200 protein-coding genes and 1 riboswitch (1 of these 201 running past the window's edge) are annotated in these 223,499 nt (G+C 69.3%); of the genes, 91 read left to right on the top strand and 109 right to left on the bottom strand.

Features of this window, described 5'->3' with window-relative positions; all coding sequences use genetic code 11:
• From AC07SQ_RS14730 to AC07SQ_RS14715, 4 genes are all read left to right on the top strand, one after another.
• Positions 1-937, top strand: partial view of an ABC transporter permease gene (locus AC07SQ_RS14730; protein ID WP_495273052.1) — the 3' portion only. 44 nt of this gene lie to the left of the window's left edge; 937 of the gene's 981 nt are visible here — the last part of the coding sequence; its start codon lies beyond the left edge, outside the window; its stop codon occupies positions 935-937.
• Between the two features lie 47 nt (positions 938-984).
• The gene (locus AC07SQ_RS14725; protein WP_495273051.1) at positions 985-2,130 is read left to right on the top strand and encodes an alcohol dehydrogenase catalytic domain-containing protein; all 1,146 of its coding nucleotides are present in this window, start codon (positions 985-987) and stop codon (positions 2,128-2,130) included.
• The gene (locus tag AC07SQ_RS14720; protein ID WP_495273050.1) at positions 2,127-3,653 is read left to right on the top strand and encodes an FGGY-family carbohydrate kinase; all 1,527 of its coding nucleotides are present in this window, start codon (positions 2,127-2,129) and stop codon (positions 3,651-3,653) included. The genes AC07SQ_RS14725 and AC07SQ_RS14720 overlap by 4 nt, the downstream gene beginning before the upstream one ends.
• Positions 3,654-3,949: 296 nt before the next feature.
• Positions 3,950-4,687, top strand: a complete 738-nt coding sequence (locus AC07SQ_RS14715; protein WP_495273264.1) for an SDR family oxidoreductase — start codon at positions 3,950-3,952, stop codon at positions 4,685-4,687.
• A gap of 11 nt (positions 4,688-4,698) precedes the next feature.
• On the opposite strand, the gene AC07SQ_RS14710 is transcribed toward AC07SQ_RS14715, so the two are convergent.
• The 3 genes from AC07SQ_RS14710 to AC07SQ_RS14700 are packed head-to-tail and all read right to left on the bottom strand — an operon-like array spanning position 4,699 to position 8,205.
• The gene (locus AC07SQ_RS14710) at positions 4,699-5,013 is read right to left on the bottom strand and encodes a polyhydroxyalkanoic acid system family protein (protein WP_062476134.1); all 315 of its coding nucleotides are present in this window, start codon (positions 5,011-5,013) and stop codon (positions 4,699-4,701) included.
• Positions 5,006-6,145 carry an aminopeptidase gene (locus tag AC07SQ_RS14705; RefSeq protein WP_495273263.1) on the bottom strand — a complete coding sequence of 380 codons (1,140 nt, stop codon included), beginning with the start codon at positions 6,143-6,145 and terminating at the stop codon, positions 5,006-5,008. The genes AC07SQ_RS14710 and AC07SQ_RS14705 overlap by 8 nt, the downstream gene beginning before the upstream one ends.
• Complete coding sequence (locus AC07SQ_RS14700; protein ID WP_495273262.1) at positions 6,145-8,205, bottom strand: molybdopterin-containing oxidoreductase family protein; 2,061 nt, start codon at positions 8,203-8,205, stop codon at positions 6,145-6,147. The genes AC07SQ_RS14705 and AC07SQ_RS14700 overlap by 1 nt, the downstream gene beginning before the upstream one ends.
• Before the next feature lie 58 nt (positions 8,206-8,263).
• Here AC07SQ_RS14700 and AC07SQ_RS14695 point away from each other — a divergent pair, with 58 nt between their 5' ends.
• The gene (locus AC07SQ_RS14695; RefSeq protein WP_495273268.1) at positions 8,264-9,397 is read left to right on the top strand and encodes an ABC transporter substrate-binding protein; all 1,134 of its coding nucleotides are present in this window, start codon (positions 8,264-8,266) and stop codon (positions 9,395-9,397) included.
• Between the two features lie 288 nt (positions 9,398-9,685).
• Here the strand turns inward: AC07SQ_RS14695 and AC07SQ_RS14690 are convergent, their stop codons facing one another.
• From AC07SQ_RS14690 to AC07SQ_RS14680, 3 genes are read right to left on the bottom strand one after another with little or no spacing between them, the layout of a single operon-like run.
• Positions 9,686-10,786, bottom strand: coding sequence for a M14 family metallopeptidase (locus tag AC07SQ_RS14690; RefSeq protein WP_495273261.1), 1,101 nt, complete (start codon positions 10,784-10,786; stop codon positions 9,686-9,688).
• Entirely contained in the window at positions 10,783-11,985 is a 1,203-nt protein-coding gene (locus AC07SQ_RS14685; RefSeq protein ID WP_495273260.1) for a M20 aminoacylase family protein, read from the bottom strand. Before AC07SQ_RS14685 ends, AC07SQ_RS14690 begins: the two co-directional genes overlap by 4 nt.
• 55 nt (positions 11,986-12,040) lie before the next feature.
• Entirely contained in the window at positions 12,041-13,234 is a 1,194-nt protein-coding gene (locus AC07SQ_RS14680; protein WP_159273539.1) for a glycerophosphodiester phosphodiesterase, read from the bottom strand.
• Between the two features lie 110 nt (positions 13,235-13,344).
• On the opposite strand from AC07SQ_RS14680, the gene argE reads away from it, so the two are divergent.
• The 10 genes from argE to AC07SQ_RS14630 all read left to right on the top strand — a co-directional run bounded on the left by argE (position 13,345) and on the right by AC07SQ_RS14630 (position 26,216).
• On the top strand, positions 13,345-14,511 hold the full coding sequence (gene argE, locus AC07SQ_RS14675; protein WP_095950723.1) for an acetylornithine deacetylase: 1,167 nt from the start codon (positions 13,345-13,347) through the stop codon (positions 14,509-14,511).
• A 28-nt stretch (positions 14,512-14,539) separates the two neighbouring features.
• Positions 14,540-15,763, top strand: coding sequence for a DUF445 domain-containing protein (locus AC07SQ_RS14670; RefSeq protein ID WP_495276215.1), 1,224 nt, complete (start codon positions 14,540-14,542; stop codon positions 15,761-15,763).
• A 127-nt stretch (positions 15,764-15,890) separates the two neighbouring features.
• A complete protein-coding gene (locus AC07SQ_RS14665; RefSeq protein ID WP_495273258.1) occupies positions 15,891-17,549 on the top strand; it encodes a Vgb family protein in 1,659 nt (552 codons plus the stop codon).
• A 118-nt stretch (positions 17,550-17,667) separates the two neighbouring features.
• Positions 17,668-18,444 (top strand): MHYT domain-containing protein, encoded by a 777-nt coding sequence (locus AC07SQ_RS14660; protein WP_062472795.1) that lies wholly within the window; start codon positions 17,668-17,670, stop codon positions 18,442-18,444.
• A gap of 73 nt (positions 18,445-18,517) precedes the next feature.
• Entirely contained in the window at positions 18,518-20,128 is a 1,611-nt protein-coding gene (locus AC07SQ_RS14655) for an acyl-CoA carboxylase subunit beta (RefSeq protein ID WP_495273257.1), read from the top strand.
• The gene (locus AC07SQ_RS14650) at positions 20,125-22,074 is read left to right on the top strand and encodes an acetyl/propionyl/methylcrotonyl-CoA carboxylase subunit alpha (protein ID WP_495273256.1); all 1,950 of its coding nucleotides are present in this window, start codon (positions 20,125-20,127) and stop codon (positions 22,072-22,074) included. The genes AC07SQ_RS14655 and AC07SQ_RS14650 overlap by 4 nt, the downstream gene beginning before the upstream one ends.
• A gap of 31 nt (positions 22,075-22,105) precedes the next feature.
• The gene (locus AC07SQ_RS14645) at positions 22,106-23,002 is read left to right on the top strand and encodes an SDR family NAD(P)-dependent oxidoreductase (RefSeq protein ID WP_095950727.1); all 897 of its coding nucleotides are present in this window, start codon (positions 22,106-22,108) and stop codon (positions 23,000-23,002) included.
• A gap of 24 nt (positions 23,003-23,026) precedes the next feature.
• On the top strand, positions 23,027-24,187 hold the full coding sequence (locus AC07SQ_RS14640; protein ID WP_095950728.1) for an acyl-CoA dehydrogenase family protein: 1,161 nt from the start codon (positions 23,027-23,029) through the stop codon (positions 24,185-24,187).
• Between the two features lie 5 nt (positions 24,188-24,192).
• On the top strand, positions 24,193-25,359 hold the full coding sequence (locus tag AC07SQ_RS14635; RefSeq protein WP_062472785.1) for an acyl-CoA dehydrogenase family protein: 1,167 nt from the start codon (positions 24,193-24,195) through the stop codon (positions 25,357-25,359).
• Between the two features lie 95 nt (positions 25,360-25,454).
• Positions 25,455-26,216, top strand: a complete 762-nt coding sequence (locus AC07SQ_RS14630; RefSeq protein ID WP_495273255.1) for a slipin family protein — start codon at positions 25,455-25,457, stop codon at positions 26,214-26,216.
• A gap of 77 nt (positions 26,217-26,293) precedes the next feature.
• Here AC07SQ_RS14630 and AC07SQ_RS14625 read toward each other — a convergent pair whose 3' ends face one another.
• Positions 26,294-27,571: a DEAD/DEAH box helicase gene (locus AC07SQ_RS14625; protein ID WP_495273254.1), complete on the bottom strand. Its 1,278-nt coding sequence runs from the start codon at positions 27,569-27,571 to the stop codon at positions 26,294-26,296.
• Between the two features lie 48 nt (positions 27,572-27,619).
• Between AC07SQ_RS14625 and AC07SQ_RS14620 the strand changes: the two genes are divergently transcribed.
• The 5 genes from AC07SQ_RS14620 (at position 27,620) to AC07SQ_RS14600 (ending at position 31,152) form a co-directional block, all read left to right on the top strand.
• Positions 27,620-28,000, top strand: a complete 381-nt coding sequence (locus tag AC07SQ_RS14620) for a translation initiation factor Sui1 (protein WP_062472780.1) — start codon at positions 27,620-27,622, stop codon at positions 27,998-28,000.
• Between the two features lie 8 nt (positions 28,001-28,008).
• Complete coding sequence (locus tag AC07SQ_RS14615; protein WP_056584018.1) at positions 28,009-28,245, top strand: DUF3820 family protein; 237 nt, start codon at positions 28,009-28,011, stop codon at positions 28,243-28,245.
• Between the two features lie 182 nt (positions 28,246-28,427).
• Positions 28,428-28,835, top strand: coding sequence for an RNA-binding regulator (rbp, locus tag AC07SQ_RS14610; protein ID WP_095950733.1), 408 nt, complete (start codon positions 28,428-28,430; stop codon positions 28,833-28,835).
• A gap of 303 nt (positions 28,836-29,138) precedes the next feature.
• Positions 29,139-29,627: a tripartite tricarboxylate transporter TctB family protein gene (locus tag AC07SQ_RS14605; protein ID WP_070063464.1), complete on the top strand. Its 489-nt coding sequence runs from the start codon at positions 29,139-29,141 to the stop codon at positions 29,625-29,627.
• 13 nt (positions 29,628-29,640) lie between these two features.
• Positions 29,641-31,152, top strand: coding sequence for a tripartite tricarboxylate transporter permease (locus tag AC07SQ_RS14600; protein WP_062472774.1), 1,512 nt, complete (start codon positions 29,641-29,643; stop codon positions 31,150-31,152).
• Positions 31,153-31,285: 133 nt separating this feature from the next.
• Here AC07SQ_RS14600 and AC07SQ_RS14595 read toward each other — a convergent pair whose 3' ends face one another.
• Positions 31,286-32,044 (bottom strand): sulfite exporter TauE/SafE family protein, encoded by a 759-nt coding sequence (locus AC07SQ_RS14595; RefSeq protein ID WP_495270021.1) that lies wholly within the window; start codon positions 32,042-32,044, stop codon positions 31,286-31,288.
• Between the two features lie 419 nt (positions 32,045-32,463).
• Between AC07SQ_RS14595 and AC07SQ_RS14590 the strand changes: the two genes are divergently transcribed.
• Together AC07SQ_RS14590 and AC07SQ_RS14585 are read left to right on the top strand one after the other, a co-directional pair.
• Entirely contained in the window at positions 32,464-33,702 is a 1,239-nt protein-coding gene (locus AC07SQ_RS14590; RefSeq protein WP_447740302.1) for an ammonium transporter, read from the top strand.
• 18 nt (positions 33,703-33,720) lie between these two features.
• Positions 33,721-34,023, top strand: a complete 303-nt coding sequence (locus tag AC07SQ_RS14585; RefSeq protein WP_082818034.1) for a hypothetical protein — start codon at positions 33,721-33,723, stop codon at positions 34,021-34,023.
• Between the two features lie 7 nt (positions 34,024-34,030).
• Here the strand turns inward: AC07SQ_RS14585 and AC07SQ_RS14580 are convergent, their stop codons facing one another.
• From AC07SQ_RS14580 to amaB, 4 genes are all read right to left on the bottom strand, one after another.
• On the bottom strand, positions 34,031-35,704 hold the full coding sequence (locus AC07SQ_RS14580) for a thiamine pyrophosphate-binding protein (RefSeq protein WP_495273253.1): 1,674 nt from the start codon (positions 35,702-35,704) through the stop codon (positions 34,031-34,033).
• Positions 35,705-35,733: 29 nt separating this feature from the next.
• Positions 35,734-36,951, bottom strand: coding sequence for a pyridoxal phosphate-dependent aminotransferase (locus AC07SQ_RS14575; protein ID WP_495273252.1), 1,218 nt, complete (start codon positions 36,949-36,951; stop codon positions 35,734-35,736).
• Positions 36,948-37,856, bottom strand: a complete 909-nt coding sequence (locus AC07SQ_RS14570) for an amino acid ABC transporter substrate-binding protein (RefSeq protein WP_095743237.1) — start codon at positions 37,854-37,856, stop codon at positions 36,948-36,950. The genes AC07SQ_RS14575 and AC07SQ_RS14570 overlap by 4 nt, the downstream gene beginning before the upstream one ends.
• A gap of 100 nt (positions 37,857-37,956) precedes the next feature.
• Positions 37,957-39,495 carry an L-piperidine-6-carboxylate dehydrogenase gene (gene amaB, locus AC07SQ_RS14565; RefSeq protein WP_495273251.1) on the bottom strand — a complete coding sequence of 513 codons (1,539 nt, stop codon included), beginning with the start codon at positions 39,493-39,495 and terminating at the stop codon, positions 37,957-37,959.
• Between the two features lie 181 nt (positions 39,496-39,676).
• Between amaB and AC07SQ_RS14560 the strand changes: the two genes are divergently transcribed.
• Positions 39,677-39,952 carry a GIY-YIG nuclease family protein gene (locus tag AC07SQ_RS14560; protein ID WP_070063470.1) on the top strand — a complete coding sequence of 92 codons (276 nt, stop codon included), beginning with the start codon at positions 39,677-39,679 and terminating at the stop codon, positions 39,950-39,952.
• A gap of 293 nt (positions 39,953-40,245) precedes the next feature.
• Here the strand turns inward: AC07SQ_RS14560 and AC07SQ_RS14555 are convergent, their stop codons facing one another.
• Complete coding sequence (locus tag AC07SQ_RS14555) at positions 40,246-41,880, bottom strand: GMC family oxidoreductase (RefSeq protein WP_495273250.1); 1,635 nt, start codon at positions 41,878-41,880, stop codon at positions 40,246-40,248.
• Positions 41,881-41,950: 70 nt separating this feature from the next.
• The gene (locus AC07SQ_RS14550; protein WP_495273249.1) at positions 41,951-43,468 is read right to left on the bottom strand and encodes a CoA-acylating methylmalonate-semialdehyde dehydrogenase; all 1,518 of its coding nucleotides are present in this window, start codon (positions 43,466-43,468) and stop codon (positions 41,951-41,953) included.
• Positions 43,469-43,554: 86 nt separating this feature from the next.
• On the opposite strand from AC07SQ_RS14550, the gene AC07SQ_RS14545 reads away from it, so the two are divergent.
• The 7 genes from AC07SQ_RS14545 (at position 43,555) to AC07SQ_RS14515 (ending at position 49,088) form a co-directional block, all read left to right on the top strand.
• Positions 43,555-44,463 carry a LysR family transcriptional regulator gene (locus AC07SQ_RS14545; RefSeq protein ID WP_070063473.1) on the top strand — a complete coding sequence of 303 codons (909 nt, stop codon included), beginning with the start codon at positions 43,555-43,557 and terminating at the stop codon, positions 44,461-44,463.
• Between the two features lie 133 nt (positions 44,464-44,596).
• A complete protein-coding gene (locus tag AC07SQ_RS14540) occupies positions 44,597-45,769 on the top strand; it encodes an MlaE family ABC transporter permease (protein ID WP_495273248.1) in 1,173 nt (390 codons plus the stop codon).
• Positions 45,766-46,620 carry an ABC transporter ATP-binding protein gene (locus AC07SQ_RS14535; RefSeq protein ID WP_495273247.1) on the top strand — a complete coding sequence of 285 codons (855 nt, stop codon included), beginning with the start codon at positions 45,766-45,768 and terminating at the stop codon, positions 46,618-46,620. Before AC07SQ_RS14540 ends, AC07SQ_RS14535 begins: the two co-directional genes overlap by 4 nt.
• Positions 46,621-46,628: 8 nt before the next feature.
• Positions 46,629-47,585: an MlaD family protein gene (locus AC07SQ_RS14530; protein ID WP_159278852.1), complete on the top strand. Its 957-nt coding sequence runs from the start codon at positions 46,629-46,631 to the stop codon at positions 47,583-47,585.
• Between the two features lie 23 nt (positions 47,586-47,608).
• The gene (locus tag AC07SQ_RS14525) at positions 47,609-48,298 is read left to right on the top strand and encodes an ABC-type transport auxiliary lipoprotein family protein (protein WP_495273246.1); all 690 of its coding nucleotides are present in this window, start codon (positions 47,609-47,611) and stop codon (positions 48,296-48,298) included.
• A 55-nt stretch (positions 48,299-48,353) separates the two neighbouring features.
• Complete coding sequence (locus AC07SQ_RS14520; RefSeq protein ID WP_070063477.1) at positions 48,354-48,575, top strand: hypothetical protein; 222 nt, start codon at positions 48,354-48,356, stop codon at positions 48,573-48,575.
• An 18-nt stretch (positions 48,576-48,593) separates the two neighbouring features.
• Positions 48,594-49,088 carry a GFA family protein gene (locus AC07SQ_RS14515; protein ID WP_447740273.1) on the top strand — a complete coding sequence of 165 codons (495 nt, stop codon included), beginning with the start codon at positions 48,594-48,596 and terminating at the stop codon, positions 49,086-49,088.
• A 4-nt stretch (positions 49,089-49,092) separates the two neighbouring features.
• Here AC07SQ_RS14515 and AC07SQ_RS14510 read toward each other — a convergent pair whose 3' ends face one another.
• Complete coding sequence (locus AC07SQ_RS14510; RefSeq protein WP_495276255.1) at positions 49,093-49,851, bottom strand: SIR2 family NAD-dependent protein deacylase; 759 nt, start codon at positions 49,849-49,851, stop codon at positions 49,093-49,095.
• Positions 49,852-49,868: 17 nt separating this feature from the next.
• Positions 49,869-50,732: an IclR family transcriptional regulator gene (locus tag AC07SQ_RS14505; protein WP_062472735.1), complete on the bottom strand. Its 864-nt coding sequence runs from the start codon at positions 50,730-50,732 to the stop codon at positions 49,869-49,871.
• Between the two features lie 149 nt (positions 50,733-50,881).
• On the opposite strand from AC07SQ_RS14505, the gene AC07SQ_RS14500 reads away from it, so the two are divergent.
• From AC07SQ_RS14500 to fahA, 6 genes are all read left to right on the top strand, one after another.
• Positions 50,882-51,841 (top strand): MBL fold metallo-hydrolase, encoded by a 960-nt coding sequence (locus tag AC07SQ_RS14500; RefSeq protein WP_062472733.1) that lies wholly within the window; start codon positions 50,882-50,884, stop codon positions 51,839-51,841.
• 64 nt (positions 51,842-51,905) lie between these two features.
• Entirely contained in the window at positions 51,906-53,543 is a 1,638-nt protein-coding gene (locus AC07SQ_RS14495) for an FAD-dependent oxidoreductase (protein ID WP_495273244.1), read from the top strand.
• Positions 53,544-53,548: 5 nt separating this feature from the next.
• A complete protein-coding gene (locus tag AC07SQ_RS14490) occupies positions 53,549-53,743 on the top strand; it encodes a DUF2783 domain-containing protein (RefSeq protein ID WP_062472729.1) in 195 nt (64 codons plus the stop codon).
• Between the two features lie 46 nt (positions 53,744-53,789).
• Positions 53,790-55,100 (top strand): homogentisate 1,2-dioxygenase, encoded by a 1,311-nt coding sequence (gene hmgA, locus AC07SQ_RS14485; protein ID WP_070063481.1) that lies wholly within the window; start codon positions 53,790-53,792, stop codon positions 55,098-55,100.
• A 2-nt stretch (positions 55,101-55,102) separates the two neighbouring features.
• Complete coding sequence (locus AC07SQ_RS14480) at positions 55,103-56,083, top strand: Bug family tripartite tricarboxylate transporter substrate binding protein (protein WP_495273267.1); 981 nt, start codon at positions 55,103-55,105, stop codon at positions 56,081-56,083.
• Positions 56,084-56,109: 26 nt separating this feature from the next.
• Entirely contained in the window at positions 56,110-57,375 is a 1,266-nt protein-coding gene (gene fahA / locus AC07SQ_RS14475; RefSeq protein WP_495273243.1) for a fumarylacetoacetase, read from the top strand.
• Positions 57,376-57,415: 40 nt separating this feature from the next.
• Here the strand turns inward: fahA and mrdA are convergent, their stop codons facing one another.
• The 4 genes from mrdA to AC07SQ_RS14455 all read right to left on the bottom strand — a co-directional run bounded on the left by mrdA (position 57,416) and on the right by AC07SQ_RS14455 (position 62,171).
• The gene (mrdA, locus tag AC07SQ_RS14470; protein WP_062472723.1) at positions 57,416-59,413 is read right to left on the bottom strand and encodes a penicillin-binding protein 2; all 1,998 of its coding nucleotides are present in this window, start codon (positions 59,411-59,413) and stop codon (positions 57,416-57,418) included.
• Between the two features lie 147 nt (positions 59,414-59,560).
• Complete coding sequence (mreD, locus tag AC07SQ_RS14465; RefSeq protein ID WP_062472721.1) at positions 59,561-60,082, bottom strand: rod shape-determining protein MreD; 522 nt, start codon at positions 60,080-60,082, stop codon at positions 59,561-59,563.
• Positions 60,079-61,041, bottom strand: a complete 963-nt coding sequence (gene mreC / locus AC07SQ_RS14460) for a rod shape-determining protein MreC (RefSeq protein WP_095743224.1) — start codon at positions 61,039-61,041, stop codon at positions 60,079-60,081. The genes mreD and mreC overlap by 4 nt, the downstream gene beginning before the upstream one ends.
• Positions 61,042-61,127: 86 nt before the next feature.
• On the bottom strand, positions 61,128-62,171 hold the full coding sequence (locus tag AC07SQ_RS14455) for a rod shape-determining protein (RefSeq protein ID WP_056583929.1): 1,044 nt from the start codon (positions 62,169-62,171) through the stop codon (positions 61,128-61,130).
• A 216-nt stretch (positions 62,172-62,387) separates the two neighbouring features.
• Between AC07SQ_RS14455 and gatC the strand changes: the two genes are divergently transcribed.
• The 3 genes from gatC to gatB are packed head-to-tail and all read left to right on the top strand — an operon-like array spanning position 62,388 to position 65,669.
• Entirely contained in the window at positions 62,388-62,690 is a 303-nt protein-coding gene (gene gatC / locus AC07SQ_RS14450; protein ID WP_495273242.1) for an Asp-tRNA(Asn)/Glu-tRNA(Gln) amidotransferase subunit GatC, read from the top strand.
• A complete protein-coding gene (gatA, locus tag AC07SQ_RS14445) occupies positions 62,687-64,177 on the top strand; it encodes an Asp-tRNA(Asn)/Glu-tRNA(Gln) amidotransferase subunit GatA (RefSeq protein ID WP_495273241.1) in 1,491 nt (496 codons plus the stop codon). The genes gatC and gatA overlap by 4 nt, the downstream gene beginning before the upstream one ends.
• A gap of 1 nt (position 64,178) precedes the next feature.
• Positions 64,179-65,669 (top strand): Asp-tRNA(Asn)/Glu-tRNA(Gln) amidotransferase subunit GatB, encoded by a 1,491-nt coding sequence (gene gatB / locus AC07SQ_RS14440; protein ID WP_095949786.1) that lies wholly within the window; start codon positions 64,179-64,181, stop codon positions 65,667-65,669.
• Between the two features lie 46 nt (positions 65,670-65,715).
• Here gatB and AC07SQ_RS14435 read toward each other — a convergent pair whose 3' ends face one another.
• Positions 65,716-66,408 carry a DUF4124 domain-containing protein gene (locus tag AC07SQ_RS14435; RefSeq protein WP_390347275.1) on the bottom strand — a complete coding sequence of 231 codons (693 nt, stop codon included), beginning with the start codon at positions 66,406-66,408 and terminating at the stop codon, positions 65,716-65,718.
• Between the two features lie 12 nt (positions 66,409-66,420).
• Entirely contained in the window at positions 66,421-67,101 is a 681-nt protein-coding gene (gene pyrE / locus AC07SQ_RS14430) for an orotate phosphoribosyltransferase (protein WP_056583914.1), read from the bottom strand.
• 12 nt (positions 67,102-67,113) lie between these two features.
• Between pyrE and AC07SQ_RS14425 the strand changes: the two genes are divergently transcribed.
• Genes AC07SQ_RS14425 through AC07SQ_RS14410 form a run of 4 tightly spaced genes read left to right on the top strand, consistent with a single transcriptional unit; the run spans position 67,114 to position 72,123 of the window.
• On the top strand, positions 67,114-67,917 hold the full coding sequence (locus AC07SQ_RS14425; RefSeq protein WP_062472711.1) for an exodeoxyribonuclease III: 804 nt from the start codon (positions 67,114-67,116) through the stop codon (positions 67,915-67,917).
• Positions 67,918-67,932: 15 nt separating this feature from the next.
• Entirely contained in the window at positions 67,933-69,297 is a 1,365-nt protein-coding gene (locus AC07SQ_RS14420; protein WP_495273240.1) for a hypothetical protein, read from the top strand.
• Positions 69,294-70,103, top strand: coding sequence for a DUF1266 domain-containing protein (locus AC07SQ_RS14415; protein WP_495273239.1), 810 nt, complete (start codon positions 69,294-69,296; stop codon positions 70,101-70,103). Before AC07SQ_RS14420 ends, AC07SQ_RS14415 begins: the two co-directional genes overlap by 4 nt.
• 16 nt (positions 70,104-70,119) lie before the next feature.
• A complete protein-coding gene (locus AC07SQ_RS14410) occupies positions 70,120-72,123 on the top strand; it encodes a DUF4034 domain-containing protein (protein ID WP_495273238.1) in 2,004 nt (667 codons plus the stop codon).
• A 3-nt stretch (positions 72,124-72,126) separates the two neighbouring features.
• On the opposite strand, the gene AC07SQ_RS14405 is transcribed toward AC07SQ_RS14410, so the two are convergent.
• Entirely contained in the window at positions 72,127-73,026 is a 900-nt protein-coding gene (locus AC07SQ_RS14405; RefSeq protein WP_495273237.1) for a LysR family transcriptional regulator, read from the bottom strand.
• Positions 73,027-73,098: 72 nt separating this feature from the next.
• Here AC07SQ_RS14405 and AC07SQ_RS14400 point away from each other — a divergent pair, with 72 nt between their 5' ends.
• A complete protein-coding gene (locus AC07SQ_RS14400; protein WP_495273236.1) occupies positions 73,099-74,349 on the top strand; it encodes a flavin-dependent oxidoreductase in 1,251 nt (416 codons plus the stop codon).
• 40 nt (positions 74,350-74,389) lie between these two features.
• On the top strand, positions 74,390-75,352 hold the full coding sequence (locus tag AC07SQ_RS14395; RefSeq protein WP_495273235.1) for a tripartite tricarboxylate transporter substrate binding protein: 963 nt from the start codon (positions 74,390-74,392) through the stop codon (positions 75,350-75,352).
• 24 nt (positions 75,353-75,376) lie between these two features.
• Here AC07SQ_RS14395 and AC07SQ_RS14390 read toward each other — a convergent pair whose 3' ends face one another.
• Positions 75,377-76,231: a M48 family metallopeptidase gene (locus tag AC07SQ_RS14390; RefSeq protein ID WP_369645052.1), complete on the bottom strand. Its 855-nt coding sequence runs from the start codon at positions 76,229-76,231 to the stop codon at positions 75,377-75,379.
• Positions 76,232-76,292: 61 nt separating this feature from the next.
• Here AC07SQ_RS14390 and AC07SQ_RS14385 point away from each other — a divergent pair, with 61 nt between their 5' ends.
• The 6 genes from AC07SQ_RS14385 to AC07SQ_RS14360 all read left to right on the top strand — a co-directional run bounded on the left by AC07SQ_RS14385 (position 76,293) and on the right by AC07SQ_RS14360 (position 83,297).
• Positions 76,293-77,687 carry an AmpG family muropeptide MFS transporter gene (locus AC07SQ_RS14385; RefSeq protein WP_495273234.1) on the top strand — a complete coding sequence of 465 codons (1,395 nt, stop codon included), beginning with the start codon at positions 76,293-76,295 and terminating at the stop codon, positions 77,685-77,687.
• A 155-nt stretch (positions 77,688-77,842) separates the two neighbouring features.
• Positions 77,843-79,045 (top strand): beta-ketoacyl-[acyl-carrier-protein] synthase family protein, encoded by a 1,203-nt coding sequence (locus tag AC07SQ_RS14380; protein ID WP_495273233.1) that lies wholly within the window; start codon positions 77,843-77,845, stop codon positions 79,043-79,045.
• The gene (locus tag AC07SQ_RS14375) at positions 79,042-79,857 is read left to right on the top strand and encodes a beta-ketoacyl synthase chain length factor (protein WP_495273232.1); all 816 of its coding nucleotides are present in this window, start codon (positions 79,042-79,044) and stop codon (positions 79,855-79,857) included. Before AC07SQ_RS14380 ends, AC07SQ_RS14375 begins: the two co-directional genes overlap by 4 nt.
• 193 nt (positions 79,858-80,050) lie before the next feature.
• Positions 80,051-80,773, top strand: a complete 723-nt coding sequence (locus AC07SQ_RS14370) for a response regulator (RefSeq protein ID WP_062476797.1) — start codon at positions 80,051-80,053, stop codon at positions 80,771-80,773.
• A 20-nt stretch (positions 80,774-80,793) separates the two neighbouring features.
• On the top strand, positions 80,794-82,002 hold the full coding sequence (locus AC07SQ_RS14365; protein ID WP_495273231.1) for an ATP-binding protein: 1,209 nt from the start codon (positions 80,794-80,796) through the stop codon (positions 82,000-82,002).
• Between the two features lie 65 nt (positions 82,003-82,067).
• Positions 82,068-83,297, top strand: coding sequence for an O-antigen ligase family protein (locus AC07SQ_RS14360; RefSeq protein WP_495273230.1), 1,230 nt, complete (start codon positions 82,068-82,070; stop codon positions 83,295-83,297).
• A 49-nt stretch (positions 83,298-83,346) separates the two neighbouring features.
• Here AC07SQ_RS14360 and AC07SQ_RS14355 read toward each other — a convergent pair whose 3' ends face one another.
• Complete coding sequence (locus tag AC07SQ_RS14355; protein WP_007836801.1) at positions 83,347-83,556, bottom strand: zinc-finger domain-containing protein; 210 nt, start codon at positions 83,554-83,556, stop codon at positions 83,347-83,349.
• Between the two features lie 8 nt (positions 83,557-83,564).
• Positions 83,565-84,518: a branched-chain amino acid transaminase gene (locus AC07SQ_RS14350; protein WP_095949799.1), complete on the bottom strand. Its 954-nt coding sequence runs from the start codon at positions 84,516-84,518 to the stop codon at positions 83,565-83,567.
• Positions 84,519-84,652: 134 nt separating this feature from the next.
• On the opposite strand from AC07SQ_RS14350, the gene AC07SQ_RS14345 reads away from it, so the two are divergent.
• Complete coding sequence (locus AC07SQ_RS14345; RefSeq protein ID WP_492745500.1) at positions 84,653-85,651, top strand: recombination-associated protein RdgC; 999 nt, start codon at positions 84,653-84,655, stop codon at positions 85,649-85,651.
• 33 nt (positions 85,652-85,684) lie between these two features.
• Here AC07SQ_RS14345 and AC07SQ_RS14340 read toward each other — a convergent pair whose 3' ends face one another.
• Positions 85,685-86,113: a glycerate kinase gene (locus tag AC07SQ_RS14340; RefSeq protein ID WP_495273229.1), complete on the bottom strand. Its 429-nt coding sequence runs from the start codon at positions 86,111-86,113 to the stop codon at positions 85,685-85,687.
• Complete coding sequence (locus AC07SQ_RS14335; protein WP_495273228.1) at positions 86,101-86,490, bottom strand: VOC family protein; 390 nt, start codon at positions 86,488-86,490, stop codon at positions 86,101-86,103. Before AC07SQ_RS14335 ends, AC07SQ_RS14340 begins: the two co-directional genes overlap by 13 nt.
• 172 nt (positions 86,491-86,662) lie before the next feature.
• Between AC07SQ_RS14335 and AC07SQ_RS14330 the strand changes: the two genes are divergently transcribed.
• A complete protein-coding gene (locus AC07SQ_RS14330; protein ID WP_095949802.1) occupies positions 86,663-87,118 on the top strand; it encodes a hypothetical protein in 456 nt (151 codons plus the stop codon).
• Between the two features lie 93 nt (positions 87,119-87,211).
• Here AC07SQ_RS14330 and AC07SQ_RS14325 read toward each other — a convergent pair whose 3' ends face one another.
• The 5 genes from AC07SQ_RS14325 to AC07SQ_RS14305 are packed head-to-tail and all read right to left on the bottom strand — an operon-like array spanning position 87,212 to position 91,099.
• Positions 87,212-88,729 carry a BCCT family transporter gene (locus tag AC07SQ_RS14325; RefSeq protein WP_495273227.1) on the bottom strand — a complete coding sequence of 506 codons (1,518 nt, stop codon included), beginning with the start codon at positions 88,727-88,729 and terminating at the stop codon, positions 87,212-87,214.
• 47 nt (positions 88,730-88,776) lie between these two features.
• Positions 88,777-90,168 (bottom strand): DNA repair protein RadA, encoded by a 1,392-nt coding sequence (gene radA / locus AC07SQ_RS14320; RefSeq protein WP_070063503.1) that lies wholly within the window; start codon positions 90,166-90,168, stop codon positions 88,777-88,779.
• Between the two features lie 23 nt (positions 90,169-90,191).
• On the bottom strand, positions 90,192-90,410 hold the full coding sequence (locus AC07SQ_RS14315) for a LysR substrate-binding domain-containing protein (protein WP_495273226.1): 219 nt from the start codon (positions 90,408-90,410) through the stop codon (positions 90,192-90,194).
• A gap of 9 nt (positions 90,411-90,419) precedes the next feature.
• On the bottom strand, positions 90,420-90,581 hold the full coding sequence (locus AC07SQ_RS14310) for a LysR substrate-binding domain-containing protein (RefSeq protein ID WP_495273225.1): 162 nt from the start codon (positions 90,579-90,581) through the stop codon (positions 90,420-90,422).
• Positions 90,578-91,099: a LysR family transcriptional regulator gene (locus AC07SQ_RS14305; protein WP_495273224.1), complete on the bottom strand. Its 522-nt coding sequence runs from the start codon at positions 91,097-91,099 to the stop codon at positions 90,578-90,580. The genes AC07SQ_RS14310 and AC07SQ_RS14305 overlap by 4 nt, the downstream gene beginning before the upstream one ends.
• A 74-nt stretch (positions 91,100-91,173) precedes the next feature.
• Between AC07SQ_RS14305 and AC07SQ_RS14300 the strand changes: the two genes are divergently transcribed.
• The 18 genes from AC07SQ_RS14300 (at position 91,174) to AC07SQ_RS14215 (ending at position 107,645) form a co-directional block, all read left to right on the top strand.
• Positions 91,174-92,874, top strand: coding sequence for an FAD-dependent oxidoreductase (locus AC07SQ_RS14300; protein ID WP_495273223.1), 1,701 nt, complete (start codon positions 91,174-91,176; stop codon positions 92,872-92,874).
• Positions 92,871-93,875, top strand: a complete 1,005-nt coding sequence (locus AC07SQ_RS14295) for a Bug family tripartite tricarboxylate transporter substrate binding protein (protein ID WP_495273222.1) — start codon at positions 92,871-92,873, stop codon at positions 93,873-93,875. Before AC07SQ_RS14300 ends, AC07SQ_RS14295 begins: the two co-directional genes overlap by 4 nt.
• Positions 93,876-93,962: 87 nt before the next feature.
• Positions 93,963-94,400, top strand: a complete 438-nt coding sequence (gene hpaR / locus AC07SQ_RS14290) for a homoprotocatechuate degradation operon regulator HpaR (protein WP_056583837.1) — start codon at positions 93,963-93,965, stop codon at positions 94,398-94,400.
• A complete protein-coding gene (locus AC07SQ_RS14285) occupies positions 94,397-95,029 on the top strand; it encodes a fumarylacetoacetate hydrolase family protein (protein ID WP_495273221.1) in 633 nt (210 codons plus the stop codon). Before hpaR ends, AC07SQ_RS14285 begins: the two co-directional genes overlap by 4 nt.
• Complete coding sequence (locus tag AC07SQ_RS14280; RefSeq protein WP_095949808.1) at positions 95,026-95,796, top strand: fumarylacetoacetate hydrolase family protein; 771 nt, start codon at positions 95,026-95,028, stop codon at positions 95,794-95,796. The genes AC07SQ_RS14285 and AC07SQ_RS14280 overlap by 4 nt, the downstream gene beginning before the upstream one ends.
• A 43-nt stretch (positions 95,797-95,839) precedes the next feature.
• Positions 95,840-96,841: a Bug family tripartite tricarboxylate transporter substrate binding protein gene (locus AC07SQ_RS14275; protein WP_493195533.1), complete on the top strand. Its 1,002-nt coding sequence runs from the start codon at positions 95,840-95,842 to the stop codon at positions 96,839-96,841.
• Positions 96,842-96,878: 37 nt separating this feature from the next.
• Positions 96,879-98,345, top strand: a complete 1,467-nt coding sequence (gene hpaE / locus AC07SQ_RS14270) for a 5-carboxymethyl-2-hydroxymuconate semialdehyde dehydrogenase (protein ID WP_495273220.1) — start codon at positions 96,879-96,881, stop codon at positions 98,343-98,345.
• A complete protein-coding gene (locus AC07SQ_RS14265; protein ID WP_495273219.1) occupies positions 98,342-99,319 on the top strand; it encodes a tripartite tricarboxylate transporter substrate binding protein in 978 nt (325 codons plus the stop codon). The genes hpaE and AC07SQ_RS14265 overlap by 4 nt, the downstream gene beginning before the upstream one ends.
• Before the next feature lie 3 nt (positions 99,320-99,322).
• On the top strand, positions 99,323-99,658 hold the full coding sequence (locus AC07SQ_RS14260; RefSeq protein WP_159273489.1) for an aromatic ring-opening dioxygenase subunit LigA: 336 nt from the start codon (positions 99,323-99,325) through the stop codon (positions 99,656-99,658).
• Entirely contained in the window at positions 99,655-100,482 is an 828-nt protein-coding gene (locus AC07SQ_RS14255) for a DODA-type extradiol aromatic ring-opening family dioxygenase (protein ID WP_062476853.1), read from the top strand. Before AC07SQ_RS14260 ends, AC07SQ_RS14255 begins: the two co-directional genes overlap by 4 nt.
• A 13-nt stretch (positions 100,483-100,495) precedes the next feature.
• Positions 100,496-100,903, top strand: a complete 408-nt coding sequence (locus AC07SQ_RS14250; RefSeq protein ID WP_495273218.1) for a 5-carboxymethyl-2-hydroxymuconate Delta-isomerase — start codon at positions 100,496-100,498, stop codon at positions 100,901-100,903.
• A 17-nt stretch (positions 100,904-100,920) separates the two neighbouring features.
• Entirely contained in the window at positions 100,921-101,724 is an 804-nt protein-coding gene (gene hpaH, locus AC07SQ_RS14245) for a 2-oxo-hept-4-ene-1,7-dioate hydratase (RefSeq protein WP_495273217.1), read from the top strand.
• An 11-nt stretch (positions 101,725-101,735) separates the two neighbouring features.
• Positions 101,736-102,557, top strand: coding sequence for a 4-hydroxy-2-oxoheptanedioate aldolase (hpaI, locus tag AC07SQ_RS14240; protein ID WP_495273216.1), 822 nt, complete (start codon positions 101,736-101,738; stop codon positions 102,555-102,557).
• A 21-nt stretch (positions 102,558-102,578) separates the two neighbouring features.
• Positions 102,579-103,046, top strand: a complete 468-nt coding sequence (locus AC07SQ_RS14235; protein WP_139704058.1) for a nuclear transport factor 2 family protein — start codon at positions 102,579-102,581, stop codon at positions 103,044-103,046.
• A 37-nt stretch (positions 103,047-103,083) separates the two neighbouring features.
• Positions 103,084-104,817, top strand: coding sequence for a dihydroxy-acid dehydratase (ilvD, locus tag AC07SQ_RS14230; protein ID WP_062476869.1), 1,734 nt, complete (start codon positions 103,084-103,086; stop codon positions 104,815-104,817).
• 37 nt (positions 104,818-104,854) lie between these two features.
• On the top strand, positions 104,855-105,847 hold the full coding sequence (locus tag AC07SQ_RS14225; RefSeq protein ID WP_095743196.1) for a Bug family tripartite tricarboxylate transporter substrate binding protein: 993 nt from the start codon (positions 104,855-104,857) through the stop codon (positions 105,845-105,847).
• Positions 105,848-105,865: 18 nt separating this feature from the next.
• Complete coding sequence (locus AC07SQ_RS14220; RefSeq protein ID WP_495273215.1) at positions 105,866-106,654, top strand: class II aldolase/adducin family protein; 789 nt, start codon at positions 105,866-105,868, stop codon at positions 106,652-106,654.
• Between the two features lie 13 nt (positions 106,655-106,667).
• On the top strand, positions 106,668-107,645 hold the full coding sequence (locus AC07SQ_RS14215; protein WP_495273214.1) for a 2-dehydropantoate 2-reductase: 978 nt from the start codon (positions 106,668-106,670) through the stop codon (positions 107,643-107,645).
• A 15-nt stretch (positions 107,646-107,660) separates the two neighbouring features.
• On the opposite strand, the gene AC07SQ_RS14210 is transcribed toward AC07SQ_RS14215, so the two are convergent.
• The 3 genes from AC07SQ_RS14210 to AC07SQ_RS14200 form a co-directional block, all read right to left on the bottom strand.
• Positions 107,661-108,455: a hypothetical protein gene (locus tag AC07SQ_RS14210; protein ID WP_495273213.1), complete on the bottom strand. Its 795-nt coding sequence runs from the start codon at positions 108,453-108,455 to the stop codon at positions 107,661-107,663.
• A gap of 328 nt (positions 108,456-108,783) precedes the next feature.
• Positions 108,784-109,497, bottom strand: a complete 714-nt coding sequence (locus tag AC07SQ_RS14205) for a YebC/PmpR family DNA-binding transcriptional regulator (RefSeq protein ID WP_095949820.1) — start codon at positions 109,495-109,497, stop codon at positions 108,784-108,786.
• Positions 109,498-109,593: 96 nt separating this feature from the next.
• Entirely contained in the window at positions 109,594-110,550 is a 957-nt protein-coding gene (locus tag AC07SQ_RS14200) for a DMT family transporter (protein WP_495273212.1), read from the bottom strand.
• A gap of 141 nt (positions 110,551-110,691) precedes the next feature.
• Here AC07SQ_RS14200 and AC07SQ_RS14195 point away from each other — a divergent pair, with 141 nt between their 5' ends.
• On the top strand, positions 110,692-111,573 hold the full coding sequence (locus tag AC07SQ_RS14195) for a LysR family transcriptional regulator (protein WP_495273266.1): 882 nt from the start codon (positions 110,692-110,694) through the stop codon (positions 111,571-111,573).
• On the opposite strand, the gene AC07SQ_RS14190 is transcribed toward AC07SQ_RS14195, so the two are convergent.
• Together AC07SQ_RS14190 and alr are read right to left on the bottom strand one after the other, a co-directional pair.
• On the bottom strand, positions 111,551-112,288 hold the full coding sequence (locus AC07SQ_RS14190; RefSeq protein WP_495273211.1) for a hypothetical protein: 738 nt from the start codon (positions 112,286-112,288) through the stop codon (positions 111,551-111,553). The two genes, AC07SQ_RS14195 and AC07SQ_RS14190, sit on opposite strands and share 23 nt — an antisense overlap.
• A 1-nt stretch (position 112,289) precedes the next feature.
• On the bottom strand, positions 112,290-113,387 hold the full coding sequence (gene alr, locus AC07SQ_RS14185) for an alanine racemase (protein ID WP_070063521.1): 1,098 nt from the start codon (positions 113,385-113,387) through the stop codon (positions 112,290-112,292).
• Positions 113,388-113,558: 171 nt separating this feature from the next.
• Here alr and lplT point away from each other — a divergent pair, with 171 nt between their 5' ends.
• The 3 genes from lplT to AC07SQ_RS14170 are packed head-to-tail and all read left to right on the top strand — an operon-like array spanning position 113,559 to position 116,315.
• Positions 113,559-114,863, top strand: a complete 1,305-nt coding sequence (gene lplT / locus AC07SQ_RS14180) for a lysophospholipid transporter LplT (protein WP_062476894.1) — start codon at positions 113,559-113,561, stop codon at positions 114,861-114,863.
• Positions 114,864-114,923: 60 nt separating this feature from the next.
• Entirely contained in the window at positions 114,924-115,814 is an 891-nt protein-coding gene (locus tag AC07SQ_RS14175) for a DMT family transporter (protein ID WP_495273210.1), read from the top strand.
• Positions 115,815-115,826: 12 nt separating this feature from the next.
• A complete protein-coding gene (locus AC07SQ_RS14170; protein ID WP_070063522.1) occupies positions 115,827-116,315 on the top strand; it encodes a glutathione peroxidase in 489 nt (162 codons plus the stop codon).
• A 3-nt stretch (positions 116,316-116,318) separates the two neighbouring features.
• On the opposite strand, the gene AC07SQ_RS14165 is transcribed toward AC07SQ_RS14170, so the two are convergent.
• From AC07SQ_RS14165 to AC07SQ_RS14120, 10 genes are all read right to left on the bottom strand, one after another.
• Entirely contained in the window at positions 116,319-116,753 is a 435-nt protein-coding gene (locus tag AC07SQ_RS14165) for a carboxypeptidase regulatory-like domain-containing protein (protein ID WP_495273209.1), read from the bottom strand.
• 97 nt (positions 116,754-116,850) lie between these two features.
• Positions 116,851-118,089, bottom strand: coding sequence for a glycolate oxidase subunit GlcF (glcF, locus tag AC07SQ_RS14160; RefSeq protein ID WP_495273208.1), 1,239 nt, complete (start codon positions 118,087-118,089; stop codon positions 116,851-116,853).
• A gap of 24 nt (positions 118,090-118,113) precedes the next feature.
• Positions 118,114-119,238 (bottom strand): glycolate oxidase subunit GlcE, encoded by a 1,125-nt coding sequence (gene glcE, locus AC07SQ_RS14155; protein WP_495273207.1) that lies wholly within the window; start codon positions 119,236-119,238, stop codon positions 118,114-118,116.
• Between the two features lie 7 nt (positions 119,239-119,245).
• A complete protein-coding gene (locus AC07SQ_RS14150; protein ID WP_070063526.1) occupies positions 119,246-120,748 on the bottom strand; it encodes an FAD-linked oxidase C-terminal domain-containing protein in 1,503 nt (500 codons plus the stop codon).
• 14 nt (positions 120,749-120,762) lie between these two features.
• Positions 120,763-122,424 carry an L-lactate permease gene (locus AC07SQ_RS14145; protein WP_095743184.1) on the bottom strand — a complete coding sequence of 554 codons (1,662 nt, stop codon included), beginning with the start codon at positions 122,422-122,424 and terminating at the stop codon, positions 120,763-120,765.
• 126 nt (positions 122,425-122,550) lie between these two features.
• A complete protein-coding gene (locus tag AC07SQ_RS14140; RefSeq protein ID WP_062482020.1) occupies positions 122,551-123,438 on the bottom strand; it encodes a LysR substrate-binding domain-containing protein in 888 nt (295 codons plus the stop codon).
• A 19-nt stretch (positions 123,439-123,457) separates the two neighbouring features.
• Positions 123,458-124,387: an SMP-30/gluconolactonase/LRE family protein gene (locus AC07SQ_RS14135; protein ID WP_495273206.1), complete on the bottom strand. Its 930-nt coding sequence runs from the start codon at positions 124,385-124,387 to the stop codon at positions 123,458-123,460.
• A 202-nt stretch (positions 124,388-124,589) separates the two neighbouring features.
• The gene (locus AC07SQ_RS14130; RefSeq protein ID WP_369630884.1) at positions 124,590-126,023 is read right to left on the bottom strand and encodes an ammonium transporter; all 1,434 of its coding nucleotides are present in this window, start codon (positions 126,021-126,023) and stop codon (positions 124,590-124,592) included.
• Between the two features lie 29 nt (positions 126,024-126,052).
• The gene (gene glnK / locus AC07SQ_RS14125; protein WP_056583732.1) at positions 126,053-126,391 is read right to left on the bottom strand and encodes a P-II family nitrogen regulator; all 339 of its coding nucleotides are present in this window, start codon (positions 126,389-126,391) and stop codon (positions 126,053-126,055) included.
• A gap of 70 nt (positions 126,392-126,461) precedes the next feature.
• Positions 126,462-127,328, bottom strand: coding sequence for a TorF family putative porin (locus AC07SQ_RS14120; protein WP_062482029.1), 867 nt, complete (start codon positions 127,326-127,328; stop codon positions 126,462-126,464).
• Between the two features lie 217 nt (positions 127,329-127,545).
• Here AC07SQ_RS14120 and AC07SQ_RS14115 point away from each other — a divergent pair, with 217 nt between their 5' ends.
• Entirely contained in the window at positions 127,546-129,084 is a 1,539-nt protein-coding gene (locus tag AC07SQ_RS14115) for a YifB family Mg chelatase-like AAA ATPase (protein ID WP_495273205.1), read from the top strand.
• 12 nt (positions 129,085-129,096) lie between these two features.
• Here the strand turns inward: AC07SQ_RS14115 and AC07SQ_RS14110 are convergent, their stop codons facing one another.
• From AC07SQ_RS14110 to tssJ, 6 genes are all read right to left on the bottom strand, one after another.
• Positions 129,097-131,067, bottom strand: a complete 1,971-nt coding sequence (locus tag AC07SQ_RS14110; RefSeq protein WP_495273204.1) for a serine/threonine-protein kinase — start codon at positions 131,065-131,067, stop codon at positions 129,097-129,099.
• A 36-nt stretch (positions 131,068-131,103) separates the two neighbouring features.
• On the bottom strand, positions 131,104-131,829 hold the full coding sequence (gene tagF / locus AC07SQ_RS14105) for a type VI secretion system-associated protein TagF (protein WP_062473933.1): 726 nt from the start codon (positions 131,827-131,829) through the stop codon (positions 131,104-131,106).
• A 1-nt stretch (position 131,830) separates the two neighbouring features.
• Positions 131,831-135,466 carry a type VI secretion system membrane subunit TssM gene (tssM, locus tag AC07SQ_RS14100; RefSeq protein ID WP_495273203.1) on the bottom strand — a complete coding sequence of 1,212 codons (3,636 nt, stop codon included), beginning with the start codon at positions 135,464-135,466 and terminating at the stop codon, positions 131,831-131,833.
• The gene (locus AC07SQ_RS14095) at positions 135,466-136,848 is read right to left on the bottom strand and encodes a DotU family type VI secretion system protein (RefSeq protein WP_495273202.1); all 1,383 of its coding nucleotides are present in this window, start codon (positions 136,846-136,848) and stop codon (positions 135,466-135,468) included. The genes tssM and AC07SQ_RS14095 overlap by 1 nt, the downstream gene beginning before the upstream one ends.
• Positions 136,849-136,856: 8 nt before the next feature.
• Positions 136,857-138,152, bottom strand: coding sequence for a type VI secretion system baseplate subunit TssK (gene tssK, locus AC07SQ_RS14090; RefSeq protein WP_235926916.1), 1,296 nt, complete (start codon positions 138,150-138,152; stop codon positions 136,857-136,859).
• Positions 138,153-138,395: 243 nt separating this feature from the next.
• The gene (gene tssJ, locus AC07SQ_RS14085) at positions 138,396-138,911 is read right to left on the bottom strand and encodes a type VI secretion system lipoprotein TssJ (RefSeq protein ID WP_495273201.1); all 516 of its coding nucleotides are present in this window, start codon (positions 138,909-138,911) and stop codon (positions 138,396-138,398) included.
• A gap of 171 nt (positions 138,912-139,082) precedes the next feature.
• Between tssJ and AC07SQ_RS14080 the strand changes: the two genes are divergently transcribed.
• The 3 genes from AC07SQ_RS14080 to AC07SQ_RS14070 are packed head-to-tail and all read left to right on the top strand — an operon-like array spanning position 139,083 to position 142,213.
• Entirely contained in the window at positions 139,083-139,457 is a 375-nt protein-coding gene (locus AC07SQ_RS14080) for a TssQ family T6SS-associated lipoprotein (protein ID WP_223301458.1), read from the top strand.
• Between the two features lie 55 nt (positions 139,458-139,512).
• Positions 139,513-141,423 carry a type VI secretion system-associated FHA domain protein TagH gene (tagH, locus tag AC07SQ_RS14075; RefSeq protein WP_495273200.1) on the top strand — a complete coding sequence of 637 codons (1,911 nt, stop codon included), beginning with the start codon at positions 139,513-139,515 and terminating at the stop codon, positions 141,421-141,423.
• On the top strand, positions 141,416-142,213 hold the full coding sequence (locus AC07SQ_RS14070) for a PP2C family protein-serine/threonine phosphatase (RefSeq protein WP_354345221.1): 798 nt from the start codon (positions 141,416-141,418) through the stop codon (positions 142,211-142,213). Before tagH ends, AC07SQ_RS14070 begins: the two co-directional genes overlap by 8 nt.
• Positions 142,214-142,241: 28 nt before the next feature.
• Here AC07SQ_RS14070 and AC07SQ_RS14065 read toward each other — a convergent pair whose 3' ends face one another.
• The 28 genes from AC07SQ_RS14065 to AC07SQ_RS13930 form a co-directional block, all read right to left on the bottom strand.
• Complete coding sequence (locus tag AC07SQ_RS14065; protein WP_095743173.1) at positions 142,242-142,625, bottom strand: DUF4150 domain-containing protein; 384 nt, start codon at positions 142,623-142,625, stop codon at positions 142,242-142,244.
• Between the two features lie 44 nt (positions 142,626-142,669).
• Positions 142,670-143,332, bottom strand: a complete 663-nt coding sequence (locus AC07SQ_RS14060) for a DUF3540 domain-containing protein (protein ID WP_095743172.1) — start codon at positions 143,330-143,332, stop codon at positions 142,670-142,672.
• 62 nt (positions 143,333-143,394) lie between these two features.
• Positions 143,395-144,444 carry a pentapeptide repeat-containing protein gene (locus AC07SQ_RS14055; protein WP_495273199.1) on the bottom strand — a complete coding sequence of 350 codons (1,050 nt, stop codon included), beginning with the start codon at positions 144,442-144,444 and terminating at the stop codon, positions 143,395-143,397.
• Complete coding sequence (locus tag AC07SQ_RS14050) at positions 144,441-146,978, bottom strand: DUF2169 family type VI secretion system accessory protein (protein WP_495273265.1); 2,538 nt, start codon at positions 146,976-146,978, stop codon at positions 144,441-144,443. Before AC07SQ_RS14050 ends, AC07SQ_RS14055 begins: the two co-directional genes overlap by 4 nt.
• Before the next feature lie 5 nt (positions 146,979-146,983).
• Positions 146,984-147,451 (bottom strand): hypothetical protein, encoded by a 468-nt coding sequence (locus tag AC07SQ_RS14045; protein ID WP_495273198.1) that lies wholly within the window; start codon positions 147,449-147,451, stop codon positions 146,984-146,986.
• Positions 147,451-149,844: a type VI secretion system Vgr family protein gene (locus tag AC07SQ_RS14040; protein ID WP_139703408.1), complete on the bottom strand. Its 2,394-nt coding sequence runs from the start codon at positions 149,842-149,844 to the stop codon at positions 147,451-147,453. The genes AC07SQ_RS14045 and AC07SQ_RS14040 overlap by 1 nt, the downstream gene beginning before the upstream one ends.
• A gap of 17 nt (positions 149,845-149,861) precedes the next feature.
• Complete coding sequence (gene tssH, locus AC07SQ_RS14035; protein ID WP_495273197.1) at positions 149,862-152,567, bottom strand: type VI secretion system ATPase TssH; 2,706 nt, start codon at positions 152,565-152,567, stop codon at positions 149,862-149,864.
• Positions 152,564-153,724, bottom strand: a complete 1,161-nt coding sequence (gene tssG, locus AC07SQ_RS14030) for a type VI secretion system baseplate subunit TssG (protein ID WP_495273196.1) — start codon at positions 153,722-153,724, stop codon at positions 152,564-152,566. The genes tssH and tssG overlap by 4 nt, the downstream gene beginning before the upstream one ends.
• A complete protein-coding gene (gene tssF, locus AC07SQ_RS14025; RefSeq protein ID WP_495273195.1) occupies positions 153,721-155,592 on the bottom strand; it encodes a type VI secretion system baseplate subunit TssF in 1,872 nt (623 codons plus the stop codon). The genes tssG and tssF overlap by 4 nt, the downstream gene beginning before the upstream one ends.
• Entirely contained in the window at positions 155,592-156,137 is a 546-nt protein-coding gene (gene tssE, locus AC07SQ_RS14020; RefSeq protein ID WP_062473960.1) for a type VI secretion system baseplate subunit TssE, read from the bottom strand. Before tssE ends, tssF begins: the two co-directional genes overlap by 1 nt.
• On the bottom strand, positions 156,134-157,006 hold the full coding sequence (locus tag AC07SQ_RS14015) for a type VI secretion system accessory protein TagJ (protein ID WP_495273194.1): 873 nt from the start codon (positions 157,004-157,006) through the stop codon (positions 156,134-156,136). Before AC07SQ_RS14015 ends, tssE begins: the two co-directional genes overlap by 4 nt.
• A 140-nt stretch (positions 157,007-157,146) precedes the next feature.
• Positions 157,147-157,629 carry an Hcp family type VI secretion system effector gene (locus AC07SQ_RS14010; RefSeq protein WP_062473964.1) on the bottom strand — a complete coding sequence of 161 codons (483 nt, stop codon included), beginning with the start codon at positions 157,627-157,629 and terminating at the stop codon, positions 157,147-157,149.
• Between the two features lie 51 nt (positions 157,630-157,680).
• Entirely contained in the window at positions 157,681-159,189 is a 1,509-nt protein-coding gene (gene tssC, locus AC07SQ_RS14005) for a type VI secretion system contractile sheath large subunit (RefSeq protein ID WP_056583649.1), read from the bottom strand.
• A complete protein-coding gene (gene tssB / locus AC07SQ_RS14000) occupies positions 159,186-159,755 on the bottom strand; it encodes a type VI secretion system contractile sheath small subunit (protein ID WP_062473966.1) in 570 nt (189 codons plus the stop codon). The genes tssC and tssB overlap by 4 nt, the downstream gene beginning before the upstream one ends.
• An 85-nt stretch (positions 159,756-159,840) precedes the next feature.
• Positions 159,841-160,926, bottom strand: a complete 1,086-nt coding sequence (tssA, locus tag AC07SQ_RS13995; protein ID WP_495273193.1) for a type VI secretion system protein TssA — start codon at positions 160,924-160,926, stop codon at positions 159,841-159,843.
• 140 nt (positions 160,927-161,066) lie between these two features.
• On the bottom strand, positions 161,067-162,254 hold the full coding sequence (locus AC07SQ_RS13990) for a fumarylacetoacetate hydrolase family protein (RefSeq protein ID WP_495273192.1): 1,188 nt from the start codon (positions 162,252-162,254) through the stop codon (positions 161,067-161,069).
• 71 nt (positions 162,255-162,325) lie between these two features.
• On the bottom strand, positions 162,326-166,039 hold the full coding sequence (locus AC07SQ_RS13985; RefSeq protein ID WP_495273191.1) for a molybdopterin cofactor-binding domain-containing protein: 3,714 nt from the start codon (positions 166,037-166,039) through the stop codon (positions 162,326-162,328).
• Positions 166,036-166,548 (bottom strand): (2Fe-2S)-binding protein, encoded by a 513-nt coding sequence (locus tag AC07SQ_RS13980; protein WP_495273190.1) that lies wholly within the window; start codon positions 166,546-166,548, stop codon positions 166,036-166,038. Before AC07SQ_RS13980 ends, AC07SQ_RS13985 begins: the two co-directional genes overlap by 4 nt.
• Entirely contained in the window at positions 166,526-167,686 is a 1,161-nt protein-coding gene (locus AC07SQ_RS13975) for an ABC transporter substrate-binding protein (protein WP_495273189.1), read from the bottom strand. Before AC07SQ_RS13975 ends, AC07SQ_RS13980 begins: the two co-directional genes overlap by 23 nt.
• Before the next feature lie 70 nt (positions 167,687-167,756).
• The gene (gene pncA, locus AC07SQ_RS13970; protein ID WP_495273188.1) at positions 167,757-168,482 is read right to left on the bottom strand and encodes a bifunctional nicotinamidase/pyrazinamidase; all 726 of its coding nucleotides are present in this window, start codon (positions 168,480-168,482) and stop codon (positions 167,757-167,759) included.
• A gap of 34 nt (positions 168,483-168,516) precedes the next feature.
• On the bottom strand, positions 168,517-169,251 hold the full coding sequence (locus AC07SQ_RS13965; RefSeq protein WP_139703387.1) for an ABC transporter ATP-binding protein: 735 nt from the start codon (positions 169,249-169,251) through the stop codon (positions 168,517-168,519).
• The gene (locus tag AC07SQ_RS13960; protein WP_095949850.1) at positions 169,248-170,039 is read right to left on the bottom strand and encodes an ABC transporter ATP-binding protein; all 792 of its coding nucleotides are present in this window, start codon (positions 170,037-170,039) and stop codon (positions 169,248-169,250) included. Before AC07SQ_RS13960 ends, AC07SQ_RS13965 begins: the two co-directional genes overlap by 4 nt.
• Positions 170,036-171,961 carry an ABC transporter permease gene (locus AC07SQ_RS13955; protein WP_070063549.1) on the bottom strand — a complete coding sequence of 642 codons (1,926 nt, stop codon included), beginning with the start codon at positions 171,959-171,961 and terminating at the stop codon, positions 170,036-170,038. Before AC07SQ_RS13955 ends, AC07SQ_RS13960 begins: the two co-directional genes overlap by 4 nt.
• Before the next feature lie 81 nt (positions 171,962-172,042).
• Positions 172,043-173,248: an ABC transporter substrate-binding protein gene (locus AC07SQ_RS13950; protein WP_062473975.1), complete on the bottom strand. Its 1,206-nt coding sequence runs from the start codon at positions 173,246-173,248 to the stop codon at positions 172,043-172,045.
• Positions 173,249-173,307: 59 nt separating this feature from the next.
• On the bottom strand, positions 173,308-173,892 hold the full coding sequence (locus tag AC07SQ_RS13945; RefSeq protein WP_130426486.1) for an amino acid synthesis family protein: 585 nt from the start codon (positions 173,890-173,892) through the stop codon (positions 173,308-173,310).
• A gap of 38 nt (positions 173,893-173,930) precedes the next feature.
• Complete coding sequence (locus tag AC07SQ_RS13940) at positions 173,931-174,572, bottom strand: amino acid synthesis family protein (RefSeq protein WP_095743158.1); 642 nt, start codon at positions 174,570-174,572, stop codon at positions 173,931-173,933.
• Positions 174,573-174,593: 21 nt separating this feature from the next.
• The gene (locus AC07SQ_RS13935) at positions 174,594-175,496 is read right to left on the bottom strand and encodes a UPF0280 family protein (protein WP_495273187.1); all 903 of its coding nucleotides are present in this window, start codon (positions 175,494-175,496) and stop codon (positions 174,594-174,596) included.
• Between the two features lie 4 nt (positions 175,497-175,500).
• Positions 175,501-177,120 carry a 6-hydroxynicotinate reductase gene (locus AC07SQ_RS13930; RefSeq protein ID WP_495273186.1) on the bottom strand — a complete coding sequence of 540 codons (1,620 nt, stop codon included), beginning with the start codon at positions 177,118-177,120 and terminating at the stop codon, positions 175,501-175,503.
• A 319-nt stretch (positions 177,121-177,439) separates the two neighbouring features.
• On the opposite strand from AC07SQ_RS13930, the gene AC07SQ_RS13925 reads away from it, so the two are divergent.
• From AC07SQ_RS13925 to AC07SQ_RS13915, 3 genes are read left to right on the top strand one after another with little or no spacing between them, the layout of a single operon-like run.
• The gene (locus AC07SQ_RS13925) at positions 177,440-178,213 is read left to right on the top strand and encodes a ferredoxin--NADP reductase (protein WP_062473986.1); all 774 of its coding nucleotides are present in this window, start codon (positions 177,440-177,442) and stop codon (positions 178,211-178,213) included.
• 26 nt (positions 178,214-178,239) lie between these two features.
• Entirely contained in the window at positions 178,240-179,007 is a 768-nt protein-coding gene (locus AC07SQ_RS13920; protein ID WP_495273185.1) for a TetR/AcrR family transcriptional regulator, read from the top strand.
• Positions 178,962-180,161, top strand: a complete 1,200-nt coding sequence (locus AC07SQ_RS13915) for an amidohydrolase family protein (protein WP_487848888.1) — start codon at positions 178,962-178,964, stop codon at positions 180,159-180,161. The genes AC07SQ_RS13920 and AC07SQ_RS13915 overlap by 46 nt, the downstream gene beginning before the upstream one ends.
• Before the next feature lie 28 nt (positions 180,162-180,189).
• Here AC07SQ_RS13915 and AC07SQ_RS13910 read toward each other — a convergent pair whose 3' ends face one another.
• The 4 genes from AC07SQ_RS13910 to metH form a co-directional block, all read right to left on the bottom strand.
• A complete protein-coding gene (locus tag AC07SQ_RS13910; protein WP_495273184.1) occupies positions 180,190-180,603 on the bottom strand; it encodes a GtrA family protein in 414 nt (137 codons plus the stop codon).
• Between the two features lie 10 nt (positions 180,604-180,613).
• Entirely contained in the window at positions 180,614-181,603 is a 990-nt protein-coding gene (locus tag AC07SQ_RS13905) for a glycosyltransferase family 2 protein (RefSeq protein WP_062473993.1), read from the bottom strand.
• Positions 181,600-183,357 (bottom strand): ArnT family glycosyltransferase, encoded by a 1,758-nt coding sequence (locus AC07SQ_RS13900; protein WP_495273183.1) that lies wholly within the window; start codon positions 183,355-183,357, stop codon positions 181,600-181,602. The genes AC07SQ_RS13905 and AC07SQ_RS13900 overlap by 4 nt, the downstream gene beginning before the upstream one ends.
• Before the next feature lie 100 nt (positions 183,358-183,457).
• A complete protein-coding gene (metH, locus tag AC07SQ_RS13895; protein WP_495273182.1) occupies positions 183,458-186,220 on the bottom strand; it encodes a methionine synthase in 2,763 nt (920 codons plus the stop codon).
• 22 nt (positions 186,221-186,242) lie between these two features.
• Positions 186,243-186,318: riboswitch (S-adenosyl-L-homocysteine riboswitch) on the bottom strand.
• A gap of 132 nt (positions 186,319-186,450) precedes the next feature.
• Between metH and AC07SQ_RS13890 the strand changes: the two genes are divergently transcribed.
• The gene (locus AC07SQ_RS13890; RefSeq protein WP_235926910.1) at positions 186,451-187,506 is read left to right on the top strand and encodes an esterase/lipase family protein; all 1,056 of its coding nucleotides are present in this window, start codon (positions 186,451-186,453) and stop codon (positions 187,504-187,506) included.
• An 11-nt stretch (positions 187,507-187,517) separates the two neighbouring features.
• Positions 187,518-188,429, top strand: a complete 912-nt coding sequence (locus AC07SQ_RS13885; RefSeq protein WP_495273181.1) for a lipase secretion chaperone — start codon at positions 187,518-187,520, stop codon at positions 188,427-188,429.
• 21 nt (positions 188,430-188,450) lie between these two features.
• Here the strand turns inward: AC07SQ_RS13885 and AC07SQ_RS13880 are convergent, their stop codons facing one another.
• Positions 188,451-188,888 carry a PACE efflux transporter gene (locus tag AC07SQ_RS13880; RefSeq protein ID WP_062473998.1) on the bottom strand — a complete coding sequence of 146 codons (438 nt, stop codon included), beginning with the start codon at positions 188,886-188,888 and terminating at the stop codon, positions 188,451-188,453.
• 102 nt (positions 188,889-188,990) lie between these two features.
• On the opposite strand from AC07SQ_RS13880, the gene AC07SQ_RS13875 reads away from it, so the two are divergent.
• Complete coding sequence (locus AC07SQ_RS13875; protein WP_495273180.1) at positions 188,991-189,911, top strand: LysR family transcriptional regulator; 921 nt, start codon at positions 188,991-188,993, stop codon at positions 189,909-189,911.
• A gap of 6 nt (positions 189,912-189,917) precedes the next feature.
• On the opposite strand, the gene AC07SQ_RS13870 is transcribed toward AC07SQ_RS13875, so the two are convergent.
• The 17 genes from AC07SQ_RS13870 to AC07SQ_RS13790 all read right to left on the bottom strand — a co-directional run bounded on the left by AC07SQ_RS13870 (position 189,918) and on the right by AC07SQ_RS13790 (position 207,154).
• Complete coding sequence (locus AC07SQ_RS13870) at positions 189,918-190,652, bottom strand: SH3 domain-containing protein (RefSeq protein WP_495273179.1); 735 nt, start codon at positions 190,650-190,652, stop codon at positions 189,918-189,920.
• A gap of 78 nt (positions 190,653-190,730) precedes the next feature.
• Positions 190,731-191,780 (bottom strand): homocysteine S-methyltransferase family protein, encoded by a 1,050-nt coding sequence (locus AC07SQ_RS13865; protein WP_070064057.1) that lies wholly within the window; start codon positions 191,778-191,780, stop codon positions 190,731-190,733.
• 56 nt (positions 191,781-191,836) lie between these two features.
• Positions 191,837-192,994 carry a histidinol-phosphate transaminase gene (locus tag AC07SQ_RS13860; RefSeq protein WP_495273178.1) on the bottom strand — a complete coding sequence of 386 codons (1,158 nt, stop codon included), beginning with the start codon at positions 192,992-192,994 and terminating at the stop codon, positions 191,837-191,839.
• The gene (gene hutG, locus AC07SQ_RS13855; RefSeq protein WP_307696558.1) at positions 192,991-193,812 is read right to left on the bottom strand and encodes an N-formylglutamate deformylase; all 822 of its coding nucleotides are present in this window, start codon (positions 193,810-193,812) and stop codon (positions 192,991-192,993) included. The genes AC07SQ_RS13860 and hutG overlap by 4 nt, the downstream gene beginning before the upstream one ends.
• Before the next feature lie 6 nt (positions 193,813-193,818).
• Positions 193,819-195,201, bottom strand: a complete 1,383-nt coding sequence (locus AC07SQ_RS13850) for a formimidoylglutamate deiminase (RefSeq protein ID WP_495273177.1) — start codon at positions 195,199-195,201, stop codon at positions 193,819-193,821.
• Positions 195,198-196,454 carry an imidazolonepropionase gene (hutI, locus tag AC07SQ_RS13845; RefSeq protein WP_495273176.1) on the bottom strand — a complete coding sequence of 419 codons (1,257 nt, stop codon included), beginning with the start codon at positions 196,452-196,454 and terminating at the stop codon, positions 195,198-195,200. Before hutI ends, AC07SQ_RS13850 begins: the two co-directional genes overlap by 4 nt.
• Positions 196,455-196,477: 23 nt before the next feature.
• Positions 196,478-197,050 (bottom strand): HutD/Ves family protein, encoded by a 573-nt coding sequence (locus AC07SQ_RS13840; RefSeq protein WP_495273175.1) that lies wholly within the window; start codon positions 197,048-197,050, stop codon positions 196,478-196,480.
• Positions 197,047-197,715: an amino acid ABC transporter permease gene (locus AC07SQ_RS13835; protein ID WP_062482282.1), complete on the bottom strand. Its 669-nt coding sequence runs from the start codon at positions 197,713-197,715 to the stop codon at positions 197,047-197,049. Before AC07SQ_RS13835 ends, AC07SQ_RS13840 begins: the two co-directional genes overlap by 4 nt.
• Positions 197,716-197,722: 7 nt before the next feature.
• Positions 197,723-198,475 carry a transporter substrate-binding domain-containing protein gene (locus AC07SQ_RS13830; RefSeq protein WP_062482279.1) on the bottom strand — a complete coding sequence of 251 codons (753 nt, stop codon included), beginning with the start codon at positions 198,473-198,475 and terminating at the stop codon, positions 197,723-197,725.
• A 52-nt stretch (positions 198,476-198,527) separates the two neighbouring features.
• Positions 198,528-199,262, bottom strand: a complete 735-nt coding sequence (locus AC07SQ_RS13825; RefSeq protein ID WP_495273174.1) for an IclR family transcriptional regulator — start codon at positions 199,260-199,262, stop codon at positions 198,528-198,530.
• Between the two features lie 133 nt (positions 199,263-199,395).
• A complete protein-coding gene (locus AC07SQ_RS13820; RefSeq protein ID WP_495273173.1) occupies positions 199,396-200,235 on the bottom strand; it encodes a phytanoyl-CoA dioxygenase family protein in 840 nt (279 codons plus the stop codon).
• A gap of 61 nt (positions 200,236-200,296) precedes the next feature.
• Positions 200,297-202,027: a urocanate hydratase gene (hutU, locus tag AC07SQ_RS13815; protein WP_495273172.1), complete on the bottom strand. Its 1,731-nt coding sequence runs from the start codon at positions 202,025-202,027 to the stop codon at positions 200,297-200,299.
• Positions 202,028-202,064: 37 nt separating this feature from the next.
• Complete coding sequence (gene hutH, locus AC07SQ_RS13810) at positions 202,065-203,627, bottom strand: histidine ammonia-lyase (RefSeq protein WP_495273171.1); 1,563 nt, start codon at positions 203,625-203,627, stop codon at positions 202,065-202,067.
• Between the two features lie 179 nt (positions 203,628-203,806).
• Positions 203,807-204,544 carry a histidine utilization transcriptional repressor HutC gene (hutC, locus tag AC07SQ_RS13805; protein ID WP_062481289.1) on the bottom strand — a complete coding sequence of 246 codons (738 nt, stop codon included), beginning with the start codon at positions 204,542-204,544 and terminating at the stop codon, positions 203,807-203,809.
• A gap of 6 nt (positions 204,545-204,550) precedes the next feature.
• The gene (locus AC07SQ_RS13800) at positions 204,551-205,345 is read right to left on the bottom strand and encodes an ABC transporter ATP-binding protein (protein WP_062481286.1); all 795 of its coding nucleotides are present in this window, start codon (positions 205,343-205,345) and stop codon (positions 204,551-204,553) included.
• Entirely contained in the window at positions 205,330-206,175 is an 846-nt protein-coding gene (locus tag AC07SQ_RS13795; protein WP_370681937.1) for an ABC transporter permease, read from the bottom strand. The genes AC07SQ_RS13800 and AC07SQ_RS13795 overlap by 16 nt, the downstream gene beginning before the upstream one ends.
• A gap of 13 nt (positions 206,176-206,188) precedes the next feature.
• Complete coding sequence (locus tag AC07SQ_RS13790) at positions 206,189-207,154, bottom strand: ABC transporter substrate-binding protein (RefSeq protein ID WP_307638576.1); 966 nt, start codon at positions 207,152-207,154, stop codon at positions 206,189-206,191.
• A gap of 306 nt (positions 207,155-207,460) precedes the next feature.
• Here AC07SQ_RS13790 and recQ point away from each other — a divergent pair, with 306 nt between their 5' ends.
• Positions 207,461-209,371, top strand: coding sequence for a DNA helicase RecQ (gene recQ, locus AC07SQ_RS13785; RefSeq protein WP_495273170.1), 1,911 nt, complete (start codon positions 207,461-207,463; stop codon positions 209,369-209,371).
• A gap of 10 nt (positions 209,372-209,381) precedes the next feature.
• Here the strand turns inward: recQ and AC07SQ_RS13780 are convergent, their stop codons facing one another.
• Positions 209,382-210,284: a LysR family transcriptional regulator gene (locus tag AC07SQ_RS13780; protein WP_495273169.1), complete on the bottom strand. Its 903-nt coding sequence runs from the start codon at positions 210,282-210,284 to the stop codon at positions 209,382-209,384.
• A gap of 121 nt (positions 210,285-210,405) precedes the next feature.
• Between AC07SQ_RS13780 and AC07SQ_RS13775 the strand changes: the two genes are divergently transcribed.
• Together AC07SQ_RS13775 and AC07SQ_RS13770 are read left to right on the top strand one after the other, a co-directional pair.
• On the top strand, positions 210,406-211,638 hold the full coding sequence (locus AC07SQ_RS13775) for an alpha-hydroxy acid oxidase (RefSeq protein WP_495273168.1): 1,233 nt from the start codon (positions 210,406-210,408) through the stop codon (positions 211,636-211,638).
• Positions 211,639-211,690: 52 nt separating this feature from the next.
• The gene (locus AC07SQ_RS13770) at positions 211,691-212,659 is read left to right on the top strand and encodes a tripartite tricarboxylate transporter substrate binding protein BugE (RefSeq protein ID WP_495273167.1); all 969 of its coding nucleotides are present in this window, start codon (positions 211,691-211,693) and stop codon (positions 212,657-212,659) included.
• Between the two features lie 16 nt (positions 212,660-212,675).
• On the opposite strand, the gene xylB is transcribed toward AC07SQ_RS13770, so the two are convergent.
• The 4 genes from xylB to AC07SQ_RS13750 form a co-directional block, all read right to left on the bottom strand.
• A complete protein-coding gene (gene xylB, locus AC07SQ_RS13765; protein ID WP_495273166.1) occupies positions 212,676-214,145 on the bottom strand; it encodes a xylulokinase in 1,470 nt (489 codons plus the stop codon).
• Positions 214,146-214,215: 70 nt separating this feature from the next.
• Positions 214,216-215,397: a nucleoside hydrolase gene (locus AC07SQ_RS13760; protein WP_495273165.1), complete on the bottom strand. Its 1,182-nt coding sequence runs from the start codon at positions 215,395-215,397 to the stop codon at positions 214,216-214,218.
• Between the two features lie 189 nt (positions 215,398-215,586).
• The gene (locus AC07SQ_RS13755; RefSeq protein ID WP_495273164.1) at positions 215,587-217,212 is read right to left on the bottom strand and encodes a S41 family peptidase; all 1,626 of its coding nucleotides are present in this window, start codon (positions 217,210-217,212) and stop codon (positions 215,587-215,589) included.
• Positions 217,213-217,291: 79 nt separating this feature from the next.
• The gene (locus tag AC07SQ_RS13750) at positions 217,292-219,616 is read right to left on the bottom strand and encodes an ATP-binding protein (protein WP_062482108.1); all 2,325 of its coding nucleotides are present in this window, start codon (positions 219,614-219,616) and stop codon (positions 217,292-217,294) included.
• A gap of 116 nt (positions 219,617-219,732) precedes the next feature.
• On the opposite strand from AC07SQ_RS13750, the gene AC07SQ_RS13745 reads away from it, so the two are divergent.
• The 3 genes from AC07SQ_RS13745 (at position 219,733) to AC07SQ_RS13735 (ending at position 223,211) form a co-directional block, all read left to right on the top strand.
• Positions 219,733-220,932, top strand: a complete 1,200-nt coding sequence (locus AC07SQ_RS13745; protein ID WP_495273163.1) for a threonine ammonia-lyase — start codon at positions 219,733-219,735, stop codon at positions 220,930-220,932.
• Positions 220,933-221,053: 121 nt separating this feature from the next.
• Positions 221,054-221,206, top strand: coding sequence for a hypothetical protein (locus AC07SQ_RS13740; protein WP_169805104.1), 153 nt, complete (start codon positions 221,054-221,056; stop codon positions 221,204-221,206).
• 151 nt (positions 221,207-221,357) lie between these two features.
• Positions 221,358-223,211, top strand: a complete 1,854-nt coding sequence (locus tag AC07SQ_RS13735) for a phosphoenolpyruvate carboxykinase (GTP) (protein WP_159273427.1) — start codon at positions 221,358-221,360, stop codon at positions 223,209-223,211.
• Positions 223,212-223,499: the final 288 nt, after the last annotated feature.

Genomic DNA, 223,499 nt, shown 5'->3' with positions numbered 1-223,499 from the left:
CGGGTTCTTCACGCAGCTGCGCCGCTCCACGGCCTTCCTGCCGCTGGTCGGGCTCATCGCCATCTCGGTCTTCATGATCGTGGCGACCGACAACTTCCTTTCGGTGAGCAACCTGCAGAACATCGCGCTGCAGTCGTCCATCAACGCGATCATCGCGGTGGGCATGACGGCCGCGATCCTCACGGGCGGCATCGACCTCTCGGTGGGCGCGGTGGTGGCGCTGTCGGGCACGCTGGCCTCGGGGCTGATGGTGCACTTCGGCCTGCCGCCCGTGCTCGCCGTGCCGCTCGGTCTCGGCGTGGGCGCGGTGATCGGCCTGTTCAACGGCTACTGCGTGGCCTACCTGCGCATGCCGCCGATCATCGTGACGCTGGCCACCATGGGCATCGCGCGCGGCATCGCCCTGATCTACACCGGCGGCTACCCGATCGACGGGCTGCCCGAGTCGTTCGCCTTCCTGGGCAGCGGCACGCTCGCGGGCCTGAAGGTGCCGATCCTCATCATGCTGGCCACCTACCTCGTGGCCTACGTGCTGCTCAACATGGCGCCCTTCGGCCGCTACGTGTACGCCATCGGCGGCAACGAGGAAGCCACGCGGCTGTCGGGCGTGCGCGTGTCGCGCTACAAGCTGCTGGTGTATGTGCTCAGCGGCCTCACGGCCGCTGTCGCAGGCATCGTGCAGGCCGCGCGCGTCACCAGCGGCCAGCCCGGCGTGGGCGTGGGCTTCGAGCTCGACGCCATCGCGGCGGTGGTGATGGGCGGCACGTCCATCGCGGGCGGCCGCGGCGCCATCGTGGGCACGCTGGTCGGCGCGCTGCTGCTGGCGGTGCTGAACAACGGTCTCAACATGATCGGCGTGTCGCCGTACCTGCAACTGATCATCAAGGGCGGCATCGTGCTGCTCGCCATCTTCATCAGCCGTGAAGCCCGCCGCTGACCTCTTCTCCTCCGCTTCTTCGCACCCCTCCTGATCTCAAGGAATCCATGTCGTATCAAAAGCTCCAACCCGGCGCCACGGGCGCCATCGGCGAACTCGCCGCCATGCAGGCCGTCGTGTGCCACGGCCCGAAGGACTACCGGCTCGAGACCGTCGCGATGCCCGTCATCGGCCCGAACGAACTGCTCATTTCCATCGCGGCCTGCGGCATCTGCGCTTCCGACTGCAAGTGCCACTCGGGCGCGAAGATGTTCTGGGGCGGCGACGGCCAGCCCTCGTGGGTCAAGGCGCCGGTCATTCCCGGCCATGAGTTCTTCGGCTACGTCGAGGCGCTGGGCGAAGGCGCGGCGGAGCACTTCGGCGTGGAGAAAGGCGACCGCGTGATCGCCGAGCAGATCGTGCCCTGCGGCAAGTGCCGCTTCTGCACCAGCGGCAAATACTGGATGTGCGAGGTGCACCACATCTTCGGCTTCCAGCGCGTCGTGGCCGATGGCGGCATGGCCGACTACATGCGCCTGCCGCCGACCTCGCGCGTGCACAAGATCCCCGACGGCATCTCACTGGAAGACGCGGCCATCATCGAGCCGCTGGCCTGTGCGATCCACACCGTGAACCGCGGCGAGCTCCAGCTCGACGACGTGGTGGTGATCGCCGGCGCCGGCCCGCTGGGACTGATGATGACGCAGGTGGCAGCACTCAAGACGCCCAAGAAGCTGATCGTGATCGACCTCGTGCCCGAGCGCCTGGCACTCGCGAAGCAGTACGGCGCCGACGTCGTCATCAACCCGAAGACCGAAAACGCCGATGCCATCGTCAAGGGCCTCACCGAAGGCTACGGCTGCGACGTGTACATCGAGACCACCGGCGCGCCCATCGGCGTGACGCAGGGCCTGGACATGATCCGCAAGCTCGGCCGCTTCGTCGAGTTCAGCGTGTTCGGTTCGGAGACGAGCGCCGACTGGTCGATCATCGGCGACCGCAAGGAACTCGACGTGCGCGGCGCGCACCTGGGCCCGTACTGCTACCCGGTCGCCATCGACCTGCTGGCGCGCGGGCTTGTCACCTCGAAGGGCATCGTGACGCACGACTTCCCGCTGACCGAATGGGAGCACGCCTTCGCGCTGGCCAACTCGCTCGACTCGATCAAGGTGCTGCTCAAGCCTGCACCGCAGGCGTCGGGCAGCGCGGCATGACGTACGTGATCGGCGTCGACATCGGCACGCAGAGCACCAAGTGCCTGCTGGTCGGCATCGACGGCAAGGTCCATGCGCAAGCGAGCGTGGCCTACCAGCCCGAGACGCCGAAACCGCTGTGGGCGCAGCAGGACTGCGAGGTCTGGTTCGACGCCGTGTGCGAGAGCGTGCGCGCCTGCGTGGCGCAAAGCGGCGTCGCTGCCGCCGACATCGCCGCGCTGTGCGTGAGCAGCCTCTACGGCGGCGCGGGCATCCCGGTCGACGAGGCCATGCGTCCGCTGCACCCTTGCCTCATCTGGATGGACCGCCGCGCCACCGCCGAGGTCGACGCGGTGAACGCGACGGTCGACGTGGCGCGGCTGCAGGCCATCACCGGTAACGGCGTCGACAGCTACTACGGCTTCACCAAGATGCTGTGGCTGCGCGAGCACCGTCCCGAGGTGTGGGCGAAGACGCACCACTTCCTGCCGCCCAACAGCTACATCAACTGGCGGCTGACGGGCCAACTCGCGGTCGATCACAGCTCGGCCGGCAACATCGGCGGCGTGTACGACGCGGCGCGGCGGCGCTGGTCGGCGCAGGCGCTCGACATGCTCGGCATTCCGGCGCGCATGATGCCGCCGCGGCTCGTCGAATCGAGCGAGGTGGTGGGCCACCTGAGCGCCGAGTGGGCCACGCAGCTGGGCCTGCGCGAAGGCATGCCGCTGATGGCCGGCGGCGTCGATGCGGCGGTGGCCACCTTCTGTGCGGGCGTCACCGGCAGCGGCGACCATGTCGCGATGATCGGCACCAGCATGTGCTGGGGCTTCGTGAGCCCGACGGTGGACGCGCGCCACCAGCTCATCACCATGCCGCACGTGTACCGCGGCGCGGACCGCAGCTACGTGTTCGGCGGCGCGATCACGGCCGGCGCGGCCGTCACCTGGTTCCGCGAAGCCTTCTGCCAGGCCGAAGTGGCCGAGGCCGCGCGCACCGGCGAAGACGCACACGCCCTCATCGAACGCCGTGCGGTCGACGTGCCGCCCGGCGCCGACGGCCTGGTCTTCCTGCCCTACCTGATGGGCGAGCGCAGCCCGATCTGGGACGCGCAGGCCAAGGGCGCCTTCCTCGGCCTCTCGCTCGCGCACAGCCGCGCCCACCTGTACCGCGCCGTGCTCGAAGGCGTGAGCTTCGCGCTGCAGCACAACATCGAGGCCGGCCGGCGCAGCGGCCAGCCGCTGGACGACCGCCTGATCGTGGTCGGCGGCGCCGCGCATTCCGACCTGTGGATGCAGATCGTCGCGGACGTCACGGGCTACCGCGTGTTCACGATCGAGGAAGAGGTCGAGGCCGCCCTCGGCGCGGCGATGCTCGCAGCGCTCGGTGCCGGGCTGGTCGATGCAGCCACCGCCGAGCGTGGCTGGGTCACGCTGGTAGAGCGCGCGCGGCCCGAGCCTGCGGCGCAGGCGGTCTACCGGGAGCGCTTCGAGATCTACACGTCGCTGTACCCGGCGTTGCGTGATGCGATGCATCGGTTGGGATGACGCACGCACTGTCCAGGGCGACGCTCCCGCCGACGCGGTACCTTGCTCCGCGAATGTCCCCCGGGGCTTCGCCCCTCCTCCTTGATTTCGCTGCGCAAGGCACCGCATCGACGTGAGCGTGGGCAGTGCGGTCGTTGATCGGCTGCACACCAGCGCTGCGTCCCGTGCGCAGGACACTGGGTGCTTCCCGCAGCGAAATCAAGGAGGAGGCCGCAGGCCGGGGGACATTCGCGGAGGGAAGTACCCGGTGGCCTGTGCACTCGCCCTGAACCACCACCTTTGATGAGCAGAACACCATGACACCCACCTTCGACTTCTCAGGCAAGCGCGCCCTCGTGACCGGCGCCAGCAGCGGCATCGGCCGCGCAGTGGCCGCACAGCTCGCCCAATCAGGCGCACAGGTCACCGCCGTGGGCCGCAACGCCGACGCGCTGGAAGCATTGCAAGCCGAGTCCGGCTGCCTGCCCTTGGCCCTGGACGTGGCCGACGTCACCGCATTGGAAGAGGCGCTCGCCCCGCTGCCCGCGTTCGACCTCGTAGTGAACTGCGCTGGCACCACACGCATCGAGCGCGCCATCGACCTGCAGGCCGGGAGCTTCGACGCCGTGATGGCCGTCAATGCACGCGCCGCCGCGCTCGTGGCCGCGCGCTGCGGCCGGGCCATGATCACGGCCGGCATGCGCGGCAGCATCGTCAACGTGTCGAGCCAGGCTTCGCTGGTCGCGCTCGATGCGCACCTTTGCTACAGCGCCGCGAAGGCGGCGATGGACGCCGTCACGCGCGCGCTGTGCCTCGAGTTCGGGCCGCACGGCATCCGCGTGAACAGCGTGAACCCGACCGTCACGCTCACGCCCATGGCCGAGCAGGCGTGGTCCGATCCGGCCAAGAGCGCGGCGGCGCTCAAGAACATTCCGCTGGGGCGTTTCGCGCAGGTCGACGAAGTGGTCGCGCCAATCTTGTTCCTGCTGTCCGCCGGCGCGGCGATGGTCAGCGGCGTGGCGCTGCCCATCGACGGTGGCTACACGATCGTCTAGACCGTCGCCCGTCAGGCGAAGCGGGTGCCGCCCTGCGGCGCGTCGAGCAGCGCATCGAGGTTGCGCGAGATCTTCTGCTCGATCTGGTCGCTGAAGCTGCTGAACAGGAAACCCAGCGTCGCCTCGAGCCGGAAGGTGTCGGCCGTGACCTCCACCGTGCCGTCGATGCCCGCGCGGCTGAACTGGGCCCGGTCGCAGTCGGTGCCCTCGGTGTAGGTGCATTCCAGACCGTAGTCCTGCTCGACCTGATGCACCCATTGGCGCGCGACTTCGCGGGCGCCGGCAATGCCCAGCGTGTGGTTGCGTTCGATTTGGATGTCAGGCACCGTGGTCTCCGTTGTCGTCGTGTGTGCGGCCTTGGCGCGCGTGGGTGTGCAGGATACCCGTGGCGGCCTGCAACGCATTGCGGCGCTCTTCCGTCGTGGGCAGCGCGGCAATGCGCCGCACCGCAGTGTAAAAGCGCGGCCAGTCGCGGCCCTCGCGCTCGAACAGCGCTTCGAAGCCCGGCACCAGGTCGTCGTAGGCGCCCTGCGCACCGAAGGCCGCGTTGTTGGCGCGCGCCACCCAGCCGTCATACGCGTTCTGGCGCGGACCGGTCCATGCCGCCTTCAGCGCGGTGTAGCGCTCGCGGAAGTCGGCCATGGCGGCCTGCTTCTGCGCCTCGACCTTCGCCCAGTCCTTCGCCTTGGCTTCGGGCGACTCGTACACCTGCGTGAGCGTGCGGCGCGTGTTGAGCGCCAGCGCACGGAAGTCCTGCCGCTGTGCATTGAACTGCGCGTACTCGGCGCGCGCCGCCTCACCGGCCTCGCGCTGCAGCCACATCGCGCCGCCGATGCGCTCGACGGCCGTGGCGTACGACTCGTTGAACACCGTGTCGCCCGGCACATAGAGCACCTGGTGCGCCAGCTCGTGGAACACGAGGCGCGCCAGCTCGCCCTCGGGGTAGCCGATGAAGGTGGACAGCAGCGGATCGCCGCCGGCCCAGTTCATCCAGCCCAGTGTGGAGTAGGCCGGCACGGGGTACACGGCCACTTCGAGGCCATTCGTCTTCTGCGCCTCGGCCTCGGTTTTCGCGGCGGCTTCGTCGTAGTAGCCGCGGTAGCCCACGCAGCCCGCGACCGGGAAGCACCAGCTCTTGAGCGTGAGCGAGTACGGCGGCGCGGCCACCACGTTCCACACGGCCGCGGGGCGATGCAGGTCGGCATACGAGGTGTAGCTCGCGTTGTCGGGCAGGCCGAGTTCGCTCGATGCGAAACGGCGGATGCGCTGCGCGAGTTCGAGCTTGGCCTTGAGCGGCGCCCCCACGGCCGGATCGGCCAGCCATTCGGGCACGGGCTTGGCCGCGCGCAGGATGTCGAGGTGGCCGTTGGCCGATTGCCAGTAGTAGCCGAGGTCGGCGCAGCCACTCAAGAAAAGCGCGCCGGCCAATGCCAGCGCGGGCGCGCGCAGCCGTCGCATCACGCCTTTTCGACCTGCACCAGGCAGTCGTAGAAGGTCGGGCCCCGGCCGATGTCGGTCAGGCGCTGGCTGGTCAGCTCGTTGACGTTGGTGCCGTCCATGCCGAGCTTGCGCCACCAGATGCCCATGCCGTGCACCACGCCCTGGCGCGCGCGGCGCGACACCTCGGCGCGGCAGCGGTGCTCGCCGCGCTGGTTGAACACGCGCACCGTGGCGCCGTCCTCGATGCCGCGCGCGGCGGCATCGTCGGCGTGGATCTCGAGCAGCGGCTCGACCTCGATCGCGCGCAGGCTGGTCACGTTGACGAAGGTCGAATTGAGGAAGTTGCGCGCCGGCGGCGAGATCATCGCCAGCGGGAACTCGGTCGAGCTGCCGGCCGGCTCCCAGTTGGGCACGTGGTCGGGCAGGCCGTCCATGCCCATGGCCTGCAGGCGCTCGCTGAAGAATTCGCAGCGGCCCGAAGGCGTGGGGAACGTGCCTTCGGCGAACGGCGCCTCGGCCAGCTTCAGGCTGGTGAAGCCTTGCGCGCGCAGCTGCTCGAAGTCGATCGTTTTCTCGGCGAAGGCGGTGCGGCACAGCGACTCGTCGCTCTCCGAAAAGCAGGGCTCGTCGAAGCCCAGGCGGCGCGCCAGTTCGCGGAACACCCAGGCGTTGCTGCGGGCCTCGCCGCGCGGCGCGACGGCCGGGCGGTTCAGCAGCACGTCGGTGTGGCCGTAGCTGCAGTGGATGTCCCAGTGTTCGAGCTGCGTGGTGGCGGGCAGCAGGTAGTCGGCGTAGTCGGCGGTGTCGGTGCGGAACTGCTCGAGCACCACGGTGAAGAGGTCTTCGCGCGCGAAGCCCGCCACCACCTTGGCCGACTCGGGCGCGACCGCGACCGGGTTGCTGTTGTAGACCACGAGGGCCTTCACGGGCTTCGCAGTGTCGAGCAATGCGTCGCCGATGGTGCTCATGTTGATGGTGCGCGGCTTGCGCCCGGCCAGCAGGTCGGGGCGCTGCAGCGCGGCGCGGTCGACCGGGTAGTGGCCCGAGCTGCTGAGCAGCAGGCCGCCCGCGCGGTCGCGCCAGGCGCCGACCAGCGACGGCAGGCAGGCGATGGCGCGCGCCGCGTTGCCGCCGCCGCGCACACGCTGCATGCCGTAGTTCAGGCGGATCGCGGCCGGCTTCGTGGTGCCGTAGGCCTGGGCCAGCGCCACGATCTGTGCTTCGGGAATGCCGCAGACCTCGGCCGCGCGCGACGGCGGCCACTGCAGCGCGCGCTCGCGCAGCTGCTCCCAGCCCAGCGTGTGGTTGGCGATGTAGTCGTGGTCGAGCCAGTCGTGCACGATGAGTTCGTGCATGAGCGCCAAGGCCAGCGCGGCGTCGGTGCCGGGCAGCAGCGCGATGTGCTCGTCGCACTTGTCGGCGGTTTCGGTCTTGCGCGGGTCGATGCACACCAACCGTGCGCCGGCGCGCTTGGCGGCCTGGGCGTGGCGCCAGAAGTGCAGGTTGCTGGCGATGGAGTTGCTGCCCCAGATGAGGATGAGCTTGGCCTCGGCGAAGAACTCGATGCGCATGCCGACCTTGGCGCCCAGCGTGTAGACCATGGCCTCGCCGCCCGCCATCGAGCAGATGGTGCGGTCCAGCAGCGAGGCGCCCAGCTTGTGGAAGAAGCGCCGGTCCATCGATTCGCCCTGCACCAGGCCCATGGTGCCCGCATAGCTGTAGGGGAGAATTGCTTCCGGTTCCGACTGCAATCCCCGAAGATGCGCGGCGATATCGTCCAATGCAGCCTCCCACGAGACGGGCTCGAAGCGGCCGCTGCCCTTGGGACCGACGCGTTTCAGGGGCTGCACGAGCCGCTCGGCATGGTCATTGCGTTCGATGTACCGGGACACCTTGGTGCACAGCACGCCGCCGGTGTGCGAGTGGGCGGGGTTGCCTTGCAGCTTCACCGCCACGCCGTCCTTGACGGTGGTGACGAGCGCACAGGTGTCGGGGCAATCGTGCGGGCAGGCGCCCAGCACCGTGGAAGGTGCGGAGGCGTCGGGCGTGTCGAGGAGGGAATCCGTTGCGTGGGCCATCGGACAAGTCTAATTTGAGTATCAACACACAGGGCAGAGGGAGGATTTCACCATGACGATGCAATTGAATCGCAGGCATTTTTCGATCGCCACGGCGGCCGCCGCCACGCTGGGCGGCTTCGGCATCGCCCGGGCGCAGGGCGACACGCCGCTGGTGCTGGGCCAGTCGGCGCCGTTCACCGGGCCGGCCGCGCAGCTGGGCATCCAGTTCCACCAGGGCGCCAAGCTGTTCCTGGACCAGTACAACGCCCAGCCGGGCCAGCGCGACGTGGTCATCAAGAACCTGGACGACGGCTACGAGCCCGACCGCTGCGCGGCCAACACGCAGAAGCTGATCGGCGAGGACGTGTTCGCGCTGTTCGGCTACATCGGCACGCCGACCAGCCTGGCCGCGCTGCCGCTGGCGGTGAAGGACAGGGTGCCGTTCATCGCGCCATTCACGGGCGCGATGTCGCTGCGCGAGCCTTTTCACCGCAACGTGTTCCATCTGCGCGCTTCGTACAACGACGAGACGGCATTGATGGTGAAACAGCTCACCCACCTGGGCATGAAGAAGATCGCGGTCTTCTATCAGAACGACGCCTACGGCAAGGCCGGGCTCGACGGCGTGACGCTGGCGCTGGCCCAGCAGGAACTCAAGCCCGTGGCGCTGGCCACGGTGGAGCGCAACTCGGCCGACGTGGCCGCGGCGGTGAAGACGATCATGGCGAGCCAGCCGGCGGCGGTGGTGCAGGTGGGTGCCTACAAGGCCTGCGCGGCGTTCATCCGCGAGATGCGCAAGGCGGGCTACGGCGGTGTGTTCTTCAACCTCTCGTTCGTGGGCACGCAGGCGCTGGCGGACGAACTGGGCAAGGAGGCCGCGGGCGTGATGGTCACGCAGGTGGTGCCCTCGCCCTACAACCAGGCGAATGCGCTGGCGCGCGAGTTCACCGAAGCGGTGCGCAAGGCGGGCGGCGGCGCGAGCGCCAATTTCTCGAGCATGGAAGGCTACCTGGCCGCCAAGGTGCTGACCGAGGGCCTGCGCCGCGCACCGGGCGGCAAGGGCACGCGCGACGGGCTGATCGCGGGGCTGGAAAGCATCGAGCGGCAGCAGTTCGGCGGCTTCGAGGTGTCGTTCTCTTCGAAGAGCCATGTGGCTTCGAAGTTTGTCGAGCTGTCGATGCTGACTGCTGACGGGCGGGTGCGGACGTAGTTTTTTCGCGCTCTGGTTCGGGGCGCGTGCACAGGCCACCGGGTACTTCCCTCCGCGAATGTCCCCCGGCCTGCGGCCTCCTCCTTGATTTCGCTGCGGGAAGCACCCAGTGTCCTGCGCACGGGAAGCAGCGCTGGTGTGCGGCCGATCAACGACTGCACTGCCCAACGCTCACGCCGATGCGGTGCCTTGCGCAGCGAAATCAAGGAGGAGGCCGCAGGCCGGGGGACATTCGCGGAGCAAGGTACCGCGTCGGCGGGAGCACGCCAGAGCGCGCGCCCGGGCCGTTCAGGTTCCGCTGCTCAGCCCGTCCACCGCCTGGAACATCGCCTGCCGCGCCTGGCTCACGATCTGGCCGCGCCAGGCGTCGGAGTCCGTATAGAACGCCTCCACCATGCGCGCGCGGATGCCATCGGCCAGGTCGGCCGGTGCGTCCGGGTGTTTGTGCAGCCAGTGGTCGGCGCGCAGGGCGCCGGTCACTTCGAGCATCGGCAGCGTGCCGTATTCGAGCGCGATGCCGGTGTACTCGGCCTGCGGGCACTCTTCGTACACGGCGTCCCACATCAGGCCGCGCAGCAGCGCCGAGGTCGAGGAGCCGTCGTAGATCGAGGTGACGGGCGCCGCCGGCGTGCCCCACCACGCGTTGGCGCGGGCGTAGGCCACCTTGTCGTCGCGGCAGGCAAAGATGCGTTCGCCCAGGCCGTTGGGGCCGAGCCCCGTGTGCAGGTCGATCCAGGCCAGGCGCTTCGCGTGGCCTGCATGGCGGCGCAGCACGCTGCGGATGGTCTTGTTGCTCCAGGTCGGGGCCTTGCCGCCGAAGAACAGACCGTCGTCGAACTGGTACTGGCCGCTGGTCACCGCCGCCTGGTAGGCCGTGGCGCCGTGCTTGTCGATCCACTTCTCGATCGCGGCCTGGTTGTCTGGCGTCGGCGGCCAGGTGTCGGGCAGCAGCAGCGGGTGCAGCTTGGCGTAGGGCTCGTTCACCGGCACGGGCTTCGAGAAGTCGAGGAAGTTGCGGTTCAGGTCGACGTTCTCGTGCGTCACGCGCCGGCCGTACGAAAAGCCGTGCGGGTTCAGCGCGTGCACGTACAGCACCGCCACGCCCTGTGCCTTGGCCTTCTCGCGCCATTCGGCGTCGTGCAGCGCGAACACCTGCACGCCGCTGCCGCAGTGGCCCTCGACGCCGTGGCAGGCGCTGGTGACGACGAGCAGCCGCTCGGCGTTGGCGTCGCCGTCGAGCGCCACGTCCATCGACAGCTCTTCGCCGTCGCGGCCCTTGAGCGGGTGCGCGTGCGGCTCGACCGTGAGGCCGGCGCTGACGCAGCCCTGCAGGAACTTCTGGCGCGCCTGGGCGTAGCGCGGCGAAAAGGCTTCGCCGATGCCGATCATGCCGCTGCGCCGCCAGGCTGGAGGAACTGCTCGGCGATCTGCACCCAGCAGGTCGCGCCCAGCGGGATGAGGTCGTCGTTGAAGTCGTAGCTGGCGTTGTGCAGCGTGCACGGGCCTTCGCCGTGGTGCACGTCGCGGTGCGCGCCGTCGCCGTTGCCGATGAAGGCATAGGCACCGGGCTTGGCCTGCAGCATGAAGGCGAAGTCTTCCGAGGTCATGGCGGCCTCCTGCTTGAGCACGTTCTCGGGGCCGACGATCCCGCCCATGACGCGGCGCGCGAAGTCGGCCTCGGCCTCGGTGTTGATGGTCGGCGGGTAGTAACGCTCGAAGCGGAACTCGCAGGTGGCGTCGTGCGCAGCGCAGATGTGCTCGCTGATCTGCTTCATCTTGGCCTCGATCATGTCGAGCACCTCGAGCGAGAAGGTGCGCACGGTGCCCGACAGCTCGCAGTTGTCGGGGATCACGTTGTTGGTCTCGCCGGCGTGGATGGTGGTGACCGAGATCACCGCCGAATCGGTCGGCTTCATCTTGCGCGTGAGGATGGTCTGGAAGGCCTGCACGATCTCGCAGGCGATCGGCACCGGGTCGATGCCGGTCTGAGGCAGCGCGGCGTGGCCGCCCTTGCCGACCACGTTCACATGGAACTTGTTGCCCGAGGCCATCACCGGGCCGGGGCTCACGGCGAACTGGCCGGCCTTCATGCCGGGCCAGTTGTGCATGCCGAAGACGGCGTCCATGGGGAACTGCTCGAAGAGCCCCTCCTTGATCATCTCGCGCGCGCCGCCGCCGCCCTCTTCGGCCGGCTGGAAGATCAGGTAGACGGTGCCGTCGAAGTTGCGGTGCTTGGCCAGGTGCTGGGCCGCCGCGAGCAGCATCGCCGTGTGGCCGTCGTGGCCGCAGGCGTGCATCTTGCCGTGGTGCTGGCTGGCATGGGCGAAGGTGTTGAGCTCGGTGACGGGCAGCGCGTCCATGTCGGCGCGCAGGCCGACGGCGCGGTTGCTGGTGCCGTTCTTGACGATGCCGACCACGCCGGTGGTGCCCAGGCCGCGGTGGATGGGAATGCCCCATTCGGTGAGCTTGCCTGCCACCACGTCGGCGGTGCGGACTTCTTCGAAACAGAGTTCAGGGTGGGCATGAAGGTCACGCCGGACGGCCGCGATGCCGGCCGCCTGCGTGACGAGCGAGTCGATGAGTTTCATAAGACACAGTCTAGGCTTTGCGGAATGCGCCGCAAAGACCGTGCCGGGCAAACCCTCAGCGGCCGATGCTCTTGAGGTACTCGGCGCGCGCGGCCAACGCGGTGTCGGTGAAGTCGGTGAACACGCCATCGACGCCGAGCTTGTAATAGACCGCGTATTCGTTCTTTCCGTCCTTGTTGTAGTCGGACGCGAGCCGGCGCGACTCGTTACGGAACGTGAAGGGGTGCACGAACAGGCCCGCCTTGTGGGCGTCGGCGATCAGCGTGGTGGGGGCCGTCGAGGTGGCGTCGGCGTCGTTGATCTTGCCGTCCTTGTTGACGTCCACCACCTTGCCGTCGGCGCCCACGGTGCCCTTGACGCTCACGATGTAGCGCTTCCAGGGGCCGATGCCGTCGGCGTAGGTCTTGATCTCGGCCAGCCCGGCGGGCGTGACCATGACGTCGAAGTTGCGCTTGTCGCCGGCCTTGGTCCACTCGTAGGGGCGGTCGACCGGCACGGCGTAGGTCATGGCGCCGGTCTTCATGTCGATGCCGTCGCCGTCGATCAGCTGGATGAGCTTGGTGTTCAGGCCCTTGCTCTTCATGTACTTGAGGCTGCCGGGCTCGAACGACTGCACGTAGATGGGCGCGGTCTTGCTGTTCCAGCCGGCGGCGTTGATGGCGGCGATGACCTTGTCTTCCATGGGCATGCCCAGATCGCGGAAGTAGGTCGGGTTCTTGGTCTCGGGGTAGATCGCGATGGTGCGGCCGGTTTCCTTCGACTTGGCCTTGGCGAAATCGATGATCTCCTGGAAGGTCACGACCTTGAACTTGCCGTTGAATTCCTGCGGGCGCTCGGCGTCGGTCGAGATGCCGCCCAGGGTCTTGATCTCGGCCAGCGTGAAGTCGTTGCTGAACCAGCCGGTCTGGGTTTCGCCGTCGACCTGGATGGTCTTCTTGCGCGAGGCGAAGCGGGGGTGCTTGGCCACGTCGGTGCTGATCGCCAGGTTGGGGTCGTGGCGGGCGATGAGCACGCCGTCCTTGGTGGAAACCAGGTCCATCTCGATGACGTCGGCGCCCAGTTCGATGGCGCGCGCGTACGACTCCAGCGTCTGTTCCGGCAGGTAGCCCGAGGCGCCGCGGTGGGCGATGACCAGCGGCGGGTTGCCGTCCAGCGTGAGCAGCTTGTTCGCCGCCGGGCCGGTGGTGCCACAGGCGGCCAGGCTCAGGGCGGCCGCGGCGGTCAGGGTGATCTGCAGGGACATGCGCATGTTGTCTTCTCCATCCAAACAAAGAAAAAAGAGGAGGCAGGCTACCCGCTGCGCGTGACAACGCCGATACCCATCTGCGCGGGCGTTCAACTTCCCGGACAATCTGTTGCATGCAGCACACGCTTTCTCCCCAGAGCCTCTTGATGGCGCAAACCTTGGTTCGCATGAACACGGTGAGCGCAAACAGCAACCTCGAGCTGATCGACTTCGCCCAGGCGCACCTCGCGGCCCTCGGCGTGAAGAGCCGCATCACCTACAACGCCGAGCGCACCAAGGCGAACCTGTTCGCCACGCTGGGCGAGGGCAAGCCGGCCGGCGTGATCCTCTCGGGCCACACCGACACGGTGCCCTGGGACGGCCAGGCCTGGAGCGTCGACCCGCTGTCGGCCGTGGTGCAGAACGAGCGCCTGTACGGCCGCGGCTCGGCCGACATGAAGAGCTACATCGCGATCGCGCTGGCCAATGCCCAGCGCTTCCTCGAGGGCGACGCGCCCTTCGCCGTGCACTTCGCCTTCACGTATGAAGAAGAGATCGGCTGCTTCGGCGTGCGCGAACTCATTGCCGACATGCGCGACGCCGGCATCAAGCCGCTGGCCTGCATCGTGGGCGAGCCCACCAGCATGGTGCCGGCCATCGCCCACAAGGGCGTGTACCGCTACAAGTGCTGCGTGCGCGGCAAGGAGGCGCATTCGTCGCTCACGCCGAAGTCGGTCAACGCCATCGAGATGGCCGCGCGCGTGATCGGCAAGGTGCGCGACATGGCCGAGGATTTCGAACGCAGCGAGCCGCGCTACGACGGCTTCGACGTGCCCTTCAGCACCGCCAGCGTGGGCCAGTTCCACGGCGGCATCGCCGACAACGTGGTGCCGCGCGACGCCGAGTTCCGCTACGAATTCCGCGACCTGCCCACGGCCGATGCCAAGCGCATGCAGTCCGACGTGCTGGCGTACGCCGCGAGCATCGAGCCGGCCATGAAGAAGGTGGCGCCCGACGCCGGCTTCAAGTTCGAAACGATCTGCGAGATTCCGAGCTTCCTGGGCGCGGCCGGCGATCCGGTCACGCTGCTCGCGCAGCGCCTGGCCAGCGAAGACCGCACCACGCTGGTGGCCTTCGGCACCGAAGCGGGCCTGTTCAAGAACGCCGGCATCCCCACCGTGGTGTGCGGCCCCGGCAGCATCGAGCAGGCGCACCAGCCCGACGAGTTCGTGAGTCTTGAGCAGCTCGCGCGCTGCGAGCTGTTCATGGAGCGCCTCGCGACCTCGCACACCATTGGCTGAAGACCCCGGCAGCGGCGCACTGCAACGCATGAAACGCGTCGCGCTCGGCCTGCTGTGCGCGGCGGCGGCGCTGTATGCGCTGGCCAGCGCGCTGCACGGCCAGCACCCGGCCTGGGGCTACGTGGCGGCCTTTGCCGAGGCCGCGATGGTCGGCGCCATTGCCGACTGGTTCGCGGTGGTGGCGCTGTTTCGCCACCCGCTGGGCCTGCCGATCCCGCACACGGCGATCATCCCGAGCAACAAGGACCGCATCGGCGCCAAGCTCGCGGGCTTCATCTGCGACAACTTCCTGAGCACCGCCCAGGTGCTGGCCAAGCTGCGCCAGTTCGACGCGGCGGGGCGCATCGCCGAGTGGCTGGCCCGGCCTGCCAGCGGCGAGCGGCTCGGCGAATGGGGCGTGGCCGCCACGCGCTACGGCCTGGCCGCCTTCGACGACGAACGGGTGCGCGACTTCATGGGCCGCGCCGCCGCGGCCGGCCTGGCGAAGATCGATCTCTCGCGCCTCACCGGCCAGGCGCTCGATGCGCTCACGGCCGGCGGGCGCCACCAGGCGCTGCTCGACGACGTGCTGCAGCAGGTGGCCGAGCTGCTCGACGGCGACGAGGTGCAGGCGCACATCACCGAGGCCATCGCGCGCGAGATCAAGACGCTGCGCTACGTGGGCCTGGACCAGGTGGCGGCCAAGCTCGCCACGCGCAAGATCGTGGCCGCCATCGCGCGCACGCTGGCCGAGCTGGCGGCCGAGCCCGAGCACCCGATGCGCAAGCGCTTCGACCACTTCGTGGACGACTTCGTGGTGCGCCTGAAGCTGGACCCCGAGTTCCAGCAGCGCGGCGAGCAGATCCGCGCCGAGCTCATCGCGCACCCCGCGCTGGGCGACTACCTGCACGGCCTGTGGGGCGAGCTGCTGGGCTGGCTGCACGACGACCTGGGGCGCCCCGACTCGACCATCCGCCAGCGCATCGCCACCATGGCCGGCGCGCTGGGCCAGCGGCTGCAGAACGACGCGGCGATCCGCGCCTGGATCAACGAGCAGCTCGAAGCCGCCGCGCCGGCGGCCATCGAGCGCTACCGCGAGGACATCCGCCGCTACATCGAGGAGCGCGTGGGCGAGTGGAACGCGCACGAGATGACCGACGAACTCGAGCGCCACATCGGGCGCGACCTGCAGTTCATCCGCATCAACGGCACGTTGGTGGGCGGGCTGGTGGGGCTGCTGATCCACACGGCGACGCAGCTGCTGCGCAACTGAAGCTGCGGGTTATCCGCAGCGGACGAAAGTCCGCGTCTTGTCCCGCGAGCGACTGCGCGGCCTCCTCCGGCTCCTAGACTGCGGGCGCACTGCCGCATCCACAAAGCCAACCCCAGAGGAGATCGCCATGCCCCGTCGCTCGATCCGCGCAGCCGCGCTGACCGCCGCCCTCGCCCTGCTCGCCGCCTGCAGCTCGCTGTCGCCACCGCCCAAGCGCCCCGCCGCCTGGGCCGCGCCCGAGGTGCTCGTGGCCCCGTCGTCCTTCGCGGGCGTGCACGGCCTGGCCATCGATGCGAAGGGCCGGCTGCTCGCGGGCTCCGTGCTCGGCAACACGCTGTGGGAGGTCGACCGCCAGACCGGCGCCGCCAAGGTGCTGATCGACGCGCCCGAAGGCCAGGCCGACGACATCGCGGTCGGCCCGAAGGGCGAGCTGGCCTGGACCAACTACCTCATGGGCATGCTGCGCTACCGCGAGAACGACAGCGCGCCGCTGCGCGTGCTCGCCAAGGACCTGCCCGGCCTGAACTCGCTCGACTTCGATCGCAAGAACGGCAAGCTCTACGCCTCGCAGGTGTTCCTGGGCGACGCGCTGTGGGAAATCGACCGCGAAGGCAAGCAGCCGCCCCGGCTCATCAAGAAGGACATGGGCGGCTTCAACGGCTTCGAGGTCGGGCCCGACGGCCTGCTCTACGGCCCGCTGTGGTTCAAAGGCCAGGTCGTGAAGATCAACCCCGCCGACGGCGCCCTGACCGTGATCGCCGACGGCTTCAAGATCCCGGCCGCCGCCAACCTCGACGGCAAGGGCAACCTGTGGGTCGTCGATGCGCGCAGCGGCGAGCTGGTGAAGGTCGATCTTGCGAGCGGCAAGAAGACCGTCGCCAAGCAGCTGCGCCCGTCGCTCGACAACCTGGCCATCGCGCCGGACGGGACGATCTACGTCTCCAACATGGCCAACAACGAGGTGCAGGCCTTCAACCCCGCCACCGGCGAACTGCGCACGCTCACCAGCGGCAAGGTGGCGGTGCCCGCGGGCCTCAAGATCGACGGCAGCGACCTGTGGGTGGCCGACGTCTTCGGCTTCCGGCAGGTCGACGTGCGCACCGGCGAGGTGCGCGACGTGTTCCGCATGCAGCGCGACCCCGAGCTCGACTACCCCTTCGCGGTCGGGCTGTCGCCCAAGCTGTTCGCGCTCACCTCGTGGTTCACGGGCTCGGTGCAGCTGGTCGACCGCCAGACGCTGAAGACGGTCGAGACGATCCACGGCCTGAAGGCGCCGTTCGACGCGCTGCCGATGCCCGACGGCAGCGTGATCTACGCCGAACTCGCCACCGGCAGCATCACCCGCGCCAGCGGGCCGAAGTTTGCAGAGAAGTCAGTGCTGGCTAGCGGGCTGAACGGCCCGGTGCAACTGGTGGTCGGCCAGGACGGCGCGCTCTACGTGACCGAGGCCGCCGGCAAGCTGCTGCGCATTCCGCTGGACGCCAGCGCCCCGCTGCGCACGGTGGCCGACGGGCTGGCGCTGCCCGAGGGCCTAGCCCAGACGCCGTGGGGCAGCTTCATCGTGGCCGAGAGCGCGGCGCGCCGGCTGGTCGAAATCGACCCGGCCACCGGCACCCGCCGCACCGTCGCCGAGAACCTGCCCATCGGCCTGACGGCCGGGCCCGGCCTGCCCCCGCCGTACGTGGTGACGGGGGTGGCCGTGGGCCGCGACGGCACGGTCTACATGGCGGCCGACAGGAACAATTCGATCTATCGAATTCGGCCTGTCATTCAGGGTAACAATTAGTACAAGTTTCTGTTTACTTTTATAAACACATATTACAAACTGGTCGGGACGCGTCGCAGCGTTCCGATCGCATAGGGCAGTCGGGGTCTGCGAAGCGCTCTTTCCGAAGGGACATCGCATGACTCCACTCGTCGTAGGCCAAGTGCTATCGCCCGAATACTCCCTGGGGCTGGTCGCGCTTTCGTTCGTCATTTCCTTCTTCGGCTCGCTGGTGGCCCTGATCTGTGCCGGGCGCATGGTCGGCGCCGACGGCAAACCCAACCTGGCCATCGTGGCCTGCGCCGCGGTGGCGCTGGGGGGCATCGGCATCTGGTCGATGCACTTCATCGGCATGCTGGCCTACCGGCTGCCCTTCGGCATCGCCTACAACATGCCGCTGACCATCGTGTCGCTGGTGGCGGCCATCCTGATCTCGGGCATTGCGCTGTACCTGGCGGGCGGACGCGCCAAGTTCAGCCGCTCGGGCTGGCTGGCGGGCAGCCTGCTGGCGGGCCTGGGCGTGTGCGTGATGCACTACATGGGCATGTTCGCGATGAACATGCGGGCCACGATGAGCTTCGACTTCAGCATGGTCGCGCTGTCGGTGGTCATCGCCATCACGGCCGCCGCCGCGGCGCTGTGGCTGGCCTTCAACCTGCGCAAGTTGAGCCACCAGGTGGCCGCCGCCGCCGTGATGGGCGTGGCGGTGTGCACCATGCACTACGTGGGCATGAGCGCGGCCAGCATGATCTGCACGGCGGCCGCCCCGGTCGACGCGCTCTCGCTGGGCGGCAGCTACATGGGCCTCACGGTGTTCGGCACGGCCGGCGCGGTGCTGATCTTCATCTACTGGGTGGTCACGGGCAGCAGCCTCGACGCCGCGCCCGCTGCACAACGGCGCGTGCGCCCCAGCTAGTTGGCGCAAGCGGGCCGGGGGCCCGCCTCCTAAAGTCTGTGCGAAACGACACGCGCGCACCGCACAGACCCCCATGCCCTTCCTCGAATCCCGGCTGCACACCGCCGGAGACAGCTACCAGGCCAACCGCGCCAGCATGCTCTCGCTGCTGGACCAGGTCCGGTCCCACGAAGCCCGCGCCGTGGCCGCCTCCAGCGCCTCGGCCGAGCGCTTCGCCAAGCGCGGCCAGCTGCTGCCGCGCGAACGCCTCGCGCTGCTGCTGGACACCGGCGCGCCCTTCCTGCCGCTGGCCACGCTGGCGGGCCTGGGCCAGGACAACCCCGACCTCGCCAAGAGCGTGCCCGGCGGCGGCCTGATCGCCGGCATCGGGCGCGTGGCCGGCGTGCGCTGCATGATCAGCGCCTCCGACTCCGGCATCGACGCCGGCGCGCTGCAGCCCATGGGCCTGGACAAGCAGCTGCGCCTGCACGAGATCGCACTGGAGAACAAGCTGCCCTTCATCCAGCTGGTGGAAAGCGCGGGCGCCAACCTCATGCAGTACCGCGTGCAGGACTTCGTGCGCGGCGGCAACATCTTCCGCAACCTCGCGCGGCTCTCGGCCGCGGGCCTGCCGGTGGTGACGGTGACGCACGGCTCGTCGACCGCGGGCGGCGCCTACCAGACGGGCCTGTCGGACTACATCGTGATGGTGCGCGACCGCACGCGGGCCTTCCTGGCCGGGCCGCCGCTCTTGAAGGCCGCCACCGGCGAGATCGCCACCGAGGAAGAACTGGGCGGCGCCGTCATGCACACCCACATCTCGGGCCTGGGCGACTACCTGGCCGAGGACGACCGCGACGCGCTGCGCATCGCGCGCGCCATCCTCGGCGGCATCGACTGGGCACGCGACGAGGCGCCGCGCACCTTCGCACCGCCGCGCCACGACGCCGAGGAGCTGATGGGCCTCATGCCCGCCGACGGCCGCCGGCCGGTGGACATGCGCGAGGTCATCGCGCGCATCGCCGACGGCTCGGAGTTCCTGGCCTTCAGCGAGCACTACGGCAGCGCCACGGTCTGCGGCCACATCCGCCTGGAAGGCCACGCGGTGGGCATCATCACCAACAACGGCCCCATCGATTCCGACGGCGCCACCAAGGCTACGCACTTCATCCAGGCTTGCTGCCAGTCGCGCACGCCGATCGTCTACCTGCAGAACATCACGGGCTACATGGTGGGCCGCGCGCACGAGGAGGCCGGCATCATCAAGCACGGCGCCAAGATGATCCAGGCCGTGACCAGCGCCACCGTGCCGCAGATCACGCTGCACTGCGGCGCCTCGTACGGCGCGGGCAACTACGGCATGTGCGGTCGCGGCTTCGCGCCGCGCTTCTGCTTCAGCTGGCCCAACGCACGCACCGCCGTGATGGGCGGCGAGCAGGCCGCGCAGACCATGGCCATCGTGATGGAGGCCGGCATGGCCCGCAAGGGCGCCATCGACCGCGAAAAGATCGACGCGATGCAACGCCAGATCGTCGAGCGCTTCGAGCGCCAGATGAGCGTCTTCACCACCAGCGCGCTGCTGCTGGACGACGGCGTGATCGACCCGCGCGACACGCGCGCCGTGCTGGCCGAGGCGCTGTCGATCTGCCGCGACGCCGAGGCGCGTGCGCCGCAACCCATGCAGTTTTCGGTGGCACGGCCATGAGCACCTTTCACAAGATCCTGATCGCCAACCGCGGCGAGATCGCCGTGCGCGTGATGCGCACCGCGCGCGCCATGGGCTACCGCACGGTCGCCGTGTACTCGCGTGCCGATGCAGACGCCGAGCACGTGCGCCAGGCCGACGAGTCCGTGTGCATCGGCGAGCCGCTGCCCGCGCAGAGCTACCTGAACATCGAGTCGATCGTTGCCGCGGCCCGCGCCAGCGGCGCCGACGCGGTGCACCCGGGCTACGGCTTCCTCGCCGAGAACGCGGCCTTCGCGCAGGCCTGTCGCGACGCGGGGCTGGTCTTCATCGGTCCGTCGCCCGAGGCCATCGTCGCGATGGGCGACAAGGCCGGCGCCAAGCGGCTCATGCAGGCGGCCGGCGTGCCATGCATTCCCGGCTACCAGGGCGACGATCAAAGCACCGCCACGCTGGCCGCCGAGGCCGAACGCATCGGCTGGCCCGTGATGATCAAGGCCACGGCCGGCGGCGGCGGGCGCGGCATGCGGCTCGTGGCCTCGGCCGGCGCCTTTGCCGAGCAATTGCAGAGTGCGCAGTCCGAGGCGCTGCATGCCTTCGGCGACGCCACCGTGATCCTGGAGCGCGCCATCGTCGCACCGCGCCACATCGAGATCCAGGTGTTTGCCGACCGCCACGGCCACGCGATCCACCTCGGCGAGCGCGACTGCTCGGTGCAGCGGCGCCACCAGAAGGTGATCGAGGAAGCGCCCTCGCCGGCCGTCGATGCCGCGCTGCGCGCGCGCATGGGCGCCACCGCCGTGGCCGCCGCCAAGGCCATCGCCTACGAAGGCGCGGGCACGCTCGAGTTCCTGCTCGACGCGCAGGGCCAGTACTGGTTCATGGAAATGAACACGCGGCTGCAGGTGGAGCATCCCGTGACCGAAGCGGTGACGGGCCTGGACCTCGTCGAGCTGCAGTTGCGCGTGGCCGCCGGCGAGCCGCTGCCGCTGACGCAGGAGGACGTGCGCATCACCGGCCATGCGATCGAGGTGCGGCTGTGCGCCGAAGACCCGCAGCAGGGCTTCCTGCCGCAGAGCGGCACGCTGAGCGCATGGCGCACGTCACCGGCTCTGCGCACCGAGCACGCACTGCGCGACGGCGCCGAAGTGCCGCCCTTCTACGACTCGATGATCGCCAAGCTCATCGCCTCGGGCCGCACGCGCGACGAAGCGCGGCAGCGGCTGCTGGCGGGCCTGCGCGACACCGTCGCACTGGGCCTGCCGACCAACCAGGCATTGCTGCAGCGCGCGCTCGTGCACCCGGTGTTCGCGAGCGGCGGAGCGACCACCGCCTTCATCGGCGACCACCTCGATGCGCTGCTGGCCGCCGACACTGCGAGCGACACGCGCGCCGCCCTGCTCGCGGCCCTGCTGCTGCAGACCGGCGCACGCGGCTGGCCTTCGCCGCTGGCGCACACGCTGCCCAACGCCTTGCGCTTTGCGCTCGACGGCACCGTGCACACGGCGCGCGTGACACCGCGCGGCGCGGCGCGCTTCGAGGTCGTGCTGGACGACGCCGCGCCGGCCGCGCTCGCGCTGCTGGCGCTGCCGGACAACGGCCCTGTGCGCTTTGCCTGTAACGGCGTGGCCGCGCAAGCGCGGGTCGTGCGGCGCGGCGAACGCACGGACGTCCACTTCGACGGCCGCGCCCACCGCCTCGACGACCTCACGCACGTGGCCGTCCCGCGCGCCGGCGCGGGCGGCGGCGACGGCCTGCTGCGCGCCTCGATGAACGGCCGCGTGGTCGCGCTGCTCGCTGCCGAGGGCGACACCGTCTCGGCAGGCCAGCCGCTGGTCACGCTCGAGGCCATGAAGATGGAACACGTGCACTGCGCACCGCGCGCAGGCCGCGTCGCGGCGCTGCATGTGGCCGTGGGCGCGCAGGTGGCCGCGCGCCACATCGTGGCCGAGATCGCCGAGGCCTGAAGGCCTCTCCCCTTTTTCGAGAACCTGTCGAATGAACGCATCCCACTACCGCTCCGTCTTCGCGCCCGGCCTGTTCGCCGGGCAATGCATCGTCGTCACCGGCGGCGGCTCGGGCATCGGCCGCTGCACCGCGCACGAACTGGCCTCGCTCGGCGCCCACGTGGTGCTGGTGGGCCGCAAGCCCGAGAAGCTCGACGCAGTGCGCGCCGAGATCGAAGCGGCCGGCGGCAACGCCAGCACGCAGGCCTTCGACATCCGCCAGGAAGACGCCGTGCGCGAGGCCGTGAAGGCCATCGTCGCGGCACACGGGCGCATCGACGGGCTGGTCAACAACGCGGGCGGCCAGTACATCACGCCGCTGGCGGCCATCTCGGCCAAGGGCTGGGAGGCGGTGATCCACACCAACCTCACGGGCGGCTTCCTGGTGGCGCGCGAGTGCTACCTGCAGAGCATGCAGGCGCACGGCGGCGCCATCGTCAACATCGTGGCCGACATCTGGGGGTCGATGCCGAACATGGGCCACAGCGGCGCCGCACGCGCCGGCATGGTGAGCTTCACCGAGACCGCCGCCGCCGAATGGGCCGTGAGCGGCGTGCGCGTGAACGCCGTGGCGCCGGGCTACATCGCCTCCAGCGGCATGGACCACTACCCGCCCGAGGCCGGCGACATGCTGCGCGCCATGCGCAAGACCGTGCCGGCCGGCCGCTTCGGCAACGAGGCCGAGACCTCCGCCGCCATCGCCTTCCTGCTGGGCCCGGCCGCCGCCTTCATCAGCGGCACCGTGCTGCGCGTGGACGGCGCGCGCCCGCAGGCGCGCATGGGCTGGCCGATGGAGCTGCCCGACGCGCAGGCGCAGCAGCGCCCCGCGGTGCGGCCCTACGACGGCTTTCACCTCGCGCAGACACCGCGCGTGTTCCAGGACAAGTAACGAGCGAACGAACGGAGACCATTGATGCAGTACACCCATGAACACCTCGAGATGCAGAACACCCTGCGCCGGTTCATCGACGAGGAGATCAACCCCCACGTCGACGAATGGGAAGAGGCCGAGATCTTTCCCGCGCACGAGGTCTTCAAGAAGCTCGGCAACCTCGGCCTGCTGGGCCTGAACAAGCCCGAGGCCTTCGGCGGCGCCGGCCTCGACTACTCGTTTGCGATGGCCTTCGCCGAGGGGCTGGGCCACATCAGCTGCGGCGGCGTGCCGATGGCCATCGGCGTGCAGACCGACATGTGCACGCCCGCGCTCGCGCGCTTCGGCAGCGACGAGTTGCGCCGCGAGTTCCTGGTGCCCGCCATCGCCGGCGACACGGTCGGCTGCATCGGCGTGAGCGAGCCCGGCGCGGGCAGCGACGTGGCGGGCCTGAAGACCTATGCGAAGAAGGACGGCGACGACTACCTCATCACCGGCCAGAAGATGTGGATCACCAACAGCCTGCAGGCCGACTGGATGTGCATGCTGGTCAACACCAGCGAAGGCCCGGTGCACCGCAACAAGTCGCTCGTGATGGTGCCGATGAACCTGCCCGGCATCGAGAAGGCCAAGAAGATCCGCAAGATCGGCATGGACTCGAGCGACACCGGCCTCATCTACTTCGACAACGTGCGCGTGCCGCAGCGCTACCGCATCGGCGAAGAGGGCCAGGGCTTCGTCTACCAGATGCAGCAGTTCCAGGAGGAGCGCCTGTGGTGCGCGGCCAGCTCGCTCGCACCGATGGACGACTGCATCACGCAGACCATCGAATGGGCGCAGCAGCGCCAGATGTTCGGCGCCACGCTGGCCGACCAGCAGTGGGTGCAGTTCAAGCTGGCCGAGCTCAAGACCGAGGTGGAAGCGCTGCGCGCCCTCACCTACCGCGCCTGCGACCTGCACGTGAAGGGCGAGGACGTGCTCGAGCTCGCGTCGATGGCCAAGCTCAAGACCGGCCGCCTCACGCGCCAGGTGGCCGACACCTGCCTGCAGTTCTGGGGCGGCATGGGCTTCACGCTGGAGAACCGCGTGGCGCGCCTGTACCGCGACGGCCGCCTGGGCTCCATCGGCGGCGGCGCCGACGAGGTGATGCTCGGCATCCTCGCCAAGACCATGGGCATCGCCAAGCGCCCGCCGCGCGGCTGAGCGCCATGGACGCGGAACTGCAGGCCGACCGTGCGGCGCTCGCCGACACGGTGCGCCGCTTCGCCCAGACCGAGATCGCACCGAACGTGCAGGCCTGGGACGAGGCCGGCGAATTCCCGCGCGCGCTGTACACCCGCGCGGCCGAACTGGGCCTGCTGGGCCTGGGCTATCCGGAAGCACTCGGCGGCACGCCCGCCTCGTATGCGCTGAAGCTGCCGGCGTGGGTCGCGCTCGCGCGCCACGGCCAGAGCGGCGGCGTGCTCGCGAGTCTGTTCTCGCACAACATCGGCCTGCCGCCCGTGGTGCTGCATGCCAGCGACGCGGTGCGCCGCGAGGTCGTGCCGGGCGTGCTGCGCGGCGAGAAGATCGCCGCGCTCGCGATCACCGAACCCGGCGGCGGCTCCGACGTGGCCGCGGTGCGCACGACGGCCAAGCGCGACGGCGATCACTACGTGCTGAACGGCGAGAAGACCTTCATCACCTCGGGCATGCGCGCCGACTGGATCACCGTGGCCGTGCGCACCGGCGAAGGCCGCGGCGCGGGCGGGCTCTCGATGCTGCTCGTGCCGGGCGACGCGCCCGGCCTCTCGCGCACGCGGCTCGCGAAGATGGGCTGGCTGTGCTCCGACACCGCCACGCTGCACTTCGACAACGTGCGCGTGCCCGCGCGCTACCTGCTCGGCGACGAAGGCGGCGGGTTCCGCATGGTCATGGGCAACTTCAATGGCGAGCGCGTGGGGCTGGCGGCCGGTGCGCTGGGCTTCGCGCAGGCTTGCCTCGACGAAGCGCTGGCCTGGTCGCGCGAGCGCAAGACCTTCGGCGCCGCGCTCATCGAGCACCAGGCCGTGCGCCACAAGCTGGTCGACATGCAGATGCGCATCGCCTCGACCGAGGCCTGGCTCGAGGCCGTGTCCGCCGAGGGCGACGCGCACGAGGCAGCGGGCCGCATCAACGCGCCGGAGTGGGTGGCACAGGTCTGCCTGCTCAAGAACCACGCCACGCAGACCATGCAGTTCTGCGCCGACCAGGCGGTGCAGATCCTCGGCGGCATGGGCTTCATGCGCGGCACCGTGAGCGAGCGCGTCTACCGCGAGGTCAAGGTGATGATGATCGGCGGCGGCGCCGAGGAGATCATGAAGGAGCTGGCGGCGCGCCAGCTCGGGTGGGTGTAGCGGCGGCGCCGACCTTTATTCCGGCCCGGCCGGAACGCCGCTGCGCGGCAGGTGTCCAACCGTTCAGCACCTTTGCTGAGTCGCGGGAGATCACCATGCTCTCTTTCACTTATGGCATCGGCGCCGTCGCCCTGGTCCTGCTGGCGGCGCTGCTCTTTTCGGCGGTATGGATCTTCCGGGAGTACGAGCGCGGCATCGTGTTCACGCTGGGGCGCTTCTCGAAGGTGGCAGGGCCCGGACTGGTGTTCGTGATTCCGGCCATCCAGCAGGTGGTGCGCGTCGACCTGCGCACCGTGGTGCTCGAAGTGCCGACGCAGGACGTGATCTCGCGCGACAACGTGTCGGTGAAGGTCAGCGCGGTCGTCTACTTCCGCATCGTCGATGCGGCCAAGGCCATCATCGAGGTCAAGGACTTCTTCAACGCCACCAGCCAGCTGGCCCAGACCACGCTGCGCTCGGTGCTCGGCAAGCACCAGCTGGACGACATGCTGGCCGAGCGCGAAAAGCTCAACCTGGATGTGCGCGAATCGCTGGACGTGCAGACGGCGTCATGGGGCATCAAGGTGTCGAACGTCGAGATCAAGCAGATCGACCTCACCGAATCCATGATCCGCGCCATCGCACGGCAGGCCGAGGCGGAACGCGAACGCCGCGCCAAGGTGATCCATGCCGAAGGCGAGCTGCAGGCGTCCGAGAAGCTGTTCCAGGCCGCGCGCGTGCTGGCGCAGGAGCCGCAGGCCATCCAGTTGCGCTACCTGGAAACGCTCACGGTGATCGGCTCGGACAAGAACACGACCATCGTGTTTCCGCTGCCGGTGGACCTGATGGCGAGCTTGCTCGGCAAGCAGCACGCATAGCACGCAACGCACGAAAGCGGAAAACCGTTCGAAGCACCCGCCGGCCTCCTTGCATGCCGGCGGACGCCTGACGCAGGTCAGTCCGCCTCTTCCCCACCGCCCGCCTGTGCGGCCAGCGCCGCCGCCGCGCGCAGCTTGTCCTTCTTGCTCGGCCGCGCGCCCTTGATGCCGCCGTTGCCCGAGGTGTCGACCACCACCGGCGCCGTCTCGACCGGCTCGAAGCCCGCGATGCGCTCGCGCGGCACGCGCTGGCCCTGGCGCTTCTCGATCAGGCGGAAGTGCGCCTCGGTGGTGGGGCTCACGAAGCTGATCGCCAGCCCGCTCGCGCCCGCGCGGCCGGTGCGGCCGATGCGGTGGATGTAGTCGGTGGGCGAACGCGGCAGGTCGTAGTTGATGACCACGGGCAGCTGCGCGATGTCCAGGCCGCGCGCCGCCAGGTCGGTGGCGATCACCACGTCCCAACGGCTCTGCTTGAACTGCGCCAGGATGTCGCGGCGCGTGCCCTGCGCGATGTCGCCGTGGAAGGGCACGGCGTAGATGCCGTTGCGGTACAGCTTCTCGGCCACGGTCTGCGCGGCGTGCTGCGTGGCGACGAACACCAGCACGCGGTCCCAGGTGCCTTCGTTGTCCTTCAGCAGCTGGCGCAGCAGCTGGGTGCGGCGGGCGGCGTCGACCTCGATGGCGCGCTGCACGATGTCGGGCCGGGTGCCGGGCTCGCCCTGCACGTCGACCAGGGCCGGGTCGTGCAGCATGTCGTCGGCCAGCGCCTGGATGGCGATCGGGAAGGTGGCCGAAAAGAGCAGGTTCTGGCGCCGCGCCGGCAGCAGCGCCAGGATGCGCTGCAGCTCCTCCGCAAAGCCCAGGTCGAACAGGCGGTCGGCCTCGTCGAGCACGAGCGTCGACACGGCGTCGAGCGCGAGCGCGTTGTGTTCGACCAGGTCGAGCAGCCGGCCGGGCGTGGCGACCACGATGTCGGCGCCGCCGCGCAGCCGCATCATCTGCGGGTTGATCGAGACGCCGCCGACCGCGACGACGATCTTCAGCCGCTCGGGCAGGTGCCGCGCGAAATCTTCCAGCGTCTCGCCGACCTGGGCCGCGAGTTCGCGCGTGGGCACGAGCACCAGCGCGCGCAGCCGGCGCGACGCCGACGAGGCGGGCTCGGCGGCCAGACGCTGCAGCAGCGGCAGGGAAAATGCGGCCGTCTTGCCGGAGCCGGTCTGTGCCGAGCCCCGCAGGTCGCGGCCCTGCAAAATGGCAGGGATGGCCGCCGCCTGGATGGCGGTCGGCGCGGCAAAGCCGCTCGCGGCGGCCGCTTGCGCGAGCGCGGGGGTCAGGCCCAGGGTATCGAATGGCATGGAACGGGCACCGGGAAAAAAAGAGAGATCGAAAGAAAGACGGATCGAATGGGAACGATGAAGAACAGCCGCACCGGCAGCACGCTGGTGTACTCCACCGAGGCGGGCGGGCGCATGTGCCCCGACTGCGGCGCCCCGATGGCGCAATGCCGCTGCAAGGAACTCGCGAAGGCCCGCACGGCGGCCACGGACGGCATTGTCCGCGTATCGCACGAGACCAAGGGCCGAAAGGGCAAGGGCGTGACCGTGGTCAAGGGCCTGCCGCTCGACGCGGCGGCGCTGGCGGCCGTGGGCAAGCAGCTGAAAGCAGCCTGCGGCACGGGCGGCACGGTGAAGGATGGCACCGTGGAGATCCAGGGCGATCACCGCGAGGTCGTCATCGCCGCCCTCGTGAAGCAGGGCCACACGGTCAAGCGCGCAGGCGGCTGAAAGCGCGCATGAACCCCGAAGACCTGCAGCGCCTGGTGACGCTCGAAATGCCTTTTGGCAAGCACAAGGGCACGCTGATTGCCGATTTGCCCGGAAATTACCTGACTTGGTTTGCGCGCGAGGGTTTTCCCGCGGGAGAAATTGGCCGGCTGCTCGCTTTGATGCATGAAATAGACCACAACGGCCTGTCCGACCTGCTCAAACCGTTGCGAAACCGCCCGTCGGGTCGGAATGTTTCTCGATAACACAAGATTTCCCCCCTTTTTTAGGAAATCGGGCCGGATAATCCGGCTCACGTGTCTGCGAGCCTCGGCTCCCGTGCACGTAATTTGGTGATCGGTCAGTTTCGCGCCACAGCGCATTAGTTTGTTGTGATTCTGGGACTCCATCGCTTTGTGTTTTTTTGGTTTGAATTAGGAGTCCCTCCATGGGCAAGAAACTTTACGTGGGCAACCTCGCCTACTCCGTGCGTGACAACGACCTGGAACAGGCTTTCGGCGAGTTCGGCTCGATCGTCAGCGCCAAGGTCATGATGGAACGTGACACCGGCCGTTCGAAGGGCTTCGGCTTCGTCGAAATGGGCACGGACGCTGAAGCACTCGCAGCTGTCGAAGGCATGAACGGCGCATCGCTGCAGGGCCGCGCCCTGACGGTGAACGAAGCCCGTCCGATGGAAGCACGTCCCCCCCGCACCGGCGGTGGTGGCGGCTACGGCGGTGGTGGCGGCGGCGGCTACGGTGGTGGCGGCGGCGGCGGTTACGGCGGCGGCGGTGGCGGCCGTAGCGGTGGCGGCGGTGGTTACGGCGGCGGCGGCGGTGGCCGCGGCGGCTACTAAGCCCTCCCCCACACACTCATGAGCGCCTCGGCGCTCTGAATGAATGAAAAGCTCCTTCGGGAGCTTTTTTCGTTTCCGGCCCCCACAACCCCGCCCCTGCCCCTTCGAGGAACACCGCGGAACCGGCTTTGCCGGGCCGCTGGTGTTGCCCCCGGAAGGGGGTTGGCGCAGCGACACGAAGTGCGCGAAGCCTGGGGGAGAGCCCGTACTTTCCCTGTAAGCATTTGTCCGTACCGCGCTGGTCAGCCGACGGTCAGCCGCTGGCGACGACCCTCGTCCCTTCGAAAACAGAGGGTCGAGACAATGAAAATCAAGAGACAGGCGGACTTCTTCTCAGGAGTCATGTTCGCCGCCGTCGGTGGCGCGTTCGCCATCGGCGCCACCACCTACACCATCGGCGACGGCGCCCGCATGGGGCCGGGGTACTTCCCGCTGATGCTGGGCATCCTGCTGGCGCTGCTGGGCGCGCTGATCATGTTCCAGGCCATGGTGGTCGAGAGCGCCGACGGCGACAAGATCGGCAAATGGGCCTGGAAGCCGCTGGCCTTCGTGCTGGGCGCCAACCTGGCCTTCGGCGTGCTGCTGGGTGGCCTGCCCAGCGTCGGGCTGCCGGCGATGGGCATGATCATCGCGATCTACGCGCTCACGATCATTTCGAGCATGGCGGGCGAGCACTTCAAGCTGCGCGACGTGCTGGTGCTCTCCACCATCCTGGCGGCCGGCAGCTATGTGGCCTTCATCTGGGCGCTCAAGCTGCAGATCCAGGTCTGGCCCACGTTCATTTCGGGTTGAGGAGCACACCGCCATGGAACTGTTCCACAACCTGGCGACCGGCTTCGGCGTCGCCTTCACCTTCACCAACCTGCTGTACTGCCTGGTCGGCTGCATCCTGGGCACGCTGATCGGCGTGCTGCCCGGCATCGGTCCGGTCGCGACGATCGCGATGCTGCTGCCCGCCACCTACGCGCTGCCGCCCGTGTCGGCGCTGATCATGCTGGCCGGCATCTACTACGGCGCCCAGTACGGCGGCTCGACCACCGCAATTTTGGTGAACCTGCCCGGGGAGTCGTCCTCGGTGGTCACCTGCATCGACGGCTACCAGATGGCAAGGCAGGGCCGCGCAGGCCCTGCGCTGGCCGCGGCCGGCCTGGGCTCGTTCTTCGCGGGCTGCGTCGGCACGCTGATCCTGGCCGCCTTCGCGCCGCCGCTGACCGAGCTGGCCTTCAAGTTCGGCCCGGCCGAGTACTTCTCGCTGATGGTGCTGGGCCTGATCGGCGCGGTGGTGCTGGCCTCGGGCTCGCTGCTCAAGGCGGTGGCGATGATCGTGCTGGGCCTGCTGCTGGGCATCGTGGGCACCGACGTGAATTCGGGCGTGGCGCGCTTCAGCTTCGACATTCCCGAGCTCACCGACGGCATCGGCTTCGTGGTGATCGCCATGGGCGTGTTCGGCTACGGCGAAATCATCGGCAACCTCTCGCAGCCCGACGACGAGCGCGAGGTGTTCACGCACAAGGTCAAGGGCCTGTGGCCCACCAAGGACGACTTCAAGCGCATGACGCCGGCCGTGCTGCGCGGCACGGCGCTGGGTTCTGCCCTGGGCATCCTGCCGGGCGGCGGTGCGCTGCTGGCGGCCTTCGCGGCCTATGCGCTGGAAAAGAAGATCAAGATGCGCCCGGGCGAAGTGCCCTTCGGCAAGGGCAACATCCGCGGCGTGGCCTCGCCCGAGTCGGCCAACAACGCCGGCGCGCAGACCTCCTTCATTCCGTTGCTGACGCTGGGCATTCCGCCCAACGCCGTGATGGCGCTGATGGTGGGCGCGATGACCATCCACAACATCCAGCCCGGCCCGCAGGTAATGACCAGCAACCCCGAGCTCTTCTGGGGCCTGATCGCCTCGATGTGGATCGGCAACGCGATGTTGATCATCCTGAACCTGCCGCTGATCGGCATGTGGATCAAGCTGCTGACGGTGCCCTACAAGTTCCTGTTCCCGGCGATCGTGCTGTTCTGCGCGATCGGCGTGTACTCGACCAACAACAACACCTTCGACGTGTGGATGGTCGCGATCTTCGGCTTCATCGGCTACCTGTTCCTGAAGCTGCGCACCGAGCCGGCCCCGCTGCTGCTGGGCTTCATCCTCGGGCCGATGATGGAAGAGAACCTGCGGCGCGCGCTGCTGCTGTCGCGCGGTGCGTGGAGCGTGTTCGTGACGCGGCCGCTGTCGGCGGGCCTGCTGATTGCCGCAGCCTTGCTGCTGGCCATCGTGCTGTTGCCCGCGATCAAGGCGAAGCGCGAAGAAGCCTTCGTTGAGGATTGAGCTGGAGGCTCCTTCCAGGAACACCGCGGAACCGGCTTTGCCGGGCCGCTGGTGTTGCCCCCGGTAGGGGGTTGGCGAAGCGACACGAAGTGCGCGAAGACTGGGGGCGAGCCTGTTGCTCCAGGGGCTTTTTTTATTTCAGGAACGCGTCGTAGGCGGTTTTCAGGATCAGCGCACTCACCACCACGATGAACACGATCCGCACGAAGCCCGCCCCGTGCTTCAGCGCCACGCGCGTGCCGACCAGGCTGCCGGCCACGTTGGCCACCGCCATCACCAGCCCGTAGTGCCACCAGACGTGGCCCTTGGCGGCCAGCAGGATCAGCGCGGCGGCGTTGGTCAGCGTGTTGATGACCTTGGCCGAGGCCGAGGCGTTGAGGAAGTCGTAGCCCATCCAGCGCACGAACAGGAACACCAGGAAGCTGCCCGTGCCCGGCCCGAAGAAGCCGTCGTAGAAACCGATGGTCAGGCCGATGGTGCTGGCCGCCAGCGTCTCGGCACGGCCGCTGAAGCGCGGCGCGTGCAGCCGGCCCATGTCCTTGCGCGCCAGCGTGTAGATCAGCACGCCCAGCAGGATGACCGGCAGCGCCCGGCGCAGGAAGTCGCCCGGGAAGACCGTGACGGTCCAGGCGCCGAGCATCGAGCCGCCGAAACCCAGCAGCGCGGCCGGCCACATCGCGCCCCAGCGCATCTGCACCCGCTGGCTGAACTGGGCCGCCGAGGCCGCCGTGCCCCAGATGGACGCGCTCTTGTTGGTGCCCAGCAGCGTGGCGGGCGGCGCGCCCGGAAACACCGCAAAGAGGGCCGGCACCAGGATCAACCCGCCGCCGCCCACGATCGCATCGATAAAACCCGCGAGCAGTGAGGCGCCCGTGACCACCAGCATTTCCATGCGGGCGATTGTCTCACCGGAATCGCTATCGAAACGATAGCTGTGGTGGCCGGTACGGGCTGGCCAGGAGGCTTGTTTGGCTTGGAAGAAAGCACCCGCGTCCGTGCTGTGAACGGGCAAAAAAAAGCGCCGACCAGCGGCGCTTTTCAAATATCAGACAGGCATCTCGTACGGAGCCTTTGAAGAATGTTCTTGTTGATCGATCGGAAGCTTGTCTCCTCGGACCCTCGGCAGTACGAGCAGGGCCCGTCGCGAGTGCGCAGATTGTGCAAGCGCGCACCCGCCCGGTGCATTAGGAATTACCCGCTTCGTGTTACTTCGACCCTCCGGTTGGGAAACCAAAGTGTTTCAGTCAGTTAACAAGATGGCATGACTCGTGCACACGGGCCTTCTGTCCACCACTCCAAGAAGAAACGGTCATGGCCCTGCTGGCACCCCAAGCCTCCCTGAACGCGGCCGACACCGCCTGGATGATGACCTCGACCGCGCTGGTGCTGTTGATGACGCTGCCCGGCATCGCGCTCTTCTATGCCGGCATGGTGCGGCGCAAGAACGTGCTGGCGACCATGGCCGGGGTGGTGGCGATCGCCGCGGTGGTCTCGCTGACCTGGTTCGCGCTCGGCTACTCGCTGGCCTTCACGCCCGGCTGGCCCTGGCTGGGCAAGCTCTCGCGCATCGGCTTCTCGGGCTTCGAGTACCTGAAGGAGGCCGGCCAGGTGGCCGTGAGCCATGTGGCGCCGAACGTGCCGGAATCGGTCTACGCCATGTTCCAGCTGAGCTTCGCGATCATCACCACCGCGCTGGTGCTCGGCGCCTTTGTCGAGCGCATGCGCTTCTCGGCGCTGCTGTGGTTCGCGCTGCTGTGGAGCGTGCTCGTGTATGCGCCCGTGGCGCACTGGGTGTGGGAGCCGGGCGGCTGGCTCGCGCAGATGGGCGCGCTCGACTTCGCGGGCGGCTCGGTGGTGCACGTCAACGCGGGCATCGCGGGGCTGGTGTGCGCCTATGCGCTCGGGCCGCGCCGGGGCTACGGGCGCGAGGCCTTCGAGCCCTACAGCCTGGCGCTCACCATGACGGGCGCGGGCCTGCTGTGGGTGGGCTGGTTCGGCTTCAATGCCGGCTCGGCGGTGGCGGCCGACGGGCGCGCCGGCCTGGCCATGTTGGTGACGCACATCGCGGCGGCGGCTGGCGCCATGAGCTGGATGATCGGCGAATGGATCGTGCGCCGCAGCCCCTCGCTGCTGGGCCTGTGCTCCGGCCTCGTGGCCGGGCTGGTGGCGATCACGCCGGCGGCCGGCTTCGTCACGCCACTGTCGGCGCTGGCCATCGGCGCCATCGCCGGGCTGGCCTGCTACTGGGGCGCCACGGGCCTGAAGCACCTGCTCGGTGCGGACGACTCGCTCGACGTGTTCGGCGTGCACGGCATCGGCGGCATCGTGGGCGCGCTGCTCACCGGCGTGTTCGCCGACCCGCGCATCTCGGGCGCGGCGGGCAATGTGCTGACGCAGGCGATCGCGGTCGCCAGTGTGGCGATCTACAGCGCGGCGGGCACGGCCATCGTGCTGTTCCTGGTGCATGTGCTGGTCGGATTGCGCGTCGACCCCGAGAGCGAACTGGTGGGCCTCGATCTTGCTCAGCATCGTGAACACCTGGGAGCCTGACCACCCGAGGGAGACGCCATGCCATCCATGTCCGAAAGCGAACGCATCGCGCTTGCAGCACGCCTTCACGTGGCACTGCGGCGAAAGCACGGGCGCGTGACCGACACCGAATGGATGGCCACCAACGCCGAGTACGCCGCCGAGATCGTGCGCATGACGCGCCAGCACGCCGCCGAGACGAAAGACGACGAACTCGACCAGCTCGCCACGCGGCTGGAGCAGGCCATGGAACCGCTGGCCCGCGCCGCGCGCTTGGCGGCGCGCCAGCCCGACGGCCTGCCACCCACGCCGCCGCCGCGCTATGTCGGCGGGCTGCGCTGACGACGCCTCAGTTCGCGGCCAGCGCCGCCTTGCGGATCGACTGCAGCGTGCTCGCGGGCGTGATCGCCTCCGGGTCCAGCAGGCAATGCAGGATCGCCGGCTTGCCGCTGGCACGCGCACGCGCGAGTGCGGGGCCGAACTCTTCCGTCGTGGTCACGCGCTCGCCGTGCCCGCCGAACACCTCGGCGTAGCCCCGGAAGTCGGGGTTCTTCAACTGCGTGGCGCTGATGCGGCCGGGGTAGTGCTTTTCCTGGTGCATGCGGATCGTGCCGTACATGCCGTTGTCCAGCAGTACCACGAGGATCGGCAGGCCGTACTGCACGGCAGTGGCGAACTCCTGGCCGTGCATCATGAAATCGCCGTCGCCCGCGAACACGACCACCTCGCGCTCGGGCCACAGCCGCTTGGCGCCGACGCCGGCGGGCAGGCCGTAGCCCATCGAGCCGCTGGTCGGCGCGAGCTGGCTCGCGAACGCGCGGAACGGCCAGAAGCGGTGCACCCAGGTCGCGAAGTTGCCCGCGCCGTTGCAGAAGATGGTGTCGGCCGGCAGCACCTCGCGCAGGTGCTGCATGACCTCGCCCATCTGCAGCGGACCGGGGATGCGGACCGAGGCCGGGTCGCTCCAGCGCAGAAAGTCTTCGCGTGCGGTCTTGGTCTCGGCCTGCCACACGGGCGGTGACGCCGGACGCAACGCGGACACCGCTTCGGCAAACGCCTGCGGCGTGGCGTGGATGCCCTGTGTCGGGCGATAGAGCTTGCCGAGCTCATCGGCATCGGCGTGCACATGCACCAGCGCCTGCTTCGGCTGCGGGATCGCGAACAGCTCATAGCCTTGCGATGGCACTTCCGACAGGCGCCCGCCGACCAGCAGCACCAGGTCCGCATCGCGGATGCGCGCCAGCATGCGCGGGTTCGCGCCGAGCCCCAGGTCGCCCGCGTAGCAGGGGTGCTCGGCGGACATCAGCATCTGGCGGCGGAACGAGCAGTACACGGGCAGCGCATGCGCCTCGGCGAACTTCGCGAACTGCTGCGTCGCGGCTTCCGACCAGCGGCTGCCGCCCAGGATGACGACCGGCCGCTGCGCCTGCGAAAGGCGCTGCTGCAGCTCGGCGATCTGCGCCGCGCCCGGATGCGTTTCGGTGACGGCATACGGCAGCGCATCGGCCACCACGGCGGCTTCGGTCAGCATGTCTTCGGGCAGCGCGATCACCACCGGACCGGGCCGGCCCGAGGTCGCGACATGGAAGGCGCGCGACACCAGCTCGGGCACGCGCGCCGGGTCGTCGATCTGCACGACCCACTTGGCCATGGTGCCGAAGACCGCGCCGTAGTCCAGCTCCTGGAAGGCCTCGCGGCCCATCGCGTCGCGCGCGACCTGGCCGACGAACAGCAAGAGCGGCGTCGAATCCTGGTGCGCGATGTGCACGCCCGCCGCCGCATTGGTGGCGCCGGGGCCGCGCGTGACGAAGCAGATGCCGGGCTGGCCCGTGAGCTTGCCCTGCGCCTCGGCCATCATCGTGGCGCCGCCTTCCTGCCGGCACACCGTCACGGCGATCGATGCGTCGTGCAGCGCGTCGAGCACGGCCAGGAAGCTTTCGCCGGGCACGCAGAAGAGCTGCTTGACGCCGTGGGTGATGAGCTGGTCGACCAGGATCTGGCCGCCGGTGCGGGAGGAAGTCATGAGGGTTCCAGTGGAATGAAGAGGAGAGGTCAGGAAAGCGCGGCGCAGGCGGCGGCGATGCGCGCGCACGCCTCTTCGAGCTGCGCCATCGACGTCGCATACGAGATGCGGAAATACGGTGCGAGCCCGAACACGCTGCCCGGCACCACCGCCACCTCGACCTCCTGCAGCAGGTAGCGGCAGAAGTCGCTGTCGGTCTGCAGCAGCGCGCCGGCGGCGGTGCGCTTGCCGAGCACGCCGGCGCAGCTTGCGAAGGTGTAGAAGGCGCCCTCGGGCACGCGGCAATGCAGGCCTGGCGTGTGGTTGAGCGCGGCCACGACAAAGTCGCGGCGCTGTTGAAACGACGCACAGCGCTCGGCCACGATGCCCTGCGGACCGGTGAGCGCCTCGATCGCCGCAGCCTGGCTCACCGACGAGGGGCACGAGGTCGACTGGCTCTGCACCACGGCCATCGCGGCGATCAGCGGGCGCGGTCCTGCGCCGTAGCCGACGCGCCAGCCGGTCATCGCGTAAGCCTTCGACACGCCGTTCACCGTCAACGTGCGTTCGCGCAAGCGCGGCTCCACCGCCACCGGCGTTGCGAACGCGAGGCCGTCATAGAGGATGTGTTCGTAGATGTCGTCCGCCAGCACCCAGACGTGGGGGTTGTCGAGCAGCACGTCGGTGATCGGTTTCAGCTGCGCCGCGCTGTAGGCCGCGCCGCTCGGGTTCGACGGCGAGTTCAGAAACAGCCAGCGCGTGCGCGGCGTGATGGCCGCCTGCAGTTGCGCCGCGGTCAGCCGAAAGCCGTTCTCCTCGCCGCACGCCACCGACACCGGCACGCCGCCGCAGATCTGCACGATGTCCGCGTACGAAGTCCAGTACGGCGCGGGCAGGATCACTTCATCGCCCGGGTTCAGGCTCGCCATCAGCGCATTGAAGATCACCTGCTTGGCGCCCGCGCTCACGCTGATCTCGTCGAGCGCGAAGTCCAGCGCGTTGTCGCGCTTGAACTTCAACTGCACGGCCGCCTTCATCGCCGGGCTGCCGTCGAGCACCGTGTAGCGCGTGTCGCCGCGCGCAATGGCCTGCGAGGCCGCATGCCGGATGTTCTCGGGCGTGTCGAAGTCGGGCTCGCCCGCGCCCAGCACGATCACCGGGCGGCCGGCGCGCTTGAGCGCCTGCGCATGGTCGGTGATGCGCAGGATCTCCGAGACCTGGATGGCGCGCACGCGTTGCGCCGGCGAGAACACGGCGGCGTCCGTCACTTGGCGTAGGCTTCCAGCGGCTTGTCGTTGGGCTCGAGCAGCAGCTGCTTGAGCGCGGGGCTCATCGGCAGGTTGAGGCTGGTGTTCTTCGGCGGAATCGCGGCCACGAACCACTTGGTGTAGATCTTCTCGAGCTCGCCGCTCTTCATGAGCTTGCGCAGCGAATCGTCCACCGCGGCCTTGAAGGCCGGGTCGTCCTTGCGGAACAAGAGCGCGATCGGCTCGGAGCCCAGCGCCTCGCCGGTGATGCGGTAGGCCGTGGGGTTCTTCGAGTTCGCGATGATGCCGGCGAGCAGGTTGTCGTCGAGCACGAAGGCATCGGCGCGGCCCGACTCCATGAGCAGGAAGCTTTCCAGGTGGTCCTTGCCGAGCATGGTGTTGTACGAGACGTTCTGCGCACGCTCGCGCTTGCGCAGCAGCTGCACGGCGGTGGTGCCGGTCGAGGCCGACACGTTGCGGCCCGCGAGCTGGTCGAGCGTGGTGATGCCCGAGTCGACCTTGGTGGCCATGCGCACTTCGCTCACGTACGTGGTGAGTGCGAAGGCCACCTGCTGCTGGCGCGCGGTGTTGTTGGTGGTGGGGCCGCAGCCGATGTCCAGCGTGCCGTTCTGCACCAGCGGGATGGTGTTCTGCGCGGTCACGGCCATGTATTCGAGCTTGGCGTTGGGCGTGATGTCCTTCAGCACGCGCTCGCAGAGTTCGACGTGGTAGCCCACGTACTTCTCGCCCGCGCCCAGCATGTAGGCCATGGGCGGCGAAGCTTCGCGCACGCCGAGCACGACCTTGCCGCTCGCCTTGATCTTGTCGAGCGTGCCGCCGGTCGGCGCCTGCTGCGCGGTGGCGGTGGTGCCGAAGGCGAGCGCAAGCAGCGCGGCGGTGGCGAGGGTCTTCAGTTGCATCTTCATCTTTGCTGTCTCCTGGTGGTTTTTCTGGGGGGATAGGTGCGGCCGCTGCCTGGCCGCTGCGGCGACACGCCGCGCAGCAGGCACCATGGGCCGGGGTTGTTCAGTCGCCGATGTCGAAGGTCACGCCCTGCGCAAGGGGAAGTGCCGTCGAGTAGTTGATGGTGTTGGTCGCGCGGCGCATGTAGGCCTTCCAGCTGTCCGAGCCCGCTTCGCGTCCGCCGCCGGTTTCCTTCTCGCCACCGAAGGCGCCGCCGATCTCGGCGCCGCTCGGGCCGATGTTGACGTTGGCGATGCCGCAGTCGGAACCGGCGCTGGACATGAAGCGCTCGGCCTCGCGCACATTGAGCGTGAAGATCGACGACGACAGGCCCGCGCCCACCGCGTTGTGCCATTCGATGGCTTCGTCGAGCGAGCTGTAGCGCACCACATAGAGGATGGGCGCGAAGGTCTCGCGCAGCACCGGGCCGGCGTGCGACTTCAGCTCGACCAGCGCGGGGCGCACATAGAACGCGTCCGGCGTGCCGATGCCCTCGACGCGCTGGCCGCCGTGCACCGTGGCGCCGGTCTCGCGGCTTTCGTTCAGGGCCTTCTGCATGCCGTCGAAAGCGGCGCGGTCGATCAGTGGACCGACCAGCGTGCCGGCCTCGCGCGGGTCGCCCACCTGCACGTTGCCGTAGACCTTCACGAGCTTGGGCACGAGCTGGTCGTACACGCTCTCGTGCACGAACAGGCGCCGCAGCGTGGTGCAGCGCTGGCCCGCCGTGCCCATGGCCGCGAAGGCGATGCCGCGCAGTGTGAGGTCCAGGTCGGCCGAGGGCGTGACGATGGCTGCGTTGTTGCCGCCCAGTTCGAGGATGGCGCGGGCGAAGCGCGCCGCGAGCTTGGGCCCGACCTGCCGGCCCATGGCCGTGGAGCCGGTGGCCGAGAGGATCGGCACGCGGGGGTCGTCGACCAGCACCTCGCCGATGTCGCGCGGCCCCAGCAGCAGGCCGAGCAGGCCTTCGGGCGCGTCGCCGAAGCGTTCGATGGCGCGTTGCGCGATGGCGTGCACGGCCAGTGCGGTGAGCGGCGTCTTCTCGGACGGCTTCCACACCACCGGGTCGCCGCACACCAGCGCGAGCGCCGCGTTCCACGACCACACGGCCACGGGAAAGTTGAAGGCCGAGATCACGCCGCACACGCCCAGCGGATGCCAGGTTTCCATCATCCGGTGCTCGGCGCGCTCGGTGGCCAGCGTGAGGCCGTAGAGCTGGCGCGAGAGGCCGACCGCGAAGTCGCAGATGTCGATCATTTCCTGCACCTCGCCCGCGCCTTCGGACGGGATCTTGCCGGCCTCCAGCGTGACGAGGCGGCCCAGGTCGCGCTTGGCGGCGCGCAGTTCTTCGCCCAGCAGGCGCACCAGCTCGCCACGGCGCGGCGCCGGCACCAGGCGCCAGGCCTTGAAGGCCTCGTGCGCGCGGCCGATGGCGCCGGTGGCTTCCACGGCCGTGGTCTGCGGCACCTGCGCGATCACCTCGCCGCTGACCGGCGAGCGCACCGTGAGCTCGCCGCGGGTGTGGGCGGTGCGGGGCACGCCCAGGCGATGCAGCAGTTGGTCGACCTCGGCGGGGAGGGACACGGGGGTCTGGGCTTCTGGCATGGACGCTCCAGGGAGAAGGAAGGACAGAAGAAGAAATGCGACAGCAGGAACGGGCCAATATGTGCGAAACCCGCGCCCTTGCCTAGCGAAAAATTGGAAGGACTTGGTGCGTTTTTCGAATGAACTTCGTGGCGACACCTTCGTTCGACGCACGATAAGCGCCTGCCCGCACAATTCGCGCGTGCCCCGAAAACCGTCCGATCCCTCGCCGCCCCCACCCTATTGGCTCTACCTGCTGGAATGCGAAGGCGGCGTGTACTACGCGGGCATCGCGCTCGACGTGGAGCAGCGCTTTTTCCAGCATGTCTTCGGGCTGGGCGCCAAGTTCACGCGCGCGCGTCCGCCGCAGCGCGTGCTGGCGGCGCGCCAGTATCCCGACAAGGGCGCCGCGCTGCGGGCGGAGATCGCGCTCAAGGCGCTGCCTCGCGCGCGCAAGCTGGCGTTCTTCGACAGCTAGCCCCCCGCCGCGGGCGACCTGCGCAGCATCACCAGCAGGCACAGCAGATAGAGCACGGCGCCGGCCAGCCCTGCGCCGTGGGCTGGAGGAGCAGGCGGCACCGCCCGATGCGGAAGTTCGGCAGCAGGCGCTCGATGCCGTCGCGGCCTCGCGCCCACTGTTGGCCGAGGCCTTCGCCAGCTACCGCAAGGCCGGCCCCGATGCGATGTTCGAGGTCGGCGTGGACCTCATGCTCGAAGGCGCGCCCGGAGGCGGACACCCAGCGCGGCGCCAAGCCGCGCCGCTGAGCCGGCTCAGCGGTTGCGGTTGTCTTCCAGGATCCAGCCCGCCGCCTTCTCCGCCATCATCAGCGTCGGGCTGTTGGTGTTGCCGCTCGTGATGGTGGGCATCGCGCCCGCATCGACCACGCGCAGGCCGCGCACGCCGCGCACACGCAGGCGCGCATCGAGCACCGCCATCGGGTCGCCGTCGGCGCCCATCTTGGTGGTGCCGACCGGGTGGAAGATGGTGGTGGCGATGTCGCCGGCCAGCCGCGCGAGGTCGTCGTCGGTCTGGTACTGCACGCCGGGCTTCCACTCCTGCGGCTTGTACTTCGCGAGCGCGGGCTGCTGCGCGATGCGGCGCGTCACGCGCAGCGAATCGGCCGCGACCTTGCGGTCTTCCTCGGTGCTCAGGTAGTTGGGCGCGATGGCGGGCGCATCTTCGAAACGCGCGCTCTTGATGCGCACCGAGCCCCGGCTCGTCGGGTTCAGGTTGCACACGCTCGCGGTGAAGGCCGGGAAGCTGTGCAGCGGCTCGCCGAAGGCATCGAGCGACAGCGGCTGCACGTGGTACTGGATGTTGGGCCACGCGCGGTCGGGCGAGCTGCGCGTGAAGGCGCCGAGCTGCGACGGCGCCATGCTCATCGGGCCGCTGCGTTTCAGCAGGTATTCGAGGCCGATCTTCGCCTTGCCGACCAGCGACGAGGCCAGCACGTTGAGCGTGGGCGCGCCCTCGATCTTGTAGACCGCGCGGATCTGCAGGTGGTCCTGCAGGTTGGCGCCGACGCCGGGCGCGTCCAGCGCCACCTCGATGCCGTGCTGGCGCAGCAGCTCGGCCGGGCCGACGCCCGACAGCTGCAGGATCTGCGGCGAGCCGATGGCGCCCGCGCTCAGGATCACTTCGCACTCGGCGTGCGCGGTGGTCATCTCGGAGCCGTCCCACACCTGCGCCCCGGTGCAGCGCTTGGTGCCGTCGGGCAGCGTCTCGAACAGCAGGCGCGACACCTGCGCGCCGGTCCACAGTTCGAAGTTGGGGCGGCCGTAGCAGGTGGGCCGCAGGAAGGCCTTGGCGGTGTTCCAGCGCCAGCCGTTCTTCTGGTTGACCTGGAAGTAACCCACGCCTTCGTTGCTGCCGCGGTTGAAGTCGGCGGTGTGCGGCACGCCGGCCTGCACGGCCGCGTCGGCGAAGGCATCGAGGATGTCCCAGCGCAGCCGCTGTTTCTCGACGCGCCACTCGCCGCCCGCGCCGTGCATCTCGTCGGCGCCGAGGTAGAAGTCTTCGTGCTTGCGAAAGGCCGGCAGCACGTTTTCCCAACGCCAGCCTTCGTCGCCCGTGAGTTCAGCCCAGTGCTCGTAGTCGCGCGACTGGCCGCGCATGTAGATCATGCCGTTGATGCTGGAGCAGCCGCCCAGCGTCTTGCCGCGCGGATAGCGCAGCGTGCGGCCGTTCAGGCCTGCGTCGGGCTCGGTGTTGTAGAGCCAGTCGGTCCGCGGGTTGCCGATGCAGTACAGGTAGCCCACCGGAATGTGGATCCAGTGGTAGTCGTCCTTGCGGCCGGCCTCGATGAGCAGCACGCGCTTGGTCTTGTCGGCGCTCAGGCGGTTGGCGATGAGCGAGCCGGCGGTGCCGGCGCCGATGATGATGTAGTCGAAGGTGGTGTCGCTCATGGCGGCTGGCTTTTGTCTCTCGTTGTTCTTCGGACGGACGCGCCGCGCGTGCGGCGCCCCCTTTTACCTTTTACTTCGCGGTGGGCATCACGAACTCGGCGCCCTTGCCGATGCTCTCGGGCCAGCGCTGCATGATCGACTTCTGCTTCGTATAGAAGCGCACGCCCTCTTCGCCGTAGGCATGCATGTCGCCGAACAGGCTCTTCTTCCAGCCACCGAAACCATGCCAGGCCATCGGCACCGGGATCGGTACGTTGATGCCGACCATGCCGACCTGGATGCGGCGGCCGAACTCGCGCGCCACGTTGCCGTCGCGCGTGAAGCAGCTCACGCCGTTGCCGAACTCGTGCGCGTTGATGAGGTCGACGGCTTCCTTGAAGGTCGCGACGCGCAGGCAGCCCAGCACGGGGCCGAAGATCTCTTCCTTGTAGATGCGCATCTCGGGCGTGACGTGGTCGAACAGCGTGCCGCCCATCCAGAAGCCGTCGCCGCAGCCTTCGCCCGCCTTGTTGCCGTCGAAGCTGCGGCCGTCGACCAGCAGCTTCGCGCCTTCCTTCTCGCCCTGCGCGATGTAGCCGGTGATGCGCTCGTGCGCGGCGCGCGTGACGATCGGGCCCATCTCGGCCGCGAGGTTCTCGCCATCGAGTACCTTCAGCGTCTTCGTGCGCTCGATGAGCTTGGGCAGCAGCCGGTCGGCCACGTCGCCCACCAGCACCGCGACGCTGATCGCCATGCAGCGCTCGCCGGCCGAGCCGTAGCCGGCGCCGATGAGGGCGTCCACGGCCTGGTCGATGTCGGCGTCGGGCATGACGACCATGTGGTTCTTCGCGCCGCCCAGCGCCTGCACGCGCTTGCCGTGGCGGGCGCCGGTCTCGTAGATGTAGTTGGCAATGGGCGTGGAGCCCACGAAGCTGATCGCCTTGACGTCGGGGTGCTCCAGCAGCGCGTCGACCGCGGCCTTGTCGCCCTGCAACACGTTGAACACGCCGTCGGGCAGGCCGGCCTTCTTCAGCAGCTCGGCCATCAGCAGCGACGGGCTCGGGTCGGTCGGGCTGGGCTTGAGCACGAAGGTGTTGCCCGCGGCGATGGCCACCGGGAACATCCACATCGGCACCATCACCGGGAAGTTGAAGGGCGTGATGCCCGCGACCACGCCCAGCGGCTGGCGCAGCGTCCAGTTGTCGATGCCGGTGCTCACCTGGTCGGTGAAGTCGCCCTTGAGCAGCTGCGGAATGCCGCAGGCGAACTCGACGATGTCGATGCCGCGGCTGACCTCGCCCTGCGCGTCGGTGAACACCTTGCCGTGCTCGGCGGTGATGAGGTGGGCGAGCTCGTCCTTGTGCTGGTTGAGCAGCTCCAGGAACTTGAACATCACGCGCGCCCGGCGGATCGGCGGCGTGTCGGCCCAGGCGGGGAACGCGGCTTGGGCAGCGGCCACGGCGGCGGCCACCTGCGCGGCGTCGGCCAGGCCGACCTTGCCGGTGACGGCGCCGGTGGCGGGGTTGGTCACGTCCTGCGTGCGGCCGGAGGTGTTGGCGGCGGGGGCGCCGGCGATGTGGTGATCGATATTTCGGGTGCTGATGGACATGTGCGGGTCTCCTGAAGGCAATTTGGCCCAATCCACGAAGAGAAAGCCAATGAATTCGCGTCGATGGCGCTATAAATCAGTCTTATATGACTACGTCATCGATGGACCTCCAGATTCTGCGCGCCTTCATCCTGGCGGCGCGCGAGGGCAACGTCTCGCGCGCCGCCGAAAAGCTGCACCTGACGCAGCCTGCGGTGAGCCTGCAGCTCAAGCGTTTCGCGGAAGAAACCGGGCTGGTGCTGTTCACCCGCACGCCGCACGGGCTGGCGCTCACGGCCGACGGCGCGGCCATGCTGCCGCAGGCCGAGCGCGTGCTGGCGGCCGTGGGCGACCTGCAGCAGGCCGCGCGCAACCTGCAGGTCACGGTGCGCGGGGCGCTGCGCATCGGCACCATCCTCGACCCTGAGTTCACGCGGCTGGGCGTGTTCCTGCGCGAGCTGGTCGAGGCCGCGCCGCAGATCGAGACCGAGCTGCGCCACGGCATGAGCGGCAGCGTGCTGGCGCAGGTGCTGCGCGGCGAGCTCGACGTGGGCTTTCACCTCGACCCCGGCGATGAATCCGACGACGCCGCGCCGGCGCCGCTCGCGGTGCGCACCCTCACCCGCTTCAGTTACCGCGTGGTCGCGCCGGCCGGCTGGGGCCCGCAGGTGCTGGGCCGCGACTGGAAGGCGCTGGCCGCCCTGCCCTGGCTCGCCACGCCGCCCGAGTCGGCGCACCACCGTTTGCTGGAGCGCGTGTTCGGCCCGCTCGGCCTGGCGCCCCGGCGCGTGGCGCTGGTCGACCAGGAGGCCTCGATGCTCGACCTGCTGAAGTCGGGCGTGGGCCTGAGTCTGGTGCGCGACTCGATCGCCATCCGCGAAAGCCAGGCCCACGGCCTCGTGCTGGCCGACCGCGTGCGGCTGGATTGCGCGCTGCGTTTCGTCTCGCTGGCCGCGCGGCGCGACGAGCCCGTGATCGCCAGCGCCTGGGACGCGCTGGCCCGGGCCTGGAGCTGAAGATTGGCTGAAAAAAACGGCGTCTGGCCCTACGTAAACGAAGGGCCAGACGCACACAAGCCCCGGATGCACGCGGTTACGATGCGCGCTCTCGCTTGGACCTTTGTTTACGTTTTGTCCCGCACCTTTGCCCATGTCGCCCACCTCGTCGCCCGCTGACGCCCCCGCTACCGACGACGCCTTCGCGCCGCCGCGCGCGCAGACGCAGGACGTGGACGGCCGCACCTGGGCCGTGGCCAGCGGTTGCTGGACCACGCTGGCGATGTCGACGCGCCCGGCCTGGGAGGCGCTGGCCAAGGACCTCGCGGCGCTGCCGCCCGCGGACGACCGGGCCTGGGACCTGCGCCCCATCGGCCAGCTCGACCACATCGGCGCCCAGCTGCTGTGGGAGCACTGGCGCCAGGCCTGGCCGGCCACGATCGAGCTGTCGCCGCAGCACCAGGCGGTGCTCGACCAGGTGGCGAAGTTCACGGTGGCCACGCCCGACGAGCCACCCAAATCGCTGAGCGACCGGCTGCACGCACTGGCCCACCACGGCCCGCGCGCGATGGTCGTGCTGCGCGACTTCGTCGGCCTCATCGGCCAGCTCGCGCTCGACCTGTGCACGCTGGCGCGCGCGCCGCACCGCGCGCCGTGGCGCGACTTCTCGGGCCACCTCTATCAGTTCGGCGCCACGGCGCTGCACATCACGGCGCTGGTCGGCCTGCTGATCGGCGTGGTGCTGGCGTACCTGATCTCCCAGCAGCTGCGCAACTACGGCGCCGAGGCCTTCGTGGTGAACATCCTCGGGCTGTCGCTGATCCGCGAGCTCGGGCCGGTGCTGGCCGCCGTGCTGATCGCGGGCCGCTCGGGCTCGGCGATCACGGCGCAGATCGGCGTGATGCGGGTCACCGAAGAACTCGACGCCATGCGCGTGATGGGCATCCCGCACGGCTTCCGTCTCGTGATGCCGCGCGTGCTGGCGCTGGCCATCGCGATGCCGCTGATCAGCCTGTGGACCTCGATGGCGGCGCTGGCCGGCGGCATGCTCGCGGCCGATGCGGCGCTGGGCATCTCGCCGTCGTATTTCCTGTCGGCATTGCCGCGCGCGGTGCCCATCTCCAACCTCTGGCTGGCCCTGGCCAAGTCGGCGGTGTTCGGCGTGCTGATCGCGCTGATCGGCTGCTACTTCGGCATGAAGGTCAAGCCCAACACCGAGAGCCTGGGGCGCGGCACCACGTCGTCGGTCGTGACCTCGATCACCGCCGTGATCCTGGTCGATGCGCTCTTCGCAGTGCTCTTCAAGGGCATAGGATTCCGCGGATGAACGCCGCCGTGACGTCCCCGTCGAGCACCGTGGTCGACATCCGCAAGCTCTGGACCGTGTTCAAGAGCCCCGATGGCGAACAGGTGGTGCACCGCGACCTCGACCTGCACCTTGACCGCGGCGAGGTGCTGTCGCTGGTCGGCGGCTCGGGCACCGGCAAGACGGTGCTGCTGCGGCAGATCCTCGGGCTGCAGAAACCCACGAAGGGCGCGGTCGAGGTGCTGGGCCGGGCGCCGGGCGAACTCAGCGCGGCCGGCGCGGCCAACGTGGGCATGCTGTTCCAGCACGGTGCGCTGTTCTCGGCCTTCAGCGTGCTGGAGAACATCGCCTTTCCGCTGCGCGAACTCAAGCTGCTGCCCGACGAGCTGATCCGCAACGCCGCGCTCGTGAAGCTGCAGATGGTGGGGCTGGAGCCGCAGCATGCGAACAAGAGCCCGTCGGACCTGTCGGGCGGCATGATCAAGCGCGTGGCGCTCGCGCGCGCGCTCATCATGGACCCGCCGCTGCTGCTGCTGGACGAGCCCACGGCCGGCCTCGACCCCGAAGCGTCGGACAGTTTCTGCGACCTGCTGCGCGGCCTGCACCGCGAGCTGGGCCTGACGGTCGTGATGGTCACGCACGACCTGGACACCCTGTTCGACCTGAGCACCCGCATCGCGGTGCTGGCCGACCAGAAGGTGATCGTGAGCGGCACGGCGCGCGAAGTCATCGCCTACCCGCATCCCTTCATCCACGAATACTTTCTCGGCGGGCGCGGCCAACGCGCCCTGGAGGCGCTGCACGACAAGCCCGCCGCCGGCACACAACCATCCGCGCCGCGGCCCGAGGCCGCGCGCGCTGAAGAAAGGTAGGTCCCCTCATGGAAAACAAGGCCCATGCCCTCGCCGCCGGCGCTTTCGTGCTCGGCCTGATCGCCGCGCTCGTCGCGCTGGTGGTCTGGTTCACGCGCGACAACACCGTGCGCAACGTGTACGAACTCTCCACCCGCGACGCCGTGAGCGGCCTGCAGCCGCAGGCCCAGGTGCGCTACCGCGGCATCTCGGTCGGCAAGGTGACCTCGATCGACTTCGACCCCAAGACCAAGGGCAACGTGCGCGTGCGCATCACGGTCGACGAGCGCGTGCCGCTCACCACCTCCAGCTTTGCCACGCTGAGCTACCAGGGCGTGACCGGCCTGGCCTTCATCGCGCTGGACGACGAGGGCGAATCGACCGTCGCGCTCAAGCCGAACAACGACAACCCGCCGCGCATTCCGCTCAAGCCCTCGATGCTCGCGAAGCTGCAGGACCGCGGCGAGGAAATCATCGACCAGGTGGAAGAAGTGACCAAGCGCGCCAACGCGCTGCTGGCCGACGCCAACCAGAAGCGCGTGGCCGACGCGCTGGAAAACATCGCGGCCGCCTCGGCCAGCGCCAACACGCTGCTCAAGCAGCTCGACAACACCGTCAAGACCGGCCTGAACCCGACGCTGGCCGCCATGCCCGAGACGCTGTCGACGGTGAAGAAAGCGGCCGGCGACGTCTCGCGCGTGGCCAACAACTTCAACTCGACCGTGGGCAAGCTCAACGCACCCGACGGCCCGGTCGAGCGCCTGAGCGAGGGCACCAAGGCGCTGGCGCAGGCGGTCGATTCGTTCAACGCCGCCACCCTGCCGCGCGTGAACCGCGTGGCCGACGACACCGCCCACGCGGTGCGCCGCCTGGGCCGCGCGGCCGACAGCATCAACGACAACCCGCAATCGCTGCTGTTCGGCAATGGTGGCGCCGCCGCGGGCCCGGGCGAGCCCGGCTTCGTTGCACCCGCCGCACGCCACTGACCGGGAGCAGACCAACCATGCGCATGAAGAACACCCTCCCCGCCCTCGCCAGCCTCGGCTGCGTGCTGCTGGTCGCCGGCTGCGGCATGCTGCCCGACAAGCCCGCGCGCGCCACGCTGTACGACTTCGGCCCCGGCCTTTCGGCCACCGCACCTGCCACCGCTGCCGCGCCGGCCACCGCGCTGCCGGCGCTGTCCCTCGCGGAGTTCGACAGCAACACGCGCCTGGACGGCACGCAGATCCTGTACCGCCTGGGCTATGCCGACGCCAATGAACTGCGCCCCTACGGCCAGTCACGCTGGAGCCTGCCGCCCGCGCAGCTGCTGCGCCAGCGGTTGCGCGACACGCTGGCCGAGCGCCGCACCGTGCTCGGCCCCGAAGAAAGCGCGACGCTCGCGCGCACCGAGGGCATCGTGCCCGACACGCTGCGCATCTCGCTCGACGAGTTCAGCCACTACTTCGACGCGCCGGCCAGCAGCACGGGCCTGGTGCGCCTGCGCGCCACGCTGGTCCGCAGCGCCACCGGCGGCGACCGCGTGATGGGCCAGCGCACCTTCACCGTGCGCCGCCCCGCCGCCAGCGCCGACGCGCCCGGCGGCGTGAAGGCGCTCATCGCGGCGAGCGACGCGGCCATGGCCGAGGTCGTGCAGTGGGTCGACCAGCTGCAGCAGCAGGAGCCGCCGCAGCCGCGCACGGCGGCGCCGCGGCGCTGAACGGCCACCGACTTGCTCTCTCTTCCTTCCAACCAACCCTGAGGAGACCCGTCCCATGAACGCAACGCGCATCGTCGGCATCCTGCTGGTCGTCGCCGGCATCGCCGGGCTCGGCCTGGGCGGCTTCAGCTTCACCAAGGAAACCCACCAGGCCAAGCTGGGCCCGCTGGAGTTCTCGGTGAAGGAAAAACAGACCATCAACATCCCGGCCTGGGCCGGCGTGGCGGCGATCGTGGTGGGCGGCGCGCTGGTGCTGCTGGGTGGCAAGAAGGGCTGACGCCCGCCGACCACCGCCATGGCCGACGCCTTCGTGCCGCTGGAAGGCGGCTGCACCTGCCGGCAGGTGCGCTACCGCCTGAACGCCCCGCCGCTCTTCGTGCACTGCTGCCACTGCCGCTGGTGCCAGCGCGAGACGGGCTCGTCCTTCGCGCTCAACGCGCTGATCGAACCGGAGCACGTGCAGGTGCTGCAGGGCGCGGTCGATCTCGTGCTCACGCCCTCGGCCAGCGGACGCGGCCAGAAATACGCGCGCTGCCCGGCCTGCCATGTCGCGCTGTGGAGCCACTACGCCGGCGCCGGCGACGCCGTGAGCTTCATCCGCGTGGGCACGCTCGACACGCCCGATCGGCTGCCGCCGGACCTGCACATCTTCACGATGTCCAAGCAGCCGTGGGTGGTGCTGCCGCCCGGCGCACCGGCAGTGCACGAGTACTACGACCGCAAGGACTACTGGCCCGCCGAAAGCCTCGCGCGCTGGCGCGTGCTGCGCGAGAAGATGCGGGCCGGCTAGGGCTTCAGTCGCCCGCCATCCCGGCAACCAACTTCGGCAGCAGGTCTTCCGACGCCCCCCGCAACACCACCGCCGCCGCATCGTCCAGGTGCGGCAATGGCTCGATGTTCAGCGTGACCAGCCGCGCCCCCCGCGCCATCGCCAGCTTGGGCAGTTCGGCCGCCGGGTAGACGATGGTGGTGCTGCCGACCACCAGGAACAGGTCGGACTCCTGCGCCGCCACCTGGGCGTCGAGCAGCACGCCGGCGTTCAGCATCTCGCCGAACATGACCACGTCGGGCCGCGCGTGCGAGCCGCAGCGCAGGCAGCGGTGGAACGGCCACGGGCCGCTGCGGTTGCCGCAGTGGTCGCAGCGCCAGCGGCGCAGCGAGCCGTGCAGCTCCAGCACGTCCTGGCCGCCGGCCTTGCCGAGCAGGCCGTCGACGTTCTGCGTGATGAGCCGGGTCGCGGGGCGCAGCCGCTGCAGCTGCGCGAGCGCGAGGTGGCCGGGGTTGGGCGACGCGGTCTCGATCAGCGACAGGCGCTGGGCCCAGAACTTCGTGAAGCCGCCCGGGTCGCGCGCGAGGTCCTCGGCATGCGAGAACTTGAGCGCGTTCTGGCTCATCCACAGGCCGTCGGCGTCGCGGTAGGTCGGGATGCCCGAGGCCTTGGACAGCCCCGCGCCCGAGAAGACCACGATGCGCCGCGCGCCGCGCAGCAGCGCGACGGTGCGGTCGATGCGCAGCGCGAGGTCGTCGGAGGAAGAAGAAGACGTGGAAGACAAGGCGGAAGAAAACAGGGTCATCGATCGGAAACGGAGGGCACCACGGCGCCGGTGGCGCTCGCCCCCAGGCGCTGCGACACCGTGCCCGCGCAGGCCTTGAGCGCGCGCGCGATCTCGCCGTCCCAGGCGGTGTGGAAGATGCCGGCCGGGCCGATGGCGGTCACGGCCAGCACGATGGCGCCGGTGTGGTCGAACACGGGCGCGGCCATGGCGCTCACGCCCTCGATCACCTCGCCGTCGGAGCGGCTGATGCCGTGGTCGCGCACTTCCTGGCACTGGCGCTCGAAGTCGCTCCACGAGGGCAGCGGCTGCACCGGCGGCATGCCGGCCGGCGGCGCGGGCTCGGCGGCGCCCTTGCGCTGCTTCTGGCGCTGGCGCTCGTCCTCGAGCTGCGCGCGCACCACCGCCGGGTCGAGGTAGGCGGCAAAGACGCGGCCCGAGGCCGTGTTGGTGAGCGAGAACACCGTGCCGTGGCGCATGTTCACGTGCACCGGCGAAGGCGACTCGGCCGTGCGCACGATGGTCGCGCCGCGCGCGCCCCACACGGCCAGTGCCACGGTGTGGCCGATCTGCTGCGCGAGCTGGCCGATCAGCGGCGTGGCGATGTGCACCGGGTCGGCCTGCTGCAGGCTGATCAGCCCCAGTTGCAAGGCCAGCGGGCCGAGCAGATAGTGGCCGCTGGCGCGGTCCTGCTCGATGAGGCCCAGCCGGCCGAAGCTCACCATGTACGGGTGGGCCTTGGCGGCCGTCATGTCCGCTTCGCGGGCAAGGTCTTTGAGCGCCATCGGGCGGCCGTGGTGCACCAGCGCGCGCAGCAGCTGCCCGCCGACTTCGATGCTCTGGATGCCGCGCTGGGCGCGGTCGGTGTCAGTCGCTGCCATGGCCGCCTTGCCGTCTGGTTGTTCGTTCATGAAGAAGGCATTAGACATGAACTGATCTCGGGCTTACACTCCGCGCATTCGTTATCTGCAAACTCGTTCGCCTTAAACGAATCAGGCGAATCCCAAAACCACCCCACCGGAGACACACGATGAGCCAAGCCAAGAAATTCGCCAGCCAGGCCGACCTGGAAGAAAAGAAGATCACCTTCAGCCAGATCTCGGAGCACGCCTGGGCCTACACCGCCGAGGGCGACCCCAACACCGGGATCATCATCGGCGACGACTGCGTGCTGGTGGCCGACACCCAGGCCACGCCCGCCATGGCCGCCGACGTGGTGCGCCGCATCCGCGAAGTGACCGACAAGCCCATCAAATACGTGGTGCTCACCCATTACCACGCCGTGCGCGTGCTGGGCGCGGCGGGCTACGGCGCCGAACACATCCTGGCCAGCCAGGACACGCGCGACCTGATCGTCGAGCGCGGCGAGGAAGACAAGGCCAGCGAAATCGGCCGCTTCCCGCGCCTGTTCCAGAACGTCGAGACCGTGCCCCCGGGCCTGACCTGGCCCACCATGACCTTCACCGGCAAGATGACGCTGTGGCTGGGCAAGCTCGAAGTGCAGCTGCTGCAGCTGGGCCGCGGCCACACCAAGGGCGACACGGTCGTCTGGCTGCCGCAGGAGCGTGCGCTGCTGTCGGGCGACCTGGTCGAGTTCGGCGCCACGCCGTACGCCGGCGACGCCTACTTCCAGGACTGGCCGCAGACGCTGGACAACATCGCCGCCCTGAAGCCCCTGGCCCTGGTGCCGGGCCGCGGCGCCGCGCTGACCACGCCCGAAGCCGTGGCCGAGGGCCTGAACGGCACGCGCGCCTTCATCTCCGACGTGTACGCCAGCGTGCAGGAAGGCGTGAAGGCCGGGCGCGACCTGAACGCGGTCTACAAGGAAACCTACGCGAAGCTGCAGCCCAAGTACCAGCAGTGGGTCATCTTCGACCACTGCATGCCCTTCGACGTGAGCCGCGCCTACGACGAGGCCTCGGGCCACGCCGACCCGCGCGTGTGGACGGCACAGCGCGACATCGACATGTGGAAGGCCCTGGAAGGCTGATCGCGCCGCGACCTTCCCCCGCGCGGGGAAGGCGACGGAAACGACAAGAACACGGAGACACCACGTGATCGACTATCAAAGCCTGCGCTTCGACTACACCCGCCACGCCGACCAGGACGCCGCCGCGCCCGCCCGCCACCCCGTGGTGGTCGTGGGCGCCGGCCCGGTGGGCCTCACGCTCGCCATCGACCTCGCCCTGCGGCAGGTGCCCGTGGTGCTGCTCGACAACGACAACAGCCTGTCCAGCGGGTCGCGCGCGATCTGCTTCGCCAAGCGCACGCTCGAGGTGTTCGACCGCCTCGGCTGCGGCGACCGCATGGTGGACAAGGGCGTGTCGTGGAACGTCGGCAAAGTGTTCTTCCATGACGAGCAGGTCTACCGCTTCGACCTGCTGCCCGAGCCCGGCCACGAGCGCCCGGCCTTCATCAACCTGCAGCAGTACTACGTCGAGGGCTACCTCGTCGAACGCGCCGCAGCCTTGCCGCTGATCGACCTGCGCTGGAACAACAAGGTCACCGGCATCGCGCAAGGCGACGACGGCGCGGTGCTGACCGTGGAGACGCCCGAGGGCGAGTACCGCCTGCAGGCCGGCTACGTGGCCGCCTGCGACGGCTCGCGCTCCAACCTGCGCCAGATGCTGGGGCAGGAAGCCAAGGGCCGCGTGTTCCGCGACCGCTTCCTGATCGCCGACATCACGATGGACGCGCAGCTGCCCACCGAGCGCCGCTTCTGGTTCGATCCCTCGTTCCACCCCGGCCAGAGCGTGCTGCTGCACAAGCAGGCCGACGGCATGTGGCGCGTCGACTTCCAGCTCGGCTGGGACGCCGACCCGGTGGAAGAACGCAAGCCCGAGCGCATCACGCCGCGCGTGCGCGCACTGCTGGACAGCATCGGCTTCGAAGGCGTGCAGTTCCAGATCGGCTGGGCCAGCGTCTACACCTTCGCCTGCCAGCGCATGGAGCGCTTCCGCCACGGCCGCGTGCTGTTCGCGGGCGACTCGGCGCACGGCGTGTCGCCCTTCGGCGCGCGCGGCGCCAACTCGGGCGTGCAGGACGCCGACAACCTCGCCTGGAAGCTCGCAGCCGTGCTGGCCGGCGACGCACCCGACGCGCTGCTCGACAGCTACGCCAGCGAACGCGAATTCGCGGCCGACGAGAACATCCGCAATTCGACGCGCGCCACCGACTTCATCACGCCCAAGAGCGAGGTGAGCCGGCTGTTCCGCGACGCGGTGCTCGAGCTGACCAAGCGCCACGCCTTCGCACGTTCGCTGGTCAACAGCGGGCGGCTGTCGGTGGCCACGGTGCTGCGCGACTCGCCGCTCAACACGCCCGATGCCGACACCTTCGCCGGCGCGATGGTGCCCGGCGCGGCCGCGGCCGACGCGCCCGTGCGGCGCGCCGACGGCAGCACCGGCTGGCTGCTGCGCGAATGCCATGTGGCGCGCTTCACCGCGCTGGTGTTCGGCACCGGCGACGCCGCCGAGCGCAGCCTGCAGGCGCTGAAAAGCAGCGACCTCGCGCTGCACGTCGTGCGCGTGGAAGGCACCGGCCCCGACGCCGAACTCGCCACGCAGCGCTACGACGCGCAGCCCGGCACCGTCTACCTGCTGCGGCCCGACCAGCACGTGTGCGCGCGCTGGCGGCAGCCCACGGCAGCGAACCTTCGCGCGGCCCTCGACCACGCACTGGCAAAGGCATGACCCCGATGCAACCGCAACTGATCACCACGCCGAACCTCGAAGCGCCCGACGATTTCTACGAGGCGCTCATCGAGGCCCACCAGGGGCTTTCCACCGAGGAAAGCCACGCCTTCAACGCACGGCTCGTGCTCGTGCTGGCCAACCACGTCGGCTCGCTGGCCGTGCTGCGCGAAGCCTTCGACGCGGCGCGCGCCGGCTGAACGGCCACGCATTCCCACCTCATCGCGACTTTCGAAAGACAAGCCCATGACCCAAGCAACACCCGCCGCCGAACGGCGCTACCAGAGCGGCTTCGGCAACGAGTACGCCTCCGAGGCCGTGCCCGGTGCGCTGCCGCAAGGCCGCAACAACCCGCAGCGCGGCCCCTTCGACCTGTACACCGAGCTGCTCTCGGGCACCGCCTTCACGGCGCCGCGCCACGAGAACCGCCGCACCTGGCTGTACCGCCGCCAGCCCTCGGTGGTGTCGGGCCGCTACCAGCCCTACGCGCAGGCGCACTGGACCACCGGCGCCGACCGCGAGATCGCGCTGCCGCCCGAGCCGATGCGCTGGGGCCCGCTGCCGCTGGACGGCGCGGCCGACGTCGACTTCATCGACGGCATGCACACGCTGGCCGCCAACGGCGACGCCGAGTCGCAGGTCGGCATCGGCTCGCTGATGTACCTGGCGGGCCGTTCGATGGAACAGCGCGCCTTCGTCAACGCCGACGGCGAGATGCTGGTGATGCCCCAACAAGGCCGCCTCGTCGTCACGACCGAACTCGGCGTGCTCGACGTGAAGCCCGGCGAAATCGTGGTGCTGCCGCGCGGCATGGCCTTCAAGGTCGCGCTGCCCGACGGCCTCTCGCGCGGCTACGTGTGCGAGAACTACGGCGCGCACTTCCGCCTGCCCGAACTCGGCCCGATCGGCTCGAACGGTCTGGCCAACGCGCGCGACTTCCAGGCGCCCGTGGCGGCCTTCGAGGCGGACGGCGGCGCCTACGAGCTGGTGAAGAAATTCGGCGGCCGCTTCTGGACCGCGCCGACCAAACAGTCGCCCTTCAACGTGGTCGCCTGGCACGGCAACCTCGCACCGGTGAAGTACGACACAGCCAACTTCATGGTCATCGGCTCGATCAGCTTCGACCATCCCGATCCGTCGATCTTCACCGTGCTGACCTCGCCCAGCGACACGCCCGGCACGGCCAACTGCGACTTCGTGATCTTCCCGCCGCGCTGGATGGTGATGGAAAACACCTTCCGTCCGCCGTGGTTCCACCGCAACCTCATGAGCGAGTTCATGGGCCTGGTGCTGGGCGAGTACGACGCCAAGCCGGGCGGCTTCAAGCCCGGCGGCGCGAGCCTGCACAACTGCATGGTGCCGCACGGACCGGACGAAGAAGCCTTCGACAAGGCCACGCACGCCGACCTCAAGCCGCACAAGCTGGACAACACGCTGGCCTTCATGTTCGAGAGCCGCTACCGTTTCATCCCGACGAACTTCGCGCTGCAAAGCCCGGCGCTCGACACCGACTACACCGACTGCTGGGCCGGCCTCAAGGACCAATTCAAGCCATGAAGATGAAGAAGAGCGCTTTCGCCCTCACCCGCCGCGCGGCGGCCGTCGGACTGCTCGCGGCGCCGTTCCTGCTGGCGCACGCGGCCGACTTTCCGTCGAAGCCGATCAAGTTCATCGTGCCCTACACGGCCGGCGGCACCACCGACCTCGTGGCGCGCACCGTGGGCCAGAAGGTGTCGGAGAAGCTGGGCCAGCCGGTGCTCATCGACAACCGCGGCGGCGCGGGCGGCAACATCGGCATGGACGCCGTGGCCAAGGCCGCGCCCGACGGCTACACGATCGGCTTCGGCGCGATCTCGACCAACGCGCTGAACCCGCACATCTACAAGTCGATGGCCTTCGATCCGCGCAAGGACTTCACGGCCATCAGCCTGCTGGGCATGTCGACCATCGTGCTCGAAGTGCCCGCAAGTTCGGCCATCAAGACCGTGCCCGAGCTCATCGCCGCCGCGAAGAAGAACCCCGGCCTGCCCTACGCCACCGCGGGCGCCGGCACCTCGATGAACCTGGCCGGCGTGATGTTCGCGCAGATGACCGGCACCGAGCTCACGCACGTGGCCTACAAGGGCAGCGGCCCGGCCATCACCGACATGCTGGGCAACACCATCGGCGTGATGTTCGACAACCTGCCGGCGTCGCTGCCGCACATCCAGGCCGGCAAGCTGCGCGCGCTGGCGGTGGCGGGCTCCACGCGCTCGCCCTCGCTGCCCGACGTGCCGACGATGGCCGAAGCCGGCCTCAAGGGCTATGCGCTGGAGCCGTGGTTCGGCGTGTACGGTCCGGCGAAGCTGCCGGCACCGATCGTGAAGGCGCTGAACGAAGCGTTCGTCGAAGCGCTCGCGATGCCCGATGTGAAGGCCAAGCTGCAGCAGGCCGGTTTCTCGCCGCGCGGCTCGAGCGCGCAGGAGCTCACCACGCTCACCGACACCGAATACAAGCGCCTGGGCGACGTCGCCAAGAAGGCCGGCATGACCGCAGACTGATCCGATTCAAGAACCGAAAGACCTCCATGACCGCACTCAACGCCACCCACGACCCGAAGCTGCGCAGCTGGGTCGCCGCCGCCAACGTGGCCGGCACCGACTTCCCGATCCAGAACCTGCCCTTCGGCCGCTTCCGCGCCGCCGGCAGCAGCGAGGCCTTCCGCATCGGCGTGGCCATCGGCGACCAGATCCTCGACCTGCGCGCCACCGGCCTCATCGACACCGACGACATGAACGTGCTGATGAACGCCTCGGTGAAAGACCGCCAGGCGCTGCGCGCCGCGATCTCTGCGGGCCTGGCCGAAGGCAGCGGACAGCAGGCCGCGTGGTCGAAGGCGCTGCTCGCGCAGGCCCAGGCCGAGATGACCGTGCCCTGCCGCATCGGCGACTACACCGACTTCTACACGGGCATCCACCACGCCACCACCATCGGCAAGCTGTTCCGCCCCGACCAGCCGCTGATGCCCAACTACAAGTGGGTGCCCATCGGCTACCACGGCCGCGCCTCGTCGATCGGCGTGAGCGGCCAGGTCTTCAAGCGCCCGCAAGGCCAGACCAAGGCACCCGATGCAGTCGCGCCCAGCTTCGGCCCCTCGAAGCGACTCGACTACGAACTGGAGCTGGGCTTCCTCGTGGGCCGCGGCAATGCGCTGGGCGAACCCATCGCCATCGCCGACGCCGAAGACCACCTGTTCGGCGTGACCCTGCTCAACGACTGGTCGGCGCGCGACCTGCAGGCCTGGGAATACCAGCCGCTGGGTCCGTTCCTGGCCAAGAACTTCGCCAGCACGCTGTCGCCCTGGATCGTGACGACCGAAGCGCTGGCGCCGTTCCGCGCGAAGTTCGAGCGCCCCGCCGAAGACCCGCAGCCGCTGCCCTACCTCGATGCGCCCTCGAACCGCGACAGCGGCGCGCTCGACATCACGCTCGAAGTGCTGCTGCAGACCGCGAAGATGCGTGCCGACGGCGTGGCGCCCGTGCGCCTCACGCTGGGCAACACCACCGAGGCCGCCTATTGGACCGCCGCGCAGCTCATCACGCACCACACGGTGAACGGCTGCAACCTGCAACCCGGCGACCTCCTGGGCTCGGGCACGCTGTCGGGCCCGCAGCCCGACCAGGCCGGCTCGCTGATGGAACTCACGCTGGGCGGCAAGCAGCCGGTCACGCTGCCGAATGGCGAGAAGCGCACCTTCCTGGAAGACGGCGACACGCTGGTGATGCGCGGCTGGTGCGAGCGCGAAGGCGCGGTGCGCATCGGCCTGGGTGAAGTCGCCGGGACGGTGGTCTGACCCTGGCCTGAGAGACGGTGCGCCCCGCGGGGCGCGCCTGTCAGGGCGTCGGCGCCGCCGACGATGCCGCGCCCGCCGGTGCCGGCACCGCGGCCGCCGCGGGCCAGGCCACCTCGCTGGCCACGCGCGGCTTGCCCATCGGCGCGCCCGCGCGGCCGATGCGCACGGCGGCCATGTCGGCCTCGCTCGGGTACTGGTCCATGAGCCAGTAGTCGAACACGCGACGCGCCAGCGGCGCCGCGGCGCCCGCGCCCCAGCCCGCGTTCTCGACGATGACCGCGAGCGCGATCTTCGGGTTGTTGGCCGGTGCGTAGGCCATGAACAGCGCGTGGTCGCGCTGGTGTTCTTCGAGCGCGCGCGCGTTGTACTTGGTGTTCTTGGCCTGCGTCACGGCCTGCGCCGTGCCGGTCTTGCCGGCCGCCTGGTAGCCCGCGCCCGCGAACACGCCGCGCGCGGTGCCGCTGGTGACCACGCTGGTCAGGCCTTCGCGGATCACCGCCACGTTGGCTGCCGTATAGCCCAGGTTCTCGGCCGGCGGCTGCGGCAGTGGCACGACCTGCCCGCTGACCGTGTTGCGCATCGCCAGCGCCAGGTGCGGCCGGTGCTTCATGCCGCCGTCGGCCACGATGGCCGTGGCCTGCGCCAGCTGCAGCATGGTGAAGGCGTTGTAGCCCTGGCCGATGCCCAGCGAGATGGTCTCGCCCGCGTACCACTTCTTCTGCTCGGGCCGCTTGTAGGCGTTGCGCTTCCATTCGGTGCTGGGCAGCACGCCGCGCACCTCGCCGCCCAGGTCGATGCCGGTGATCTGGCCGAAGCCCATCGGCTTCATGAAGTCGTGGATCAGGTCCACGCCCATCTCGTTGGCCAGCGAGTAGTAGTAGATGTTGCTCGACACCTGGATCGAGCGGCGCATGTCGACGCCGCCCAGGTAGCCCTCGGGGCTGCCGAAGCGGTGGCCGCCGAAGTTGAAGTAGCCGGGGTCGTTCACCACCACGCTCGCGGCACGCTTGCCGGTCTGCAGCGCCGCCAGCGCCATGAAGGGCTTGTAGGTGGAGCCCGGCGGGTAGGTGCCGCGCAGCGCGCGGTTGAGCAGCGGCTTGTCGATCGATTCGGTGAGCGCCTGCCAGCTCTCGGTGTCGATGCCTTCGACGAAGAGGTTGGGGTCGAAGGTGGGCTTGCTCACGAAGGCCAGCACCTCGCCGGTCTTGGGGTCGATGGCCACGAGCGCGCCGCGCCGGTCGCCGTACATGTCTTCCACCAGCTTCTGCAGCTTGATGTCCAGCGACAGCATCACGGTGTTGCCCGGCGTGGCCGGGTGGCTCGCGAGCCGGCGCACGGCGCGCCCGCCGGCCGAGGTTTCCATCTGCTCGACGCCGGTCTGGCCGTGCAGCATCTTCTCGTAGCTCTGCTCGATGCCCAGCTTGCCGATGTAGTCGGTGCCTTTGTAGTTGGCCTGGTCTTCCTCGTCCCAGTCTTCCATCGCGGTTTTTTCGCGCTGGTTGATGCGGCCGATGTAGCCCAGCACGTGCGAGGCCAGCTCGCCCTGCGGGTAGTTGCGGAACAGGCGCGCCTTGATCTCCACGCCCGGGAAGCGGTAGCGCTGCGCCGCGAAGCGCGCCACCTCTTCGTCGCTCAGGCGGGTGCGGATCGGAATGGAGTCGAAGCTGCGCGAGTCTTCGCGCAGGCGCTTGAAGCGGCGGCGGTCGCGCGGCGACACCTCGAGCACGCTGGTCAGGCTGTTGATGGTCTCCTCGACGTCACCGACCTTGGAGGGCGTGATCTCCAGCGTGTAGGCCGAGTAGTTGGAGGCCAGCACGATGCCGTTGCGGTCGAGGATGAGCCCCCGGTTCGGCACCACCGGCACCACGGCCGTGCGGTTGCTCTCGGCCTGCTCGGCCAGGTCGGCATGGCGCACGACCTGCAGGTAGACCAGCCGCGAGCCCAGCAGGCTGAAGGCGAACAGCACCGCCAGGCCGATGACGATCACGCGGCGCTTGAAGCGCGCCAGGTCGGCGGCAACGTTGCGGATTTCGGTCATGGCGTCAGGAAGCTTAGGCGTGCGCAGGTGCGATGGCAAATGCGACGGGCGGCCGCCGCCGGGCCGCCCCAAGGCGGGCCGCGCCTCCCCCTCGGGGGGTGGAGTTACACGCAGCGAAGCGAAGTGAAAAGCCGGGGGGCACCATGACTAGAGGGGGCGGTTCTCGTCGGGTTCGGGCGTGCGGCGCTGGGGCGCCAGCAGCAACGCGGTGGCCAGCGGCCACAGCGCCGCCTCGAGCGCCGGCGAGACCAGCACGCCCCAGCCCGGGAACACGCCGCCGCCGATCATGCGCGTGATCACCTCGATGAACTGCGACAGCGCAAACAGCGGCAGCACCTGCAGCGCCTGCGAGAGCACCGGGTACCACAGCAGGCGCCGGTGGATCATGATCGCGAAGAAGCCCAGCGTGGTGTAGGACAGCGCATGCTGGCCCAGCATCGACGACTGGTGCACGTCCATGAGCAGGCCGAACATGAAGGCCGCGCCGATGCCCACGCGCGCGGGCTGGTGCACGCCCCAGAACACGATCACCAGCGCCAGCAGGTCGGGCATCCAGGCGGCGCGGCCGATGGGGATCATGTTGACCAGCAGCGCCACGAGCAGGCTGGTCCACATGAAGACGGGGCTGACGGGCAGCAAGAGCTGCTGCTGGCCGGGGCGCTTGATCATCGCGTGGCTCCCGCCGGTTTCTTCTCGTTCTTGCCGGCGCCCGGCTTGCCTTCGGGGCGCTTGCGCTGGGTGGACGCGGCCTCGACGTGCGGCGGCGCCACCGGGGCGCCCGAGGGCTCGAGCACCAGCACGTAGCGCGCCGCGGTCACGCGGGCCAGCGGCACGCAGTAGATGCGCGCAAAGGCCGAATCGGCGCGGCGCTCGATGCGTTCGATCTTCGCCACCGGCAGGCCGGCCGGGTAGATGCCGTCGACGCCGCTGGTGGACAGCAGGTCGCCCTCCTGCAGGTCGGCGTTGGCCGCCATGAAGCGCAGCTCCATGCCGCCGCCGTGCGCCGAGGCGTCGCCGAAGGCCACGCTGCGCACGCCGGTGCGGGTGTTCTGCACGGGAATGGCCAGGTCGCGGTCGATCACCAGCGTGACCTCGCTCGTGAAGGGCAGCACCTGCGTGACCTGGCCCAGCACGCCGCGCGCGTCGATCACCGGCGAGCCGGCGGCCACGCCCTGCGCGAGGCCCTGGTCGATGACGATCTTGCGCGTGTAGGGGTCGGCCGCGTCGTACAGCACCTCGGCCGGACGGCCCGGCGTGGTGGTGGTCTGGCGCAACTCGAGCAGCTCGCGCAGGCGGGCGTTGTCTTGCGCGAGCGTGTCGGCGCGGCTGGCGGTCTCGGCCTGCAGCATCAGGGCCTTGCGGGCCTCGTCTTCATTGCGCTGCGCGGTCTGCAGCTCTTCGAAGTAGCGGCTGCCGCCCATCACCAGCATGACCGGCTTGAGCGCCGCCATCTGCACCGGGTAGAGCACCGCACCGATGGCCGAGCGGATCGGCTTCACGAGGTGAAAGCGGGCGTCGGCGACCATGAGGAAGAGCGAGAGCGCGCCGAAGAAGATCAGCTTGCTGAGTGCCGATTGCCCCTGGTTGAACAGAGGTGGCGCTGTGCGATCGAGCGTGCCCAGAGGCATGTAGTCAGACCCGGCGGTGGTGCGGCATCAAATAACAAAAAGCCGGCCTGCGCAAGCAGAGGCCGGCCGATGATGGCTTTCGCCTTTTACTCGCTCGTGAAGATGCTGCCCAGACGGTCCATGCGCTCCAGGGCGATGCCGCAGCCGCGCACCACGCAGGTCAGCGGGTCTTCGGCCACGAGCACCGGCAGGCCGGTTTCCTCGGCGAGCAGGCGGTCGAGGTCGCGCAGCAGCGCGCCGCCGCCGGTGAGCATCATGCCGCGCTCGGCGATGTCGGCGCCCAGTTCGGGAGGCGTCTGTTCCAGCGCGTTCTTCACGGCCGAGACGATGTTGTTCAGGGGGTCGGTCAGGGCTTCCAGCACTTCGTTGCTGCTGATGGTGAAGCTGCGCGGCACGCCTTCGGAAAGGTTGCGGCCCTTGACTTCCATTTCCTTGACTTCGGAGCCCGGGAAGGCCGAGCCGATGTTCTTCTTGATGACTTCGGCCGTCGGCTCGCCGATCAGCATGCCGTAGTTGCGGCGGATGTAGTTGATGATGGCTTCGTCGAAGCGGTCGCCGCCCACGCGGACCGAGCCCTTGTAGACCATGCCGCCCAGCGAGATCACGCCCACTTCGGTGGTGCCGCCGCCGATGTCCACCACCATCGAGCCCGAGGCTTCGCTGACGGGCAGGCCGGCGCCGATGGCCGCGGCCATGGGTTCTTCGATGAGGTAGACGGCGGTGGCGCCGGCGGCTTCGGCCGCGTCCTTGATGGCGCGGCGCTCGACCTGGGTCGAGCCGCAGGGCACGCAGATGATGATGCGCGGGCTCGGCGTGAGCAGCGTGCGCGGGTGCACCATCTTGATGAACTGCTTGATCATCTGCTCGGTGATCACGAAGTCGGCAATGACGCCGTCCTTCATCGGGCGGATGGCCTCAATGTTGCCGGGCACCTTGCCCAGCATGGCCTTGGCTTCGCGGCCGACGGCCTGGATCACCTTCTTGCCATGGGGGCCGCCTTCGTGGCGGATCGCGACCACGGAGGGCTCGTCCAGCACGATGCCCTTGTTGCGGGCGAAGATCAGGGTGTTGGCGGTGCCGAGGTCGATCGCCAGGTCGGTGGAGAAGTACCGACGGAAAGCTCCAAACATGTGCGGAATCCTCTGAGCACGGCCTGCGCATCGGCAGGTCGTCGCTCTATTTTTGGGTCGTTTGACGGGGTGAATTGATCGTTTTTGGCGCAAAAGCCGGCGCGTTCGCGGGGGTTGCGGCAAAGGCGGGATAATAACCGAATCCCCTCTGAATCCCGTGTCGGCACCCTCTTCGGCGTGCGATTGCCTCCGGTTTTTTCGACCCGTCAGCCATCTATGTCTCTTTCCGCTTCCGATATTGCACGCATCGCCTCGCTGGCGCGGCTGCAGCTTGCCCCAGATGAAAGCGAGCGCATGCTCACTCAAATCAACGGCTTCTTCGATCTGGTCGAACGCATGCGCGCGGTCGACACCACCGGCGTCGAGCCGCTGGCGCACCCCGTGGCCGCGCTCGAAGACGTGACGCTGCGCCTGCGCGACGACATCGTGAGCGAGCCGAACAACCGCGAAGCCAACCAGAAGAGCGCCCCGGCCGTCGAAGCCGGCCTGTTCCTCGTGCCCAAGGTGATCGAACAATGAGCGGCGAACCACTGCACCAGATGGGCGTGGTCGCCCTGGCCAAGGCCTTGGCCGAACGCAAGGTCTCGGCTGTCGAGGCCTCGCAGGCCTTCCTCGGCCGCATGAAGGCCCATGAATCGCTCGGCGCCTTCGTCGACGTCAATGAAGAAGTCACGCTGGCCCAGGCCCGCAAGGCCGACGCGCTGCTCGCCGCAGGCAACGCCCCGGCCCTGGCCGGCGTGCCCATTGCGCACAAGGACATCTTCGTCACCACCGATTTCGCCACCACCGCCGGCTCGAAGATGCTCGCGGGCTACCGCTCGCCCTTCGACGCGACCGTGGTGCGCCGCCTGGCCGAAGCCGGCGCGGTCACGCTGGGCAAGCTCAGCTGCGACGAGTTCGCAATGGGCTCGGCCAACGAGAACGTCGCCGTGCCCGCCGTGGGCCACGACCAAGCCGTGCCGGTGCGCAACCCCTGGAACCTCGAACGCATTCCGGGCGGCTCGTCGGGCGCCAGCGCGGCGGCCGTGGCCGCGCGCCTTGCACCGGCCGCCACCGGCACCGACACCGGCGGCTCGATCCGCCAGCCCGCGTCGTTCTGCGGCGTCACCGGCATCAAGCCCACGTATGGCCGCGCCTCGCGCTACGGCATGGTGGCCTTCGCATCGAGCCTCGACCAGGCCGGCCCGATGGCCCGCTCGGCCGAAGACTGCGCGCTGCTGCTGTCGGCCTTCTGCGGCCCCGATCTCGACCGCGATTCGACCTCGCTCGACAAGCCCGCCGAAGACTTCGGCCGCTCGCTGAACGACTCGCTCGAAGGCCTGCGCATCGGCGTGCCCAAGGAGTTCTTCGGCGACGGCGTGGCGCCCGGCGTGCGCGCCGCCATCGATGCGGCGCTCGCGCAGTACGAGAAGCTCGGCGCCAAGCGCGTCGAGGTCTCGCTGCCGCGCACCGAGCTGTCGATTCCCGTGTACTACATCCTGGCTGCGGCCGAGGCCTCGAGCAACCTGAGCCGCTTCGACGGCGTCAAGTTCGGCCACCGCGCCAAGCAGTACAAGGACCTGGCCGAGATGTACGAACGCACGCGCGCCGAAGGCTTCGGCGACGAGGTGAAGCGCCGCATCATGATCGGCACCTACGTGCTCTCGCACGGCTACTACGACGCCTACTACCTGCAGGCGCAGAAGGTGCGCCGCATGATCGCGGACGACTTCCAGCAGGCGCTGACGCAATGCGACGTGATCGCCGGCCCCGCCGCACCGACCACCGCCTGGAAGATCGGCGAACACGGCGACGACCCCGTGGCCGACTACCTCGCCGACATCTTCACGCTGCCCGCCTCGCTGGCCGGCCTGCCCGGCATGAGCGTGCCCGCGGGCTTCGATGCGGGCATGCCCGTGGGCCTGCAGCTGATCGGCAACTACTTCGGCGAAGCGAAGCTACTCAACGCAGCGCACCGCTTCCAGCAAGCCACCGACTGGCACACGCGCACGCCGGAGGGCTTCTGACATGAGCGAGACCGTGAACACATTCGAAGCACAACAACAAGGCCGCCCGACCGGCCCGCTGGTGCGCGGCTATGAAGTCATCATCGGCTTCGAGACGCACGCCCAACTGTCGACCGCGAGCAAGATCTTCAGCCGCGCCTCCACCGCCTTCGGCGCCGAGCCCAACACGCAGGCCTGCGCGGTCGACCTGGCACTGCCCGGCACGCTGCCCGTGATGAACAAGGGCGCGGTCGAACGCGCCATCAAGCTGGGCCTGGCGCTGGGCTCGCACATCGCGCCGCGCAGCGTGTTCGCGCGCAAGAACTACTTCTACCCCGACCTGCCCAAGGGCTACCAGATCAGCCAGTTCGAGATTCCGGTGGTGCAAGGCGGCGCGGTGTCGTTCTTCCTCGGTGAAGAGAAGAAGACCGTGCGCCTGGTGCGTGCCCACCTCGAGGAAGACGCGGGCAAGTCGCTGCACGAAGACTTCATCGGCCAGAGCGGCATCGACCTGAACCGCGCCGGCACGCCGCTCCTGGAGATCGTGACCGAGCCCGACATGCGCTCCACCGCCGAGGCCGTGGCCTATGCGAAGGAGCTGCACAAGATCGTCACGTGGATCGGCATCTGCGACGGCAACATGCAGGAAGGGAGCTTTCGCTGCGACGCCAACGTGTCGGTGCGCAAGCCCGGTGAGAAGCTCGGCACGCGCCGCGAGATCAAGAACCTGAACAGCTTCAAGTTCATGCAGCAGGCAATCGACTACGAGATCAACTCGCAGATCGACGAGCTCGAAGAGGGCCGTGCCATCGAGCAGGCCACCGTGCTGTTCGACCCCGCCACCGGCGAGACGCGCACCATGCGCACCAAGGAAGACGCGGCCGACTACCGCTACTTCCCCGATCCGGACCTGCCGCCCCTCGTGGTGGCCGCCGAGTGGATCGAGCGCGTGCGCGCCACCATGCCCGAGCTGCCGCGTGCCACGGCCGAGCGCTATGTGCGCGACCACGGCCTGTCGGAATACGACGCCGCGCAGCTCACGCAGGGCGCGGCGCTGGCCCGCTACTTCGACGACGCGGTGAACGCCGGCGCGGCGCCCAAGCTGGCCAGCAACTGGATCACCGGCGAGATGGCGCGCCGCCTGAACGCCGCCGAGATCGGCATCGAGGCCGCACCCGTGAAGGCCGCGCAGCTCGCGCAGCTGGTGACGCGCATCGCCGACGGCACGCTGCCCAACAACGCCGCGCGCCAGGTGTTCGAAGCGCTGTGGAGCGGCGAAGGCAGCGATGTCGACGCGATCATCGAAGCCAAGGACCTGAAGCCGATGAACGACGCCGGCGCGCTCGACAAGATCCTCGACGAGGTGATTGCCAAGAACGCGAAGAACGTCGAGGAATACCGCGGCGGCAAGGAAAAGGCGCTCAACGGCCTCGTGGGGCAGGTCATGAAGGCCAGCGGGGGCAAGGCCAACCCTGCACAGGTCACCGAGCTGCTGAAAGCCAAGCTGGGCTGATCACGAACGAGCCCCGGGGCCTTGCGCCAGGCCCCGGCGGGTTCGTTCAGCGCGGGTTGCCGCCGTTCTGCGGCGACCAGAGCGTCTTCAGGCGCCCGCGCTCCTCGTCGAAGCGCGCATTCACACGCTTCTTCTCGTCTTCCTGCTCCGTGATGAAGCGGTTCTGCACGGCCACGCTCTGCGTGTTGTCCTCGATGCGGCGGCGCACGGCGCCGGGCGCCTTGCTCGTGTCCTGCTTGTAGAACTCGAGCTCTTCGTCGATCTTCTTGCGGTCGTCGGCAAGCTCGACGAGGCGCTTCTTCGCGGCCTGGATCACGGCGTCGATCTGCGACAGGGCCTCGACGCGCTCGCGGTCGTGTGTGGTGGCGTTGGGGTAGCGCACCAGCAGCGCGCGCTCGCGGCGGCGCTCGTCGATGAGCCGTGCGGCCTGGATGGCGGCTTCGCGCGCGCGGTCCTCGCGCTCCTGCTGCTCGCGCGCCGTGTAGGTCGGCTCCAGCTTGCGGCGCACCGTGCCGCTCGGGCCCAGTTCGCGCTGCTCGCGGTCGCTGCACTCGGCGATCGGCCGGTCGGCCGTGAGCGTGCGCCCGCGCGCGTCGACGCAGGTGTAGATGCCGACACCGGGCCCGTCCGTCCTGGCGGGCTGGGCCAGCGCCGTTGCGCACGACGACAGGGCCGCCAGGCCCAGCCACAGCGACGCCACGGCGGCAGCAGAAGAGGGATCGCGCGCGGGGCGTCGCATCGGCGCTGCGTCTCAGGCGCCGTAGCGCGTGCGATAGGCCAGCACGCGCTCGCGGTGCGCGCCGAGGTCGGCGGCGGCGTTGCCCGAGAGGTAGCTCAGCAGGTCGTCCAGCGTGGCGATGGGCACCACCGCGAGGCCGAGCTGGTTGCGCACGTACTGCACGGCGCTGTGGTCCACGTCGACGCCGTTCTCGGTGGCTTTTTCCTGCCGATCGAGGGCGATGGCCACGGCATGCGGCGTGGCGCCCGCGGCCTGGATCGCGGCGATCGATTCGCGCACCGCGGTGCCGGCCGACATCACGTCGTCGACGATCAGCACGCGGCCCTTGAGCGGCGCGCCCACCAGGTTGCCGCCTTCGCCGTGCGCCTTGGCTTCCTTGCGGTTGTAGGCAAAGGGGTAGTTGCGCCCGCGCCGGGCCAGCTCGGCGGCCACGGTGGCGCCCAGCGGGATGCCCTTGTAGGCGGGGCCGAAGATCATGTCGAACTCGAGGCCGCTTTCGACCAGGCGGTCTGCATAGAATCCGGCGAGCCGCGCGATCTTGGCGCCGTCGTCGAAGAGGCCCGAATTGAAGAAATACGGGCTCATGCGACCGGCCTTGGTCTTGAATTCGCCGAAGCGAAGCACGCCGGCGTCGAGCGCGAACTGGACGAAGTCCTGTGCCACCGCGCTGCTTGTCTGACCGTCTACAGCCATTGGAAATTCCTTGTGTTCAAACTGACCAGTCTCAATCTCAATGGCCTGCGCTCGGCGGCCACCAAGGGCGTCGCCGACTGGGTGGCCGAACTCGCGCCGGATTGTATTTGCATGCAGGAGATCCGCGTCCAAGCCAGCGATGTCGAGGGCCGCTTCGAGCAGATGGCCGGCCTGCAGGGCCACTTCCACTTTGCCGAGAAAAAAGGCTACGCGGGCACCGCCATCTACACGAAGCATGCGCCCAGCGCCGTGGTGGTGGGCTGGGGTGATCCCGAATTCGACGCCGAAGGCCGCTACCTCGAGCTGCGCTTCGACACGCCCAAGCGCAAGTTCTCGGTGATCAGCTGCTACTTCCCGAGCGGCAGCTCGGGCGAAGAGCGCCAGGCCGCCAAGTTCCGCTTCCTGAAGGGCTTCTTCCCACACCTGCTGGCGCTGAAGAAGGAGCGCGAGTTCATCCTGTGCGGCGACATCAACATCGCGCACCAGGAAATCGATCTGAAGAACTGGCGCGGCAACCAGAAGAACAGCGGCTTCCTGCCCGAAGAGCGCGCCTGGATGACGCGCCTGCTCGACGCCGGCACCGAAGGCGCGGGCCTGGTGGACGTGTACCGCCGCCTCAAGCCCGACACCACGGGCGACGCCTACACCTGGTGGAGCAACCGCGGCCAGGCCTACGCGAACAACGTGGGATGGCGGCTGGACTACCACCTGGCCACGCCGGCGATGGGCGCGCTGGCGCGCACCGAGGCGATCTACAAGACGGTCAAGTTCAGCGACCACGCGCCGATCACGGTGGAGTACGACTTCACGCTGTAAGTCGCCCGCCCGTCGATGCCGATCCCGACTCCGTCTCCGTCCACGAACCCGTCCTCGCCGCCCACGGCCGCGGCGACGGCGGTGTACCTGCCGCGCGACGTGGTGAACGCGCCCGAGGTGAAGGCCGCGATCGCGCGCCGCAGCGCCGAGCGCGGCGACGACGCCGACATGGCGGCCTGGCTGCTGAACCACTTCTTCCGCTGGGCCATCGGCAGCTTCGGCAACGTGCTGCCGGTGCAGTCCCCCGCCGACTACCTGGCCGCGGCCGGGCCCGACAAGCCGTTGCCCGAGTGGCTGGCCAAGCAGCTGCAGCCGCGCGCCCCTGTCGCGGTGAACGCGGCGTCCGCGCAGGACAAGGAAAAGTCCAAGGGCAACAAGGGCAACACGGCCGAATCGCCCGCCGCCGAAGCCGCTCCGAAGACTTTCTACTACCTCGACCCCGACCACCTGCTGCTGGTCGACCGCGAACGCATGCTGGTCGAGTTCTTGCGCTCGCGGCGCGGCACGCGGCTCGAACAGAAGCTGCAGCGCATCACCTGCTTCATGGCCATGGCCCTGTGGGAGCAGGAGCACCAGCGCATGCAGGCCAAGCGCAACAAGGGCTGGGTGCCCAGCAGCGGCCTGGCGCTGAAGGAAGTGCTGCGCACGCCCAACGGCGTGATCTTCGAGTTCATCGGCAGCCATGCGGCCTTGCGCGAGGAGATGGCCTACGAGTCGTTCCACATGCAGCACTGCCTGGGCCAGTTCGCCAACATCAAGAAGCTGAACGGCGGCTACGGCGAGCAGTACGCCAGCGCCGCGCAGAGCGGCCGGCTGCGCCTGTTCACGCTGCGCAGCGCGGGCAACCTGCCGCACGTGACCATCAGCCTCGACGTGCATCCGGACGGGCTGCGCGTCGACCAGATCAAGGGCAAGCAGAACCGCCACCCGATCCGCAAGTACGCGGACGACGTGCTGCAGTTCCTGCGCACGCTGCCGCCGCGCGGCGAGCGCCACAGCGACTGCGAGGGCATGGGCCTGGTGTTCGAGCCCGAGGCCTCGGACGCCGCGCGGGGCGAATGGAAGTTCGTGACCGATGTGCAAAGCCCCGACTTCCTGCTCAGCGTGATGAGCGGCAACTTCCACCTGATCGAGCACTTCGAGCAGCCGCCGCCGGCGCTGCAATGGCTGCTGCTGCGCATCGCGCCGCACGAGCTGGCGCGGCTGCGCCAGATGGACGTGGCGGTGGCCGCCGCCGCCCGGCTGACGCTGCCCCCGAACCGGTTGCCGCCGGCGCTGCAGGCGGCCCCCACGCCGGCGCCCGCCGCGATGCTGGAGATCGAAGGCATCTCGCTGAGCGCTGCCGTGTGCGCGCCGCCGCTGGGAGCCGCATTGCCATGACGCAGGCCATCGTCATCGTTGTGTTCCTGGGCCTGCTGTACCTGGCGGTGCGCATCGCGTGGTTCGTCGTGCGCACGGCATTCCGCATCGTCGTGCGCGGCTCGGGCACGGCGATCGGCCACATGGAAAAGGCCAACGCCGACCTCGCGGTGCGCGCCGCGCAGGCCCGGGCCGACGCCGGCAAGGTGGTGCCCAACCGCCGCCGCTGGGCGCTGGCGCTCGGCGACATCCTGCTGCTGCGCAACGGCCTGCGCTGCGACAGCGACACGCTGGCGCTCGAGGTGCCCGCCGAGCAGCGCCAGCGGCTGGCCAGGCAGGTGCTGCGCGAAATGAACATGGCCGCCGACCTGGCCGAGCGCGACATCGCCACGCAGATGCAGGCCGCGCTGGTCGGCTGGGTCGGCGGGCTCGGCCGCACCCACGCCAATTTCTACGAACAGCTCGCGGCCGAAGGCCAGGTGCGCGACGCGCTGGCCTTCGACTGCGCGCGCACCGCCTTCCTGGTGCGATGCATCGCGCTGCTGGGCTGGGTGCCCGAGTCGCAGGCCTGGCTGGTGCTGTTCCTCAACGCACAGCGCGCGCAGGACAGCTTCGAGAGCTGGGAAGACTTCGGCCACGCCTATGCGCGGGCCCGGCTGCACTGGCTGCGCATCAGCAGCCAGGATGGCCCGGCCTCGTCGCGCGCCACGCTGGAAGTGCAGGAGCACCTGCAGAACACCCAGGGCAACTGGCTCACGCTGCCCTGGAAGCGCTACCGCATCTTCGATCCCCAACCCGTCACTCTCGCCCCCGCCGCGTCGGCCTGACGCGCGAGCCCCGCCCATGACCACCCACACGCCCTCCGCCGCAGCGACCGTGATTCCCCCCGCGCCCGCGCGCTGGAAGCTCTGCGACATCGACGCCCTGCTGCGCGCCGGCGACTACGCCGCACTCGACCAGCGGCTCGACGACGCGCTGGCCGCCAGCTTTCAAGACCGCGACGAGGAAGAGCGCTACTACGGCGCCTTGCCCGACGACCTGGCCGGCTGCACCGCCGCCGGCGCCGAAGGGCTGGCCCGCCTGGCCGCGTGGCAGGCCGCCCGCCCGCAATCGGCCCACGCCTGGCTGTGCGAAGCGCACTACTGGTACCACTGGGCCTACGAGTACCGCGGCTCGGGCTGGGCCAGCACGGTCACCGCGCTCGGCTGGGAATGCGCCCATGCCTGCGCCACGCGCTGCGCCGTGGCCGCGCTGCGCGCACTGACGCTCGCGCCCACGATGTGGACCGCCTGCGCCCTGCTGCTGCAGAGCACCTCGGCCTTCAACGAGCCCGACTGGCTGACCGAGCTGGTGCGCAGCGGCCGCTGGCCCGACAAGCCGTTGCAGCACGACTTTTCGCTGGACGACGATGCGGCCACCCGCGACGAGTTGCTGGCGCAGCTCGCGCGCTCCGGCCTGGCGCACGACGAGCGCGTCGCCTGCCCCGAGGCCGCGCCCACCGCCCTGCCCTCGCCCGTGCAGGGCCGCAAGGTGATCAGCGGCACGTCCTACTGGATCCACGCCACGCTGCACGTGCACCCGCGGCTGTTCTTCTTCATGCGCCAGTGCGTCTGGTTCCAGCAGCCGCGCTGGGGCGGCAGCCACGAGCGCGTGCGCGCCTTCATCGCCTCGCCCGCCTGCGCCCACCTGAGCGAGGTCGAGAAAGACCGGCTGCGCCACGAGATCTGGCGCGACGACTACCAGGGCAACAGCGTCGACAAGGACGAAGACCCGGCCGAAGCCCAGCAGCGCATGGCCGCCACGCGCCAGCGCGCCCAGGAGGCGCTCTACCCCTACCACCGCTGGGAAACCCTGCGCTGGCTGGCCGTGAGCCACTACATGCTCGACCAGCACGCCGAAGCGCTGGCCTGCCTGCGCGAGGCCGAGAGCCACCATCCCATCGACGACGACTACGCCATGAACATGGCGGTGCACGTCGCCCTGGAGCAGGACCCCGGCGGCCACTGGCTGGGCCAGGCCATCTGCAACAGCGCCAACGCCTACGAATGCAACACCGCGCTGATCCTGCACGGCTACTGCAGCCTGAAGGGCGCCTTCGGCTTCGTGCCCAACGCGACGACCGGCAACGCCTGGCTGGCGGCCGCGCGCGAACGCAACGCCGGCACCGAGAACTGGGACGACCTGGCGCGCGCACTGTGGCGCGTGCCGCGCAACCAGGAAGCCTTCGAGATCCTGGAGATGGGGCTGGCCGCCGGCGACAAATCGTGCCTGCTCACGCTCGGCATCTTCCACGCGGGCGGCGAGCACGGCACCAAGGACCGGCAGCAGGCGATGCACTGCTACGGCCAGGCGGCACAGGCCGGCAACAGCATCGCGGCCTACAAGCTGGGCTACCTCTGCCACGACATGGCCTGGGAAGACGCCACGCCCGCGGCGCAGCGCCCCGCGCTGCAGGCGCAGGCGGTCGAGGCCATGATGAAGGCCCGCGAACTGGGCCACGACGACGCCACCGAGGGCGCGTTGATGTTCATCAGCGACCTGTCCGACATCCCCGTGCGCCACCGCCACCTGGACTTCGTGCGCGAGCACGCCACCAACGGCGACGCCATCGCCATGGCCACGCTGTCGACCCTGCTGGCCGACGCCAACGACAAGGTGCTCTACAACTACCGCGAGAGCGTGCGCTGGATCATGGGCGCGCAGGCCGTGGCGCCCGAGGACGAGTTCGTGGTGAACGTGACCAAGAACACCCACCAGGACGGCTTCCTGTCGTCCACGCTCTACAAGCTCACGCGCCGGCAGATCAAGGCGCACGAGATCCCGGGCGGCGACAACGCGATGGTGTAACGGCTACCGGGACAGCGCCGGCAAGGCCTTCGCCAGCGTCTCGCTGAAGGCGCGCATCGCCTCGGTCTCGTGCGTGCCGCGCTTGGTCAGGCGAAAGAAGTCCATGCCCACGCGCGGCTTCAGCAGCACGTCGGTCTTCACGCGGTGACGGCGGCAGGCCGCCAGCGCGAAGGTGGGCATCACGGCGGTGCCGAAGCCGGCCTCGACCATCGAGATCAGCGTGCCGAAGAAGTTGAAGGCGGGCCGCTGCGCGTCGGCCAGCCCGATCTCGCCGAGCTGGCGCTCGATCACCTTCTGGATCGGGTTGCCGGGCGGCAGGCCGATCAGCGTGGCGCCGCGCAGCGCGGACCAGGGCGCGGTGCCGACCGGTTCGCCGTCGGCCACGGCCTGCGTGACGCGCATCAGCTCGAAGCGCCCCACGGGCGTGCGGTCGAGCCCCGCCGCGGCCTTGAAGAAAAAGCCCAGGCCGAGGTCGGCCTCGCCCGCAGCCACCATCGCTTCCACGTCGCGCAGGTCGGCGTCGAAAAGGCGCAGCGCGACCTGCGGATGCGCGGCGCGAAAGCTCGCGAACACCCAGGGCAGCAGGTGCGAGGACACCAGCGGCGTGGCCGCGATGCGCAGCGTCTGGCGCGCCGCGTCGCCCTCGGCGCCGAGTTCGGCGGCCACGTCATCGAGGTCGGTGACGAGCCGCTCCACCACCGGCAGCAGCCGGCGCCCGGCCGGCGTGAGGCTCACCATGCGCGTGGTGCGGTCGAACAGGCGGCAACCGAGCTGCTTTTCCATCTCGCGGATCAGGATGCTCAGGCCGGCCTGGGTGATGTGCGCCTGCTCCGCCGCGCGGGTGAAGTTGCCGATGCGCGCCACCTGCAGGAAGGCGCGCATCTGGCGCGTGGTCAGGTTCATAAGGATTCATGATAAATCCATATCACATCTAAATTTCCCATATGCCTCGTTTGCGGTCCCAATACGGACCCCATGAGCACCGCACCTAACGAAGTCATCATCCTCGGCGCCGGCATCGGCGGCCTGACCCTCGCCCTGAGCCTGCACCAGGCCGGCATCGCTTGCCGCGTGTACGAGGCCGTGCCCGCGCTGCGCCCCCTCGGCGTGGGCATCAACCTGCTGCCCCATGCGGTGCGCGAGCTGTCCGAGCTGGGCCTGCTCGACGCGCTCGACGCCGTGGGCGTGCGCACGCAGGAGGCGGTCTTCTTCACCGAGCACGGCCAGCTCGTGTTCCGCGAGCCCGCCGGCCAGCACGCGGGCTACGACTGGCCGCAGTACTCGATCCACCGCGGCGACCTGCAGACCGTGCTGCTGAACGAAACCTTGAAGCGCCTGGGCCCCGACAGCGTGCAGTGCGGCCACCGCTGCACCGGCGTCGAACAGGATGCCGACGGCGTGACGGTGCACTTTGCCGACGGCCGCGCGCCGGTGCGCGGCGCGGTCGCGGTGGGCTGCGACGGCATCCACTCGGCACTGCGCAAGCAGCTGTATCCGAACGAAGGTGCGCCGCGCTATTCGGGCATCAACATGTGGCGAGGCACGGCGGCCTGGAAGCCCTTTCTCTCGGGCGGCAGCATGGTGCGCGCGGGCTGGCTCACCGTCGGCAAGATGGTGATCTACCCGATCCGCAACGACATCGACGACCAGGGTCGCCAGCTCGTGAACTGGGTGGCCGAGATCCACGCGCCCCAGCCCGCGATGCGCGACTGGAGCCGCGCCGGGCGCCTCGAGGACTTCCTGCCCGCCTTCGCCGACTGGCACTTCGACTGGCTCGACGTGCCCGCGCTGATCCTGGCCTCCGACACCATCCTGGAGTACCCGATGGTCGACCAGGACCCGCTGCCGCGCTGGAGCCACGGCCGCCTCACGCTGCTGGGCGACGCCGCGCACCCGATGGTGCCGCGCGGCTCCAACGGCGCGGGCCAGGCGATCATCGACGCGCGCTTTCTCGCCGGTGCGATGAAGCGCGAAGGCGTGGGCATCGCAGCGCTCGAGACCTACGACCGCGTGCGCGTGAAGGCCACCACCGACGTGGTGCTGACCAACCGCAGCAACCCGCCCGACACCATCCTGCGCGAGGTGTTCGAGCGTTCGGGCGGCCAGCGCGTCGAGAACCTCGACGAGATCGTCACGCAGCAGGAACTGCAGGCGATCTCCGACCACTACAAGCGCGTGGCCGGCTACGACCCGGCGGCGCTGAAGGCGCGCGCGTCGTACCTCTGAGCGCCGGCCAATTCACAGATCAAGACGGAGACAAGACCCCATGAGATTTCTGACCCGGACCTTCGCCACCCTGCTGGTTGCGGCCAGCGCCGCCGCGGCCCATGCCTGGCCCGACCAGCCGGTGACGCTGGTGGTGCCCTACACGCCCGGCACCGGCATCGACCTGATCGCACGCCAGCTCTCGGCCCGCCTGCCCGCCGTGCTCGGCCAGCCGGTGATCGTGGAGAACGTCGCCGGCGCCAGCGGCAACATCGGCAGCGAGAAGGTGGCGCGCGCCAAGCCCGACGGCTACACGCTGCTGGTGCAGGTCAACACGCTGGTGATGAACAAGGGCCTGTACAAGTCGCTCGCCTACGACCCGGTGGCCGACTTCACGCCGGTGTCGCAGACCTCATGGGGCACGCTGCTGCTGGTGACCAACCCGGCCACCCAGAAGGCGGGCTCGCTCGCGCAGCTGGTGGCCACCGCCAAGGCCAACCCCGGCAAGCTGACCTACGCCACGCCCGGTGTCGGCACGCCGCACCACCTGTCGATGGCGCTCCTGATGCAGGGCACCGGCACCGACCTGCTGCACGTGCCCTACAAGGGCACGGCCGGCGCCGTCACCGACCTGCTCGGCGGGCGCATCGACGCGATGTTCCTGCCGGTGCACGTGGCGCTGCAGCACATCCAGGCCGGCAAGCTCAAGGCGCTCGCCACCGGCAGCAGCCACCGCCTGCCGCAGCTGCCCGACGTGCCCACCCTGGCCGAGGCCGGCGTGACCGCCGACAACGTCGACATGTGGTACGGCGTGCTCGCGCCCAAGGGCACGCCGGCCCACGTGGTGGCGCGGCTCAACACGGAGATCGCCGCGGTGCTGAAATCGCCCGAGGTGGCGAAGTCCTTCGAGTCGCAGGGCATGGTGCCCGCCAGCTCGACGCCGGCGGCGTTCGGCGCGCTGATCCAGAAGGATGCGCAGCGCTGGGCGACGGTGGTGAAGAAGGGGAACATCACCGCCGACTGAGCGGAGCCGGGGCGAGAAGCGCAGCTACTTGCGCGCAGCCGCCCGGTACAGGTTCTCGACCTTCGGCACGTTCGCCTCGAGCTTGGCGATGCGGTCCGGCCCGCTCGGGTGGGTCGACAGGAAGCTCAGGCCGCCCTGGTTCTTGGAGGCCGTGGCCATCTTCTTCCATAGCGACACCGAGGCCTGCGGGTCGTAGCCCGCGCGCGCGGCGAGCTCCAGGCCCACGAGGTCGGCGTCGGTCTCGTCGCTGCGGCTGAACTTCAGGGTGATGAGCTGGGTGCCGGCGCGTGCCGCGAGGTCGCCGACCTGGCCGAGCCCCAGCAGCTGCGCGCCGATGGACAGCGCCGCGCCGGTGCCGACGCTCTTGGCCATGCGCGCACGGGCGTGTTCGCGCAGCGCATGCGCCATTTCATGGCCCATGACCATCGCGACCTCGTCGTCGCTCAGCTTGAGCTGTTCGAGGATGCCGGTGAAGAAGGCGATCTTGCCGCCGGGCATGCAGAAGGCGTTGATCTGCTTGCTGCCGATCAGGTTGACCTCCCACTTCCATTCGCGGGCGCGGGTGTTCCACGGCAGGGCGAAGGGAATGAGCCGCTGCGCGATGGTGCGCAGGCGTTGCAGTTGCGCGTTGCCATCGCCGGCCAGCGCGCCCTTGGCGCGCGCCTGTTCGAGCAGCTGGCCGTACTGCTGCACGCCGGCCGCCTCGATCTGGTCGGCGGGCACGAGGTTGCGCGCCACCGAGGCATTGCCGACGTTGACCTGCGCCAGCGCCGGTGCGCTCAGCGCCGCACCGGCGGCGGCCAGCAGGAAGGCCCGGCGCGGGTTCCATGCCGAGGCTTCGGAGAGGGCGGAAAGGGGGCGTTCGCATCGTGTGCACATAGGTGCCCGGATGATAGGAACAAATGGAGACGAGCGGGCGCGTCGATGTCCCCGGTGGCTCATGGACAATCCCCCACTCATGTCCGCACCGCCCGCCGAAACCACCCAAGCCCCCGCGAGCACCGCGCTGCCCTGGCGCGACGCGCTCAAGGTCTACCTCGAACCCGCCACCCTGCGCATGCTCGCGCTGGGCTTCTCGGCCGGCCTGCCGCTGCTGCTGGTGCTGGGCACGCTGAGTTTCCGGCTGCGCGAGGCGGGCATCGACCGCACCACCATCGGCTACCTGAGCTGGGTCGGGCTGGCCTATGGCTTCAAGTGGGTCTGGGCGCCGCTGGTCGACCGGCTGCCGCTGCCGCCGCTGACCACGCTGCTCGGGCGTCGGCGCGGCTGGCTGCTGCTGGCGCAGGGCATGGTGATCGTCGGACTGGTCGGCATGGCAATGAACGACCCGCGCCTGGGGCTGCAGCCGCTGATCTGGTGTGCGCTGCTGGTGGCCTTCGGCTCGGCCACGCAGGACATCGCGCTGGACGCCTTCCGCATCGAATCGGCCGAGACGCGCAAGCAGGCCGCGCTGGCCGCCGCCTATCAAACGGGCTACCGGCTCGCGATGATCTGGGCCGGCGCCGGCGTGCTGTGGGTCGCGGCCTGGGCCGAGGTGGCGCCCGCCGTGGCCGTCACCGGCGCGGCGGCCTACCAGAACGGCGCCTGGAAGACGGCCTACCTCGTCATGGCGGCCTCGATGGCGGTCGGCGTGCTCACGGTGCTGCTGTCGCCCGAACCGGTGCGGCGCGTGCTGCCGAAGGCGAAGAACGCGGGCGAATGGCTGCGAAGCGTGCTGATCGAGCCTTTTGCCGACTTCATCCGCCGCTACAAGTGGCAAGCCGCGCTGATCCTGGCGCTGATCGCCATCTACCGCATCAGCGACGTGGTGATGGGCATCATGGCCAACCCCTTCTATGTGGACATGGGCTTCACCAAGGACCAGGTGGCCACGGTCAGCAAGATCTACGGCGTGATCATGACGCTGGTGGGCGCCTTCGTGGGCGGCGTGCTGTCGATGCGCCTGGGCGTGATGCGGGTGCTGATGCTGGGCGCCGTGCTGAGCGCCGCGAGCAACCTGCTGTTCGCCTGGCTGGCCACGCGCGGCCACGACCTGACGGCGCTGATCGCGGTGGTCTCGGCCGACAACCTGGCCGGCGGCATCGCCTCGGCGGCCTTCATCGCCTACCTGTCGAGCCTGACCAACATCAGCTACTCGGCCACGCAGTACGCGCTGTTCAGCTCGCTGATGCTGCTGCTGCCGAAGTTCATCGCCGGCTATTCGGGCGCGTTTGTCGACGCCTACGGCTACAGCACCTTCTTCACCGCCACCGCGCTGCTGGGCGTGCCGGTGCTGCTGCTGGTGGCGCTGGCCTCGCGCATGACGGCCCGCACAGGCGACGGCGAGCGTCAATAGGGCCTGCGCCGGAGCTGTCATCTATAGGAAACAGCCGACGCAACCTGATACGCAACGCTGGTAGGCTGCGACATTCATTGCGTGAAAATTGCGCTTTCCCGCTTTTTCTTCTGTCGCCGACGCCCTTTCGCCTGTCGCCTGCCCCCACATCCATCGTGCCGTCCCGAATTTCTCCCCTTCAAATCAGTGCCTACACGGCCACTTCGGCCGTCGGCGTCGGCAAGGAAGCGCACGCCGACGCACTCGCGCACTCGCGCAGCGGCCTGCGCGCCAACGATTTCGGCGAAGCGCCGTTGCCGACCTGGATCGGCCGCGTCGACGGCCTGGAAGACGTCCGCCTGCCCGAGTCGGCCGCGTTCTGGGACTGCCGCAACAACCGGCTGGCCTGGCTGGGCCTGCAGGCCGACGGCTTCCTCGAGGCGGTCGCGGCCGCGCGCCAGAAGTACGGTGCCACGCGCATCGCGCTGGTGCTCGGCACCTCCACGGCCAGCATCGGCGAGACCGAGCTGGCCTACACGCAGCTCGACGCCGACGGCAACTTTCCGCCGGACCAGCGCCGCGCGGCCGTCCACACGCCGCATTCGCTGGCCATGTTCGTGCAGCAGGTGCTGGGCATCAATGGGCCGAGCGAGACGATTTCGACCGCCTGCTCGTCCAGCGCCAAGGTGTTCGCCTCGGCCGAGCGCCTGATCCGCCTGGGCCTGGCCGACGCGGCCGTGGTCGGCGGCGCCGACACGCTGTGCGGCAGCGTGCTGTTCGGTTTCAACTCGCTGGAGCTGGTCTCCACCGAGCCCTGCCGCCCCTTCGATGCCGACCGCAAGGGCATCAGCCTCGGTGAGGCAGCCGGCTTCGCGCTGGTCGAGCGCGTGCAGGCGGGCGAAAGCGCCACGCAGCTGCTGGGCTACGGCGAGGCTAGCGACGCACACCACATGTCGACGCCACACCCCGAGGGCCTGGGCGCCGAGCGCGCACTCGACGACGCGCTGGCGCGCGCGGGCCTGTCGGCCGACGCCATCGACTACATCAACATGCACGGCACGGCGAGCCAGAAGAACGACGAGGTCGAGGGCGCGCTGGTGGCGCGCCGCTTCCCGGCGCGCACGCACGCCAGCTCGACCAAGGGCTTCATGGGCCACACGCTGGGCGCCGCGGGCATCGTCGAGGCCGTGGTCTGTCTGCTGGCAATCGAGCGCGGCCTGATGCCGGGCACGGTCAACACACGCACGCTGGACGAAGGCTTCGGCCCGCAGATCAAGCTCGAACCTGCGAAGGGCGAGGTGCGCTACGCGCTCTCCAACTCCTTCGGCTTCGGCGGCAACAACTGCGCGCTGGTCTTCGGCAAGGCGGTGAACGCATGAACACGCCTCCGACGCTCTACATCGAAGGCCCCGCCTTCTGGACCCCCACGCTGCCCGGCTGGGAGGCCGCGCGCGCGGCCTTCCGCGGCGAAGGCGCGCTGGCCGATCCGCCCGCCAAGCGGCCCTCGCCGCAGGTGCTGGCCCCGGCCGAGCGCCGCCGCGCGCCCGACACCGTGGCGCTGGCGCTCGAAGTGGCCGCCGCGGCCATCGCGGGCGCCGACCGCCCCGCGGCCGACGTGCCCTGCGTGTTCACCTCGGCGCACGGCGACCTGTCGATCAACGACTACATGTGCAGCACGCTCGCGGGCGACCCGAAGATGCTGTCGCCCACCAAGTTCCACAACTCGGTGCACAACGCGGCCGTGGGCTACTGGACCATCGGCACCGGCTGCATGGCGGCCAGCAACGCCGTCTCGGCCTACGGCCACAGCTTTGCCGCCGGCCTGCTCGAAGCGGCCGTGCAGTGCGCGGCCGACCAGACGCCGGTGCTGCTGGTGGGCTACGACGCCCCCACGGTCGGCGCGCTGGCCTCGGTGACCGACAGCCGCGGCCTGCTGGCCGTGGCGCTGGTGATCGCGCCCGAACGCACGGCCCGTACCGTGGCCAGCCTCGACTGGTCGCTGGTCGGCGACGGTGCGGCGACCGCGCCGCGCTCGGCCGCCGCCGCCACGCTGAAGGACATCAACCCGATGGCCGACGCCCTGCCCCTGTTCGAGGCGCTGGCCCAGGCCCCGGGCAGCGCCAACGCGCCCATCGACCTGCCGCTGTCGGCTGCGCTGGCCCTGCGGCTGCGCCTGCAGGCCGCGGGCTGACCGGCCTGCGCCCGGGGGCGGCGGTGCGTGTTGACACACGCAACCGCGCCCCGGTACGTCATCATTGCCGCATGGCGCCCACGCAACCTGGGCGAGGCGCTATGTTTTTCGCAGCGATCCAGGTTGACAGGGCGATGCTGCGTTTACCCAACTTTACGGAGCGTTCAAGCCCGCTTGCTCCCGGTGAACGACCATGAAGCGCATGAGCACCCCCCAACTCCTGATGATCGAAGACGACGCCCGCCTGGCGCAGATGGTGGGCGAGTACCTGACGCAGTCGGGTTTCGCCTTCAACCACGCCGGCGACGGCGCCACCGGCCTGGAACAGCTGCAGCAGCACGCGCCCGACCTGGTGATCCTCGACCTGATGCTGCCCGACACCGACGGCCTCGAGGTCTGCCGCCGCATCCGCGCCCTGCCCGGCCCGCTGGCCAAGGTGTCGGTGCTGATGCTCACGGCCAAGGGCGACCCGATGGACCGCATCATCGGCCTGGAGATCGGCGCCGACGACTACCTGCCCAAGCCTTTCGAGCCGCGCGAGCTGCTGGCGCGCATCCGCGCCGTGCTGCGCCGTCGCAGCGAGAACGCCACCGAGGCCGAAGCCTCCACGGTGATGCGCTTCGGCACGCTGGAGATCGACCGCAACGCGCGCACCGTGTCGGTGGCCGGCGCGCTGGCCGACCTCACCTCCTACCAGTTCGACCTGCTGGTGGCGATGGCCGAGCGCGCGGGCCGCGTGCTCACGCGCGACCAGATCATGGAAGCCGTGCGTGGCCGCGAGCTCGAGGCCTTCGACCGCTCGATCGACGTGCACATGGGCCGCATCCGCGCGGCCATCGAGGTCGACGCGAAGAACCCCAAGCGCATCCTCACCGTGCGCGGCGTGGGCTACGTGTTCGCCAAGCAGCAAGACTGACCTGACAGGACCGCCCCGCGATGCTGCGCAGCCTCTACCGCCGCCACCTCTACGTCCGCATCTGGCTCGCGGTGGTCGGCGGCGTGGTCATCCTCACGCTGATGGCCAACTGGATCGTGCGCGTGGCCGCCGAGGCCGAGCGCGAACGCCTGGCGCCGGTGCCGCGCGAGGTGGTCGTGCTCGACAGCCAGGACCGCACCATCGGCACCGGCAAGGCCATGCGCGTGCCCGGCCAGGGCCTGGAGTTCGACGTGCAGCTGAGCGACGGCCGCGACATGACGCTGCGCGTGGCGCCGCGCGAGCGCCCCACCGGCACCGGCGGCTTCGCGCCCTGGCGCACCCCGTTCGGGCTGGGCTGGATGATTGCGCTGGTGGGCGTGGCGGTGGCGCTGGGCGTGTACCCGATCGTGCGGCGCATCACCCAGCGGCTCGAGACCCTGCAGCGCGGCGTGCAGCGCTGGGGCGAGGGCGACCTCTCGGCGCGCGTGATCGAGGAAGGACAAGACGAAGTGGCCGATCTCTCCAAGCGATTCAATGCCTCCGCCGAACGCATCGAGCAACTCGTGCGTTCCCACAAGTCGCTGCTGGCGAACGCCTCGCACGAGCTGCGCTCGCCGCTCACCCGCATCCGCATGGGCCTGGAGCTCATGGGCGACCAGCCCAGCCCGGCGGCGCGCGAGGAAATCTCGCGCAACATCGGCGAGCTCGACCAGCTCATCGACGAGATCCTGCTGGCCAGCCGGCTCGACGCCAGCGAGGCCGACATGGGCACCATCGAAGCCGTCGACTTGACCGGCCTGGCCGCCGAAGAGTGCGCGCAGGCGAACGCCGAACTCGACCTGGCCGAAGGCACCGACAACGCCACGCTCACCGTGCCGGGCGTGTCGCGCCTGCTGCGCCGCGCGATCCGCAACCTGTTGGAAAACGCCCGCCGCTACGGCGCCGGCGAGATCAGCGTCGAACTCGGCAGCGCCGGCGGCTACGCCACGGTGCGCGTCAACGACCGCGGGCCAGGCGTGCCGGCGACGCTGCGCGAACGCATCTTCGAGCCCTTCTACCGCCTGCCGGGCGCCAGCGAGCGCAATGGCGGCGTCGGCCTGGGGCTGGCGCTGGTGAAGTCGATCGCCGAGCGCCACGGCGGCTCGGTGCGCTGCGAAGACCGGCCGGGTGGGGGCGCGAGCTTCGTGATCTGCCTGCCGGCCAAAGCCATCGCCGCCGCAGCGCACTGAGCGCCAGCGGGCGCACAGGGACAAGTCAGGTTCGGCCGAGGGGCCGCACCTAGAATCCCGGCCCTATGCAGAGATCGCACATCGTTCGGCCCGCGGCCATGTTCTGGGGGCTGGTGGTGTTCATGCCGGTCGGCGTCACCTACCTGTCGGCCATCGTGCTGCTGCTTGCCCTGCTGGTGGGCGGCGGCTTGCGCGAGCGCTATGCAAGGCTGCGCGCCAACCCGCTGTGGTGGCCGGTGGTCGCCTACGTGGTCTGGACCTTCGTCGTGCTGGCCGTGCGGCCGCACTACCCCGAGACCCCCTCCAACCTGTTCCACGGGCTGCGCATCGCCTTCACCTTCCTGATGGCGATGGCGCTCACGCGCGAGGAGGCACTGTGGGCGCTGCGCGGCTTCCTCTTGATCGCGGCGCTCAACATCGTGCTCATCGTGCTGCACTACAGCCTGGGCTTTCCGGTGCCGGGCGCGCTGCGCGGCGTGGTGATGGAAGTGGGCAACAAGTCGATCAGCAACGCGCTGCTGTTCAGCATCGTCGCGGCCAGCGCGGCGGTCTACGGGCTGTCGCAGATCACGGGGCACCGGCCCCTGCGCGCACTGGCGGCCTTCGCGCTCGTGCTCGGGCTGGGCGCCGTCGTCGCGCTGCCGCTCACGTCGCGCACCTCGGTGCTGGCGCTGCTGCTGGTGATTCCGGTGGTCTGCCTGCACCAGTGGAAGAACCACCTGAAAGCGCTGTCGGCGGCGCTGATCCTGGGCGCGGTGGTGATCGGCGCAAGCCTGTACCAGCTGCCGCAGCTGCAGCAGAAGGTCGAGACCGGCATCGAGGAGCTCGAGAAGGCGCAGACCGGCGCCGTGTTCCACGGCAGCTGGATCATCCGCTACTACATGTACCGCGACACCGGCGCCATGATCGCCGACCAGCCCGTCGCGGGCTGGGGCATCGGCGGCTGGACCGACCAGTGGCACAAGCGCGGCCCGGCGCTGTTCGCCGACTCCAACATGCCGCACAACGACTTCCTCTGGGTGGGCGCGCAAAGCGGCATCCCGGGCATCCTGAGCCTGCTGGCGATCATGCTGGTCGCCGTCTGGCAGGCCTGGCGCCGGCCCGACATCGCCGGGCGCTACGCGCTGGCCGCGACGCTCATCGCGCTCATCGCGTCGAGCGTGAACTCGGCAATGCGCGACGCGCAGATCGGGCTGGCCGTGCTGTGGATCGCGATGGTCTACCTGCGGCTGGCGCAGGAATCGCAGGACCCCGATCCGTGGCGTGGCCTGTGGCCGAGGGCCCGGCCAAGCTGAAACGAAAAAACCGGCCGCAAGGGCCGGTTTCTTTTTTCCGCCTGGCCGCTCAGTGGCGGCTGGACACGGTCTCGCCCGCCTTCAGGCGGTACACCGTGCCGCAGTACGGGCACTTGGCTTCGCCGGTGCGCGCCACGTCGAGGTAGACCTTCGGGTGGCTGTTCCAGAGCTTCATGTCGGCCTTGGGGCTGGGGCAGAACACGCCGCCCTGGTGGTTGAGCTCCTTCGCGAGGAGTTCGACGACTGCATTGGTGGACATGTTGTTCCTCAGACCTTCGTGAGCCAGTGGGCGTACTTGGGATTCTTGCCGTTCACGATGTCGAAGAAGGCCGACTGGATCTTCTCGGTGACCGGGCCGCGCGCGCCGCCGTCGCCACGGTTGCCGATCTCGATGCGGTCGAGTTCGCGGATGGGCGTGACTTCAGCGGCGGTGCCGGTGAAGAAGGCCTCGTCGGCCACGTACACCTCGTCGCGCGTGATGCGCTTTTGCACGAGTTCGATCCCCAGGTCCTTGCAGATGTGCAGGATGGTGTTGCGCGTGATGCCGTTCAGGGCGCCGGCCGACAGGTCGGGCGTGTAGACCACGCCGCCCTTGACCACGAACACGTTCTCGCCCGCGCCTTCGGACACGAAGCCGCTCGCGTCGAGCAGCAGTGCTTCGTCGTAGCCGTCGTCCAGCGCTTCCATGTTGGCGAGGATCGAGTTGGTGTAGTTGCTCACCGTCTTGGCCTGCGTCATCGTGATGTTCACGTGGTGGCGGGTGTAGCTGGAGGTCTTCACGCGGATGCCGCGGCGCATGCCTTCTTCGCCGAGGTAGGCGCCCCACGACCAGGCCGCGACCATGGCGTGGATCTTGTTGCCCTTGGGGCTCACGCCCAGCTTCTCGGAGCCGATCCAGATGAGGGGGCGCAGGTAGCAGCTTTCGAGCTTGTTCTCGCGCACGACCTGCTTCTGGGCTTCGTTCAGCTGTTCCTGCGAGAACGGGATCTTCATGCGCAGGATCTTGGCGCTGTTGAACAGGCGCTCGGTGTGCTCGGCCAGGCGGAAGATGGCGGTGGCGCCGTCGGCCGTCTTGTAGGCGCGCACGCCCTCGAAGGCGCCGCAGCCGTAGTGCAGCGTGTGGCTCAGCACGTGGATCTTGGCGTCGCGCCAGTCCACGAGTTCGCCGTCCATCCAGATCTTGCCGTCACGGTCGTCCAGCGAGGGGGGGATCGAGCTCATTTCCTGATTCCTTTGGGAGCGGTGTGGGGGTGCGACCCACTGGGAAGTCGCAAAAGCTTTCGATTTTACGGCCGAGCCCGGAACCGGGTGCCCGACAATGGCCGGTTGTGCCAACCAGTGGAAAAAGGGTTCCCGTGTCCGTATTCAAGAACGTCATCGTCTATCGCATCGAACCTGCCTGGTCCCAATCACTGACCGAGGCAGAAGAAGGGCTGGCCAAGCAACGCTTCGTGCCTTGCGGCCCCTCGCAGGAAAAGTCCGCCGGCTGGGTCGAGCCCCGCGGCGAAGCCAACGGCCCGTTGGTCGAATCCATCGACGGCCAGTGGCTGGTCGAGTACATGATCGAGAGCAAGCAGGTCCCCGGCTCCGTGGTGCGCCGCAAGCTCGACGAGCGCTGCGCCCACATCGAAACCACCACCGGCCGCAAGCCCGGCAAGAAGGAAAAGAAGGAGCTCAAGGAAGACATCACCCTCGAGCTGCTGCCCATGGCCTTCACGCGCAGCGCGCGCGTGACGGTGTGGATCGACAAGGCCGAGAACCGCCTCGTGATCAACTGCGGCAACGCGGCGCGCGCCGACGAAGTGGTCACCAGCCTCGTGAAGTCGCTCGACGGCTTTGCCGTGGCGCTGATCAACACGCAGATCGAGCCGGCCGCCGCCATGGCCAACTGGCTGTTGACGCAGGAGCCGCCGGCCGGCTTCAGCATCGACCGCGAGTGCGAGCTCAAGGCCTCGGACGACTCCAAGGCCGTGGTGCGCTACGCCAAGCACGCGCTGGACATCGACGAGGTCAAGCAGCACATCACCGACGGCAAGCGCCCGACGCGCCTGGCGCTCACGTGGGACGACCGCGTGTCCTTCGAGCTGACGCACGGCCTGCTGATCCGCAAGATCACCTTCCTCGAAGGCACAGGCGACGGCGCGGCGGGTGGCAAGAAGGAAGACAACTTCGACGCCGACGTGGCCATTGCGACCGGCGAACTCGGCCAGCTGGTGCCGGCGCTGCTCGATGCGTTGGGCGGTGAAGCGGCGTTCTCGGCGGCACCGCCGGATGAAGCGCCGAAGGCTACAGCTACGGCCACTGCGCCTGCAACGCAGGCCGACACGCCCGAAGAAGAAGACGCGCCGTTCTGAGGTTCTGAATCAGGCGAAGCGCCCGCGCCGCCTTCAGGCCGCGGGCGTTTCTTCGTCGGCCGACGCCTCGGGCCGCGTGAGCGTCCAGCTCTGCAGCTTGCCGCCGTTGAACACGGCATCGACGTAGGAGCCGCCGGCGTCGGTCCAGCGGTACAGCTCGGGCTGCTCGTTCTCGGGCGAGCGCTGCTCGCCGAGCGCGCGCGTCATGGCGATGACGTGCATCAGCGTCACGCCGGGCTTGAGCTTGGCATTCAGCATCACCGAGCTCGCCACCGTGCCGATGGGCCGGTCGGCGGCCCGCTTGAGCACCTGCATCGTGCGGTTGAAGTGCATCAGCAGGAACATCACGATCGCACCGCCGGCGAACGCCACGCCGGCCCAGCCGTATTGGTGCCAGGACAGGCCGAGGAGAACGACGGCCCCCACGGGCACCAGCAATTTCTGGAAATTCATGGGGCGCATTGTCGCCGCCCGGTGGAAGGCCCCCGCAGGCCGAGGCAGTTGCCCCAGGGGTCGCGCACCTGCGCCATGTGCTCGTCGCCCTCGAGCCGCAAGGGGCCGCGGTACAGCGGCGCGCCGCAGGCCTCGAGATGGGCCAGCGCCGCATCGAAGTCGGCAACGTTCCAGTACACGACCGAGCCCGAGGCACCGGCACCGACCTTCGCGTCGGCCGGCACGAGCTCCAGCAGCACGCCGTGGACCGACAGGCACTCGAAGGCCGGCGAGCCGATCGACATCGGCACCGCATCGGGGAAGGCGTCGGCGTACCAGCGCAGTGCGGCGTTCACATCGGTGACGTGGACCATGACGGCGGCAATGGGCGGTGCGGTGGATTTCATTCGGCGACAGTGGGAAACGGCCCGCGATTGTGCGGCCCCGACCCCGTCGCAGTAGCCGCCGTGGCTACCGCCGGGCGCAGAAAGCGGTACTCCCGGCGAAAGGCGCACGATGCCGGGGCGGGTGCGGGCACATTTCGCCGCACGGGCATCTGCCCGGGCCACCGAGAAACGCATGAACATCCCGCGTTCCGTCACCATCGTTCGACTCACCCTTGCCGCCGCACTCGCGGGCACCGTCCTCAGCGGCTGCTACGTGGTGCCGCTCGGACAACCCGCTCCCATCGCGCCGTCGCAGCAAAGCTACGCCGTCGCACCGGGGCCGGTGTCACAGACCTTCAGCGCGCGGCTGTATCCGTCGAACGCCGAAGCCGCGCGCTACGGCGCCGTCGGGGGCACGGTGACCAACGACATGAACGGCCGCGGCCACTTCAATGCACAGATCGGTGCCGAACAGTTTCAGGGAGAGGCGACCCGTGTGGCCGGCTCGCGCACCACCGGCGTGGCGAACGCCACCGGCAGTCGCGGCGGCAACCTGAGTTGCCAGTACACGATGAACTCCGCCACCTTGGGCAGCGGCCAGTGCGTGCTCAACAACGGGCCGGCGTTCACGATGCACATCGGAAGCTAAGCAACGAATCAGAGAAGGCCAGGGAGGCCAGGGAAGGTAGGGAGGGTAGGCCCGGCGCGTGTCCACCGCGCGCCGGGCGTTTTTTTGTCCGTCCTACCAGTTCACGAGCTGCCGCATCTTGCGTCGCAGTTCGCGTTCGCGTTTCTGCTCGGCGTTCCAGTCGTCGCGGATGGCCAGCGTGACCGACAGCGCCATCAGCAGGATCACGAACGCAAAGGGCAGCGCGAACACGATGGTCGCCGTCTGTATGGCCTTGATGCCGCCTGCGAACAGCAGGCTCAGCGCAATCGCCGCCACCAGCACGCCCCAGGTGATCTTGACGCGGGCAGGCGGGTTCGGATTGCCCTTCGTGCTCATGATGCCCAGCACCAGCGTCGCGGAATCGCCCGAGGTCACGAAGAACACGAACACCAGCAGCGTCGCCACGATCGACAGCAGCCCGCCCATCGGCATGGCCTGGAACATCACGAACATGGTGGTCGACACGTCGGCCTTCACCGACTCGACCAGTGGCACGCCCTGGAAGATCTCGAAGTTGAGCGCCGCGCCGCCGAACACCGAGAACCACGCGAAGCCCACCAGCGTGGGCGCGATCACCGTGCCCAGGATGAACTGGCGGATCGTGCGGCCGCGCGACACGCGCGCAATGAACAGGCCCACGAACGGCGACCACGCCAGCCACCAGGCCCAGTAGAAGAGCGTCCAGTCGGCCACCCACGAGCTGTTGCGGAACGGGTTCATGCGCAGGCTCATGCGCACGAACTCGGCGAGGTACGAACCCAGCGTGTTGGTGAAGGTCTCGACGATGGCAATGGTCGGCCCCACCACCAGCACCGTGAGCGCCAGCAGCGCCGCCAGCACCAGGTTGCCCATCGACAGCCACTTCACGCCGCGCTCGACGCCCGTGACCGCCGAGGTGATGAACAGCACCGTCGTCACCACGATGATCACCGCCTGCGTCCAGCGGCCGATCTCCGCGCCGAAGGCCGCGTGCAGCCCGCTGTTGATCTGCGTCGCACCCATGCCCAGCGAGGCCGCGACGCCGAAGGCGGTGGCCACCACGGCCAGCACGTTGAAGGCCGGCGACAGCCGCTGCACGAAGCGCCACGGCAGCGCCTCGGTGGCCGAGCTGACCAGCGGCAGCGCCTTGCGGCGGAAGCTGAAGAAGGCGATCGACAGGCCGACGATGCCGTAGATCGCCCAGGGGTGCAGCCCCCAGTGGAAGAAGGCGTAGCGCATGGCCACGCCCGCGGCGTCGGGCGTGCCGGGGATCACACCCGGCGGCGGGTTCGCGTAGTGCGAGATCGGCTCGGCCACGCCCCAGAACACCAGGCCGATGCCCATGCCGGCCGCGAACAGCATCGCGAACCAGGCGCCGATGGAGAACTCGGGCTCGTCGTCCTCGTCGCCCAGCTTCAGGTCGCCGAAGCGGCTGAACGCCAGGAAGACGGCCAGCACCACCAGCCCGAGCACCACCCACAGGTAGAACCAGCCGAAGTTGCGTGTGATGTCGGCGAGCGCGGTGCTGAACACGCGGTCGAGTGACGCGGGAGAGATCAACCCCCACAGCACGACCACGGCGATCAGCCCGGCGGAGACGATGAGTTGCATGGCGGGACCCTCCGTAAAAATGAATGATGCGCCTGCAGCGCCGCGCGTCAGTCCAGACGCCGCACCACGTCCATCGCTTCTTCGATGCGGTCGACCGGGTGGATGGTCAGGCCCTCGATCTCCTTCGTGCCCTTGCGCGGCGCATTCGCCTTCGGCACCACGGCCACGCTGAAGCCCAGCTTGGCGGCTTCGCGCAGGCGCTCCTGGCCGCGCGGCGCGGGGCGCACCTCGCCGGCCAGGCCGACTTCGCCGAAGGCGATGAAGCCCTTGGGCAGCGGCTTGCCGCGCAGGCTGGAGGTGATGGCCAGCATCACGGCCAGGTCGGCCGCGGGCTCGCTGATGCGCACGCCGCCCACCGCATTGACGAACACGTCCTGGTCCATGCAGGCCACGCCGGCGTGGCGATGCAGCACGGCCAGCAGCATCGCGAGGCGGTCGCGGTCCAGGCCCACCGACAGGCGGCGCGGGCTCGGCCCGCCGTTGTCGACCAGCGCCTGGATTTCCACCAGCATCGGCCGCGTGCCTTCGAGCGTGACCAGCACCACGCTGCCGGGCACCGGCTCGGCATGCTGGCTCAGGAAGATCGCGCTCGGGTTGGTCACGCCCTTCAGGCCGCGCTCGGTCATGGCGAACACGCCGATCTCGTTCACCGCGCCGAAGCGGTTCTTGATGGCGCGCACGAGGCGAAAGCTCGAGTGCGTGTCGCCTTCGAAGTACAGCACCGTGTCGACCATGTGCTCGAGCACGCGCGGGCCCGCGAGCGCGCCCTCTTTCGTGACGTGGCCCACCAACACCACGGCCGTGCCGCTGGTCTTGGCAAAGCGCGTGAGGTGCGCCGCGCACTCGCGCACCTGCGCCACCGAGCCGGGCGCGGAGGTGAGCTGGTCGGAGTACACGGTCTGGATGGAGTCGATCACCGCGATGGCCGGGCGCGTGGCGTCGAGTGTGGCGATGATTTTTTCGAGCTGGATCTCGGCCAGCACCTGCACCTGCGAATGGTCGAGCCCGAGCCGCTTGGAGCGCAGCGCCACCTGCGAGCCGCTTTCCTCGCCGGTGACGTACAGCGCGTTCTGCCCCGCGCGCTGCAGCGCGTCGACCGCCTGCAGCAGCAGCGTCGACTTGCCGATGCCCGGGTCGCCGCCGATCAGCGTGACGCCGCCCGACACGATGCCGCCGCCGAGCACGCGGTCGAGCTCGTCGAGCCCGGTGGGCGTGCGTGCGACATCGGTGGCTTCGATTTCCGAGAGCGTGGCGAGTTCGGAGGCACCCGCGAGCGACGCGAACTGCGTGCCGAAGCGGTTGTTGGCCGGTCCGTTGGCCGCGCCGGCGACCTGTTCGATGAGTGTGTTCCATGCACCGCAGCTGGGGCATTTGCCGAGCCACTTGGGGCTGGTGCCGCCGCATTCGCTGCAGACGAAAGTTGTTTTGTCCTTGGCCATGCAGCGAGTTTAGGGGGCGCGGTTCAGGCGATGGCGAATTCGCGCACCAGCAGGTCCGCGAACGCCGCCGCGGCCGGCGAGAGCGATCGGCCCTGCCGCGTCACGACCGCGATGTTGCGCGCCACCGTCGGGCGCATGAGCCGCCGCGCGACCAGCCGCGTGTGGTCGGCATGCGCGAGGATCGACGCCGGCAGCAGCGCCGGGCCGAGCCCGCTGGCCGCCATCGCGAGCGCCGTGGTCAAGAGCGTCACCTAGTAGGCGATGTCCAGCCGCACGCCGGCGGTTGCCGCGGCAATGTCGATGCTGCTGCGCACGCCGTACCCCGGCTTGACCGTGATCAGCGGATGGCCCGCGAGCTGCCGCCAGGTGATGCGGTCGGTGCCGGGCAGGCGCAGGTCGCGGTCGGCAATCACCGCGAGCGCTGGTCCAGCCCCGGCGTGCGCGCCTGCAACGTGCCCACGCCGAAGTCGACCTGCTCGCCGAGCACCTTCTCCACGAACTGCCCGGGCGCGCAGTCTTCGATGGCCACCTTCACGTCGGGATGCAGGTCGAGGTAGCGGCGCAGGGCCTTGGGCATCAGCGTCTGCGCGATGGTGGACGTGGCCGCGATGCGCACGCGCCCGCGCCGGCCCGCCGCCAGCTCGGCCATGCCGGTGCCCAGCGCATCGAGTTCGGCCAGCACGCGCTCGGCGTAGACGATGGCCTCGTTCGCGGCCTCGGTGCGTTGCAGCGAACGCGTGGTGCGGTCGAACAGGCGCACGCCGAGCCGCGCTTCGAGCTCGCGCAGCAGCACGCTGACGGCCGGCTGCGTCAGCGACAGCGAAGCCGCCGCGCTCGACAGCTGGCCGCTGTGGTACACGGCCGCGAACGCACGCAGTTGCCGCACAGAGGGCACGCCGCGCATTGATAGTGGTTTTTTATGAATGGCCATGAAAGTTTCACTTTTTCCGCGAGCCGGTTCGGCACTGTAATGGCGCCTCACAAGAATCTGGAGACAAGCGACCCATGACCGAGCAACTGCAAGCCCAGGTGCTGATCGTCGGCGCCGGCCCCGTGGGGCTGACGCTGGCCATCGACCTGGCGCAACGCGGCATCGACGTGCTGATGACCGAGATCCGCCACCGCGGCGAGCCGCCCAACGTGAAATGCAACCACGTGGCGGCGCGTTCGATGGAGGTGTTCCGCCGCCTGGGCGTGGCACAGGCGCTGCGCGACGCGGGCCTGCCGGCGGACTACCCGAACGACGTGGCCTACCGCACGGCCGTGACGGGCATGGAGCTGTCGCGCATTCCGATCCCCGCGCGCCGCGAGCGCTACACCGCCACCGGCGGCCCCGACACCTGGTGGCCCACGGCCGAGCCGCCGCACCGCATCAACCAGATCTTTCTCGAGCCGGTGCTGTTCGCGCATGCCGAGGGCACGCCCGGCCTGCGCATCCGCAACCGCACGCGCATCGACGACTTCGAGCAGGACGACGAAGGCGTGTGGGCCACGGGCGTGGACCTGGACGACGGCCGCACGGTGCGCATCCGCTGCCAGTACCTCGTCGGCTGCGACGGCAGCCGCTCGACGGTGCGCAAGAAGATCGGCGCCAGCCTGCACGGCACCGACGTGGTGGGCCGCGTGCAGTCGACGTACTTTCGCGCGCCCGCGCTGCTGGGCCTTCTGAAGCATCCGCCGGCCTGGGCCACCTTCGCGCTGAACCCGCGCCGCTGCGGCAACGTGTACGCCATCGACGGGCGCGAGACCTGGCTGCTGCACAACTACCTGCTGCCCGAAGAGACCGACTTCGATTCGATCGACCGCGACTGGGCGATCCGCCAGATCCTGGGCGTGGGCGAGGACTTCGACTACGAGGTGATCTCCAACGAAGACTGGGTCGGCCGCCGGCTCGTGGCCGACCGCTTCCGCGACCGCCGCGTGTTCATCTGCGGCGACGCCGCGCACCTGTGGATTCCGATGGCGGGCTACGGCATGAACGCCGGCATCGCCGATGCGATGAACCTCTCGTGGCTGCTCGCGGGCCGGCTGCACGGCTGGCTGGCCGAGGGCGCGCTCGCGGCGCACGAGGCCGAGCGCCAGCCGATCACCGAGCAGGTGTCGCGGTTCGCGATGAACCACGCGCTCGCGCTCCAGCGCCAGCGCGAAGGCGTGCCCGAGAACATCGAGGCGCCCGGGCCCGAGGGCGACGCGCTGCGCGCCGCGCGCGGCCAGGCGCTGTACGACCTGAACGTGCAGCAGTACTGCTGCGGCGGGCTCAACTTCGGCTACTTCTACGAGGGCTCGCCGCTCATCGCCTACGACAGCGAGGCCGCGCCCGCCTACACGATGTACGAGTTCACGCCCTCCACCGTGCCGGGCTGCCGCACGCCGCACCTGTGGCTGGACGACGGGCGCTCGCTGTACGACGCGATGGCGATGCCCGGCGAGGGCTACACGCTGCTGCGCTTCGACCCCGCGATCGATGTCGCGCCGCTCGAAGCCGCCGCCGCGGCGCGCGGCCTGCCGCTGCGCACGCTCGACATCCGCGCCTCGGCCACCACCGCCGTGTACGACCGGCCGCTCGTCATCTCGCGCCCCGACCAGCACGTGGCCTGGCGCGGACATGCCGTGCCGGCCGACGCGCTCGCGCTGGTCGACCTGCTGCGCGGCGCCGCCGTGGTGGCCGCACCGACATCCGAAAAAGAAAGAGAGACAAGCCAATGAACCGTCGCCATGCCTTGCGCCATCTGGGCGCGCTGTCCGCCACTGCCTGCGCCGCAGGTCCCGCCCTCGTGCGGGCACAAGGCGACAAGCCCATCACCCTCGTCGTGCCCTACGCGCCCGGCGGCACGACCGACATGCTCGGGCGGCTGATCGCGCAGCAGCTGGGCACCGCGCTGGGCCGCACCGTGATCGTCGACAACCGGCCGGGCGCCGGCACCGCCATCGGCGCCTCGCAGGTGGCACGCGCCGCGCCCGACGGCACGACGCTGCTGGTCGCGACCAGCACCACGCTCGCCATCAACCCCTGGCTCTACAAGAAGCTCTCGTACGACCCCGCGAAAGACTTCGCACCGGTCGGCCTCATCGGCGCCGTGCCGCTGATGGTGGTGGTGCACCCGTCGGTGCCGGCGAACACGCTGGCCGAGTTGGTGGCGCTCGCCAAGTCGCGGCCCGACGCGCTGAGCTACGGCTCCGCCGGCAACGGCAGCCCGCAGCACCTGGGCGCGGAGATGTTCAAGGTCGCGACCGCCGCGAACATGGTGCACGTGCCCTACAAGGGTAGCGCGCTCGCGCTGACCGATCTGCTCGGCGGCCAGCTGCAGCTCATGTTCACCGACATCGCGCCGGCCCTGCAGCACGTGCGCAGCGGCAAGCTGCGCGCGCTGGCCGTGACCTCGCGCAAGCGCCAGCCGACCTTCCCCGCCGTGCCGACGGTGGCCGAGTCGGGCGTGGCCGGTACCGCCGATTTCGAGGCGGTGGCGTGGCAGAGCGTGGTCGCGCCCGCGGGCACGCCCAAGGCCTTCATCGACCGCTGCAGCCAGGAGATCGCCCGCCTCGTCGCGCAGCCCGCGCTGCGCCAGAAGCTCGAGAGCGAGGGCTTCGAGCCGGCCGCGCCGGGGGCGCACGGCGCAGGTGCGCCGGAGCAATTGGCCGCCTACATCCGCAGCGAAACCGAACGCTGGGGCCGGGTGATCCGCGCCTCCGGCACCACGATCGACTGAGCGTCCGACGGCCCGCAAGGGTTATCCCGCAGGCGTGTTTTCTCGGCATTCATTTAACATGTTAAATAATTCTGAGAGGCACAGCTTTTGAGCACCACCTTCACGCACCGCAATTTGCCGCGCCTGCTGCTGCAGGCCCGCGAAGCCGTGATGGCCCACACGCGGCCCAGCCTGCGCGAGCACGCGCTGTCCGACCAGCAATGGCGCGTGCTGCGCGTGCTCGGCGAGCACGGCGCGGTCGACACCGGCCGCGTCGCGCGCGAGGCCTTCATCCTCGGCCCCAGCCTCACGGGCGTGCTGGCACGCATGGAGCGCGACAACCTCATCACCCGCGCCCGCGACCCGGCCGACCAGCGCCGCACCGTGGTCGAAGCCACGCCGCACGGCATGAAGCTCGTGAAGCGCCTGGGCACCAGCATCGAGGCGCACTACGACTGGATGGAACAGTCGCTGGGCAAGGCCAAGCTGACGCAGCTCTACGGCCTGCTGGACGAACTGATCGCGCTGGAGCAACCCGAACCATGACCACCTCCTTTCTCCCCACCGGCACCGTGTACGGCACGCTGCTGAACTTCCGCGCCGAGGCCGCGGCGCTCGCGCCGCAGATGACCGAGGCGCCCTACAAGGCACCGCCGAAGGCGCCCGTGCTCTACGTGAAGACGGCCAACACCTGGAGCCCGCACGGCAGCACCGTCACCGTGCCCACCGCGGTGTCCGACGTGGAAGTCGGCGCCAGCATCGGCATGGTGATCGGCGCCGAGGGCGACATCGAAGGCTTCATGCTGCTGAACGACCTGTCGATCCCGCATGCGAGCTTTTTCCGCCCGCCGGTGAAGTTCAAGTGCGTCGACGGCTTCCTGGGCATCGGCCCGGCGCTGCGCGATGCGCAGGAGGTGGCCGACCCGGCGCAGTTCCGCGTCGAAGTTCGCATCAACGGCGAACTGAAGCAGTCGATCGACTTCTCGCAGCTCGTGCGCCCCGCGCCGCAGCTGCTGGCCGACGTGGGCGAGTTCATGACGCTGGCGCACGGCGACGTGCTGATGCTCGGCTGCGACCTGGGCCGTCCGCTGGCCCGCGCGGGCGACCGCATCGACATTTCCGCGCCGGGGTTCGAGACCCTGAGCAACACGCTGGTGAAGGAAGCAACGGCATGAAGCACGCACGCGTCATCTTCGAAGGCCGCGAGCACACCGGCACCGCGCACGAATTCAACGGCCAGGCCGACGCCGCCGTGCGGCTGGCCGACGGCCGCGTCGTGCCGCAGGAGCAGCTCGTGTGGCTGCCGCCGCTCGCGCCCACGGCGCGCCCGCGCACCATCCTCGCGCTGGGCCTGAACTACGCCGACCACGCGAAAGAGCTGGAGTTCAAGGCGCCCGAGGAACCGCTGGTGTTCGTCAAGGGCCAGAGCACGCTCATCGGCCACCGCCAGCTCACGCACCGCCCGGCCGACGTGAAGTTCATGCACTACGAGTGCGAGCTCGCCATCGTGGTCGGCAAGACCGCCAAGCACGTGAAGCGCGACGACGCCTACGACTTCATCGGCGGCTACACGGTGGCCAACGACTACGCGATCCGCGACTACCTCGAGAACTGGTACCGCCCCAACCTGCGCGTGAAGAACCGCGACACCTGCACGCCGCTGGGGCCGTGGTTCGTCGATGCGGCCGACGTGGCCGACCCGATGGCGCTCGCGTTGCGCACCACGGTGAACGGCACCGTCACGCAGCAGGGCAACACGCGCGACATGATCTTCGACGCGCCCTTCCTCATCGAGTACTTCAGCCGCTTCATGACGCTGTCGCCGGGCGACCTGATCCTCACCGGCACGCCCGACGGCGTGGTCGATTGCAAGCCGGGCGACGTGGTCGTGACCGAGATCGACGGCATCGGCGCGCTGGTCAACACCATCGCCGCACGCTGACGGACTGACTGCACCCCTTTCAAAAAAACGGAGACACACCGCCATGACGACCGCCAGAACCCGGACCTTCCGCCTTGCTGCCGCCTTCGTGGCGGCCAGCGCCGCCACGCTGCTGCTCGCACCGGCCGCGACCGCGCAGACCGCCTCGGCCTACCCGACCAAGCCCGTGCGCTGGGTCGTGGGCTACCCGGCCGGCGGCGGCACCGACTACCTCGCGCGCACGGCCGGCGCGCAGCTCTCGCAGCAGCTCGCACAGCCTGTCACGGTCGACAACCGCCCCGGCGCGGGCGCGATCATCGCGTCGGAAAACGTGGCGCGTTCGCCGGGCGACGGCTACACCGTGTTCTCGGCCGACAACGGCGTGCTGGTCTACAACCCCGCGCTCTACAAGAAGCTGCCCTACGACGCCGAGAAAGACTTCGCGCTGCTCGGCATGATGGGCCGCTCGCCACTCATCATCACGGCCGCGCCGGGCGCGGGCTTCAGCGACGCCAAGGCGCTCATCGCGGCGCTCAAGGCCTCGCCGGGCAAGTACAGCATCGCCACGCCGGGCACCGGCAGCCCGCACCACCTGGCCTACGAACTGTTCCAGCGCGAGGCCGGCGTGTCGCTGCTGCACATTCCCTACAAGGGCGGCGCGCCCGCGCTGCAGGACCTCATGGGCAACCAGGTGCCGCTGATGATGCTCGACCTGCCCAGCGGCATCAGCGCCGTGAAGGCCGGCAAGGTCATTCCGCTGCTGGCCATGTCGACCGAGCGCGTGCCGCAGCTGCCCCAGCTGCCCACGGCCAAGGAGCTCGGCTACGCCGTCGAGGCCTACACCTGGCAGGGGCTGGTGGCACCGGCCGCCACGCCCAAGGACATCCAGGCGCGCCTGGGCGCCGACCTGCTCAAAAGCATGAACGACACCGGCGTGAAGCAGAAGCTCTACGACGCCGGCTGGGAAGCCCGCCCCACGGACGCCGCCGAGATGGCCCGCTTCGTGGACACCGAACGCAAGAAGTGGCACGCGCTGATCAAGGCGCGCGACATCAAGCTCGACTGACGACACACCGCCGCAAGGCCGCAACACCTTCACGCCCATGCAACAGATCCATCACCTCATCGACGGCAAGCCAGTCCAAGGCGCCGACTACTTCGAAACCGTCAACCCCGCCACGCAGGAAGTGCTGGCCGAAGTCGCCTCGGGCGGCGAGGCCGAAGTGAACGCCGCCGTGGCCGCCGCCAAGGCCGCCTTCCCCAAGTGGGCCGGCCTGCCCGCGCCCGAGCGCGCCAAGCTCATCCGCAAGCTCGGCGACCTGATCGCCAAGCACGTGCCCGAGATCGCGCAGACCGAAACCAACGACTGCGGCCAGGTGATCGCGCAGACCGGCAAGCAGCTCATTCCGCGTGCGGCCGACAACTTCTACTACTTCGCCGAGATGTGCACGCGGGTGGACGGCCACACCTACCCCACGCCCACGCACCTGAACTACACGCTGTTCCATCCGGTGGGCGTGTGTGCGCTCATCAGCCCGTGGAACGTGCCCTTCATGACCGCCACCTGGAAGGTCGCGCCCTGCCTGGCCTTCGGCAACACGGCGGTGCTGAAGATGAGCGAGCTGTCGCCGCTCACGGCCGCGCGCCTGGGCGAGCTGGCGCTCGAAGCGGGCATTCCCGCCGGCGTGCTGAACCTGGTGCACGGCTACGGCAAGGAAGCCGGCGAGCCGCTGGTGGCGCACCCCGACGTGCGCGCGATTTCGTTCACCGGCTCCACCGCCACCGGCAACCGCATCGTGAAGAGCGCGGGCCTGAAGAAGTTCAGCATGGAACTGGGCGGCAAGAGCCCCTTCGTGATCTTCGAAGACGCCGACCTCGACCGCGCGCTCGACGCGGCCGTGTTCATGATCTTCAGCAACAACGGCGAGCGCTGCACGGCCGGTTCGCGCATCCTGGTGCAGCAGTCGATCTACGCCGACTTCGCCGCGAAGTTCGCCGAGCGCGCGAAGCGCATCGTCGTGGGCGACCCGCTCGACGAGAAGACCATCGTCGGCCCGATGATTTCCCAGGCCCACCTGGCCAAGGTGCGCAGCTACATCGAGCTGGGCCCGAAGGAAGGCGCGACGCTGCTGTGCGGCGGCCTCGAGGCGCCGTCGAACCTGCCCGACCGCGTGAAGAATGGCAACTACGTCATGCCCACCGTGTTCGCCGACGTCGACAACCGCATGAAGATCGCGCAGGACGAGATCTTCGGCCCGGTCGCCTGCCTGATCCCGTTCAAGGACGAGGCCCACGCCATCGAGCTGGCCAACGACATCGCCTACGGCCTGAGCAGCTACGTGTGGACCGAGAACATCGGCAAGGCGCACCGCGTGGCCGCTGCGGTCGAAGCCGGCATGTGCTTCGTCAACAGCCAGAACGTGCGTGACCTGCGCCAGCCCTTCGGCGGCACCAAGGCCTCGGGCACGGGCCGCGAAGGCGGCACCTGGAGCTATGAAGTGTTCTGCGAGCCGAAGAACATCGCGGTGTCGATGGGCTCGCACCACATTCCGCACTGGGGCGTGGCGTGAGCGTTCAACGCCGCACGCTGCTGCAGGGCGTCGCCGCACTCGCGGCCCTGCCTGCGCTCGCGCGTGCGCAGGCCACGGCGTGGCCCGCCAAGCCGGTGCGCATCGTCGTGCCCTTCACGCCCGGCGGCACCACCGACTTCGTCGCGCGCCTCGTCGGCCTCGAACTCGGCAAGGCGCTGGGCCAGCCGGTGATCGTCGAGAACAAGCCCGGTGCCGGCACGGTGATCGGCGTCGATGCGGTCGCCAAGTCGGCCCCCGACGGCTACAGCTTCGTGTGCGTGGCCAACAGCTTCACGGCCAACCAGACCCTGGTGCGCAAGCTGCCCTACGACACGCTCAAGGACCTGCGCCCCGTGGCGCTCATGGGCATGTCGGAACACGTGCTCGCCACGCACCCGGGCAGCGGCCTGAAGACGCTGGCCGACCTGCGCAACCAGGCCAAGGCCAAGCCCGGCACGCTGAGCTTCGCCTCCTTCGGCAACGGCACCTCGGCCCACCTGTCGGGCGAGATGCTCAAGCTGCAGATGGGCCTGGACATCGTGCACGTGCCCTACAAGGGCCAGGGCCCGGCGCTGGCCGACCTGCTCGGCGGCCAGGTGACCGTCATGTTCGGCAACTGGCCCGAGTTCCGCGGCCATGTGCAGGCCGGCAAGCTGGTGGCGCTGGGCATGGCGACCGCGCAGCGCTCGCAGTACGCGCCCGCGATACCCACACTGGCCGAACAGGGCGTGGCCATCGAGTCCAATTCGTGGAACGGCCTGCTGGCCCCGGCCGGCACGCCCGACGCCATCGTGCAACGCGTGAACGCCGAAGTGAACCGCGCGCTCGCCTCGCCGGCCGTGACCGAGGCGTTCCACAAGGGCGGCATCGCGTCGCTGTCGGGCACGCCCGAGCGCTTTGCCGAGTTCATCCGCAGCGAGATCGCGAAGTACGGCGACGTGATCCGCAAGGCCAACATCCAGATCGAGGGCTGACCCATGAGCCTCTATGCGATGCAGAAGTTTTTGTTCGCGCTGAACCGCGACGCCGACGTGCAGCGCCGCTTCGGCGAAGGCGGCGACACGCGCGCCACGCTGCTGGCCGGCTACGACCTGAACGACGAAGAGCGCGAAGCCATCGGCAGCGGCGACATCGGCAAGCTCTACGTGCTCGGGTGCAACGGCCAGCTGCTGATGCACTTCGCGCCCCTGCTCGGCGTGGCATGGGCGGACTACTTGGAAGCGATGCGCGAAGGCGTGCGCAAGTACGGCCCCGTGCGCGCCGGCATCTACGCAATGACAACCGGAACCGACGAGAAAGTGGCAGGCGTATGAGTCTCGTATTCGCAGGCGTGTGCAGCCACGCCCCCGGCATCACCGGCCGCGCGCACCTGGCCGATCCGGCGGTCAAGGACGAGTTCCACGCGCAGTTCCATCGCTTCGGCGAGGCGATGCGCGCCACGAAGCCCGACGCGGTGATCGTCATCGCGGCCGAGCACTTCGCGAACTTCTTCATGAACAACATGCCGGCGTATGCGATCGGCATGGCCGACAGCTACGAGGGCCCGATCGAAGACCCGAAGTGGCTGGGCATCGAGAAGCACACCATCCCCGGCGATGCTGCGCTGTCGCAGCGCCTGATCCGCGAAGTGATGCAGACAGTGGACGTGGCCTACGCCGAAGAATGGAAGTTCGACCACGGCATCATGGTGCCGCTGAACTTCCTCACGCCGAACTTCGACACCAAGGTCATTCCCGTGAACATCAACTGCCAGGGCCCGCCGCTCACGCCGCTGCACCGCGCGTGGGCCTTCGGCGAAGCCCTGCGCCGCGCCTGCGACAAGGTGCCCGAGCGCATCGCGCTGGTGGGCACGGGCGGCATCTCGCACTGGCCGGCCACGCCAGATTCGGGCAAGGTCAATGCCGAGTGGGACGCCGAGTTCATGCGCCGCTGGTGCGCCAACGACCGCGAGGCGCTGCTCTCGCAGGCCGACTACGGCGACGAGGCCACCTACCGCGAAGCCGGCCAGGGCGGCTTCGAGATCCGCACCTTCCTGAGCGTGGCCGCGGCCGCGCGCGGCAAGGGCGAGATCTTCCACATGAAGGCCATCCCGATCTTCGCGGTGACCTGCACGGCCGCGACGATGTCGGTGGTTTGAACGGAGCACGACCATGCCGCACCTGGTGATCCTGTACACGCCCAACATCGAGGCCGAGACCGACGTGTCGGCGCTGTGCCGCACGCTGGCCGACAGCATGCTCGAGCAGCGCGACGAGGCCGGCAAGCCGGTGTTCCCCACGGGCGGCACGCGCGTGCTGGCCTACCCGGCCGCGCACTACGCGGTGGCCGACGGCCGGGCCGACTACGCCTTCGTGTACCTGAACCTGCGCATGGCCTCGGGCCGCTCCGAGGCGGTGAAGAAGAAAGCCGGCGACGAGCTGCTGGCCGCCGTGCGCGTGCATTTCGAGCCCGTCTTCACGCAGCGCCACATCGGCATCACGCTGCAGATCGACGAAGCGCCGGGGCAGGTGTACGACGGCAAGCACAGCAACCTGCATCCCCTGTTCAACAAATCATAAAAAAGAAGCGAGCCCCCATGCTCTCCACCGCCACCATCGCCCAACTGGCCGCCGAACTGCACGAGAGCGAGAAGTCGCGCGTGCAGGTCGAGCATTTCTCCAAGCGCTTTCCCGAGATGACCATCGAGGACGGCTACGCCATCTCGCGCGAATGGGTGAAGCACAAGATCGCCGAAGGCCGCATCGTGAAAGGCCACAAGATCGGCCTCACCTCGCGCGCCATGCAGCAGGCCAGCCAGATCACCGAGCCCGACTACGGCACGCTGCTGGACGACATGTTCTTCGAGCAGGGCGGCGACATCCCGTTCACGCGCTTCATCGCGCCGCGCATCGAGGTCGAGTTGGCCTTCGTGCTCGGCAAGAAGCTGCAGGGGCCCAACGTGACCATCTTCGACGTGCTGTCCGCCACCGACTACGTGGTGCCCGCCATCGAGATCATCGACGCGCGCATCGAGCAGTTCGACCGCCACACCAAGGCCATGCGCAAGGTGTTCGACACCATCGCCGACAACGCGGCCAATGCGGGCATCGTGCTCGGCGGCCGTCCCGTGAAGCCCGACGCGGTCGACCTGCGCTGGGTCAGCGCGCTGCTCTACAAGAACGGCGTGATCGAGGAATCGGGCGTGGCCGCGGCCGTGCTCAACCACCCGGCCACCGGCGTGGCCTGGCTCGCGAACAAGCTCGCGCCGTGGGACGAATGCCTCGAAGCCGGCGAGATCGTGCTGGGCGGTTCGTTCACGCGCCCCACCAACGCCGTGCCGGGCGACACCTTCCACGCCGACTACGGCCCCCTGGGCTCCATCGCTTTTCGCTTCGTCTGACGAGTTTTTTCATGCACACCCCACTCAACACCTTCAAGCAGGCCCTGCAGGCCGGTCAACCCCAGATCGGCCTGTGGGTCGGCCTGGGCGACGGCTACGTGGCCGAGCTGCTGGCCGGCACCGGCTACGACTGGCTGCTGGTCGACGGCGAGCACGCGCCCAACGACGTGCGCTCGGTGCTCGCGCAGCTGCAGGGCATTTCCAGCGCGTGGTCGGCGCAGCCCGAGGCGCAGCGCTCGCATCCCGTCGTGCGCATTCCGGTCGGCGACACCACGCTGATCAAGCAGTACCTGGACATCGGCGCACAGACGCTGCTGGTGCCGATGGTCGACACCGCCGAGCAGGCCGCGAAGCTGGTGCAGGGCATGCGCTACCCACCCGAAGGCATCCGCGGCATGGGCAGTGCGCTGGCGCGCGCCTCGCGCTGGCAGGCCTACCCGAACTACCTGCACGAAGCCAACGCGCAGACCTGCCTGCTGGTGCAGGCCGAGACGGTCGAGGCGATGAAGAACCTCGACGCCATCGCGGCCACGCCGGGCGTGGACGGCGTGTTCATCGGCCCGGCCGACCTGTCGGCCTCGATGGGCTTCGTGGGCCAGCCCAACCACCCCGAGGTGCAGGCCGTGATCGCCGACACCATCGCGCGCATCCGCAAGGCCGGCAAGGCGGCCGGCATCCTGTCGACCACCGAGGAGCAGGCACGCAAGTGGCTCGCGGCCGGCGCGCTGTTCGTGGCCGTGGGCGTCGACACCATCCTGCTCGCGGCCGCCGCCAAGCAGCTGCTCGCGAAGTACAAGGCCGCGCCGGGCGCCACCGCGCCCAACGGCTACTGATCCACCGTCAAGGAAATTTCGATGCGACGCACCACCCTCGCGGCTTTCGCCGCTGCCGCCGCCCTGTTCCTCGGCGCCTGCGCCCAGACGGGCCCGGCCTCGACCGCGCAGGCGCGGCAGGAAGCCAACCGCCAGACCGTGCTCGCCTTCTACGAAAAGGGCCTGAACCAGAAGGACGCCGACGCGGCGCTGCAGTACGTGGGCAACCGCTACGTGCAGCACAACCCGACGGCGGCCGACGGGCCCGAGGGCTTTCGCAAGTTCATCGCCTTCCTGCGCGAGAAGTTTCCGAACTCGAAGAGCGAGATCAAGCGCAGCTTCGTCGACGGCGACTACGTGATCCTGCACGTGAACGCGGTGCGCGAGCCGGGCACGCGCGGCAGCGCCATCGTCGACATCTTCAAGCTCGAGAACGGCAAGATCGTCGAGCACTGGGACGTGGTGCAACCCGTGCCCGAAACCGCCGCGAACAAGAACGGCATGTTCTGACGCCCCGCCCTTCCACGAGCCAGCCTTCGCCAGCCGCATGACCACGCCCACCGACCCCACGAAACGCTTCCGCTCCGCGACCATCCGCGAGGGCACGATCCGCGCGACCACGCGCAGCTTCCTGCACGCGCTGGGCCAGGACGACGAGGACATCGCGCGCCCGCACGTCGGCGTGTTCCACACGGGCGGCGAGATGAGCCCGTGCAACCTCAACCTGCGCGAGCAGGCGCAGCACGCCAAGACCGGCATCTACGCGGGCGGCGGCACGCCGCACGAATGCCCGGTGGTGTCGGTGAGCGACGGCCTGACGATGGCGCACTCGGGCATGCGCTTCTCGCTGATCTCGCGCGAGCTCATCGCCGACAGCGTGGAAGCCTCGACGCGCGGCCACCAGTGGGACGGCATCTTCGCCATCGGTGCCTGCGACAAGAACCTGCCGGGCCTGATGATGGGCATGGTCCGCTGCAACGTGCCCAGCGTGTTCGTGCACGGCGGCTCGGCGCTGCCGGGACAGATGCCGGGACCCGACGGGCGCGACCTGAACGTGGTCGACACCTACGAGACCATCGGCAAGGTGCTGGCCGGCACCGCCACGCACGACGAGCTCGACGCCATGAGCCGCGCCTGCCTGCCCACGGCCGGCGCCTGCGCGGGGCAGTTCACGGCCAACACCATGGGCATGGTGTCGGAGGCGCTGGGCCTGGCGCCCATCGGTTCGAGCATGGTGCCAGCGGTGTTCAGCGAACGCGCGCCGCTGATGCGCCGCGCCGCGAAGCAGCTCATGAAGGCGGTGATGGGCGACGGCCCGCTGCCGCGCGACGTCGTGACGCGCAAGGCACTCGAAAACGCCTGCGCCGTGGTCTCGGCCACGGGCGGCTCGACCAACGCGGCGCTGCACCTGCCGGCCATTGCGCACGAGGCGGGCATCAAGTTCCACCTGGACGACGTGGCCGAAATTTTTGCGCGCACGCCGCTCATTGCCGACCTGCGCCCGGGTGGCCAGTACCTGGCGCGCGACGTGTACTACATCGGCGGCGCGGGCGTGATCCTGCGCACGCTGCTGGAGCAGGGCTTCCTGCACGGCGACGCCCTCACCTTCACCGGCCGCACGCTGGCCGAGGAAGTGGCCGACGCCGCCGCGCCCGACGGTCGCGTGGTGCGCGCAGCGGGCAACCCGATCACGCGCGACGGCGGGCTGGCCGTGCTCAAGGGCAACCTCTGCCCCGACGGCGCGCTGCTCAAGACGGCAGGGTTGAAGACGCTGGTGCACCGCGGCCCGGCGCGCGTCTTCAACTCGGAAGAAGAAGCGCAGGCGGCGGTGCAGAACCGCCGCTACGAAGCGGGCGACGTGATCGTCATCCGCAACGAAGGCCCCAAGGGCAGCCCCGGCATGCGCGAGATGCTGGGCATCACCGCGCTGCTGTACGGCCAGGGCATGGGCGACAAGGTGGCACTGCTCACCGACGGGCGTTTTTCGGGCGCCACGCGCGGCCTGTGCATCGGCTACGCGGGGCCCGAGGCGGCCGACGGCGGGCCGATCGCGGTGCTGCGCGACGGCGACATGGTGGCCATCGATGCACGCGCCGCGGCGCGCAGCATCTCGGTCGAGCTGAGCGCCGAAGAAATCGCGTCGCGGCTGGCCGGACGTGAGGTAAACGCGGGGGCGGCGCACGGTGGTTTGTTGGAAAAATACGCGCTCACCGTGCGCCCTGCCCACCAGGGCGCCGTGACCCACTCGGGCGCGGTCACCTGGCTGCGCGACGAGTCGTGATCCTGTTGACTCCTCACCCTCCAGAAAAGAGACAGACATGACCTTCACCCGCCGCCACATGCTGCAGTCCACCGGCGCTTCGGCGCTGCTCGCCAGCCTCGGCCAGCAGGCCTTTGCGCAGGCTGCCGCGCTCGAGAACGCCACCATCGTCACCGGCTTCGCGGCCGGCGGCACCTCGGACACCACCTGCCGGCGCCTGGCGCTGAAGCTGAGCCCCGACTACGCCAAGACCGCCGTGGTCGAGAACCGCACCGGCGCGGGCGGCCAGATTGCCGTGAGCTACGTGAAGGGCCGTCCGGCCGACGGCACCACCATCCTGCAGACGCCCACGTCGATCCTCACGATCTACCCGCACATCTACAAGAAGCTGCCCTACGACCCGATGGTCGACCTCACGCCCGTGAGCCTGGCCTGCATCTTCGACTTCGGCTTCGCGGTCGGCCCGGCCGTGCCGGCCACGATCAAGACGGTGCCCGAGTTCCTCACCTGGGCCAAGGCCAACCCGGCCGGCGCCAACTACGGCTCGCCGGCCGCGGGCTCCACGCCGCACTTCATCGGCGCGCTGCTGGGCAAGCAGGCCGGCGTCGAGCTCAAGCACGCGGCCTACCGCGGCACGCAGCCGGCCATGCTCGACCTGCTGGGCGGCAACATCTCGGCGGTGTCGGGCCCCATCGGCGACATCACGCAGCACCTGCAGTCGGGCAAGGTGCGCATCCTGGGCGTGTCGGGTGCCAAGCGCAGCCGCTTCGCGCCCGATGTGCCGACCTTCGGCGAGCAGGGCATCAAGAACATGGCGCACAGCGAATGGTTCGCCTTCTTCCTGCCGGCCAAGGCCTCGCCCGAGCTGGTGACGAAGCTCAACACGGCGATGAAGAACGCGCTCGCACAGAAGGACGTGATCGACGGCCTCGGCACCTTCGGCCTGGAAGCCATGTCTTCCACGCCGGCCGAGCTGGCCGATCTGCTGAAGAAGGACACCGCCAAGTGGGCGCCGATCGTGAAAGAGGTCGGCTTCACGGCTGAAGGTTGATCACATGAAGGAACTGCCATGAACACACTCGCCACCGCGCCGTCGGCGCTGGTCCATCCCTCGATCCATTCCGACGAGCGCGCCGCGCGCGAGGAGCTCGCGGCCTGCTACCGCGTGTTCGCGATGCTGGGCTGGACCGAGATGATCTACAACCACATCACGGTGCGGCTGCCCGACAGCGTGACGGGTGGCGAGAAGCAGTTCCTCATCAACCCCTTCGGCCTGCACTACAGCGAGGTGACGGCCAGCAACCTGGTGAAGATCGACCTGCAGGGCAAGGTGCTCGACGGCTCGACCTACCCGGTGAACCCGGCCGGCTTCGTGGTGCATGCGGCCATCCACGACGGCCTGCCCGGCGCGCACTGCGTGATGCACACGCACACCACGGCCGGCGTGGCCGTGGCCTGCCTGCAGGGCGGCCTGCAGCAGACCAATTTCTATACCGCCCAGCTGCACGGCATGGTGGCTTACCACGACTTCGAGGGCATCACGATCCATGCCGACGAAGGCCCGCGCCTGCTGAAAAGCATCGGCGAGCGCAACGCGGTGATCCTGCGCAACCACGGCCTGCTGGCCTGGGGCCAGACGCTGCCGCAGACCTTCGCGATCCTGTGGACGCTGCAGCGCGCCTGCGAGATCCAGATGGCGACCTTCTCGATGGGCGCCGCCATTCCGGTGAGCGAAGAGATCGCGCAGCGCTGCACGCGCGACGCGCTGCAGTTCAGCCCCGCGCACGGCGCCGGGCAGGACGTGTTCAATGCGCTGGTGCGGCAGGTGGACCGCATCGACCCGAGCTACCGCAACTGAGGCGCCTGTTCCCATGAAGATTTGCATCTACGGCGCCGGCGCGATCGGCGGATGGATCGGCGTCGGCCTCGCGCAGGCAGGCCAGCGCCTGAACGTGGTGGCGCGCGGCGCCACGCTCGACGCGCTGCAGAAAGACGGCCTCTCGCTGATGCGCGGCGACGTGCGCACGCGCGTGCCGGTGAACGCGGTGGCCGACCCCGAGGCACTGGGCGTTCAAGACCTGGTGGTGATCGCCGTGAAGGCGCCCGCGCTGGCCGGCGTGGCCGAACGCATCGGGCCGCTGATCGGACCCGACACGATCGTGCTGGTGGCCATGAACGGCGTGCCGTGGTGGTTCCTCGAAGGCGGCTTCGGCGGCGAGATCGCGGGGCACCGCCTCGCGGCCGTCGACCCCGAAGGCGCCATTGCCAAGGCCATTCCGTCGCGCAACGTGATCGGCTGCGTGGTGCACGCGAGCTGCTCGCTCGACGGGCCCGGCGTGGTGCGGCACCACTTCGGCAACGGCCTGATCGTGGGCGAGCCTTCGGGCCAGGCCACGCCGCGCGTGCAGAAGCTGGTCGAGCTTCTGAAAAGCACGGGCATCGACACCACGCTGTCGCCGCAGATCCAGAAGGACGTGTGGTTCAAGCTGTGGGGCAACATGACGGTGAACCCGATCAGCGCGCTCACCGGTGCCACCACCGACCTGATCATGGGCGACGACTACGTGCGCGGCTTCATCTCGGCCGTGATGCTCGAGGCCAAGGAGATCGGCCGGCGCATCGGCATCGAGATCACGCAGAGCCCCGAGGACCGGCATGCGGTGACGATGAAGCTCGGCGCGTTCAAGACCTCGATGCTGCAGGACGTGGAAGCGGGCCGTTCGGTGGAGCTCGACGCGCTTGTCACCGTGGTGCGCGAGCTGGGCGAGCTGACGGGCGTGGCCACGCCGTTCACGGATGCACTGCTGGGGCTGGCGCGGCTGCGGACGCGGCAGCTCGGGTTGTACTGAGCGAACTGCCGCTGATTACCAGCGGTTTTCGGGCGCGGCGCCGATGGCCTCGACGCAACGGGCCACGATCTTCACGCGTTCCTCGCGCAGCCGCTGCCAGCCGTCGGCCTGCCACTGGGTCCAGGCCAGCGGCTCCGATTCGTAGCTGCAGCCGATCGGCGGGCGCATGAAGCCCGCGCGCCCCAGCGAGGCGCCGTACTTGAGCCGGAACAGTTCGTCCGAGCCCATCAGGTTTTCGTAGACGAGGTGCCACGACCCCGGGACCAACGGCGAGTCGGCCTCCTTCTGCGTCTGGCGCGCGGCCTCGATCTCTTCAGGCGTCGAACCGTCGGTCAGCGCGGTGGCGAGCGCGGTCTCGGTGCGGCGGCGGTAGATGTCGGAGGCGATCTTGCTCAGGGCCTCCTGCAGGTCGCTCATCGCCGGGTTGACGCTCACCGGGTCGTCGCGCAACGCTTCGAGCGTGGTGCCGCCAAGGCCGTCCTTCGAGAAACCCTGCACGGCCGCGCCGGTGCCGAGCACGGCGAACGCGACGTTCAACGCGACCTGGCCGGCCACGCGGCCCACCGTGTCTTCGCGCCGCACCACGCGCAGGTGGTCGGCGCCGCTCTGCTGGGGCATGCGCAGGTAGCGCACGCGAGTTTGGGATGGGGGTGCGGCTGGGGTGGCTTCGGCGGGTGCCGAGGCTGCGGCCATGGGCGGTGCGGCCGCTTCGGTCTGGGCTTGCGCCGAGAAGCCGGCGATGGCCAGTGCCAGGCCGAGGGCATGCCGTGTGGCACGCGACGGCGTTCGTTTCTTCGTCGAATGGGTCATTGAACTGTTTTCCTCCGGCGCGGATTGTCTCCGGCGGCGTGCTCAGTTCATGCGGGGAGGTTCAGGGCGTGTGCACAGGCCACCGGGTACTTCCCTCCGCGAATGTCCTCCGGCCTGCGGCCTCCTCCTTGATTTCGCTGCGGGAAGCACCCAGTGTCCTGCGCACGGGACGCGGCGGTGGTGTGCGGCCGATCAACAGCCGCACTGCCCAACGCTCACGTCGATGGGGTGCCTTGCGCAGCGAAATTAAGGGGGAGCCCGAAGGGCGGAGGACATTCGCGGAGCAAGGTGCCCCGTCGGCGGGAGCGTCGCCCTGAGTATCAGGCGCTCAACCCGCCAACCCGACGTACACGTTCTGCACGTCGTCGTTCGCGTCGATGGCCGCAAGAAACGCCTCGACCTCTTCGAGGTCGGCAGCGCTCAGGCTCGCAGGATCAACGGGGTTCTTCGGCCGGTAGCCCAGCTTGGCCGACAACACTGTGAAGCCCTGGGCCGGCAGTGCGCGGCTCACGAGGTCGAGGTCGGCGGGCTCGGTCAGGAACAGGGTGGTGCCGTCTTCGGCGCCGGGCTCGAAGTCCTGCGCACCGGCTTCGATGGCGGCCACTTCGGCGTCGGCGTCCTTGCTGGCGGGCTCGGCTTCGATCATGCCGAGGTGGTCGAAGTCCCACGAAACCGAGCCGGAGGTGCCGAGCTGGCCCTTGCGGAACAGCACGCGCATTTCAGGCGCGGTGCGGTTCACGTTGTCGGTCAGGCACTCGACCATCACGGCCACGCGGTGCGGGGCGAAGCCCTCGTACATGACGTGGTCGAAGTGCACCGCCTCGCCCGTGAGCCCGGCGCCCTTCTTGATGGCGCGGTCGAGCGTGTCCTTCGGCATCGAGACCTTGCGGGCCTGTTCGACGACCAGCCGCAGCCGTGCGTTCGAGGCCGGGTCGGCGCCGTTGCGCGCGGCGATCATGATTTCCTTGGCCAGCTTGCCGAACAGCCGGCCCTTGGCATTCGCGGCCACGTCCTTGTGCTTGGCTTTCCATTGCGCGCCCATGTCTGCATTCCTTGGTGTTGTGGGGGGCGGCGAAACGCCGCAGCCCCCGAGGATGCCACGAGCCGGGGGCCGCGCCCAGCCGGCCCCCTTCCGCCGTCAGGGGCGCCGCTTCTGTTCGCCCTCCTCCGGCGCCAGGCTCACCCACAGGGCGGCGCCCACGATCAGCAGGCCGCCGGCCCAGCCCCAGGCGCCGATGCGCTCGCCCAGCCCGAGCGCCGCGATGGCCGCGCCGAACACCGGCTCGCTGCCCATGAGCAGCGACACCCGGCTCGGGCTGCTGCGCGAGGCCGCGTGGTTCTGCGCGAAAAAGGCGAACACGGTGCACAGCAGCACGAGGTACGCCATGCCCCACCAGAAACCGGCCGTGGCGGGCGGCAGGTGCCAAGTGCCGCCGCCGGACACGGCCAACAGCGACAGCGCCGCCGCGCCCAGCGCCATCACGCCGGACTGCACGGCCGTCAGCGTGAGCGCCGGCAGGTTGTGGCGGCCCGCCAGGCGGCGCGTGAGGCACACCATGACGGCGCGCAGGCAGGCAGCGGCCAGCATGAGGGCATCGCCCCACCCCATCGACAGGTCGGCAAGCGAGGGCGCCGACAGCAGGGCCGCACCCACGGCCGAGAGCCCGGCCGCCCAGAACACGCGCCGCGCGGGCCGCCGGCCCAGCAGCCACCACTCGACGAAGGGCGTGATCGCCACGCACAGGCTGATGAGGAAAGCGGCGTTGCTCGCCAGGGTCAGCGAGACGCCGAAGGTCTCGCACAGGAAGATGGCGAGCAGGTTGGCGCCCAGCAGGCCGCCCACGGCGAGCCCCTGGCGCCACTGCGGGTCACGCCACAGCGGCCGCAGCGCCGGCAGCAGCACGAGAAAGGTGAGGCCGAAGCGCAGCGCGACGAATTCGAGCACGGGCAGCTGCTGCGTCGCCTGCTTGGCCACGGCATAGCTGCCGCCCCAGACCGCCGCCACGAGCAGCAGCATGAGTTCGGCCGGGCCGAAGCCGGCCGTCCACGACCCGCGCCCCGCCGGGACCGCACCTTGCAACGCCTTTGAATCCATACTGTCTGCCCGCGGCCCGGGGCGCCTGAAAGAAGAAGAGAAGGCGCATTGTTCCGGGCGGCACCAGGGCCGCACAGCCGTCGGCCGGAACAGGACTCTTGCGTGGTCGGAACGAATTCATTTCTCAAGGTGCTGCCCGAGATGGTCACCTTCGTGCGGGTCGCCGAACGGGGCAGCTTCTCGGCCGCGGCCGACCTGCTGGGTATCACGCCCTCGGCCGCGAGCCGGCAGGTGAAGCGGCTCGAACAGGAGATCGGCGTGCAGCTGCTGCAGCGCACCACGCGCCAGCTGCGGCTCACGGAGCCCGGCGCCGAGGCTTTTGCACGCTGCCGCGAGCTGGTGGCGGCGGCGCAGGGCGCGATGGACATCGGCGCGCAGTTCGCGCGCACGCCGGCCGGCCGGGTGCGCCTGAGCGCACCGAAGGCCTTTGCGCGGCGCGTGCTGCATCCGCACCTGCTCGACTTCCTGCGCCAATACCCGGCGGTGGACGTGCAGCTGATCGTGGCCGACCGCGACATCGACCCGATCCGCGAAGGCGTCGACCTCGTGGTGCGCCTCACCACGGCGCCGCCCGAGGGGCTGGTGGCGCGGCGGCTGATGGCGGTCGAGCACATCCTGTGCGCCACGCCGGCCTACCTGGCGCGCCACGGCGCCATCGCGCACCCGCACGACCTGCGCGCACACAGCTGCCTGTCGCTGGGCGAGCACGAGCGCGACAACCACTGGCGCTTTCGAAAAGACGGTGAAGACGAGGTCGAGGTGGTGGTGGACGGCCGCTACGTCTGCAACCACAGCGAGATGCGGCTCGACGGCGCGCTCGCGGACCTGGGCGTGGCCTGCGTGCCGGCCTTCACGGCGCGCGAGGCGCTGGACGACGGCCGCGTGGTGCGCGTGCTGCCCGACTGGGCGCTGCAGGGCAGCTACCAGGGGCACGCGTGGCTGATGTACCCGCCCAGCCGCTACCTGCCGCCCAAGTGCCGGGTGCTGGTCGAGCACCTGCTCAGCGCGGTGCCTTCCCCGTGAGCACGCGCACGGCCTCGGGCAGCGAGTGGACCTGCGGCATGAAGTGATCGATGAGCGCGCCCAGCGCCACCGCGCAGACCACCGCCCCCAGCAGCGGCTTCCAGGTGAGCCGCACCGCCGCCATGAGCCAGCCTTCGCGCGCCACGCGCACGGCGGCGCGGGCCGACACATAGGAGAAGGCGACCTCGATCGCCACGGCCAGCAGCGCGTCCCAGCTGAAGTACAGCAGCACGAGCGAGCCCGCGCCGAGCACGACGGCCACGCACAGCAGGAAGATGGCGAGCACCGGCACGACGATGATCGCGCCTTCGTCGGCGCTGCCCGCGGCGTCGAGCGCACCGCCGGCCACGTCGGAGAGCGCGCTGCCACCGTCGGCGGCGTCTGGCACGCACCCCGGATCGTCAGCGCCTTCCGTGGTGCCGCCCAGGTCTTCGGGCGCTTCGATCTCGGTGCGCCGCTCCACCAGCCGCTGCGCCCACCAGCGCAGCACGCACAGGTACCCGACATAGCCCACGCCGAGCGTGACGAGGTAGCGCACGGCCAGCGACTCGACATGCAGCAGGTGCATCTGCAGCGCCGAGACGCCCCACATCAGCAGCAGCGTGAAAGTGCCGATCAGCAGGCCATGCGTGCGCAGGCTGTGATCGCGGTGCAGGTCGCGTTCGACCTGGGTTTCCCACAGGCGCACGGAGCGCCAGTTGGAAAGAACCTTCACGTCATTCGTCGGCGGGTGCGAAAGGCACCCGCGGCGCGACCGCGCACATGAGTTCGTAGCCGACGGTGCCGGCGGCCTGGGCCACCTCGTCGATCGGCAGCACCGCGCCGGTCAGGGCCGAGCGGCCCCACAGCGTGACCTCGGCGCCGAAGGCGGCATCGGGCACGGGCGTGAGGTCGACGGTGATCATGTCCATGCTCACGCGGCCCACCATGCGGGTGCGCACGCCGTTCACCAGCACCGGGGTGCCGGTGTCGCAGTGGCGCGGGTAGCCGTCGGCATAGCCGACCGCCGCGATGCCGATGGTGAGCGGGCCCTCGGCCGCAAAGCGCGAGCCGTAGCCGATGGTGTCGCCGGCCTTCAGCGTCTGCACCGAGATGAGCCGGGTCGACAGCGTCATGGTCGGCTGCAGCTGCCAGTGCGCCGCGTCGTGTTCCGGGAAGTCGGGGGCACTGCCGTACAGCACGATGCCGGGGCGCACCCAGTCGCCGCGCGTGCGCGGCGCATGGCGCAGCGTGGCGGCGCTGTTGGCGATGGAACGCTCGCCGGGCAGGTCGCGCGTGGCGCGCTCGAACACCTCGAGCTGATGCTCGATGCCGCGCGGGCCGTCGGCGTCGCTGAAGTGCGTCATGAGCGAGATCTCGTCGACCTGCGGGAGCGCGTTCAGGCGCGTCCAGGCCGAGCCGAAACGCTCGGGCGAGAAGCCCAGGCGGTTCATGCCGGAGTTCATCTTCAGGAACACGCGCTGCGGCTTGAGGGTCTTGTGGGCCGCGAGCATGTCGATCTGCTCGTCGCAGTGCACCGAATGCCACAGGTCCAGCCGCGAGCACAGCTCCAGGTCGCGCGCATCGAACACGCCTTCGAGCAGCAGCACCGGGCCGCGCCAGCCCAGCGCGCGCACGCGCTCGGCCTCGGCCAGGTCGAGCAGCGCGAAGCCGTCGGCGCCACGCAGGCCCTCGAAGACACGCTCGATGCCGTGCCCGTAGGCGTTGGCCTTGACCACGGCCCAGACACGGGCGTCGACGGCCGAGCGGCGGGCGCGGTCGAGGTTGTGGCGCAAGGCGGCGGTGTGGACGGTGGCGAGAATGGGGCGCGGCATGGCGGGTGTTGGGGTGGTTTCAGACCACGTTTTAGCATCTTCGGGAATGGGGTCGAATCCCGTGGGGATGCCTGAATTCGCGTCGTACCCCCATGCTATAACCGCCCATTCGCGCCTGACGCGACACTTTTTCACTACCGCCAGCAGACCCTCTGGCCAGCCAGCCCATCGATGAAGCGCGGTTTTTACACGATCATGTCGGCCCAGTTCTTTTCGTCGCTGGCCGACCAAGCGCTTTTCGTCGTTGCCGTCGATCTCATGCGAAGTTCGGGCGCCCCCGAATGGCAGCGGGCCGCCCTGGTGCCGATCTTCGCGGTCTTCTATGTGGTGCTGGCCCCGCTGGTGGGCGCCTTTGCCGACGCGCTGCCCAAGGGCAAGGTGATGTTCATCAGCAACGCGATCAAGGTCGTGGGCTGCCTGATGATGCTGTTCGGCTCGCACCCGCTGCTGTCGTATTCCATCGTGGGCCTGGGCGCCGCGGCCTACTCGCCGGCCAAGTACGGCATCCTCACCGAGCTGCTGCCGTCGTCGCAGCTGGTCAAGGCCAACGGCTGGATCGAAGGGCTGACCATCGCCTCGATCCTGCTGGGCATCGTGCTCGGCGGCATGCTGGTGGGCCATGCGGTGTCCAGCCAGCTGCTGCTCATCGACCTGCCGTTCATCGACACCGGCATCGACTCGCCGGCCGAAGCCGCCATTGCGGTGCTGATCTTCGTCTACGTGCTCGCGGCCTGGTTCAACACCCGCATCCCGCACACCGGCGTCGAGATGCGCCCGCTGCGCTCCAACCCCGAGCAGAGCATGGTGCGCAACCTGGCCGGCCTGCTGCCCGACTTCTGGCATTGCAACGCCCGCCTGTGGCGCGACCGGCTGGGCCAGATCTCGCTGGCGACCACCACGCTGTTCTGGGGCGCGGGCGGCAACCTCAAGTACATCGTGCTGGCCTGGGCCGCCGTGGCGCTCGAATACAACACCACCCAGGCCTCGGCGCTGACCGGCGTGGTGACCATCGGCACCGCGGTGGGCGCCATCGTGGCCTCGATGTACATGCGCCTGGACATGGCCACGCGCGTGATCCCCATGGGCATCGCGATGGGCCTGATGGTGATCTGCATGAACTTCATCGGCAACGTCTGGCTGGCGGTGCCGTTCCTCATCATCCTGGGCGGCCTGGGCGGCTTCCTGGTGGTGCCGATGAACGCACTGCTGCAGCACCGCGGCCACAACCTGATGGGCGCGGGCCGCTCCATCGCCGTGCAGAACTTCAACGAGCAGGCCTGCATTCTTCTGCTGGGCGGCTTCTACAGCGTGTGCACGGGCCTGGGCCTGTCGGCCTACGGCGCGATCAGCGCCTTCGGCCTCGTGGTGGCGGGTTGCATGTGGATCATCAAGCGCTGGCACGAGAACAACCTCAAGAAGTATCCTGAGGAAGTCGAGCACCTCCTCGCGATCGCCCGCAGCGACAAGCACCACTGATTTCGCGCGACCGCGTTGGTGCAATGGCCGGCGCGCCGAGCGCCCCCACTCCAACGCCCCATGCCCGCCCTCGCCCTGATGTTCAACGCCTTCGTGTGGGGCGTGTCCTGGATTCCCTTCCGCCAGATCGCCAGCCACGGCCTGCATCCGCTGTGGACCACCTGCCTGATCTACCTCGTCATCGCCACGGCGATGGGCGTCGTGCGCCGCCACGCCTGGAAAGCCTTCGCCACGTTCCCGATGCTGGTGGCACTGGGCCTCGCAGCGGGCTTCACCAACGTGGGCTTCAACTGGGCCGTGACGCAGGGCGACGTGGTGCGCGTGGTGCTGCTGTTCTATCTGATGCCGCTGTGGAGCGTGCTGCTGGCCTGGCTGCTGCTGGGCGAGCGGCCCACGGGCGGTGCGCTGATGCGCGTGGCGCTGGCGCTCACCGGCGTGGTGGTGGTGCTGAAGGCGCCGGGCACCGACTGGCCGGTGCCCTCGAGCCTGCCCGACTGGCTGGGCGTGGCGGCGGGCTTCGGCTTTGCGGTGACCAACATCGTGCTGCGCCACCTGCGCCATGCGCCGGGCGAGTCGCGCGCGCTGGCCATGTTCTGGGGCTGCACGGTGGTGGCGGGCGTCGGCGCGGTGAGCGGCACCGCGTTCGGCGGCATCGATTCGCCGCTGCTCGCCTCGCCGGGCTGGCTGGGCTGGGCCGCGCTGCTGGGCACGGGCTTCATCGTCGCCAACGTGTGCCTGCAGTACGGCGCACCCAAGCTGGCGGCCAGCGCGACCTCGGTGATCATGCTGTCGGAAGTGCTGTTCGCCAGCGTCTCGTCGGTGGCGCTGGGCGCGTCCACCATGAACTCGCGCATCCTCGTCGGCGGCGCGCTGATCGTGCTGGGCGCGGTGTGGTCGGCGTTTGCGCGAACCCCGCCCGCGCGCGATGATGGCGTTTCCGCGTCCACCTGAGGAGCTCTCTCCATGACCAGCGTCTACGACTTCCAGGCCACCCGCATCGACGGCAAGCCGGTGAAGCTCTCGACCTTCCGCGGCAAGGTGCTGCTGATCGTCAACACGGCGAGCAACTGCGGCTTCACGCCGCAGTTCGAAGGCCTGGAAGCGCTGCACGAAAAGTACGCCGGCCAGGGCCTCGCGGTGCTGGGCTTTCCCTCCAACCAGTTCGGCGGGCAGGACCCGGGCACCAACGAGGAAATCGGCGCCTTCTGCATGACCAACTACGGCGTGAGCTTCCCGATGATGGAGAAGATCGACGTCAACGGCAGCAACGCGCTGCCGCTGTACCAGTGGCTCACCAAGGAAAAGCCGGGCCTGCTGGGCAGCACGGCCATCAAGTGGAACTTCACCAAGTTCCTGGTCGGGCGCGACGGCGCGGTGCTCAAGCGCTACGCGCCGCTGGACACGCCGGCCTCGCTCACGCGCGACATCGAGGCGGCGCTGGCCGCCGGCTGAAGTTCAGAAGCGGAAATCGGCGCTCTTCGGCCCACCGCCGACCGTCACGGTCTGGCTCTTGGTTTCGCCCGTCGACGTGCTCACGTCGATCACATAGCGCCCCGCCGGCACGTCGATGAGGCACACCGGGCCGGTGGCGGTGAAGGCCATGGCGGCGGACGAGTTCGCGTCGCCGCCCTTGATCGCGACATTCAGGTTGGCCAGATACGCCCCGTCGGCGCGCGCGAACAGCAGCGACAGCGGGTGGTTCTTCATGGCGGCGCGCATGGCGTTCGACTCGTCGGAGCCGATGCCGCCGCACACGTAGCGCGTGGTGCCGATGCCCTGCCAGGGCGGCAGGGCCGAGGGCGGCTGCTGCGCCTGCGCGGCGACGGTGCCGGCGATGCAGGCGGCGGCCAGCAACGCGCGGCGCAGCGGAAAAGCAGAAACGAAAGACATGGCACGAACTCCTTGCAGCGTCTTCGGTCCGCCATGATGCGCCCCGACGCGCGGTGCGCACGTCGGACGGCAACGTACCCTGCCGTGCGCGCGCGCCCTACCCTGCGGGCGTCTGCAGCGCCGCGTCGAGCAGCTCGACCCAGTGCCGCACGGGCGTGTCGCCGCTGCCGCTTTGCAGGTGCGTGATGCAGCCGATGTTGGCCGAGGCGATGGTCGTGGGCTGCAGCTGCTTCAGGTGGCCGAGCTTGCGGTCGCGCAGCGGGTAGGCCAGCTCGGGCTGCAGCACCGAGTAGGTGCCGGCCGAGCCGCAGCACAGGTGCGATTCGTTCATCGCCACGCGCACGTCGAAGCCGAGCGCGCGCAGGTGCGTCTCGACGCCGCCGCGCAGCTTCTGGCCGTGCTGCAGCGTGCAGGGCGGGTGGTAGGCGACCACGCCTTCGGGCGCGCGCACGCGGCCCTGCAGCGCGGGCACGAGCTCGGGCAGCAGCTCGCTCAGGTCGCGCGTGAGGGCGCTGATGCGCGCGGCCTTGGCGGCATAGGCCGCGTCGTGCTGCAGCAGGTGGCCGTACTCGCGCACGGTGACGCCGCAGCCCGAGGCGTTCATCACGATCGCCTCGACCTCGTTGCGTTCGACGAAGGGCCACCACGCATCGATGTTGGCGCGCATCTGCGCCTTGCCGCCCTCCTGGTCGTTGAGGTGGAACTTCACGGCGCCGCAGCAGCCTGCCTTGGGCGCCATCACGGCCTGGATGCCGGCCGCGTCGAGCACGCGCGCGGTGGCGCTGTTGATGTTGGGCGCCATCGACGGCTGCACGCAGCCCGCGAGCATCAGCACCTTGCGCGCATGCGTGGCGGTGGGCCAGCGGCCGGCGTCCTGCTTCGCGGGCACCTTGGCCTTCAGTGCTTCGGGCAGCAGGCCGCGCACCGACTGGCCCAGCGCCATCGCGGGGCCGAACAGCGGCGATGGCAACGCTTCCTTGAGCAGCCAGCGCGTGGCCGACTCCATCGCGGGGCGCGGCACTTTTTCGTCGACGATCTTGCGGCCGATGTCGACCAGGTTCCCGTACTGCACGCCGCTCGGGCAGGTGCTTTCGCAGTTGCGGCAGGTGAGGCAGCGATCGAGGTGCAGCTGCGTGCTGCGCGTGGGCGCGTGGCCTTCGAGCACCTGCTTGATGAGGTAGATGCGCCCGCGCGGCCCGTCGAGCTCGTCGCCGAGCAGCTGGTAGGTCGGGCAGGTGGCGGTGCAGAAGCCGCAGTGCACGCACTTGCGCAGGATGGCTTCGGCTTCGCGGCCCGCATCGGTGTCGCGGAATTCGGGGGCTAGTTCGGTTTGCATCGCGGGGTGGTGTCGTTTCTTTTTTTATTGATCGCCTGCGAAGAGCCGGCCGCGGTCGAAGACCCCGTGCGGATCGAACTCCTGCATCAGCGCGCGATGGATGCGTGCCACTGGCGCGCTCAGTGCGTCGAAGCGCGGCACGTTGCAGTCGGCCGCTTGCGCCGCGGGCACGCGGAACAGCGTGGCATGGCCGCCCGCTGCCTGCGCGGCCTCGCGCAAGCGCGCAGCCTGCGCGGGCGGCGCGAGGTACCAGCGCTGCCCGCCGTGCCATTCGACCAGCGGCGCGGCGCAGCCGTCGATGGCGATCACCGGCGCGGTCTGCGGCACCGACAGCCGCCACAGCGCCAGCGACCCGGCTTCGTCGAGTGCGAACCACGGCATGCGCTGGTCGCGCAGCGCGGCCCAGCCGGCGGCCGCGCGCACCGGGTCCTGGCGCTCGCCGCCGAGCTGCGCGCACGCCGCTTCGACGGCTGCCACGGCACCGCGCAGCCGCAGGCGCAGCACGCCCGCGCCGGGCGCGTGTTCGAACCAGCTGCTCGCGTTCAGCGGCAGCGGGCGTCCGCCCCACTCGTTGAGCAGGCGCAGCGCATCGGCCTGGCTGCAGGCGAAGGCGAGCGTGGCCTCGGCGGGCGCCACGGGCAGCACCTTGAGGCTCACTTCGGCGATCACGCCCAGCGTGCCGAGCGAACCCGCCAGCACGCGCGAGACGTCGTAGCCGGCGACGTTCTTCATCACCTGGCCGCCGAAGCTCAGCACCTCGGCGCGGCCGTTGATGAGCGTGGCGCCGAGCACGTAATCGCGCACCGCGCCCACGCTGGCGCGCGACGGGCCGCTGAGGCCGGCGGCGACCATGCCGCCCACCGTGCCGCCGGCATCGAAGCACGGCGGCTCGAAGGGCAGGCACTGGCCTTGTTCAGCGAGCGCGGCCTCGAGCTCGGCCAGTGGCGTGCCGGCGCGCACGGTGACGACCAGCTCGCTCGGCTCGTAGCTCGTGATGCCGGCGAGCGCGCGCAGGTCGAGCAACTCGCCGCGCGGTGGCTGGCCATAAAAATCCTTGGTGCCACCGCCGCGCAGGCGCAGCGATGTGGCATCGGCCGCGGCGGCGCGCACGCGCTCGACGACCTGCTGGAGGGCGGTATCCGTGTTCATGAAGCTCTCAGAATCTCGGCAGGTCGGGATGCGCCAGCCGGCCGCCGCGCACCACTTCCTTGCCGTACTCGGCGCAGCGCTGCAGCGTGGGAATCACCTTGCCGGGGTTGAGCAGCCCGGCGGGGTCGAAGGCGCGCTTGATGCCGAACATCTGCTCGTTCTCGGCCGCGGTGAACTGCACGCACATGCTGTTGAGCTTTTCCACGCCCACGCCGTGCTCGCCCGAGACGGTGCCGCCCATGGCGACGCTGGTCTCGAGGATGTCGGCGCCGAACAGCTCGCAGCGGTGCAGCTCGTCGGGGTCGTTGGCATCGAACAGCACCAGCGGGTGCAGGTTGCCGTCGCCCGCGTGGAACACGTTGCAGCAGCGCAGGTTGTATTTTTTCTCCATCTCCTGGATCGCCAGCAGGATGTCGGCGAGCCGCTTGCGCGGGATGGTCGAGTCCAGGCACATGTAGTCGGGGCTGATGCGGCCCGACGCCGGAAAGGCGTTCTTGCGGCCGCTCCAGAACTTCATGCGCTCATCTTCGCTGGTGCTCACGGCGATGGCGGTGGCGCCGCAACCGCGCAGCACCTCGGTCATGCGGCCGATTTCTTCTTCCACTTCTTCCGGCGTGCCGTCCGATTCGCACAGCAGGATGGCGGCGGCGTCGAGGTCGTAGCCCGCGTGCACGAAGTCTTCGACGGCGGCGGTCATGGGCTTGTCCATCATCTCCAGGCCGGCCGGGATGATGCCTGCCGCGATCACCGCCGCGACCGCGTCGCCGGCTTTGCGCACGTCGTCGAAGCTGGCCATGATGCAGCGCGCCAGCTGCGGCTTGGGCACGAGCTTCACCGTGACCTCGGTGGTCACGGCCAGCATGCCTTCGCTGCCGATGGCCAGCGCGAGCAGGTCGAGCCCCGGCGCATCGAGCGCCTCGCCGCCGAACTCGATGGGTTCGCCCTCGGCCGTGAAGCCGCGCACGCGCAGCACGTTGTGCAGCGTAAGGCCGTACTTCAGGCAGTGCACGCCGCCCGAGTTCTCGGCCACGTTGCCGCCGATGGTGCAGGCGATCTGGCTCGACGGATCGGGCGCGTAGTACAGGTTGAAGGGCGCGGCGGCCTCGCTGATGGCGAGGTTGCGCACGCCGCACTGCACGACGGCCGTGCGGCTCACGGGGTCGACCTTCAGGATGCGATTGAACTTGGCCAGCGACAGCGTCACGCCCAGCGCGTGCGGCATGGCGCCGCCCGAGAGCCCGGTGCCGGCGCCGCGCGCCACCACGGGCACGGCCAGCGCATGGCAGGCGCGCAGCACGGCGGCCACCTGCGCCTCGGTCTCGGGCAGGGCCACCACCAGCGGGCGCTGGCGATAGGCCGTGAGGCCGTCGCACTCGTAGGGCGTGGTGTCTTCGGCGTGCCAGATGAGCGCATGCGCGGGCAGGTGCGCCTGCAGCGCCCGCACCACCTGCGCCTGGCGCTCCGCCTTCGACAGCTGCGTGTGCTGGTCGGTCGTGACGGGAGCATTCATGGCGGGAACAACTTTCAGCGGACGACCATCAGGGTGAATGGCCACACATAGGCCTGCAGCGTCACGTACAGGCCGACCAGCGAGGCCAGCGCGATCGAGTGGAAGAACACGTAGCGCAGGATGTCGCCTTCGTGATTGAACCACCGCGTGGCGGTGGAGGCCACCACGATCGACTGGGCGTCGATCATCTTACCCATCACGCCGCCCGAGCTGTTGGCCGCGCCCATGAGGTTGGGCGCCAGGCCGAGCTGCTCGGCCGCGACCTTCTGCATGCCGCCGAAGAGCACGTTCGACGCGGTGTCGGAGCCGGTCATGGCCACGCCGATCCAGCCCATGAGCGTGCCGAAGAAGGGATAGAACACGCCGGTGTTGGCGAAGGCCAGGCCCAGCGTGGTGTCGGTGCCCGAGTAGCGCGTGAGCGTGCCCAGCGCGAGCATCAGCACGATGGTCATGAGCGAGTAGCGCACCATCCAGAGCGTGCGAAAGAAGGTGCGCACGATCTCGACGGGGTTGTACTTCATGAACAGCGCGCTCACGATCGCCGACAGGAGGATGCCGGTGCCCGTGGCCGACAGCAGGTTCAGCACGTACACCGCGCCTTCCTTGGTGGGCGCCGTCACCACCGGCGGCATCTTCTCGATCAGGTTGTGCAGCCCGCCCATCGGGAACGAGGGCGCGAACACGCCGTTGAGCGCGGTCTTCACCGACGGCAGGCCCCAGATGAAGACGAACACCGAAAGAATCACCCAGGGCATCCACGCGCGCACCAGCGCCTCGCGGCTGTGCACGACGATGGCGGCCGGCGGCTTGGCCTCGTGCGCGCTCACGTCCTTGCCGCGCAGCGAGGGCGAGCGCCACACATTCTTCGGCTGCCACACGCGCAGGAACAGCACCAGGCTGGCCATCGACACGATGGCCGCGATGATGTCGACCAGCTCGGGGCCGATGAAGTTCGACACCAGGTACTGCGGCACCGCGAACGACACCCCCGTGACCAGGATGGCGGGCCACACTTCCATCATCGCCTTGCGTCCGGCGAAGGCCCACACCAGCCAGAACGGCACCAGCAGCGAGAAGAACGGCAGCTGCCGGCCGATCATCGCGGTGACTTCCATCAGGTCGTAGCCGTGAACCTTGGCCAGCGTGATCACCGGCGTGCCGAGCGCGCCGAAGGCGACCGGCGCGGTGTTGGCGATCAGCGAGAGGCCCGAGGCGGCCAGCGGCGAGAAGCCCAGGCCGATGAGGATGCCGGCCGTGACCGCCACCGGCGTGCCGAAGCCCGCCGCGCCCTCGAAGAACGCGCCGAAGCAGAAGGCGATCAGCAACAGCTGGATGCGGCGGTCTTCGGTGATGCCCGAGAGCGAGTCCTGCAGCACCTTGAAGCTGCCGTTCTGTTCGGCCAGCTGCTGCAGGAAGATGATGTTCAGCACGATCCAGCCGATCGGCAGCAGGCCCGTGAAGCCGCCGAAGAGCGCGGCGCGCCCGGCCATCTCGGCCGGCATGCCGTAGGCGAACACGGCGACGGCCAGCGCCGCCAGCAGGCCCAGGCCGGCGGCGATGTGGGCCTTGATGTGAAAGAAGCCGAGGCACGCAAGCATCACCACCACCGGGATCGCGGCGAGCGCGGTGGAAATGATCATGTTGCCGAACGGGTCGTAGATCTGCTGCCAGGTCATGCGTTGTCTCCGGGGAGGCTGTTGTTGTGCCCCGCACTCTAGGGAGATGCGCGCCGTCCGGATTGAAGGTTTTTTGCCCGGACCTTGATAAAAATTTGTCGGGCAGACCTGTCGGTCAACCGCGCGTCAATGGAGCGTCTGAACGATCCAGTCGACGAAGGCCGCGCACTCCCAGCGCTCCAGCGTGCCCGGCTGCCAGCAGATGTAGTGGCGGTGCGGCGAGGGCACGGGGCGTTCCGACAGCGCCACCAGCCGTCCCGATTCGAACCAGGCGGCGCCCAGCTTCTGTCGCACCAGCGCCACGCCGAAGCCGCTGGCGGCCGCGTCGTAGACCAGGCCCAGGTCGTTGAACTGCGCACCCAGGTGCGGCTCGGGCTGGTCGATGCCGCAGCTCGCGAACCAGGTGCCCCAGGGCTCGAGCGGGCTGCGGATCAGCCGCGCGCTGGCGATCTCGGCCGCGGTGCGAAAGCCGTCGAAGGGCCCGAACTCGTTGAGGTAGCTCGGGCTGCAGGCGGGCACCACGTCCTCGGCGATGAGCAGGCGGTGCTCGCAGTCGGCGTACGCGCCGATGCCGTAGCGCACCTGCAGGTCGGTCTGCTCGGCCGTGACGTCGAGCAGCGGGATCGACACATGCAGCGCCAGCTCGATGTCGGGGTAGATGTTGCGAAAGAGCTCCAGCCGCGGCATCAAGAACTGGCGGCTGAAGGTGGGCGTGACGGCCACGCTCAGGCGCGGTGCGCGCAGCGCCGCGTCACGGCTGCCGGGCGTGGCCTGCTGCAGCGCGGCCAGGCCGACGCGCACGTTCGCCAGGTAGGCCGCGCCGTCGGCCGTGAGGCTGAAGTCGCTGCGCCCGAAGAGCTTGAAGCCCACGTGCGCCTCGAGCTGGCGGATGCGGTGGCTCACGGCGCTGGCCGTCACGCACAGCTCGTCGGCCGCGCGGCCCGCATGCCGCAGGCGCGCGACGGCCTCGAAGGTCAGCAGGCATTGGATCGGGGGGATGTGGTGCAGGGCCATCCGCGAGGCGCCGGAAGGCTCAGTCTTCGAAGAAGCTGACCGGCAGGCCCGGCGTGTCGACGCGCATCGAGAGCACGGTGCCCGAGGCCGGGCGCTGCACCAGCTCGTCGGCCGGGCGGCCCTTGCGCCCGCTGGTGACGAACAGGGTGCGCAGGTCGTCGCCGCCGAAGCAGGGCATGGTCGGGCACTGCACCGGCACCGCGATGGCCGCCACGCGCTCGCCCGTGGACGCAAAGCGCAGCAGCTGCGCGCCTTCGAACATCGCGACCCAGTAGTGGCCGGCGGCGTCGACGGTGGCGCCGTCGGGTCGGCCGTCGTAGTGCGTGGGCGTGCTGGGTACCCAGCCCGCGGGCTTGGGATCGAACTGCTGGAACACGCGCGCATGCGACAGCGTGTTGGCCTCGGCGTCCCAGTCCCAGGCGCGCACCACGTGCGCGGCGGTGTCGGCCCAGTACAGGGTGCGGTTGTCGGGCGAGAACGCCAGGCCGTTGGCGGTGGTGACGTGTTCCAGCATCGAGGTGATGGTGGGCGAGACGTCTCCGGGGCGTGCGTCGAAGCAGTAGAGCGCGGCGTTGGCGCGGTCCTTGGCTTCGTTGAGCGAACCGGCCCAGAAACGGCCGAGCGCGTCGCACTTGCCGTCGTTGAAGCGCATGGTGCGCACGTCGTGCTCCGCGCGCGCCATCGCGACGAGGCTGCCGCCCCACTCGCGGGCCCGGTAGATGCCGTCGCGCAGCGCGATCACGAGGCCGCCCGTGCGTGCCGGCGCCATGCAGCCGGGCTCGGTGGGCAGCGCCCAGCGCTCGACCGTGGCCGTGGGCGAACCGATCTCGCCGCGCGTGCGCAGCACGGCGCGGCCCGGGATGTCGAGCCAGTAGAGCGCGCGTTCGTGCGGATGCCAGAACGGCGATTCACCCAGTTCGCAGAGGCTGTCTTCGATGGAGGTCCACATGGTGGGGCGATTGTGCCCCCGGCCACGCGGGCCGCGGGCAAAAAAAAGCCCGCTGACGCCGAAGCGCTCGCGGGCTGAACATCCAAAGGAGACTCGCCTGAAAAAACCGGGAGTGGTTGTTCTTCTTTGTATCGAAAAGGGTGGTGGTCTTTGAAGCGCGGGGGCCGGCGCCGTGCCGGGCCACCCGCTGTCTGTGTGCGAATCAGCGGTTGTAAGCCGTTTCGCCGTGGGACGAGATGTCGAGGCCTTCGCGCTCTTCTTCTTCCGACACACGCAGGCCCAGGGTCAGGTCGGCGATCTTGTAGGCGATGAACGCGACCACGCCGGACCACACGATGGTGAACAGCACGCTCTTGACCTGGATCCAGACCTGCGCGCCCATCGAGAAGGTGTCGGGGGTCAGGCCGCCGGTGCCGCCCAGGCCCTTGGCAGCGAACACGCCGGTCAGGATGGCACCCAGGATGCCGCCCACGCCGTGCACGCCGAACACGTCGAACGCGTCGTCCGCGCCGAGCATGCGCTTGAGACCGCCCACGCCCCACAGGCAGATCAGGCCGGCCAGCAGGCCCATCACGATCGAGCCCATCGGGCCGACGAAACCGGCGGCGGGCGTGACGGCCACGAGGCCGGCCACGGCACCGGATGCGGCGCCCAGCATCGAGGCCTTGCCCTTGTGCAGGCTCTCACCCAGGATCCACGACAGCGCCGCGGCGGCGGTGGCGAGCACCGTGTTCACGAAGGCCAGGCCAGCGGCGGCGTTGGCCGCACCTGCCGAGCCGGCGTTGAAGCCGAACCAGCCGACCCACAGCAGCGAGGCGCCGACCATGGTGAGCGTGAGCGAGTGCGGCGTGAAGGCTTCCTTGCCGTAGCCCACGCGCTTGCCGACCATGTAGGCACCGACCAGGCCGGCGATACCGGCGTTGATGTGCACCACGGTGCCGCCGGCGAAGTCCAGCGCGCCGTCCTTGCCCAGCAGGCCGCCGCCCCACACGATGTGGGCCATGGGCACGTAGCTGAAGGTGAACCAGATCACCGAGAACAGCAGCACGGCCGAGAACTTGGCGCGTTCTGCAAAGGCGCCGACGATCAGCGCCACGGTGATGGCCGCGAAGGTGCCCTGGAAGGCGAAGAACACGTATTCGGGGATCGTGGTCAGCGCGCCGAAGGTCTCCTGCGTGATGCCCTTCATGAAGATCTTGTCGAAGCTTCCGAAGAAGTTGCCGTCGCCCGTGAAGGCCAGGCTGTAGCCGTAGATGGCCCACAGCAGGCTGATGAGCGAGAAGATCACGAAGACCTGCATCAGCACCGACAGCATGTTCTTGGAACGGCCCAGGCCGCCGTAGAACAGCGCCAGGCCGGGAATGGTCATCAGGATCACGAGCAGGGTCGAGGTGAGCATCCAGGCGGTGTCGCCGGAGTCGACCTTGGGCGCGGGAGCAGCGGCCGGTGCGGCGGGCGCAGCTTCGGCAGCAGCGGGTGCCGCAGCCGCTGCAGGAGCGGGCGCAGCAGCGGCAGGTGCAGCAGGTGCCGATGCAGCCGGTGCCTCAGGGGTGGCGGCGGGTGCCTGGGCCAGCGCCGAAGTACCGGCAACGAAGACGCTCAAGCCGAGCGCAAGAGAGACAAGAAGTTTTTTCATAGTCGTTGTTCTTTCGGGCCAGGACTCGATCAGAGGGCTTCACGGCCCGTTTCGCCGGTGCGGATGCGCACGACCTGCTCGAGGTTGTAGACAAAGATCTTGCCGTCGCCGATCTTCCCGGTGCGCGCGGCGCCTTCCACGGCCTCGATCACGCGGTCGACCAGCTCGTCGGAGATGGCCGCCTCGATCTTCACCTTGGGCAGGAAGTCGACCACGTACTCGGCGCCGCGGTACAGCTCGGTGTGGCCCTTCTGGCGACCGAAGCCCTTCACTTCCGTGACGGTGATGCCCTGCACGCCGATGGCCGAGAGCGCTTCGCGCACCTCGTCGAGCTTGAACGGTTTGATGATGGCTGTGACCAGCTTCATGATGAGTTGCTCCTTCTGGATGGATGAAAGGCGGCGCGGCAACGTGGGCCGCGCCTGGTTGTTGTGTCGATTACAGCGTCTTCGTCAGCGTGAGGATGAAGCGTGCCTTGTTGGGCGAGTAGTAGGTGGTGCCGAAGGTGCCGAAGTCGGGGATCTCGATGCCCGGGTAGGCCACGACCTGGTAGTTGGACTTCTTGTTGGCGCCCTGCACCGAGCCCGTGAGCGTCAGGCCGCTGCCGAAGTCGTAGGTGGCGCCGATGTTGTAGTCCACGTAGCTCTTGTAGCCCAGGCTGCGGATGTCGCTGGACATGTTGGTGAAGCCGACGGCGGCCTTGAGCGTGACCTTGGGCACGATCTCCTTGCTGTAGGCCAGGTTCAGGTAGCCGGTGTTGCGGCCCTTCAGGCCCGAGCCCGTCTTGGCGCCGGCATAGCCGAAGTAGTCCTTGGACACCGTGTGCGAGTACTTGGCCGTGAACGAGCCGAAGCTGTCGTTGGCGTAGGTGGCGCCCACGTACAGCTCGGTGGTGTTGCCCACCGAGTTGCCGGGGTAGATGTAGGTGAGCGCACCGACGTCCATGTCGACCGGGCCGGCCTTGAACTTGTAGCCGCCGTACAGGTCGCTCTCGATGCTGTTGCCCTTGAGCCAGTTGACGCTGGAGTTCCAGTTGCCGATGTAGAAGCCGCTGTCGCCGAAGGCGTAGTCGAAGCCGCCCTGGATGGCGGGCTTGAAGCCCTTGGTCTTGGCGTAGTCGTTCTTGCCGATCATGTCCTGGTCCTGGCCGCGGAACTTATAGTTCGTGGTCAGCGAGACATTGCCCGTGAGCAGGGGCGCGGGCGCCGGTGCGGCGGCGTCGGCGGCCTGGGCCATGGCGGCGCCCGAGGCGGTCAGTGCAGTGGCCAGAACGATCAACGCCTGGGCGGCGGTACGGTGCGTCATCAGGGAACTCCTCGCAAGTGTGTTGTTGGACCTGAGCACCCTCAAAGCAGGGAGCGTGCCAAACTGCACGAATACCGCCCCGGCCAGAGGGCGCAGGTGTCCGGCGATGAGCGCCAAATCGTTACAAGCCCTGTTTCCGGCAGTTGCACACGCTTGCACGCTGCACGGTCCTGGGCTTGCACGTCGCAGGCGCACCAACTTGGGGAGAGGGAGAAAAATGAGTCTGTCTTTGGTGCAAAGCCGCGCCTTGCTCGGCCTGGAGGCCGCCGCCGTCACGGTCGAGGTGCATCTGGCGAACGGCCTGCCGAGCTTCACGCTGGTCGGGCTGGCCGAGACCGAGGTCAAGGAGGCGCGCGAACGCGTGCGCTCGGCGATCCAGAACGCCGGGCTCGAATTTCCGACCAACAAGAAGATCGTGGTCAATCTGGCGCCCGCCGATCTGCCGAAGGACTCGGGCCGCTTCGACCTGCCCATCGCGCTGGGCATCCTCGCGGCCAGCGGGCAGATCGAGAACGCGCGCCTCGCCGGCCACGAGTTCGCCGGCGAGCTGTCGCTGTCGGGCGAACTGCGCCCCGTGCGCGGCGCGCTCGCGATGGCCGTGGCCACCTACACGCAAGGCACGACCGTGCGGCTGGTGCTGCCCCTGGACAGCGCCCAGGAGGCCGCGCTGGTGCCCGGCGCGCAGGTGTACGGCGCCAAGCACCTGCTCGACGTGGTGCGCCAGTTCGTCGCCAGCGGCGGCGGGCCCGTCGACGCAACCGACGACGGCTGGACCCGCGTGCGCGCCGCGCCCGGCGACGGCGCCCCGCGCTATGCCGACCTGGCCGACGTCAAGGGCCACACCGGCGCCAAGCGCGCCCTCGAGATTGCCGCGGCCGGCGGCCACAGCCTGCTGATGGTGGGCGAGCCGGGCTCGGGCAAGTCGATGCTCGCGCACCGCTTCGCCGGCCTGCTGCCGCCGATGAACGTGGACGAGGCACTGGAAAGCGCGGCCATCGCCAGCCTCGACGGCCGGCTGGCGCCCGAGCGATGGATGAGCCGCCCGACGGCCACGCCGCACCACACGGCGAGCGCGGTGGCGCTGGTGGGCGGCGGCTCGCCGCCCCGGCCGGGCGAGATCTCGCGCGCGCACCACGGCGTGCTGTTTTTGGACGAGTTCCCCGAGTTCACGCGCGGCGCACTCGAAGCCCTGCGCGAGCCGCTGGAGACCGGCACCATCACGATCACCCGCGCCGCCCGTCGCGCGGAGTTTCCGGCGCGCTTCCAGCTCATCGCCGCGATGAACCCCTGCCCCTGCGGCTACCTCGGCTCCACGCTGAAGCCCTGCCGCTGCACGCCCGAGCGCGTCGCGCGTTACCAGGGCAAGCTCAGCGGCCCCCTGCTGGACCGCATCGACCTGCACATCGAAGTGGCGGCCGTGTCGGCGCCGCAATTGCTCGATGCGCCGGCGGGCGAATCGACCGACAGCATCCGTGCGCGCGTGGTGGGCGCGCGCGACCGCGCGCTGCAACGCCAGGGCCATGCGAACCAGGCGCTGCAGGGCCGCGCGATCGACACGCACGCCGTGCTCGACGGCCCCGCCCGCCAGCTGCTGCAGCAGGCCGCCGCGCGGCTGGGCTGGTCGGCGCGCAGCACGCACCGAGCGCTGAAGGTGGCGCGCACCATCGCCGACCTCGCGGGGCAGGACGCGGTGCAGGCCGCGCACGTGGCGGAGGCGGTGCAGTACCGCCGCGCATTGCGCACCGGCACGCCCTGACCTGCTGCCCTCTTACTTGAACTCGTGGCTCACCACCGGTGCGGACTTGCTGTCCTGCACCGTCACGCGCTGGCGGTAGGCCGTGAGGTCGCCGTTGCGCACCTCGATCGTGTAGATGCCGGGGCGCAGCGGCAGCGACTTGAGCGGCGGGCTCACGCCGCGGTCCGCGCCATCGACGAAGACCTGGCCCCAGGGCCGGATGTTGAACTGCACGCGGCCCATGCCGGGCGCCGCGGCCGGCGGCGGTGGCGGGGCCGGCGGTGCGCCCGCGATCACGGTCGGCACGGGGTTCGTGCTGCCCGCGGCGGGTGGCGGCGGCGACTGCCGGTTGAGCTGGGCGATGGCGTTGCGCGCCTCGCGCGCATGCAGGCCGCGGCGGTGGCGCCGCAGGTAGGCCTCGTAGCCTTCGCGGGTGTTCTCGGCCTGGGCCAGGTTCCAGTCTTCCACCTCGGCGACCACGGCGGGGTCGGGGGGCGGCGGCGCTTCGGATTGGGCCGGCGGTGCAGGCTGCGCGGGCGGCGCCTCGGGCTCGGCCGGGGGCGCCGCAGGTGGCGTGGGCGCGGCGGCGATGGGCACGTTGTCGAGCGGGCTCAGCGGGGCGCTGGCCGATGCAGCGGGCGCGGACGCCGGCGGCGCCTCGGAGGTCGCGCCGGCCGGCGGCATCGCGGCCGGAGGCGCGCCCGGATCGGACATCGGCGTGCCCGGCGGCGGCGCGGCCGCAATCATCGGATCGGACGGCGCCTTGGCCGTCAGCCGCCAGCCGATCCAGCCGCCGACCGCGAACAGCGCGAGCACCAGCGCGCCGACAAGGAACCACGGCGGACGCTTGGCCGGCTTCTTCGGGCGCGCGACAGGCGATGGCGGTGCAGGCGGCGGTGCCTGCACGCGCGCGGTCGCCGCTTCCACGGGCACGGGCTGCACCTCGGGCGCGGGCGGTGGCGCTTCCTCCACCGGCTCCGGCGCAGGCGGCTCCTGCGGCGCGGGCGCCGCGACGGGCACGGCAGCAGCGGCAGCCACCGCCGCCGGCGGCGCCGCCCGGTCCACCACATAGAGATCGCCCAGCTTCACCAGCCCCAACTCCGCCGCGAAGGCCGCCACCGTCTGCGTGCGGTCCTTGCTGTGCACGGCCAGCGTGTGGTCCACCGCGGCGCAGAAGGCCGGGCTCAGGTCGTCGCGGTCCATCGACGACAGCGGCACGTAGGCGTCCTGCACGCTGCGCACCACGGCCGAGGGCGGCGGGTGGCCGGTCACCGCGCGGTACAGCACGGCGCCCAGCGCATAGAGGTCGGTCCACGCGCCCTGCAGCAGCGTGTTGTCGTCGGCGTACTGCTCGATCGGCGAGTAGCCCGACTTCACCATCACCGCGACCTCGTCGACCAGGTCGGCGATCGACTTGCGCGCGGCGCCGAAGTCCAGCAGCACCGGGCGGTCGTCCTGCTGCTGGATGAAGATGTTGTCGGGCGCGATGTCGCGGTGGAAGCACTGGCTGTGGTGCAGCGTGTCGAGCGCGCCCAGCAGCGGCCCCAGCATGCCCAGCAGCCAGGGCTCGGTCAGCGTGCCGGGCTCGCTTTCCGCCAGCTGGCGCAGCGTGCGGCCCTTGTACAGCTGGATCGCCATGTAGGCGGTGGAGTTGGCCTCCCAGAAGCGATGCACCCGCACCAGCGCCGGGTGGCTGAACTGCGCCAGCGTGCGCGCCTCGTTGATGAAGCTGCGCAGGCCGGCCGCGAAGGTGGCGGTGAGGCGCTCGGAGCGCACGTGCACGCTGTTGTCGCCCACGCGGCGCGCGAGCATCGAGGGCATGTATTCCTTGACCGCCACCTCGCGCTGCAGCGAGTGGTCGTAGGCGCGGTAGACGATGCCGAAGCCGCCCTCGCCGATGACTTCGAGCAGCTCGAACTCGTCGAGCCGGTGGCCCGTGCCGAGGGGATGGGGGCGCTCCTCCTGCGGGTCGGGCGTCGCGCTAGGGCTGGCGGGCGTCGTCATGGGGTGTCTCTTCTTCCTGCGGGTGGGTCGGGCGCGTCATGCCCACGGCACGTGGCCTTGCGAAAACAACTGGGAAAACAGCGGCGTGTTGAGCCCGCCGCCGTGCGCCGCGGTGCGCAGCGGCGAGCCGTCGGCCTGGTTGGTCCACCAGTAGCTGGTGCCGCCGAAGGGGTCGAAGCACAGCGGCAGTTCGGGCCAGCCCAGGCGCTGCTGCGCGCTCGCGCCGCGCGCACCGTTGGCCGGGCCGGCGGCCGCGCCGAGGATCGAGAGGATGTCGTCCGAGCCGCCGCTGGCGGTGCGAAAGCCCGTGCGACCCGCGGCCAGCACCTGGCCGTCGAAGAGATCGGGCGCCACGCCGTGGCGAATGGCCTGCAGCAGCGCGCTGCCGCACTGCCAGTACCAGGCGGCCGAACCTTCGAGCAGCGCGGGGTGGTAGCGCGCCGCGTCCACCTGCAGCGCCACGCAGGCCGGGTAGTAACGGCCCACGCGGTCGCAGCTGGGCGCGATGCAGCCCAGCTGCACCGCGTTCACGCCGTGCGTGGCGGGGATGGCGAAGTTCCAGACCGGGGCCACCGCGTAGTGGCGCGTCATGGCGTCGGGCCAGCGCTTGAAGCTGCCCAGGCCGTTCTGCATCCAGCGGTCCCACCAGGCCTGCAGTTCGCGCGGCATGCGGCGGTAGAGAAAGTCGCCGGCCGACGGCAGCTTGCCGTACCAGCCGATCTGCTCGTCAAGCGGCGACCAGGCGTGCGGGGGAGGCGTCATCCTAGGATTTCCCGGGGCAGGAGAAGCTGTTCATCTGCGACAGCCGCAGCGGGTTGTAGACGCTGTTGGCCGTCACCGCGAGCACCACCTTCTTGCCTTGCAGGTCGAAGGTCGCGTTGAACGACTCGGGCGTGCGCCCCGACGAGATCGAGGCCTTGTCGAACAGCCGGTGCAGCGCCCACGGCCCTTCGGTCACGATGCCGCCGGCCGGCGTGCCGTTGGCCACCGTGACCTGCAGCCGCACCTGGTTGCTGTTGCGCGGACCGGGCCACTTGATGCTGCTGGGCGCCTGCGGGCCGTGGGCGTAGCGCACCGTCTGGCCGTCGATGTCCAGCGTGAACTGCGTGAGCGTGGCGTCCATGTCCTCGGGCCGGATGTCGAGCGTGAACGAGGGCGTGCGCCCGCCCGCCATGCCCGTGAAGAACACGTCGCGGATCGCCTGCGCCTTCTGGAACGCATCGAGGTAGGCCGAGCGCCCCGACGCGCTGCCGTCCACGCCGCGCTTGAAGGTCCACGGGTTGACCGAGGTGTCGACCTGCGAGGCGAGGTTCTTTTGAAAGAAGTCGTCCATCATCCCGCCGGGCGCGAACAGCTGCGCGAAGTCGCCGGCCGCCACGTCGCGGTTGGAGCCACGCGCGAACGGGTAGCGCCCCGTGATCGCCTGGCTGCAGAACTGCCCGATGGTCGCGGCGGCGTTCTGCCCGATGTTCTGCCGCGTCACCGCCGCAGCCTTCGACGACGCGGTGGCCGACAGGTCGTTCAGCATGCCCTGGAACGGCACCGGCAGGCGCCCTGCTTCGGCCTGCAGCTTGGTCACGGCGTCGCCGGGCGGCGGGATGTTGCCGCTGCGCAGCGCGGTGTCGGTGGCGGTGAGGAAGGTGTACAGCTCGTTGATGAGCGCGGCCGTCTGGTCCAGCGGCGTCTGGCCGCCGGCCTTGGGCGCGGTCACCATGCGCCGCAGCGGCGCGAAGTGGTTGTCGACCAGCGACTCGGGCCGGTCGGGCGCGGTGTTGCGGCGCTGGCTGCCGTCGGGCTGGCCGATGAGCTGCTCGATGCGCTCGCGCGTGCTGGTCACGCGGTTCTGTGCCTGGTCAAGCAGGCTGCGCGTGGCCTCGTCGTGGTTGCGCAGCAGGTCGGTCTCGCGCGCCGCGCCGCGAATGAGGCGCGACATCGGCGACTCGCCGGTCGACAGCACGCGCGTCATCTGGATGCTCTGCAGCAGCGACTTGCTCTCGGCCAGCCGGATGTCGGCCAGGTACTCGTCCCAGGTGCGGATGTAGTCGCTGAGGTACAGGCGCCGCACTTCGCGCAGCAGCAGCTCGCGCGAGGTGATGTCGGCGATGCCCGGCGCGCGGATCTGCAGCACCCAGCGGTCTTCCTGCTCCAGCGCCAGCGTGGTCTCGGCCATGCGCTTGTCGAAGATGTCCCAGTAGCCGCGGTAGGTGAACAGCGTGGGAATGCCGTCGGTCAGCGGCTTGCCGCTGGCGCGCCGGACCACCAGCGCCGACTCCGCGCCGCCCGCCTCGGCGATGGTGAAGGCATTGGGCGCGCTGGTCTGCAGCAGGATGCGGCGCAGCCGCGCGTACGAGCGCTGCGCCAGCGGCACGCCCGCCAGGCGCTCGCGCGTCTGCGCGATGAGCTTGTCGTCCTTGGTGAAGGGCGAGCTCACGACGCGGTCGGCGAACAGCGTCTTCAGGTGCGCTTCGAGGTTCGTGCGCTGCTCGCGCGTGAGCGAGGCGCCGATCTTGCGGTCGACGTCGGTCAGCAGCCAGGCCTGCAGAAAGTCGGCGTCGTAGCGCTCGGGGTCGTACAGCATGAGATAGGCCTTGAGCGCCTCGTAGCTGTATTCGGCGTCGAGCTTCGCAGCCTCGCGCAGCGACTGCTCGACGCGTTGCGCGGCCTGCGGCAGCAGCACCGTCTCCAACGCGCGCTGGTACACGCCGTCGGTGGCGGCCTGCAGCTTCTCGCCCTGGTAGAGCCCGAAGCGGTAGCCCACGGGCGGATCGCCGATGTCGAACTCGGCCGACTTCGGCAGGTCGCGCAGGCGGTCGAGGATGAGCAGCGAGCTCGCGATGTCGCCGCTCGAATCGACCACCGTCGGCAACTCGCCACGCGCGGCGGCCTTGTTGAAAGCCTTGGCGTTGCCGTCCACCTCGGCCACGTAGGCCTTGTTGTGGCGCCAGCTGTTGGCCCACGCGCCCAGCAGCACCACCGCGAGCACGCCGACCAGCGCGTAGCCCGCGAGGTCGATGGCGCGGCGGCGCCGGTACCAGCGCAGGTTGGTGCCGGCCACGCCCGCATCGCGGAAGATCACCTGCTGCAGCAGCTCTTTCAGGAAGTAGCTCTTGCCCGGGCCCGGCGGCGGCGCGGGCGGCGCGTTCACCTGCAGGTAGCGCTTGATGGCGCCCATCACGCGGTCGAAGGCCGTGCCCTCCTGCGTGCCGCTGGTGAAGTACACGCCGCGCAGCAGCGGCGCCACCTCGAACTTCGACGGGTTGAACACGTCGGCCAGGAAGGTGCCCAGGATGTCCTCGAAGCTCGCGAACTGCTGCGGCAGCAGGTAGGCCTGCGCGCGCCGCATCGGGTCGGGCTCGGTGGCCATCAGCTCGGGCAAGCGCTCGTCCAGGCGCTGGTGCAGCAGCTTGTATTCCTGGTGGAAGCGCTCGCGCAGGTCGGCCTTGGCCGGGTCGGCGGGGTTGCCCTCGATGGGGAAGGTGAAGCCCCACACCTGCTGGCGCTCGGCGCGGCCCAGCGAGCCGAAGTACTCGTTGAAGCCGGCCAGCAGGTCGGTCTTGGTGACCAGCACGTACACCGGGAAGTTGATGCCCAGGTCGTTGCGCAGCTCGAGCAGCCGCTTGCGCAAGGCCATGGCGTGGCGCGCGCGCTGCGCGTCGTCGGCCAGCGGCAGGTCGGCGATGCTGATGGTGAGGATCGCGCCGTTGATGGGCTGGCGCGGCCGGAACTTCTTGAGCAGCTCGATGAAGCCCTTCCACTCGCCCTCGTCGGTCTCGCGGTGGCTCTCGTGCGTGGTGTAGCGCCCGGCCGTGTCGATGAGCACGGCCTCGTTGGTGAACCACCAGTCGCAATTGCGCGTGCCGCCGATGCCGCGCACCGCGGCCTTGCCGAGCTGGTCGGCGAGCGGAAAGTCGAGGTCGGAGTTGACCAGCGCCGTGGTCTTGCCCGAGCCCGGTGCGCCGATGAAGATGTACCAGGGCAGCTGGTACAGGTACTGCCGGTCGAACAGCGCGAAGCGCCCGGCCGCCTTGCCGCCCGGGCCGGGGCCGAAGCGCATGTTCTTCAGCACCGCGGTGGCGTCGGCGAAGCCGCTGTGCAGCTCCTTGATCTCGGGCGCCTCTTCGGGCTTGGCCTCCTTCGCCTTGGGCGACGGCGTGCGCAGCTGGTGCAGCAGCTGCGCGTTGAGGCGGCGCTCGCGCCACTTGCGGTAGGCCACGCGCACCAGCCACACGCCGAACATCAGCGCGATGACGACGATGCGCACGAACTCGCCTTCGAGCGGCCGGTAGCGGCCCACGGCGATCACCGGGCCGATGACCCAGATCAGGAACGCGAGCGCGACCAGCCCGAAGAAGACCCAGAGGTCGCGGCTGACGAGAAAACGGAAGAGCGCGCGCAGCATCAGCGGGTTCCTCCTTGTGGTTGTGGCTGCCGGGGTTGCGGCGCAGACCCCGGCACCGGCACGCCCGCCACCGGCGCCACCAGCAGCGTCACCTCGACGCGCCGGTTGCGCGCGCGGTTGGCCGCCGAGTCGTTGGGCACCAGCGGGTCGGCATCGCCGCGGCCTTCGGCGCGCAAGCGCTCGGGCCGGCTCAGGCGCGTGGCGATCATGGCCTTCACCGCATCGGCGCGCGCCTGCGAGAGCTGCCAGTTGGACGGGAAGCGCACGCTGCGGATCGGCTGGTCGTCGCTGAAGCCGCTGACCAGCACGTTGCCTTCCACCGCGTTGAGCGCGTCGGCCACGCGCGCGAGCACCGGCGCGTAGCGGTCGAGCACGCGGTCGGAGCCCGAGGCGAACAGGCCGTCGCCGCGCAGCACCACCACGCTGCGGTCGGCCTCGTCGCGCACCGTGAGCAGGCCGTCGCGGATCTCGGGCTCGAGAAAACGCTGCAGGCGCGGCTGCGCCGCGGGCACCGCCACCGCGCGCTGCGTCTGCGGCAGGCGCACCGCGTTCACGGCCGAGAAGGCGCCGTCGGAATGGCCCGCGAGGTTGAAGGTGAGCACCGCGAACACCAGCACCAGCAGCACCGCCGCCACCGCGCCCACGGCCCACACCGGCAGCCAGTGGCGCGTGCGGCGCACGGGCGCGCTCGCGTCCTGCCAGTGCGGCGACAGCGGCGCCGCGATTTCGCCGCGCGCCTGCCGGATGATCTGCAGCAGCCGCTGCTTGAGCGTCTCCAGCTGCGAGCGGCCGTTGTCGATGACGCGAAAGCGCCCCTCGAAGCCCATGGCCAGGCAGAAGTAGATGAGCTCGATGAGGTGCAGGTGCTGCTGCGGGTTCTGCACCAGCCGCGACAGCAGCTGGAAGAACTTCTCGCCGCCCCAGGTCTCGTTGTGGAACATCACGAGCAGGCTCTGCGACGACCAGATGCTGCCGCCCCACGGCGTGAGCGCCGCGGCCTCGTCGACCGCGGTGCACAGGCAGTAGCGCGCGCCGATGATCACTTCGGGCGCGATGCCGGCCTGCTGCGCGCGCGTCTCGAAACGACGCACCTCGTCGACCAGGTGTTCGCGCAGTTGCGCGGGCGACGGGTGGTGGCCGGTGGCGCGGATCTGCGGGATCAGGTCGAGCAGCGGGTTGGCCGCCGCCACCAGCGGGTTGTTGCCCGCCAGCGCCGTGTCGCCCGCATGCGGGCGCCGCGCGTCGTGCCACGCGGTGAAGGCATCGGGCTGGGGTTGCTGCTGGGGCTGCGGCCCCGGGCCGCTGTGCGTGGTCGCGCCGCCGCCCGGATTGGGCGGCACGAAACCACCCGGGCCGACGGCCATGTCATTGGCACCGTTCATAGGGTCCCTCACGGACGGATGGCCCAGAACTCCATGGCGAGCCCCGGAAAGTCGCCGGCCAGGTGCATGGCGACGCCGCCCGATTTCTCGAGCTGGCGCCACATGTCGCCGCCCTTGTCGAGTTCGAAGTAGTGGTAGCCCGCGTGGTACGGGATCTGGCGCGGCGCCACCGGCAGCGAGCGCACGACCACGCCGGGCAGCTGCAGCTGCACGAGGTCGCGGATGCGCTCGACCGAGCCGATCTTGACCTGCGTCGGAAAGCGCTGCTGCACGGCGTCGGCCGGCAGGTCGGCATGCACCGCGAGCACGAAGGCCGCGTTGCGCACCAGCACCGGGTCGGGCATGCGGCCCACGCGCACGCCGTGGCTGCGCTCTTCGAGTTCGATGGCGATGGCGCTCTGCTCGAGCACCGCCGACAGCGAACGCCGCAGCTCCTCCATCAACGGGCGGATGCTCTCGTTGAGGTTGTCGTGGTCGTACACCGGCCACACCACCGGACGGCGCGTGGGCGAGGTGTGCGTGGCCAGGTCGCAGGCCAGCTTGAGCCAGTCGACGAACAGCGTCTCGGGGTGCACCTGCACCGCCTGCTGCGCATGCCAGGTGAGCGCGAGGTAGCGGTTGACCAGCTCCAGCAGCAGGAAGTCGGAGACCTCGCTCACGCCGCCGCGCCCCGGCTGCGACAGCCGCGAGGCCAGCGCCTCGGAGCGTTGCGTGAGCAGGCCATGCAGCTCGGCCGTCATGCTGCGCAGCATCGGGTGCGCCGAGGCATCGAGCACCGGCGGGATGTAGTTGGCATCGACCACCAGCTTGTGGTCGGTGCGCCGCTCGATCACGCGCACCGCGCCGATGGCCTGCCACTCGGCCGTGAGCGACGACGCGCGCGCCAGCCGCAGGCGCGGCTTCGCCAGCTGCAGCACCGCGGGGCCGAGCGCCACCGCGTTGCCGTCGGCCACTTCGCGCTCGACCACGCCGAAGCGCGCGGCCGAGCCTTCGTCTTCCGAGAAGATCACCTCTTCGCTGCCGGGCCGGCGCAGCGGCAGTGCGAGCACGATGAGTTCGTCGGTGAGGTCGGTGGGCACGTCGAAGGGCATCGGTGCGTCTTCGAGGCCGAACGAGAACGGCGTGCCGTCGGGCAGCACGCCCGCGCCGCCGAGCAGCGACACGCGCCCGAGCGCGAAGGCATCGCGGTCGATGTCCAGGTGCAGCCATCCCCAGTAGGCACCCTGCATGCCCGCGGTGCGGCGAGTGACGTACTGCTCGACATAGCGCTCCATCTGCTGGAAGTGCTGGGGCCGCAGGTACATGCCTTCGGACCACACCACGCGATTCGCCAATGCCTGAGATTGGGCGCCCTGACCGGCTGCGCCCGCGTTGCGAACTGTCACCAAAGAACCTCCTGGAGTGCTCACACGGAGGCGGGAAATGCGCTGTACAGCGGCTCCCCGCTCGATCTTCTTTCGCGTCTGATGCTACACGGCGCCTCTTGCGTTTTGCATGCCTTTTCAGAGGCGAATGCGCCGCACTTTCGTATTAGCGCGCGTTGAAACTTAACGACTTGGTAGCAGTTCGAGGCCGCTCTTGCGCACCGCGATGCGCACGCTCTGCTCGCTCGGAGAAAACTGCCACACCTTGTAAAGATTCGTTTGTTTCGGCTCCTTCAACGGCAACACGATGCGCCACCGTGCCGCTTCCAGCTTGCGATAGCCGGCGATCACGCCGATGGCGCGCGAGTCGAGTCCGGCCTCGCGCTTGAACACGCGTTCCTCGCCGCTGCGCAAGATGGCCTGGTCCGCGTTCACGAGCTCGGTCATGAGCGTCTCGCGGTCGCGGTCCTGCAGCGCGAAGTAGTCTGCCGCTTCAAAGTTGCCGGAAGATTTCAGTTCGAAGACCTTCACGAGAATCGGTGCGGCCTGGCCGCGACCATCGGGATTCACGCCGTCGTCGATGCGCACGGTGATGGCATACGGCGTGGGCATCGACTTCGCTGTCGATGCGCAACCAGCGAGGCCTGCGAGCAACGGCGATGTGGCCAATGCGCCTTGAATCAAGGTCCGTCGATGCATGAGATCTCCCTGAAAGCTTCGCGATCTATATTATCGAAACCATGCACGCGCACGGTGTGCATTGCGTGCTGTTGCATCGTGATGCAACAGCACGCCCTCTCTCACGCATTGCCTCTCGCGAAGTAGGAGAAAAGATTGAAGTCTTGCCTGCCTGTTCTGTCTTTTGCCTTCATGCTTGCGCTGTTGAGCGGCTGCCAGAGCACCCCGGATGCATCACAGCAACCCGAACGCCTGAGCCAGCAAGTGGCACGCACCACGCTCGAACGCGCGCAGCAGGCCTACGATGCGGGCGACTACGCCAAGGCCATCTCCACGTTGAAGAGCGGCGGCGTGTCGGTGTTCGACGGGGCCGAGCCCGCGACGCGGCTGGCCGCACTCAAGCTCGAGGCCTTCAGCTACTGCGTGAACAACCAGATCGCGGAATGCCGCACGCAATTCCGCAAGCTCCTCGATGTGTTCCCGAGCTTCGACCTGAACGTCGCGGAACGCACCCACCCCGTGTGGGGCCCCGCGTTCGAGGCCGCGAAGAAGATGAAGCGCGGATGACACGCGGCCGGCCACGGCCGCGCAGTGCTCATGCCGCGACGAACATGGAGATGCCATGCGCTGGACAGTGATTGAACACGGCGGCATGCCCGTGGCCTCGGGGCCCTCGGCACTGCTCGCCGCCCCGGGCGGCACCATCGGCCGCAGCCCCGACAACCACCTCGTGCTGCCCGACGAACACCGGCAGATCTCGCGCCTGCAGGCCACCGTGCGCTTCGACGACGACGGCGCCGCCGTGGTGCGCAACATGAGTGCGGTGCTGCCGATCAGCGTGAACGGACGCACGCTGCGCCACGAAGAAGAATCGCGCGTCGCGCTGGGCGACCGCGTGACCATCGGCAGCTACGTGCTCGAAGCCGCGAGTGCAAGCCAGGCCCCACCGCCTGCGATCGCCGAGGCCCCCATCACCGAGCCGCTCACGGAACCACCGGCCGCACCGATCACCGAGCCGCCGCTGTCGCAGTTGGTGTCTGCTCCGCCTGTGGCATCGAACCTCGCATCGGCCCCGTCGATCAGCGCGCTGCTGCCCACCGCAGCACCGGCCTCCGATGTCTTTGCGGACCTGTTCGGCGAAGGCGCGCTGCCCCTGGGCGATGCACCGCCCGAGACGACGGTCGCGATGCCGACCTTCGCGCCGGCGCCGGTGAATGCGCCGGCTCCTGCGCCGCTACCTGCGCCGCTACCTGCGCCGCTACCTGCACCGCCGCCACCGTCGCTCTCTTCCACTGCTGCAGCGCCTTCCACGACCACGCAGGTCTCCGCGCAGATGCCCTCGGCCGCCGACTGGGACGCCATCCTCGCGAACGCACCGCGCCGCGCCGACGATGCGGCGGCGCCCATGCCCGACCCGCTGGCGCACGAGCCCTTCGCCCTGCCCTCGCAGGCACAGCGCAACCCCGTCGATCCGCTCGCCGGTCTGGACCCGCAGGCGACGCAGGGCCTGTCGGACCTCGCGCTCAAGCGCAGCATGGACCCGCTCTCCTTCTTCGCCGAAGACCGCGATGCGCCCTCGCCGCTGTCCGACCCGCGCCCCACGGCGCTGACGCAGGACAACCCGCTCGACGACGTGCACCCGGCCATGGACCTGATCGCACGGCCGCCGGCCGCGGCGTCGGGCCACAGCCTCGCGAACCATGCGCGCGAGATGACGTCGCAGTTCAATCCGCCGCAGCCGGTGACAGTCACGCCATCGGTCGCCGTGCCGGAGCCTGTGGAAGAGGCTGCGCCTGTTGAAGAGAAACCTGTCATTGCCGCGGCGCCGGAGATTCCCGTCGCACCGGCGGTGCCTGAAGAAGCGCCGCCCGCCTTGCCCGTCGCTGCAGTCCCTGCACCAGCGCCGACCTCATCACGCGCCCCCTCCTCCGGCGACGACCTGTTCAAGGCGTTCCTCGAAGGCGCCGGCGTGCCCGAGATCGCGGGCCAGCAGCCGCTCGATGCCGAGGCGATGCGCCACCTCGGCCGGCTGATGCGCGCCTTCACCGACGGCACCATCGAGCTGCTGTCGTCGCGCGCGATGCTCAAGCGCGAGGTGCGCGCCGAGATCACCATGATCGTGGACGAAGAGAACAACCCCTTCAAGATTTTGCCCAACGGCCGCGCCGTGCTGATGCAGATGTTCGGCGCGCGCATGCCCGGCTTTCTCACGCCCGAGGCCGCCGTGCACGATGCGCTGGGCGACCTGCAGTCGCACCAGCTCGGCATGGTCGCCGGCATGCGCGCCGCGCTGCTCACGCTGCTGCACCGCTTCGACCCGGGCGGTCTCGACAAGGCCACGCCGCACGACGGCGGACTCGGCGAGAAGTTTCTACCCGGCGGACGCGAGGCGCGGCTGTGGCGCCAGCTGAAGCAGTTGCACGCCAGCACCACCGCCGCCGTCGAGGACGACTTCCAGGCCGTCTTCGGCCGCGCCTTCCAGCAGGCCTACGACCGCGAGATGGAACGCTTGAAGGAGGCGCGCCGTGCTTGAAGCCACCCACGCCTTCGCCGTGCCCATCTCGACCTCGCAGTTCTCGTGCGTGGGCGAACGCAGCGGCAACCAGGACGCCATCGGTTATCACCTGGACGAACGCAACGCCTGCTTCGTCGTGAGCGACGGCGTCGGTGGCCACGCGGGCGGCGAGCTGGCCTCGCGCATCGTGGTCGACACCGCGCTCAACACCTTTGTCGACCACCCGTCCGTCGCGGCCGAAGACATCCGCCATGCGGTGAAGGAGGCCAACGACGCCGTGCTCGCCAAGCAGCGCGAGCTGGCCGACCAGAACCGCATGAGCGCGACCATCGTCTCTCTGTTCGTCGACCGCGCCACCGGCGAGGCCTGCTGGGCCCACGTCGGCGACAGTCGCCTCTACTGGTTCCGCCGCGGCGCGCTGATGCAGCGCACCGAAGACCACAGCCTGTCGGAACGCTCAGGCGAAGCCGCCGCGGGCCAGGGCGCGAATGGTGGCGAGCGCCTGGTGAAGAGCAACCTGCTGTACCGCGCCCTCGGCGCGCGCGCGACGGCGGAGACCTCGGTGTCGACACCGCAGCGGCTGGCCGATGGCGATGCGTTCCTTCTGTGCACCGACGGGCTCTGGCAGCTGATCTCGCAGCAGGTGATGGAGCGATCGTTGCAACTGGCCGACAGCGCGGAAGAGTGGCTCGCGCTGCTGCGCCGCGCGGCCGAGGCCAAGGCCGACAAGTCGCGCGACAACTACTCAGCGCTGGCGGTGTGGGTGGGGTCGCCGCAGCAGGTGACGCTGGCGGGGACGGCGGCCTGACCCTCCGTCAGGCCGCGGCCGAAGCGCTTCAGAACTTGAAGTTGAAGAACTTGAAGTGCAGGCCGGGGATGCACTCGAAGCCGATGATGTTCATGCGGTTCTGAACCGCCAGGCTGGTCAGCCGCGTGGCCGGCCCGCCGCGCAGCAGCAGGGTGAACGAGCCCGTGATGTGCCGCTGCATCTGCATGAATACCTGCGAGATGATGCCGCCCAGCACCCCCGGCTGGTCGAGCAGTGTGATGGGCGTCTTGGCGAAGAGGTTGTGCATCGGACCGCCGTACAGCAGGATGTGCCAGCACGCCGGAATGGTCATCGGCCGCAGGCCGAGGTTGAAGAACGGGAACGGGAACGGCATCTTGCAGACGTCCGGGAACGCCAGTGCGCCGCCCATCCATTGGTGTGTCGCCAACATCGTGTTTTCTCCTTGGGTTTGTTGTGGGGTGGGATGCGTCTGTTTCAGCCCATGTGGATCTGCCCGGCGTCGACCTTCATCAGTTCCTTGCCGGTGATCACCACGTGCTTGCCGTGGACGATGGCGGTCTCCTGCGCGCGCAGGTCGAGGTGGCCGACGCGCACCTGCTCGACGCCGTCGACGAAGCGCAGTGCGTTGCGCGCGATCTGCATCACGCGCTCGGCCACCGACTCGAACACCTGGCCGACCAGGCGCAGCCGGCCGACCGTGGCATCGAGCGCCTGCCCGGTGTAGCGCATCTCGCGCACGTCGCACTGCGCCTGTTGCGCGTCGAGCGCCCATTGCGCGCCCTGCATCTGCAGCGTCGCCGCGCTGTGAAGGCGCAGGTCCGCGGCGCTTTCGATCGAGATCGCCCCCGCGGGCGCCGCCAGGCGCAGATCGCCGGGCGCCTCGATGCGGCTCACCGACGCGTCAGCCTGCTCGATGACGGCCAGGAGGTAGACGCGCCGGGAGTCCGGCCCCGACAGCAGCACGGTGTCGCCCGGCTGCGGCTGCAGCAGGCAGCTGGCGGCGCGGCGGCAGTGCCAGGTGGCGCCGTCTTCGGTGTGCACCTCGAACAGCCCGTCGGCATCGACGGACACCAGCTGGCCCAGGTGCTGGACCGGCCCGGACACTTCGACCGGTGTGCGCAGTGGAACGACTGTCATGATGAATCTCCTTGTCTGATCTGCGGGAAGACCTGCGATGCGGCGCATTGCTGCATTCGCCGTCACTGAACCTTGGACCACGTCTGCGCCTTGTGCAGCTCGGGATCGCTCTCGATGAGGCCCTTGCGCCTCGAAAACCGCGCACCGTCCTCCACCGTGCGATGCACGCGCGTTCGCAGGAACTGCGCGTCGCGCAGGTCGGCATCGACGAGCTCGGCGTAGGAAAAATCGGCGTCGTGCAGGCTGGCCCCCCGGAAGCTGGCGCCCTTGCAGCGCGCCCGATGGAACACGCTCTCGTGGATGTGGGCCTCGCTGAGGTCCGCGCCTTCGAGCAGGGCTTCCACCCAGATGGCGCGATCGAAGCGTCCGCGCTGCAGGGTGGCGCCGCGCAGGTCCGCGGCCGGAAACAGCGCGTTGGGCGCATCCGCCTGCGCGAAGTTGGCCTGGCGCAGCGAGGCGCCCTTGAAGATGCACTGCACCAGGGCGGCGTTGCCGAAATCGACGTGGTCCATCCGGCTGTCGGTGAACACGCAGCGCAAGAACCGTTGCGCGGGAAAGCGCTGCTTCGTCAGGTCGCACTCGATGAACAGCGTGGTGTCGAAGCTCGCGCCCGCGAACACCGCCGTGGTCAGGTCCTGGCGATGGAAGGTGACCGAGTGCAGCGTGGAACCCGAGAAGTCGATCCCCTCCAGGCGGCACTCCGTGAAGGAAACCTGCTTGAAGTGGTCCGACCGCAGGCGGCTTTGCGTCAGCTCGCAGCGAAAGAACAGCGCGTTATCGACATGGGCTTCCAGGAAACTCGTCTGCGGCAGCGTCGATTCTGAGAAACGGGTGCCTTCGCACCGCGCACCGTCCAGCGTCGCCTGCGGCAGCCGGCAGCTGAAGAACTGCACGTTGTCGAGCGTGCTGCGCGACAGGTCCCCGCCGTCCAGGCGGCAGTGCGTCAGCACGCTGCCCTCCAGGTTGGCACCGGTGAAGCGGGCACCGCTGAAGTCGACGTGGTCGAGCATCGCGCCGGACAGGTCCAGCCCGCTCATGTCCCACCCCCGGCAGTCGGCGGTGCGGACCTGGACGCCATGGCGGATGTGGTCGAGCAGTTCATCGCGGGTCATGCGGTCGGCGCCTCGGGTCGACGCGCCGGCCATACCTTGGCATGCTTGGTGTAGGTGCCATCCATGCGCGTCGCGGGGTCGAACAGCACCTGGGACACGTCGGCGCGGAACAGGTTGGCGCGCGTGAGGTCGGCGCCGCGCAGGTCGGCCTTGGCAAGGTTCGCGTCGATCAGGTTGGCCTCGCGCAGCGACGCACCGGAAAAATTGGTGCGGATGAACAGGCTGTCGCCACCCACCATGCGGTCCAGCCGCGCATGGCTCAGGTCGCATTCCGACAGGTCGCTGTTGTCGATGCGCGCATCGCTCAGGTCGGCCTGCCGCATCGGCGTGGTCCGCAGGCCGCACTCCTTGAGAAGGGCCGAGTTGAAACGGGCCTGCGCCAGCGTGCAGCCGTGCGCGAAGCCGCTGCCTTCGAGGTGCGCGTTCGAAAAATCGACGCCGTTCGAACAGTCGGCGGTGACGAAGCCGCAGCGCTCCAGGCGCGCGCCCACGAAAGACACGTTCTGCAGGCGGCATTCGACCCAGGTCACCTGGTCGAAGCTCGCACCGTCGAAGCGCAGGTCTTCCAGCTTCAGGCGCAGCACGACCATCTGCTGCCAGTGCGAGCGGCTGAGGTCGCAGCGCTGCAGCGTCGCTTCGCCCAGTTGCGTCAGCTCGAAGCGCATGCCCACCATGCGGCAACCGTCGAAGCGCGTCTTGTCGCAACTGGCTTCCCGCAGCTCGGCCCCGTCGAAGACGGTCTGCTCGCAGCGGGCACTGCCCAGGTTTGTCTTGACGAGCTTCGCGCGCGCCATCGAGGCCTGGCTCAGGTCGGCCCGCACCAGCACGGCCTGCGAGAAATCGCAGTCGTCGAGCTGCGCGCCGCGCAGGTTCGTGTCCTGCAGCACGGCCTCCACGAAGCGTGCGCCGCGCAGGTCCATGCCGGACAGGTCGACGCCAGTGAGGTTGAGCCGCGAGAAGTCGCGCTGCGCCGGGTCCACGGCTTCGAGCCGCCGGCGCCACTTGGCAGAACGGAACGAGGGCGCCGGTGGCCGGGGACTCGACAGGTGGGCCGAATAAAGACCGGCCTGCTGCCGCAACGCCGACGCGGTGTCGGAAGGTGGCGGCACGGGCAGCACCAGCGCATCGTCCTTCCCGTCGCCGTCATCTTCCTCTGCCAGGGACGGCCCTGCGCCCAGCGCATCGAGGGCGAACACACCGGAGGCGTCCGCCTGCCTGGCGAACGCCTCCATCTTTGCCTTGGCGTCGCGGCCCTGCGCCTCCATCCGCTCCAGGTGCTCGACCAGGTCATCGACGTGCGGCGGAGGTTCCGGCGAGGCCAGCGCGGGCTGGTGTACTTCCGGGTCCAGGCCGCGTGCGCGCAGCTCTTCGCGCCGCCGCTCGTGATCGCGCTGCTGCCCCGCGCGCAGGTTGCGCACGAGCGGTTCGTTGACCGATGCCGGAAAGGTGTCGGCCCAGTCGCTCAGCACCTCCGGGGGCGCCAGGTCCTTGTCGCGCATCGCGTGCAGGCCGCCGCGTTCGGGTTCCGAGCGCAGCTTGAGCACCGACTCGTAGTGCGCCAGGGTGCGCGGCGTGTCGTCCATGCGCTCCAGCGCTGCCATGCCCAGCGGCACGTCGGCCGCGTCGTCCTGCGTGACCGGGAACACGCCGTGCCAGATCAGCACCATCCGTTCGAGGTGCGGAAAGAACCAGACCGTGCTCAGGCGCAGCGGCACCTCGCGCAGCGCGGGGCCGCTAGGCGTGTGCTGCACGAAACAGCGGGCCTGCCAGCGCGGCAGCTGCCCGCGCAGCACCGGAATGTCCGGATGCATGTTCCAGAGTTCGTAGGCCGCGCCGGTGGGCACTTCCTGCAGGCCTTCCCAGCGCTGATCGGCCGGTGCCGCGTTGAAGTGGCGCCAGTCGGCGTCCTTGGCCAGACCCGGGTAGTCGTTCTCCAGCCATGCCTGGCCGTACTGCGTGCCCATCAGCGACGCGCGCTGCGGCCAGTCGGGCGGGATCGCGCCGAAGCCGGCAGGCGGCACGGCCTGCTTCGGCGACGTGGGCTGCCGGCCCGGCGTCTCGATGTGCGCGAGCCGCGTGGCGCGCACGCCGTTGACGAGCTCCTCGACCGTCCCCATGCCCAGCGGGTTTTCCGGCACGCCAGGGCCGCCGTAGGCATGCCGCCAATCGAGCGGCATCTTCTCGAAAGGCTGCGGCGCCGTGGCCCGGCGGTCGAGCCAGTAGCGGTCGCCGTGGACCGTGAGGGTTTTCTGCAGCCCGGCGATCTGCAGCTTCACCGCGCAACTGGTCTTGTCCTGCTGGTGGCTCGTGTAGGCGTAGCCGCTGACCAGCACCTCGGGCACCAGCTTGGACACGCCCAGGTCCAGCACCGCGCCGGGGCCGATGAGTTCGGCCGTGCTTTTCCACAGCTCCTGCTCCAGCACCAGATGCGGGTTGTCGCCCAGGGTGCTCATGGCCATCACCGCGACCCCGAGGTGGTCGCTGCGCTGCCAGCGGTACGGATGCGTGAGCATGCTCAGGTGGATCGGCTTCACGGTCCTCAAGAGGCGGCTCCTTCGTCGATGCGCGGATCGGATTGGCTCACCCAGGCGACTTCCTTGCCGCCACGGCTGCCGCGATGCAGCAGCACTTCGCGGCCGCGCGCGTAGCCCGCCATGTCGATCATGTCGACGGCCTGCTCCACCTGTGCGCGGCGTCGCTCGCCACCCGGCCCGTCGAACTCGACGACAAGCCGGATGACGTACTGGTTCAGCACCATCGTGTTGTCCGAGCTGGCTTCGACGATGCGCGCCGGCCGCGTGTCATGGGGTTCGGGCTTGCGGGACACCCAGAAGTGCACGCCCACGCACAGCAGTATCGTCAGCACGATCCCGCCGCCGACCACGGCCCCGAGCGTGAGATTCGCCGCCGTGGACGTCCCGGCGATGCGTGGAAAGATCAGGCCGACCAGCAGCAGCGCCGCGATCGACGCGACGCACACCAGCAGCGTGATCCGGCGGGCCGTCATCACCAGTACGTGTACAGCGAGGAGGTCTCGTTGCGCCAGACGGCCCCGCCGAAGGCAAGCACGTCGAGCGCGATGTTGACACCCGACATGTTGAGCTTGGCGACCTTGATGTCCACCAGCGCCGTGGCGTAGTTGAAGGCGAGGACATAGGTCGACGAGATGTTGAAAGGCGCGGTGATGTCCAGCACGGTCGTCGCTTCCGTCCGAATCTCCGGCGCCTTCGAATGCACCTTGGTGTCGGACGAGGACTTGATCAGGTCCTTGGCGTGGGTCGTGACGTATTCGCCAGCCTCCGTGTTCACGCCTTTCTTGTACCTCACCTCGTTCTGGTTGGAGCTGTGGGTGATCTTGTCGGCTTCGACCAGCCAGTTCTTCCCCGGCGCCCTGAAGGTGATGTCCCCGCCTTCGGTTTCCACGGTGTAGTTGCCCTTGATGTTCGCCTTGTAGAAGCCGCCCGTCTTCAGGGTCGCGAACATGGCGACGTCCACCTCCCACCGGCCTTTGGTGGTCTTGAGAATCTTGCGGCCCACGGTCTCGGTGTGCGTTTCGGTGACCGTGAGGTCCTTCGTCCCGGTGACCGTTTCATTCAGGTGGGGTTTGATGAACCGGTCTTCGCCCGTGTCCACCGTGTCGTGCCGCTTGCCGGTCACGTGGATGGTCTGGTTGCCGATGACATCGACCTGCTGGTTGCCGCCATCCACCTTGATGAACTGGTCACCCCCGTTGACGGTGATCTTCTGCGGCCCACCTTTGTTCACCGTCAGGGTGTGCGGGCCGTTGATGGTCTCGTCCAGCGAAGTGTCGCCCGTGTACTTGTCGGCCCCGTCGATGAAGGTGGTGCGCTCGCCCTCCACCGTGTGCGTCTCGTTGTTCTCCACCTCGATCGTCAGATCCTTCTGCGCATGGATCTTGATCGACTCGCACCCCGGGTCATCGTCGATGATGAAGTGGTTGGCCAGCTCGCCGTCGCCCTTGATCGTGCGGCTGATGAACCCGCTGACCGTCGCCTTGGCAGGAAGCTCCAGCGGCGGCATCTGGTCGGCGTTGTAGACGCGCCCGATGATGATCGGCCGGTCGGGGCAGCCGGCGATGAAATCGACGATCACCTCCTGCCCCACGCGCGGATGGTTCACCGCGCCGAAGTTGGAGCCGGCCCACGCGCTGGACACGCGCACCCAGCACGAGCTGTCTTCGTTGCGCTGGCCGTAGCGGTCCCAGCGGAACTGCACTTTCACGCGGCCGTACTTGTCGATCCAGATGTCCTCGCCGGGCGGGCCGACCACGGTGGCGGTCTGCGGGCCCTGGGTGCTCGGCACGCGCGTGATGCGGCGCGCGCGGAAGGGGAACGAGGTGGGTTGCACGCCGAAGTGAAAGCTGTACTCGCCCGGCATGCCGCCGCTGGCGTAGCCGCCTTCGCGCAGGCTGTACATCACCGAGACGACGAGGTACTCGCGGTTGTCCTCGTTGCGCGGTGCGTTCTGCATGGTGAAGCGGTAGCCGGGCGCCATGCCGCGCACGTTGGTGTGGCCGGTGTCGACCTCGGCCTGGGCCTGCGCTTCCTCGAGGCGGATGCGCGCGTAGTGCTCGCCCTGCCCCGCGTCGCTGTAGCCGCCCATCCACTCGTACATCTCGTAGCGGCCGTGGTCGTTGCCGCGCGGCTGGCTGCGCGTGTTGAGCAGGTCGGCCCTGGGCTTCTTGAAGTCGAAGTCGTCGACCACGTAGGTGCCGGGACGGATCTCCTCGGTCACCTCCCACTGGTCGATCACTTCGCGGCCGGGGTCGGTGGCGCGGTCGCTCGCGAGGTAGCCGATCTTCGGATAGCCGGGCAGCGTCTCGTGCGCGCTCATGTCGTCGGCCAGCACCAGCGTGTGCTGGTTCTTGTCGTGCTTGAAGTAGTAGTAGATGCCCTCGTGCTCCATGAGGCGGCTCACGAAGGCGAAGTCGGTCTCCTGGTACTGCACGCAGTACTCCCACTGGCGGTACGAGGCACTGAGCTTCTTCTCGAAGGCGAAGCCGTACTCGCCCAGCACGTCTTCAAGAATCTCGACCACCGACTTGTTCTGGAAGATCTTGCAGTCGCTGGTGCGCGTGAGGTACCACAGCCACGGCCGCACCGAGGCGCGGTACACGGTGTAGCGCGAGGAGCCGCCCTCGCGCCCGATCATGGTGAAGCGCGTGATCTGGCCGTTGAGGTAGCGCGGCGTGCCGCTCAGGGTCTGGATCTCCAGCGCGAGCGGCTTGCCGAGCAGGCCCTTCATGTCGACCGAGGTGTTCGGGCTCAGCAGGTCGACCTCGAACTCGAACAGCTGCGACAGCCCTTCGCTGCCGTGCATCGAGCGGAACAGCAGCTGTTCTTCTCCGAGCGGGGTGTGGGCTTTGACGACTCTGTCCATGCGGCTCTCCCTTGTGTCTACGCGGGGCGTTCTGAAAACTCGTACTGGAAGTCGTCGCCCACCGCGCCCAGCTGCACGCCGGCGAGCTTGCGCGCACTGACGGTGGCGCCGATGACTTCCTCGCTCAGCCGGGGCAGGATGGTGTGCGTGAGGATCGCGTCGATCATCCGGCCACCCGACTCTATGGCCGTGCAGCGGCGTGCGACAAGCGCGACAGCGCTGTCGTTGTAAGCCAATGCAATGCCGTGGTTGGCCTGCAGGCGCGCCGCGATGCGGTCCAGCTGCAGGCGAATGATCCGGTGCAGCGCATCGGCCTGCAGCGGGTAGTAAGGCACGACCACCAGCCGCCCGAGCAGCGCGGGCGCGAACACCTTCAGCAGCGGCTCGCGCAGCGCGGCGGCCAGCGGCTCGGGGTCGGGGCGAAGGGTCGGGTCTTCGCACAGCTGCATGACGAGGTCGGTGCCGACGTTCGACGTCATGATGATCACGGTGTTGCGAAAATCGATGTGGCGGCCTTCGCCGTCTTCCATCCAGCCCTTGTCGAAGACCTGGAAGAAGATCTCGTGCACGTCGGGGTGCGCCTTCTCGATCTCGTCGAGCAGCACCACGCTGTAGGGCCGGCGGCGCACGGCCTCGGTGAGCACGCCGCCTTCGCCATAGCCCACGTAGCCGGGCGGCGCGCCCTTGAGCGTGGAGACGGTGTGCGACTCCTGGAACTCGCTCATGTTGATGGTGACGAGGTTCTGCTCGCCGCCGTACAGCGCCTCCGACAGCGCAAGCGCGGTCTCGGTCTTGCCCACGCCCGAGGGGCCGCACAGCAAAAACACGCCGACGGGCTTGTTGGGGTTGTCCAGCCGCGCACGCGCGGTGCGGATGCGCCGCGAGATGGTCTCCAGCGCATCGGGCTGCGCGACCACGCGGGCCGACAAAATCTCGCCCAGGCGCAGCACCGACTGCGCGTCATCGCGCACCATGCGGCCGATGGGAATGCCGGTCCAGTCGGCGACCACGGTGGCTACGGCTTGCGCATCGACGGCCGCGAGGATGAGCGGTGTCTCGCCTTGCAGCTTCACGAGCTGGTCTTGCGCCTCGTCGAGTTCGGCGCGGATGGCTTCGGGTGTTCGCTCGGGCTCGGCGGGCGGTTCTTCTTCGCGGTCATCTTCCGCTTCAGATTGCACCGGCACCGCCGCAGGCGACAGCAGCTTGCGCAGCGCGACGATGCGCTCGACCAGCGCCGCCTCTTCCACGCGCCGCTGCTCCAGCAATTCAAGTTCAGCCTGCGCGGCAGCCACCTGCGCCGCGATGTCTTCCACGCGCTGGTGCTCGCCGACCCCGATCGCCGCCTCGCGCCCCGCGATGCCGGACTCGATGCCCAGCACCTCGATGCGCCGCTTCAAATCTTCGAGCGCCGCAGGCAGCGCATGCTGGCTCAGCGCCACGCGCGCACACGCGGTGTCGAGCAGGCTCACGGCCTTGTCGGGCAACTGGCGCGCGGGAATGTAGCGGTGCGACAGGCTCACGGCCGCTTCGAGTGCGGCGTCGAGGATGAGCACGCCGTGGTGTTTTTCCAGCTCGTCCGAGATGCCGCGCAGCATGATCACGGCCTTGGGCTCGGTGGGCTCGTGCACCTGGATGGTCTGGAAGCGCCGCGTGAGCGCCGGGTCTTTCTCGATGTACTTCTTGTACTCCGACCACGTCGTGGCACCGATGGTGCGCAGCCGGCCGCGCGCGAGCGCGGGCTTGAGCAGGTTGGCCGCATCGCCGGTGCCGGCGGTGCCGCCCGCACCCACCAGCGTGTGCACCTCGTCGACGAACAGCACGATGGGCTTGGGGCTTTTCTCGACCTCGTCGATCACCTGGCGCAAGCGCTGTTCGAACTCGCCCTTCACGCCCGCGCCGGCCTGCAGCAGCGTGGGGTCGAGCACCCACAGCGACACGTCCTTCAGCGAAGGCGGCACGTCACCCGCGGCCAGGCGCGAGGCCAGGCCTTCGACCACGGCCGTCTTGCCGACGCCGGCCTCGCCGGTGAGCAGCGGGTTGTTCTGGCGCCGGCGCATGAGGATGTCGACGATCTGGCGGATCTCGTCGTCGCGGCCGTACACGGGGTCGAGCTCGCCGGCGCGCGCCTTGGCCGTGAGGTCGCTCGCGTACTTGGCCAGGGCCGAGCCGCCGGCGGCGGGTGCATCGCCCTGGTGCTGCGCCACCGGTGCGCCACCGCCCGCCTCCGACGCGGCGTCGTAATCGTCTTCCGGCGAGCCTTCGGTCCACGCCGCAAGCTGCGCAACCAGCACGTCGGGCACGAGCTTGTCGAACTCGCGCGAGATGCCCGAGAGCACCTGGCGCAGGCCCGGCGTCTTCACGATGCCGGCGAGCAGGTAGGCGCCGCGGATCGAGGTGGCTTCGAAGCGAAGGCTGGCATAGACCCACGCGCGCTCGACCGCGTTGTCGACGTGCTCGGAGATGTCGCTGATCGACGTGGCGCCGTGCGGCAGCCGGTCGAGCGCGCGCACGAGGTCCTGCTCGACCGCATCGAGGTTGAGCCCCGCGCGCTTGATGATGCGCAGCAGGTCGCTGTCCTGCAGCTGCAGGATCTGGTGCAGCCAGTGCACGAGCTCCACGTAGGCATTGCCGCGCAGCTTGGCGAAGGCAGTGGCGGTCTCCAATGCCTTGTAGAGCATCGGATTCAGTTTCGAAAAAAGAGAGACGCGGCGGATGTCGGTCATGAGGAAGCCGGTGCGTTGCGGGAAAAGAGCGCCTCGGGCTGGAACACCATGTCGCCGGCGTCGGTGTCGGACAGGCGGGTGCCGAGCCAGCTGCCCCAGCCCAGGCGCTGGTCGCTGCTCAGCCGCATGCCGCGCGCCTCGGGCTTGCTGAGCACCAGCCGCAGCTCCCAGGCGAATTCGATGCCGACGTACTGGCGCACCCAGTCGACCACCTGCTGCAGCCGCGGGCTGCCCGGCAGGAACTCGCGGAACTGCTGCTGCGACAGCGGGCCGAGTTCGAGCCTGAACTTGCCCTGCGCGTCGCGCACCGCCAGGCCGATGGTGGCGCCGCTGCCCAGCCGGTGGTTGCGCCCGAGCAGGCCGATGCGGCTGACCTGGCGCTCGTCGATGTGCACCCAGTCGCTCACGAACTCGACCACGCGCACGGGCACGTCGAAGTACAGGCGAAGAATCTGAATCAGCCCTTCGGGGTTGCGCGTCTGGCGCACCAGGTGCCCCGCCATGTGGGTGCGCGCATGGTCGGCGATGCGGTCGCGCGCCTTCAGGCCGGGCTGCCCCATGTTCATGAGGCTGGCCACGTAGTCGACAAAGCGGTGGCCGTCGGTGCGGTCCAGGCTGTTGACCGACTGCGCGTCGGCCCAGGCGCGGTAGAACAGCAGGATCAGCCGGTGATGGAACAGGTCGGCGAACGCGCTCAGCGTGTTGTCGGCGTGGTGGCGCTTGCGCTCGCGTGCGTACTCGGTCAGGTGCAGCGGCAGCGGACCGTTGGGACCGAACAGGCCGAAGCCGTAGATCGAGATGCGCGGCGCGCCGTCTTCGTCGACCTCGACGCCCGACACGTTCGACGGCGCAAAGGCCATCGAGGGCTCCTGCCCCAGCCGCAGCGGCTCGTCGCGCGGGCGCGGCGCGCGGCCCAGCAGCGGATGGTCGCCCTGCGCGTCGAGCCGGCGCAGCAGCATGAACAGGTCGTGCTCGAAGGGCTGCTCGACGAGCCGGGCCCACAGCGCGGGGTCGGCCTCGGGCACGCCGCGACGCGGCGCGGACTTCGCCTTGGTGTGGGTGGGGCTGCGCACATCGCCGGCCGCCTCGTCGCGCGCCTCGGCCTCTGCCGGCAGCACCTGCAGCATGGTGTCGTCGGTGAGGCCGGTCGTGCTCATACGGTGGGGCGGCGTCCCACGCGCGGGGTCCAGCGCGCGATCTCACCGCGCTGCAGGCTGGACAGCGCGAACTCGGTGAAGGCGTTGAGCGACACGTGCCGGCTGAAGAACTGCTCCAGCACGGCGCCGAACAGGTACGGGCTCGCGCCCGAGAACGCGACCTCGTCGATCTGCAGCGCAATCTCCACGCCGCGCCCGAACACGATCGGCCCCGGCTCGGGCAGGCGACGGAACACCGGCGCCAGCGCCATCGAGCGCACGCCCTGGATCTGCCGGCGCACGGCCGGGTCGGCGAGGTTGCCGTACAGGTCGAGCACCTCGCGCAGCGCGGCGGCGCCCTGCGTGGCATCGACGTCGGTCAGGCTCAGGTAGTTCAGGCCCAGGTGGCTGATGAGGCGCCAGGTGAGCGCGCCTTCGGCCAGCGCCGGGTACGGCCGCGACGGGCCGCGCAGGATGCGCACGCCGCGCACCGGCGCCGACACGCGCAGCGTGAAGTCCGATTCGAGCCCGGTGGGCAGCAGCAACGGCAGGTCGCGGTTGGTGCACAGCGCGTCGATGGTGATGTGGCGCAGGCTGTGCGGAAACGGCGCGTCGTGCTGGTCGACCAGCGACACGTACACCTCGCTGCCGGTGTAGCTGGTGCGCGTGCCCTGCGCGCGTGCGCGGTCGGACACCAGGCGCGGTTCGCGGCGCAGCGAGAAGTAGGCGCCGAAGTCGCCGTCGTCGGACGCGAACGAGCCCAGGAAGGGCCGGAACTCGCGCTCTTCGGAGCCGTTGGCCATGTGGCCCGTGACGCGCTCCACGGTGAAGATCTCGAAGTCGCGCGGGCGCGTGCGGTCGATCACCGCGTGGTGCTCGTGCTGGCCCGGCCCGACCGGGATGCGGTCGCTGCGGCGCGGCACGAGGTTGATGATGGGCGTGCAGAACAGCGAGAAGTGCCTGGCATCGACCAGCCGCTCCAGATCGGCGTCGGCGCGGTCGAGCAGGATCACGATCTCCATCGTGGTGCCGCCGATGGCCGAGGCCGCCGCGCGCAGGTGCTTCACGCTGAAGAAGAGGTAGCGCTCGGGAAAGGCGAAGTACTCGTGCAGCAGGCGGTAACCCTGGAACGAGCGCGCGTCGTAGGGCAGCAGCGACTGCTCGGGGTCGAAGCCCTCGTGGCGGATCGCCTCATCGCCCAGCGGCACGATGCGCGCCGTGCTGCCGGGGCCGGCGCGGCACACGGTCGCCACGCTGTGGTGCGCCACCAGTTCGAGCACGCGCAGCGCGTGCAGCTCCGCGCCCGAGAGAAAGAACTCGAGCCGATCCAGCGGCATCTCCGAAAAGCGCGCGCCGCCCACCGCCTCGAGCTTGATGGTGATGGCACTCTTCGCCTGACGCGCCGCCATCGGCAGCGCATGCGCGATCTCGGCCGGCACGGGCCCCAGGCTGGCCTCCGCGATCTTGATGGGCCACAGCGTGACGGCATGGCCCGTGCGGAACTCGCAGGCCGTCTGCTCGCCCTTGATCATGCGACCGCGCAGGAGCGTGTGGCGCGGCAGCTCGTAGCCCGCCTTCAGCGAGCCCTCGTTGAGGTTGCCGTCGATCTGCACCACGGCCATCGCGGGCAGCGGCGCGAGGAAGTTGGGGTACACCACCTCGAGCAGACGCTGCGAGAAGCGCGGAAACTCCGCGTCCATCTTGAGCTGGATGCGCGCCGTGAGAAAGCTGAAGCCTTCGAGCAGGCGCTCCACGTACGGGTCGCTGACCTCGATGCCGCGCATGCCCAGCCGGCCCGCGATCTTGGGGTAGCGCTGCGCGAACTCGGCCCCGAGCTCGTGCATGTAGGTGAGTTCGCGGTTGTAGTAGTCGAGCAGCTTGGCGTCCATCACAGCCCTCCTGTCGGCCGCAGCACCATGTGCCCGCTTTCAAGGTCCAGCTCCGAACGCAGGATGAATTCGATCGGGTACGGCACCGACCACAGCGTGCCGCGGATCTCCAGCGCGAGCAGGTTGTGGTGCTCCAGGTCGGTCGCATCGGTCACGCAGCGCACGTCGATGCTGTCCTTCATGATGCGCGGCTCGAAGTCGATGATGGCCGCGCGGATGGCCGCTTCGACGTCGGCGAAGTCGACCTCCGACATGCGCCCGCCGGCCCAGCCGCGCACGCCGTAGTTCACCACCGAGCCGCGCGCGCGCGGCATGCCGTTGATGCGGTGGTCGGCACCGAAGTTGGTGGTGTTGAGCAGCCACTGCAGGTCGCGCAGCACCGAGTCGCGCAGCAGCTTGCCGCTCATGAGGAAGGCGCCCGCGCGCTCCTGGCCGTTCTGCGGCGCCTTGTCGGTGAGGCGGTCCAGCAGCACGGGCTGCAGGCGGTCGCGCGCGACGCTTTCCTGGGCGTCGCCGTCGATGTCGGTAGTGACGGCGGGCGTCATGCAGCCACGCCTTCCGTCGCTGGGGCGAACTCGATGCGCCGCAGGTCGAGCAGCGAGTGGTCGCCGGCCTCGCTGATCAGCGTGCGCTGGCCAATGCCCGCGAACTGGTCGTCGCCCGCGAGCGGTTGCCAGTCGGTGCGGCGGCCCAGCGCGGTCTCGTCGTCCAGGCTGTCGAGCGCGCCCGGGTAGCGCACGGGCACGAGGCCGTTGAGGCCGCGGCCGTCGTGCAGCTCGATCTCGGCCGGCGCCCACAGCAGGTCGACCAGGTGCTGCGGGCGCGAGAACTTGATGCGGCGCACCGCCGGCAGCGGCAGCCACGCGTAGCCCGAGGGCGTGAACAGTTCGAGCACGGCGCCGATGCGCGCGTCGCCGTCGCACAGCCAGGCGAAGTCGCTGTGCGCCGCGGGCTCACCGTCGAGCGCCTGCACGGCCCGCGCGTCGGAGCGGTCGACGGTGGTCAGCGTGCCCTGCAGCGCGGGCGCTGCGTCGCGCGCGGCCTCGCGCAGCGCGGCGGCCTCGTCGGCACGTTCGGCGGGCAACACGGCGGCGCCGAGCAGCTGCTCGACCCAGTCGGCATTGCCCGAGACGATGGCCGGCGTGCGTCCGCCGCTGGCCCAGAAGTCGCTGCGCTCGCGCTCGCCCCGCAGGGCCATCGCACAGGTAACGCTGGCCGGCGTGAACGTGGGGTCGAGCTTCGTGGCGAGCTTGAGCTGGTCTTCGGCCCGCTGCCATTCGCCGCGCAGCGCGAGGAAGTGGCACAGGGCAAGGCGCAGGCCGGCATTCTGGGGACTGGCGCGGATCTGCCGCTGTACCCATTCGGTGTGCTCGGCCACGGAGCGCTCGCCCAGCACTGCAAACCCATCGCCCATGAAACTTCCCCGTTGACTGGCTGAAAGGTGAAAGGCGGCGCGCCGCGAAGGGGCGCCGCAGGAGACAGACAAACGGCTGTGGACCGCCGGCGGGGGCTGCATGGCCCTGAAGGCCACGGCCCCGCCGCGCAACAAGGAAATCAGGCTTCCTTGTTTTCCTTGATGTTCCAGCCCAGCACCGTCTCGGCGCCCTTGCCGCCCTTGTCGGTCTGTTCCCAGTACTGCTGTTTCACCTTCGCGGCCTGGAAGGCGTACTGCACGAGCACCGCATCGCCGCCCTGCTCGGCCGTGTACTGCACCGAGGTGACGAGCACCTCTTCGAGCGTGACGCGCGTGTACTCGATCTGCGAGCCGCCGGCCTTGCACACGGCCACTTCGACCTTGCTCAGGTGCTTGCCGCTCGCGCAGTTCTTCAGCACCGAAGGCGCCGCCTTATCGATGCGCGCGAGCACCTGCAGGTCGTTGAAGCTGGCCTTGCCCACGCCGCCGCCACCGCCGCTGACCATGTTGCCAGGCTGCGTCGCTCCCCATGCAAACGACTTGATGTCGGTCCAGTCCTTGTGGTTGGAGTCCTTGGACTCGCCGTTTGCACCCTCGACGCGCATGAACATGTCTACTGCCATGATTGACCCCCAAAAGTTATCGATGAATTGCCCGGTAGCGGGACAGTGGAATTAGCTGCTGTCCTTCTTGTTGGACGGCAACTTCGAAACCAGCCGCAACGACACCGTCAGCCCCTCGAGCTGGTAGTGCGGCCGGAGAAAAAACTTGGCGGCGTAGTAGCCGGGGTTGTCCTCGATGGCTTCCACCTGGACCTCGGCCGCCGCCAGCGGCTTCATCGCCTTCGTGTCCTGCGACGAGGTGCCGGGGCTGCCGTCGACGTAGTTCATGATCCAGTCGTTGAGCCAGCGCTCCATGTCCTCGCGCTCGCGGAACGAGCCGATCTTGTCGCGCACGATGCACTTCAGGTAGTGCGCGAAGCGGCAGCACGCAAACAGGTACGGCAGGCGCGCCGCCAGGTTGGCGTTGGCCGTGGCATCGGCGTCGTAGTACTCGGCCGGTTGCTGCAGCGACTGCGCACCGATGAAGGCCGCGAAGTCGGAGTTCTTGCGGTGCACCAGCGGCATGAAGCCGTTCTTGGCGAGCTCGGCCTCGCGCCGGTCGCTGATGGCGATCTCGGTCGGGCACTTCATGTCCACGCCGCCGTCGTCGGTGGGGAAGGTGTGGGTGGGCAGGTTCTCGACCGCGCCGCCCGACTCCACGCCGCGGATCGAGGTGCACCAGCCGAACTGCTTGAACGAGCGGTTGATGTTCACGCCCATCGCATAGGCCGAGTTGGCCCAGGTGTAGCGCGTGTGCAGCGCCGAATCGGTTTCTTCCTCGAACTCGAACTCGTCGACCGGGTTGGTGCGCGCACCGTAGGGCAGGCGCGCCAGGAAGCGCGGCATGGCCAGGCCGATGTAGCGCGCGTCTTCCGAATCGCGCAGCGAGCGCCACGCGGTGTGCTCGGTGTTCTGGAAGATCTTGGTGAGGTCACGCGGGTTCGACAGCTCCTGCCACGAGTCCATCTGCATCACGGTGGGCGAGGCGCCGGCGATGAAGGGGCAGTGCGCGGCGGCGGCGATCTTGGCCATCTCGCCGAGCATCTCGACGTCGGGCGGGCTGTGGTCGAAGTGGAAGTCGCCGATCAGCGCGCCGAAGGGCTCGCCGCCGAACTGGCCGTACTCGGCCTCGTAGATCTTCTTGAACATCGGGCTCTGGTCCCAGCCGATGCCCTTGTGGCGCTTGAGCGAGCGCGCCACTTCGCGCTTGGATGCGCACATGACGCGGATCTTCAGCTGCTCGTCGGTCTCGGTGTTGTTCACGAGGTAGTGCAGGCCGCGCCATGCACCTTCGAGCTGCTGGAAGTCTTCGTGGTGCAGGATCTGGTTGATCTGCTCCGACAGCTTGCGGTCGATCTCCGTGATGATGGCCTGCACGCTGCGGTAAGCGTCGTTCGAGATGGTGACGGTGTTCTCGAGCGCCTGCACGGCCAGCGTCTTGACGGCGTTCTCCACCGCCTCGCGCGCCTGCTCGGTCTTGGGCTTGAACTCGCGCTGCAGGAGGTCGGAGAACTCGTTGGGCTCGAGCGCTTCGACGGTGGCGGTGCGGGCGCGGGCGCCTTGCTGGGATGCGGTGCTCATGGTGCGGTCCTGTCGTCGGCTTGCTTGGCTGCTGCGGCATCGGCGGCCGCCTGCGCGACCGCGGGGTTGGGCGCGGACGCCAGCGACTTGAGCAGCGCCGGGTTCTGCAGCGCCTGCGCGATGAGTTGCTCGGCGCCGTTCTTGCCGTCCATGTACGAGAGCAGGTTCGACAGCTCGGTGCGCGCCTCGAGCAGCTGCTGCAGCGCGTCGACCTGGCGCGCAATGCGCGCGGGCGAGAAGTCGTCCATGCTGTCGAAGGTGATGTCCACGTTCATCTGGCCTTCGCCGGTGAGCGTGTTGGGCACCTGGAACGCGACGCGCGGCTTGATGGACTTCATGCGCTCGTCGAAGTTGTCGATGTCCACCGCCATGAACTCGCGCTCCGCGAGATCGGGCATGGGGTCGGTCTGCTTGCCCGCGAGGTCGGCGATGACGCCCATCACGAAAGGCAGCTGGATCTTGCGTTCGCTGCCGTAGATCTCGACGTCGTACTCGATCTGCACGCGCGGCGCCCGGTTGCGCGCGATGAACTTCTGACCACTGTTCCTGACACGGTTGTCTGCCATAAGCGTCCTCTTGAAACTGAATGCATGGGTCGTACCGGTCGACCGGTGCCGGCGCGTTGTTCCTGCTCGCCGGCAGCAACGGCCGCTAGGGCAATGCGGCGTCGCCGTTCAACGGGCGGCCGGCAAGGCTTTCTATCTTTTGCAATCCCTCGGGCACGAGCTCTTCGATGATCTGGAAGAAGTTGAGGTCCATCAGTCGCTGGGCCCTGCGGATCAGCATGGGTGCCGGATGGCTCGGTTCCGTTCGTTCCAGGAACTCGCACGCTTTTTCCAACAACACTTGCACATCTTCACGAGCCGATATTTCAATCTCTTGAATTCGCAGCGGACGCACTGCAGCCTGCGTGGCCGCTGCAACATGCGCTGCGGGTACGTGCACGTGCGCCGCACCGCTTGTGTCTTCTGCACGGCCTACTGCCGACGCCTGCGGCACTTCGCTGTGCGGCTGCTCCGGCAGCAACTGGCCCACGGTGCGCAGCGACCGTTCGAGCCTTGAAAAATCGGGCGCCCAACTCTGGCCCAGCGCGCGCTCGCAGGTCTCTCGGATGCGCTGCAGCAGTGCCAAAGCCTCACGCAGGGCCACGACCGGCGCCGCGGCCTTGTCGTGTGCGCGGCGTGCGGCCTCGCGCAGGCGGCCGACGCCGCCGGGGTAGTCCACCTGGTCGCTCTTGCTCGAATCGAGCAGCGCCTCGACCTGCCGCAGGCTCATCGCCGTGCCACCGTCTTCGAGCAGCCGCGCATCGCGCACGCTGCGTCCGAGCCCTTCGGCTTCGGCCAGTGCGGCCAGCGCATTCATGCGCGGCAGCGGGTCTTCGTTCGTGCCATCGACGACGCGCGGATGCACGTCGTTCCAGAAAGTCTGCAGCACCGCATCGACCTGGCGCAGCCCGTCGACATAGCCTGGCAGGCCGCGGCTTTCGGTCCACGCGAGCGTGAGCGGCACCAGCACGCGCAGGTCACGCGTGCGCACGCACAACTGTCGTGCGATGCGGTCTACACGCGCCCAGTCGGGCGGCTCGGCGGGAATGATGGTGTCGCCGAACTGCTGCTCGCGCTTGCCCGTGGCCGCCTGTTGGAGCGCCATGAAATCGGCGTCGTATTCCAGATCTTCACCACAGGGAAGCGGGCCCTCGACGGGCGTCTGCAACAGATCGATCTCATTCGGCAGCAACCACGACTCCCTTGATTTATCCACTCGCGATGGTAGTCATCTTGAGGGTAAGAAGATGCATGGTCAACCGCAACAGAATGCAAAGTGCAGCCTCTGAATTCCAAAGGAGTACATCTGCTTTTAAAGTGCAGAAGTACGGGCTACAGCAGCCGACGCGACGCGAGGTTGCGCATCAACGCACCGAGGCCGAAAGACCACCGCGGCGCCTGGTCTGCATGCACGACGCGGTTGTTCAACGCACCCAATTCAGGGGCCGCGATGCGCACATGGTCGCCCACGACATGCGTGAATCCTTGCCCCGGTCCGTGACGGTCTTGTGTCGGCGCGAACATCGTGCCCAGAAACAACATGAAACCGTCTGGGTAGGCGTGGTGGCGGTTGAGTGTCTGTGCCACGAGGTCGAGCGGATCGCGGCTGATCTTCGACAGCGAGCTCGACCCTTCGAGCGTGAAGCCCTCGGGGCCCGTCACGTTCAACGCGACCGTGATGCGCCGCACATCGGCGATGCCGAAGTGCGCATCGAACAGACGGATGAACGGGCCGATGGCGCACGAGGCGTTGTTGTCCTTGGCCTTGCCCAGCAGCAGTGCGCTGCGGCCTTCGAAGTCGCGCAGGTTGACGTCGTTGCCGAGCGCGGCGCCGAGCACCTCGCCGCGGCTGTTCACTGCGAGCACGACCTCGGGCTCGGGGTTGTTCCAGGCCGAGTCCGCGTGGATGCCCACGTCGGCGCCCGTGCCCACGGCCGCGAGCACCGGGGCCTTGGTGAAGACCTCGGCGTCGGGGCCGATGCCCACCTCGAGGTACTGCGACCACATGCCTTGCGCGATGAGCACGTCCTTCACCTTCATGGCTTCGGGCGAGCCGGGCACGATGTCGGCGAGGTTGTCGCCCAGCACATCGCCGATGGCCGCGCGCGTGGCTTCGGCGCGCGAGGCATCGCCGCGTGCCTGTTCTTCGATCACGCGTTCGAGCAGGCTCGCCACGAAGGTCACGCCGCTGGCCTTCACGACCTGCAGGTCGCAAGGAGCGAGCAGCCAGGCCTGGTTGTTGTCGCGCGTGCTTTCGTCGCTGTTGGCGAGCACGGCATCGAGCGCGGCGATGCGTGGCGCGGTGCCACTCTGCAATGCAGCGCGCACGGCTTCGGCCGGCGAGCCCTGGCCTTCGAGCAGGTCGCTCATGGTGGGCGCGAGCTTTGACAGGTCGTGCAAGCCATCGCCCTGCACGGCCACCAGCACCGGGCCCACGCCGGGTTGCCAGAGACGGCCGACAAGGGTGGCGCGCTCGGCGTCGCGGGGCAGGCTGGAAGCGGTCGAAAGGTCCAAAGGCATGGTGGGGTGTCTCCGTGAATAAGGTCTGCGCGCCATCGTAGCCGCGGGCCCGCGGCCACGCCCGCTGCGGGTCAGTGGCCCGGCATGGCCCGCACGCGCGCGACCTCGGCGGGCAGGTTCGCCCACGGCGCTTCCTGCGGCGCGAAGCGTGCGCGCATGTAGCCGGCGAGGTCGGCGATCTGGCGGTCGTCGAGCGCTTCGCGGAACGCGGGCATGAAGCCGATGTCGCGGTGCGCGGGCGCGCGCACGCCGTCGAGGATGGTGCGCAGCAGGTTGTCGGGCCGCGTGCTCGTGAGGCTGCTGTTGAGCGCGAGCGGCGTGTTCACGCCCAGCAGCGTGGGGCCGTCGCCGTCGTGGTGGCACGAGGCACAGGCGCTGTCGAACATGCGCTGCGCGGGGCCGAGCAGCTGGCCTTGCGTGCGCGCCGCGTTGTCGACGGCCTGTTGCGCGAGTGCCTGCGGTTGCGCAGAAGGCGCGGGGTTGAACGAGCCGAGGTAGACGGCCATCGCGCGCACGTCGGCGTCGGGCACCTGCGCGAGTTCGCGCACCACCTCGGCCATCGGGCCGCCCGCGATGCCGTGGCGCGGCGAGTGGCCGTTGCGCAGGTAGCGGTACAGCGCGTCGGTGTCCCACGGCACGGCGGCCTTCGACAGCTGCGTGAGCGCGGGCGCTTCCCAGCCATCGACCATCGCGCCCGAGAGGAACGCGCTGCCGCCCTGCTCCGCGCCGAGCGCGTTGCGCGGCGTGTGGCAGGCGCCGCAATGGCCCAGGCCGTTGACGAGGTAGGCACCGCGGTTCCACTCGGCGCTCTGCGTGGGCACGGGCGGAAGCGGTGCGGGGTCGTGGAACAGCGCATTCCAGCCGGCCATCAGTGGGCGCAGGTTGAACGGGAACTTGAGCTCGGACTTGGGCGTTTCCGCACGCACCGCCGGCATCGCCATGAAGTACGCGTAGAGCGCCTGCAGGTCGTCGTCGCTGGTCTTCGCGAAGGCGGTGTAGGGGAACGCGGGGTACAGATGGTGGCCGTCGCGCGAGACGCCTTCGCGCATCGCGCGCTGGAAGGCGCTGAAGGACCAGCGGCCCAGGCCCGTCTCGGCGTCGGGCGTGAGGTTGGTGGTGTAGAGCGTGCCGAAGGGCGTGTCCATTGCGCGGCCACCGGCGTTGGGTGCGCCGCCGGGCGCGGTGTGGCACACGGCGCAGTCGCCGAGCGCGGCGAGCACGCGGCCGCGTTCGATGGTGGACTCGCTGTAGACCGGCGCGCTGAGCGACACGGGCGCGATGGCCGCGCGCCAGCCGAGCAGGCCGGCGATGACGCCGAGGCCGCCGATGAAGAGCGCAGCGCCGGTGGCCCACAGGCCCTTGCGACGCGGCCACAGGGCGTTGCTCACGCCTGCGCTCGAGGCCGGTGGCGAAGAGGATCCGGCGGCATCGCCCTGCACCGGAGGCGGTGGCAGCGAACCCCGGTTCAATTCCGCCAGCACCGTCTCCGGCGTGAACGGCGGCGAGCGGAAGCGCACGCCGGTCGCATCGAAGATCGCATTCGCGATCGCCGCCGTCCCCGGCACCGACGACGACTCGCCCGCGCCCAGCGAGGGCTCGCCGGGACGCGGCATGTGCATGACCTCGATCACCGGCACGTCGCGGAAATTGAGGATCGGGTAGCTGCCCCACTCGCGGCTCGCGACCACGCCCGAAGGCAACACGCCCGGCAACTGCGCGCCGCCCGTTGCGGCGCCCTGCTGCGGCGCGAACTGCACCTGCTCCTTGAGCGCGCGGCTCGTGGTCTGGATCACGTTGCCGTGCACCTGGTGCTCGACCCCCGCCGGGTTGACCAGCAGCCCCGCGTCGTGCCCCACCACCACGCGGCGCACATGCACCTCGCCGGTCTTCTGGTTGACCTCGACATCGGCCACCCACGCGGCCCACGCCGCGCCGAAGCCCGGCCACTTGCTGTGGATGTAGCGCGCGTACGCGAAGCCCTGGCCGAAGAGGATGTCGCCGCCTTCGCCCAGCCCGCCGTCGGCGTTCTCCTGCGGCCCGGTGCGCATGCGCCAGCCGGCCTTCTGCGCGGTGGCCTGCACGAGCTCGACCGCGCGCGGATCGTCCAGGTGCCGCAGGCGGAACTGCACGGGGTCGACACCCGCCGCCGTGGCCAGCTCGTCGATGTACGACTCGTGCGCGAACGAACTCGGCAGCGCCGACACGCCGCGCAGCCACGAGGCGCGCACGATCGGCGCCATGTCGTTGACCTTCACGCGCAGGTTGTCGTAGCTGTACGGTGGTCGCGCGGTGCGGTCGCCCATCTCGTAGGCCTGCGCCACGGGCTCGACCGTGCGCGTGAGCAGCAGCGCCAGCGTGGGCGCACCGTTCGAGGGGTAGGAGGTTTCGAAGTCGTAGGCCGCGACGCGGCCGTCGGCCATGAGCCCGCCGTCGATCTCCATGAGCTGCGCGGCGCCCTTGGGCTCCCATGCATGCTCCTGCTCGCGCGAGAGCTGCACGCGCACCGGCGCGCCCACGGCGCGCGCGAGCAGCGCGGCATCGGCCGCCACGTCGTCGGCACCGTTGCGGCCGTAGCAGCCCGCGGCCTCCATGCGCACCACGTCGACCTGCACGTCGTCCACGCCCATGAGCTTGGCGAGATCGGCGCGCAGCACGTGCGGGTTCTGCGAGCCGGCCCAGCAGCGCAGCTGCATGCCGCTGCCGTCGGCAGGCTGCCACTCGGCCAGCGCGCACGAGGGGCCGATAGACGCATGCATCTGGTAGGGCCACACATACGTGCGCTGCATCGGCTGCGCGGCGGCGGCCATGGCGCCGTCGACATCGCCTTCGTCGACCAGCAGGCGCTGCGTCGACGGGTTGTCGCGCAGGGCCTGTGCCACGTCGCGCAGGTCGGGCATGCCGGGCCAGGGCTTCCAGGTCACGCGCAGCTCGCGCATCGCCTGCTCGGCGTGCTCCTCGCGCTCGGCGACGATGCCGACGAAGTCGCGCACCACGACCACGGCGCGGATGCCGGGGATGTGCGCGATCGACGCTTCATCGACCGCTTCGAGCGTGTTGCCGATGAACTCGCCGTGGTCCGCGCCCGCATACGGCGGGCGCACCACGCGGCCATGCAGCATGCCGGACACGCGCATGTCGTGCACGAACACGAGGTCGCCTGCGAGCTTGGCCGGGATGTCGACGCGCGCCTGGCGCGTGCCGACGAGGCGGTAGTCGGCCGGGTTCTTGGGTGTCGCGTCGAGGTCCAGGCGCAGCACGGTGCGCTGGTGCGCCACGAGGTCCGCGTAGTTGACGTGACGGTCCGGCGCCTCGGCCACGCGCACCACGCCGTTGCGCACCTGCAGCGCATCGACGGCCACGCCCAGCCGCTCGGCCGCGCGCGCGAGCAGCCACGCGCGTGCCTGCGCGGCGGCCAGCCGCAGCGGCTGCGCGTGGATCTGGATCGACGCGCTCGCGATGGTCGCGCCCTGGTTGGGCGCGCGCGCGGTGTCGCCGAGCATCATGCGCACGCAGGGCATGCCGAGGTCGAGCTCCTCGGCCACGATCTGCGCCAGTGCGGTCTGGATGCCGGTGCCCAGGTCGACGTGGCCGTTGAGCGCGGAGACGCTGCCGTCGTCCCACAGCGCGAGCAGCACCTCGTCGCCTTCGCTGGGGTGGCTGGCGATGAAGGCGGGCTGGCCCCTGGCGGGCGGCGGCGGGGGCGGCGCTTCGCGCACCACCAGCAGCACGCCATCGGCAGCGAGGAATTCCGCGCGCGTCTGCGGCAGGTCGGCGCGGCGCGTCATGCGGCGGCGTCGCCCGGCGGGGCCGCGCGAAGGCGCACGGCGGCGCGCTGCACGGCGTCGAGGATCTCGATGTGCGTGCCGCAGCGGCACAGGTTGCCCGACAGCTCGCTGCGGATGCGCGCCTCGCTCGCGTGCGGATCGCGCGCGAGCAGCGCCGCCACCTGCATGACCATGCCGTTGAGGCAGTAGCCGCACTGCGCGGCCTGCGCGTCTTCAAAAGCGGCCTGCACCGGGTGCCAGCGCCCGCGCATGCCAAGCCCTTCGAGCGTGGTGATGCTGCGCCCTGCCACGCCGTGCGCGGGAATCACGCAGGACCGCGCGGCCACGCCGTCGACGTGCACGGTGCACGCGCCGCACTGCCCGAGCCCGCAGCCGTACTTGGGCCCGTTGAGCCCCAGGTCGTTGCGCAGCAGGTGCAGCAGCGAGGCTTCGCGCGGCACGCCGGCGAGCGCGTGCGCCCGGCCGTTGACCTGCAGGTGCAGCGGCTCAGCGCCGCAACTGGCCGTCACGGGTGTACATCTCCAGGTCCACGAAGGTCGAGCCGTTGTGGTTCTTCGCGCTGTAGTCGACGGGGAAGTCGCCGAAGCGCGTGCTGCCGATGCTCTCGAGCCCGGCGATGAAGCTGTCGCGCGTGAGCGCCTTGCCCGCGCGACGCAGGCCCTCGGTCATCACGCGCGCGACGATGTAGCCCTCGAGCGCGGTGTAGCTGTCGATCTTCTGGCCGAACTCGGCGCGGTCGCGCTGGTAGTCGGCCACGATGGGCACGCGCTGCGCACCGGGCGGCGGCACGATGCTGGCCGTGACCAGCCCGGCGAGCTTGCCTTCGAGCCGCTTGGCCGAACCCGCCGCGTCGGTGATGCCGACCGACAGCGTGTACAGCGGCGCGGCCGCGCCGCTCGCGCGGTAGTCGCGGATGAAGACCTCGGTCATGCGCCCGGCCATGATCATCACGACGGCGCCGGGGCGGCCCTCGGCGAGCCCGCCGATCACCTGCTTGGCGTCTTCGGCTGCGATGGCCATGGGCAGCGTCTGCACCACCTTCACCTTGTATTCGGCGGCCAGCTGCTCGCAGGTGGCGAGGTTCGACTTGCCGAAGGCGCTGTCCTGGTAGACCACGGCGATCGACTGGATGCCCAGCGTCGAGAGGTGGCTGATGATCTTGCGCAGCTCCAGGTCGTAGCCCGCGCGCACGTGGAACAGGTAGCGGTTGGTTTTTGTGCGGAACGACGTGGTGCCCACCAACGGCGCGAACATCGGCACGCCGGCCTTCTCGGCCAGCGGCATGGCGGCCGCAAGGTTGCCCGTGGCGACGTAGCCGGTGAGCGCGAAGACCTTGTCCTCGTCGATCAGCTTGGCGGTGTTGGCGGCCGTCTTCGCGGGCTCGTAGGCGTCGTCGTAGGTGACGAGTTCGATCTTGCGGCCGTGGATGCCGCCCGACTTGTTGACGCGGTCGAAGTACAGCTGGATGCCCGCGCGGTAGTCGACGCCGAAGTCTTTTGCCGGGCCGCTGAACACGGCCGACTGGCCGATGCGGATGGCGCTGTCGGTCACGCCGTTGTCCGCGCGCACCGGCCGCAGCAGGCCGGGGCCGAGCGCCAGGGCCGCGCCGCCCGCCACCAGGGTGCGCCTTGAAATCGAAAGCTTCATGCGTCGTCTGTCTCTTTGTTGTTGTCGTCGGAGGGGTGTTGCCGCGGCGGCGCCGCGGACTTCGTCGTCGTCAGCCGGCCTGGATGTCGCCGGACTGGATGCGCTTGACGCCCTTGGCCCTCATCTGCTTCCAGGCGGCGGCCAGCGAGCCGTTGAGGTCGATGCCGCGCGTGGCGTCTTCGATCACGTAGGCCTCGAAGCCGGCCTTGCGCGCGTCCATCGCGGTCCAGGCCACGCAGAAGTCGGTGGCCAAGCCCGTGACGAACACGGTCTTGATGCCGCGCGCCTTGAGGTAGCCGGCCAGGCCGGTGGCCGTCTTGTGGTCGGCCTCCTCGAAGGCGGAGTAGCTGTCCATGTCCTTGTGGAAGCCCTTGCGGATGATGAGCTGCGCGGTCGGCACCTTGAGGTCCTTGCCGAGCGCGGCATCGTCGGTGCCTTGCACGCAGTGGTCGGGCCACAGCACCTGCGTACCGTAATTGAGCTTGGTCGTCTCGAAGGGCTTCTTGCCGCTGTAGGTGCTGGCGAACGAGGCATGGCCCGCCGTGTGCCAGTCCTGCGTGACGACGATGTTCTGGAACGCGGGCGCCAGCGCGTTGATGACCGGGATCACCTCGTTGCCGCCCTTCACCGCGAGCGTGCCGCCGTCGAGAAAACAGTTCTGCACGTCGACCACGATCAGCGCGGCCTTGCCACCGGGCTTGATCTTGCCGGCCGCGAAAGCGGAGAGGCCGAAACTGCCAAGGCTGCCGACGAGCCCCAGGGCAGCGGCGGACTTCAAGATGGTTCTGCGATGCATGGTGTGGACTCCGGTGGTTGAGGAAAGGAAACGGTCAGACGCTGAGGTAGGCCCTGCGCACTTCTTCGTTGGCCGCCAACTCGGCCATCGTGGCGTGGTAACGGATCTGCCCCTTCTCGAGCACATAGGCCCGGTCGGAGACCAGCTCGGCGAAGTGCATGTTCTGCTCCGACAGCAGGATGCTCACGCCCTGCGCCTTGAGCTCGAGGATCATGTTGGCCATCTGCTCGACGATGACCGGGGCCACGCCCTCGGAGGGCTCGTCGAGCAGCACGAGATAAGGGTTGCCCATCAGCGTGCGCGCCACTGTGAGCATCTGCTGCTCGCCGCCGCTCATGCGCCCGCCCGGGCGGTTGGGCATCTCGCCGAGGTTGGGGAACAGCTGGAACAGGCGCTCGGGCGTCCACAGCGGCGCGGCGGTGCCGTCGGCCCACTGGCGCGCGGGCTGCTTGCCGACCTCGAGGTTCTCCATCACCGTGAGGTCGGTGAACACGCGCCGGTCTTCGGGCACGAAGCCCAGGCCCAGGCGCGCCGCGTGGTGCGGCTCGCTCTTCGAAATGTCGTGGCCCAGGAAGCGCACGGCGCCGCGGCGCTTGGTGAGCATGCCGATGAGCGTCTTGAGCGTGGTCGACTTGCCCGCGCCGTTGCGGCCCATGAGCGCGACGACTTCGCCGCGCCGCACTTCGAGGTCGACGTCGTAGAGGATCTGCGCGGCGCCGTACCAGGCGCACAAGGCCTTGGCTTCCAGAAGAGGTTCGTGCGTGCTCATGCGGTGACTCCCAGCGCTGCGGCTTTCTCTGCAATCTTCTCGAAGGTCTTGCCGCTGCCGAAGTACACCTCCTGCACCTTCGGGTGGTCGCGGATCTCGAGCGGCTTGCCCTGCGCGATGAGGCGCCCGCGCGCCAGCACGATCATGCGGTCGGCGTACGCGAACACCACGTCCATGCTGTGCTCGGTGAAGAGCACGGCCATGCCGCGCTGGATGACGAGGTCCTTGGTGAGCGCCATGAGCGAGTTGCGCTCCTGGGGCGCCATGCCGGCGGTGGGCTCGTCCATGAGCAGCAGCTTGGGCGAGTTGGCCATGGCGATGGCGAGTTCGACGCGCTTCACGTCGCCGTAGGCCAGCACGCTGCAGGGCCGGTCGGCCTGCGCCTTCATGCCGACCTGGTCGAGCAGCGCCAGCGCCTCGTCGCGCTTGTGGTCGGCCGCACGGCGCCACATCGAGAACAGCTTGTGGTCGTGCGAGAGCAGCGCCATCTGCACGTTCTCGACCACGGTCAGCGAGGCGAAGGTTTCGGCGATCTGGAAGGTGCGGCCCACGCCCTTGCGCCAGATCTCGCGCGGCTTGCGGCCCACGAGTTCGTGGCCGTCGAGCGTGATCGAGCCCTGGTCGGCCTTGAGCTGGCCGTTCACCATGTTGAAGGTGGTCGACTTGCCGGCGCCGTTGGGGCCGATGAGCGCGAGCAGTTCGCCGGGCGGCAGCTCGAAGCTGATGCCGTCCACGGCCTTCACGCCGCCGAACGATTTGCCGAGGTTCGTGACTTTGAGGAGGCTCATGCCTTCACCTCCTTGAGCTTGGCGTCTGCTTCATCATGCTTCGGTGCGCGCCAGCGATCGACGAGCTGCTTGATCGACCCTGCAATGCCCTGCGGGAACAGCAGCACCAGGATCAGGATGATGGCGCCGAGCATCGCGCGCCAGTAGTCGGTGTTGCGCGCCACGGTGTCGTGCAGCCAGGTGAAGGTGACGGCGCCGACCACGGGGCCCGCCAGGGTCTGGATGCCGCCCAGCAGCACCATCACGAGGCCGTCGACCGACTTGCCGACCGACAGGCTCTCGGGCGAGATGCTGCCTTTCGAGAACGCATAGAGTGCGCCGGCCAGGCCGGCCACGGTGCCGGCGATGACGAAGGCCGCCCACTGCATGCGCTTGACGTCGATGCCGATGGCGTCGGCGCGCAGCACCGAGTCGCGGCCCGCGCGCAGCGCATAGCCGAAGGGCGAGAACAGCACGCGGCGCAGCCACCACACGCCCGCGCCCACGAGCACCAGCGTGAGCCAGTAGTACACCTGCTTGTTCGACAGCCACTCCGAGGGCCACACGCCGGTCAGGCCGTTGCTGCCGCCCGTGAAGCTGTCCCACTGGTAGGTGACGGCCCAGGTGATCTGCGCGAAGGCCAGCGTGAGCATCGCCAGGTACACGCCCGACAGGCGCACGGCGAACCAGCCGTAGACGAAGGCGCCGAGCGCGGCCACCAGCGGCGCGACCACCAGCGCCAGCTCCATCGGCAGGTGCAGCGCGCGCACCAGCAGCGCCGCGCCGTAGGCCCCGAGGCCGAAGTAGGCCGCGTGGCCGAAGGAGTGCATGCCGGCCGGCCCCATGATGAAGTGCAGGCTGGTGGCGAACAGCGCGGCGATCAGCAGGTCGATCATCAGCACCGTGGTGTAGGGCGAGCCGGCCGTCAGCAGCGGCAGCGCGGCCAGCACCAGCGCCAGCCCGGCGGCGGCCACGATGTAGGCGGTGCTGGGGCGGCGCAGCGGCTCTTCCTGCATGCCGACGTAGCGACTCGGCGCCTGCGGCCGGCCGAACAGGCCCCAGGGGCGCCACACCAGCACGATGGCCATCACGAGGAAGTCGACCATCAGCGTGAGCTTGGAGAACGACACGTCGATGCCGAAGATCTGCACCACGCCCAGCCAGATGCACACGGCCTTGATCTCGGCGATGAGCAGCGCGGCCACGTAGGCGCCGGGCAGCGAGCCCATGCCGCCGACCACCACGACGACGAAGGCGGCGCCGATGGTGTTCAGGTCCATCTCCAGCGTGGCGGGTTCGCGCGGCAATTGCAGCGCGCCGCCCAGGCCCGCGAGCAGCGCGCCGAGCGCGAACACGGCGGTGAAGAGCCAGGCCTGGTTGACGCCCAGTGCGCTGACCATCTCGCGGTCTTGCGTGGCGGCGCGCACCAGCGTGCCGAAGCGCGTGCGCGTGAGCAGCAGCCAGACGAGGCCGAGCACCAGCGGGCCGACGACGATCAGGAACAGGTCGTAGGAAGGAAACTGGCGCCCGAGGATTTCGACCGAGCCCTTCAGGCCCGGCGCGCGCGGGCCGAGCAGTTCGTCAGGCCCCCAGAGCCACAGCACCGCGTCCTTGATGACCAGCACGAGCGCGAAGGTGGCCAGCAGCTGGAACAGCTCGGGCGCCTTGTAGATGCGGCGCAGCAGCAGCACCTCGATGAGCGCGCCCAGCACGCCCACCGCGAGCGCGGCGATCAACAGCGCCGGCCAGAAGCCCACGCTCGGGCCGAGCTTCTCGACGAGCGTGTACGCGACGTAGATGCCCACCATGAAAAAAGATCCATGGGCGAAGTTGACGATGCGCGTCACGCCGAAGATCAACGAGAGGCCGGCCGCCACCAGAAACAGCGAAGACGCGCCGGCCAACCCGTTGAGCAACTGAACAACGAAGCCTGAAAAGCTCATGAGGGACCCTGAGGAAACTGGAGACACCGCGCCCCGCCGCGCTCAAGAAGCGGCGGCGGACGCGTTGCAGGAGCCGTGCGGTCAGTCCGCAGGGCGCATCTTTTTCACTTCGTCGTCCGTCGGCTGGAACTTGGCGCCATCCAGATAGACATAGTCGACCATCACGCCCTTGCCGCCGTCGTTCTTGGTCTTGCCGACGTACGCGCCCATGGTGGACTGGTTGTCCTGCGCGCGGTAGCTGATCTTGCCGAAGGGCGTGTCGACCTGCAGGCCCTTGAAGGCGGCCACGAGCTTCTCGGTGTCGGTGCTGCCGGCCTTCTTCACGCCGGCCGCGATCGAGTAGATGGCGCTGTAGCCCACCACCGAGCCCAGGCGCGGGTAGTCCTTGAACTTGGCCTGGTAGGCGTCGTTGAAGGCCTTGTGCTCGGCGGTCTTCACGCCGTACCAGGGGTAGCCGGTGACGACCCAGCCGTTGGGCGCCTCGTCCTTCAGCGGGTCGAGGTATTCGGGCTCGCCGGTCAGCACGCTCACCACCTCGCGGTCCTTGAACAGGCCGCGCGTGTTGCCTTCGCGCACGAACTTGGACAGGTCGGCGCCGAACAATACGTTGAAGATGGCGTCGGGCTTGGCGTCGGCCAGGGCCTGCACCACGCTGCCCGCATCGACCTTGCCCAGCGGCGGCGCCTGCTCGGCGACGAACTCGACGTCGGGCTGGATCGCCTTGAGCAAGGTCTTGAAGGTGGCGACCGACGACTGGCCGTACTCGTAGTTGGGGTACACGATGGCCCAGCGCTTCTTCTTGAGCTTGGCGGCCTCGGGCACCAGCATCGCGACCTGCATGTAGGTCGAGGGGCGCAGGCGGTAGGTGTACTTGTTGCCGTTGCTCCAGACGATCTTGTCGGTGAGCGGCTCGGCGGCGAGGTAGAAGAATTTTTTCTGCTTGGCGAAGTCGGTCAGCGCCAGGCCGGTGTTCGACAGGAAGGCGCCGGCCAGCACGTCGACCTTCTCGCGCGAGATGAGTTCTTCGGCCACGCGCACGGCGTCGCCGGGGTTGGCGTTGTCGTCGCGGCTGATGAGCTCCAGCTTCTTGCCGTTGACGCCGCCCTTGGCGTTGATCTCGTCGACCGCCAGTTCCATGCCCTTCTTGTAGGGCTCGAGGAAGGCGGGCTGCGCCTTGTAGCTGTTGATTTCGCCGATCTTGATCACGCCCTGCGCATGCGCGGGGACGAGGGCGGTGGCCAGCGTGACGACGGAAGCGGCGCAGAAGGCAAGGCGCAATGGATTCATCGGGAAGCTCCTAGAAGTTCGAACAGAAAACACGATGCGGGTGTCGATGCAATGACAGGTCAGCGAAGACCGTCTTCGCCCTTGATTTCACTGACCTGCAGGCCGCCGATGCGCGGCAGCGGGCGGCCGCTGTCGGTGACGGCCACGGCCACGACGATCTCGTTGGCGCGCGGCGCGTCGCTCACGCGGGCCTCGACGGCGTCGAAGTGGCTGCGCACGAAGGCGGCGTCCTTATGGCCGAGCGGCACGTCGATGGCGGTGCCCAGCGTGCCCTGCTTCTTGGCCGAAGGCACGAGCGCCGCGCCCTTCTCCACCGCCACGCGCAGCGGCGCGCCCAGCTTGGGATGCAGGATGGCGGCGGCATGCTCCAGCTCGCCGCGCTCGCCGACGATGGCGGCCTTGCCGTAGCTCTGCGCCTGGCCGGGCTCGATGCCCAGCGCCTTCACGGCCTTCTGGCCGAGCAGCGCGCCGAGCTCTTCACCGATGGCGATCAGTTCGTCGAGGTTCTCGCTGTAGCGGCCGGCGTAGGGGTTCTCGATGACGGCGATGGCAACGGCGCGGCGCGTGGGCGGCGTGACGTCCTGGCCCATTTCCTTGCGGGTTTCATCGACCTGGATGACGAGCTTGCGGATGTTGGCGGTCATGTCTGTATGTTCCTTGTCTTGTCTCTTGTCGTGTGCGGTCAGCGCAGGCCGTCCCACTTGCTGATGTCCTTGGCGAGCAGGCCGCCGACGCGCGCATGCACGCGGTAGCCGGTGCTCATCGCGAGGATGAAGACGATCTCGTCGGCCATCGGCGCGCCGGGCACGCGCACCTCGATGGCGTCGAACTGGCCGCGCACGTAGCTGGCGTTGATGTTGGTGAGCGGCACGTCGAGCGCGGCGCCGGGCGGGCCGACCTTCTTGGTCGAGGGCACGATCGACAGCGCGTTGCCGGGCTGACCGGTTTTCTCTTCGGCCTTGCCCGCGGTGTAGGCGGCGCGGCTGCCCTTCCAGCCGAGCAGCTCGCGCATCGCGTAGCCGCCGGGCACATGCCACAGCGCGCCGTGCTCCAGCTCGCCGTCGGCGCCGACGATGGCGCCCTTGCCGTAGGTGGCGATCTGCTCGAGCGGCACGTCCATGGCGGCGTGCAGCTGGTGCGCCATGTCGACGCCCACGGGGTCGAGCAGCGCCATCATCGGCAGGATGTCGGGCTCGTAGCGGCCCGCGAAAGGATTGGTCAGCACCGCGCCGATGGCACCGCGCACCAGCGGCGTTTCGGCACGCGGTCCGAACTCGTGGTGGATGTGCTCGACATGGGTGAAGACGCGACGGATTTCGATCATGAAAAAGAACCTTGCTTTTCGTTAAGCAAATACTGAACCAACTGCTTCGGGCAGCCGGGTGTCCAGCGACTTCGAGCATAAGGGCTCCACCCGCCGCCACTGCCCCTGGCAAACGAGCAGAACGGCCCACACGAGCCCCCTTTTCTGCAACGCGCGGGCGCACGCCGCGCCCGCATCGAGTGCATGGTGCACCTGCGCGGGCGCCAGCGGCGGCACGTCGACGGTGACGAGGGTGTCGCCGAGGTCGCTGTCGTCCTTGCAGGCGCTGGCGGGCAGGCGCTGGATGGCGGCGTCGGCCACGTCGACGGCGTTGGCGATCACGGTGGCGGCGGCGTCGGCCTGCGCCGCGGTGCCGGCCAACACCGTCACGCTGTCGGCGATGCCCAGCGAGAAGCTGCGCCCGCGCCAGCCGCTGGTGGCGACGCCGCGCACGGGCTGGTCGGCGTGCAGCTCGAACTGGCCGTCGGTCGTGAGCATGCCGCTGTCGCGCCAGTCGAAGCGCGCGAGGTCGGCGAACAGGCCCACGCGCGCCGTGTGGCCGGGCGCGAGGTGCAGCGCGATGTCGCCGCCGTTGTTGATCCAGGCGCGCTCGATGCCGGGCCGGTCGTAGAAGGCGATCAGTTCCTGCGCCACGCTGCCGGCCACTGCGGCCATGGGCGTGAGGAACAGCGGCGAGAAGGCATCGCAGGCGTCCCACATGCGGCGCGCGACCACGCCGCGCGGGCGCTGGCGTGCCGCCACGGACAGGCGCAGCTGCGGCAGTTCGCGCACGAGTTCGTCGAGCACATGGCCGAAGCGCGCCCAGGCCGCGTCGTGCGCGGCCGCGACGGCGTACGTGTCGCCATACGCTTCGGCCACGATGTCGATCGGGCCGTGGTTGAAATGCCAGCGGCCCGCGTCGAGCGCCGTGCGTTGGGCGGACATGATTTCAGCCCAGCATCGGGGCATGGCCGAGCGGCCAGGGATTGGCATCGTCGATGACGAGCCATTGGCGCGCCAGCGGGGCGCCGTCTTCCTGCCACGCACCGCGCGCGAGCGCCTGTTCGAGCGGGAAGATGTGTTCGACGTGGCCGCCGAGCGCCTCGTAGTCGTCGCGCCGCATGCTGAACTCGATGGGCGCGACGATGGCCGGCGTGGGCACGGTGCCGAAGCTGTTGTCGGGCATGCGCATGACGTCGGCCATCACGGTGATGCCGCCGCCGGGCCACACATAGGCCGGCGCGCCGCCGCAGGTGACGTTGACCAGCGCGCGCTTGATGGCGCGCGTGAGCAGCACCGGGTTCTCGGTGACGCCCGCGCGCAGGCTGCCGCCGGCGCCGCCGAGGAACAGCACGGTGCACAGCGAGGGCTCGCAGTTTTCGCCGATGCGATCGACGATGCGGCGCACCTCGGGCGGCATGGGCTGCTCGATGGGCTTCAGCGCCTCGTCGAGCACGTACCACTGCGCGTGCTCGCCGGTGGTGGAGGTCATGAGCAAGCGCAGGCCGGGGCGGGCCACACCCTCTTCCCAGCCTTCGATGATCGCCAGCGGGTCGGCGATGTCGGTGCCGCCCCAGCCGTTGCCGGGGTTCGCGACCTGGAAGTAGCGCCCCGGCGTCGACTTGCGCCCCAGCATCTGGATGCCCGAGGGCGTCATGTCGAGGCAGCGACCGGCCTGGTGTTCGGTGAGCACGCCGGTGATGTGGTCGTCGACCACCACCACCTCGTCGGCCACGCCGGCGAACTGGCGCGCGAAGATGCCCACGGCGGCCGAGCCGCAGCCCACGCGCATGCGCTGCTCTTCCACGCCGTTGACGATGGGCGCCTTGCCGGCCTGGATGACGAGGCTGGCGCCGCCGTCGATGGTGCATTCGACCGCCTGCTTGTTGCCCAGGAGCTGCATGAGCTCGGCCGTCATGCGGCCTTCCTTCTTGCTGCCGCCCGTGAGGTGGTGCACGCCGCCCAGCGACAGCATCTGCGAGCCGTACTCGGCCGTGGTGACGTGGCCCACGACCTCGCCCTTGTAGCGCACGTTGGCCTGCTCGGCGCCCAGGAAGCGGTCGGTGTCGATCTTCACCTTGAAGCTGCAGTAGCTGAAGATGCCTTCGGTGACGACGGTGACCATGTCGACGCCCTGGGCTTTGGAGGCCACGATGAAGGGCGCGGGCTTGTAGTCGGGGTAGGTGGTGGACGAGCCCACGCCGGTGACGAAGACCTCGTCGGCGTGCAGCAGGTCGCCGTTCCAGTCAGGCGCAGCATGGGCCTCGGCCGCTTCGGCACCGGGCCGGTCGAAGGGCACGAGCGCCGGCTGCTCGCTGGCGAGCGTGCGGCGCAGCAGCACCACCGGGTCGACGCGCACCAGCACGCCCTGGCGGTTGGCGTAGCGATCGCAGGCGCCGGTGCGGCCGTCGGAAATCTGGCACAGCACCGGGCAGGCGTTGCACTCGACCTTGGCGGTGCTCATCTTCTCGTTGCGCGGCGGCGCCTTGCCGAAGGCGGCGCCGCCGGCCTGCGCAACCAGGGGCATGTCGATGCCGGGCAGTCCGTCTGTCTTGGTGTGTTCAGTCATCGGGGCGATCTCGTGGTGTGGTGCTGTCGGAGCGGGTCTTCAGGCTCCGGAGGTTTGCAACAAACGTGCCGTGCAGGTGCTTGTGCGGCGGCTTTCGTTTGTGTAGCATCCCCTACACTTTCATGTTGCGTTCACTACATCAAAGGTCAATGTAGCAAACAGGCCCGATGCTTGCAATGGTGTTTTCTCGCGGTGTTCATCGGGGTTTTTCCGACCAACGACAATGGAGGGTTGCTAGCCGGCCGATGGCGGACGCCCCAAAGGCGTGCATTTCGGCTCAGCCACCCTTTTCTGTCTTCAACCAACACTTGAGTTCTGTATGAGTGCATTCAGCGAAGAACGCGTCCTGAGCGTCCACCACTGGACCGACCGCCTGTTCACCTTCACCACCACGCGCGACCCGGCGCTGCGCTTCTCGAACGGTCATTTCACGATGATCGGCCTGAAGGTCAACAACAAGCCCCTGCTGCGCGCCTACAGCATCGTGAGCCCGAACTACGAGGAGCATCTCGAGTTCCTGAGCATCAAGGTGGAAGACGGCCCGCTCACCTCGAAGCTGCAGCACATCCAGGTGGGCGACACCGTGATCGTGGGCCGCAAGCCCACCGGCACGCTGCTGATCGACTACACGCTGCCGGCCAAGCGCCTGTACCTGTTCGGCACGGGCACCGGCCTGGCGCCGTTCATGAGCATCATCCGCGACCCCGACACCTACGAGAAGTTCGAGCAAGTCATCCTGGTGCACGGCGTGCGCCAGGTCGACGAGCTGGCCTACCACGACCTCGTGACGGACCACCTGCCCAAGCACGAGATCCTGGGCGAGATGATCGCCAAGCAGCTGCTGTACTACCCCACGGTCACGCGCGAGGAGTTCCGCAACCAGGGCCGCGTCACCGACCTGATCGAGAGCAACAAGCTCACCGACGACCTGGGCCTGCCCCCGCTGAACGTCGAGGAAGACCGCGTGATGCTGTGCGGCAGCCCCGGCCTGCTGGTCGACCTGAAGCACATCCTGGAAAAGCGCGGCTTCAAGGAAGGCAACACCTCGACGCCGGGCGACTTCGTAGTCGAACGCGCTTTCGCCGAGAAGTAAGCAATAGAAGAGGCGCTGCGCGCACGATGGCCGACTCCCGCTCCGTCAGCAAGCCCAAGCCCCAGCGCCGCACCGGCGTGCGCGAGGCCGCGGCCCAGGCCACGCGCGACAGCATCCTCAAGGCGGCGACCAAGGTGTTCGCCAAGTACGGCTACGACGGCGGCAGCGTGGAGAAGATCTCCAAGGCCGCCAAGTCGTACGACCGGATGATCTACTACTACTTCGGCAGCAAAGAGGGCCTGTTCATCGCGGTGCTCGAAGGTATCTACCAGCGCATGGACGACGCCGAAGCCGCCATTGCGCTCGATGCCTCGCGGCCCGTGGAAGCGCTCACCGAAGTCATCCGCTTCGTGCTGGGCTACTACCGCAAGAACCCCGAGTTCGTCACCCTGCTGAACACCGAGAACCTGCACAAGGGCCGGCACATCTCGAAGTCGCTGCGGGCGCGCGAGTACTCGTCGCGGGCGGTGGCCATCATTTCGGAAATCCTTGCCAGCGGCGCGGCCCAGGGCCTGTTCCGCACCGACCTCGTGGCGCGCGACATCTACCTGCTGATCGCGTCCACCGGCTATTTCTACACCTCGAACCGGCACACGCTCACGGCCTTCCTCGGCGAGCCGCTGGAGTCGCCGGACGCCGTCGCGCACTGGGAAGATTTCGTGATCGAGACCCTGCTGCGCACCGTGCGCGCGGACGACATCCAGGAACAAGACAACAACTCCCCACCCCACGACGAGGACACCACGAAATGGCAGAAATCGCAGCCGGCGCAAAGTCGGGCAAGGTCGTCATAAAGAACATCGGGCTGCTGCTCTCGGGCGACATCGACAAGCCCATCCTCGACGCCGACACCCTGGTGGTGAACGACGGCCTGATCGTGGCGGTCGGCAAGGAGAAAGACTGCGACCTCGAAGGCGCCGTCACCGTCATCGACGCGAAGAAGACCTGCGTCGCACCCGGCCTCATCGACAGCCACGTGCACCCGGTGTTCGGCGACTGGACGCCGCGCCAGGGCCAGATCGGCTGGATCGACTCCACCATGCACGGCGGCGTGACCACCATGATCTCGGCCGGCGAGGTGCACCTGCCCGGCCGCCCGAAGGACATCGTCGGCCTGAAGGCGTTGGCCATCACCGCGCAGCGCGCCTTCGACAACTTCCGCCCCGGCGGCGTGAAGGTGCTCGCCGGTGCGCCGGTCATCGAAAAGGGCATGGTCGAGAGCGACTTCAAGGAACTCGCCGAGGCCGGCGTGGGCCTGCTGGGCGAAGTGGGCCTGGGCTCGGTGAAGGCCGGCTACGAGGCGAAAGAGATGGTGGCCTGGGCGCGCAAGTACGGCATCCAGAGCACGATCCACACGGGCGGCCCGTCGATCCCCGGCTCGGGCCTGATCGACAAGGACGTGGTGCTCGAGGCCGACGCCGACATCATCGGCCACATCAACGGCGGCCACACCTCGCTGCCCGAGGCGCATGTGTGCGAGCTGTGCGAGAAGAGCACGCGCGCCATCGAGATCGTGCACAACGGCAACGAGAAGGTCGCCATCGCGGCGGCCAAGGCCGCGCTCGAGCTGAAGTGCCCGCACCGCGTGATCCTGGGCACCGACGGGCCCGCGGGCTCGGGCGTGCAGCCGCTGGGCATCCTGCGCATGGTGGCGATGCTGTCGTCCATCGCGAACATCCCGGCCGAGCTGGTGTTCTGCTTCGCGACCGGCAACACGGCGAAGATCCGCAAGCTCAACTGCGGCCTGATCGAAGTGGGCCGCGCGGCCGACTTCGTGTTCATGGACCGTGCCCAGCATTCACCCGCGCCGGGCCTGCTCGAAAGCGTGCAGCTGGGCGACATCCCGGGCGTGGGCATGGTGATGATCGACGGCCTCGTGCGCTGCGGCCGCAGCCGCAACACGCCGCCGGCCACCGAGATCCCGGTGGTGGTGTCGGGCGGGCACTGAACCCGAGCGAACGCGCCCGGCGGCGGCCTCAGCCGCCGCTGCGGTGCGAGCGGAAGACCAGGTAGCGCGCCGAGAGAAAGTTGGCGCCCAGGCCCGCGATGCTGCCCAGCGCCACGCCGAGCGCGGCGGCCCAGCGGCCTTCCACCCAGTGCAGCGTGAGCACGTAGGTGCCGTAGTTCAGCACGGCGCCGGCCAGCATGGTCGTGAGGTAGCCCAGGTATTCGCGCCAGACCGAACGCCCCGTGGCGGCGCCGGCCGCGCTCGCCGCGAAGGTGTAGCGGCGGTTGTAGAGCCAGGTGGTGGTGGCGGCGGCCAGGAACGACACGACGCGCGCGCAGTACCACCCCAAGAGCGGTGCCAGCAGGTAGAGCACCGTCACGTCCACCACGAAGCCGATCACGCCGGCCACGGCGAACGAGAGGAACTCGCGCCCGATCTTCATCGCGCCGCCGTCAGTGCGCGCGCAGGCTCTTGCGCAGGCTCTCGCGCACGCAGGGCTGCGCCAGGTAGCGCAGCCGCTTGGCCTCCTGCCGGCCGAGCGTGACGGTGTGCATCACCACGCCGCAGACGAAGGACAGCAGCGCCGCCAGCATCGCACCGGTGGCGAGCACCGCCGTGGGCAGCCGCGGCACCAGGCCGGTGTGGGCGTAGGTCATGAACAGCGGCAGGGCCAGCGCGAGCGCAGCGATCGCGAGCACGGCCGCGACGATCGAGAAGAACTGCAGCGGCCGCTCGCTCACGAACAGCTTGCCGATGGTCTTCAGGATGCGCCAGCCGTCGCGGTAGGTCGAGAGCTTGCTGTGCGAGCCTTCGGGGCGCGTGCTGTAGGCGGTCGCTTCCTCGGCGTAGGGCATGCGTAGCTCGAGCGCGTGCACGGTCAGCTCGGTCTCGATCTCGAAGCCCTGCGACAGCGCGGGGAACGACTTGGCATAGCGGCGCGAGAACACGCGGTAGCCCGAGAGCATGTCGGTGAGGCCGCCGCCGAAGAGCTGCGCCACGGTGCCCGTGAGCAGCCAGTTGCCGAAGCGGTGGCCGGCGCGGTAGGTGAGCGCGTCCTGGCCGTCGTCCACGCGGCTGCCCACCACCATGTCGAGGTTGCCCTCGACCAGCCGCGCGATGAGGCGCGGCGCGGCGGTGGTGTCGTAGGTGGCGTCGCCGTCGACCATCACGTAGATGTCGGCCTCGACGTCGGCGAACATGCGCCGCACCACGTTGCCCTTGCCGCGCGCGGCCACGTGCGTGACGATCGCGCCGGCCGCGCGGGCCACGGCGGCCGTGTCGTCGGTGGAGTTGTTGTCGAAGACGTGGATCTCGGCACCGGGCAGGGCCGCGCGGAAGCCCTCGATCACCTGGGTGATGGCCAGGGCCTCGTTGAAGCAGGGAATGACGGCGGCAATGCGCGGCATGGCGGACACGGGGGCGGGTCGGTGGTCGGTCGTCATGGGGCGGTCGTCGGAAGGAGTCGGTAGGCGCGGCTGCCGTCTTGGTCGTGCAGCAGGCCATAGTACTGGTCGAAGCCGGGCCGCACGCTGAGCACTTTCACCATCTCGGGCGACATGACGACGGTGGTGAAGCCCTCGGCCGCCAGCTTGCGCGCCGTGTCGCCGGGCGACATCAGCAGGTAGTCGCGGTAGCGCCAGCGCCCCAGCGTGTCGCCCCAGATCGGGTTGGGGCCGTAGTAGATCGCCTCGTTCAGCGCGATCTGGTAGACGCGGCCGGTCACGTTGCGGCGCACGTAATCCATCACGCCGTAGCCCGGCACGTGCTTGCGCAGGAAGGCTTCGCGCGCCTCGGGCGTGAGCGAGATCATCGACACCTTGGTGGCCGTCTGGCCCACCGACACGGCGGCCAGCACGGCCAGCAGCAGCACCACGACCCAATCGCCGACGCCGGCGCCACTGCGCGGGCCGTCTGCAGCGACAGCAACGGGCGCTCCGCGCAGGCGGCGCACGCCCGCCGCGATCCAGCCGAACAGCACCTGCCAGCCCACGGCGGCCGTCATCGCGAGCAGCGGGAACGAGGCCATGAGGTAGCGCGGGTAGCGCGAGGTCACGACCCACACGGCCACCGAGTACAGGCAGAACCAGCCCGCCGCGCGCACGGCGGCGGAGCGCTTCCACCACACGCTGAAGGGCGCGAGGAACACGGACCAGATCAGCGCGTTGGGCATCTCGGCGTGGTCGCGCACGTCGGCCACCTGCTGCACGTAGTCGGCCGGCACCCATTCGGTGAAGCCGAACACGCGCGCGCCGATCGGGTTGAAGGGGTCGCCCGTCATGATCGCGTTGCGCGCGTACCAGTAGATGCACGGGATCAAAAAGCACAGCAGCGCCGGCGCCCAGGCCTGCAGCAGGCGGCGCTCGTGGCGCACCACGAACAGCGCCACCAGCGGCAGGAAGATCAGCGCCTGGTACTTGGAGCCCGCCGCCACGCCGAGGCAGAACGCCGCCAGGCAGAGCCAGCGCGTGCCGTCGCGCAGCGGTTCGGATTCGCGCCACCACCACAGCGCCACGAAGGCCGACAGCACGAACAGCGCCACGCCCATGTCGATCAGCGCGTTGGCGTAGTCGCCCATGCCCAGCCAGATGGCCGCGCCGATGCAGGCGGTGAGCCGGTTGGCATGCAGGATGCCCAGGCGGAAGATCATCAGCACCGACAGCGCACCCGCCAGGGCGTTGAGGAAGTGCGGCAGCACGTCGTCGCCCACCTGCAGCGCGGCGGCGTACAGCAGGTTGTAGTTGTACGGGAACCAGGGGTAGCGCAGCCAGTCGTGGATGCCCAGCGTGCCCTGCTGCGCCACGAGGCGCGCGTAGGGCAGGTGGTACATCAGCTCGTCGAAGGCGGCCGGCGGCGCGAGCGGCGCCACCAGCGCGGGCAGCGCGACCAGCGCCAGCGCGATGGCGGCGATGCGTTCGAAGCGGGTCCACGGCGGCGTGGCCGGCGCGGCCGCGCGCAGCGCCCGCACCTCGGCGCGCCAACCGCGCCACTGCCACGCGGCGGCCACGACGCCCGCGCCGATCAGCCCCAGCGTGGCCTCGCGGCGAAAGAGCCCGAAGATCGCCAGCGCCTGGAAGGCACAGATGTAAAGGCCGACGCCGAGCGCGGCCGACATGGCCGCTTCGAGCCAGGCGTCGCGGCGCGAGGGCGGGCGCAGGCGCGCGAGCACCGCGCGGCCGGCACCCCAGCAGGCAATCACGAAGATCGCGAACTGGGCGTAGTGCGCGGCGGCAAAGATCAGCTTCTGAATATCAACTCCCGTGGCCGGTCACTCCGGTCGCGCCGACCGGCCGGCAGGTTCAAAGGTTCGGCGCCAGCAGGCGCTCGAGCTCCGCTTCGCTCGTGCGGCGCCGCGCGGCCTGGTCCTGCAACTGGTCGTGCCCGATCTTGCCGACGTTGAAGTACGTCGCATCGGGGTGCCCGAGGTAGAAGCCGCTCACGCTGGCGGCGGGCATCATAGCGAGGCTCTCCGTCAGGGTCATGCCAATGTCCGCGCAGTTCAGAAGGTCGAACATCGGGCCCTTCACGCTGTGGTCGGGGCAGGCCGGGTAGCCGGGCGCGGGGCGGATGCCGCGGTACTTCTCGGCAATCATGTCGTCGTTGCTCAGGCCCTCGTGGGGCGCGTAGCCCCACAGGTCGGTGCGCACGCGGTGGTGCATGGCTTCGGCAAAAGCCTCGGCCAGCCGGTCGGCCAGGGCCTTGAGCATGATGGCCGAGTAGTCGTCGAGGTCGTCGATGAAGAACTTCTCTTTCTTCTCGACGCCCAGGCCGGCCGTGACGGCGAACACGCCGACGTAGTCCTTCACACCGCTGTCCTTGGGCGCGACGAAGTCGGCCAGGCAGCGGCTGGGGCGCATCACGCCGTCGATCATCTGCTTCTCGGTCTGCTGGCGCATGCCGTACCAGATGAGCGCGACTTCGCTGCGCGTCTCATCGGTATAGAGCTCGATGTCGTCGTCGTTCACGGTGTTGGCGGGCCAGAAGCCGACCACGCCGCTGGCACTGAGCCAGCGCCCTTCGATGAGGCGCTTGAGCATGCGCTGGCCGTCGGCGTACACGCGCACGGCCTCGGTGCCGACGATCTCGTCCTTCAGGATGGCGGGGAACGGGCCGGCCAGGTCCCAGGTCTGGAAGAACGGGCCCCAGTCGATGTACTTGGCCAGCTCGGTGAGGTCGAAGTTCTTGAACACGCGCCGGCCGATGAACTTGGGCACGGTGGGCACGAAGTTCGCGAAGTCGACGGGCGTCTTGTTGGCGCGCGCCTTGGCCAGCGGCCACATCGGCACCTGCTTCTTGTTGGCGTGCTGCGTGCGCACCTTCTCGTAGTCGGCGTTGATCTCGTCGATGTACGCGGTGGCCTGGTCCGAGAGCAGGCTCTGCGCCACGCTCACGCTGCGCGAGGCGTCGGGCACGTAGACCACGGGGCCTTCGTAGTGCGGCGCGATCTTCACGGCGGTGTGCACGCGGCTGGTGGTGGCACCGCCGATGAGCAGCGGGATCTTCTTGATGCGGAAGTGGTCGTCCTTCTGCATCTCGCCGGCCACGTACTGCATCTCTTCGAGGCTGGGCGTGATGAGGCCCGACAGGCCCACGATGTCCGCGCCCTCGACCTTGGCCTTCGCCAGGATCTCGTGGCACGGGACCATCACGCCCATGTTCACGACTTCGAAGTTGTTGCACTGGAGCACGACGGTGACGATGTTCTTGCCGATGTCGTGCACGTCGCCCTTCACGGTGGCGATGATGATCTTGCCCTTGGTGCGCACGTCGCGGCCCGCGGCCTCGTCCTGGCGCTTTTCTTCCTCGATGTACGGGATGAGGTGGGCCACGGCCGACTTCATCACGCGCGCCGACTTCACCACCTGCGGCAGGAACATCTTGCCCTGGCCGAAGAGGTCGCCCACGATGTTCATGCCGTCCATGAGCGGGCCTTCGATCACGTGCAGCGGACGCCCGCCCTTGGCGAGGATCTGCTGGTAGGCCTCTTCGGTGTCCTCGACGATGAAGTCGGTGATGCCGTGCACCATCGCGTGCGACAGGCGCTGGTTGACGTGCACCGGGTGCTCGGGCGTGCCGCGCCATTCGAGCTTCTTGCTGTCGTCCTTGGCGCCGCTCTTGGCGGTCTCGGCCACTTCGACCAGGCGTTCCCCGGCGTCGGGGCGGCGGTTGAGCACCACGTCTTCCACGCGCTCGCGCAGCGTGGGTTCGAGGTCGTCGTACACGCCGACCATGCCGGCGTTGACGATGCCCATGTCCATGCCCGCCTGGATGGCGTGGTACAGGAACACGGTGTGGATGGCCTCGCGCACCGGGTCGTTGCCGCGGAAGCTGAAGCTCACGTTGCTCACGCCACCCGACACCTTGGCGCCGGGCAGGTTCTGTTTGATCCAGCGCACGGCGTTGATGAAGTCGACCGCGTAGTTGTCGTGCTCCTCGATGCCGGTGGCGATGGCGAAGATGTTCGGGTCGAAGATGATGTCTTCGGGCGGAAAGCCCACCTCGTCGACCAGCACGCGGTAGGCGCGCTCGCAGATCTCGATCTTGCGTGCGTAGGTGTCGGCCTGGCCCTTCTCGTCGAAGGCCATGACCACGGCGGCGGCGCCGTAGCGCTTGACCAGCTTGGCCTCGTGCTTGAACTTGTCGACGCCCTCCTTCATGGAGATCGAGTTGACGATGCCCTTGCCCTGGATGCAGCGCAGGCCGGCCTCGATGACCTCCCACTTGGAGCTGTCGACCATCACCGGCACGCGCGCGATGTCGGGCTCGCTGGCGATGAGGTTCAGGAAGCGCACCATGGCGGCCTTGCTGTCGAGCATGGCCTCGTCCATGTTGATGTCGATCACCTGCGCGCCGTTCTCCACCTGCTGGCGCGCGACGGCCAGGGCGTCCTCGAACTGGCCGTTGAGGATCATGCGCGCGAAGGCCTTGGAGCCGGTGACGTTGGTGCGCTCGCCGATGTTGACGAACAGCGAGCCTTCGCCGATGGCGACCGGCTCGAGGCCGGACAGCTTCATGGGAGGGGGAGCGACGGGAGCGGAAACGGATGCGGGAATCTGGGACATGGCCTCACCTGCGGAAGAGTCGGACAGGCGAGCGTCGTTGTCGCCCCAAGCCTGACGATTCGCCTCTGTGGCGAACCGCTGCAACGCTCCTTGGGAAGTCGCGCATTTTAGGTCGATTCGATTGCGCCCTGGGAAAACCCCAGTTTTCATTCCTGCACGTGTCAACAGAATGCGCCCACCGTTTCTGAACGAACGTTCGTGTTTTTAACCAAACGTAAGGGAGTTCGCCGATGGCCAGGAAGTGGAATGTCCGGTTGCAGCATGCAGCCACCCCGATGCGCGCCGTGGCCCTGAGCTGCGGCCTCCTGGCCGCCGCGGCCCTCGCGGTTCATGCGCCACCGGCGCGTGCCGCCGCCGGCGACAGCGCCACGCGCGTCGAGGCCCGCGTCACCTCCGACACGGCGAAGACCAAATACCCGATCGTGCTGGTCCACGGCCTGCTGGGCTTCGACAACCTGCTGGGCGTCGACTACTTCTACGACATCCCCGGCAGGCTGGCCGCGGCGGGCGCCAAGGTGTACGTGGCGCAGGTGTCGGGCACCAACACCTCCGAGATCCGCGGCGAGCAGCTGCTGCAGGAGCTCAAGACCATCCGCGCGCTGGAGCAGAACCCCACGCTCAAGTTCAACCTCATCGGCCATTCGCAGGGCTCGCCCACGGTGCGCTACGTGGCGGCCGTGGCGCCCGACATGGTGGCCTCGGTCACGTCGGTGGGCGGCGCCAACGGCGGCTCGAAGGTGGCCGACCTGCTCGCCAAGCTGCCCGAAGGCGGCATCGGCCAGACCCTGGTGGTGAAGGCCGTCGGCCTGCTGACGGGGCTGATCGGCTTTCTCTCGGGCAAGGACCCGAGCCAGCTGCCCGAAGTGCCGCTGAACGCGCTGGCCTCGCTGACCACAGCGGGCGGCGCGGCCTTCGACGCCAAGTTCCCGCAAGGGCGCCCCGCGCCGGGCTCGTCGTGCGACGTGAAGAGCGGTGCGGCCGTGGCCAACGGCGTGCGCTACTACTCGTGGTCGGGCGTGTCGACCAGCTTCAACCTGTTCGACCCGAGCGACACGGCGCTGTCGACGCTGGGCAGCCTGTTCTTCTTCGGCGAGGCCAACGACGGCCTGCTCGCGGTCTGCACCACGCGCCTGGGCACCCACCTGGGCGACTACCGCCAGAACCACCTGGACGAGGTGAACCAGGCCTTCGGCAACACCTACGGCAGCCAGTTCCCGTACTACGAGAAGAAGCCGCCGGAGCTGTTCAGGGAACAGGCCGCGCGACTCAAGAGCGCGGGGCTCTGAGGACGCTGCGCATGCGCGGTGTGGCCTTGACCATCGGCGCCGTCGCGCTGGTGGCCGCGGGGACCGGCTGGCTGGCACTCGGCCCGGGGGCGGTCGACGCGCCGCAGGCCGCCGCGCCCCGCGCCACGGCGGCGGTCGCGGTGCCCACCGCGCCTCGTCCGGAGCAGTCCACCGCATCGGCCCCCGACGCCCTCCTCACCAGCGACCTCATCACCCTCTTCGACCAGGTGCTCGCCGAAGCGCAGGCCGACAGCAAGGCCACGCTGATGGCCCGCGCGCCCGCCCTGCTCGCCCAGCGCCTGCGCGAAGACTGGCGCGTGCGCGCGCTGGGCCTGCTCGAGCGCTACGTCGACATGCAGGAAGCCCTGCGCACCCTGCAGCCGCCCGCGCCCGGCGACCCGGCCTTTTTGCGGCGCAGCCTGGAGGCACGCGAAGCGGTGCGCCGTCAGTTCTTCGCGCCCGAGGAAATCGAAGGCCTGTTCGGTGACCAGATCCGGCAGGACCGGTTCATGGCCGAGAAGATGGAACTGCTGTCCAACCCCGACCTCACGCCCGAGCAGCGCGCCGCGGCGCTCGCGCAAAGCGAGCAGGCCTGGCTGTCGCCCGCGCAGCGCGAGGTGCGCAAGGAGGCGGTGGCCCATCTGGACGTGATGCGCCAGACCGAGGCGCTGCAGGCGCGCGGCGCCAGCCCCCAGGAGCGCTTTGCCGCGCGCAGCGAGGCCTACGGCTACGAGGTGGCGCGCGGCCTGGCCACGCTCGACCAGGAAACCCAGGAATGGAACGCCCGGCTCGACCGCTACGCCAGCGCGCCCGAGGCCGAGCGGGCCCTGCTGCGCGAGACGCTCTTCAACGAAAGCGAGCGCCTGCGCCTGAGCGGTGCCCTGGCGATGCGCTCGGCCGCCGCGCCCAAGCTGGCGCGATGAATTCGTTAAGTAAGCGCAGGCTTACGCAGGCTGCGCTTCGCCCATGGCCGAGGCCGGCAGGCCGAACACGCGGTCGAAGGCCCAGTTGAAGACGAAGGTGTAGACCAGGAAGAACACCACCAGGCCCAGGTCCATCACCAGCGCCTGCCAGAGCGACACGCCCAGGCCCCAGGCCAGCATCGGCACCAGGAAGGCGATCAGGCCGCCCTCGAAGCCGATGGCGTGGGCGATGCGGCGCTTCAGGCTGCGCCCGCGCACCGCCTGGCGCGACTCCCAGCGCTCGAACAGGGCGTTGAAGGTCAGGTTCCAGATCACCGCGATGACCGAGGCACCGACGGCCAGCAGGCCCGAGTGGCCGAGCCCCGCATCCGACATCAGGGCCAGGCCGGCGCTGGCCGCCACGATGGCGATGCCCTCGTAGAGGGAGATGTAAACGATCCGACGCTGAAGGCCCTGCATGACTGTTTCTCTGTGTGTTTGACTGCGATGGAGGGACTTTATTTGCTTTTAGTTGATATAAAAAGTTAACTTATTTCAGTTTTATTGATAGATCGGTACGCCATGGCTTTCTCCAGCGACAACGTCGAGGTCTTCCTGGCCGTGATCGACCACGGCTCCTTCTCGGCCGCCGCGCGGGCGCTGCGCAAGGTGCCGTCGGCCGTCAGCATGGCCATCGCCAACCTCGAGGCCGAACTGGCGCTGCCGCTGTTCGACCGCAGCGGCCGCGAGCCCCAGCCCACCTCCGCCGCGCGCTCGCTCGAACCGCAGGCGCGGCTGCTCGCGGCCCAGCTGCGGCAGTTGCAGGTGCAGGCGCTGGCGCTCACGCAGGGGCTGGAAGACCGGCTCACGCTGGCCATTGCGCCGGAGCTGCTGGCCGCGCCCTGGAGCGGGCCGCTGGCCGCGCTGGCCGACGACTACCCGCTGCTGCAGGTCGAGGTGCTGGCCGCGCCGCAGGCCGACGCGCTGGCGCTGCTGCACAGCGGCCGGGCGCAGCTGGCGCTGGTGTTCGAGCGCCCCAGCCTCGACGGCCGCGAGGGCTTCCAGGAGGTGGGCAGCGACACCATGGTGGCCGTGATGGCGCCCGAGCACCCGGTGCTGCGCGCCGCGGCCGGCGGGCGCCTGCGCGAGGAGCACCTGACGAACACGCGCCAGATCGTGGTCGCGGGGCGCGACCTGGCCACCAGCGACTCGCGCTTCGTGTTCGCCCGGCATGTCTGGCGCACCGACAACGCGCTGGCCGCGCTGAGCCTGATCACCGCCGGGCTGGGCTGGGGCTGGCTGCCGCGCAACTTCGCGCGGCCGCACGTGGCGGCGGGCGCGCTGGTCGAGATCCCGTTCGAGAACCTCAGCAACGGGCTGGACCTGTGGGTGGACGTGGTGTGGTCGCGCGAACGGCCGCTGGGCCTGGGCGCGCAGCGCTTCGTGGCGCTGATCGCGCGCGACCGGCAGGCGGCAGCCGGCATCGCAACGCCGGCCGTGTGAGCCGGGTCAATTCTTTCCGTGGCCGTGCCCGCCTCCACCGCCGTGCCCACCGCCCCCACCGTGCGGACGCCCTCCTCCACCCCCGCCGCCCCCACCGGGCCGGCCCCCGCCCGGATGCGGATGCGACACGCCCGGCGGCGGGCGCGGCGGGCGGAACCCCGGGTCGACGGGCGGCCGGATGCCCGGCCCGTGCGGGGGACGGACCCCGGGTCCATGAGGTGGGCGGACCCCAGGTCCGTGGGGCGGACGCACGCCAGGCCCCGGCCAGGGCCGCGGCTGCCAGCCCGGGTGCACGGGCGGCGGCGGGCGCCAGCCCGCGATCGGCGGCGGCGGGGGCCGGTGGCCCCACCAGCGCCGGTCGCCGTACCAGGGGCGGTCGCGGTAGTAGTCGGCCCAGTAGCTGCCGATCACGAAGCTCACGATCGGCACGCCGATGACCGCGCCGTAGGTGGCCAGCGGCACGCGCTGCTGCTGGTAGGCGTAGTCGAGGTTCCTGGCCCAGACCCAGCCGCGCCCGCCGTCGGGCAGCACCACGTCGCACCAGCCGTAGCCGCTGGTGCAGCCGACCACGTCGACCGGCTGACCCGGCCCGAGCCGTGCCACCAGCGGGTAGTCGCCCGAGGGCCCGGCGCGCAGGTTGACCGCGCCGCGCGTGAAGGCCTGCTGCGCCGCCGCCGCGAGCGGCAGCAGCAGGACGAGCGCGCCCAAGGCAGCGCGGCGCAAGAAGGATGTGGCGTTCATGGGAGGCTCCTGTGCGCCCCAGCGTAGGCGTGGGGCGGGGAGCCGTCAATCAGCCGAGGGCGCGCGCGGCGCCCGGCGTCAGGCGGCTTCTTTGTAGAAGCCGTTGCTGTTCAGCAGGCGGCCCTTGGCAGGCGCCACCGCCGCACCGATCGCCGCGATGTGGTCCGGCGTGGTGCCGCAGCAGCCGCCCACGATGTTCACCAGCCCCTCAGCCGCGAACTCGTGCAGCAGGCGCGAGGTGACGTCGGGCGTCTCGTCGAAGCCGGTGTCGCTCATCGGGTTGGGCAGGCCGGCGTTCGGGTAGCAGCTGATGTAGGTGTCGCCCGCCACGCGCGCCAGTTCCTGGATGTAGGGGCGCATCAACGTCGCGCCCAGCGCGCAGTTCAGGCCGATGGCCAGCGGCTGCGCATGGCGCACGCTGTGCCAGAAGGCGGTGACGGTCTGGCCGCTGAGGATGCGGCCCGAGGCGTCGGTCACCGTGCCGCTGATGATCAGCGGCAGGCGCTGGCCGCTGTTGTCGAAATATTCGTCCACCGCGAACAGCGCGGCCTTGGCGTTGAGCGTGTCGAAGATGGTCTCGACCAGGATCACGTCGGCGCCGCCTTCGACCAGCGCTTCGGTCTGCTCGTAGTACGCGGCGCGCAGCGATTCGAAATCGACATTGCGCGCGCCGGGGTCGTTCACGTCGGGGCTGATGCTGGCCGTCTTGGGGGTCGGGCCGAGGGCGCCGGCCACGAAGCGCGGCTTGTCCGGCGTGCTGTACTTGTCGCAGGCCGCGCGCGCCAGCTTGGCCGACTCGAGGTTCATCTCGCGCGCCAGGTGGGCCATCTTGTAGTCCTCCTGCGCGATGGTGGTGGCGCCGAAGGTGTTGGTCTCGATGAGGTCGGCACCGGCCGCGAGGTAGGCCTCGTGGATGTCGGTGATGACGTCGGGGCGCGTGAGCGACAGCAGCTCGTTGTTGCCCTTCACGTCGCGCTCGAAGTCCTTGAAGCGCTCGCCGCGGTATTGCTCTTCGGTGAGCTTGAAGCGCTGGATCATCGTGCCCATCGCGCCGTCGAGGATGGCAATGCGGTTGGCCAGGATGCCCGGCAGCGCCTGGCCGCGGGTATAGATGAGGGGCTTGGTCATGTCCGCGATTGTAAAAACCCCGGTCTGGCCCGGCGCGCAGGCGGGTCTTGCCGGCGTCAGCCTTGCCCGCCCGCGATCTCCGCCAGCGCCTGCACGAAGCGCGCGTTGTCCGCGTCGGTGCCCACCGACACGCGGATGAAGGTCTCGAAGCCCGGCTCTTTCCAGGGCTTGACGATGATCCCGCGCGCCAGCAGGGCCTCGTTGACCGGCGCGTTGGGCCGCCCGAGGTCGACGAACAGGAAGTTGGCCGCCGAAGGCGCGATGCGCAGGCCCGGCCAGACCGACCCGGCCAGGGCGCGAAGCTGCGCCGCCAGCGCCTCGCGCTGCTGCACGGTGCGCGCCACCGCCTGCGCCATGAAGGCCTCGTCGCCCCAGGCCGCCAGCGCCGCGGCCTGCGCCGCCAGGTTCACGTTGAAGGGCGTGCGCACGCGGTCGAGCAGCTGCACCAGCGCCGCGTCGGACGCAATGCCGTAGCCCACGCGCAGGCCGGCCAGGCCCCAGGCCTTGGAGAAGGTGCGCAGCACGATCCAGGGAGAGCGGCCTTCGCCGGCCGCCTGCCATGCGCGCAGCAGGGCGAGCACGTCGGGGTAGCCGGGCGCCAGCCGCGCATATTCGTAGTAGGCCTCGTCCACCACCAGCAGCGTGCCCGCGGGCACCGCCGCGAGCAGGCGCGCGAAGTCGCCGGCATCGAACATGCAGCCGACCGGGTTCGAGGGGTTGGCCAGCATCACCACCTTGGGACCGCGCGCGAGCGCCGCGCACCAGGCGTCGACGTCGAAGCCGAGCTCCGGCGTGAGCGTCAGCAGCTCGACCTGCGCGCCCATCATGCGCGGGTAGATCTCGTGCAGGCCGAAGGCCGGGCGCTGCGTGAGCACGCGGTCGCCCGGCGACAGCAGCGCCTGGCACAGCATCTGCAGGATGTCCTCGGAGCCGTTGCCGATCACCACCTCGCCGGGCTGCGCGCCGGTGCGCTGCGCGATGGCGGCACGCAGCGCCGTGGAGTTGGCGTCGGGGTAGGTGCCCGCGCTCGCCGCCAGGTCGACCAGCGCCCGTGCCACCGCGGGGCTGGGGCCGTACGGGTTCTCGTTGCTCGCCAGCCGCACGATCTCGCTGACGCCGTAGCGCGCGCGCACCGCGTCCGAGGACAGCCCCGCGTTGTAGGGCGGCAGCGGCGGCACCTCGGGGCGCGCGAACGCGTGGATGGCGGCGCTCACCGGCCGCCGCCTTCGACGAAGGCCAGCACCGCTTCCAGCATGCGGCGCACGTGCGGCTTCACGCCCGCGGCCACGTCGGGCAGGTAGTCGAAGGGCAGCGCTTCCTGCATGTAGCTCGACTGCGTCATCTCCAGCTGCACCGCGTGCACGCCGCCGGCCGGGTTGCCGTACTGGCGCGTGATGTGGCCGCCCTTGAAGCGGCCGTTGAGCACGCCGGTGTAGCCCGGCGCCGATTCGGCGATGCCGCGCAGCGTGGCGGCCAGCGCGGGGTCGCAGCTCTTGCCGTCGGCGGTGCCCAGGTTCAGGTCGGGCAGCTTGCCTTCGAAGAAGCGCGGCAACACCGAGCGGATCGAGTGCGCGTCCCACAGTGCGACGGTGCCGTGCGCGGCCGTGAGGCGATCGAGCTCGGCCTGCAGTTGCTGGTGGTACGGGCGCCAGACGGCCTCGCGGCGTTCGGCAACTTCTTCGTCGGACGGGTGGTCTTCGGGCTTCGCGTAGACCGGCGTGTCGTCGAAGGTGTCGACCGGGCACAGGCCGGTGACGCTCTGGCCCGGGTACAGGCTGGCGCCGTCCGGCGGACGGTTCAGGTCGACCACGTAGCGCGAGTGCGTGGCCACGAGCACCGAGGCGCCGAGTGCGTCGGCGAAGTCGTAGAGCTGCTCGAGGTGCCAGTCGGTGTCGGGCACGTGGCGCGCCTCGTCGGTGAAGCGCGCGGCCAGCGCGGGCGGCACGTGCGTGCCGACGTGCGGCATCGAGATCAGCAGCGGGCGCGTGCCCTGGCGGAAGCGGAACGCCGGTTCGGTGGTGGTGAAGGCCATGGGAATTCAGTCCTTGAGGAGTTGGGTGCGCGCGGCAACGAAGGCGGCGGCGGCATCGCCATGCAGCGCGTGGCGGCCGGCCGTGACGCGCGCGCGGCCGGCCACCCAGACCGCGTCGACGGCCGAGGTGCGGTGGCTCGCGAACACATGGGCCGAGAGCATGTCAGGCGCCGACAGGCCCTGCAGCGCGAGGTGATGGGCATCGAGCACGACGAGGTCGGCCTGCTGCCCCGCGGCCAGCCCGCCGACCGCACGGCCCGAAGCTTGCGCCCCGCCCTGCACCGCTTCGAGCGTGAGCGCGGTGGCCACGTGCGGCTGCGCCGCGCTGGCGCCGACGTTGCGCTGGCGCCGGCCCAGGCGCTGGCTGTACTCGAGCATCAGCAGCTCCTCGGCCGCGTTGACGCTGGCGTGGCTGTCGGAGCCCACGCCCCAGGCGCCGCCGTGGCTGCGCCAGCGCGCAAAGTCGAAGATGCCGTCGCCCAGGTTGGCCTCGGTGGTCGGGCACAGGCCCGCGACCGCGCCGCTCTGGGCGGCGTATTCGTACTCGGCGTCGTTCATGTGCGTGGCGTGCACGAGGCACCAGCGCGCATCGACGGCCGCGTGGTCGAGCAGCCATTCGACCGGGCGCAGGCCGCTCCACTCCACGCAGTCGTCCACTTCCTTCGTCTGCTCGGCGATGTGGATGTGGACCGGCGCGGTGCGGTCGAGGGCGTCCAGGCCGGCGAGCGCCTCGCGCAGCGCCTCGGGCGGCACGGCGCGCAGCGAGTGCGGCGCCAGGCCCAGGCGCGCGCCCTGCGCGTCGCAGTCGGGCTTGAGCGTGTCGAGCAGGCGCAGCATCGATTCGGTCGAGCGGATGAAGCGGCGCTGCCCCTCGGTGGGCGGCTGGTCGCCGAAGCCGCTGGTCTGGTAGAGCACGGGCAGCAGCGTGAAGCCGATGCCGGTGTTCTGCGCAGCGCGCAGCAGCGCGCGGCTCAGCGCCGCGTCGTCGGCGTAGGGGCGGCCGTCGGTGTCGTGGTGCACGTACTGGAACTCGCACACGCTGGTGTAGCCCGCCTCGAGCATCTCGGTGTAGAGCCAGGTCGCGATGGCCTCCATGTGCTGCGGCCCGAGGCGCGCGGCAAAGCGGTACATCAGCGTGCGCCAGCTCCAGAAGCTGTCCTGCTGTTCGGCACGGTGTTCGGTGAGGCCTGCGAAGGCGCGCTGGAAGGCGTGCGAGTGCAGGTTGGGCATGCCGGGGATCACCGGGCCGGTCGCCAGCTGCGCGCCCGCGGGCGGTTGCGCGCCGGCCTGGACCTGCGTGAGCTGGCCGGCGTCGTTCCACGACAGCAGGACGTTCTTCGTCCAGCCTGCGGGCAGCAGCGCATCGGCTGCGAAAAGCGTGTGTGTCATTCGGTGGCTCCGATGGCGATGCGTCCCTGGCGCACCACGGCGCGCACCGGCTGCTGGCCGAACCAGTAGGCCAGCTCGGCGGCGTCGTGCAGGTTCCAGAGCACGAAGTTGGCGGGCATGCCGGGCGCGATGGCGCCGTGCGTGTCCTGCAGGCCCAGCGCGCGCGCGGCGTGCACGGTGACGCCGGCCAGTGCCTCGGGCACGGTGAGGCGGAACAGCGTGCAAGCCATGTTGACCATCAGCAGCAGGCTCAGCGTCGGCGAGGTGCCGGGGTTGTGGTCGGTCGAGACGGCCATCGGCACGCCCGCGGCGCGCAGCGCATCGATGGGTGGCAGGTGCGTGTCACGCAGCGTGTAGTAGGCGCCGGGCAGCAGCACGGCCACGGTGCCCGACTGGCGCATGGCCGCGATGCCCTCGGCCGACAGGTGCTCGATGTGGTCGCACGACAGCGCGCCGTAGCGCGCGGCCAGCGCCGCGCCGCCCATGTCCGAGAGCTGCTCGGCATGCAGCTTCACCGGCAGGCCCAGCGCCTGGGCGGCTTGGAAGACCTGCTCGGTTTCTTCGAGCGAGAAGGCGATGCGTTCGCAGAACACGTCGACCGCATCGACCAGCCCTTCGGCGGCGAGCGCAGGCAGCATCTCTTTGCAGACGAGGTCGATGTAGTCGCCGCTGCGGCCCGCGTATTCGGGCGGCAGCGCGTGCGCGCCGAGGAAGGTGGTGCGCACGGTGACGCCGTAAGCCTCGCCCAGTCGCCGCGCCACGCGCAGCTGCTTGCGCTCGTGCTCGAGCGCCAGGCCGTAGCCCGACTTGATCTCGATGGCGCAGACGCCGTCGGCCAGCAGCTGCTCGAGGCGCGCGGCGGCCTGGGCGAACAGCGTGTCTTCGTCGGCCTCGCGCGTGGCGCGCACCGACGAGACGATGCCGCCACCGGCCTTGGCCACCTCTTCGTAGGTGGCGCCCGCCAGCCGCATCGCGAACTCGTTGGCGCGCTGGCCGCCGTAGACCAGGTGCGTGTGGCAATCGACGAGGCCGGGCGTGACGAGCGCACCGCCGCCGTCGTGCGGCGCGAGCCCCGCGAACTCGGCGGGCAGGTCGGCGCGCGCACCGACCCAGCGGACCGTGCCCTGCGCGACCACGAGGGCGGCTTCGGCGTCGGGCGCCAAGCTCAGGCCGGGCGCCGCACCGGGTGCGAGGCGCAGGCCGGTCCACAGGCCGTCGGCCGAGGGGAATTCGCTGGGGGGTGTCATCGTCATCTCCTGTTCTTTGCTTGGGCCGCTCAGGCCGGCACGAAGCGCACGGCCACCAGCCGCGCGCCGTCGCTCGCCGGTGCGGCCTGCCATGCCTGCGCGGCGTCGGTCCAGCACAGGCCCTCGCCTTCGCCCAGGGCCTCGCCGTCATTCAAGCGCCACTCGCCGCGCAAGGCCAGCAGCACGCCGTGCGGCGCGGGCGCGATGTCGGCGGCGCGTTCCAGCACCTGCACGTCGGCGCGCCACTGGCCACCGCGCGCCATCACGTTGAAGTCGTTCGAGGCGCCGCCGAGCAGCGTGCAGTCGATCGGGTCGTCGCCCGAAAAGGCGAAGGGCTGGTGCGGCACATCGAGCCGGTGCGACACGCGGCCGTCGTGCGTGAAGAGGCGCACGCCGTCGCCTTCGAGCAGCATGATCTGGCGGTCGATGCCCGGGAACACCGAGAACGGCCCGGGCGACGCGATGGTGGCGATGCTCACGCGCCAGCCGAAGCTGTCGAGCCCCGCGCCTGGCGGCCAGCTGGCGATTTCCTGCGTAGTGCCGCCGCCGTTCTTCCAGGGCGTGGCGCGCAGGGTCGCGCGCGAAAAACGCTGCACGCTCATCGCATCAACCCGCCCTGGCGCAGCTTCTGTTCGAAATGCCGCAGGATCAGCGTCATCGTGCCCGTGAGCATGAAGTACACGAGCGCGATGGCCAAGTACACCTCGAGCGAGCGGTACGACACGCTGATGATCTTCTGGCCTTCGTGCATCACGTCATGAATGGTCAAGAGCGACACCAGCGCCGAGTTCTTGATGAGCGCGATGAACTCGTTGCCCAGCGGCGGGATCATGCGCACCACGGCCTGCGGCAACACGATCTGGCGCATCGCCACGCCGGGCGTCATGCCCAGCGACTGCGCGGCCATGGTCTGGCCCTTGTCGATCGACTGGATCGCGCCGCGCACGATCTCGGACACGTAGGCGCCCGAGTACACGCCGAGCCCCAGCACGCCGCACACGAAGGCCGGCAGCAGGATGCCGAAGTGCGGCAGGCCGAAGAACAGGATGAACAGCTGCACCAGCAGCGGCGTGCCGCGAATCGCCGCCACGTAGGCGGTGCACACGCCGTAGATCCAGCGCCGTTTCGGGTTCAGCCGGCCGATGCCGACCAGCAGGCCCAGCACGCACCCCAGGGCCAGCGCGCAGGCGGTGATCTCCACCGTGACCAGCGCGCCGCGCAGCAGGTCGGGCCAGCCCTGCCAGACGGGCGAGAAATCGAAGTCCATGGCGCGCTTACTTGGCGGTGGCGCTGAACCACTTCTTGACGATGGCCGCGTAGGTGCCGTCGGCCTTGAGCTTCTCGATCGCGCCGTTCACGGCCTTGGTGAGCTCGGGCGTGTCCTTGCGGATGGCCATGCCGTACTCCTCGGTGGTGATCTGCTCGTCGAGCACCTTCAGGCCGCCGCGCGTGCGCACGTACTGAAAGGCGGCGGGCTTGCCGGTGACGGCGGCGTCGGCGCGGCCGATGTCCACGAGGTTGAACATCTCCTGGTTCTTCTCGACTTCCATCAGCTGCACCTGCGGGAATTTCTCCTTCGTGTACGACACGGACTTGGTGCCCACCTGCACGCTGACCTTCTTGCCGTTGATGTCGGCCGGCTTCTTGATGGTCGTGTTGTTGTCCTTCACCATGACCACGAGGCCGCCGGCGTAGTACGGCACGGTGAAGTCGACGACCTTCTTGCGCTCGTCGGTGATGTAGATGCCCGACACGGCCATGTCGAAGCGCTTGGAAATGAGGCCCGGCACGAGGCCCTTGAAGTCGATGTCGATCCACTCGATCTTGCGACCCAGCGTCTTGCCGATGGCTTCCACCAGTTCCACGTCGAAGCCGGTGCGCTTGCCGTTTTCCACGAACTCCATCGGCGGGAAGGTGGCGTCGGTGGCCACGCGCAGCGGCTCGCCCTGGGCTTGCGCGGCGCCAGCGAAACCGAAGAAGGCGAGGCCGGACAGGGCGGCGGCGACGAGGGTGCGACGGGTGTTCATGGGAGGGCTTTCGTGGAGGTGAGGGAGGGAGAAAGAAAAAGAAAAGCGGCGACTACTGCAGTGCGCGCGAGATACGGGCCGCCGTGACGACGGTCATGTGGACCAATGCAGCTTCCATGCCTTCGACGCGCGTGAGCGGCGCCATCAGCGTGATCGCCCCGCGCAGGCGCCGGCCCGCGGCCAGCACCGGCGCGCTCGCGCCCCACACGCCGGCATCGACCTCGCCGTGGGTCACGGCATGGCCGGCGGCGCGGATGGTGTCGAGTTCGGCGGCGCGCTCGGCGCGGCGTTCGGGGCCTTCGTCGAGACCGTCGAACAGCAGGTCGCGCGCGTCGTCGGGCGCGTGGGCCAGCAGGCACTTGGCGCTGGCGCCGTCGCGCGCAGGCACGCTGCGGCCGCGGTCGAAGGAGCAGCGCAGCGACTGTTCGCTGTCGATCATCTCCAGGCACACGACGCGTTCGTTCACCAGGGTGACGAGCGCGACGCTCTCGTGGCTTTGCTGCGCCAGCACGCGCATGTCGGCGCGCGCGGCCATCACGAGGTCGGAGTTGCCGTCGAAGCCGCTGGCCAACTGCACGCTGACGGGCCCCGGCGAGTAGCGGCCCTCGGACTCCATCACGAAGCCCCAGCGGCGCAGGGTGGCGACCTGGCGGTACAGCGTGCTCTGCGACAGGCCGGTGGCCTGCACGAGCTCGGCCGCCGTCATCGCCGCCTTGCTTTGCGCCAGCACCGACAGCACGAACAGCGCGCGGTCGTTGTGGGCAGGAGCGTCAAGGGGGGTCGTCATCGGGGGCAATCGCTGGGCGGTCGAAAGTGGATGCGGCGTGCAGTATCTTGCTCGCCGTTCTCACGACCAAGCCCGAATTCCCACGCGATGGGAATGAGCGCGTTTTTTCTTTCTACCTTCGTCTTACCGAGGCTCAGCGCACCAGCAGCGGAAAGAGCGGATCGTCCATCGGCGCGCCGGCCGGCAGGCGCTCGGCCAGGCCCGGGAAATCGGGCGAGGTCTTCCAGCTGCGCGGCGCGTGGCGGATGTCGTCGCCCATGAATCGCACCGAGAACACGCGGCGCCGGTTCGGCCCCTCGACGCCGGCAGCCGCATGCAGCGTGAGCATGTGGAAGCAGACGAAGTCGCCGGGCTCGATGTCCCAGCCGACGATCGGAAAGCGCTCGCGCGCGCCCTCGATGTCGGGCAGGTCGTCGAGGCTGCCTTCGGGGAACCACTTGGCGTGGTTGTCCATGAAGGTGCGCGGCATCAGCCACGGCCCCTTGTGGGAGCCGGCCACGAACTCGAGCGTGGCGGCACGCGACACCGGATCGACCGGAATCCACATGCTGACGTTCTGCATGCCTTCGATGTTGTAGTAGGGCTGGTCCTGGTGCCACGGCGTGCGCTGGCGCGTGCCGGGCTCCTTCACGAGCAGGTGGTCGTGGTACAGGCGCACGGTGTCCGAGCCCATGAGCCGCTGCGCGAGGGGCGCCAGCGGTGCCTGCCGGATGAAGCGGCCGAAGGCGTCGATCTCCTGCCAGTTGCAGAAGTCCTCGAAGAAGCGGCCCGGGTCGTCGGGCCGGCTCGCGACCTTGGCGCGCGGGCTGGGCGCCGCCAGGTTCGCCTCGATGCCGCCCTGCAGCAGCGCGAGTTCGTCGGCCGTGAGCAGCTGGCGGATGCAGACCGCGCCGTCGCGCTGGAACTGCGCCACCAGCGCGTCGTCCACGCGTTCGCGCACGCGGCGCTGCAGGTCGCAAGCATCGAGGGTCATCGTCGGGTCTCCTTCGGGTGTCGGGTGTCGGGTGACCCGCTTTTTTACTGCACTCGCCGAGTCACTTGATCATCGGCAGCTTCAGCCCCTGCTTCTTCGCCGTGGCCACGGCGATGTCGTAGCCCGCGTCGGCATGGCGCATGACGCCGGTGGCCGGGTCGTTGAAGAGCACGCGCCCGATGCGCTTGGCCGCGGCGTCGGTGCCGTCGCACACGATCACCACGCCCGAATGCTGCGAGTAGCCCATGCCCACGCCGCCGCCGTGGTGCAGGCTGACCCAGGTCGCGCCGCCGGCCGTGTTGAGCAGTGCGTTGAGCAGCGGCCAGTCGGAGACGGCGTCGGTGCCGTCCTTCATGGCTTCGGTCTCGCGGTTCGGGCTGGCGACCGAGCCGGTGTCCAGGTGGTCGCGGCCGATGACGATCGGGCCCTTGAGCTCGCCGTTCTTCACCATCTCGTTGAAGGCCAGGCCGGCGATGTGGCGTTCGCCCAGGCCGAGCCAGCAGATGCGCGCGGGCAGGCCCTGGAAGGCGATGCGCTCGCGCGCCATGTCGAGCCAGCGGTGCGTGTGGGTGTTCTCGGGGAACAGCTCCTTGATCTTGGCGTCGGTCTTGTAGATGTCTTCCGGGTCGCCCGAGAGCGCCACCCAGCGGAACGGGCCCTTGCCTTCGCAGAACAGCGGACGGATGTAGGCCGGCACGAAGCCCGGGAAGTCGAAGGCGTTCTTCACGCCTTCGTCGAACGCGACCTGGCGGATGTTGTTGCCGTAGTCGACCGTGGGGATGCCCATGGCCTGGAAGTCGAGCATGGCCTGCACGTGCACGGCGCACGACTTCGCGGCGGCCTTCTTCAGGGCGTCGTGTTGCGACGCGTCCTTCATGGCGGCTTGCCACTGCGGCACGGTCCAGCCCGAGGGCAGGTAGCCGTTGATCAGGTCGTGCGCGGAGGTCTGGTCGGTCACGAGGTCGGGCTTGAGGCCGCCGGCCTTCGCGCGCTTGACCAGCTCGGGCAGGATGTCGGCCGCGTTGCCCAGCAGCGCGATCGACACGGCTTCCTTGGCGTCGCAATGCTGCTGGATGAGTTCGAAGGCGTGGTCGATGTCGCGTGCCTGCTTGTCGACGTAGCGCGTGCGCAGGCGGAAGTCGATGCTCGACTGCTGGCACTCGATGTTCAGCGACACGGCGCCCGCCAGCGTGGCCGCGAGCGGCTGCGCACCGCCCATGCCGCCCAGGCCGGCCGTCAGGATCCACTTGCCCGCGAGGCTGTTGTTGTAGTGCTGGCGGCCGGCTTCGACGAAGGTCTCGAAGGTGCCTTGCACGATGCCCTGGCTGCCGATGTAGATCCAGCTGCCCGCCGTCATCTGGCCGTACATGAAGAGGCCCTGGCGGTCGAGCTCGTTGAAGTGCTCCCAGTTGGCCCACTTCGGCACGAGGTTGGAGTTGGCGAGCAGCACGCGCGGTGCGTCGGCGTGCGTCTTGAACACGCCCACGGGCTTGCCCGACTGGATGAGCAGCGTCTCGTCGTCTTCCAGTTCCTTCAGCGACGCAAGGATCTGGTCATAGCAGGCCCAGTCGCGCGCGGCGCGGCCGATGCCGCCGTACACCACGAGGTCTTGCGGACGCTCGGCCACCTCGGCGTCGAGGTTGTTCTGCAGCATGCGGTACGGCGCTTCGGTGAGCCAGCTCTTGCAGTTGAGCTCGGTGCCGCGCGGGGCGCGGATCACGCGGGTCGGGTCATGGCGCGGATCGGCGCCGGTGGCGGTGGTGTTCAGGGCGAATTTGTCGGGTGCGTTCATGGCGTGGTTCTCCTTGTCGGGTGGCGGTCGGTACGGATCACTTCGAGTGGCTGGGCAGGATGTCGAGCAGCGCGGCCGGCAGGTCGGCCGCGAGCGCCCACAGGCGCATGGCTTCGATGTCGGGTGCGAGGTAGCGGTCGGTCTCGAGGAACGCGACCTTCTGGCGGATGCGGGCGAATTCCGCTTCGACCAGCGGCGAACTCTTCAGCTTGCGCTTGAGTTCGATGCCTTGGGCGGCGGCCATCGCTTCGATACCCACCACCACGGCGGTGTTGTTGACCATGTCGCCCAGGCGGCGCGCCGCGAAGGTGGCCATCGACACGTGGTCTTCCTGGTTGGCCGAGGTCGGCAGGCTGTCGACGCTGGCGGGGTGCGCGTGCGACTTGTTTTCCGAGGCGAGCGCGGCGGCCGTGACCTGCGCGATCATGAAGCCGGAATTGAGACCGCCGTCGCGCACCAGGAAGGGCGGCAGGCCCGACAGGCCGCTGTCGAGCAGCAGCGCGAGGCGGCGCTCGGCGATGGCGCCGACTTCGCTCACGGCCAGCGCAATGATGTCGGCCGCGAAGGCGACGGGTTCGGCGTGGAAGTTGCCGCCCGAGATCACCTCGCCGGTGTCGCAGAACACCAGCGGGTTGTCCGATGCGGCGTTGGCTTCGATGACCAGCACGCGCGAGGCGTGGGCCAGGTTGTCGAGGCAGGCGCCCATCACCTGCGGGATGCAGCGCACCGAGTACGGGTCCTGCACGCGGCCGCAGTCGGCGTGCGAGGGCACGATCTCGCTGCCGTCGAGCAGCGTGCGCACGGCGCCGGCCACGGCGATCTGGCCGGGCTGGCCGCGCGCGGCGTGGATGCGTGCATCGAAAGGCTTGATCGAACCCTGGATGGCTTCGAGCGACAGCGCGCCCGACATCAGCGCGGCGGCAAAAACGTCTTCGGCACCGAACAGGCCGGCCAGCGCCAGCGCGGTCGACACCTGCGTGCCGTTGAGCAGCGCCAGGCCTTCCTTGGGGCCGAGCACGAAGGGCTCGAGGCCGATGCTGCGCATGGCTTCGGCGCCGCTCACCTTCTTGCCGTCGGCCAGCGTGGCTTCGCCTTCGCCGATGAGCACGCAGGCCATGTGGGCCAGCGGCGCGAGGTCGCCCGAGGCGCCGACCGAGCCCTTGCACGGGATGCTGGGCGTGACGCCGGCGTTGAACAGCGCCAGCAGCGCATCGACCAGCGCGGGCCGCACACCCGAGTGGCCGCGCGCCAGGCTCACGGCCTTGGTCGCGAGGATCATGCGCACCACCGGCGCGGCCAGCGGCTCGCCCGTGCCCACGCTGTGCGAGAGCACGAGGTTGCGCTGCAGCTCGGCCAGGTGGTCGTTGCCGATGCGCGTGCTGGCGAGCTTGCCGAAACCGGTGTTGATGCCGTAGACCACTTCGTCGTTCTCGACGATGTGGCGCACCGCGGCCTCGGCCTTGGCCATGCCGTCCTGCACCGACGGATCGAGCGCAAGGCGCACGCCGCCGGCCTGGATGCGTCGCAGCATCGCAAGGTCGACCTTGCCGGGCGTGAGGGTCAATGTGGCGTGGGGAGTGGCGGTGTGATTGCTTGGCATGTGAACCTGTCTATACAAGTGGTTGCGAGAGAAAACCTTGTCCTTTGGACATTTAAAAAAGACTCACGGTCCCTTCGTGGAACACCGCGGAACCGGCTTTGCCGGGCCGCTGGTGTTGCCCCCGGCGAGGGGGTTGGCGAAGCGACACGAAGTGCGCGAAGACTGGGGGAGCGTCATATTCAGCCGAAGGTCGGGTTGCCGTCGGACTTGAATCGGCTGCCGAGGCTGTAGCGCGAAGCGGGATGCAGGCAGCGCACCCAGGTCACGGGCGTGTTGCGGATCCAGGTGCGGCGCGTCAGCAGCAGGCAGGGGTCAGTGGGCGCCATCGCGAGCCGCTCGGCCTGTTCGGCGCTGGGCAGCACGGCATCGACGACGTGTTCGATCTGGTCGAAGGGCACGTTGCGCACCAGGTACTCGCTGGGCGGCACGGCCGTGAAGTCCTGCTCGAGAAAGTCGGGCACGACCTGCGGGTTGACGTAGCGCTCCTCGAGCTGCACGGGCGTGTCGTTGTCCAGGTGCAGGCAGGCGCTGTGGAACACCGAGTCGCCCGCGCGCAGGTCGAGCCAGGCGGCCACGTCGGGCGAGGCCGCGAGGCGCTCGACCGCGAGCATCTCGCAGCGGTAGTCGTGGCCGCGCTGGCGGATCTCGCTGGCGATGTTGGCGATCTGCAGCAGCGTGGACTGCGGCTTGTTCTCGGCCACGAAGCTGCCGACGCCGGCCACGCGCACGATGCGCCCCTGCTCCATGAGCTCGCGCAGGGCGCGGTTCACGGTCATGCGCGCCATGCCGAACTGCGCGACCAGCTCGTTCTCGGAAGGCAGGCGGTGGCCGGGCGGCCACGTGCCGTCCTGGATCTTGCGGGAGATGTGATCCTTGACTTGCGCATAGAGCGCGAGGGACGGCAGGTCGCGTTTCATCGGGGCTTAATGTTCCGCGGCGGCCATCGACTCGGCGCGGATTTCTTCGGTCAGGCGCGCCTTGATGTCCATGAACTCGGGCGAGGTCTTGATGGTGTAGCTGCGCGGGTGCGGGAAGTCGACCGCGATCTCGGTCTTGATGCGGCCCGGCCGCGCGCTGAACACCGCCACGCGGTTGGCCATGAAGATCGCCTCGTCGATGTCGTGCGTGACGAACAGCACCGTCTTCTGCGCCGACTCCCAGATGCCCAGCAGCAGCTCCTGCATGAGCACGCGGGTCTGGTTGTCGAGTGCGCCGAAGGGCTCGTCGAGCAGCAGCATCTTGGGGTCGTTGGCCAGCGCACGCGCAATGGCGGTGCGCTGCTGCATGCCGCCCGAGAGCTGCTTGGGAAAGTGGTGCTCGAAGCCGCGCAGGCCGACCTTGGCGATGAAGAACTCGCTGCGTTCCTTCTGGTCGGCTTCGCTCATGCCGCGCTCGCGCAGGCCGAAGCGGATGTTCTGCGCCACCGTGAGCCACGGGAAGAGCGTGTAGCTCTGGAACACCACGCCGCGGTCGGCGCCCGGGCCTTCGATGCGCTCGCCGTCGAGCATCACCTGGCCGGTGGTCGGGAAGTCGAGCCCCGCCACGATGCGCAGCAGCGTCGACTTGCCGCAGCCCGAGGGGCCGAGGATGGTGACGAAGTCGTTCTCCTTCACCTCGAAGTCGATCGGCTGCAGCGCCTGCGTGCGCTGGCCCTTGGTGCCGGTGAAGACGCGCGAGACGCCTTGAATGGAGAGTTGGTTCTTCACAGTGCAGCCCATGCAAACAGACGGCGATTCATCGCCTTGAAAGCGAAGTCGGACAACAGGCCGATGACGCCGATCACGATGATCCCGAAGATGATCTGCCCGGTGTTCAACAGCGCCTGGCTGTCGGTGATCATGTGGCCGATGCCCGACGAGGAGCCGATGAGTTCCGCCACGATCACGTACGTCCAGGCCCAGCCCAGCACGAGGCGCAGCGTTTCGGCGATGCCCGGCGCGGCGCCCGGAATGAGCACGCGCGCCACGATGCCGCGGCTGTTGGCGCCCAGCGTGTAGGCGGCCTCGACGAGGTCGCGCCGCGCGCCGCCCACGGTGACGGCCACCATCAGCACGATCTGGAAGAACGAGCCGATGAAGATCACCAAGAGCTTCTGCATTTCGCCCAGGCCCGCCCACAGGATGAGCAGCGGAATGAAGGCCGAGGCCGGCAGGTAGCGGCAGAACGAGACGAAGGGCTCGAAGAAGGCCTCGACCGTCTTCCAGGTGCCCATGGCCACGCCCAGCGGCACCGCGATGACAGCCGCCAGCAGGAAGCCGCCGAACACGCGCCACACGGTCATGCCGATGTCGCCGATGAAGCCGTACTCGGTGAAGAGCAGCCAGCCCTCCTTGACCATCGTGATCGGGCTCGCCAGGAAGGTGGGCGACACGAAGCCGCCCAGCGTGGCGATGCCCCACACCACCACGAAGAGCACGAAGAAGCCCAGCCCCAGCATCGTGCGCGCGGATGCGCTGATGGGTTCGAGCGGCGCGAACACGCGACGCCGCACGGGAGGCGCGGGCGGCGGCGTCACGGCGCGCGCCGGAGCGGCGGTCATCGGTTGCATCTGCGGCAAGGCCTTACTTGACATAGCTGGCGTCGAAGGTGGCGGCATAGTCTTCCGGCGCCTTGCGGATCACGCCGGCCTCCAGCAGGATGGCCGCGGCTTCCTTCATGAAGCTGGTGAGCTCGCCCGCGAAGAACTTCTGGTTGGCGGCCTTGTCCTGCCAGCGCAGGTAGGCCGACGACTTGGCGAACTGCTCGCCGCTTTGCTTGACGGCCGAGCCCATGAGTTCGTTGGCCTTGGCCGGGTCGGCCTTGATCATGTCCAGCGCGTCGAAGTACGACTTGGTGAGCGCGGCGGCAGCCTTGCCGTTGGCCTTGAGCCAGGTGGGCGCGCAGCCGACGGTGTCCATCACCATCGGGTAGTCGAGCGTGGTGGCCAGGATCTTGCCGGCGGCCGGGTTGGCGCGCACGGTCGACAGGTAGGGCTCGTAGGTCATGGCGGCGTCGTTCTGGCCGGCCACGAAAGCCTGCGCAGCGGGCTGCGGCTCGAGCGAGACCACCTTCACGTCCTTCAGGCTCATGCCGTTCTTGCTGAGCATCCAGGCCAGGCCGAAGTACGGCGCGGTGCCCGGGGCGCTCACGCCGATGCTCTTGCCCTTGAGGTCGGAGAAGCTCTTCACGTCGTTGCGCACGGCCAGGCCGTCGGCACCGTAGGACTTGTCCATCTGGAAGATCTGCACGATCGGCACGCCGTTGGCGTTCCAGGCCACGTGCGTCTCCACCGTGGTGGCCGCGCACTGGATCGCGCCGGAGGCCAGCGCCAGGTGGCGGTCCTTCTGCGGGATCATCTTGAGTTCGACGTCCAGCCCGTTCTTCTTGAAGATGCCGGCCTTGTCGGCCAGCGACAGCGGCGCAAAGCCGGTCCAGCCGGACATGCCGAGCGAAATCTTCGTGTCCTGGGCGGCGGCCGTTCCGGCCATGCCCGCTGCACATGCACCTGCTGCCAGCAGCGAAGCGACTTTCACAACTACCTTGACCATGGGGACTCCTGGTTCCATTTTTTGAGAGAGGTGACTCGGCGATACATGCCCGGGGGATATGGGCAGCACGCCTCGCATTGTTGCCAGGCGCCCCAACTTGTATATACAGGATAACCCGAAAGTCCTGTTTTGGTGCATCTCCGAGAGAAATGCCCCAGTTTGCTGTCTAGACAAGAGGGGTGCCGGGACGGGGTTCACCATTGCAAACGCCGTGCCACAGTCATATCGGAGCCGCTGGGGGACAATCGGCGTCCGCCCCGGCTCCGGCCCTTTTCTCCCCCTCCCCCGCCCTTCGCACCCCCGCCTGTGTCTTCCCTCGCTCCCCGCCCCTTCGACGCTTCCAGCGACGGCAGCAGCCCCGGCAGCGCGGCCCCCGCCGACATCCTTCACGACGTGTTCGGCTACGCGCGCTTTCGCGGGGCCCAGCAGGACATCGTGGAGCACGTGGTGGGCGGCGGCGACGCGCTGGTGCTCATGCCCACGGGCGGCGGCAAGTCGCTCTGCTACCAGATCCCGGCCATTGCGCGGCAGCGCGCGGGGCGCGGCGTGGCGGTGGTGGTGTCGCCGCTGATCGCGCTGATGCACGACCAGGTCGGCGCGCTGCACGAGGCGGGGGTGAGCGCGGCGTTCCTCAATTCCACGCTCGACTGGGAGCAGACGCAGGACGTGGAGCGCCGCATGCTGCGCGGCGAGATCACGCTGTTGTACGCAGCGCCCGAGCGCGTGAACACGCCGCGCTTTCTCTCGCAGCTCGATTCGCTGAACGAGCGCGGCAAGCTCTCGCTGTTCGCCATCGACGAAGCGCATTGCGTGAGCCAGTGGGGCCACGACTTCCGCCCCGAGTACCGCGCGCTCACCGTGCTGCACGAGCGCTACCCGGGCGTGCCGCGCATCGCGCTCACGGCCACGGCCGACGACCTCACGCGCGCCGACATCGTCGAGCGGCTGCAGCTCGAGGAGGCGCGCCAGTTCGTCTCCAGCTTCGACCGCCCGAACATCCGCTACACCATCGTCGAGAAGAAGGACGCCACCACGCAGCTGCTGCGCTTCATCGAGCGCGAGCACGAGGGCGACGCGGGCGTGGTCTATTGCCAGTCGCGCAAGCGCGTGGAAGACCTCGCGACGACGCTGCAGGGCGCCGGCATCAACGCCCTGCCGTACCACGCGGGCCTGGACGCCGCGGTGCGCCAGAAGCACCAGGACCGCTTCCTGCGCGAAGAAGGCATCGTGATGGTCGCGACCATCGCCTTCGGCATGGGCATCGACAAGCCCGACGTGCGCTTCGTGGGCCACGTCGACATGCCCAAGAACATCGAGGGCTACTACCAGGAAACCGGCCGCGCGGGCCGCGACGGTGCCCCCGCCGACGCCTGGATGGCCTACGGCCTGAACGACGTGGTGAACCAGCGCCGCATGATCGACGAGAGCCCGGCCGGCGAAGAGTTCAAGCAGGTGATGCGCGGCAAGCTCGACGCCCTGCTCTCGCTGGCCGAGGCCAGCGACTGCCGCCGCGTGCGCCTCCTGGGCTACTTCGGCGAGAAGAGCACGCCCTGCGGCAACTGCGACAACTGCCTGAACCCGCCGCAGGTGTGGGACGGCACCGATGCCGCGCGCAAGCTGCTGAGCACCATCTATCGCGTGCAGCAGCTCAGCGGCATCAGCTTCGGCGCGGGCCACATCATGGACATCCTGCGCGGCAAGGCGACCGAGAAGGTCAAGCAGTTCGGCCACGAGCGCATCAGCACCTTCGGCATCGGCGCGGAGTTCAGCGAGGTGGCGCTGCGCGGCGTGCTGCGCCAGCTGATCGCCACGGGCGCGCTGGCGGTGGACGCCGAGGCGTTCAACACGCTGAAGCTCACCGAGGGCTCGCGCGCGGTGCTCAAGGGCGAGACCTCGGTGTCGCTGCGCGAGTCGGTGTCATCGCCGGCCGAGCGCAAGCCCCGGCGCGAGAAGGCCGCCAAGGGCGCGCCGTCGCCGGCGGCGGCCTCGCTCGACGACACCGGCAAGAAGCGCTTCGAGGCGCTCAAGGCCTGGCGCGCCGAGGTGGCCAAGGAACACAACCTGCCGGCCTACGTGATCTTTCACGACGCCACGCTGGCCGCCATTGCCGAGCGCGCACCCGCGACGCTTGAAGACCTGCAGGGCATCAGCGGGATCGGCACGAAGAAGCTCGAGGCCTACGGCGCAGAGGTGCTTCGCGTGTGCGAAGCCTTCTGACCCTCTCCGGCTAGAGCAGGCGGGCCGCCTTCGAGAAATCGATGGACGCGAGCACCGCGGCGCGCATGGCCGTCAGCAGATGGCGCTCGTCGTTGCTGCGCTTCTGGAAGGTGTAGGTCAGCGCGGGCAGGGCCTGGCGGGCCTTCAGGATGCGCAGGTCGCCGCGGCGCGACAGCAGGCGCGCCCAGCCTTCCGGCAGGAACCCGACACCGATCCCCTCGATCAACAGGCCGGCGACGGCACCCCAGCTGTTGCAGCTGAGGCGATGCGGCGCCTCGAGGTTCTCGGCCATGAGCCATTCGTCGAGCAGGCGGCTGGTGCCCGCGCCAGGGGGCAGCGTCACGATGGGATGTTGCGCGAGCAGCGGCGCGCCGATCGTCGCGGTCTTGCCCGCCAACGCGGGCGCGGCCACCCACACGAAATGCGCCTGGCCCACGGTGTGCGACGAGATCAGCCCGTGGTGCGGTGAACGCCCGGCAATCACCGCGCAGTCGAGCTCGCCGTTGCGAAGGCGCTCGTCCAGCGCCGAACCGAAGTTGACGTGCGGCTCCAGGCGCAGGTCCGGCAGGTGCCGCCCCACGTGCGCGACGAGCTGGGGCAGCCAGGTCAGCGCGCTCAGTTCGCCGATGCCGAAGGTGCAACGGCCGCCGAGGCTGGCGGGCGCGCCGATCGACCGCTTCGTTTCGTCGGCCGCCAGCAGCAGCGCGGCGGCGCGCGGCAGGAAACGCTCACCCGCGTCCGTGAGCGTGGCCCGCTGCCCGGCGCGGTCGAACAAGGGCGCGCCGAGCGACACCTCCAGCTCGGCCAGGCGCTTGGACAGCGACGAGGTCGACAGGTGCAGCCGCTGCGCCGCGAGCGCGAAGCTGGCGCAGGTCGCGGCCCAGTAGAACGCCTCCAGTTGCTTCAGCGTCATGCGTCGTTCCTCTCTGTCATTTCGAAAAAAGCGAAATGGCAAATTACCATAAATTCGCTTTTTCAAAACCTTCTGCACGCCTACAGTCCGCGCGGACCGAACGACTGACTGGATGGCGGACATGACTGTTTTCTCGCGTGCCTTCGATGCCCCGCGCACCGCGCCGACGCAAGCCCCTGCTGCTGCCGCCGCGACGCCGCGGCGCCTGGCCGGCATCCTGTCGCTGCAGGACTTCGAGCACGCGGCCCGGCGCCGGCTGCCGCGCCCGCTGTTCGGCTACATCGCCGGTGCGGCGGAAGACAACCGCTCGCTGGACGCCAACCGCGCCGCGTTCGACGCGCACGACTTCCTGCCCCGGGTGCTGGTCGACGTCTCCCGGCGCTCGCAGGAGGTCACGCTGTTCGGCCAGCGCTACGCGTCGCCCTTCGGGATCGCGCCGGTCGGCATCAGCGCGCTGTCGGCCTACCGCGGCGACCTGGTGCTCGCGCAGGCGGCGCAGGCGGCCGGCATTCCCGCGGTCATGAGCGGCACCTCGCTCATCCCGATGGAAGAAGTGGCCCAGGCCGCGCCCGGCACGTGGTTCCAGGCCTACCTGCCGGGCGATGCGGCGCGCATCGACGGCCTGGTGGCGCGCATCGCCGGCGCGGGCTTTCGCCACCTGGTCGTCACGGTCGACATTCCGGTCTGGGCGAACCGCGAAAACAACGTGCGCGCCGGCTTCACGACGCCGCTGCGGCCCAGCCTGCGGCTGGCATGGGACGGCCTCGTGCGGCCTCGCTGGCTGCTCGGCACGCTCGCGCGGACCTTCGTGACGCACGGCATGCCGCATTTCGAGAACTCGTTCGCCACGCGCGGCGCGCCTCTTTTCTCCAGCACCGCGATCCGCGACACGACCGGCCGCGACCACATCCACTGGGACCACATCGCCCGCATCCGGCAGCAGTGGCGCGGGCCGCTGATCCTGAAGGGCATTCTTCATCCGGCCGATGCGCGGCGCGCGCGGCAGCTCGGCGCCGATGGGCTCATCGTCTCCAACCACGGCGGGCGGCAGCTTGACGGCGCCGCACCGGCGCTGCGCGCGCTGCCGCAGGTGCTGGACGCTGCAGGCGAGCTGCCCGTGATGGTCGACGGCGGCGTGCGCCGCGGCAGCGACGTGCTGAAGGCGCTGGCGCTGGGCGCCAAGGCCGTGTTCGCCGGCCGCCCGTTCATGTATGCCGCCGCCGTGGGCGGCCACGCGGGCGTCGCGCACGCGATCCGGCTGCTGCGGGACGAGGTCGATCGGAACATGGCCATGCTCGGCGTCAACGACCCGGGCGAGCTCGACGCGAGCTGCCTGATTCCGCGGCGCCCCTGATCGGCCCCCACTCATCCCACCCATTCCATCAATCCAAGAGGAGGAAGACACCTTGCCGAAAAACCCCACCCTGTTCGCCCTCGCCTGCCTGCTGGCAGCGGCCGTGCCCGTCCATGCGCAGGGCTACCCCGACAAGCCCGTCAAGCTGCAGGTGCCGTTCGCGCCGGGCGGCACGACGGACATCATTGCGCGCGTCATTTCCGAGCCCCTGGGCAGGCACCTGGGGCAGAGCGTCATCGTCGAGAACAAGTCGGGCGCGGGCGGCGCGATCGGGGCCGCCGAGACCGCGCGCGCCACGCCCGACGGCTACGCGCTGGGCATCGGCACCGTGTCGACGACGGCGGCCAACCCGGCCATCAACCCCAAGGTGCCCTACAACCCGAAGACCGACTTCACGCCGATCATCAACCTGGCGGCGACGCCCAACGTCATTGCGGTCCACCCCAGCTTTCCGGCACGGGACTACAAGGGCTTCATCGAGGTGCTGAAGAAGAACCCCGGCAAGTACGCCTACGCCACCGCAGGCACGGGCAGCATCGGGCACCTGCAGATGGAGCTGTACAAGGGCATGGCCGGCGCGTCCGTCACGCACATCCCCTACCGCGGGTCGGGCCCGGCGCTCAACGACACCGTCGCGGGCCAGGTCGCGATGATCTTCGACAACCTGCCGTCGGCGCTGCCCTTCATCAAGGACCGCCGGTTGATCCCGATCGTCGTGGCGGCGTCCGAGCGCCTGAAGGACCTGCCCGACGTGCCGACCTTCAAGGAGGTCGGCCTCGCGCCGGTGAACCGCATGGCGTACTACGGCATCGTGGGCCCCAAGGGCCTGCCCAGGGACGTGGTGGACAAGGTGCACGCGGCGGCGCGCAAATCGCTCGAAGATCCTGCCGTGCGCAAGCGCATCCAGGACACCGGCTCCTTCGTCGTCAGCAACACGCCGCAGGAATTCACGCAGCAGATGGCCGCCGAGTTCGACGTGTACAAGAAGGTGGTGGACACCGCCGGGCTCACGCCGGACTGAGCCGGCGAGCGCCTCTTCAGGCCACCGACGCCCAGACCGGCGCCATCGCGCGGTAGAGCGTGCGGAAGGCCCCGAGCCGGGGCTGGTAGGCCGCATGCAAGGCGGCGTCGGGCGCGAGCACCTGGCGCACGGCCGGCGCCACCACCACCCCGGCCGGGTCTTCGCCCGTGACCGCCAGCCGCGCAAGCCGCGCCGCGCCGAAGGCCGGGCCGCGGTCGGCGGATTCGTACAGCACCAGCGGCACATCGAGCACCGACGCGATCAGCTGCGCCAGGAAGGCGGAGCGCGCGCCGCCGCCGATCAGCGCCAGGCGCTCGGGCCGCGCCGTCTGCGCGCTCAGCGCTTCCAGGCCGTCGGCGAGCGAGAAGGCGATGCCTTCGCAGACCGCCTGCATCAGGTCGGCGCGCGTGGTGGCGCCCGACAGGCCGACGATCGCGCCGCGCGCGAACGGGTTGTTGTGCGGCGTGCGTTCGCCGAACAGGTAGGGCAGCGCGAGCAGGCGCGACGGCCCGGCGTACGCGGCCTCGACCTCGGCCAGCAGCGCGCCGACCGAGGCACCACCGGTGCACGACGCCAGCGCCGCGAGCGGGCTCGCGCCGTTGAGCAGCGCGGCCATGCGGTACCAGCGCTGCGGCAGCGCGTGGCAGAAGGCATGCACCAGCCGCTCGGGGTCGGGGCGGTGCGCGGTGTCGGCCACCAGGATCTGCGCCGAGGTCCCGAGCGACACGAAGCCGTCGCCCGGCCCGACCACGCCGATGCCGACGCCGCCCGCCGCGGCATCGCCCGCGCCGCCCGCGATCGGCACGTCGCGCGGCAGGCCCCAGCGCGCGGCCAGCGCGTCGCGCACGGTGGCGCAGGGTTCGCACGACTCGACCACGCGCGGCAGCCAGGCGGGATCGACCCCGCAGACAGCGAGCGCCTGCGGCGACCAGCGGCGCTGCGCCTGGTCGAACAGCCAGGTGCCGGCGGCGTCGGTGACGTCGGTCACCTTCTCGCCCGACAGTTGCAGGCGCACGTAGTCCTTGGTCAGCAGCAGCGAGCGGGCGCGCGCCACGGCCTCGGGCTCGTGGGTGCGCAGCCAGCGCAGCTTGGGGCCGGTGAAGCCCGCCATCGGCTGCACGCCGACGGCGCAGCGCAGGGCCAGGTCGGTCTGCATGAGTTCGGCGGCCTCGGCAGCGGCGCGGCCGTCGTTCCACAAGATCGCGGGGCGCACGGGGCGGTCGGCCGCGTCGAGCAGCACCAGCGAGTGCATCTGGCCCGACAGGCCGATGCCTTGCACGCCGGTCATCGCCGTCGGGTGCGTGCGCGCCAGCTCGTCTAGGCCGTCCGCCACGGCGGCCCACCACTGGTCGGGGTCGTGCTCGCACCACAGGGGCTGCGGGTACTGCGAAGTGAGCGGCCGATCGACCGTGGCGACGACATGCAGCTGCATGTCGGTCAGGACGATCTTGACCGCGGAGGTTCCGATATCGATGCCGATCAGCATGCGTGTGTTCCCTGTTCGAGGGCCGAAGTATCGGCGCTCCGGCCCCGCGCGCCGGCTGACGGCAGGTGGTTTACGAGCCGCTCGCCGGCAGCGTGATCGGCACCGGTCGCGTGTGCAGGTCGATGTAGAGCTCGAAGAAGCGCGCGTTGTCGAACTTCTTCACCACCGTCATCTTCTGCAGCGGCACGCCCGCGGGCGGCGTGGTGTAGCCGATGGAGCGGCCGTTGTCGGCGGCGCCGGGCTTGGCGACCACGTCGACATAGCGCTCGACGGTCTGCGTGGCGTAGCGCGGATCGATGAGGTAGGCCAGCACCAGCGTGTCCCAGATGTTCTGCGTGTAGTTCGGGTTGTTCTCGAAGCCGTTGGTGCCGCTGAAGCCGTAGCCGTTGAGCTTGCGGAACACCTCGGTCACGGCCGTGGGCTTGGCCGGGTGCGCGATGCGGTCGTAGACGGGCTTGGTGAGGAACACGGTGTCGGTCACGTCCAGCGGCACCACCACCTGCGGGATCGGCAGGCGCACCACGAACTGCGCGGCCTCGGGGTCGAACCACCAGTTGAACTCGGCGAAATGGGTGGTGTTGCCGGCCACGTCGACGGCGCCGCCCATGTAGATGATCTTCTTGATCAGCGGCACGATGTCGGGGCTCTTCTTCACGGCCAGCGCGATATTGGTGAGCGGGCCGATGGCCAGGATGGTGATCTCGTTCGGGTTGGCCTTGACGGTGTCGATGATGAAGTCGACCGCGCTCTTGCGCTGCACCACGGTGCGGGTGGCGAAGCCGTCGGGCGAGGGCTTGAGGTCGGCGTCGGTCTTGGGCTCGGGGCCGCTCCAGGCGCCCAGGTAGCCGTCGCCGCCCGCGCCGGCCTTCATCTCGGCCTCGATGGCCGCGTAGTCGTGGTTGATGGCGTAGTTCTCGCCCACGTAGACGCCGATGCGCTGGCCCACGCCCAGGCGCTCGACCGACATCAGCGCGTCGGCCACACCCTGCTTGAGCCACTGGTTGCCCGACACGACGCTGATGCCCATCACCTGCACCTTGCCCTCGGCCTGCAGCTGCGCGGCCATGACGCCGAGCTGGCCGTCGTCGCTCATGGTGTTGTAGTCGCTGTCGATGATGACTTTCTGCGCCACCGGCGGCGCGGCGAACCCGGGTGCCAGGCCGATGCCGTCATTGCCGCCCCCGCCACCGCCGCATGCCGTGAGCACGGCCACGGCGACGAGCCAGAAGGCCCTCACTGTCCATTTGCGCATCTGCTTCTCCTAAGTGTTTGGTTTTCAACCCGGTTTCCAGAGGGGCGCCAGGGGGTGGAAACGTTTGCGCAAACCTTTGCGCAAACGTTTGCCAAACTCTAAGTGGCAGGCCGCAGGCGTGGCAATGGGGTGCGGCTAGGGGTTTTCCGCGAGGCCGGGGCCGGCCTCGCGCGCGGGGTCAGGCCGTCATCAACCCGGGTTGGGCAGGGGGTCGATCAGCCGGTTCTCGCGCAGCGGCGAGCGGGGGCGCAGGAAGGGTTCGTCTTCTTCCGCCGGCGCAGCGGCCTTCTCCAGGCCCGGGGTGTCCGCGGCCTTGGCGGATGCCGCCGCGCACGAACCGGTGTCGCGCAGCCGCAGCGCCGCGGCCAGCCGGCCTTCGGCGGCGTCGCCCAGCAGGTGGTCGAAGTCGTCGGCCACGGCGCAGCTGGCATTGGGTGCAAAGCCGTCGCCGTAGTCGCCGAAACCGGCCTGGTTGACGCCCTTGAAGTTGACCGCGAAGTAGGTGGTGCCGCAGTTGTCCTGCGGAACGAACCCGTAGGGCTTGCCGCAGGTGGTGGCGCCCACGAGGTTGACCGTGACGCCCACGCCGCGCAGGCTGTTGATGACCGACTCGCTGGCCGAGCAGGTGCTGCGGCCCGTCAGCAGCGTGACGCGCGACAGGCCCAGCGTGGGCAGGGGTTGGCCGGCCCGGGTGGTCGTGAAGAAGGGCGTGAGGTTGTCCGCGAGCGTGGTGCGGTACGGGTTCTTGTCGTTGAAGGTCAGCAACTCGAAGGTCTTGCCGTTCGTCGGGCCCGGCCCGGCCACCATGTAGGCCAGCTGGCTCGCGATGCGCAACTGGCCGCCGCCGTTGTAGCGCATGTCGATCACGAGGTCCTGGACGCCGCCGTCCTGCTTGAGCGTGTTCATGGCCGTGACGAGCTGCCCCTCGGCGGTCGAGATGTGGTCGTTGAACAGCAGGTAGCCCACGCGGTTGCCGGCCGGCCCGATGGTGCGGGTGTACAGCACCGGCGTGCTCGTGATGCGCTGGGCCGTGAGCTCGATCGGGCTGCCGCGCGTGCCGCTCACCTCGAAGGTGAAGGTGTGCTTCTCGCCGAGGGCCTGCGGCGAGATCGCGCGGTTGATGATGTCGACATTGGCCTGCCCGGTGCTGGCCACCACGTCGACGCCGTCGACCGCGACCAGCTTGGCCCCGCGCGCCAGGCCGGCCGCCGCCGCCGGCGAACCCGGCTCGACGAAGGCGAGGCGGATGTTGCGCGGCGGCGAGCTGCGCACCGCCGCTGTGTCCATGCCGTAGCCGACCGACACGCCGCCCTCCGACTCCAGGCGGTACGCCTCGGTGTCGAGGTAGAAGTGAAAGCGGTCCTTGAGCTGGCCCGAGGGCGTGGTGGCCTGCGTCTTGAGCACGCTGAACCAGGTCAACGGCGTGGCGTAATCGGACGCCTTGAGCGTGGTGGGCACCTCGTTGTACCAAAGGTAGGTTTCGTCGATCCAGCCGCGCACCCAGCTCTTCTCGTTGTCGACGGTGCCGGCGGTGTCGGGGTACGCGCGGCCCGTCGCGGGGTTGGTGCCCCGGCGCGGCGCGACGCACTGGCCGGCGACGGTCGCGGACGCGACGATGCCGCCCTCGCCCCCGTTGCCCCCGCCTCCCGGCGCGGGCGTCGGCAGCACGCCGATCGGGAAACCACCGCCGCCACCTCCTCCCCCGCCGCCTCCACCGCACCCCGCCAGCAGGCCGGCCAGGGCGAGCGCCATCGCGCCGGTGGTGGCGGCCAGGGCCCGCGAGCGCCGCGACGCGTGTGCATTGCGAAAGGCCATCGGGGTCCTCCTGGCGTCCGCGGTGGCGGACAGTGCTGACTGGTTTTTGTTCGGGGCGCGGGGGCGGGACGCGCGCCCGCTACTGGATGAAGCCCATGCCGCGCGATTCGCGCACTTCGGGCTTGATGCGATGCTCGGCTTCGAGCTGTTCGAGAAACTCTGCCGCCGAGAACTCGGCCGCGAGGATGTCGGTCTGCCGCTTCACGGCCGCGAAATCGCCCGGGCACAGCTGCGACAGCAGCGCCAGGCGCGCGCGCACCTCGCCAGTGAGCAGGGCCGCGTCGCCCGCGAGCGCCTCGGTGACGAACATGCGCTCACGCTGGGCCGCGGTGAGCGGCATGAACTTGATCTTGAAGGTGAAGCGCCGCAGCGCCGCCTGGTCGAGCCGGTCGAGCAGGTTGGTGGTGCACACGAACACGCCGCGAAAGCGCTCCATGCCCTGCAGCATTTCGTTGACCTCGGTGACCTCGTAGGTGCGCTGCGCGCCGCGCCGGTCCTGCAGGAACGAATCGGCCTCGTCGAGCAGCAGCACGGCCTTCTCGGACTCGGCCTCCTTGAACATGGCGGCCATGTTCTGCTCGGTCTCGCCGACGTACTTGCTCATGAGGTCGCTGGCCTGCTTGACGATGAGCGGGCGCCCCACGGCCTTGGCGATGTGCTCGGCCAGCGCGGTCTTGCCGGTGCCGGGCGCGCCGTAGAAGCACAGCGTGCCGTGGCCGCGCGCCTTCAGCGCCTCGACGATGCGCGGGATCTCGAAACGGGTTTCGACGTGGAGCATGTCCAGGTCGTAGGTGGTGACGCTGCGGCGCTCGGCCGGGCTCTTGTCGAGCGTACCCAGCGCGAGGTCGGCGTTGCGCAGCTGACGCTCGATGAGGGCCTCGACCGAAGCCTCGTCGGTCTTGGCCAGGCCGGCAAAGCGCACGGCGGTGCGGATCTGCGCGGGCGTGAGGCCCTTGCGCTCGGCCAGCTTGGCGGTGAAGGCCTCGGACACGACCACGCCTTCGAGCGTCTTCTTGACGAGCTGTTCGCGCGCGCCGGGCGGCGGCGACTTGAGCTCCAGGTGGTAGGCGAAGCGGCGGCGGAAGGCCGGGTCGATCTGCTCGATGCGGTTGGTGACCCACAGCGTGGGCACGGGGTTGGCCTCGAGGATCTGGTTGACCCAGGCCTTGCCGCTCACGCTGCCGCTGGCGGGCGCGGGGATCTGCTCGGCGCGCGCCATGAACTGCGCGGCCTCGGTGCTGATGGGCGGGAACACGTCCTCGACCTCGTCGAACAGCAGCGCGGCCTGTGCGCTGCCCTTGAGGAACACCTGCGCGATCTGCAGCGAGCGGTAGCGGTCGCGGCCGCTGAGCGAGTTGCCGTCGCGGTCGGCGTACTCGACCTCGAAGAGTTCGAGGCCCGCGGCCTGCGCGACCACCTTGGCCAGCTCGGTCTTGCCGGTGCCGGGCGGGCCGTAGAGCAGCACGTTGACGCCGGGCTCCTTGCGCGCGACGGCGGCGCGCAGCAGCGTGACGAGCATCTGCGCGTCTTCCTGCACGAAGGAAAAATCGTGCGGCGTGAGCGCGCTCTTGGCCGATGGCCGCGTGAACACGGCCATCAACTCGTTGTGGTCGCGGTACTCGCGCATGAGCACGGGCGGCAGCTTCTCGCTGACCTTCATGAGGTCGGCGAGGTCGGTGATGTTGTGCTCGGAGATGAGGTTTTCGACGAGGCCGATGCGCTCCAGCCGCGAGCCCGCGCGCAGCGCCTCGCCCACCTCGCTCGCGTTGACGCCCGCGATGTCGGCGATGGCGGCATAGGCCTCGGGCGCGTTGTTGACCTTGAACTCGACCAGCAGCGAACGCAGGTCGCGCTGGTAGCGCGCGAGCGTGCCGTACAGGAGCAGCGCGCGCTCGGCCTTGTTGAGCTGCAAGAGGCCGGCGAGCGCGTCGATGTTCTTCTCGACCAGCGTCGACTGCTTGCGCAGCGCGTGCGTGAGCCAATCGCGCGTGACGGCCAGCACCGAGAGCAGGTCTTTCGGCTGGTCTTTCGCGTACTCGTCGAGGTAGAAGAACAGCGTGCCTTCTTCATACGGGCCGCGCCACACGCCGTGGCGTTCGAGCAGCGTGCGGCCGTCGAAATCTTCGACGCCTTTCCACGCTTCGTTGCCCGCACAGCGGCGGCCCAGGAACTCGCGCAATCGCTGCAGCACCGCGGCGGGCCACACGAGGTGGCGCCCGGTGAGCGAGAGCAATCCGTTGATATCGCGCCGCACATTGAAGCGCGGCCCCTGCTTGGCGGCGAGCGTGAGCACGAAGTGCGAGCACATGAGCTCGAGCACCGGTGCTTCCTTGAGGCCGGGCGAAGGCAAGGCCTGCCCGCGCACCGCAGCAGCCACCACATCGACACCCGCACGCTTGACCATCAGGCAACCTCCTGCGAGGAAATACTTGGAGCGACCATAACGCAGACTTTTGGCTTCGGGAAGACGCCGAAAGAGTAAAAACCCTGATCCGCTGGATTCCAGCCACAATGCGCGCCATGGTCGGAATCGAAGCTATCCGTCGCGCTGCGGCGCGCCTGCAGGGCCAGGTGCTCAACACGCCCTGCGTGGAGTCGCGCACGCTCTCTGAAATCGTGGGTGCGCAGGTGTTCCTCAAGTTCGAGAACCTGCAGTTCACCTCCTCGTTCAAGGAGCGCGGGGCGTGCAACAAACTGGTTGATCTTTCTGAAGGCGGCACGCGCGGCGTGATCGCCATGTCGGCCGGCAACCATGCGCAGGGTGTGGCTTATCACGCGCAGCGGCTGGGCCTGCGCGCACTCATCGTGATGCCGCGCTTCACGCCCGGCGTGAAGATCGAGCGCACGCGCGGCTTCGGCGCCGAGGTGGTACTGCACGGCGACACGCTCGACGCGGCACGTGCCCATGCGCTGGCGCTGGCCGAACGCGAAGGCCTGACCTTCGTGCACCCCTACGACGACGAAGCCATCATTGCCGGCCAGGGCACCATCGCGCTCGAGATGCTCGACGCGATGCCCGATCTCGACACGCTGGTGGTGGCGGTCGGCGGCGGCGGGCTCATCGCCGGCATGGCCGTTGCGGCGCGCGAGATCAAGCCCGGCATCGAGATCGTCGGCGTGCAGACGCAGCGCTTTCCGGCGATGGTGAATGCCGTCAAGGGCACGCACCACGCGCAAGGCACGAGCACGATCGCCGAAGGCATCGCGGTCGGCACGCCCGGCGTGCTGACGCGGGAGATCATCGCCGCCAAGGTCGACGACCTGCTGCTGGTGGATGAAGGCGACATCGAGCAGGGCGTGCTGATGCTGCTCGAGATCGAAAAGACCCTGGTCGAAGGCGCGGGCGCGGCCGGCCTGGCGGCGCTGATCCGGCACCCGGAGCGCTTTCGCGGCAAGCGTGTGGGCCTGGTGCTGTCGGGCGGCAACATCGATCCGCTGCTGCTCGCGGCCATCATCGAACGCGGCATGGTGCGCGCCGGTCGGCTCGCCCGGGTGCGCGTCAGCGCGCGCGACGTGCCGGGTTCGCTGGCCCAGATCACGGCCACTGTGGCCGAAGCGGGCGCTAACGTCGACGAAGTGCACCACCAGCGCGCCTTCACCATGCTGGCGGCGCAGAATGTCGACGTCGAGCTGGTGCTTCAAACGCGCGGCCGGGCCCACCTGGCAAGCGTGTTGAGTGCCCTGAAAGACGCCGGTTTCGAAGCGGTGGAGCAGCACTGAGGGCTCCTCGCAACCCCCTAGACCCGCTGACGGCGCCTCGCCGGTAAAATGGCGGGAGTTTTGTCATTTGCGGTTGACTGCATTTGATGCGTTGTCATTTGCGTATTCGAGGTATTTCCCGATGTCCCATCCCACCCCCGCCGAGCACGGCCACGCTGCCGCCGCCGAACATGACGCCGTCGAATCGGTCGTTCACCTGATGCCGCTCGTGCTCCCGCTGGCCGGCGGCGTGCTGATGCTGCTGCTGGCGTCGATCGCCGTTTTTCTCGCCTGAGCTGACAGGCTTTCGCGCTTTTGTCCGCGGGCTGTGCGGCCCGCGTTGACGCAATCTCCCGAAGCGAAACGTTTTCTCAAACGGACCTCCGTGCCTGGTCAGGCGCGGCGCCCCGTTCGGAAAGACGATTTTTCAACTTAGGAGATTTCCGATGAACGCACCCACGATGAAGGGCCTTCCCATTCAGGCGCCCTCATACGTCAAGAACGCCAAGCTGATCGCCTGGGTGGCCGAGATGGCCGCGCTGTGCAAACCCGACGCCATCCACTGGTGCGACGGCAGCAAGGAAGAATACGACCGCCTCTGCCAGCAACTGGTCGACGCCGGTACCTTCAAAAAGCTGAACCCCGCCAAGCGCCCGGGCTCGTTCCTCGCGATGTCCGATCCGAGCGACGTGGCACGCGTCGAAGACCGCACCTTCATCTGCTCCGCCCAGAAGGAAAACGCCGGCCCCACCAACAACTGGATGGCCCCGGCCGAGATGCGCGCGACGCTGCAGCCCCTGTTCGACGGCTGCATGAAGGGCCGCACCATGTACGTGGTGCCCTTCAGCATGGGCCCGCTGGGCTCGCCCATTGCGCACATCGGCATCGAGCTGTCCGACAGCCCCTACGTCGCCGTCAACATGCGCATCATGACGCGCATGGGCAAGGCCGTGTACGAGGTGCTGGGCACCGACGGCGAGTTCGTGCCCTGCGTCCACACCGTGGGCGCACCGCTCGAGGCCGGTCAGAAGGACGTGACCTGGCCCTGCAACAAGACCAAGTACATCGTCCACTACCCCGAAACGCGCGAGATCTGGAGCTACGGCTCGGGCTACGGCGGCAACGCGCTGCTGGGCAAGAAGTGCTTCGCGCTGCGCATCGCCTCGAACATGGGCCGCGACGAAGGCTGGCTGGCCGAGCACATGCTGATCCTCGGCGTAACCAGCCCCGAGGGCAAGAAGCACCACGTGGCCGCCGCCTTCCCCAGCGCCTGCGGCAAGACCAACTTTGCGATGCTGATCCCGCCGGCGGGCTTCGACGGCTGGAAGGTCACGACCATCGGTGACGACATCGCCTGGATCAAGCCGCAAGCCGACGGCACGCTGCGCGCCATCAACCCGGAAGCCGGCTACTTCGGCGTGGCTCCGGGCACCAACGACCTGACCAACCCGAACTGCATGGCCAGCCTGCACCGTGACGTGATCTTCACGAACGTGGCGCTGACCGATGACGGCGATGTCTGGTGGGAAGGCATGGGCGACGCGCCCGCGCATTGCATCGACTGGCAAGGCAAGGAGTGGACGCCGCAGATCGCCAAGGAAACCGGCGCCAAGGCCGCCCATCCGAACGCGCGCTTCACCGTCGCCGCCACCAACAACCCCGCGCTCGACGAAGCCTGGGACGACCCAAAGGGCGTGAAGATCGACGCCTTCATCTTCGGCGGCCGCCGTTCGACGACCGTGCCGCTGGTCACCGAAGCCCGCAACTGGGTCGAAGGCGTCTACATGGCCGCCACGATGGGCTCGGAAACCACCGCTGCGGCCGCCGGCCAGCAGGGCGTGGTGCGCCGCGATCCGTTCGCCATGCTGCCGTTCATGGGCTACAACATGAGCGACTACTTCCAGCACTGGCTCGACCTGGGCAAGAAGCTGCAAGCCTCGGGCGCCCAGCTGCCGAAGATCTACACGACCAACTGGTTCCGCAAGGGCGCGGACGGCAAGTTCGTCTGGCCAGGCTACGGCGAGAACATGCGCGTGCTGAAGTGGATGATCGACCGCGTGGAAGGCAAGGCGACGGAAGGCGTCGAGCACATCACCGGCGTGAGCCCGCGTTATGAAGACCTGAACTGGACTGGGCTTGATTTCAGCGCCGAGCAGTTCGCTACCGTCACGAGCATCGACAAGGCGGCTTGGCAGGCGGAGCTGAAGCTGCATACGGAGCTGTTCCAGCAGCTGGCGCACCATCTGCCGAAGGAATTGCCGGAGACGAAGGCTGCGATTGAGCAGCGGCTGGCTGCCTAAACGGACTCAGGCCCATGCGGCCTGCGAATACGGGCGCTGAAAGCCTAGTAGAAAGCCCGGTGAGTTCATCTCATCGGGCTTTTTTGTTTTAGGCGTCGGTCAATTAGCGCCTCGCCAGGTGATTCCAGGGCATGGAGGCGTCTTCGCCGATGTGGGGCGCGCGTTGCAGACAGCTCACAAGCGGCTGTTTGGCTTGGAGCGCGACCCTGAGAAGCACGCGCGTCACGCGATGAAGGTGCTGATGAAGTTCAAGCTTCTGGAATTGCATGCGGTGTCGCACGCTGAGTG

The organism is Variovorax sp. GW821-FHT06D12 (assembly GCF_059419205.1).
This window is presented reverse-complemented; position numbering and strand designations above follow the sequence as displayed.

What these genes read in the sequence shown, in the direction of transcription:
- AC07SQ_RS14725 (WP_495273051.1), top strand. Translation starts at nt 985, where the DNA reads ATGTCGTATCAAAAGCTCCAACCCGGCGCCACGGGCGCCATCGGCGAA.
- AC07SQ_RS14720 (WP_495273050.1), top strand. Translation starts at nt 2,127, where the DNA reads ATGACGTACGTGATCGGCGTCGACATCGGCACGCAGAGCACCAAGTGC.
- AC07SQ_RS14715 (WP_495273264.1), top strand. Translation starts at nt 3,950, where the DNA reads ATGACACCCACCTTCGACTTCTCAGGCAAGCGCGCCCTCGTGACCGGC.
- AC07SQ_RS14705 (WP_495273263.1), bottom strand. Translation starts at nt 6,145, where the DNA reads ATGCGACGGCTGCGCGCGCCCGCGCTGGCATTGGCCGGCGCGCTTTTC.
- AC07SQ_RS14700 (WP_495273262.1), bottom strand. Translation starts at nt 8,205, where the DNA reads ATGGCCCACGCAACGGATTCCCTCCTCGACACGCCCGACGCCTCCGCA.
- AC07SQ_RS14695 (WP_495273268.1), top strand. Translation starts at nt 8,264, where the DNA reads ATGCAATTGAATCGCAGGCATTTTTCGATCGCCACGGCGGCCGCCGCC.
- AC07SQ_RS14690 (WP_495273261.1), bottom strand. Translation starts at nt 10,786, where the DNA reads ATGATCGGCATCGGCGAAGCCTTTTCGCCGCGCTACGCCCAGGCGCGC.
- AC07SQ_RS14685 (WP_495273260.1), bottom strand. Translation starts at nt 11,985, where the DNA reads ATGAAACTCATCGACTCGCTCGTCACGCAGGCGGCCGGCATCGCGGCC.
- AC07SQ_RS14680 (WP_159273539.1), bottom strand. Translation starts at nt 13,234, where the DNA reads ATGCGCATGTCCCTGCAGATCACCCTGACCGCCGCGGCCGCCCTGAGC.
- argE (WP_095950723.1), top strand. Translation starts at nt 13,345, where the DNA reads ATGCAGCACACGCTTTCTCCCCAGAGCCTCTTGATGGCGCAAACCTTG.
- AC07SQ_RS14670 (WP_495276215.1), top strand. Translation starts at nt 14,540, where the DNA reads ATGAAACGCGTCGCGCTCGGCCTGCTGTGCGCGGCGGCGGCGCTGTAT.
- AC07SQ_RS14665 (WP_495273258.1), top strand. Translation starts at nt 15,891, where the DNA reads ATGCCCCGTCGCTCGATCCGCGCAGCCGCGCTGACCGCCGCCCTCGCC.
- AC07SQ_RS14660 (WP_062472795.1), top strand. Translation starts at nt 17,668, where the DNA reads ATGACTCCACTCGTCGTAGGCCAAGTGCTATCGCCCGAATACTCCCTG.
- AC07SQ_RS14655 (WP_495273257.1), top strand. Translation starts at nt 18,518, where the DNA reads ATGCCCTTCCTCGAATCCCGGCTGCACACCGCCGGAGACAGCTACCAG.
- AC07SQ_RS14650 (WP_495273256.1), top strand. Translation starts at nt 20,125, where the DNA reads ATGAGCACCTTTCACAAGATCCTGATCGCCAACCGCGGCGAGATCGCC.
- AC07SQ_RS14645 (WP_095950727.1), top strand. Translation starts at nt 22,106, where the DNA reads ATGAACGCATCCCACTACCGCTCCGTCTTCGCGCCCGGCCTGTTCGCC.
- AC07SQ_RS14640 (WP_095950728.1), top strand. Translation starts at nt 23,027, where the DNA reads ATGCAGTACACCCATGAACACCTCGAGATGCAGAACACCCTGCGCCGG.
- AC07SQ_RS14635 (WP_062472785.1), top strand. Translation starts at nt 24,193, where the DNA reads ATGGACGCGGAACTGCAGGCCGACCGTGCGGCGCTCGCCGACACGGTG.
- AC07SQ_RS14630 (WP_495273255.1), top strand. Translation starts at nt 25,455, where the DNA reads ATGCTCTCTTTCACTTATGGCATCGGCGCCGTCGCCCTGGTCCTGCTG.
- AC07SQ_RS14625 (WP_495273254.1), bottom strand. Translation starts at nt 27,571, where the DNA reads ATGCCATTCGATACCCTGGGCCTGACCCCCGCGCTCGCGCAAGCGGCC.
- AC07SQ_RS14620 (WP_062472780.1), top strand. Translation starts at nt 27,620, where the DNA reads ATGGGAACGATGAAGAACAGCCGCACCGGCAGCACGCTGGTGTACTCC.
- AC07SQ_RS14615 (WP_056584018.1), top strand. Translation starts at nt 28,009, where the DNA reads ATGAACCCCGAAGACCTGCAGCGCCTGGTGACGCTCGAAATGCCTTTT.
- rbp (WP_095950733.1), top strand. Translation starts at nt 28,428, where the DNA reads ATGGGCAAGAAACTTTACGTGGGCAACCTCGCCTACTCCGTGCGTGAC.
- AC07SQ_RS14605 (WP_070063464.1), top strand. Translation starts at nt 29,139, where the DNA reads ATGAAAATCAAGAGACAGGCGGACTTCTTCTCAGGAGTCATGTTCGCC.
- AC07SQ_RS14600 (WP_062472774.1), top strand. Translation starts at nt 29,641, where the DNA reads ATGGAACTGTTCCACAACCTGGCGACCGGCTTCGGCGTCGCCTTCACC.
- AC07SQ_RS14595 (WP_495270021.1), bottom strand. Translation starts at nt 32,044, where the DNA reads ATGGAAATGCTGGTGGTCACGGGCGCCTCACTGCTCGCGGGTTTTATC.
- AC07SQ_RS14590 (WP_447740302.1), top strand. Translation starts at nt 32,464, where the DNA reads ATGGCCCTGCTGGCACCCCAAGCCTCCCTGAACGCGGCCGACACCGCC.
- AC07SQ_RS14585 (WP_082818034.1), top strand. Translation starts at nt 33,721, where the DNA reads ATGCCATCCATGTCCGAAAGCGAACGCATCGCGCTTGCAGCACGCCTT.
- AC07SQ_RS14580 (WP_495273253.1), bottom strand. Translation starts at nt 35,704, where the DNA reads ATGACTTCCTCCCGCACCGGCGGCCAGATCCTGGTCGACCAGCTCATC.
- AC07SQ_RS14570 (WP_095743237.1), bottom strand. Translation starts at nt 37,856, where the DNA reads ATGAAGATGCAACTGAAGACCCTCGCCACCGCCGCGCTGCTTGCGCTC.
- amaB (WP_495273251.1), bottom strand. Translation starts at nt 39,495, where the DNA reads ATGCCAGAAGCCCAGACCCCCGTGTCCCTCCCCGCCGAGGTCGACCAA.
- AC07SQ_RS14555 (WP_495273250.1), bottom strand. Translation starts at nt 41,880, where the DNA reads ATGAGCGACACCACCTTCGACTACATCATCATCGGCGCCGGCACCGCC.
- AC07SQ_RS14550 (WP_495273249.1), bottom strand. Translation starts at nt 43,468, where the DNA reads ATGTCCATCAGCACCCGAAATATCGATCACCACATCGCCGGCGCCCCC.
- AC07SQ_RS14545 (WP_070063473.1), top strand. Translation starts at nt 43,555, where the DNA reads ATGACTACGTCATCGATGGACCTCCAGATTCTGCGCGCCTTCATCCTG.
- AC07SQ_RS14540 (WP_495273248.1), top strand. Translation starts at nt 44,597, where the DNA reads ATGTCGCCCACCTCGTCGCCCGCTGACGCCCCCGCTACCGACGACGCC.
- AC07SQ_RS14535 (WP_495273247.1), top strand. Translation starts at nt 45,766, where the DNA reads ATGAACGCCGCCGTGACGTCCCCGTCGAGCACCGTGGTCGACATCCGC.
- AC07SQ_RS14530 (WP_159278852.1), top strand. Translation starts at nt 46,629, where the DNA reads ATGGAAAACAAGGCCCATGCCCTCGCCGCCGGCGCTTTCGTGCTCGGC.
- AC07SQ_RS14525 (WP_495273246.1), top strand. Translation starts at nt 47,609, where the DNA reads ATGAAGAACACCCTCCCCGCCCTCGCCAGCCTCGGCTGCGTGCTGCTG.
- AC07SQ_RS14520 (WP_070063477.1), top strand. Translation starts at nt 48,354, where the DNA reads ATGAACGCAACGCGCATCGTCGGCATCCTGCTGGTCGTCGCCGGCATC.
- AC07SQ_RS14515 (WP_447740273.1), top strand. Translation starts at nt 48,594, where the DNA reads ATGGCCGACGCCTTCGTGCCGCTGGAAGGCGGCTGCACCTGCCGGCAG.
- AC07SQ_RS14505 (WP_062472735.1), bottom strand. Translation starts at nt 50,732, where the DNA reads ATGGCAGCGACTGACACCGACCGCGCCCAGCGCGGCATCCAGAGCATC.
- AC07SQ_RS14500 (WP_062472733.1), top strand. Translation starts at nt 50,882, where the DNA reads ATGAGCCAAGCCAAGAAATTCGCCAGCCAGGCCGACCTGGAAGAAAAG.
- AC07SQ_RS14490 (WP_062472729.1), top strand. Translation starts at nt 53,549, where the DNA reads ATGCAACCGCAACTGATCACCACGCCGAACCTCGAAGCGCCCGACGAT.
- hmgA (WP_070063481.1), top strand. Translation starts at nt 53,790, where the DNA reads ATGACCCAAGCAACACCCGCCGCCGAACGGCGCTACCAGAGCGGCTTC.
- AC07SQ_RS14480 (WP_495273267.1), top strand. Translation starts at nt 55,103, where the DNA reads ATGAAGAAGAGCGCTTTCGCCCTCACCCGCCGCGCGGCGGCCGTCGGA.
- fahA (WP_495273243.1), top strand. Translation starts at nt 56,110, where the DNA reads ATGACCGCACTCAACGCCACCCACGACCCGAAGCTGCGCAGCTGGGTC.
- mrdA (WP_062472723.1), bottom strand. Translation starts at nt 59,413, where the DNA reads ATGACCGAAATCCGCAACGTTGCCGCCGACCTGGCGCGCTTCAAGCGC.
- mreD (WP_062472721.1), bottom strand. Translation starts at nt 60,082, where the DNA reads ATGATCAAGCGCCCCGGCCAGCAGCAGCTCTTGCTGCCCGTCAGCCCC.
- mreC (WP_095743224.1), bottom strand. Translation starts at nt 61,041, where the DNA reads ATGCCTCTGGGCACGCTCGATCGCACAGCGCCACCTCTGTTCAACCAG.
- AC07SQ_RS14455 (WP_056583929.1), bottom strand. Translation starts at nt 62,171, where the DNA reads ATGTTTGGAGCTTTCCGTCGGTACTTCTCCACCGACCTGGCGATCGAC.
- gatC (WP_495273242.1), top strand. Translation starts at nt 62,388, where the DNA reads ATGTCTCTTTCCGCTTCCGATATTGCACGCATCGCCTCGCTGGCGCGG.
- gatA (WP_495273241.1), top strand. Translation starts at nt 62,687, where the DNA reads ATGAGCGGCGAACCACTGCACCAGATGGGCGTGGTCGCCCTGGCCAAG.
- gatB (WP_095949786.1), top strand. Translation starts at nt 64,179, where the DNA reads ATGAGCGAGACCGTGAACACATTCGAAGCACAACAACAAGGCCGCCCG.
- AC07SQ_RS14435 (WP_390347275.1), bottom strand. Translation starts at nt 66,408, where the DNA reads ATGCGACGCCCCGCGCGCGATCCCTCTTCTGCTGCCGCCGTGGCGTCG.
- pyrE (WP_056583914.1), bottom strand. Translation starts at nt 67,101, where the DNA reads ATGGCTGTAGACGGTCAGACAAGCAGCGCGGTGGCACAGGACTTCGTC.
- AC07SQ_RS14420 (WP_495273240.1), top strand. Translation starts at nt 67,933, where the DNA reads ATGCCGATCCCGACTCCGTCTCCGTCCACGAACCCGTCCTCGCCGCCC.
- AC07SQ_RS14415 (WP_495273239.1), top strand. Translation starts at nt 69,294, where the DNA reads ATGACGCAGGCCATCGTCATCGTTGTGTTCCTGGGCCTGCTGTACCTG.
- AC07SQ_RS14410 (WP_495273238.1), top strand. Translation starts at nt 70,120, where the DNA reads ATGACCACCCACACGCCCTCCGCCGCAGCGACCGTGATTCCCCCCGCG.
- AC07SQ_RS14405 (WP_495273237.1), bottom strand. Translation starts at nt 73,026, where the DNA reads ATGAACCTGACCACGCGCCAGATGCGCGCCTTCCTGCAGGTGGCGCGC.
- AC07SQ_RS14400 (WP_495273236.1), top strand. Translation starts at nt 73,099, where the DNA reads ATGAGCACCGCACCTAACGAAGTCATCATCCTCGGCGCCGGCATCGGC.
- AC07SQ_RS14395 (WP_495273235.1), top strand. Translation starts at nt 74,390, where the DNA reads ATGAGATTTCTGACCCGGACCTTCGCCACCCTGCTGGTTGCGGCCAGC.
- AC07SQ_RS14390 (WP_369645052.1), bottom strand. Translation starts at nt 76,231, where the DNA reads ATGTGCACACGATGCGAACGCCCCCTTTCCGCCCTCTCCGAAGCCTCG.
- AC07SQ_RS14385 (WP_495273234.1), top strand. Translation starts at nt 76,293, where the DNA reads ATGGACAATCCCCCACTCATGTCCGCACCGCCCGCCGAAACCACCCAA.
- AC07SQ_RS14375 (WP_495273232.1), top strand. Translation starts at nt 79,042, where the DNA reads ATGAACACGCCTCCGACGCTCTACATCGAAGGCCCCGCCTTCTGGACC.
- AC07SQ_RS14370 (WP_062476797.1), top strand. Translation starts at nt 80,051, where the DNA reads ATGAAGCGCATGAGCACCCCCCAACTCCTGATGATCGAAGACGACGCC.
- AC07SQ_RS14365 (WP_495273231.1), top strand. Translation starts at nt 80,794, where the DNA reads ATGCTGCGCAGCCTCTACCGCCGCCACCTCTACGTCCGCATCTGGCTC.
- AC07SQ_RS14360 (WP_495273230.1), top strand. Translation starts at nt 82,068, where the DNA reads ATGCAGAGATCGCACATCGTTCGGCCCGCGGCCATGTTCTGGGGGCTG.
- AC07SQ_RS14355 (WP_007836801.1), bottom strand. Translation starts at nt 83,556, where the DNA reads ATGTCCACCAATGCAGTCGTCGAACTCCTCGCGAAGGAGCTCAACCAC.
- AC07SQ_RS14350 (WP_095949799.1), bottom strand. Translation starts at nt 84,518, where the DNA reads ATGAGCTCGATCCCCCCCTCGCTGGACGACCGTGACGGCAAGATCTGG.
- AC07SQ_RS14340 (WP_495273229.1), bottom strand. Translation starts at nt 86,113, where the DNA reads ATGCGCCCCATGAATTTCCAGAAATTGCTGGTGCCCGTGGGGGCCGTC.
- AC07SQ_RS14335 (WP_495273228.1), bottom strand. Translation starts at nt 86,490, where the DNA reads ATGAAATCCACCGCACCGCCCATTGCCGCCGTCATGGTCCACGTCACC.
- AC07SQ_RS14330 (WP_095949802.1), top strand. Translation starts at nt 86,663, where the DNA reads ATGAACATCCCGCGTTCCGTCACCATCGTTCGACTCACCCTTGCCGCC.
- AC07SQ_RS14325 (WP_495273227.1), bottom strand. Translation starts at nt 88,729, where the DNA reads ATGCAACTCATCGTCTCCGCCGGGCTGATCGCCGTGGTCGTGCTGTGG.
- radA (WP_070063503.1), bottom strand. Translation starts at nt 90,168, where the DNA reads ATGGCCAAGGACAAAACAACTTTCGTCTGCAGCGAATGCGGCGGCACC.
- AC07SQ_RS14305 (WP_495273224.1), bottom strand. Translation starts at nt 91,099, where the DNA reads ATGGCCATTCATAAAAAACCACTATCAATGCGCGGCGTGCCCTCTGTG.
- AC07SQ_RS14300 (WP_495273223.1), top strand. Translation starts at nt 91,174, where the DNA reads ATGACCGAGCAACTGCAAGCCCAGGTGCTGATCGTCGGCGCCGGCCCC.
- AC07SQ_RS14295 (WP_495273222.1), top strand. Translation starts at nt 92,871, where the DNA reads ATGAACCGTCGCCATGCCTTGCGCCATCTGGGCGCGCTGTCCGCCACT.
- AC07SQ_RS14285 (WP_495273221.1), top strand. Translation starts at nt 94,397, where the DNA reads ATGACCACCTCCTTTCTCCCCACCGGCACCGTGTACGGCACGCTGCTG.
- AC07SQ_RS14280 (WP_095949808.1), top strand. Translation starts at nt 95,026, where the DNA reads ATGAAGCACGCACGCGTCATCTTCGAAGGCCGCGAGCACACCGGCACC.
- AC07SQ_RS14275 (WP_493195533.1), top strand. Translation starts at nt 95,840, where the DNA reads ATGACGACCGCCAGAACCCGGACCTTCCGCCTTGCTGCCGCCTTCGTG.
- hpaE (WP_495273220.1), top strand. Translation starts at nt 96,879, where the DNA reads ATGCAACAGATCCATCACCTCATCGACGGCAAGCCAGTCCAAGGCGCC.
- AC07SQ_RS14260 (WP_159273489.1), top strand. Translation starts at nt 99,323, where the DNA reads ATGAGCCTCTATGCGATGCAGAAGTTTTTGTTCGCGCTGAACCGCGAC.
- AC07SQ_RS14255 (WP_062476853.1), top strand. Translation starts at nt 99,655, where the DNA reads ATGAGTCTCGTATTCGCAGGCGTGTGCAGCCACGCCCCCGGCATCACC.
- AC07SQ_RS14250 (WP_495273218.1), top strand. Translation starts at nt 100,496, where the DNA reads ATGCCGCACCTGGTGATCCTGTACACGCCCAACATCGAGGCCGAGACC.
- hpaH (WP_495273217.1), top strand. Translation starts at nt 100,921, where the DNA reads ATGCTCTCCACCGCCACCATCGCCCAACTGGCCGCCGAACTGCACGAG.
- hpaI (WP_495273216.1), top strand. Translation starts at nt 101,736, where the DNA reads ATGCACACCCCACTCAACACCTTCAAGCAGGCCCTGCAGGCCGGTCAA.
- AC07SQ_RS14235 (WP_139704058.1), top strand. Translation starts at nt 102,579, where the DNA reads ATGCGACGCACCACCCTCGCGGCTTTCGCCGCTGCCGCCGCCCTGTTC.
- ilvD (WP_062476869.1), top strand. Translation starts at nt 103,084, where the DNA reads ATGACCACGCCCACCGACCCCACGAAACGCTTCCGCTCCGCGACCATC.
- AC07SQ_RS14225 (WP_095743196.1), top strand. Translation starts at nt 104,855, where the DNA reads ATGACCTTCACCCGCCGCCACATGCTGCAGTCCACCGGCGCTTCGGCG.
- AC07SQ_RS14220 (WP_495273215.1), top strand. Translation starts at nt 105,866, where the DNA reads ATGAACACACTCGCCACCGCGCCGTCGGCGCTGGTCCATCCCTCGATC.
- AC07SQ_RS14215 (WP_495273214.1), top strand. Translation starts at nt 106,668, where the DNA reads ATGAAGATTTGCATCTACGGCGCCGGCGCGATCGGCGGATGGATCGGC.
- AC07SQ_RS14210 (WP_495273213.1), bottom strand. Translation starts at nt 108,455, where the DNA reads ATGACCCATTCGACGAAGAAACGAACGCCGTCGCGTGCCACACGGCAT.
- AC07SQ_RS14205 (WP_095949820.1), bottom strand. Translation starts at nt 109,497, where the DNA reads ATGGGCGCGCAATGGAAAGCCAAGCACAAGGACGTGGCCGCGAATGCC.
- AC07SQ_RS14200 (WP_495273212.1), bottom strand. Translation starts at nt 110,550, where the DNA reads ATGGATTCAAAGGCGTTGCAAGGTGCGGTCCCGGCGGGGCGCGGGTCG.
- AC07SQ_RS14195 (WP_495273266.1), top strand. Translation starts at nt 110,692, where the DNA reads ATGGTCACCTTCGTGCGGGTCGCCGAACGGGGCAGCTTCTCGGCCGCG.
- alr (WP_070063521.1), bottom strand. Translation starts at nt 113,387, where the DNA reads ATGCCGCGCCCCATTCTCGCCACCGTCCACACCGCCGCCTTGCGCCAC.
- lplT (WP_062476894.1), top strand. Translation starts at nt 113,559, where the DNA reads ATGAAGCGCGGTTTTTACACGATCATGTCGGCCCAGTTCTTTTCGTCG.
- AC07SQ_RS14175 (WP_495273210.1), top strand. Translation starts at nt 114,924, where the DNA reads ATGCCCGCCCTCGCCCTGATGTTCAACGCCTTCGTGTGGGGCGTGTCC.
- AC07SQ_RS14170 (WP_070063522.1), top strand. Translation starts at nt 115,827, where the DNA reads ATGACCAGCGTCTACGACTTCCAGGCCACCCGCATCGACGGCAAGCCG.
- AC07SQ_RS14165 (WP_495273209.1), bottom strand. Translation starts at nt 116,753, where the DNA reads ATGTCTTTCGTTTCTGCTTTTCCGCTGCGCCGCGCGTTGCTGGCCGCC.
- glcF (WP_495273208.1), bottom strand. Translation starts at nt 118,089, where the DNA reads ATGCAAACCGAACTAGCCCCCGAATTCCGCGACACCGATGCGGGCCGC.
- glcE (WP_495273207.1), bottom strand. Translation starts at nt 119,238, where the DNA reads ATGAACACGGATACCGCCCTCCAGCAGGTCGTCGAGCGCGTGCGCGCC.
- AC07SQ_RS14150 (WP_070063526.1), bottom strand. Translation starts at nt 120,748, where the DNA reads ATGAATGCTCCCGTCACGACCGACCAGCACACGCAGCTGTCGAAGGCG.
- AC07SQ_RS14145 (WP_095743184.1), bottom strand. Translation starts at nt 122,424, where the DNA reads ATGACCTGGCAGCAGATCTACGACCCGTTCGGCAACATGATCATTTCC.
- AC07SQ_RS14140 (WP_062482020.1), bottom strand. Translation starts at nt 123,438, where the DNA reads ATGGCCCTGCACCACATCCCCCCGATCCAATGCCTGCTGACCTTCGAG.
- AC07SQ_RS14135 (WP_495273206.1), bottom strand. Translation starts at nt 124,387, where the DNA reads ATGTGGACCTCCATCGAAGACAGCCTCTGCGAACTGGGTGAATCGCCG.
- AC07SQ_RS14130 (WP_369630884.1), bottom strand. Translation starts at nt 126,023, where the DNA reads ATGAAAAAACTTCTTGTCTCTCTTGCGCTCGGCTTGAGCGTCTTCGTT.
- glnK (WP_056583732.1), bottom strand. Translation starts at nt 126,391, where the DNA reads ATGAAGCTGGTCACAGCCATCATCAAACCGTTCAAGCTCGACGAGGTG.
- AC07SQ_RS14120 (WP_062482029.1), bottom strand. Translation starts at nt 127,328, where the DNA reads ATGACGCACCGTACCGCCGCCCAGGCGTTGATCGTTCTGGCCACTGCA.
- AC07SQ_RS14115 (WP_495273205.1), top strand. Translation starts at nt 127,546, where the DNA reads ATGAGTCTGTCTTTGGTGCAAAGCCGCGCCTTGCTCGGCCTGGAGGCC.
- AC07SQ_RS14110 (WP_495273204.1), bottom strand. Translation starts at nt 131,067, where the DNA reads ATGACGACGCCCGCCAGCCCTAGCGCGACGCCCGACCCGCAGGAGGAG.
- tagF (WP_062473933.1), bottom strand. Translation starts at nt 131,829, where the DNA reads ATGACGCCTCCCCCGCACGCCTGGTCGCCGCTTGACGAGCAGATCGGC.
- tssM (WP_495273203.1), bottom strand. Translation starts at nt 135,466, where the DNA reads ATGCTGCGCGCGCTCTTCCGTTTTCTCGTCAGCCGCGACCTCTGGGTC.
- AC07SQ_RS14095 (WP_495273202.1), bottom strand. Translation starts at nt 136,848, where the DNA reads ATGAACGGTGCCAATGACATGGCCGTCGGCCCGGGTGGTTTCGTGCCG.
- tssK (WP_235926916.1), bottom strand. Translation starts at nt 138,152, where the DNA reads ATGTACCTGCGGCCCCAGCACTTCCAGCAGATGGAGCGCTATGTCGAG.
- tssJ (WP_495273201.1), bottom strand. Translation starts at nt 138,911, where the DNA reads ATGCATCGACGGACCTTGATTCAAGGCGCATTGGCCACATCGCCGTTG.
- AC07SQ_RS14080 (WP_223301458.1), top strand. Translation starts at nt 139,083, where the DNA reads ATGCTTGCGCTGTTGAGCGGCTGCCAGAGCACCCCGGATGCATCACAG.
- tagH (WP_495273200.1), top strand. Translation starts at nt 139,513, where the DNA reads ATGCGCTGGACAGTGATTGAACACGGCGGCATGCCCGTGGCCTCGGGG.
- AC07SQ_RS14065 (WP_095743173.1), bottom strand. Translation starts at nt 142,625, where the DNA reads ATGTTGGCGACACACCAATGGATGGGCGGCGCACTGGCGTTCCCGGAC.
- AC07SQ_RS14060 (WP_095743172.1), bottom strand. Translation starts at nt 143,332, where the DNA reads ATGACAGTCGTTCCACTGCGCACACCGGTCGAAGTGTCCGGGCCGGTC.
- AC07SQ_RS14055 (WP_495273199.1), bottom strand. Translation starts at nt 144,444, where the DNA reads ATGACCCGCGATGAACTGCTCGACCACATCCGCCATGGCGTCCAGGTC.
- AC07SQ_RS14045 (WP_495273198.1), bottom strand. Translation starts at nt 147,451, where the DNA reads ATGACGGCCCGCCGGATCACGCTGCTGGTGTGCGTCGCGTCGATCGCG.
- AC07SQ_RS14040 (WP_139703408.1), bottom strand. Translation starts at nt 149,844, where the DNA reads ATGGACAGAGTCGTCAAAGCCCACACCCCGCTCGGAGAAGAACAGCTG.
- tssH (WP_495273197.1), bottom strand. Translation starts at nt 152,567, where the DNA reads ATGACCGACATCCGCCGCGTCTCTCTTTTTTCGAAACTGAATCCGATG.
- tssG (WP_495273196.1), bottom strand. Translation starts at nt 153,724, where the DNA reads ATGAGCACGACCGGCCTCACCGACGACACCATGCTGCAGGTGCTGCCG.
- tssF (WP_495273195.1), bottom strand. Translation starts at nt 155,592, where the DNA reads ATGGACGCCAAGCTGCTCGACTACTACAACCGCGAACTCACCTACATG.
- tssE (WP_062473960.1), bottom strand. Translation starts at nt 156,137, where the DNA reads ATGACGCCCGCCGTCACTACCGACATCGACGGCGACGCCCAGGAAAGC.
- AC07SQ_RS14015 (WP_495273194.1), bottom strand. Translation starts at nt 157,006, where the DNA reads ATGGGCGATGGGTTTGCAGTGCTGGGCGAGCGCTCCGTGGCCGAGCAC.
- AC07SQ_RS14010 (WP_062473964.1), bottom strand. Translation starts at nt 157,629, where the DNA reads ATGGCAGTAGACATGTTCATGCGCGTCGAGGGTGCAAACGGCGAGTCC.
- tssC (WP_056583649.1), bottom strand. Translation starts at nt 159,189, where the DNA reads ATGAGCACCGCATCCCAGCAAGGCGCCCGCGCCCGCACCGCCACCGTC.
- tssB (WP_062473966.1), bottom strand. Translation starts at nt 159,755, where the DNA reads ATGGCAGACAACCGTGTCAGGAACAGTGGTCAGAAGTTCATCGCGCGC.
- AC07SQ_RS13990 (WP_495273192.1), bottom strand. Translation starts at nt 162,254, where the DNA reads ATGCCTTTGGACCTTTCGACCGCTTCCAGCCTGCCCCGCGACGCCGAG.
- AC07SQ_RS13985 (WP_495273191.1), bottom strand. Translation starts at nt 166,039, where the DNA reads ATGACGCGCCGCGCCGACCTGCCGCAGACGCGCGCGGAATTCCTCGCT.
- AC07SQ_RS13975 (WP_495273189.1), bottom strand. Translation starts at nt 167,686, where the DNA reads ATGAAGCTTTCGATTTCAAGGCGCACCCTGGTGGCGGGCGGCGCGGCC.
- pncA (WP_495273188.1), bottom strand. Translation starts at nt 168,482, where the DNA reads ATGCATCGCAGAACCATCTTGAAGTCCGCCGCTGCCCTGGGGCTCGTC.
- AC07SQ_RS13965 (WP_139703387.1), bottom strand. Translation starts at nt 169,251, where the DNA reads ATGAGCACGCACGAACCTCTTCTGGAAGCCAAGGCCTTGTGCGCCTGG.
- AC07SQ_RS13960 (WP_095949850.1), bottom strand. Translation starts at nt 170,039, where the DNA reads ATGAGCCTCCTCAAAGTCACGAACCTCGGCAAATCGTTCGGCGGCGTG.
- AC07SQ_RS13955 (WP_070063549.1), bottom strand. Translation starts at nt 171,961, where the DNA reads ATGAGCTTTTCAGGCTTCGTTGTTCAGTTGCTCAACGGGTTGGCCGGC.
- AC07SQ_RS13950 (WP_062473975.1), bottom strand. Translation starts at nt 173,248, where the DNA reads ATGAATCCATTGCGCCTTGCCTTCTGCGCCGCTTCCGTCGTCACGCTG.
- AC07SQ_RS13945 (WP_130426486.1), bottom strand. Translation starts at nt 173,892, where the DNA reads ATGACCGCCAACATCCGCAAGCTCGTCATCCAGGTCGATGAAACCCGC.
- AC07SQ_RS13940 (WP_095743158.1), bottom strand. Translation starts at nt 174,572, where the DNA reads ATGATCGAAATCCGTCGCGTCTTCACCCATGTCGAGCACATCCACCAC.
- AC07SQ_RS13935 (WP_495273187.1), bottom strand. Translation starts at nt 175,496, where the DNA reads ATGTCCGCCCAACGCACGGCGCTCGACGCGGGCCGCTGGCATTTCAAC.
- AC07SQ_RS13930 (WP_495273186.1), bottom strand. Translation starts at nt 177,120, where the DNA reads ATGACTGAACACACCAAGACAGACGGACTGCCCGGCATCGACATGCCC.
- AC07SQ_RS13925 (WP_062473986.1), top strand. Translation starts at nt 177,440, where the DNA reads ATGAGTGCATTCAGCGAAGAACGCGTCCTGAGCGTCCACCACTGGACC.
- AC07SQ_RS13920 (WP_495273185.1), top strand. Translation starts at nt 178,240, where the DNA reads ATGGCCGACTCCCGCTCCGTCAGCAAGCCCAAGCCCCAGCGCCGCACC.
- AC07SQ_RS13915 (WP_487848888.1), top strand. Translation starts at nt 178,962, where the DNA reads ATGGCAGAAATCGCAGCCGGCGCAAAGTCGGGCAAGGTCGTCATAAAG.
- AC07SQ_RS13910 (WP_495273184.1), bottom strand. Translation starts at nt 180,603, where the DNA reads ATGAAGATCGGGCGCGAGTTCCTCTCGTTCGCCGTGGCCGGCGTGATC.
- AC07SQ_RS13905 (WP_062473993.1), bottom strand. Translation starts at nt 181,603, where the DNA reads ATGACGACCGACCACCGACCCGCCCCCGTGTCCGCCATGCCGCGCATT.
- metH (WP_495273182.1), bottom strand. Translation starts at nt 186,220, where the DNA reads ATGTCCCAGATTCCCGCATCCGTTTCCGCTCCCGTCGCTCCCCCTCCC.
- AC07SQ_RS13890 (WP_235926910.1), top strand. Translation starts at nt 186,451, where the DNA reads ATGGCCAGGAAGTGGAATGTCCGGTTGCAGCATGCAGCCACCCCGATG.
- AC07SQ_RS13885 (WP_495273181.1), top strand. Translation starts at nt 187,518, where the DNA reads ATGCGCGGTGTGGCCTTGACCATCGGCGCCGTCGCGCTGGTGGCCGCG.
- AC07SQ_RS13880 (WP_062473998.1), bottom strand. Translation starts at nt 188,888, where the DNA reads ATGCAGGGCCTTCAGCGTCGGATCGTTTACATCTCCCTCTACGAGGGC.
- AC07SQ_RS13875 (WP_495273180.1), top strand. Translation starts at nt 188,991, where the DNA reads ATGGCTTTCTCCAGCGACAACGTCGAGGTCTTCCTGGCCGTGATCGAC.
- AC07SQ_RS13870 (WP_495273179.1), bottom strand. Translation starts at nt 190,652, where the DNA reads ATGAACGCCACATCCTTCTTGCGCCGCGCTGCCTTGGGCGCGCTCGTC.
- AC07SQ_RS13865 (WP_070064057.1), bottom strand. Translation starts at nt 191,780, where the DNA reads ATGACCAAGCCCCTCATCTATACCCGCGGCCAGGCGCTGCCGGGCATC.
- hutG (WP_307696558.1), bottom strand. Translation starts at nt 193,812, where the DNA reads ATGGCCTTCACCACCACCGAACCGGCGTTCCGCTTCCGCCAGGGCACG.
- AC07SQ_RS13850 (WP_495273177.1), bottom strand. Translation starts at nt 195,201, where the DNA reads ATGACACACACGCTTTTCGCAGCCGATGCGCTGCTGCCCGCAGGCTGG.
- hutI (WP_495273176.1), bottom strand. Translation starts at nt 196,454, where the DNA reads ATGACGATGACACCCCCCAGCGAATTCCCCTCGGCCGACGGCCTGTGG.
- AC07SQ_RS13840 (WP_495273175.1), bottom strand. Translation starts at nt 197,050, where the DNA reads ATGAGCGTGCAGCGTTTTTCGCGCGCGACCCTGCGCGCCACGCCCTGG.
- AC07SQ_RS13835 (WP_062482282.1), bottom strand. Translation starts at nt 197,715, where the DNA reads ATGGACTTCGATTTCTCGCCCGTCTGGCAGGGCTGGCCCGACCTGCTG.
- AC07SQ_RS13830 (WP_062482279.1), bottom strand. Translation starts at nt 198,475, where the DNA reads ATGAACACCCGTCGCACCCTCGTCGCCGCCGCCCTGTCCGGCCTCGCC.
- AC07SQ_RS13825 (WP_495273174.1), bottom strand. Translation starts at nt 199,262, where the DNA reads ATGACGACCCCCCTTGACGCTCCTGCCCACAACGACCGCGCGCTGTTC.
- AC07SQ_RS13820 (WP_495273173.1), bottom strand. Translation starts at nt 200,235, where the DNA reads ATGACCCTCGATGCTTGCGACCTGCAGCGCCGCGTGCGCGAACGCGTG.
- hutU (WP_495273172.1), bottom strand. Translation starts at nt 202,027, where the DNA reads ATGAACGCACCCGACAAATTCGCCCTGAACACCACCGCCACCGGCGCC.
- hutH (WP_495273171.1), bottom strand. Translation starts at nt 203,627, where the DNA reads ATGCCAAGCAATCACACCGCCACTCCCCACGCCACATTGACCCTCACG.
- hutC (WP_062481289.1), bottom strand. Translation starts at nt 204,544, where the DNA reads ATGAAACGCGACCTGCCGTCCCTCGCGCTCTATGCGCAAGTCAAGGAT.
- AC07SQ_RS13800 (WP_062481286.1), bottom strand. Translation starts at nt 205,345, where the DNA reads ATGGGCTGCACTGTGAAGAACCAACTCTCCATTCAAGGCGTCTCGCGC.
- AC07SQ_RS13795 (WP_370681937.1), bottom strand. Translation starts at nt 206,175, where the DNA reads ATGCAACCGATGACCGCCGCTCCGGCGCGCGCCGTGACGCCGCCGCCC.
- AC07SQ_RS13790 (WP_307638576.1), bottom strand. Translation starts at nt 207,154, where the DNA reads ATGGTCAAGGTAGTTGTGAAAGTCGCTTCGCTGCTGGCAGCAGGTGCA.
- AC07SQ_RS13780 (WP_495273169.1), bottom strand. Translation starts at nt 210,284, where the DNA reads ATGACGCTGAAGCAACTGGAGGCGTTCTACTGGGCCGCGACCTGCGCC.
- AC07SQ_RS13775 (WP_495273168.1), top strand. Translation starts at nt 210,406, where the DNA reads ATGACTGTTTTCTCGCGTGCCTTCGATGCCCCGCGCACCGCGCCGACG.
- xylB (WP_495273166.1), bottom strand. Translation starts at nt 214,145, where the DNA reads ATGCTGATCGGCATCGATATCGGAACCTCCGCGGTCAAGATCGTCCTG.
- AC07SQ_RS13760 (WP_495273165.1), bottom strand. Translation starts at nt 215,397, where the DNA reads ATGCGCAAATGGACAGTGAGGGCCTTCTGGCTCGTCGCCGTGGCCGTG.
- AC07SQ_RS13755 (WP_495273164.1), bottom strand. Translation starts at nt 217,212, where the DNA reads ATGGCCTTTCGCAATGCACACGCGTCGCGGCGCTCGCGGGCCCTGGCC.
- AC07SQ_RS13750 (WP_062482108.1), bottom strand. Translation starts at nt 219,616, where the DNA reads ATGGTCAAGCGTGCGGGTGTCGATGTGGTGGCTGCTGCGGTGCGCGGG.
- AC07SQ_RS13745 (WP_495273163.1), top strand. Translation starts at nt 219,733, where the DNA reads ATGGTCGGAATCGAAGCTATCCGTCGCGCTGCGGCGCGCCTGCAGGGC.
- AC07SQ_RS13740 (WP_169805104.1), top strand. Translation starts at nt 221,054, where the DNA reads ATGTCCCATCCCACCCCCGCCGAGCACGGCCACGCTGCCGCCGCCGAA.
- AC07SQ_RS13735 (WP_159273427.1), top strand. Translation starts at nt 221,358, where the DNA reads ATGAACGCACCCACGATGAAGGGCCTTCCCATTCAGGCGCCCTCATAC.